Origin of the sequence: Streptomyces sp. NPDC096105, assembly GCF_044763335.1 — a bacterium.
In the GTDB taxonomy this organism is placed as follows: domain Bacteria; phylum Actinomycetota; class Actinomycetes; order Streptomycetales; family Streptomycetaceae; genus Streptomyces.
Window position 1 is genome coordinate 384,865 of the sequence record NZ_JBIWGC010000002.1, and the last position, 194,174, is coordinate 579,038.

A 194,174-nucleotide genomic window follows, 5' to 3' on the forward strand; every position below is an offset into this window, starting at 1 on the left:
GCGACGGGCGGCCGGCGCGGTCTGCGGCTCACGTCCCGCGCGGTCGGACTGCTGCGGGGACGCCGGGCGGGGCCGAGCCGATCGCCGCGCTGATCGCGCACGCCAGGCTGCTGCTCGGGTTCCGGGAGCGCTCCCAGGCGCGGGAGGCGCTGCACGAGGCGGTGGAGCACGCGGAACGCCTCGGCGCGGTGCGGCTGCGCGGCGTGGCGGAGGACCTGCTCCACGAGGGCGGCGCCCGCCGCCCCGGCGCCCCCCGCACGGGCCCGGCCGCCCTGACCGGCAGTGAACGCCGCATCGCCGCCCTCGCGGCCGAGGGCCGCACCAACGCGGAGATCGCGGCCTCCCTCCACCTGGCCCGCCGCACGGTCGAGACCCACCTGACGGCGGCCTACCGCAAACTCGGCATCACCCGCCGCACGGAGCTCCCGTCGGCCCTCCCCCCGCCGTCCCCCTGCGGGCCTCCGGCCCGCGCGGGGTGAGGGGCCGCGCCGCCGCACCGGTTCCGCCCCGGGAGACGCCGAAGGGGCCGCCCCCGGGCGGCCCCTTCACTGCACGGTGCGCGTTACTTCACCGGCTCCGGCTCGGGAGCCGGCTCCGACTCCTCCTCGCCCGCCGGGTCGATCGGGGTCTTGACCGACTCCAGCAGGAGCTGGGCGACGTCGACGACCTGGGTCGACTCCTTCGCCTTGCCGTCGTTCTTCTTGCCGTTGACCGAGTCGGTCAGCATGACGAGGCAGAACGGGCAGGCGGTGGAGATGATGTCCGGGTCGAGGGAGAGGGCCTCGTCGACGCGCTCGTTGTTGATGCGCTTGCCGATCCGCTCCTCCATCCACATCCGGGCGCCGCCGGCGCCGCAGCAGAAGCCGCGCTCCTTGTGGCGGTGCATCTCCTCGTTGCGCAGGCCCGGGACCTTGCCGATGATCTCGCGCGGCGGCGTGTAGATCTTGTTGTGGCGGCCCAGGTAGCACGGGTCGTGGTAGGTGATGAGGCCCTCGACCGGGGTGACCGGGATCAGCTTGCCCTCGTCCACCAGGTGCTGCAGCAGCTGCGTGTGGTGGATGACCTCGTAGTCGCCGCCGAGCTGCGGGTACTCGTTGCCGAGGGTGTTGAGGCAGTGCGGGCAGGTCGCGACGATCTTCTTCGCCGACTTGGGCTTGCGGGACTCCTCGGTCACCTTGCCGTCGTCGTCCGTCTCCTCGCCGAACGCCATGTTCAGCGCCATGACGTTCTCCATGCCGAGCTCCTGGAACAGGGGCTCGTTGCCGAGGCGGCGGGCGGAGTCACCGGTGCACTTCTCGTCGCCGCCCATGATCGCGAACTTCACGCCCGCGATGTGCAGCAGCTCCGCGAAGGCCTTGGTGGTCTTCTTGGCGCGGTCCTCCAGGGCGCCGGCGCAGCCGACCCAGTACAGGTACTCGACCTCGGACAGGTCCTCGATGTCCTTGCCGACGACCGGGACCTCGAAGTCGACCTCCTTGGTCCACTCCAGGCGCTGCTTCTTCGCCAGGCCCCAGGGGTTGCCCTTCTTCTCCAGGTTCTTGAGCATCGTGCCCGCCTCGGACGGGAACGCGGACTCGATCATGACCTGGTAGCGGCGCATGTCGACGATGTGGTCGACGTGCTCGATGTCCACCGGGCACTGCTCGACGCAGGCGCCGCAGGTGGTGCAGGACCACAGCACGTCCGGGTCGATGACGCCGTTCTCCTCGGCGGTGCCGACCAGCGGACGCTCGGCCTCGGCGAGGGCGGCGGCGGGCACGCCGGCCAGCTGCTCCTCGGACGCCTTCTCCTCGCCCTCCATGGTCTTGCCGCCGCCGGCCAGCAGGTACGGCGCCTTGGCGTGGGCGTGGTCGCGCAGCGACATGATCAGCAGCTTCGGGGAGAGCGGCTTGCCGGTGTTCCACGCGGGGCACTGCGACTGGCAGCGGCCGCACTCGGTGCAGGTGGAGAAGTCGAGCAGGCCCTTCCAGGAGAACTGCTCGACCTGGGAGACGCCGAAGACGTCGTCGTCACCGGGGTCGGTGAAGTCGATCGGCTTGCCGCCGGAGGTCATCGGCGGCAGGGCGCCCAGCGCGGTGGAACCGTCGGCCTCGCGCTTGAACCAGATGTTGGGGAAGGCGAGGAAGCGGTGCCAGGCGACACCCATGTTGAGGGTGAGCGAGACGACGATCATCCAGACGAACGACGTCCCGATCTTGATCATGGCGGTCAGGTAGACCAGGTTCTGCAGCGTCTCGACGGACAGGCCGTCGAAGGCGAGGACCAGCGGGTACGAGGCGAAGTACGCGGGCTCGTAGCTGTCGACGTGGTGCAGGGCGCCCTCGAGGCCGCGCAGCACGTAGATGGCGAGGCCGATGGTGAGGATGACGGCCTCGACGAAGTACGCCTGGCCGGACTTGGAGCCGGTGAAGCGGGACTTGCGGCCGGGCCGGGTCGGCAGGCTGAGCAGGCGGATCACGATCAGCACCGCGATGCCCAGGACCGTCATGACACCGATGAACTCGATGTACATCTCGAACGGCAGGAAGCCGCCGATGACCGGCAGCACCCAGTCGGCCTGGAAGAGCTGGCCGAAGGCCTGGGCGAGGGTCGGCGGCAGCGTCAGGAAGCCGACGGCGACGAACCAGTGGGCGATGCCGACGATGCCCCACCGGTTCATGCGGGTGTGGCCGAGGAACTCCCGCACCAGGGTCACACTGCGCTGGTAGGGATTGTCGGTCCGGGCGCCGGCCGGGACCGGCTGGCCCAGCTTGAAGTACCGGACGAACTGGCCGATCGCGCGTGCGAGCAGCGCAACGCCGACCACGGCCAGGACCAGCGACACGATGATCGCGGCGAGTTGCATGGGGGCTCCTCGGGCCTGCGAGGGGTTCAGGGGGTGGAGTGGCTTGTCGGGGGCTTCGCCGGGGTGCGCCGTTCGGCTTCCCCGAGATTACTAAGCGGTAACTTATGCAGTCCGTCTGAGACTACCCCCATCTTCGGCCGCACTGTAGCCGGGCGCGGGGTGATCTGAGTCGCTGAGGGTTGCCTGTGCGGGTGACCTGCGCACTCGCCCCGCACACCCACAAGGGTGCCAGGTGAGGGCCCCGGCGACCGTCCCGGGTGGCGTTCGGGATCCGATCGTGTTATTCACGCTAAATCGGTCGATACGCCCCTAACTTATATCCGTGCTCTCCGGGATCGCCGCCGCCGCCACCGCACTGCTGCTCTCCGCCCTCCTCACCGGGGTGCTGCGGGTCCCCGCGCTGCGCCTCGGGATCGCCGACCGCAGGCGGCGCCGGTCCGTGCCGCTGTCCGGGGGGACGGCCGTCGCCCTGGCCACCGCCCTGGTCGCGACGGCCGCCGACGCCACCGGTCTGGTGCCCCTCGGCGCCGGGGTGGGGCGGATGGTGGCCGCCGCCGGCTGCGTCGCGGCGCTCGGGCTGGCCGCCGACGTCTGGCGGCTGCGCCGGTGGGTCGCGCCGGCCGGTACGGCGGTGGCGGCGGCCTTCGTCGTGCCGTACGGCGAGACCGGGGTGGCGGGCGGGGTGCTGGCCGCCGGGTGGATCGTGGCCGCGACCGTCGCCTTCCGGGGGCTGGACCATGCCGACGGGCTGGCCGGCACGGTCGGCGCGGTGGGCGCGTTCGGGGCCGCCGCGTGCGCCACGGCCGAGCTGATGGACGGGCTGGCCGCGCTGCTGGGCGTGCTGGCCGCCGCGCTCGCCGGTTTCCTGCTGCACAACTGGTTCCCCGCGCAGGCGGGCCTCGGGGCCGGCGGCGCGCTGTTCACCGGTTTCGTGCTGGCGTCGTCGGCGGTGTTCGTCCGGGCCGGGCAGGGGATCGGCGCCGGTGTCGCCGTGGTGTCCGCGCTGACGGCGCTGGCGTGTGCGGACGCCGTCCTGGTGGTACTCGGGCGGCGCCTCGACCGCCGTCCGGTCACGCGCGGGCGGCCGGACCACCTCGGGCACCGGCTGCGGCGGCTGGGCCTCGCGCCCCGCGCGGTGCCGGTGCTGCTGGGCGCCGGGTCCGCGGGGGCGGCGCTGGTCGGGGTGTGCGTGCACACGGGCAGGCTGTCCCCGGGGGCGGTGGGGTGGGTCGCGGCGGCCGCCGCGGTGCTCGTCCTGGTGCTGGTGAGGCGCCCCGTCACCCCCGTTTTCCGTCCGCGTCAACGTGTCGCCAGTGCGTCGTCGCAGGTCAGCGAGCGGTTGCGTGTAAGGAGCGGATAAGAGTTGAGTCTGGCTGACTCAGCTCTGTTGACCCGGCGGCGGACGTCATGCATGCTTGAGTCTGTTCCACTCAAGTCAGCTGGAGGAATCGAAATGGCACGTGCGGTCGGCATCGACCTGGGCACGACTAACTCCGTCGTCAGCGTTCTGGAGGGCGGCGAGCCCACCGTCATCACCAACGCCGAGGGCGCCAGGACCACGCCTTCCGTCGTCGCCTTCGCCAAGAACGGTGAGGTGCTGGTCGGTGAGGTGGCCAAGCGCCAGGCCGTGACCAACGTCGACAGGACCATCCGGTCGGTCAAGCGCCACATGGGCACCGGCTGGAAGATCAACCTGGACGGCAAGGACTTCAACCCGCAGCAGATCAGCGCCTTCGTGCTGCAGAAGCTGAAGCGGGACGCCGAGGCGTACCTGGGCGAGAAGGTGACCGACGCGGTCATCACCGTCCCGGCGTACTTCAACGACGCCGAGCGCCAGGCGACCAAGGAGGCCGGCGAGATCGCCGGTCTGAACGTGCTGCGCATCGTCAACGAGCCGACGGCCGCCGCCCTGGCGTACGGCCTCGACAAGGACGACCAGACCATCCTCGTCTTCGACCTCGGCGGCGGTACCTTCGACGTCTCCCTCCTGGAGATCGGCGACGGTGTCGTCGAGGTGAAGGCCACCAACGGTGACAACAACCTCGGTGGTGACGACTGGGACCAGCGCGTCGTCGACTACCTGGTCAAGCAGTTCCAGGCCGGTCACGGCGTGGACCTGGCCAAGGACAAGATGGCGCTGCAGCGTCTGCGCGAGGCCGCCGAGAAGGCGAAGATCGAGCTGTCCTCGTCCACCGAGACCTCGATCAACCTCCCCTACATCACCGCCTCCGCCGAGGGCCCCCTGCACCTCGACGAGAAGCTGACCCGCGCCCAGTTCCAGCAGCTGACCGCGGACCTGCTCGAGCGCTGCAAGACCCCGTTCAACAACGTCATCAAGGACGCCGGCATCGCCGTCAGCGAGATCGACCACGTCGTCCTGGTCGGCGGTTCGACCCGCATGCCCGCCGTCGCCGAGCTCGTCAAGGAGCTGACCGGCGGCAAGGAGGCCAACAAGGGCGTCAACCCGGACGAGGTCGTCTCCATCGGCGCCGCGCTCCAGGCCGGTGTCCTCAAGGGCGAGGTCAAGGACGTCCTCCTGCTCGACGTCACCCCGCTGTCCCTCGGCATCGAGACCAAGGGCGGCATCATGACCAAGCTGATCGAGCGCAACACCACGATCCCGACCAAGCGCTCGGAGATCTTCACCACGGCCGAGGACAACCAGCCGTCCGTGCAGATCCAGGTCTACCAGGGCGAGCGCGAGATCGCGGCGTACAACAAGAAGCTGGGCATGTTCGAGCTGACCGGTCTGCCGCCGGCGCCGCGCGGCGTCCCGCAGATCGAGGTCTCCTTCGACATCGACGCCAACGGCATCATGCACGTCACGGCGAAGGACCTCGGCACCGGCAAGGAGCAGAAGATGACCGTCACCGGCGGTTCGTCGCTCCCGAAGGACGAGGTCGAGCGGATGCGCCAGGAGGCCGAGAAGTACGCGGAGGAGGACCACGCCCGCCGCGAGGCCGCCGAGACGCGCAACCAGGGCGAGCAGCTCGTCTACCAGACCGAGAAGTTCCTCACGGACAACGCGGACAAGGTGCCCGGCGAGATCAAGACCGAGGTCGAGGCCGCCGTCGCCGAGCTGAAGGAGAAGCTCAAGGGCGAGGACACCGCCGAGATCCGCACGGCCACCGAGAAGGTCGCGGCCGTCTCGCAGAAGCTGGGCCAGGCCATGTACGCCGACGCCCAGGGCGCGCAGGCCGCGGGCGGCGCGTCCGCCGGCGCCGGTGAGGCCAAGGCCGACGACGACGTCGTCGACGCCGAGATCGTCGACGAGGACCGCAAGGACGGTGCGGCGTGACGGAAGAGACCCCGGGCTTCGACGAGCAGCAGCCCGATGTCCCTTCCGGCGCACCGTCCGAGGACGCCGAGCCGCAGGCCGCCGCTCCCGCTGAGGAAGAGGCGGCCCCGGCCGGGGACACGGAGCAGAACGCCGCTCTGGTGGCGCAGCTGGACCAGGCCCGCACCGCGCTGAACGAGCGCACCGCGGACCTCCAGCGCCTCCAGGCCGAGTTCCAGAACTACCGCCGCCGGGTGGAGCGTGACCGGGCAGCGGTCAAGGAGACCGCCGTGGCGAATCTCCTGTCCGAACTGCTCCCGATGCTCGACGACATCGGCCGGGCGCGGGACCACGGCGAGCTGGTCGGTGGCTTCAAGTCGGTCGCCGAGTCGCTGGAGACCACGGTGGCGAAGCTGGGCCTCCAGCAGTTCGGCAAGGAGGGCGAGCCCTTCGACCCGACGATCCACGAGGCCCTGATGCACTCCTACGCGCCGGACGTCACCGAGACGACGTGCGTGGCGATCCTGCAGCCGGGGTACCGCATCGGCGAGCGCACCATCCGCCCCGCGCGGGTGGCCGTCGCCGAGCCGCAGCCCGGCGCGCAGACGGTCAAGCCCGCCGAGGAGAGCGCCGAGGACCGGGCCGACGCGGAGAACAAGGAGAACGGTGGCCCGGAGGAGGGCTGACGTTATAGCTGACGCAGGGAAGGAGGGACGTCGGGGATGAGCACCAAGGACTTCATCGAGAAGGACTATTACAAGGTCCTCGGCGTCCCCAAGGACGCCACCGAGGCCGAGATCAAGAAGGCGTACCGGAAGCTCGCCCGCGAGTACCACCCGGACGCCAACAAGGGGAACGCCAAGGCGGAGGAGCGGTTCAAGGAGATCTCCGAGGCGAACGACGTCCTCGGGGACCCCAAGAAGCGCAAGGAGTACGACGAGGCGCGCGCCCTCTTCGGCAACGGCGGGTTCCGTCCGGGGCCGGGCGCGGGCGGCGGCACCTTCAACTTCGACCTGGGTGACCTCTTCGGAGGTCAGGCCGGCGGCCAGGCGGGCGGCTTCGGCGGCGGCCTCGGTGACGTCTTCGGGGGCCTGTTCAACCGGGGCGGCACGGGGACCTCGCGGACCCAGCCGCGCCGGGGCCAGGACATCGAGTCCGAGGTGACGCTCAGCTTCACCGAGGCGATCGAGGGCGCGACCGTTCCGCTGCGGATGTCGTCGCAGTCGCCCTGCAAGGCCTGTTCGGGCACCGGCGACAAGAACGGCACACCGCGCGTGTGCCCGACCTGCGTCGGCACCGGACAGGTGGCGCGGGGCTCCGGCGGCGGCTTCTCGCTGACCGACCCGTGCCCGGACTGCAAGGGCCGCGGCCTGATCGCGGAGGAGCCCTGCGAGGTCTGCAAGGGCAGCGGCCGGGCCAAGTCCTCGCGGACGATGCAGGTGCGCATCCCCGCGGGGGTCAGCGACGGCCAGCGGATCCGGCTGCGCGGCAAGGGGGCGCCCGGCGAGCGCGGCGGCCCCGCGGGCGACCTGTACGTCGTCGTGCACGTCGGCGCCCACCCGGTGTTCGGCCGCAAGGGCGACAACCTGACGGTCACCGTGCCGGTCACGTATCCCGAGGCGGCCCTCGGCGGTGAGATCCGGGTGCCGACGCTGGGCGGTCCGCCGGTGACGCTGAAGCTGCCTCCGGGCACGCCCAACGGGCGCACCATGCGCGCCCGCGGCAAGGGGGCGGTCCGCAAGGACGGCACCCGCGGTGATCTGCTGATCACCGTCGAGGTGAGTGTTCCCAGGGACCTGTCGGGGAAGGCTCGTGACGCCCTGGAGGCGTATCGCGAGGCAACCGCGGACCAGGATCCGCGGGCGGAGCTGTTCCAGGCCGCGAAGGGAGCTTGATGCGATGGACGGCCGTCGACGCAATCCGTACGAACTGACCCAGGACACCCCGGTCTACGTCATTTCGGTGGCGGCGCAGCTCTCCGGTCTCCACCCGCAGACGCTGCGTCAGTACGACCGGCTGGGGCTTGTGTCGCCGGACCGCACGGCGGGCCGGGGCCGCCGCTACTCGGCCCGTGACATCGAACTGCTCCGTCAGGTGCAGCAGTTGTCGCAGGACGAGGGCATCAACCTGGCCGGAATCAAGCGCATCATCGAACTGGAGAACCAGGTCGCCGCCCTCCAGGCCCGCGTGGCCGAACTGGAGGACGCGCTCGACGGCGCGGCGGCGGCGATGCGTCAGCGTGAGGCCGCCGTGCACGCCTCCTACCGCCGTGACCTGGTGCCTTACCAGGAAGTGCAGCAGACCAGCGCGTTGGTGGTCTGGCGCCCCAAGCGCCAGCAGCAGTCGGACTGACCGCGCGCGGACGCGGAGAGGGGCCCGGGAGTCCATGCGACCCCCAGGCCCCTTCTCTCATGCCTGAGCACACCTGTGGCTATGGTATGCCTGCGTGTCCAGGTGATCCTCGCGGTGTGTCCGCAGGACTTTCACGAGTTCAGCGCGCCGTGTCGTGTCCATCTCGTTAAGTGGTTGCCCCTTGACGCGGATGGGCGCCGAAGCGTTGGCTTTTCAGTCACATGGGCCGCAAAGCTGTGCCCACGTCCAAAACGCACCTGAAGTGAGCCCTCGCATGCGTCGTATCGCCATATCCGTGGCCGCCGTCTCCATGTCCGTCACGCTCGCCGGCTGCGGCCTCGGCGCGGCGAGCAGCAGCGACGACGCGAGCCCCGCCAAGGGGGACGACATCACGGTGGGCCTGCTCCTCCCGGAGAAGGCCAACACGCGGTACGAGCAGTTCGACTACCCCATCTTCAAGAAGAAGGTGGAGTCGCTCACCGACAACAAGGGCAAGGTCGAGTACGCCAACGCCGAGGCGGACGCCGACAAGCAGGCCGGCCAGATGCAGAGCATGATCGACAAGAAGGTCGACGTCATCGTGCTGGACGCGGTGGACTCGCACGCCATCGCGGAGAGCGTCACCAAGGCCAAGGACGCGGGCATCCCGGTCATCGCCTACGACCGGCTCGCCGAGGGCCCGATCGACGCGTACATCTCCTTCGACAACTCGCTGGTCGGCGAGGTGCAGGGGCGCACCCTGCTGGAGGCGCTCGGCGGCGACCTGAGCATCACCGACAAGATCGTGATGATGAACGGCTCGTCCACCGACCCCAACGCCAAGCAGTTCAAGGCGGGCGCGCTGTCCGAGCTCAAGGGCAAGGTCACCATCGCCAAGTCCTTCGACACCAAGGACTGGGACCCCAAGAACGCCGAGAAGAACATGTCCGAGGCGATCAGCGAGATCGGCCTGGAGAACATCGAGGGCATCTACTCCGCCAACGACGGCATGGCGGGCGGCATCGTCAAGGCGCTGCGCGCCGCCGGCGCGACCGAGCTGCCGCCCATCACCGGCCAGGACGCGGAGATCGCCGCGGTGCAGCGGATCGTGGCCGGCGAGCAGTACATGAGCGTGTACAAGTCCTACCCGGAGGAGGCCGAGAGCGCCGCGGAGATGGCCGTGGCGCGGGTCCAGGGCCGGGACATCCAGTTCGACGCGCTCACCCGCGACCGCGTCGACAGCCCCACCCGGCAGGACATCCCGGCGCAGCTGGTGCCGGTGGTCGCGCTGACGAAGGACAACATCCAGGACACCGTGATCGCTGACGGGTTCTACGAGGTGTCGGACATCTGCACCGGGGAGTACAAGGCCGCGTGCGCGGAGATCGGCCTGAAGTAACAGCCGCACGAATCCGGCCACCGGCCGGCCCCCCGGGCCGGCGCGGTGGCCTGTCCCGTGTTGCACAGCAGGTTCCGGCCGCGCATAGTTGCGCTGCGGAAAGACGCTGAACCGGGGGTGGTATGGGCGATGGCCGGGCACACGGGGCGGAGGAGCATCCGCACGGTGCTGACCGACTGTGCGAGGCCGGGGACCGCGTGTACTCCCGGGCCGTACGGCGCGGACGGCTGCCGCGCCGGGAGGCCGAGCGGGTGCCCTGCCTGCTGGAGCTGGCCCTGCTGCACCCCGACCCGGACGACATGGACTGGCTGGTCCCGACCTCCCCGCAGGAGGTCATGACCCGGCTGCTGCGCGGCATGTACGACGAGGTGAGGGCGAGTCAGCGCCGCGTCGGCTCGGCGGTCGCCGCGTTCGAGTGGTACGCCGGTCTCGGCCGCCAGGTGCCGGCCGCGGGGGCGTCGTCCGAGGGCCCGGCGATCCGGGTGCTGGACGGACTGGCCCGGATCCAGGCCGCGATGGACGAGGCGACGCAGGCGTGCACCACCGAGGTGCTCACCGTCCAGCCCGGCGGCATCCGGCGCGAGGCCGAGCTGTCGGAGGGCCTGCACCGGGCGATGGCGCTGCGCGGGCGGGGCGTGCGCATGCGGGACCTGTACACCCATGTCGCCCGCCACGGGCACGGGTTGCTCAGCTACCTGGAGCTGATGGGCGACGCGGTGGAGGCGCGCACGCTGGACGAGGTCATCGAGCGGCTCATCCTCTTCGACCGCACGGTCGCCTTCATCCCCGCCAACACCGAGCGCACGATGGCGCTGGAGCTGCGCCATCCGGCGCTGGTGGAGTACCTGGGCACGGTCTTCGAGCGGCTGTGGCGGCTCGCCATCCCGCTGACCGCCCCGCTCCCGGACACCGGTATCGAGGGCATCTCGCACCGCGAGCAGTCCATCGCCGCCCTGCTCGCGGAGGGTCACCAGGACGCGGTGATCGCGGAGCGCCTCGGCATCAGCGTGCGCACCTGCCGGGCGCACATCGCCCGCCTCTCCGAGACGCTGGGGGCGGCGAGCCGCACGCAGCTGGGCGTGCGGATCGCCCAGGCGGGGCTGGACGGCGCGCGGCCGCCGGTGGTCACCCCTCCCGGCCGAGGATCCCCGACCGTGCGATGAGGTAGCCGAGCTGGGCGCGGCTGCCGCTGCCCAGGGTCGCCGCGAGCTTCGCGATGTGGACGCGCGCGGTCCGGATGTTCATGCCCAGCCGGTCGGCGATGACGGCGTCCGTGTGCCCCTCGACCAGGAGCCGCGCGATGGCCCGCTGCCGGGCGGTGACGCCGCCCAGGGAGGGCGGCTGGACGGTCTGGGGATGCATGGGGGTGGCGAGCCGCCACAGCCGGTCGAACATGCTCACCAGATAGGCGATGACCGCCGGATGCCGGATTTCCAGCGCGATGTCGGAGTGCCCTTCCCCGGCGCCGGGGATGAAGGCCACCGCCTGGTCCACGATGATCATGCGGCCGGTGACCTCGTCCATGGTGCGGGCCTGGGCGTCGCCCCTCAACCGCTCGTACCGGGCGACGACCAGGGGGATGTGCCGCTGCGTGTGCGGATAGATCACGCGGATCCTGCCGCCGCGGTCGAGGAACTGCTGATCGCGGACCATGGCCGCGGCCTGGGCCGTCCTGGCGTACTCGGACGTCTGGTAGCTGTTGGGCGGCTGGATGCAGAGGACTTCCCGCGTGCCTTCCGCCAGGGCCCGCGCGATGGCGCCGTTGATGCGGTCGAGGCCGCTGAGCAGGCAGAGGGTGGGAGCGCTCGCCTCACCGGCCGGCGGGTCGCCGGTGCGCATGAGCGAGTGAAAGGTTTCGGCCAGCCACTCCTCCCGGCGCCGTTCCGCCGCGATGCGCTCCCCGGAGTGGCGCAGCAGCCGCTGCAGGGCGACCGTCGGGGGCAGCGGCTCCAGCCTGCTCAGGTCGTCCGCGGCGGGCCGCAGCAGGCCCAGGTCCACCGCGCACGGAGCCGCCTCGGCCTCGGCCGCGTCCAGCCGGCCCTCGCGCAGGGCCTTCTCGTACAGTCCGGTCCCCGCCGGACACAGGTCGTCCGGTCCGTGCTCCGCGTGCGGCGTGCCGGTCACCGGGGGCTGCCCTCCTGGTCGAGGATCCCGGACTGGGCTATCAGGTAGCCGAGCTGGGCGCGGCTGCCGCTGCCCAGGGTGGCGGCCAGTTTGGCTATGTGGGCCCGGCAGGTGCGGACGTTCATGCCCAGCCGGCGGGCGATCGCCTCGTCCACGTGTCCCTCCACGAGGAGTTTGGCGATGGAGTGCTGGACCTCCGTGAGTCCGTCCGGCGCCGGTTCGTAGGGCGCGCCCGCGTCGAAGGAGACCGCGCGGGTCCACATGAACTCGAAGACCTTGATGAGGTAGCGCACCAGGCCCGGGTGGCGCAGCTCCAGGGCCACCTGCCGGTCCTCGCGGATGGGGATGAAGGCGACGGACTCGTCGCAGATGATCAGCCGCTCCACCAGTTCGTCGATGGTGCGGTACTCCACCTTCGCGGTGTCGAACCGCGCCACGTAGGCGAGCGTCTCGGGGCTGTGCCGGGCGGTGTGCTGGTACAGGGTGCGGATGCGCACCCCCCGCTCGGTCATCTGCTGGTCGCGCTCCAGCGCCTGGGCCAGGGTGTGCTCCAGGCGGCGGCCGCCCGGCTGTACGGCCAGCATCTCGGAGCGGCACTGGGAGGTGGCCAGGTCGAGCGCGGCGTTGATCCGGTCGAAGCCCTCCAGAACGGTCATCGATTCGGTGCTCGTGGTGGCCTGGGCGCTGAGAGTCATGAACGGCTCGAACGCGTCGGCGAGTTCGATCGACATCCGCCGGCGTTCCGTGATCTCCCGTTCCAGGGGGTTGAGCCGCTGGGCGAGAGCCACCGCCGGCGACACCGGCCGCAGCCAGTTCGGGTCGTCCGGATCGGGGTGCAGCAGGGCCAGTTCCATGAGGCAGGGAGCGGGTTCCACGTCCGCGCGCGGGATGCGGCCCGCGCGGAGAGCGTCGCCGTACAACCTGCTCCCGGCCTCGCACAGTTCGGTCACCGCATGGGGATGTGCGTCATTGGTCCGATTCGTAGTCAAATCTCCACCCCCCAGGGTCCTGAACATGCAGGAACATGATGCACCGATTGTGTGGCCATGACGTGCCCGAATGAGCCATCGTCTTACTTGACGGGGGAAGGGTGACTTTCGAGTGAGGACGAAGCCGACTATGCGCAAGAGAACGCTTCGCTCGGTACTTGTCGCCGTCTTCTCCGCCGTCATGGCCTTCGGGGTGCTGAGTGGCCTGGCCGGCGCGGAAGGCGACGTCCGGGCTGACAGCAGTTGGGGAGCGATCGGGACGGGGAAGGCCCTGCCTCCGGACAGCAGCTGGGGTCCCGTGGCTCCCCACGCCACTGACGACAGCAGTTGGGGCTGACAGATGACCACGCCACCCGACGATCGTTCCTTCCGGCGTGAGATGGCGACCGCCTACCGGTCCGGATGGCACTTCATCGACCTGGTCACCGCCATCCCGCACAGCGGTGACTCGCTGATGGTGACCGTCTTCGGTGAGCCCGTGGTCGTCACCCGCGACGAGGACGGGGACGTGCGGGCGTACCGGTGCCTGCGCCGGCCCAGGGGGGCGCCGAAACCCGTCCGGTGTGCCGTCCGGTACGGCATGATCTTCGTGAACCTGGACCAGCGGGACCACCGGCAGGTGGAGTCCGGTTCCCTGGCCCCCCGGACCATCTCGGCCACCCCCCGCAGTGCCTGACGCGATTCCCCCGTCGTAACAGATCGCGCAGGTGCTTCCCCCCGCAGCGGCGTCACCGTGACCTGAACACGGTGACGCCGCTGCAGTTTTCGGGGGACATTTCCGGGTATCGGCCGGATCGGCCGATGGCCGGAAGGCGTCGCTCCCCGGCGCGTGTCACGGCTTTCCTCAGCCTCGCCCCATCGCGCGCGTGAGCGCGATCTCGATGACCACCCGGTCCGGGTTGGGGCCGGGCGTCCGTCCGTAGCGCTCCGCGTACCGCCGCACCGCGTCCTCGACGCGCTCCGGTTCCGTGTGGACCCGCGCCCGCCCCTCCAGCGTCGCCCACCGTCTGCCGTCGACCTGGCAGACCGCGACGGGCGCGCCCTCGTCCCCCGCCGCCCGTACGTGGCGGACCTTCGCGCTGGTCCGGTTGGTGATCACCCGGGCGAGCGACTGCTCCGGGTCGTACGTGACGCCGACGGGTACCAGGTGCGGTGTGCCGTCCGGACGGAGCGTGGTCAGCGTGCAGAGGTGCCGCTCGCGCCAGAAGCTGAGGTACGAAGCGCCCGGATCGCCCGGATCCACCGAATACGTGAGGGTCATGAACCCGGAACTTAGCCCTGGGGCTCTCGCGGACACCACCTTGAGTGGAATAGACTCAAGTTTGTGGACGTTGGCAGAGTCAGTCACGCACACGCCGAGGGCCATCGAAGGGCATCAAGGAGGAGAACGGACACGTGGACGCCGAGCTGACCAACCGGAGCCGGGACGCGCTGGCCGCCGCCGGCAACCGGGCCGTGACCGAGGGGCACCCCGACCTCACCCCCGCGCACCTGCTGCTCGCCCTGCTCGCCGGGCAGGAGAACGAGAACATCACGGACCTGCTCGCCGCGGCCGACGCCGACCAGGCCGCCGTACGCGCCGGGGCCGAGCGCGTCCTCGCCGGGCTGCCGAGCGTCACCGGATCCACCGTGGCGCCGCCCCAGCCCAACCGTGAGCTGCTCGCCGTCGTCGCGGACGCCCAGTCCCGCGCCCGGGACCTCGGCGACGAGTACCTGTCCACCGAGCACCTGCTGATCGGCATCGCCGCGAAGGGCGGGGCCGCCGGGGAGGTACTGTCGCGGCAGGGCGCCACCGCGGACAAGCTGCAGGAGGCCTTCCAGAAGGCGAGGGGAGCGCGCCGGGTGACCACCCCCGACCCGGAGGGCCAGTACAAGGCCCTCGAGAAGTTCGGCACCGACCTGACCGCCGCCGCCCGTGAGGGCAGGCTGGACCCCGTCATCGGACGGGACCAGGAGATCCGGCGGGTGGTGCAGGTGCTGAGCCGCCGTACCAAGAACAACCCCGTGCTGATCGGTGAGCCGGGCGTCGGCAAGACCGCCGTCGTCGAGGGGCTCGCCCAGCGGATCGTCAAGGGCGACGTGCCCGAGTCGCTGAAGAACAAGCGGCTGGTCGCGCTCGACCTGGGCGCCATGGTCGCGGGCGCCAAGTACCGCGGCGAGTTCGAGGAGCGGCTGAAGACCGTCCTCGCCGAGATCAAGGAGTCCGACGGACAGGTCGTCACCTTCATCGACGAGCTGCACACCGTCGTGGGCGCGGGCGCCGGCGGCGACTCCGCCATGGACGCCGGCAACATGCTGAAGCCGATGCTCGCGCGCGGCGAGCTGCGCATGGTCGGCGCCACCACGCTGGACGAGTACCGCGAGCGGATCGAGAAGGACCCGGCGCTGGAGCGGCGCTTCCAGCAGGTGCTGGTCGCCGAGCCGTCCGTCGAGGACTCCATCGCGATCCTGCGCGGACTCAAGGGCCGCTACGAGGCGCACCACAAGGTGCAGATCGCCGACAGCGCCCTGGTCGCCGCCGCCACCCTCTCCGACCGGTACATCACCTCCCGCTTCCTCCCCGACAAGGCCATCGACCTGGTCGACGAGGCCGCCTCCCGGCTGCGCATGGAGATCGACTCCTCGCCCGTCGAGATCGACGAGCTGCAGCGCGCCGTGGACCGGCTGCGGATGGAGGAGCTGGCCATCGGCAAGGAGACCGACGCCGCCTCCCGCGAGCGCCTGGAGAAGCTGCGCCGCGACCTCGCCGACAAGGAGGAGGAGCTGCGCGGCCTCACCGCCCGCTGGGAGAAGGAGAAGCAGTCCCTCAACCGCGTCGGTGAGCTGAAGGAGAAGCTCGACGAGCTGCGCGGCCAGGCCGAACGCGCCCAGCGCGACGGCGACTTCGACACCGCCTCCAAGCTGCTCTACGGCGAGATCCCGGCCGTCGAGCGCGACCTGGAGGCCGCCTCCGAGGCGGAGGAGGAGGTCGCCAGGGACACCATGGTCAAGGAGGAGGTCGGCGCCGACGACATCGCCGACGTCGTCGCCTCCTGGACCGGCATCCCGGCCGGCCGCCTCATGGAGGGCGAGACGCAGAAGCTGCTGCGCATGGAGGACGAGATCGGCAAGCGGCTGATCGGGCAGACCGAGGCCGTGCGCGCCGTCTCCGACGCGGTGCGGCGCTCGCGGGCCGGGGTCTCCGACCCGGACCGGCCCACCGGCTCCTTCCTGTTCCTCGGCCCGACGGGCGTCGGCAAGACCGAACTGGCCAAGGCGCTGGCGGACTTCCTCTTCGACGACGAGCGGGCGATGGTCCGCATCGACATGTCGGAGTACAGCGAGAAGCACTCGGTGGCCCGGCTGGTCGGCGCGCCCCCCGGCTACGTCGGCTACGAGGAGGGCGGCCAGCTCACCGAGGCGGTGCGGCGCCGGCCGTACAGCGTGGTGCTGCTCGACGAGGTGGAGAAGGCCCACCCGGAGGTCTTCGACATCCTGCTCCAGGTGCTCGACGACGGCCGGCTCACCGACGGCCAGGGCCGCACGGTGGACTTCCGCAACACCATCCTGGTGCTGACGTCCAACCTGGGCAGCCAGTACCTGGTCGACCCGCTCAGCAGCGAGGCGGAGAAGCGGGAGCAGGTCCTGGAGGTGGTCCGGGCGTCGTTCAAGCCGGAGTTCCTCAACCGCCTGGACGACCTGGTGGTGTTCTCCGCGCTCACCAGGTCCGAGCTGGAGCGGATCGCCAGGCTCCAGATCGAGGCGCTCGGCCGGCGGCTCGCCGAACGCCGGCTCGCCCTGGACGTCACGCCCGAGGCGCTGGCCTGGCTGGCCGAGGAGGGCCTGGACCCGGCGTACGGCGCGCGGCCGCTGCGCCGCCTGGTGCAGACCGCGATCGGCGACCGGCTCGCCAAGGAGATCCTGTCCGGTGAGATCAAGGACGGCGACACGGTCCGGGTGGACCGCGCCGAGGACGGGCTGACCGTCGGCCCCGCCACGGGCAAGACGCTCTGAGTCACGACGTCACGACGCTCTGGGCGACGCCTCCGTTTTCCGGGTCCGATGTCCCCCGCGGACGTTGGGCCCGGAGCCTTTCCGGGTACCCCGCACCTGACCGGATCGAGTCAGCCCTCGGCTGACAGGCCCGTCGGGGCTTGCCACCCCCCTCCCCGCATGGGGGAGGATGGCGGGATCCGTACGAAGGGAAATACACGGTGACCATCGACCCGTCCTCGATTCCGAATTTCGGGGGCCAGCAGCCCGAGCCGCAGCCCCAAGGACCGGCGGGCCCCGTCGTCCCGGATCAGGACCTCGTGAAGCAGCTCCTCGACCAGATGGAGCTCAAGTACGTCGTCGACGACGAGGGTGACCTCGCGGCGCCGTGGGAGCAGTTCCGCACGTACTTCATGTTCCGCGGCGAGGGCGACCAGCAGATCTTCTCCGTCCGGACGTTCTACGACCGGCCGCACCAGATCGACGAGAAGCCCCAGCTCCTCGAGTCCGTCGACGACTGGAACCGGCGCACGCTGTGGCCCAAGGTGTACACCCACACCCACGACGACGGCACGGTCCGTCTCATCGGTGAGGCGCAGATGCTGATCGGCATGGGCGTCAGCCTGGAGCACTTCGTCTCCTCGACGGTCAGCTGGGTGCGGGCCGCCATCGAGTTCGACAAGTGGCTCGTCGAGCAGCTCGGCCTGGAGCAGGAGATCAACGACGCGGAGAAGCCCGACGACGACGCGTGAGCGCCCTCGGGCGCGAGCGGCGGCACCGGCCAGGTGCACGACCGCAGGGAGCCCAGCCCGGCCCGGAGACCGGCCCGCACGGCCGGCCGCGGGGCCGGGCTCTCTCGTGCCCCTTTCCTCACGCCCCTCTTTCCGCTCCGCCGGGCCCGCCTATTCTTGTGGCCATGACAGCCCAGTCCGCCACCCCGGACCCCACCCCGCGCGACGTCCCCCGGGGCGGTCTCCGCGCCTCCCACGACGACCGGGAGGCGGTGGTGGAGCAGCTGCGCGACGCGGCCGCCGAGGGGCGCATCGACCTCGACGAGCTGGACGAGCGGCTGGAGCGGGCGCTCACGGCGAAGACCTACGCCGAGCTGGACGTGCTCACCGCCGACCTGCCGAAGCCCCCGGCACCCGTCGACCTGCCGCGCCTGGAGATCAAGGGCGGCATCCAGGGAGCGTCCCGCGGCCCCGGACGCTGGGACGTCCCCGCGCACGTGATCGCGCGCGGCGGCCTGGGCGGGGTGAAGCTCGACTTCAGCCGCGCCGAGTGCCGGCACTCCGAGGTCACCGTGGAGGCGTACGGCGAGGCGGCCGGCGTCACGATCGTCCTCCCCGACGGCTGGGCCGCCGACACCGGCGCCCTGGACCCCGGCATCGGCGGCCTGAGGGACACCACCACCCCCGACCGCCTCCCGGGCACCCCCCTGATCCGCCTCACCGGCTCCGGCGGCATGGCGGGCGTGGTCATCCGCCACGCGAACCGCTGGGAGCGGCGGAAACTGGCGAACGACCGGGCACGGGGCTAGCCGCGGCTCGGAGGGCCCCCGATCCTGCGGGCGAGGCGCCCGATCAGCACGGCGTTGACCAGCCCGGCCAGGACCACGCCGGCGGAGAAGACCAGCGTGCCCAGCCAGGGGAGCGAGTGGTACTCGGCGGGTGCCGACACCGCCACGGCGAGGAAGCTGAGCGGTGCCGCCGCGATGATGGGCCAGATGCCCGCGAACCCGGGGTCCGGCGACAGCAGCACGGCGTACAGGAAGGTGCCCAGGGCCACCGCGACCACGGCGACGTAGACCCGCGCGGGCCAGTTGTCGACGGCGGCCGCGAGCAGCGTCCGCCGCGGGCGCGCCGAGGGCGCCCGGTCCGGTCTGCGGGCGAGCGCGCCGAACGCAGCGGCGTTCACCAGCGCGCACAGCAGCAGCCACCCGCCGTGCGGCACGGCCGCCGCCACCTCGGCCGCCCCGTCTCCCGCCGTACCGGCCCCGAAGGGCAGGACCACGGGCAGGAAGGAGAGCGGCGCGGTGAGCAGCGCCGGCGCCATGGCGTACGGGCTGTCCGGGGCGAGGAACAGCACCACGACGCCGAGGGCGACGAGGCCCAGATAGGCGCGGGCGGGCCGGCTGTCCGTGGCGAGTGCGAGGAGCCGCCGCGGACGGAAGCGGGCAGAGGTCGGCATCGAAGGCCCTTCCTGAAACCGGTACGGGTTGGTGATCACCACGGTGACCGGCAGGGCCGTGCCCCGGCATGAGTACCGGTACTCACCGCCGGCGCGACGGCACTCACCCGCACCTCCGGCGCGATGGCGGTCAGGGAGACGTCCAGACCGCCGGTGCGCATGAGGGTGCGCACCGTTCTGATCACGTGCCCGGTGCTATGGGGAGGGTGGTCGTAGCCAAAACGCGAGGTCATGGCGGCCACTGTGCGGAAAGGCGTGAACAGCGCGGGTCGAAGTGTTCACGCTTTTCGGTGAGGGTGTCGTTCCTTGAGGGCGGCGACGGACGCGGTCCGCCGAACCCGGGAGGGGTGGGCACTCATCGCCGGACACATCCGGCACGCGGCGGACGAGGCCGGCCCGCCGCTCCTGCTGTGTCCGCCCGGTGAACCGCAGGAATGCGGACGGTCCGCGCGACCACACGTGCGGGCACGGGGCGGCCCACCTGAAGGCCGTCGCGCATCACCTGAGCGAACAGGACACCCCCGTGCGGAGAGGGGAGCTCACGCGGCCGAACCCCTGTGCCGACCTCGGCCGGCAGAGGCCCGGGGCTGTCTCGTACGGACTGGCTGACTACATGCGGTTGCGCAGGCCGGACAACCTGTCGATCGCTTCGCGCAACCTCTCTGCACGCTTGCAGAAGGCGAAGCGGACGAACGGCGCCCCCATCTCCTGGTGGTCGTAGAAGACGGCCGTGGGGATGGCGACCACGCCCGCGCGTTCCGGGAGGGTGCGGCAGAAGGCGATGCCGTCGGACTCGCCCAGGGGGCGGATGTCGGCGGTGACGAAGTAGGTGCCGGAGGGGCGGTGGACGGCCAGCCCGGCCTCCTCCAGGCCCGCCGCGAGGATGTCGCGCTTGGCGAGCATGTCCGCGCGGAAGCCGGTGAAGTACGACTCGGGCAGCGCGAGCGCCTCCGCGATCGCGTACTGGAACGGGCCGGCGGAGACGTAGGTGAGGTACTGCTTGGCCGAGCGGACCGCCGCGACCAGCTCCGGTGACGCGGTGATCCAGCCGACCTTCCAGCCGGTGAAGGAAAAGGTCTTCCCCGCACTGGAGATGGTGACCGTGCGGTCCCGCATGCCGGGGAAGGTCGCCAGGGGGATGTGCTCGGCGTCGTCGAAGACCAGGTGCTCGTAGACCTCGTCGGTCACGACGAGCAAGTCCCGCTCGACGGCCAGTGCGGCGATCGACGCCAGCTCCTCGCGGGTGAGGACCATGCCGGTCGGGTTGTGCGGGGTGTTGATCAGCAGCAGGCGGGTGCGGTCGGTGACCGCGTCGCGCAGCTCGTCCAGGTCCAGCCGGAAGCGGCCCTCGTCCGGCCGGAGCGTGACCGGGACGCGGGTGCCGCCCGCCATGGCGATGGAGGCGGCGTAGGAGTCGTAGTACGGCTCCAGCGCGATCACCTCGTCGCCGGGCTCCACCAGCGCCAGCAGCGAGGCCGCGATCGCCTCGGTGGCGCCGGCGGTGACCAGCACCTCGGTGTCGGGATCGACGGACAGGCCGTAACGGCGCTGCTGGTGGGCGGCGACCGCGGTGCGCAGCTCGGGGACGCCCGGCCCCGGCGGGTACTGGTTGCCGCGCCCGTCGCGCAGCGCCCGCACGGCGGCCTCCCTGACCTCCTCCGGACCGTCGGTGTCGGGGAACCCCTGTCCCAGGTTGATGGCTCCGGTCCGGAGTGCCAGGGCCGACATCTCGGCGAAGATCGTCGTCCCGAACTCCGCGAGCCGGCGATTGAGCAGAGGGCGCGCACTGGAGGTCATGCCGGCCATCCTCCGCCGGATCGGAGGCGTCCTCAACCCACCCCCGCCGACGCGTCGGCGTGAAACCTCTGGAGTTGCTCAACTCTGCTTTGGCGCGGACCGGGGGAGGGCATCTCCCGGTCACACCGTGAGCCGGGCACCCACGGGGGGATGCTTCGGGGGATCACGGGGGGAACGGAAGGAGGGTGGCGCCATGACTGTCGGCATCATCCTGGTCGTGGGTCTCGTCCTGCTCGTGACGTTCGCCGTGCGGGCGTCCCGGGGCGCCGGAGCGTCCTCGGGCGGCCGGAGCCGTTCCGGAGGTCGCTCCGGCGGCTGGTGGGCAGGCGACAGCGGGGGCGGCGTGAGCTGTGGATCGTCCTCCGGCGGAGGCTCGTCCTGCGGAGGCGGGTCGTCCTGCGGGGGCGGCGGATGCGGCGGTGGAGGCAGCTGACACGGGGCAGCGCGGCTCCACTTCGGGAGAACGCATCCGCGGCAGCGGGGTCCGCACCTGGGGCGGGCCCCGCTGCGGTGCGTCCGGCGGAGGTGCACAGTCCGGTCCCGGCCGGCGTGTTGTGTGCGGTGGTACGCCGTCACCAGAGGCGTACGCCGTAGTGGAACACGTGAGCTGAGGAGCCCCCCAGGGGAGGGAAAGCCCACGAAGTTGGGTAAAAACCCTGTGGTGGCGGCACAGTTCATGATTCCCTATAAATCACCAGCGCAGCCATCGGATCTCCCCGCGGACCCTCTTCCAGCCGGGCGACCGGGCTGACGGGCCGAGTCCCCGGTCCCCGGGGTGCGCGGACCCGTATCTCTCTCCTGTGTGCTTGCGGAGCCGATCCATGCTCACGACCCTGAACACCGCCTATTCGGATACGCGCGCGGCCGATCTCGCCTGGGCTCTGGGCCGCGAGCCGCTGCCGGCGCTGGCCACCCTCGACCTGGAACTCCAGGGAGCCAAGCTCCAGTTGAGGCTGCTCGGCGCCTCCCACCAAGTGCTGCTGGAGGAGGACCGGGGCCGCTGCTCGGAGACGGTGGCGTGCATCCCGGGCAGCAGCACGCCGCTCCCGCTGGGGGTGGCCAAGCGGGTGGACGACTGGGAGTACGAGTTCGCCGCCCGGGTGGAAGTCCTCCCTCCGGGCGCCTTCGCCGGCCGGGCGCAGGAGTTGCTCGCCCTGGTCTCCGACCATCCGCAGGGCCTCGCCGGGGTCTTCCCCGGCAGTCCGCACGCCTTCACGGCGATGCTCGCCCGCTGTCACGAGGGCCAGTTCCACTGGCGCACCTGGCACGCCTACCCGCAGGACGGCCAGCTCGTGACCACCCGTACCCGGGTCGGAGCGCGCGTCGCCGCGCACGCCGGGGCCGTGTGAGCGTGAGCAGACACCACGCGTGTGGGTGACGTTGTGTGACGGGTGCGTGACGTAACGTCCCTGAGGTGATCGATCCGCAGGCCCCCGCTCCGCCCGGCTCCGCGCAGCCCTGGGACGGGCCGGACGGTCCCGTAAGGGCCGGCCCGGACAGCGCGGAGGGCCCGGACGGCGCGGGGAGCGCGGTGCCGTTGCCCGTGCGGCAGGGCACCGGACGGTGGCTGGTCCTCGCCGGGGTGTTCGTCTGCGCCGCGTGCGGACTCGTGTACGAGCTGGAACTGGTCGCGCTCGCCGCGTACCTGATGGGTGACTCGGTCGCCCAGACGTCCGTCGTGCTGTCCGTGATGGTCTTCGCGATGGGCATCGGATCGCTCGCCGCCAAGCGGCTGCGCCGGCACGCGGCGGCCGGGTTCGGCGCGGTCGAGGCGGCGCTCGCCCTGGTCGGCGGGGGCAGCGCGATGGCGCTGTACGCGGTCTTCGCCTGGACCGGCGACTGGGGCGGACTCTGGGCGAGCGGCCCGCGCTGCCTGCTGGTCGCGTTCTCCCTCGCCACCGGGCTGCTCATCGGCGCCGAGGTGCCGCTGCTGATGGAGCTGATCCAGCGGATCCGCCGGCAGGACGCGGGCGGCGCGCTCGCCGACCTGTCCGCCGCGGACTACGTCGGCGCGCTGGTCGGCGGGCTCGCCTTCCCCTTCCTCCTCCTGCCCCTGCTGGGCCAGTTGACGGGCGCGCTCATCACCGGCGCGGTCAACGCGGTCGTCGGCGGCGCGCTGGTCCTCGGGCTGTTCCGGCACGACCTCACCCGGGGCGCCCGCCGCCTGCTGCTCACCGCCAACGTGTGCGTGCTCGCCCTGCTCGCCACGGCGGCCGTCCTCGTCGACGACTTCGAACGGGCCGCCCGGCACGCCCTGTACGGCGCGGACGTACGGGTGGCCGTGCACACGGACGTGCAGGAGGTGCTGCTCACCGGCGGGCGGGACGGCCGCCCGCTGAACCTCTTCCTCGACGGGCGGCTGCGGGTCAGCGGACGGGACGAACTCCGGTACCACGAGGCCCTGGTGCACCCCGCGATGCCCGGACGCCACGCGCGTGTGCTGGTGCTCGGGGGCGGCGACGGGCTCGCCGTCCGCGAGGTGCTGCGCCATCCCCGCGTACGGCGGGTGGACGTCGTCGAGCTCGACGCGGGCGTGGTGCGGCTGGCCCGCCACGACTCCGCGCTGTCCCGGCTCAACGCGCACTCCCTCGACGACCCGCGGGTCCACGTGATCACCGCGGACGCCTTCGACTGGCTGCGGACGGCGCCCACCGCCGCGTACGACGTCGTGGTGTCGGACCTGCCGCACCCCGGGATCACCGCCAGCACCAAGCTGTACGCGCAGGAGTTCTACGGCCTGGTCCGGCGGGCGCTCGCCCCGGGCGGGCGGCTCGTGGTGCACGGCGGGGCGGTCGCGTCCCGGCCGCGTGACTTCTGGACGGTGGACGCGACCCTGCGCGCCGCCGGTCTGCGCACCACCGCCTACCGGGTGCGCGGGCGGCAGGCCGGGTTCGCCGCCGGACCCGACCGGGAGCCCGCGGACACGGCCCGCGCCCACCGCGACTGGGGGTTCGTGCTGGCCGCCGACCGGCACACCCCGCGGCCCCGCCTCGACCCGGCCGGGCCGCGGCCCCGGACGCTCACCGACGCCTCCCTCGCCGCGGACGTCCGAGCGGCGGAACGCACCCGCGTCGCCGGACTCCCGCCGTCCACACTGGTCCACCCCCGGTACAGCGACTGAGGGCCGTACCGCGCACCGCGCCGACGCGCCACGACTTCGCGCGGACGGGGGTGCGGTACGGCGTCCCGTGGGTAGGCTCCGCACTCATGGAGCACGAGGTGTTCGTTCCGGTCGAGGCGCAGCGGCTCAGGGAGGTGCTGGACGACCCCGCGCGGGTCGCCCGGGCGGTGCCCGGGCTCCAGCACGACGCCGGCGCGGAACCCGTCGCCGGGCGGCTGAAGGTACGGATCGGCGGCTCCTCCATCACCTACCGCGGGTCCGTACGGGTGTCCGCGCGGGACGACGGCTCCTACGCCGTCGAGGGCGAGGCGGCCGAGGTCCGGGGGGACGGGACGGTGCGGCTGTCCCTGCGGCTGACGCCCCGCGCCGCGGACGCCGGCACGGCGCTCGTCGTCACGGGGACCGCCACGGCGGACGGCCGCGTCACCGAGCTCCCGCAGGACGCGGTGACCTCGGCGGTCACCCGTCTGCTGCACCGCTTCGCGGAGAACCTGGGCACGGAGGCGGAGGAGGACGCGGAGCCGCCGGCGCCCTTCGCGTCCCCCGAACATCTCGCGGCGGGCGACTTCGAGCCCGGCGCCACCACGGACTTCGAGACCACCCCGGACGCGGAGGACGCTCCCCCGCCGCCGGGACGGGGGAGCGGGGCCGCCCCCGGCGAGGCGGAACCCGCCCCCGCTTCGGACACCGCGTCCGAGCCACCGCCGCGGCGGGACGACGACCCCGCCCCGGAGCCGGAGACCCCGGACGCCGGTCCGACGCCCCTGGACGCGGGACTCCCGGCCGGGACCGGCGGGCGGCCCCTTCCCGGCGACGCGGGTGACGACTCCCTCGCCGAGGCCGCGCACGCGCGGCGGACGATGATCGGCCGCAGCGCGGAGGAGGTCGACCACGCGCCCCCGCGCGGCCGGTACGCCCCGGTCCCCGCGCCTCAGACCGTCACCTCCCCCGCCCCCCTCCGCTGGGCCGCCCCCGCGGCCGCCCTCGCGGTCGCCTCGGCGGTCGTCGCGATCAGAGCACTGCGCCGCCGCCGCTGACACCGCGGAACGGCGGGCTCTCCCGCGCCCGCCGGACGCCCTGCCCGCGGGGAGCTTCCCGCGCTGGAAGCGCAGCCCCCCGTGTCGGAGGCGTCGGCCTCCCCGTCCCGCGTGAGTGATCGTCCCAGTAGGGTCGAGGCGTGAGTGACGAACACATCACGCTGACCGCGGGTGACGCGGAGGTGGACGTGCTGCCGGGGAACGGCGGGCGGGTCGGAGGGCTGCGGATCGGGGGTGTGGAGCTGCTGCGGCAGGGGGAGAGGTACGGCTGCTTCCCGATGGTCCCGTGGTGCGGGCGGCTGCGTGACGGCCGGTTCCGGGACGGCGCCACCGTGCGGCAGATGCCGCTCAACGCGCCCCCGCACGCCATCCACGGCACCGCGCGCGACGCCCCCTGGCGTACCGCCCGCACGAGCACCGACGAGGCCGTGCTGACGTACGACCTGACGGACCCGTGGCCGTACCCGGGGCGGGTCACGCAGCAGGTGGCGCTCACCGAGGGGTCGCTGACGCTGACGATGAGCGTCGAGACGTACGGCTCGTCGTTCCCGGCGCAGATCGGCTGGCACCCGTGGTTCCTGCGCACCCTCGGCGGTGAGGACGTGACGATCGGCTTCGAGCCCGCCTGGCAGGAGGAGCGGGGAGAGGACCACCTGCCGACCGGGCGGCGTACCGACCCGCGGCCCGGCCCGTGGGACGACTGCTTCGGGATGCCCGGCGGCGTGGACGTCACCCTCACCTGGCCGGGGCAGCTCCAGCTGAAGGTGACCAGCCGCGAGGAGTGGGTGGTCGTCTACGACGAGCAGGACGAGGCCGTCTGCGTGGAGCCGCAGACCGGACCGCCGGACGGGCTGAACACCCACCAGCGCCTGGTCACGCCGCTGGAGCCGCTGGAGGCCTCGACGACCTGGACGTGGACCCGCCTTTAAGCTGGCGGCATGACGGACACACGCGGCGCGCTGCTGCAGCAGATCAAGGACAAGGCCGTGGTGCACGGCAAGGTGACCCTCTCCTCGGGCATCGAGGCCGACTACTACGTCGACCTGCGCCGCGTCACCCTCGACGGCGAGGCCGCCCCGCTGGTCGGGCAGGTGCTGCTGGACCTGACCGCGGAGCTGGAGTTCGACGCGGTGGGCGGCCTGACCATGGGCGCCGACCCGGTCGCCGCCGCCATGCTGCACGCCGCCGCCGCGCGCGGCCGGAAGCTGGACGCGTTCGTCGTGCGCAAGGCCGCCAAGGCGCACGGCCTGCAGCGCCGCGTGGAGGGCCCGGACGTCAAGGGCCGCCGGGTGCTGGTCGTGGAGGACACCTCCACCACCGGCGGCTCCCCGCTCACCGCCGTGGAGGCCGTGCGCGAGGCCGGCGCGGAGGTCGTGGCCGTGGCGACCATCGTCGACCGGGCCACCGGAGCCGCCGAGAAGATCCGCGAGGGCGCCGGGGTGCCGTACCTGTTCGCCTACTCCAAGGACGAGCTGGGCCTGGACTGACCGGCCTGACCGGCCCCGCCGACCACAGGGCGGACGGCGGGATGGACGTCCCGGCCGAGTCTGGAAGGATGTGACCGACAATGACGTCGCATCCAAGGTTCCAGGTCAGGGCCGACAGTACGCAGCACCCCACCCCGCACTCTTAAGGAGCGGACAGATGCCCATCGCAACTCCCGAGGTCTACAACGAGATGCTCGACCGGGCGAAGGCAGGCAAGTTCGCCTACCCGGCCATCAACGTCACCTCGTCCCAGACCCTGCACGCGGCTCTGCGCGGCTTCGCCGAGGCGGAGAGCGACGGCATCGTGCAGATCTCCACGGGCGGTGCCGAGTTCCTGGGCGGCCAGCACAACAAGGACATGGTGACCGGCGCCGTCGCCCTCGCCGAGTTCGCGCACATCGTCGCCGAGAAGTACGACGTCAACATCGCCCTGCACACGGACCACTGCCCGAAGGACAAGCTCGACGGCTACGTGCGCCCGCTGCTCGCGGTGTCCGAGGAGCGCGTCAAGGCCGGCCGCAACCCGCTGTTCCAGTCCCACATGTGGGACGGCTCCGCGGAGACCCTGGCCGACAACCTGGCCATCGCGCAGGAGCTGCTGGAGCGCGCCCGCGCCGCCAGGATCGTCCTCGAGGTGGAGATCACCCCGACCGGCGGCGAGGAGGACGGCGTCTCCCACGAGATCAACGACTCCCTCTACACCACGGTCGACGACGCGGTCCGCACGGCCGAGGCGCTGGGCCTGGGCGACAAGGGCCGCTACCTGCTCGCCGCGTCCTTCGGCAACGTGCACGGCGTGTACAAGCCGGGCAACGTCGTCCTCCGCCCCGAGCTGCTGAAGGAGCTCAACGAGGGCGTCGCCGCCAAGTACGGCAAGCCGGCCGGCGCGCAGCCGTTCGACTTCGTGTTCCACGGCGGTTCGGGCTCCACGGAGGAGGAGATCCGCACCGCGCTGGAGAACGGCGTCGTGAAGATGAACATCGACACCGACACCCAGTACGCCTTCACGCGTCCGGTGGTGGACCACGTGTTCCGCAACTACGACGGCGTCCTGAAGGTCGACGGCGAGGTCGGCAACAAGAAGACCTACGACCCGCGCACCTGGGGCAAGCTGGCCGAGGCGTCGATGGCCGCCCGCGTCGTCGAGGCCTGCGGGCACCTGCGCTCGGCGGGCACCCGCATCAAGTGACCCGTCCGCACGCGCGTCGAGCCCGGCACCCGCCCAGGTGCCGGGCTCTTCCGTACGGCCGGCGCCCGATGTACGAGACTGGACCCATGTCCATTCACGAGAACCTCCTCGGGGGCCCGCCCCCGACCCACCTCCCCGACGACCCCGAGCCGCGCGAGCTGCTGGCGTCCGGCGCCACCGCCGCCGAGGTCGCGGGCCGGTACCCCACCTCCTCACTGGCCTGGGCGCGACTGGCCGACGAGGCGTTCGAGCGGGACAGCGTCGTCGAGTCCTACGCGTACGCCCGCACGGGCTACCACCGCGGCCTGGACGCGCTGCGCCGCAACGGCTGGAAGGGCCACGGCCCGGTGCCGTGGGAGCACGAGCCGAACCGCGGTTTCCTGCGCGCCCTGCACGCCCTCGCCCGCGCCGCGCAGGCGATCGGCGAGCAGGAGGAGTACGAGCGCTGCACCCAGTTCCTGAAGGACTCCTCGCCGACGGCGGCCCAGGTCCTGGGCTGAACCGGCCGGGAAACGGAACGTGACCACCGCACGGTCCGCCCGCTCGGCGGGCGGGCCTTGCGGTGGTGGGGGACGATTGCGCAGGATGCACCGTGGGGACCGGGGCCCCCGTGCCGGTAACGGCAGGGGCGGACCGCTACCCGGAGTACACAGCAGGAGACAGCGATGTCCCACGAGGCTCACGAGCCCGAGACCCCGCATCTCGACTTCCAAGGCACGACCCCGTACGAGGACTACGTCAAGGCCGACGTCCTCACCCACCTCCAGCACACCCTCTCGGACGATCCCGGAGAGATGGTCTTCCTGGTGACCACCCAGGTCATGGAGCTGTGGTTCACCGTCATCGTGCACGAGTGGGAGACCGCGGCGCGGGCGCTGCGCCGGGACGACGTGCCGACCGCGCTCGACGCGCTGCGCCGCTCGCGGCGCGAGCTGGAGGCGCTGAACGCCTCCTGGCGGCCGCTGGCCGGGCTCACCCCGGCGCAGTTCAACTCCTACCGCGGCGCCCTCGGCGAGGGCTCCGGCTTCCAGTCGGCGATGTACCGGCGCATGGAGTTCCTGCTCGGCGACAAGTCCGCGTCGATGCTGGTCCCGCACCGGGGCGCGCCGCGGGTGCACGCCGAGCTGGAGAAGGCCCTGCACGAGCCCAGCCTCTACGACGAGGTGCTGCGGTTCCTCGCGCGGCGCGGCCACCCCGTGCCGAAGGAGGTGCTGGAGCGCGACGTGTCGCGCAAGTACGAGCCGTCGCGTGAGGTCGAGGAGATCTGGACGGCCGTCTACGCGGGCGACGAGCGGGACGAGGTGGCGCGGCTCGGCGAGGCGCTGACCGACGTCGCCGAACTGGTGTGGCGCTGGCGCAACGACCACCTGGTCGCCACCCGCCGGGCCATGGGGGCGAAGACCGGGACGGGCGGGTCCGCGGGAGTGGCGTGGCTGGAGAAGAGGGCGCAGAAGAGCGTGTTCCCCGAGCTGTGGACGGCGCGGTCCTATGTCTGAGCTGACCCGGAAGGCGGAGAAGCTGGACGCGGGGGACGAACTCGCCGCCAAGCGCGACGCGTTCGTCCTCGACGGTCCCGGAGACCCCGACGGGGCGGTCTACCTGGACGGCAACTCGCTGGGCGCGCTGCCCGTCGCCGTGCCCGGCCGGGTCGCGGACGTGGTGCGCCGCGAGTGGGGCGAGATGCGCATCCGCTCCTGGACGGAGAGCGGCTGGTGGACGGCGCCGGAGCGGATCGGCGACCGGATCGCCCCGCTGGTCGGCGCGGCGGCCGGGCAGATCGTGGTGGGCGACTCCACCAGCGTCAACGTGTTCAAGGCGCTGGTCGGCGCGGTGCGGCTGGCACGGGAGACGGACCCCGGGCGGGACGAGATCCTGGTCGACGCGACCACGTTCCCCACGGACGGCTACATCGCCGGGTCCGCGGCCCGCATGACCGGCTGCACGCTGCGCCCGGTGGAACCGTCCGGGGCGCCGGACGCGCTCGGCGAGCGCACGGCCGCCGTGTTGCTCAACCACGTGGACTACCGCACCGGACGGCTGCACGACCTGCCGTCGCTCACGGCGGCCGTGCACGCGGCGGGCGCGTACGCCGTCTGGGACCTGTGCCACAGCGCGGGCGCGCTGCCGGTCGGCCTGGACGCGCACGGCGTGGACCTGGCCGTCGGCTGCACCTACAAGTACCTGAACGGCGGCCCCGGTTCGCCCGCGTACCTGTACGTGCGGGCGGACCTCCAGGACCGCTTCGACTCCCCGCTGCCCGGCTGGAACTCGCACGCGGAGCCCTTCGGGATGCGCTCCGCGTACGAGCCGGCGACGGGCGCGGTGCGCGGGCGGGTCGGCACCCCGGACATCCTCTCCATGCTCGCCCTGGAGGCGGCGCTCGAGGTGTGGGACGGGGTGACGGTCGAGGCGGTGCGCGCCAAGTCCCTCGCCCTGACCGACTTCTTCCTGGAGTGCGTCGCGGAGTACGTGCCCGAGGGCCGCGTGGAGTGCCTCACCCCGCTGCCGCACGAGGAGCGGGGCAGCCAGGTGGCCCTGCGCTGCCCGGACGCGGGCGACGTGATGCGGCGGCTGATCGAACGGGGCGTGGTCGGCGACTTCCGCCACCCGGACGTGCTCCGCTTCGGATTCACCCCGCTGTACGTCGGTTTCGCCGACGTGGAGCGGGCCGCGCGGGTGCTCGCCGAGGAACTGCGGTAGACGGCCGGGGCCGGGGCGGCGGCGTCCCGGCCCCGTTCGGGCCGGTCAGGCGGGACCTCCCGGTGAAAGGGGCGCCCGGGGCCCTGGTACCGTCCCGGCCGAACGGCCGTGTGCATGCCCGGTCCGGTCGAACCACGTTGCATCGCTGAGAGGTTGGAGCATGACGGACGACGTCGCAGCCGCCCGGGCCGCCGCCGAGGAGAAGTCGGCCTTCTCCCACCCGCCGGTCGATCCGGACACCACGGTGGCCTACGGCGACGCCCCCGACCAGGTGATCGACTTCTACGCGCCGCGCGGCGGGGACGGCCCCGCGCCGGTGGTCGTCGTGCTGCACGGCGGCGCCTGGCGCGCGCCCTACGACCGGCGTCACGTCAGCCCGTTCGCCGCGTTCCTCGCGGGGCGCGGCTTCGCCGTGGCGAGCGTCGAGTACCGGCGCGGGGCGGCGGACGCGGGCGGCGGCGGCCCGGTGGCCGGGCGGTGGCCCGACACCTTCGACGACGTCGCCGCCGCGCTGGACGCCCTGCCCGCGCTGATACGGCAGCACCTCCCGGCGGGCGACCCGCGCCGGATCGTCCTCACCGGCCACTCCGCCGGCGGCCACCTGGCGCTGTGGGCCGCCGCCCGGCACGTCCTGCCCGCCGGTTCGCCCTGGCGCACCGACGCCCCGGCGCCCCTGCGCGGGGTGGTCGCCCTCGCCCCCCTCGCGGACTTCGAGGTCGCCGACAAGCTCGGCGCGTGCGGTGGCGCGACCCGTGAACTCCTCGGCGGCGACGACCACTTCGCCGAGCGCCGGCCGCACGCCGACCCGGCGCTGCTGCTGCCCACGGGCATCGCCACCACCCTCGTCCAGGGCCGCGCCGACATCGACGTCCCGCACCAGGTCGCCGAGTCGTACGCGGACGCGGCGGCGAAGGCCGGCGAGGTCGTCGGGGTGACCCTGCTGGAGGACGTCGGCCACTTCCCGCTCGTCGACCCGGCGGCGGACGCCTGCGCGGTCGTCGCGGAGGAGATCGCTCAGCTCGCCTGGTGAGCGCCGCGGCCCCGGCTCCCCCTGAAGGGGGCCCGGTCATACCCCTCATACCTGAGAGCCACCCCGCGGAAGAGTCCCCCGGCGGGACGCGGATTACCGGCCACGCTCCGTAACTTCCCTTCCTGGCACGCCCGACGACCGGGCGGACGGGAAAGGGGCGGCGACGATGGAGCAGAACCACGGGCGGGGGACCGCGGACACCGCACCGGACGGGTCGGAGGGCCCGGCACGCCGCCCGGCCGGGCGGCTGCGGCGCGGGACGCTCGCCCTGCTCGTCGCGGCCGCCGTGGCCGTGCCCCTCGCCGGGGCCGCGCGCCCGCAGGCGCCCGCGCCGCCGCCCGCCCAGGTCCCGCCCCCGGCCGTCGCCGGACTCGACGCCACCTACGCCGCCCACCGGGCCAACGCGGCCGAGGCCGCCCGCACGGCCGCCGAGCACGGGTACCGGGACCGCGCCGCCGTCGAACGCGCGCTGGCCGCACGGACGTTGCTGCACTTCGACGGGCGCGGCGCCGGACGGGTCACCGAGGTGCTCGGCGAGCTGGACCACGCCGGCCGGGTCGCCGTCCTCGTCCCCGGGTCCGACACCGGCATCGACACCTACGACCGCTTCCGCGCCACCGCCCTCGCCCTGCACCGGCGACTGACGCGCGAAGCGCCCGCGGGGACGCGCACGGCGGTCGTGGCGTGGCTCGGCTACGAGACGCCCGGCACCTTCAGCCCGTCGGTCGCCACCACCGGCCGCGCGGAGGAGGCGGCGCCCGGACTGCGGGACCTCGTGCGGGACCTGCGGTCCGTCGCCGCGCCCCGCGCCCGCGTCTCCCTGCTGTGCCACTCCTACGGCTCCGTCGTCTGCGCGCGGGCCGCCGCCGGTCTCGACGTCGACGACCTGGTGTTCCTCGGCAGCCCCGGCACCGGCTCCGGCACCGCCGCCGGCCTGCGCACCCGTGCCCGGGTGTGGGCCGCGCGCGGCGCCGACGACTGGGTCGAGCACGTGCCGCACCTCGGCGCCGGCCTGTTCGGCACCACCGTCGGCTTCGGCGCCGACCCCGTGTCCGAGGAGTTCGGCGCCCGCGTCTTCACGGCCGGCGACGGCGGACACGGCGACTACTACGCCCCGGGCTCCCCGTCCCTGGCCAACCTCACCCGGATCGTCCTCGGCGACACGCAGGCGGTGACCTCATGACCCGCCTCACCACCGGGATGCGTACGGCCGCCGCCCGTGTCGACGCGGCCACCCCCGCCCACCGCGACCGTGCCGTGGACGCCCTGCGCGCCTGCGCCGTGCTCGGCGTGGTCCTCGGCCACTGGCTGGTCACCGCGCTGGTCGCGGACGGCCGCACCCTGCGCACCGCGAGTCCGCTGCAGCACATGCCGTGGCTGGCCCCGGTGTCCTGGGCCTTCCAGACCCTCGCCGTGTTCTTCCTGGTCGGCGGGCACGTCGCCACCCGCTCGTACGCGTCCGCGCGAGCGCGCGGGGTGCCGTACCGGCGGTGGCTGCACGCCCGGCTGGCCCGGCTGTTCGGGCCGGTCGCCGCCGTCCTCAGCCTGTGGACGGCGGTCACGCTCGCGCTGCTGGCGTCGGACGCCGAGCACGCGACCGTGCGGACACTGGTGAAGCTCGCCCTGTCCCCGATGTGGTTCCTGCTGGTCTTCGCCGGCCTCACCGCCGCGACCCCGCTGGTCGCCCGCCTCCACCCGCTGTGGCCGCTGGCCGTCGTCCTCCACGTCGACGTGCTCCGTTTCGGCCTCGGCGCACCCGACGGGCTGGGCCGGCTGAACCTCGCCGCGGGCTGGCTGGTGCCGTACGCCCTGGGCGCGGCCTGGACCCGGGGCGAGCTGGCGGGCCGCACCTCCGGGTGGGTGCTGCTGGGCGGCGGCGCGGCGGCGACGGCCGCGCTGGTCGCGTGGGCGGGGTACCCGGCCGCGATGGTCGGGGTGCCGGGCGTCGGGGTGTCCAACCTCGGCCCGCCGACGCTGGCCGCCGTCACCTTCGGTCTCGCCCAGTGCGGACTCGCGCTGCTGCTGCGGGACCGGCTGCGCCGCGCGATGCGCCGGCCGGTCACGTGGGCGGCGGTGGCGCTGGTCAACCTGTCCGTGATGACGGTCTTCCTGTGGCACCAGACCGCCCTGATGGCCACCACCGCCCTCGCCCTCCCGGCCGGTCCGCTGCCCGGACTGCACACGGTCCCCGACGGCCTCGGCTGGGTCGCCGCCCGGTTGCCCTGGCTGGCGGTCTTCGCCCTCGCCCTCGTGGTCTGCGGGGCCGCGTTCCGGACGTGGGAGCGGGGCGGGGGCGGGCGGCGGCGGAAGCGGTCCCGGGTGGTCCGCGCGCACCGGCCGACGACGCAGGACGCACGTCATGTCTAGGCTGAACCGCGTGACGGACAAAGGGGCGGGGCTCGTCCGGCGGTGGCTGGGCGTGCTGCGGGACGACCTGTTGACGGTCCGTGCGGACCCGCTGCCCCCGTCCATGTGGCTGCGCTGGCTACCGCACGGATTCGTGTGCCTGGCCGCGGTCGGCATCTTCCTCGGCGACCTGAACCAGCTCCTGGGAGACGGGAGACTCCCCCAGGGCGGCTCCGTGCTGGTCGCGGCCGGGCAGAGCGGTGCGGCCGTCCTCGCGCTGCGGCGCCCGGTTCCGGCGCTGTGGTGGTCGCTCATCGCCACGCTGGCGGGAGCCGTCCTGCTGCGCCGCATGCTGACGGCCGGCCAGATCGACGGTTTCCCGTGGCCGTGGACCCCCTGGGGGGTCGCGGCCCACCTGCTCGTGCTGCTGCTGCTCTCCCTGCGCGTGCCCACCCGGGTCTCCGTCGGGGCGCTCGCTGTCACGGGACTGCTCACCTACGTGCTCCAGGGCCTCTGGGGGGCGTGGGACCACTCACCCACCGGCCAGACCGCCGTCACCCTGTTCGGCGTCGCCATCGTCCTCGGCACCGCCCTGCGCGGCCGCCGCGAGGCCCGCGTCGAACTGGGGCGGCAGACCACCCTCACCGCCGAGGAACGCGCCCGCCGCACGCTCCTGGAGGAACGCAGCCGGATCGCGAGGGAGTTGCACGACGTGGTGGCCCACCACATGTCGGTGATCTCCATCCAGGCCCAGGTCGCCCCGCACCTGGTCCAGGACCCGCCCGACGAGCTGAAGGAGAACCTCGCCGGCATCCGGCAGAACGCCGTCGAGGCGCTGACCGAGCTGCGCCGTGTCCTGGACGTGCTGCGCTCCGAACACCCCGCCCCCGGCGAGCGCGCGGACGCCCCGCAGCCCACCCTCGGCCGGCTGGCGGCGCTGGTGGAGAACACCCGGGCCGCCGGACTCACGGTGACCACGGAGGTCGCCGGCGAGCGGCGCCCGCTGCCGCCCGGCGTGGAGCTGTCCGCGTACCGGATCGTGCAGGAGGCGCTGAGCAACGTGCTGCGGCACGCGCCCGGCGCCACCGCGCACGTCACCCTCGCCTACGGGCCGCGCGCCCTGCGGGTGGAGGTCGTCAACACCGCGCCGACCCGGGAGCCGCCGCCGTCCGCCGGGGCCGGGCACGGGCTGCTCGGCATGCGGGAACGGGCGGCCATGCTGGGCGGCACCCTCACCGCGGGCCCCTGGTCCGGGCGCGGCTACCGTGTCGAGGCCCGCCTCCCCGTGTCCGCACCGCCCGCGACCGGCCCCCTCCCCCAGGACGGCACCGCATGATCCGCGTACTGATCGCCGACGACCAGCAGATGGTCCGGCAGGGCTTCACCGTGCTGCTGAACACCCAGCCCGACATCGAGGTCGTCGGCCAGGCGGTGAACGGCCTCGACGCGGTCGAGCAGGTCGGCGAACTGGCCCCGGACGTGGTCCTGATGGACATCCGCATGCCCGAACTCGGCGGCATCGAGGCCACCGCCCGCATCACCGCCGCGACCCCGGAGGTGAAGGTGCTGGTGCTGACCACCTTCGACCTGGACGAGTACGTGTACGAGGCGCTGCGCGCGGGCGCCTCCGGCTTCCTGCTCAAGGACGCCTCCGCCGAGCAGCTCGCCGAGGCGGTGCGGGTGGTGGCCGCCGGGGACGCGCTGCTCGCGCCGGGCGTCACCCGCCGGCTGATCGCCGAGTTCTCCCGTCTGGACCCGCGGCCCCGCACGCCCCTGCGCCGGCGGGTGGGCGACCTCACCGAGCGCGAGACGGAGGTGCTGTCGCTGATCGCGCAGGGCCTGTCCAACGCGGAGATCGCCGTGCGGCTGGTGGTGGCCGAGCAGACGGTGAAGACGCACGTCGGCCGGATCCTGGTGAAGCTGGGCCTGCGCGACCGCACCCAGGCGGCGGTGTTCGCGTACGAGTCGGGGCTGGTGCGTCCTTCCGGTTACTGAGCCCGCGCGGATCGTCGGGTGACCCCGCGCGGCCTGCGTAGTACCTGAGAGGGATGCCCCGGAACCCGTCTCGGCGGGGACGACCGGGGTCACCCGGTCGGCCTACCGTGTGAGCGTGACCGAGACGACGCACCAGCAGTCCCCGCGCACCGGGGACGGGGACCGCAGCCCGGAGTACCGGCTGGTCCAGAACTCCCTCAGGGGTCTGCGCCAGGACCTGTTCCACGACCCCTTCGCCTACCGCCCGCTGGGCCCCCGGCCGGCGACCGGCCCGCTCCTGCGCCGGCTGCCCGCGCGGACGCGCTCCGCCGCCGAGCGGCTCCCGCACGCGGTGGTGGGGGCGATCGCGCTGCTCACCCTGCTGATCGGCGCCATCTCGGGCAGCCAGCCCGGCGGAGACGTCAGGGCACTGCTGACCGGTCTGCTGTGCGCGCTCCCCGTGGTCGCCACGCTGACCCGGCCGGTCGGCGCGTTCTGGCTGTCCATCGCCGTGAGCCCGGTGACCGCGCTGCTCAACGGCGGGGGGACCGACTGGCCGTGGATGCCCGGCGCGTTCGTCAGCCACCTCACCGTGCTGGTGGTGGTCGCGCTGCGCACCCGGCCCCGCACCGCCGTCTGGATGTGGGTCGTCACCCTCGTCTACGCCCTGCTCTCGGACGTCTTCATCGGCGGGTCGTACTACTACACCAACGGCGGGCCGATGCTGGTGACGTCGGCGTTCGCCCTGCTCGTGGTCTGCCTCTGGCACGTCCGGCACACCGCCCAGCAGGAGGTGACCGCCCAGCAGACCGTCACCGCGCAGGAGCGGTCCCGGCGCACCCTGCTGGAGGAGCGCACCACCATCGCCCGCGAGCTGCACGACGTGGTGGCCCACCACATGTCGGTGGTCGCCATCCAGGCCGAGGCCGCGCCGTACCGGGTGGAGAACCCGCCGGAGGAACTGGAGCGCGCCTTCGCCACCATCCGGGAGAACGCGGTCGCCGCCCTCACCGAGCTGCGCCGCATCCTCGGCGTGGTCCGCGCCGAGGACTACGAGGTCCCGGACGCCCCGCAGCCCACCCTCGCCGATCTGGACGCCCTGCTGGTCAACGTGCGGGACGCCGGTCTGACCGTGGAGAAGGTGGTGACCGGCGCGGTGCGGGAGCTGCCGCAGGGCGTGGAGCTGTCGGCGTACCGGATCGTGCAGGAGGCGCTGAGCAACAGCCTGCGGCACGCGCCCGGCGCGAGCGCCCGCGTGGAGATCGGGTACGTTCTCGGCGGGCTCGGCGTGCGGGTCGTCAACGGCCCGATGCCCGAGCCGAGCCTGGTGAAGCCCACCCGTCACCCGGCCACCGCCCCTGAGGGAGGGCTTCGCCCGCCCTCTCCGGCCGGAGCCGGTCACGGCATCACCGGCATGCGCGAGCGGGTCGCCATGCTGAACGGCGAGATGACCGCCGGGCCGACCGAGGACGGCGGCTACGAGGTCGCGGTGTTCCTGCCGGTCACCGCGGTGAACGAGGGTGACGCATGACCATTCGCGTGCTGATCGCGGACGACCAGATGATGGTGCGCGAGGGCTTCTCGGTGCTGCTCAACGCGATGCCGGACATCGAGGTCGTCGGCGAGGCCGTCAACGGACGGCAGGCGGTCGAGAAGGTCCGGGAACTGGCCCCGGACGTGGTCCTGATGGACATCCGCATGCCGGAGCTGAACGGCATCGAGGCGACCCGGGAGATCGTCGCCGCGGACGACGCGGCGAAGGTGCTGGTGCTGACCACCTTCGACCTCGACGAGTACGTCTACCAGGCGCTGCGCGCGGGCGCCTCCGGCTTCCTGCTCAAGGACGCCTCCGCCCGCCAGCTCGCCGACGGCGTCCGGGTCGTCGCGGCCGGCGAGGCGCTGCTCGCCCCGTCGGTCACCCGGCGGCTGATCACCGAGTTCTCCAAGCTGTCCGACGTACCGCGGGTGCTGCCGTCCGCGCAGGGGACGTACGGGGACCTCACCGAGCGGGAGACGGAGGTGCTGGTGCTGATCGCGCAGGGCCTGTCGAACGCGGAGATCGCCGGGCGGCTGGTGGTCGCCGAGTCGACGATCAAGACGCACGTGAGCCGCATCCTGGTGAAGCTGGGCCTGCGGGACCGCACCCAGGCGGCGGTGTTCGCGTACGAGGCGCGCCTCGTCACGCCGGGCTGAGCCCGCGCGCCCTAGGGTGAGGCGCATGGAACAGCGCATCACCCTGATCACGCTGGGGGTCACCGACCTCGCCCGCGCCAAGGCCTTCTACGAGGCCCTGGGCTGGCGGGGACAGGAGGTCCAGGACACCGTCTTCTTCCAGGCGGGCGGTCTCGGGGTCGTCCTGTGGGGGCGGGACGAGCTGGCGCGGGACTCCGGTCTCGAACCCGGGGCCCCGGGCGGGTTCGGCGGCATCGTCCTCGCGCACAACGTCCGCTCCGACGCCGAGGTCGACGAACTGCTCGCGACGGTGGAACGGGCCGGCGGGACCGTCACCAAGCCGGCCGTCCTCAACGGCATCGGCTTCTACTCCGGCGCCTTCACCGACCCCGACGGCCACGTCTGGGAGGTCGCCCACAACCCCGGCCTCCCGCTCGCCGAGGACGGCACGGTCACCGTCCCCGACTTCGGCGCCGCCTGACGTACGCCCGGTACCCCTGGTCAGAGGGCGGGGCGGCGGTCTACCGTCCGTCCATGGCAGCCCCTTCCGACCTCGCTTTCGACCCGTGGGACCCCGCGTTCGTCGCCGACCCGTACCCCGCCTACGCCGAACTGCGCGCACAGGGCCGGGCGCGGTACTTCGAGCCGACGGACCAGTGGCTGGTCGCGCATCACGCGGACGTCTCGGCGCTGCTGCGCGACCGGCGCCTGGGACGGACGTACCTGCACCGGTTCAGCCACGAGGAGTTCGGCCGCACGCCCCCGCCGCCGGAGCACGAGCCGTTCCACACGCTCAACGACCACGGCATGCTCGACCTCGAACCGCCGGACCACACCCGCATCCGCCGCCTGGTGTCGAAGGCGTTCACCCCGGGCACGGTCGAGAGGCTGCGGCCGTACGTGCGCCGGCTCGCGGACGACCTGGTGGCGCGGCTCGTCGCGGAGGGCGGCGGCGACCTGCTGCGGGACGTCGCCGAGCCGCTGCCGGTCGCGGTGATCGCGGAGATGCTGGGCATCCCGGAGTCCGACCGCGCGCCGCTGCGGCCCTGGTCGGCGGACATCTGCGGGATGTACGAGCTGAACCCGGGCGAGGAGGCCGCGGCGAAGGCGGTCCGGGCGTCGCTCGAGTTCTCCGACTACCTGCGCGGACTGATCGCCGAACGCCGCGAGAACCCCGGGGACGACCTGATCTCCGGCCTGATCGCCGCCCACGACGAGGACGACCGGCTCACCGAGCAGGAGATGATCTCCACCTGCGTCCTGCTGCTGAACGCGGGCCACGAGGCGACCGTGAACTCCACGGTCAACGGCTGGTGGGCGCTGTTCCGCCACCCCGGCCAGCTCGCCGCCCTGCGCGCCGACCACTCCCTCGTCCCCACCGCCGTCGAGGAGCTGATGCGCTACGACACCCCGCTGCAGCTCTTCGAACGCTGGGTGCTGGACGAGATCGAGATCGACGGCCAGGTGATCCCCCGGGGCGCGGAGATCGCCATGCTGTTCGGCTCCGCCAACCACGACCCGGCGGTCTTCGCCGACCCGTCCCGCCTGGACCTCACCCGTCGCGACAACCCGCACATCTCCTTCAGCGCCGGCATCCACTACTGCATCGGCGCCCCGCTGGCCCGCATCGAACTGGCCGCCTCGATGACGGCCCTCCTGGAACAGGCCCCCGCCCTCCGCCCGGCGGCGGAACCGGTGCGCAGGCCGAACTTCGTGATCCGGGGGCTGGAAGGGCTGGCGGTCGAGGTCTGACCCGGCCGGCCCGCGCCGCGTGCCCCGCCCGGCGGGGCGGGTTCCACCGGACGAGGGCTCTTCGGTACGGCCACCACGGCTACTTCGTGTCCAGGTCCCGCCGCCGGAAGCCCGCCAGGCCCAGCCACACCAGACCGGCGGCGACGAGGGTCAGCAGGAGCAGCGGGGTCAGGTCCAGGTCCGCGGCGGGGAGCCGGGGGACGTGGCCGAACGGGGAGAGGTTCTTCATCCAGTCCGGGAACCGGAGGATCTCGCCGAGGTAACCGACCACGAAGGCGTACACCGGCACGGCCCAGGCCGCCGCACTCGCCCGCGGGAACCAGCCGAAGAGCACCACGGCCACCCCGATCGTGACCCACAGGGCGGGCGCGTACGCGAGGGCCGCCCCCACCAGCTCCGGGAGCAGTCCGCCGTCTCCGGTCGAGGCCGCGCCCGCGACGCCGAAGCCGAGCCCGGCCAGCAGCAGGACGAACGTACCGCCGCCCATGGCCACGGCCAGGTGGCCGCCGGCCCAGCGGGTGCGGGAGAGACCGGTGGCGAGCAGGGGTTCGGCGCGGCCCGCGGTCTCCTCGGAGCGGGGCCGCAGGGCCGCCATGACGACGTACACCGCCGCCACCACCGCGAGGACCACCATGACCATGGAGGCGAAGGACTCGGCGACGCCGGCCCCGCCGATGCGCTCCAGGGCCTCCTGGACCTGGTCGATGTCCTTCAGCATGTCCTCGGCGTCCCCGAGGATCGACCCGTACATCGCGCCCATCAGGAACAGGCCCGCGCCGAAGCCGGCCAGCATGCCGCGGTGCAGCCGCAGGGCGAAGCCGGACGGCGTGGTGAGCGCGGCGGAGGCGGTGGGCGGACCCAGTCTCTCCGGACGCAGGCCCGCGCCCACGTCCCGCCGGGTGGAGAGCACGAAGCCCGTCGCCGCGAGCGCCGCCGCGAGCACCAGGCAGAGCAGGAGCGGCCACCAGCGGTCGTCGACGTACGGGTAGCTGCGCTGCACCCAGCCGATCGGGGACAACCAGGACAGGGCGTCGTTCTCGCCGCTGTCGCCGGCGGCCCGCAGCACGTAGGCGACGCCGACGACCGCGAGCGCCGTGCCGGACGCGCCGCGCGCGTGCGCGGTGATCTGGGCGGTGACCGCGGCGACGGCGGCGAAGACGAGGCCGACGGCGGCGTGGGCGAGGCCGTAGAGCAGCGAGCCCGCCGGGTCGACGCCCTCCAGGCCCAGGCCGGCCAGGCCGAGGGCCAGCAGCAGCGCCAGGGCGAGGTTGGCCAGGACCGCGGCGGACAGGGCCGCGGCGAGGTGGGCGTGGCGGCCCACGACGGCCGAGCGCACCAGTTCGGCGCGGCCCGTCTCTTCCTCGGCGCGGGTGTGCCGGGTGACGATCAGCACGCTCATGAGGCCGACGAGGACGGCCGTGAAGCCGAGCATCTGGTGGCTCAGCATGGAGCCGAAGCCGTAGTCGTCGAGGTAGTGGCGGGGGCCGGACATGGCGAGGCCGGCCGGGCTGTCCATGCTCCGGACGGCGTTCGCCCGCTCCTGCGGGTCGTCGTACAGAGTGCGGAAGCTGTTCGCCGTGGCGAGCGTGCCGAGGGACAGGGCCAGGACCCACACCGGGAGCCGGACCCGGTCCCGGCGCAGGACGAAGCGGATCAGCGTCCGGGTCCCGGCCAGCGCGTTGCCGCCGGTGACCGGGCCGGTGGGGGCCGGAGCCCGCGGGGTGGTGGTCCCGGTGGTCATCGCGGGTTCCCGTCCGCGCTCCGGCCGGCGCCGTGCCCGTTGGCGGCGAGCTCGTCGCCGTAGTGGCGGAGCATCAGTTCCTCCAGGGTCGGCGGGTGGCTGGTCAGGCTGCGGATGCCGAACTCGCTGAGCCTGCGGACGACCCTGTCGAGCTGTCCGCCGTCGACGGCGAAGCGGACCCGGCCGGTGGTCTCGTCGAGGATCCGCAGGTCGTGGACACCGGGCAGCCCGTCCAGGCCGCCGGCGGGCCGCTCGGTCTCCGCCTCGACGGTGGTGCGGGTCAGGTGGCGCAGCTCGCCGAGGGTGCCGGACTGGACGGTGCGCCCCTGCCGGATGATGCTCACCCGGTCGGCGAGCTTCTCCACCTGGGCCAGGATGTGGCTGGAGAGCAGGACGGTCCGGCCGGCGGCCTTGGCCTCGCCGACGACGTCCTGGAAGACGACCTCCATGAGCGGGTCCAGTCCCGAGGTCGGCTCGTCCAGGAGCAGCAGCTCGGCGTCGGAGGCGAGCGCGGCGACGATGGCGACCTTCTGCCGGTTGCCCTTGGAGTAGGCGCGGCCCTTCTTGGTGGGGTCCAGGTCGAAGCGGTCGAGGAGCTCGGCGCGCCGCTGCCGGTCCAGGCCGCCGCGCAGCCGCGCCAGCAGGTCGATGGCCTCGCCGCCGGTGAGGTTCGGCCACAGCTCGACGTCGCCGGGGACGTAGGCGAGGCGGCGGTGGAGCTCCACGGCGTCCGACCAGGGGTCCCGGCCGAGCACCCGGGCGGCGCCGGAGTCGGCGCGCAGCAGGCCGAGCAGGACGCGGAGGGTGGTGGACTTCCCGGCGCCGTTGGGGCCGAGGAAGCCGTGGACCTCGCCGGACTCGACGTCCAGGTCGAGGCCGTCGAGCGCGCGTGTGCGGCCGAACGACTTGTGGAGTCCGGAGACGCTGATGGCTTTGGTCACATTTCAGAACGTACGCTTCTTTCAGAAATTTGTGAAGAGAGAGAAGTCTATGAAGCGGGGGTTAGACTGGTGAACGCTGTCTGAGCAGGGGAGATGATCGGGCGATGGCGGAGCCGGCCGGAACGGACCGGGACCCGGAGGCGGTCTCGCGGTTCGTGGAGCAGTTCGCCGCGCAGCTGGTGGAGGCGGGACTCCCGCGGATGCCCGCCCGCGTCTTCGCGGCCCTGCTCTCCTCCGACACCGGCGTGCTGACCTCCGCCGAGCTGGGGGAGCGGCTGAGGATCTCGCCGGCCGCGGTCTCCGGAGCGGTGCGTTATCTGGCGCAGCAGCACATGGTCTCCCGCGAACGGGAACCGGGCTCGCGCCGGGAGCGGTACCGCGTGCACGGCAACCAGTGGTACGAGGCCCTCGCCAACCGCGAGACCGTCATCCGGCGCTGGGAGGACGGCCTGCGCGAGGGCGTCGCCAGCCTGGGCCCGGCCACCCCGGCGGGCCGCCGGCTGGCGGAGACGCTGGCCTTCTTCGAGTTCGTCGAGAGGGAGGTCGAGGCGATGATGGAGCGCTGGCGGGTCTGCCGGGAGGAGCAGTTCGGACGGGGGTGAGGGGCGGGCGGGAGAGCCCGTCGCACGACCGTGACCGGTCGGCCGCTCCGAGTCGTCGCCGGTCCGTCCCGTCCGCTACCGCGCCGGCAGCACCAGCCCCCACGCCTCCTCCCGCACCACCCACGTCCGGGTCCGCACCGGTCCCGACACCAGCGCGTCCGCCCGGTAGCGGAAGTGGGCGCCCGACACGGTCACCGCGCGTCCCTCGGCCACCAGCGGGGGCGCCTCCGCGTCCACCGAGGCCGGCCGCACCTCGACCCGGGCCGTCCCCAGGGCGCAGGGAACGACCGACACGGTCCGCACCGGCTGGTGCAGGTCGACGAGCGTCTCCCCGTCGACCTCCACCCGCAGCCGCGCGGTTCCCGACTCGGGAGCGGAGACGATCCTGGACGGCCGGGCCGGCACCAGGGTCCGGACGAGGGACTGGCACGTCCGCAGCCAGGGGCGCCCCACCGCGGCCGCCCGCGCCCCGAGCGGCGGGATCCGCAGCGCGCCGAGCACCACGCCGTCGCTGTCGTCGACCAGCAGGTCCATCCGCCGCTCCGCCCCGTCCAGCACGGCCCGCGCCGCGGCCACCGCCCCGGACGGCACGCCCAGCGACCGGGCGAGCGACACGGAGCCGCCGACCGGGACCAGGGACAGGGCGCACCCGGCCAGCTCACGCTGCCGGTGCAGCAGCTCCACCGCGCGGACCAGGGCCCGGTCGTCGCCCACCACCACCGGACGCCGTGAGCCGCGCCGGGCCAGCACCCGGGCGAACTCCTCGGGGCCGTCCGGCAGGCACACCTTCGCCCTCGCCGCACCCGCGCGGAGCACGTCCCGCGCGATCCGGACCGACTCGCCGTCCGCCCGCCGGGCGACCGGATCGATGACCACCAGGAGCTGATCGGACGTCGCGGAAGACGTCCCGGATGTCGCCACCTCGGCCATGCCTCGCTTCCTCGGGTAGCATCTTTGTGCAAGAGCCCCTTTGCGCTATTGCGCCAGGGGCTTCGTCTATTCCGGGGCATCCGGTCCGACGGTTGGCGGCCAACGGTGGTCGCGGTGCACGCGGCGGAGATCCTCCGTGTGCGCCCCTGACCTTGGACATGCCCCGCCCGGAAGGGGTGTACGCGCGTGCCCGCACTTGTGCTGCTCGGTGCTCAGTGGGGTGACGAAGGCAAGGGAAAGGCGACGGACCTGCTCGGTGGTTCCGTCGACTATGTGGTGCGCTACCAGGGCGGCAACAACGCCGGCCACACGGTGGTCGTGGGCGACCAGAAGTACGCCCTGCACCTGCTGCCTTCCGGGATCCTGTCCCCCGGCTGCACGCCGGTCATCGGCAACGGCGTCGTCGTCGACCCGTCGGTCCTGCTCTCCGAGCTGAGCGGTCTGAACGAGCGCGGCGTCGACACGTCCAAGCTCCTGATCAGCGGTAACGCGCACATCATCACGCCGTACAACGTGACGGTGGACAAGGTGACCGAGCGCTTCCTCGGCAAGCGCAAGATCGGGACCACCGGCCGCGGCATCGGCCCGACCTACGCCGACAAGATCAACCGCGTCGGCATCCGGGTGCAGGACCTCTACGACGAGTCGATCCTCACCCAGAAGGTCGAGGCGGCCCTCGACGTCAAGAACCAGGTGCTCACCAAGCTCTACAACCGGCGCGCGATCGCCGTGGAGCAGGTGGTCGAGGAGCTGCTGGGCTACGCGGAGAAGCTGGCGCCGTACGTCGCCGACACCGTGCTGGTGCTGAACGAGGCGCTGGAGCAGGACAAGGTGGTCCTCTTCGAGGGCGGCCAGGGCACCCTGCTCGACATCGACCACGGCACGTACCCCTTCGTCACCTCGTCCAACCCGACCGCGGGCGGCGCCTGCACGGGCGCGGGCGTCGGCCCGACGAAGATCAGCCGGGTCATCGGCATCCTGAAGGCGTACACCACCCGCGTCGGCGCAGGACCGTTCCCGACGGAGCTGTTCGACGAGGACGGCGAGGCGCTGCGCCGCATCGGCGGCGAGCGGGGCGTCACCACCGGCCGTGACCGCCGCTGCGGCTGGTTCGACGCGGTGATCGCCCGCTACGCGACCCGGGTGAACGGCCTGACCGACTTCTTCCTCACCAAGCTCGACGTCCTCACCGGCTGGGAGCAGATCCCGGTCTGCGTGGCGTACGAGATCGACGGCAGGCGCGTCGAGGAGCTGCCGTACTCGCAGACGGACTTCCACCACGCGAAGCCGGTCTACGAGATGCTGCCGGGCTGGAGCGAGGACATCAGCAAGGCGAAGTCCTTCTCCGACCTGCCGAAGAACGCCCAGGCGTACGTGAAGGCACTGGAGGAGATGTCCGGCGCCCCGATCTCCGCGATCGGCGTGGGCCCGGGCCGCGACGAGACGATCCAGATCAACTCGTTCCTCTGAGCCGCCCCGAGGCGCCTTCGAGCCGCCTCCGGGTCCGCTCCGCCGGCCGCCGGTGTCCCCGACGGGGGCGCCGGCGGCCGGCGCGTCCCCGTCCTCAGCTGAAGACGATCATCGAGCCCTGCGCCAGGCTTCGGGTCGCCGCCGCGTGCAGGCCCAGCCACACGTGGCGTTCGCGGGCGAACGGGCTCGGGTCGTAGGGGGCGGGCAGGGCCGGCTCCTCCAGTTCGGTGGGGGCCCGCGGCGGCTCGGGCGCGGCCGGCGGGTTCGCCGGGTCGATGCCGATGGCCGGGGCGACCAGCTCCAGTTCGCGCAGCAGCGCGTGCGAGGAGCCCAAGGGGCCGCCCCCGGCGAGGAGTTCGTCGCTGGACAGCGGGCTCGGGAAGTCGACGGGTACGTACGCGCCCGCGTGGTCGTAGTGCCACACCAGGTGCGACCGCTGGGCCGTCGCCTCGAACATCTCCAGCAACTGCTCGTAGTCGCCGCCCAGTTCGTCGACCGGGGTGACCGGGAGGCCGCACACCTGGAGCAGGTACACGCGCCGCAGGAAGTGCAGGGCGTCGTAGTCGAACCCGGCGACCGGGGCGACGTCGCCGGTCAGTCCCGGCATGTACGGGTACACCGGCACCGGCGGCAGCCCCGCGTCGGCGAGCACCGTGTCGTACTGCGCGAGTTCCTCGGCGAAGGGGTTGTCGGGCGTCTGGCACAACACGTCGACGAGCGGTACCAGCCACAGGTCACAGGCCAAAAGAGGGCTCCTCGCATCGCGGGGTCGTCGGGCGGGACGTCCGGTTCGTGAAGAAGGTTCAGGACGTGGGTCAGGGAAGCGTATCGGCGTCCCGTGCGGGCGGACCCTCCGCTGCGGGCCGTCGTACAGGTCCCTTACCCGTCCCGCCGGACGTCAGGCCCTCGACGAGGGACAGGGAGTACGCGGTGTACCCGTCGAGGATGTCACGCACGGCATCGGTGTCGCCCCGCGTCAGGGCGTCCACCAGCTCGGTGTGCCGTGCCCAGAGCCGGCCCCGCGGATCGGGCAGCCGCCGCAGGTGCTGCACCACGCACACCCACATCTGCACCCGCAGCCGGTGCAGGAAGTCGGTGAGGTACGGGTTGCCGAACGCGGACGCCAGTTCCCGCCAGAACCGCAGGTCGTAGCCGATCAGCACGGTGACCTCACCGGCCAGGGCCGCGCGCCGGGCCTCCTCGCCGCGCCGGCGCACCCCGGCGAGGTGCGCGGCCAGCCGGGGCTCCTCGGGCCGCAGGTGCGGCGGGCCGCCGTGGGTCAGCGCGTGGAACATCCCGTCGGTGACCAGGCGGCGCGCCTCGATCATGCCGCGGAAGTCGTCGGCGGTGTACTCGTGCACCCGGAAGCCCCGGTGCTGGTCGGCGTCGAGCAGGCCCTGCGCCGACAGGTCGACCAGCGCCTCCCGCACCGGCGTCGCCGACACCCCGTACTGCTCGGCGATCTCCTTGACCGTGAACGCCTGCCCCGGCTGGAGCCGCCCGGCCAGCACCTCGTCACGGAGCGCGTCGACGATCTGCTGCCGCAGGGTGCTGCGGGTCACGGCGACGTCGCCGCTGAGGCGGGGCATGGTCGGGGCGTCTCCCTCATCGCGTTCGAGTGGCGTGCTCGCGAGAAATCACGGGCACGCCACCTTACGCGGTGCGGCGAGGGCTTACGCGGTGCGGCGAGAGCGCCGGATGTTCGAACGGGCGCGGGCGGACACCCGCCGCGCGCCCGTCCGGGACCGGTGACGCCGGCCCCGCCCGCCGGTCACCGCACGTGTTCGTCGGCCACCGACAGGGCCGCGTCCAGGGCCGCCAGACCCTCCTTCAGCTCGGCCCGGCCGGTGTTGAGCGGCGGCACCACGTGGGTGCGGTTCATGTTCACGAAGGGCCAGAGGCCGGCCTTCTTCGCGGCGGCGGCGAAGGCGGCCATCGGGGCGTTCGCCTCTCCGGACGCGTTGTACGGCACCAGCGGCTCCCGGGTCTCGCGGTCGCGCACCAGCTCCACCGCCCAGAACATGCCGGTGCCGCGCACCTCGCCCACGCTCGGGTGGCGTTCGGCCAGCTCCCGCAGGCCGGGGCCGACGACGGACGCGCCGAGGGCGGCCGCGTTCTCGACGATGCCCTCCTCCTCCATCACGTTGATCGTCGCGACGGCGGCGGCGCAGGCCAGCGGGTGTCCGGAGTAGGTCAGGCCGCCCGGGTAGGGGCGGGTGGCGAAGGTGGCGGCGATCTCCGCGGAGAGGGCGACACCGCCCAGCGGGACGTAGCCGGAGTTGACGCCCTTGGCGAAGGTCATCAGGTCCGGGACGACGTCGTACAGGTCGGCCGCGAACCACGTGCCGGTCCGGCCGAACCCGGCCATCACCTCGTCCAGCACCATGACGATGCCGTACGTGTCGCACAGTTCGCGGACCCCGGCGAGGTAGCCGGGCGGGGGCGGCATGATGCCGGCGGTGCCCGGGATGGTCTCCAGGACGATCGCGGCGATCGTCGAGGGCCCCTCGAAGGCGATCGTCGTCTCCAGGTGCTCCAGCGCCCGCGCGCACTCCTGCTCCTCGGTCTCGGCGTAGAAGCGCGAGCGGTACAGGAACGGCGCCCAGAAGTGCACGACCCCGGCGGTGGCGCTGTCGGAGGCCCAGCGGCGCGGGTCACCGGTGACGTTCACGGCCTGCTGGGTGCCGCCGTGGTACGAGCGGTAGGCGGAGAGGACCTTGGGGCGGCCGGTGTGCAGCCGGGCCATGCGCAGGGCGTGCTCGACGGCGTCGGCGCCGCCGTTGGTGAAGAAGATCTTGTCCAGGTCGCCCGGGGTGCGCTCGGCGATCAGCCGGGCCGCCTCCGAGCGCGCCTCGACGGCGAACGCGGGCGCGAACGTCGTCATCCGCGCCGCCTGCTCCTGGATCGCGGCGACGACCTTGGGGTGCTGGTAACCGATGTTGGTGTAGACGAGGCCGCTGGTGAAGTCCAGGTAGCGGCGGCCGTCGTAGTCCCAGAAGTACGACCCCTCCGCCCCGGCGACGGCGAGCGGGTCGATGAGCTCCTGCGCGGACCAGGAGTGGAACACATGCGCACGGTCGGCGGCCTTGACGGCCGCCCCGGCCTCGGGGCTGGGCTGAGGGGTCATGCGCCCGAGGGTAGGCGGGGGCGGCGTGGAGCGACATGGGCGGCCTGTCTGCGGTCCAGGACTTTCCGCGACAGGTTGTCGACGAGGGGGCGCGGTGCACCCTTGACACCCTGCTGTCATAGTGACAGCCTACTGTCAAACCTCGGCAGAGGAACCGACCCCCAGGGAGCGGTCATGACCCGCAAGCCCGTGCACCTCGCCCTCTACGACACCTGGGCCGACTGGGAGACCGGTCACGCCACCGCGCACCTCGCCCTCGCGGGCTTCGAAGTCCGCACCGCCACCCGCGGCGGCCGGCCCGTCACCAGCATGGGCGGCCTCCGCGCCCAGCCCGACCTCGCGCTGGAGGACCTGCGCCCCGAGGACAGCGCGCTGCTGATCCTCCCCGGCGCCACCGCCTGGGACGAGGGTGACGGCCTCGCCCCCGCCGCCCGCGCCGCCCGCGCCTTCCTCGACGCCGGCGTGCCGGTCGCCGCGATCTGCGGCGCCACCGCCGGGCTCGCCCGCGAGGGCCTGCTCGACGACCGCGCGCACACCAGCGCCGCCGCCCCCTACCTCGCGGCGACCGGATACGCGGGCGCCGGCCGGTACGTCGACGCCGACGCCGTCACCGACGGCCTCCTCGTCACCGCGGGACCGACCGAACCGGTCGCCTTCGCCCGCGAGATCCTCACGCTGCTCGGCGCCTACGACGACAAGGCGACCGACGCCTGGTACCGGCTGTTCCACGACTCCGACCCGGGCGCCTTCGCGGAGTGGACGGAGGCGGTGAGCCGGTGAGCCGGGACGCACAGGACCTGCTCAGCCGGGGCGCGCTCGGCGCCTTCCGGCTCAACGGCCAGTTCCTCGCGGTCGCCGAGGAACTGGCCCGCCCCGCCGGACTCACCGCCGCCCGGTGGCAGGTGCTGGGCGCGGTGCTCCGCGACCCGCTGCCGGTGTCCGGGATCGCCCGCGCCATGGGCATCACCCGGCAGAGCGTGCAGCGCGTCGCCGACCTGCTGGTGGAGCAGGGCCTCGCCGAGTACCGGCCCAACCCCGCCCACCGGCGGGCCAAACTCCTCGCCCCGACCGGGGCGGGACACGCGGCCGTCCGCCGCATCGGCCCCGGCCACGCGGCCTTCGCCGCCCGGCTCGCCGAGGCGTACCGCGAGGCGCACGGGGAGGAGGGACTCGCCGAGGCGGTGCGGGCGCTGGAACGCCTGTCCACGGTGCTCGACGGCCTGGGCCCGCCTGTTACGGAACCGTAGACGTCGCCCGACTCGCCGGGGACCGACCCGCCACTATCCTCGATCCGTTGCTCACTGCGGGGGGAAGGCGGCGCAGCGATGGACAAGCTCGGGACCGGGGATCCGCAGACCATCGGGGGCTACCGGCTGCTCGCACGGCTGGGCGGCGGCGGCATGGGCCAGGTCTACCTCGCCCGCTCCGACCGCGGACGCACCGTCGCCGTGAAGCTGGTCCGCGAGGAGCTGGCCCGGGAGGAGGAGTTCCGTGCCCGCTTCCGCCAGGAGGTGCGGGCCGCCCGGCAGGTCGGCGGCGACTGGACCGCGCCGGTGCTGGACGCCGACACCGAGGCGGCCGTGCCGTGGGTGGCCACCGGGTACGTCGCCGGGCCGAGCCTCCAGCAGGTGGTGGGCCACGACCACGGGGCGCTGCCCGAGCGGTCGGTGCGCATCCTCGCCGCCGGCCTCGCGCACGCCCTGAAGGACATCCACGCGGCCGGGATCGTCCACCGCGACCTCAAGCCGTCCAACGTGCTCGTCACCATCGACGGGCCGCGCGTCATCGACTTCGGCATCGCCCGGGCGCTGGAGACGGCGACCGACGGCGGGCTCACCCGCACCGGGGCGCTCGTCGGCTCGCCCGGCTTCATGGCGCCCGAGCAGGTGCGCGGCGACCGCATCACGCCCGCCTGCGACGTGTTCTGCCTCGGCTCGGTGCTCGCCTACGCCGCGACCGGCACGCTGCCGTTCGGCACCGCCAACAGCGGGGTGCACGCGCTGATGTTCCGCATCGCGCAGGAGGAGCCCGACCTGACGCAGGTGCCGGAGGGGCTCGCGGACCTGGTGCGGGCGTGCCTGCGCAAGGACCCGGCCGCGCGGCCCACGCTCGACGAGGTGCTGGCCCGGACGGGCGCGGAGGACACCGTCGCCGACGGCCGGTCCCGTGACCCGTGGCTGCCCGGCGCGCTGGTCGCCCAGCTGGGCCGCCACGCGGTCCGGCTCCTCGACGCGGAGGACCCGGAGGCGCCGGGAGCGTCGGGAGGGGGTCCTTCGGGCACCGCTCCCGCACCCCCTGAGCACGCGCGCGCCGCGGACGACGGGGCCGCGCCGTCCCCGGACGCGCCCGCACCGGCCCCGCCGGGGCAGCCCGGGGTGAACCACCTGCCGACGGCCGTGGCCGGCCACGGCGGCGACCCCGCCCCGCCGCCCGGACCGGCGCCGGGCGGCGCGTACGGCGGGGGCGCCTACGGTCACCCCCAGCAGCACCCGCAGCCGCCCGCGTACGGCCACCCGTACGGCGGCCAGGGCGCGGGCGGCACCCCTCCGTACGGGCCGCCGCCCTTCCCGGGACCGCCGCAGCCGTACGGGCCGCCGCACGAGCCGCGTCGCGACAACCGCTCCACCGCGCTGCTCGTGGTGATCGCGCTGGTCGTGGCGCTCGCCGCGGGCGGCACCGTGTACGCGCTGATGAGCGGCGCGGGAAGCGACGACCGCGCGGGCGACGGTCCGTCGACGCCCGCCGCGCCGAGCAGCGCGCCGCAGAACACCGGTGACCCGGCCACCGCGGACGACGCGCCCGCGACGGAGGCGGACACGCGCTCGCCGAGCGCCGGCACGTCCGCGGACGGGACGGTCCCCCCGGAGTTCCTGGGCCGTTGGTCCTCCGGCATCGACAACGACAGCGGCTCGCACAGCCGTCGCCTCACCGTGCAGCAGGGCGAGGTCGGCGACACCGTGATGTCCCTGGTGGCCGACGGGCCCACCGGCGACGGCACCTACCACTGCGTCTTCGAGGCGCGCCTCACCGGCACCTCCGACGGCCGGCTGCAGATCGGCCCGTCCACCGTCACCGTCGGCGAACCGCGCGGCGCCTGCACACCCGGTTCCGCCAGCGAGATCAGCCTGCTCCCCGACGGCTCCCTGCGCCGCGTCAGCGACGGCACCGGGGAGGAGCTGACGTACACGCGGGACTGAACGGCCGGTCTGCCCCGCCTCTCCCGGAGGGGGCGGGCGAGGGTCACGCCCGGAGCGCGGGGCGCACGAGGTGACGGGAGACGTGTGGTCCGGGTGGCCCGGGAGGTCGCACGCGCTGTGCACAGCGTGAGGACAGACGCGGGTGCGCGCCGTGCACGGCAGTGAGCGCGGGGTGGTGGTGTGCGCCGCGCGCGGCGGTGGGGTCGGGTGGGCTGTGTGCGCCGTGCACGGCGTGAGGACAGACGCGGGTGCGCGCCGTGCACGGCGTGAGGACAGACGCGGGTGCGCGCCGTGCACGGCGGTGAGCGCGGGGTGGTGGTGTGCGCCGCGCGCGGCGGTGGGGCCGGATGGGCTGTGCGCGCCACGCACGGCGTGAGAGTCGGCGCGCGCGTACGCCGCGCGCCCCGGTGAGGGCGGGGCGCGCTCGGTGCACCGTCGGTCGGGGAAGGCCGGGCCCCGGGTCGCCACCGCCCCGGCGGAGAACCTCAGCGCGTCTCCGGCGGCCGCTGCCGGGGCATGTTCGGCCGGGCCCCGTTCGGCGGGGCCGGGAAACGGCCGGGCGGGAGGGCGGCCTCCGGGCGGCCCGCACCGCCCAGCGCCGTCCGCACCCCCAGCGGAGCGCCCCCGCCGCGGAACTCCATCATCCAGTCCGCCGTCTCCACCCGGACCAGCTCCGTCACGTCCTCCGTGAAGCGCCGCAGCACCGTCAGGCACCGCTCCGCCGCCTCACCGGCCGTGCCCTCGGCCGGCCCCAGCACCTCGCGCACGCACTCCGACGCCCAGTCGAACTGGAACGCCTGCAGCCGCCGGTGCACCGCCTGCGCCGTCGCCACGTCCCGCATCCAGCCGGACGTCATCCCGAAGAACCGGTCGCCCGCCACGCACGCCACGGCGAGCAGCAGCGCGAGGTACCCCCAGGGCGTGACGCCGTCCGCCGCCCCGGTCAGATCGAGCAGCGGCAGCGCGGCCCCGGTCAGCGCGCCCAGCGCCGTGCCGGTCCGCAGCGCCCACGCGCAGCGCCGTTTCCACATCCGGTCCTCGAGGTACCACGCGGCGGTGTCCAGCGCCCCGCGCTCCACCCACCGGTACAGCTCGTCCAGCCGCGCGGCCGGTTCGCCCCAGTCCCCGAGCGGGAACGCCCGCCCGGCGGGGCCGCCCGGCCGCAGCCCCGCCGCGCCTTCGCCCCGCCCGTCGTGAGGCCGACCTTCGGGCTGCATCTCCGGCTGACCCACCCGGTATCTCCCCTCCTGAACCGACCTGACCGGCTCCGCGCGCACACACCGTGCGCAGCCGGCCGGTCACGCGTGGTGCTCGCGCGCCGGGCCCTTCCTACCGCCCAACGGGTGGGCGCGTCGGAGGTTCGCGCGCTTTTACGCCCATTAGGGGGCCGTGATCAGGTATAGGGCCCCGGAGGGGACTCACCCGAAAGAGTGCCGGGGCGACGGCTGCCTCGAGCACGTAGGCTCGTGCCGAGCGGTGCGACCGTCGCACCGGACCGACGTACCGACCTCTAGGAGCCGAATCGTGATCCCCGGTGGTGGCCAGCCCAACATGCAGCAGCTGCTCCAGCAGGCCCAGAAAATGCAGCAGGACCTGGCCAAGGCCCAGGAGGAACTGGCGCGCACGGAGGTCGAGGGCCAGGCGGGCGGCGGTCTGGTGAAGGCCACCGTCACCGGCTCCGGCGAACTGCGGGCGCTGAAGATCGACCCGAAGGCGGTGGACCCGGAGGACACCGAGACCCTCGCGGACCTGGTCGTCGCGGCGGTCCAGGCGGCGAACGAGAACGCGCAGGCGCTCCAGCAGCAGAAGCTCGGCCCGCTGGCCCAGGGCCTCGGCGGGGGCGGCATCCCCGGCCTGCCCTTCTGAGCGAGGCCGCCGGCCCGGGTCTTTGGGGCCCCGGGCCTCCCGGAGCGCGGGGCTTCTAAGCGGGGCCGCGGGCCTCTACCGTACGTAGTGAAGGAACACCAGGAAGGACGGCAGTCCGTTGTACGAAGGCGTGGTCCAGGACCTCATCGACGAGCTGGGGCGGCTGCCCGGCGTCGGTCCCAAGAGCGCGCAGCGGATCGCCTTCCACATCCTGCAGGCGGAACCGACGGACGTACGGCGTCTGGCGCAGGCGCTGATGGAGGTCAAGGCGAAGGTCCGCTTCTGCGCGGTCTGCGGGAACGTGGCGCAGGAGGAGCGGTGCGGCATCTGCCGCGACAGCAGGCGCGACCCCGCGGTCATCTGCGTCGTGGAGGAGCCGAAGGACGTCGTCGCGATCGAGCGCACGCGTGAGTTCCGCGGCCGCTACCACGTGCTGGGCGGCGCGATCAGCCCGATCGACGGGGTGGGCCCCGACGACCTGCGCATACGGGAACTCCTGGCCCGGCTGGCGGACGGCACGGTCACCGAGCTGATCCTCGCCACGGACCCCAATCTCGAAGGCGAGGCCACAGCCACGTACCTCGCCCGCATGATCAAGCCCATGGGCCTGAGGGTCACCCGCCTGGCCAGCGGCCTCCCGGTGGGCGGTGACCTGGAATACGCGGACGAGGTCACGCTCGGCCGCGCCTTCGAGGGGAGACGACTCCTAGATGTCTGACGCCACGCTGCACGCGACCGACCAGAACCCGGACGACTTCGCGGTCCAGATCGCCGATCAGATCGAGAGCTTCCTGGTCGCCGTCACGGAGGTCGCGAAGGGCGACGAGCCGGACTCGGCGGTGCCCTTCCTCCTCCTGGAGGTCTCCCAGCTGCTCCTCGCGGGCGGCCGTCTGGGCGCCCACGAGGACATCGTCCCCGAGGAGCGCTACGAGCCGGACATGGGCCCCGAGCCGGACGTGGACGAGCTGCGCGAGAACCTGGCGCGGCTGCTCGACCCGATCGACGTCTACTCCGAGGTCTTCGACCCGTACGAGCCGCGCAAGGCCCCGGTGCCGGCGCGCATCTCCGACGACCTCACCGACGTCATCACGGACCTGCGCCACGGCATGGCCCACTACAAGGCGGGCCGCACGTCGGAGGCGCTGTGGTGGTGGCAGTTCTCCTACTTCTCCAACTGGGGCTCCACGGCGTCGGCGACCCTGCGCGCCCTGCAGTCGGTCGTCGCCCACGTCCGCCTGAACCAGCCCCTGGCCGAACTCGACGGCCTGGACACCGACCAGGGCCTGCGCGACGAGACCCTCGAGGCCGAGGCCGGCAAGGTCATGGCCGAGGAGATCGCCACCCCGCTGGGCATGCGCCCGGTCACGTGATGGGAAAAGCGTGAGCGAAGAGCAGGCGACCGTCCATCGGACGCTCGGACGAGCGCTCAGCGGACGGAATCAGCCGGTGTGTTCACGCTTCGCGGGGAGTGTGTGCCCGCCGGTGTCCGCCGCGTGAGCGACAGCGTGTGCGTGGGCGACGCGGGCAGGGACTCCGGCGTCCCGCGAGCGGACCGCGCGTACGGCGGCCGAAACCCACGTGGGGGGACACCGCCGCCTGCGTGAGGTCCGCGCCGTCCGGGAGGGCCGCACACCCGGCCCCTCGGAGATCTCGCCGACCGAAAAGGACCGCCTCCCGTGTGACGCGGGGCACTTTTCCGAGTGGTGGGCGCCGGTCTGGGCAGGAGCCCCCCGCGAGCGTCCGAAGTCTCACCATGCGATATCTCGAGGGGCGGATTTTCGGACGCCGATAGACTGAGCCGACCGCAGCGGACACACATGTGTGCGGACTGTGGACAACGACGGACTGAGCGAGGAGCGCACGTGGGCCTTGTCGTGCAGAAGTACGGAGGCTCCTCCGTAGCCGATGCCGAAGGCATCAAGCGCGTCGCCAAGCGGATCGTGGAAGCCAAGAAGAACGGCCACCAGGTGGTCGCCGTGGTTTCCGCGATGGGCGACACGACGGACGAGCTGATCGATCTCGCCGAGCAGGTTTCCCCGATCCCTGCCGGCCGCGAGCTCGACATGCTGCTGACCGCCGGAGAGCGGATCTCCATGGCCCTGCTGGCCATGGCGATCAAGAACCTGGGCCACAACGCCCAGAGCTTCACCGGCAGCCAGGCAGGTGTCATCACCGACTCGGTCCACAACAAAGCCCGCATCATCGATGTCACGCCGGGCCGCATCCAGGCCTCGGTGGACGAGGGCAACATCGCCATCGTCGCCGGGTTCCAGGGCGTCAGCCAGGACACCAAGGACATCACCACGCTCGGCCGCGGCGGCTCCGACACCACCGCCGTCGCCCTCGCCGCGGCGCTCGACGCCGAGGTGTGCGAGATCTACACGGACGTCGACGGTGTGTTCACCGCCGACCCGCGCGTGGTGACGAAGGCCAGGAAGATCGACTGGATCTCGTTCGAGGACATGCTCGAACTGGCCGCCTCCGGTTCCAAGGTGCTGCTCCACCGCTGTGTGGAGTACGCCCGCCGGTACAACATCCCGATCCACGTCCGTTCGTCCTTCAGCGGACTGCAGGGCACGTGGGTCAGCAGCGAGCCGATCGAGCAAGGGGACAAGCAGGTGGAGCAGGCTCTCATCTCCGGTGTCGCACACGACACCTCCGAGGCCAAGGTCACGGTCGTCGGCGTGCCCGACAAGCCCGGCGAGGCCGCGTCGATCTTCCGCACCATCGCGGACGCCGAGATCAACATCGACATGGTCGTGCAGAACGTGTCCGCCGCGTCCACCGGCCTGACGGACATCTCCTTCACCCTGCCGAAGTCCGAGGGCCGCAAGGCCATCGACGCCCTGGAGAAGAACAAGGGCGCCATCGGCTTCGACTCCCTGCGCTACGACGACCAGATCGGCAAGATCTCCCTGGTCGGCGCGGGCATGAAGACCAACCCCGGTGTCACCGCCGACTTCTTCACCGCGCTCAGCGACGCCGGCGTGAACATCGAGCTGATCTCGACCTCCGAGATCCGTATCTCGGTCGTCACCCGCAAGGACGACGTGCCGGAGGCCGTGCGCGCCGTGCACACCGCCTTCGGTCTCGACTCCGACAGCGACGAGGCCGTGGTCTACGGAGGCACCGGCCGCTGATGACCGGGACCGCAGGACCCGGGCGTTCCGGGCGGCCGACGCTCGCGGTCGTGGGAGCGACCGGGGCCGTCGGCACGGTCATGCTCCAGATCCTGTCCCAGCGCGCGGACATCTGGGGCGAGATCAGGCTCATCGCCTCCCCGCGCTCAGCCGGCCGCAAGCTGGCCGTGCGCGGGGAGGAGGTCGAGGTGATGGCGCTCACCGAGGAGGCCTTCGACGGGGTCGACGTCGCCATGTTCGACGTGCCCGACGAGGTCGCCGCCGTGTGGGCGCCCGTCGCCGCCGCGCGCGGCGCGGTCGTCGTCGACAACTCCGGCGCCTTCCGCATGGACCCGGACGTGCCGCTGGTCGTCCCCGAGGTCAATCCGCACGCGGTACGCAGCCGCCCGCGCGGCATCGTCGCCAACCCGAACTGCACCACCCTGTCGATGATCGTCGCGCTCGGCGCGCTGCACGCCGAGTTCGGCCTGCGCGAGCTGGTCGTCTCGTCGTACCAGGCGGTCAGCGGCGCCGGCCAGGCCGGCGTGCGGACGCTGCGCGAGCAACTGTCCCTGGTGGCCGGTACCGACCTGGGCACCAGCCCGGGCGACGTACGGCGGGCCGTGGGGGACAACACCGGGCCGTTCCCGGAGCCGGTCGCGCTGAACGTCGTGCCGTGGGCCGGTTCGCTGCGCGAGGACGGCTGGTCGTCCGAGGAGATGAAGGTGCGGGACGAGTCCCGCAAGATCCTCGGCCTGCCCGCCCTCCCGGTCGCGGTCACCTGCGTGCGCGTCCCCGTGGTCACCGTGCACTCCCTCACCGTGCACGCCCGTTTCGAGAACGAGGTCACCGTCGGCAAGGCGCGCGAGATCCTCGCCACCGCCCCCGGCGTGGTCCTCTTCGACAACCCGGCCGCGGGCGAGTTCCCCACCCCCGCCGACGTCGTCGGCACCGATCCGACCTGGGTCGGGCGGGTGCGCCGGGCCCTGGACGACCCCACGGCGCTGGAGCTGTTCGTGTGCGGGGACAACCTGCGCAAGGGCGCCGCGCTCAACACCGCGCAGATCGCCGAGCTGATAGCCGCGGAGCACAAGGCCGCCTGACGCACGGCCGCCTGACGTACGGCCGCCTGGCGCACGGCCGCCTGGCGCACGGCCGCCCGGTGCACAGCGGCCGGCCGTGCGGTAAAAGGTCTGGATCACAGAGGTTTCATTTGTAGGATCTGTGAGGAACCTGGGGGGCGGGCTTCTCGGCTCGCACCACTTGAACATGCAACTTCCTGGGCCGAGGATTGCGGACGAGGATTCACCTCCCCGCCAGCCGCAACCGAGCGGAGGGCGGGGAGCGTCTTTGCGTTCACCCTTGTCCGGGGTGTGGGGACGCTGCTTCCCAGGCGTGGGGACGTCTGGAGCCGGGCGTGGGGACGTCCGTTCATATGAAACACAGGGGAAGAGCGGGACGCATGAGGGCATTCGATGTGCTGCCGGTGGTGCTGCCTGACACGGGTGGGCGGTGGACGGCACCGGTCGGCGCAGACGTGACGCCCGGCACGTACAACCCTCACGAGGGGAAGCGCGTCCAACTGGCGTGGCTGAGGTACTCGACTTCACAGCGCCCCGCGGCACGACCTTGCGGCCGCCCCGCGGCACGCTCCGGCCCCGCGTGGCCGGCGCGTCCGGTGGCATGCCGGTGATCGCGCCCATGCCCGCAGCGCGCCCCGCCCGCATTCCCGGTCAGCGCGACGGCGCCGACGAGACGGTGGCGGTCGGCACCACGGTCGACCACCTCACCGAGACCTACCGCGCGCACTACCGCTCGCTGCTGGGACTCGCGGCCCTGCTCCTCGACGACACGGCCTCCTGCGAGGACGTCGTCCAGGAGGCGTTCATCCGCGTCCACTCCGCCCGCAAACGGGTCCGGGACCCGGAGAAGACCCTGGCCTATCTGCGCCAGACGGTCGTCAACCTGTCCCGTTCCGCGCTGCGCCGCCGCATCCTCGGCCTCAAGCTGCTGTCCAAGCCCATGCCCGACATGGCGAGCGCGGAGGAGGGCGCGTACGACCAGCTCGAACGCGACTCCCTCATCAAGGCGATGAAGGGTCTGCAGCGCCGCCAGCGCGAGGTGCTGGTGCTGCGCTACTTCGCCGACATGACGGAGGCTCAGGTCGCCGAGACCCTCGGCATATCGCTCGGCTCGGTCAAGGCGTACGGCTCACGCGGCATCGCCGCGCTGCGGCTGGCCATGGGAGCGTCGGCATGAGCGACGGCCAGGACATGAGGGACCCGCGCCCCGAGGACCGCGAGCCGGAGGGCTCGCGGAGCTCCTCCGGCTCCACGGATGCCGCGGCGGGCCAGGAGTCCGCGGACGGCCGCGCCTCCGGCGCCGGGGAGGACTCCGGCGACGGCGGGCACGAGGACGACCGGCGACCGCCCGGGTCCGGACGGGCCTTGCGCGCGGTGAGGGACGACGACTCGGGCTCCGGTACGGACGACTCCCGTGCGGACGGGGGGGACTCCGCACCGGGACCGGAGGACTCGGACCGCCCGGAGTCCGTACGCGGCCCGAGTCGCGGGGGCGTGCCCGACGAGGACGGGATCGCGCGGCTGCGCGCGCTCGTGACACCGCACGGACAGGACCCGACACACACGCACGCTGGGAACGGAACTGTGAACGACGGCCGGGACGAACAGAGCCCCGGAGGGCTCGACTCGGACGAGCTGCACCTGCGAACCCTGTTGCATCAGGCCGTCCAGGACGTGGAGCCGAGCGACGGCACCCTGGACTACCTGCGCCGGGCCGTCCCCGCCCGCCGCGCGCGCAAACGCCAGGCCCTCGTCGGCGCGGCGGCCGCCGCGCTCCTCCTCGGCACCGCCGTGCCCGCGCTGGTCCACGTCTCCGCCACCTCCGGCTCCGACGCCAACCCGTCCGCCGTCGGACACGCCTCGCAGGCCCAGGGCGGCACCGGCCAGGGCAAGGACCCCGGCAACGGCGAGAGCACCGCCGGCGGCTCCTCCGACGAGGTCGGCGACGACGAGAAGGGCGCCACGAAGGAGGGGGACGAGGCCGGCGCGAGCACCGGTACGAGCACGGGCGCGTCCGAGGGCGCCGGTCCCTCGGCCGGCACCACGGCGGACGCCCCTGCCTGCACCGCCGCCCAGCTCGGTCCCGCGACCGCGACCAGCGCCGCACCCGACTCGGCGGGCGCCGTCTACGGCTCCTTCCGCGTCACCAACGTCTCCGGCGCGAGCTGCGTCGTCGAGGGCGCGGGCACCGTGAGCGCGACCCCGCAGGGCGCGGCCGACGCGGCGAAGATCGGGACGGCGCGGCATGTCGCGGGAGACGCGGCGGCCGCCCTGCCGGACCCGTCGCTGGAGGCGGCGACCGCGGTCCTCGAGCCGGGCGCCTCGTACGAGGTGCGGTTCGCCTGGGTGCCCTCGGAGACCTGTCCGGTCCCCGGCGACACCGCGGGCGGCGGCTCCGGCGGCCCCTCGGCGGACCCCACGCCCTCCGGCGAGCCGACGAACCCGGACGGCGCGTCCGCGGGCGCGGGCACCGGGACGGCCACGACGACGCAGCTGCTGCGGCAGGACGGCGGGACCGAGGGCAGTGTGGCGGTGACCTACACGGCGGCCACGGGCTCCGGCTCGGCCACCACGACGGTGGCCAACGCCTGCGCCGGGACGGTCTACTGGACGGGGCTGCTCACACCGGTCGCCTGACGCGGGGCGCCGTCACCGTCGCCGTCGCCCTCGGGCGTCCCGCCCTGCGGCTTCCCGCCCTCGTCCGCCGTCCCCATGTCCGTGACCGTGTCCGTGTCCGGCCCCAGGCCCAGCTCGGCGTCGCGGGCGAGCTCCACCTCACGGCGCAGCAGGCGGAACCACATGAAGATCACGAAGCCGACGAAGGCGAACCACTCGGCGGTGTAGCCGAGGTTCTGGAACGCCTTCAGGTCCAGGCCGGTGCCGCCGGGCGCGGACGCCGGCACCGCACGCATGCCCGAGTCCCCGCTGTTCAGCGTGACCCAGGCGTCGTACACGTCGTACGGCACGAGGTTGACCAGGGAGGCCGCGCTGATCGCGGCGGTCTGGCCCTCCGGCAGGCCGCTGCGGGCGCTGACGCCGTTGCTGCCCGGGGTCTCGGACGCCTGGAGCGCGCCGGTGACGGTGACCTCGCCGGCGGGCGGCGCGGGAGCCTTCGCCGGGTCGGGCGCGCCGGGCAGCCAGCCGCGTACGACGGGCAGCGCGCGGCCGGTGTCGGTGCGCAGCAGGGTCAGGACGTAGTAGCCGTCCTTGTCGTCCAGCGTGCGGTCGGGGACGAGGAGCTGGGTGTCGTACCGGCCGGTCGCGGTGGCCTGCTTGCCGGACGTGGCCTTGGTCACCGGCAGCAGGTCGTCCAGCGGCCGGGCCTCCTCCTTCTTGGCCTCGGCGACCTGCGCCTCGGCCTCGCGGTGGTTGTCCACCCGGTCCTCGAACCGGCCCAGCTGCCAGGACCCCATGAACACGCAGAAGGGGATCGAGAGCAGCAGGAAGACGTTGATCGCCCACCAGCGGGGGGTCAGCAGAAACCGGTACACGCCCTCAACGGTACGGGTCCGCGGACGGTCCCCCTGCCGCGGGGTCGCCTGCGCCGCGGGCCCCGGCGGCCTCTCGTGGGCGCCGGGCGACGGGGCGGCGCTGACTCGGGTCAGCACATCGGGTGAGAGGTCCGGTGGACGTTCCGGGGGAAGTTGTCCACAGGCTGGGGACCTCGGACGCGCGAGGCCGTCCGGACGGGCAGTATGGGGTCATGACTGAGAGCAACGGGTCCGACGTGCCGGACCGGGCGGACCACCAGACCGAGCGAGTGCCGCAGACCGGGGAGATGCCGGACTGGGAGAAGCGCTTCCGCGCACCCCGGGTGTCCCTTCCCGACTGGGCGGAGGACGCCCCCGACCGTTCCCTGTTCGTGTCGAACGCGACGGGGACGTACGAGCTGTACGCCTGGGACCGGGCGACCGGTGAACAGCGCCAGGTGACGAACCGGTCGAACGGCACGACGGACGGCGTGCTCTCGCCGGACGGCGAGTGGATCTGGTGGTTCGACGACAAGGACGGCGACGAGTTCGGCGTCTGGCGCCGGCAGCGGTTCTCCGGCGGCGAGGACGAGCTGGCGGCCCCGGGACTGGATCCCTCGTACCCGGCGGGCCTGGCGCTGGGCCGCGACGGCCGCACGGCGGTCGTCGGCCGCTCCACCGACGAGGACGGTACGACGATCCACCTGGTGCGCACGGGGGAGGCGCCGGTGGAGCTGTACCGGCACCGCGAGTCGGCGGGCGTCGGCGACCTCTCCTACGACGGTTCGCTGATCGCGGTCGAGCACACGGAGCACGGGGACGCGATGCACTCCGCGCTGCGCGTGATGCGCCCCGACGGCACGACGGTCGCCGAGCTGGACGACACCCGCGGCGGCACCGAGGAACTGGGCCTGGAGGTGCTGGGCTTCGCACCCGTGGCGGGCGACACCCGGCTGCTCATCGGCCACCAGCGGCGCGGACGCTGGGAGCCCCTGGTGTGGGACGTGGCGACGGGCGAGGAGACGGACCTGGAGCTGGACCTGCCCGGCGACGTCAGCGCCGAGTGGTACCCGGACGGCACGGCCCTGCTCATCGCGCACGGCTTCGAGGCCCGCGGCGAGCTGTTCCGCTACGACCTCGCCGGGCGCCGGCTGGAGAGGATCCCCACGCCGCGCGGCGCGGTCTCCGGCGCGACGGCCCGTCCCGACGGCAGCGTGGAGTACCTGTGGTCGTCGGCGGCCCAGCCGCCCGCGGTCCGCTCCACCTCGGGCGGTGTGGTCCTGGACCCGCCCGGCATGAAGTCGCCCGGGTCGGTGCCGGTGGAGGACGTGTGGGTGGAGGGCCCGGGCGGCCGCATCCACGCGCTCGTCCAGAAGCCGGCCGGCGCGACCGGCCCGCTGCCGACCGTCTTCGACATCCACGGCGGCCCGACCTGGCACGACAGCGACTCCTTCGCGGCGGGCCCGGCGGCCTGGGTCGACCACGGTTACGCGGTGGTACGTGTCAACTACCGCGGCTCCACCGGATACGGCCGCGCCTGGACGGACGCCCTGAAGCACCGGGTGGGCCTGATCGAGCTGGAGGACATCGCGGCGGTCCGCGAGTGGGCCGTCTCCTCCGGTCTCGCGGACCCCGAGCGGCTGATCCTCACCGGCGGCTCCTGGGGCGGCTACCTGACGCTGCTGGGCCTCGGCACGCAGCCGGACGCGTGGGCGCTGGGCATCGCGGCGGTCCCGGTCGCCGACTACGTCACGGCGTACCACGACGAGATGGAAGCGCTGAAGGCGATGGACCGCACGCTGCTGGGCGGCACGCCCGAGGAGGTCCCCGAGCGCTTCGAGGCGTCGTCCCCGATCACCTACGTCGACCAGGTCAAGGCCCCGGTCTACATCTCGGCGGGGGTGAACGACCCGCGCTGCCCGATCCAGCAGATCGAGAACTACGTCAAGCGCCTGGAGTCCCGCAACGCGGTCCACGAGGTCTACCGCTACGACGCGGGTCACGGCTCCCTGGTGGTCGACGAACGCATCAAGCAGATCCGCCTGGAGCTGGACTTCGCGGCCCGGCACCTGCCGTAACGACGGCGCGCCTCCCGCGCGCCGGGGGAATCCCGGCACCCCTCGGCGCGCGGCGGCCCCGCGCCCGTGTTTCCGGCTTCGTGTCCGCCGGGGCGGCTTCTGCTCACCCTCGGCACGGGGCGGCCCCGCGCCGTGACGGCATCCCGTGCCGTGACGGAACTCCGTGCCGGGACTACCGCGTGCTCCGCGTCCGCCGGCCCAGCAGCTCCGCCAACCCCCGGCGGGTCGCCGCCAGGACCACGCGGTCGCCCGCGCGCAGGACGTAGGTGTCCGGCAGGTCCCACACCAGGCCGGAGCCCGCTGCCCCGTCACCCGCGCCGCCGCCCCGGGCCGCCGTGTCCAGCGCCAGGACGCGCCAGGCGCCCGGCCGGAACACCTCCGCGACCGTGCGTCCCTCCAGCTGCGGATGCCCGTTGACGACGACCGCCGCGAACAGCAGCACCCGCCGCTCCACGGGGATCGCGCCCAGGATCTGCCGCCCCATCATCGCCCCGGCGAAGGCGGGCGCGGCCAGGTGGGACACCGACCGGCTCCGGGTCACCGCGGCCGGGTGCGCGGTGCGCAGCGTCCGGTACACGGCCTTGGCGAAGTCGTCGTCGTACAGCCGCAGCACCGCCCGCAGGTCGGGGCGCACCGAGCGGGCGTAGAGCACGGATTCCAGGTTGGTGGTGTCGACGCTGGTCAGGGCGAGCAGCGCGTCCGCGCGGTGGATCTTCGCCGATTCCAGGACGCCCTCCTGCGTGACGTCCCCGACCACGACCGGTACCCGTAACCTCCGGGCGACGGCCATGCCCCGCGCCTCCGGGTCGGCCTCGACGCACACCACGGGGATGTGCAGTTCGCGCAGCCGGGTCAGCACCCGGGTGCCGATCTTGCCGAGCCCGAGCAGCACCACGTGCCCGCTCAGTCCGCGCGGCGGCTTCCGCAGCGCGGACGCCGTGCGGAAGGTGCCCAGCGCCTCCAGCACCGCGGCCAGCAGCACCGGCAGCAGCAGCAATCCGACCAGGCCGGAAAGCAGTTGGAGCACTTGTTGCCCGAGCGGCGCGTCGAGCGCGGGCTCGTTGATGGCGAACAGGTCCAGCAGCGTGACGTAGACGGCGTGCAGCGGGTGGTCGTCGGTGATCAGGATCAGCGCCACCGCGAGTCCGACCACCGCGGCCACCAGCCCGGCCAGTGACCACCGCAGCCGCGCCGAGAACAGCGAGGCGAACGGCATCGCCCCGGCCCGCCGGGCCGGCAGCGAGGGGCCGGAGTGCGACACCTGCTCCAGCACCACCGTGCCGCGCCCGGTCGCCGCCGCCACCGCCTCGGCGTCGGGGAGCAGTTGAGGCCCCCGGTCGCCGCTGTCCTCGGATCCCTCGTTGCCCGCCGGGTCGTTGCTGGTCGCGGACAGCAGCGCCAGCGTGCACAGTCCCGGGTCGGCCACCTCGCCGGGCCGTGGCGGGCGGCGCTCCACCGCCCGCAGCAGCAACCCCTCCGCGTCGACGACCTTGCTGGTGCCGACCAGCGCGGTGGCGACCAGCGCGGGCGCGGTGGTGTCGGCGTCGGACAGCACGGTGGTCGAGATGTCGGCGCCGTGGCCCCCGTACCCCCCGTCCCCGTGCCCTCCGCGACCCACGGCCGTGCCGCCCGCCAGCTCGGCGGCCTGGTCGAGGAGTTCCTCGATGTGCTGGCCGAGGCGCCGGTTGTAGAGCCGCAGGACCAGACGCAGCCGGGGGTTGAGCCGGCGGGCGGTCAGCGCGGCGCGGATGTTGGTCTCGTCGTCGTCGTACACGAGGGCCAGCGCGGCGGCCCGGTCCACGCCCGCGTCGGCGAGCACGGCCTCGGTGGGTTCGGCGGCCTCCATCACCCGTTCGTCCGGGACCAGGGTGTCGTCGGAGCTTCCGGTGCCCCGGTTGACGGCGGTCACCACCCGGCCGAACAGCGCCGCGGAGGCGGCCCGGGCCCGCCCGGCCATCGGCTGGGACGGGGTGCGTCCGGACGGGGGCACCACGAGAACCACCTGTTCCCGGTACACGGTGCGCAGTTCGGCGGTGAGCCGGTGCGCCAGACCGTCGTCGCCGCACACCACCATGTGGGCGATCGGATCGCTGGGCGGGACGGGGTTCGGAAGGAGGCTCACCACAGGGCAGAAGACTGCCCGATCACGGCGCTCGGTTCCAGGGAGCGGCGGGACGGGACGGCCCGTCGTACGGTCATGGCCAGCCGGCAGTGACGAAGGGGGACGAGGTCACCGGCGCCCTTGCCCCACCCGTACGCCGCACCGCCGCGACGAGGCGCTGGGTCACCGGCGGAACACGGTGCGCGCCAGGCGTTTTACACGCCTCGCACATGTACGCGACGTACACGACATTTGTCGTACGGTAAACTTTACCTCGCCTTGGCGCTCCGTCGAGCTGCCGAACGCTCGGTCCGCGAGAGGCGGACCCGGATGCGAGGGGGGACGTGACATGAACCGACGTGCTGTACGCCGTGACACGAACCGGCCCGTGCGCATCGACATCACCCCCCGCGACAGCGTTCCCGAACCCGGCGGCGCCGTCTCCGGCGCCTGACCTGCCCGGCCGCCGCCCCTCCGGCAAGGGCGCGGCAGCCCGCCCGCACGCCACCGCCCGCCCGATCCGGGCCTCCCCGGCGTCGCACCGCAGACGGACCAGGACACCCGCCGTCTCCCTCACCGCACCCCGCCTCACCGCACCCCGCCTCACCGCGCCCCGCGGCTCCCGTGCGTGACCCGGCGCCCCGCCGTCCGCCCGCACGCCACGCCCGCCCCTTTCTGGCACTGACGCCGCCGTCACCGACCCGGAGGACCGACGCCCGTGCACAACACCGCCACCATGCTCATCGAACTGGGCGCCATCATCCTCGCCCTGGGTCTGCTGGGCCGCCTCGCCGGACGGGTGGGCTTCTCGCCCATCCCGCTCTACCTGCTGGCCGGCCTCGCCTTCGGCCACGGCGGCATCCTGCCGCTGCGGGCCAGCGAGGAGTTCACCGCCGTCGGCGCCGAGATCGGCGTCATCCTGCTGCTGCTCATGCTGGGACTGGAGTACAGCGCGTCCGAGCTGGTCACCAACCTCAAGACGCAGTACCCGTCCGGGGCGGTGGACTTCGTCCTCAACGCGGTGCCGGGCGCCGTGGCGGCGCTGATCCTGGGCTGGGGCCCGGTCGCGGCCGTCGCGCTGGCCGGTGTCACCTGGATCTCCTCCTCGGGCGTGATCGCGAAGGTGCTCGGCGACCTGCGCCGGCTCGGCAACCGCGAGACACCGGTGGTGCTCGGAGTCCTGGTGATCGAGGACCTGGCGATGGCGGTCTACCTGCCGATCCTCACCGCGGTGCTGGCGGGCGCCGGCCTGGCGGGCGGTTCGGTCACCCTGCTGATCTCCCTCGGCACCGTCGGCGCCGTGCTCTACGTGGCGCTGCGCCACGGACGCCTGATCAGCCGCGCGGTGTCCTCGGACAACGCGGAGATGCTGCTGCTGGTCGTGCTGGGCCTGACGCTCCTGGTCGCGGGAGTGGCGCAGGAACTGCAGGTGTCGGCGGCCGTCGGCGCGTTCCTCGTGGGCATCGCCCTGTCCGGTGAGGTCGCCGAGGGAGCGAGCAACCTGCTCACCCCGCTGCGGGACCTGTTCGCCGCCGTCTTCTTCGTCTTCTTCGGCCTGTCCACCGACCCGGCCGACATCCCGCCGGTCCTGGTCCCGGCGCTGCTCCTGGCGATCGTCACCACCCTGACGAAGGTCGCGACGGGCTGGTACGCGGCCCGGCGCGCGGGCATCAAGGGCGCGGGGCGCTGGCGTGCGGGCGGCACGCTGGTGGCGCGCGGCGAGTTCTCCATCGTCATCGCGGGCCTCGCGGTCGGCGTGGAGCCCCGCATCGGCCCGCTGGCCACGGCGTACGTCCTGATCCTGGTCGTCCTCGGCCCGCTCACCGCCCGCTGGACCGAACCGCTGGCCCGCAAGGTCATGGGCCGCCCGGGGACACCGCTGGAGACGGAGCGGACGGCGCCGGAGCCGGAGCCGGAGCCGGAGCCGGCGAAGGTGTGAGGACTCGGGCCGGAGCGTGGGGCATGAAGGTGTGAGGACTCGGGCCGGAGCGCGGGGTACAGGGGTCGGGCCGGACCGTGGGCGGGGCACAGGACGTGGGCCGGCGCGTGGGTCGCCCCCGGTACCGGGAGGCGCCCCCCGGTCCCGGAGGCTCGGGCGGCCACGAAGGCCCGACGTCCCCGAAGGCCGTGGCCGATCACTCCCGCCCGAGGATCCCGGCGGCGACGCCGACACCCTCACGCGTGCCGATCACGATGAGGGTGTCGCCGCCGGCCAGCCGGAAGTCGGGGCCGGGGGAGGGGATCGCCTCGGCGCGGCGCAGCACGGCGACGACGGACACACCGGTCCCCGTGCGCATCCGGGTGTCGCCGAGCACCCGCCCGTTCCAGTACGAGGTGGACGACAGCTCGATCCGCTCGGCGACCAGCCCCAGCTCGGCCGTCGCCAGCAGGTTCGGGCTGTGGTGCGAGGGGAGCAGCGCGTCGACGACGGCCGCGGCCTCCTCGGCGTTCAGTCTCAGGCACACCGCGGTGTCGTCCGGGTCGTCCCTGCGGTAGACGTTCAGCGTCCGGGCGCCGTCCAGATGGGCGATCACCGACAACCGCCGCCGCTCCCGCGTGACGAGGTCGTACCGCACACCGATGCCCGGCAGCGGAGTGTGCCCCATGCGCCCAGCGCCGCCCATGACCGTCCCCCTCCACCGTCCCAGTCGTCCTACGGGCCATGACCGACGGCACCCTACGTCACACGGGAACGGGGGTGCATCCGGGCCGGGCGCCGGGGGACGCGATGCCGCCCCCGCGGTGCCTCAGCCGATGCGGAGCGGGTCCGCCACCGGGAACAGGTGTGACGGGGACGGGAACCCGGTTCCGGCCAGAATCGTTCTCCGTCCGCACGTCTAATGAGGGAGCGACACCTTGTCCGCCAGATCGACGGACCCGTCGGGGCACAGTCCCCGGCCATTCCGCCCGGGGTTTCCTGAGCACGGCACGAGGCGGGGCGGGGCGAGGTGAGCGCCGTGGAAGCCTGGCTGGGGCTGCTGGCCGTGTTCGTCCTGACGGCAGGGACGGGCTATTTCGTCGCCCAGGAGTTCGCCTACGTCTCGGCCGACCGGCTGGCTCTCGCCCGTGAGGCCGAGGAGGGGGACAAGAAGGCCGCCCGGGCGCTGAAGGTGCTGGAGCGGCTGTCGTTCATGCTCTCGGGCGCCCAGCTCGGCATCACGGTGACCGGTCTGGTCGTCGGCTTCATCGCCGAGCCGTCCGTCTCCGCGCTGCTGCGGCCCGTACTGTCCGGCATCGGCGTCCAGGGCGCCGCCGTCACCGGGATCTCCGTCGTCCTCGCCTTCGTGCTGGCCACGGTCGTGCAGATGGTGCTGGGCGAGCTGGCCCCGAAGAACCTCGCCATCGCCGTCCCGGAAAGGCTGGCCAAGGGCCTGGCCGGCTCCACTCTCGGCTACCTCAAGGTGGTCGGTCCGGTGATCCGGATCTTCGACGGGGCGGCCAACAGACTGCTGCGCGCCGTGGGCATCGAACCGGTCGAAGAACTCCACCATGGCGCCACCCTCGAGGAACTCGGCCACCTGATCGGCGAGTCCCACGAACAGGGCGAGCTGCCGCGCGGAACGGCCGAGCTGCTCGACCACGCCCTGGAGTTCTCCGAGCGGACGCTGCGCGAGGTGATGGTGCCGCGGGCCGACGCGGTCTTCGTCCGCAAGGACGCCACGGCCGCCGAGGCCGTCACCCTCATCGCCCGGCACGGGCACTCCAACTACCCGGTGCTCGGCGACCACCCGGACGACGTCGCGGGCGTCCTGGGCGTACGGGACCTGATGGGACTGGCGCCGGAGAGGGCCGCTGCCACCATGGCCGGGGCGGCGGCCCGGCGCCCGCTGCTGCTGCCCGACACCCTGCCGCTGCCGGACGCCGTGGAGCGGATGCGCGTCCAGGACGACGAGTTCGCCGTCGTCCTGGACGAGCACGGAGGCGTGGCCGGCGTCGTCACCTACGAGGACATCGCCGAGGAACTCGTGGGCGACATCGCGGACGAGACGGACAAGGTCACCGAAGTGGCGGTCGCGGACGGCGACGGCTGGCTGGTGGACGCCGGACGACGCCTGGACGAGGTGGCCGAGGCGACCGGCATCCAACTGCCCGAGGAGGACGACTACGAAACCGTGGCCGGGCTCATCGTCGACCGGCTCGGCCGCTTCCCGGCGATCGGGGACCGGCTCACGGTGGCGCTGCCGGCGGGCGGCGACGTCCGGATCGACGTACGCACCCTGGACCGGCACGTGCCCGAACGCATCAGGATCGAACGGCTGGCCGAGAAGGCGGAGGAGCAGGCATGAGTTTCCCGATGGCGCTCTTCGTCACCGCCCTGCTGCTCATCGGCAGCGGCTTCTTCGTCGCGGCCGAGTTCGCGCTCGTCGCCGCCAAGCGGCACCGCATGGAGAAGGCCGTGGCCGACGGGCGACGCGGCGCCAAGGCGGCCCTGGCCGGCATGCGGGAACTGTCGCTGATGCTGGCCGGCGCCCAGCTCGGCATCACCGTGTGCACGCTCGGCCTGGGCTCCGTGTCCAAGCCCGCCATCTCCCACGAGCTGGACCCGCTGCTGGTCAAGCTGGGCCTGCCCACCGCGCTCAGCTACGGCGTGGCCTTCGCCGTCGCGATGATCGTCGTGGTGTTCCTGCACATGGTCCTCGGCGAGATGGCGCCCAAGTCCTGGGCCATCGCCCACCCCGAGCGCTCCGCGATGCTGCTGTCCCCGCCCTTCCGCGCCGTCGCGACCGCCGTACGCCCGCTGATCTGGGTCCTCAACAAGGTCAGCAACACACTGGTCCGCCTCTGCCGGGTCACGCCACGCGACGAACTGGCCTCCGTCCACAACCGGGAACAGCTCACCCACCTGATCGAGGAGTCCGAACGGCTGGGCCTGATCAGCGAAACGGACTCCGACCTGCTGACCCGGTCACTGACCGAGCCCGAGACACCCGTGCGTGACCTGACGGTCCCGGCCGCCGACATCGTGGCGGTCGCCCCCGATGCCGAGGCGGAGCAGATCCTCGGCCTGGCCACCGCCCACGACCGCACCCGCATGCTCGTCCGTCACGGGGACGCCGTCCTCGGCTCGGTGCACGCCCGCGACGTCCTCGTGGCGCGGGCACACGGGCGGACGGCCGACGCCCGCACGCTGGCACGCCCCGTACCCGAACTGGCGGAGGACGCCACGGTCGCCGAGGCGATCGAGGTCCTGCGCCGACGCCGGGCGTCACTCGCCGTGGTCCGCGACGCCACGGGCCGTCTCACCGGCATCGTGACCCTGGACGACCTGCTGGCCCGCTACCTGCAACCGAAGGCCGCGTAGAGCACCCGTCCTGGCCGGGCGCCCCGATTCCCCGGGGCGCTCGGCCCGCCCCCTCCGGAGCGTGCGGTTCCCGAGGCGGGCGCGCTCACGCCGCGGGCGATCGAGCAAGGGGCCGAACAGGTGGAGCAGGCTCTCATCCCCTCCGCACCAGGGCCCAGGCCCGGTCCGGCCGGCCGTGCGCGACCGGCCCCTTGGACAACTCCCGCTCGAGCACGGCGAACAGCTCATCGCTGAACAGCGCAGTGACGCCGACGCCCGTCGAGGTCAGGACCAAGGCTGTGACGAGTGGCTGCTGTTGCTCTCCGCCGCCCGTTCCGAGTTCGAGATGTTCACCGCGGTCCGCCCGGTCGCACCCGTGCCGACCAGTCGGGGGCAAGCCGGGTAGGAAGACAAGCATTTAAAGGCACGCACACGAAAACAGGTGAGGCACCTAGGAACGTTCCTAGGTGCCTCACCTGGTGTTGCGGCTGTCGGGGTGGCGGGATTTGAACCCACGACCTCTTCGTCCCGAACGAAGCGCGCTGCCAAGCTGCGCCACACCCCGGTGTCGCTGCTGTCGCGGCGACGACGTTTACTTTAGCCCACTGGTGGCTAGAGACGAAATCTGGTTCTCGGGCGAGTGTGGTCCAGGGCCACCAGCAGGACCGCCACGGCGTAGATCGCGAGTCCCACGAGGAGCGCGTTGGCGAGCACGCTCTTGTAGCCGTGCCGCGCGACGTCGAGGAACGGGTACAGGTAGCGGGCGGGGGAGCCGGGGAACAGCTCGCCCCGGGCCAGGGTGAAGGCCAGGTACGCCAGGGGGTACAGCAGCCACGTCGGGGCCTGGCGGAGGTGCATGCGGGCCGGTGGCGTCAGGACCAGCCAGTCCAGCAGCGCGGCGACCGGCAGCACCGTGTGCAGCAGGTGGCCGGCGGCCGGCTCGAGCCACGGCGCGCCCCCGCTCGCCCCGCCCGTCATGGAGAAGGCCGGCGAGGCGTCCGTCAGGGCGATGTGGTGGACCAGGGCCGCGATCAGCACGTACAGGAGCGTCGCTCCGGTGACGGCGCCCGGCAGGGGATGGCGGGCGGTCCACGCGCGGCGGGCCGAGGCGAACGTCACCAGGGCCAGCAGCGCCGTGCTCTGGATCACGAAGTAGCTCAGTACCCGGGTGGGGCTGCCGAGGAGGACCTCGATCAGCACGGCCGCCGTCGCCAGCAGCGCCAGGACCAGCCGGTACACCGCGGTCAGCGGGCGGCGCACCGGCGGTACGACGGCTCGGGCCGGGACGACGGAGGGGAACAGCTGCGGAGCCGTCCGCGGGAGGGCGGGCAGGTCCGGGATGTCCCTGGGTATCGGGGCGGTCATGCCCCCAGCGTGGGACGGGGGCCGGGCCGCGGCGATGTGGCGTGGGCCGGTCGGGTTACCCGCCCGGAGGGGACGGGCTTCCCGCCGGCCCGGCGCCTCAGCGGCCGACCAGCGTCAGCAGCGTCGCCTCCGGCGGGCACGCGAAGCGCACCGGCGTGTAGCGGCTCGTGCCGCAGCCCGCCGAGACGTGCAGGTACGACGTCCGGCCCTCCGCCGTGTGCGTGGACAGGCCCTTCACGCGGTCCGTGTCCAGGTCGCAGTTGGTGACCAGGGCGCCGTAGAACGGGATGCACAGCTGCCCGCCGTGCGTGTGGCCGGCGAGGATCAACGGGTAGCCGTCGGCCGCGAAGGAGTCCAGCACGCGCAGGTACGGCGCGTGCACGACGCCCATCGAGAAGTCCGCCCCGGCCGACGGGCCGCCCGTCACCTCCGCGTACCGGTCCCGCTTGATGTGCGGGTCGTCCAGTCCCGTCAGCTCGATCGACGTGCCCTCGATCTTCAGGGTGCCCCGCGTGTTGGTCAGGTTGAGCCAGCCCGCCGAGTCGAAGCCGTCCCGCAGGTCCTCCCACGGGTTGTGGACGGCGTCGACGACCGGCGGGTTGCCGTTCAGGCCGTGACGGCCCTGCACCTTCTCGACCAGGTAGCGGGCGGGGTTGCGCAGCCGGGGACCGTAGTAGTCGTTGGAGCCGAAGACGTAGGCGCCCGGGAACTCCATCAGGGGGCCGAGCGCGTCCAGGACCTCGGGGACGCCCTCGGGGTCGGACAGGTTGTCGCCCGTGTTGATCACGAAGTCGGGGCGCAGTCCGGCCAGGGAGCGCAGCCAGCGCTGCTTCTTGCGCTGGCCGCCGACCATGTGGATGTCGGACACCTGCAGCACGCGCAGGGGGCGCATCCCGGAGGGGAGGACGGGGACGGTCACCCGTCGGAGGCGGAAGGAGCGGGCTTCGAAGCCCGCGGCGTACAGCAGTCCGGCGGTGCCGACCGCCGTGATTCCCAGGGGGATTCGGTATCGCGCGCGCATGCGCCCATCGTGTCAGACCCTGACGGTCCCTCCGTACGGCCCTCAGGGGCACCACGGCCCTCAGGGGGCATCAGGGCCCTCAGGGATCACCACGGCCCTCAGGGGGCATCACGGCCCTCAGGGTCACCACGGCCTTAGGGGGCGGGTCGCCCGCGGCCCCCGCAAATCGGCAGGCGCCGCCGCCTCCGCACCTGCGACAATCAAGTCATGACCACGCTCAAGTCGAAGCTGCAGGATGACCTCAACGCCGCGATCAAGGAGCGCGACGAGCTCCGCTCCTCGACGCTCCGGCTGACGCTCGCCGCGATCACCAAGGAGGAGGTCGCGGGCAAGGAGAAGCGCGAGCTCTCCGACGACGAGGTGCAGAAGGTGATCGCCCGCGAGGCGAAGAAGCGCCGTGAGGCGGCCGAGGCCTTCGCGCAGGGCGGCCGCGCCGAGCAGGCCGAGCGGGAGAAGGCGGAGGGCGAGGTGCTCGCCGGCTACCTGCCCAAGCAGCTGTCCGACGACGAGCTGAACGCGATCGTCGCCCAGGCCGTGGAGGAGGCCCGCGCCGCCGGCGCCGAGGGGCCGAAGGCCATGGGCGCCGTCATGAAGATCGTGAACCCGAAGGTGGCCGGGCAGGCGGAGGGCGGCCGGGTGGCCGCCGCCGTGAAGAAGCTGCTGGCGGGCTGAGCCGGGCGGTACGGCCACAACGGCGGGCGGTCCCCTCCCCACCCGGGGAGGGGACCGCCCGCCGTTTCTCCTGGTGCTCCGTCGTCAGCCGTTATCCGCGACCGCCCGGGCCGTCGCCCCGGCCCTGGAGGAAGCCCTCGGGGATGCTGAAGCCCGGGTCGGGCTCACCCCCGCCGTTGCCGTTGCCGTTGCCTCCGTTGATCAGGCCGCCGATGAAGCCGTCGTCGCCGTCGCCGTTGCCGCCGTCGCCGTTGCCGCCGTCGCCGTCGCTGCCGCCCCGGTCCTCGGGCTTCTCGTGGTCCGGGATGTGCACCGGGCTGAACTGCGGGGCGTCCTTGCCCTCCAGCGCGCCGGTCATCGCGTCGCGCCAGATGGGGCCCGGGACGGCGCCGCCGAAGACCAGCGAGTGGTACCGGCCGCCGATGGTGATGTCCCGCATCTCCACCTCCTGGCTGGCGCTGCCCACCCACACGGCGCCCGACATGTTCGGCGTGTAGCCGACGAACCAGGCGTTGATGCGCTCGTCCGTCGTACCCGTCTTGCCGGCGTTGTCGCGGCCGTCGCCGAGGCCGGCCTGCTGACCGGTACCGGAGTCGACCACGCCCTTGAGGAGCTCGTTCACCGTGTCCGCGGTCTTCTCGCTCATCGCGCGCGAGCACGTGGACTTCGGGACCGGCAGGGACTTCGACCGGTCACCCGTCTTCTGGGTGATCGACTCGATGGCGACCGGCGTGCAGTACATGCCCCGGGAGGCGAAGGCCGCGTAGGCGCTCGCCATGGTGAGGGGCGAGAGGCCGGTGGAGCCGAGGGTCATGGAGGACGGCACCTCGGGGATCTTGTCCCCGTTGCCCTGGACCAGGCCGAGCTTGTCGGTCATGGTCACCACCGGGCACATCCCGATGTCCTCGATCATCTGCACGAAGTAGGTGTTGACCGACTTGGCCATCGCCTCCCTCAGCGCGTACGGACCGACCTCGGACTCGTTCTCGTTCTCCAGTTTGTAGTTGCCGTCGTTCACCCACGGCTTCTCGCAACCGCGCACGGTGTCCGGGTACGGCATCTCGTACGGGGAGGAGTACACCTGCGTCGGCGGCCGGCCCTCCTCCAGGGCGGCGGCGGCCACGAACGGCTTGAACGTCGAACCGGTCGGGAAGCCGAAGTTGGAGCCGCCCCACGCCGAGTCCACGGAGAAGTTGATCTCCGTCTCGTCCTTGCCGTAGCCGTACGGCTTCGACTGGCCCATCGCGACGATCTTGCCGGTGCCCGGCTCCACCAGCGTGGACGCGGCGGCGACCTTGTCCGACTGGTAGACGTGGTTCTTGAGGGCCTGCTGCACCGACTCCTGCGCCTGCGGGTCCAGCGTCGTGCGGATGGTCAGGCCGCCCTGGTTCCAGATCTTCGCCCGCTCCTCGCGGGTCTTGCCGAAGACCGGGTCGTTGAGGAAGACCTTCTCCACGTACTTGCAGAAGAAGCCCGCGCCCTTGGACGCGGTGATGCAGCCGTTCTTCGGCTTGCTGACCTTGAGGCCCAGCGGGGAACGCGCCGCCTCGGCGGCCTCCTCGGGGGAGATGTCGCCGACCTCGGCCATCCGCTGGAGGACGACGTTGCGCCGCTTCTTGGCCTCCGCCTCGTCGTTGACCGGGTCGTAGCGGCTCGGTGACTGGACGAGGCCGGCGAGGAGCGCGGCCTCCTGGAGATTGAGGTCCTTGGCCGGCTTGGAGAAGTAGCGCCGGGACGCGGCCTCGACGCCGTAGGCCTGCTGGCCGAAGAACGTGATGTTCAGGTAGTTCTCGAGGATCTTCTTCTTGCCCAGCTCCTCCTCGACCTGGATCGCGTACTTCAGCTCCGCGATCTTGCGGCCGATGGTCTGCTGGGTGGCCTGCGCGACCTTCGTCGGGTCGTCGCCCGCCTCCTCGACGAAGACGTTCTTCACGTACTGCTGGGTGAGCGTCGAGGCGCCCTCGGAGACCTCACCGCTGCGGGCGTTCTTGTTGAGCGCGCGCAGCACGCCCTTCAGGTCGATCGCCCCGTGCTGGTAGAAGCGCGAGTCCTCGATGGCGACGATCGCCTTCTGCATGTACGGGGAGATGTCCTTGAGGTCGACCACCGTGCGGTCGCGCGAGTAGACGGTGGCGATCAGATCGCCGTCGGCGTCGAGGATGGTGGTGCGCTGGCTCAGAGGCGGCGTCTTCAGGTTGGCCGGGAGCTCGTCGAAGCTCTCCACCGATCCTTTGGCCGCGAGGCCCAGCGCGCCCACGGCGGGCAGCGCGATGCCGGCCATGACGGCCCCCGCGAGGACACTGACACCGAGGAACTGGGCGGCCTGCTGCGTGGGAGACAGACCACCGCCCGAGCGCTTCTTTGGCATGGGAGCAGCCTACGTTCTCATTCGCCGGACAAGCGTATATGCCTTGGCCTAAGCTGCACCCAACTGTCACAGCAGTGCGGCCACGTATCAATACGTCCGGTGACTCCGAATCGTTCCGGATCTTCTCGACTTTCTTCGTACGAGTTCGGTCGAGGAGTGTGGAGGCCGTGTCCGGATCGCCTCGTGTGTCACGCGGTGCCCGTTGTGGCGCAACGGAACTGACCCGCAACGCCCCATGTGTCGCGCATGTCGCCCCCTCACTCCCCCGGGTGATCTGCCGTTTACCCATAGTCCGTTCGGACCATTCAAGATTGGGCCCGCTGGGGGTGTTGCGCTGTGCCCACCTTCCGTAACGTCCTCAACTGGCGGCGGTGAATATGCCGCTGCCGCCGTGGGGGAGCCTCGATTCGGGAGAGGACGGCGCCGGTATGGGCTGGGTTACCGACTGGAGTGCGCAGGCTGCCTGCCGCACTACCGATCCGGATGAACTGTTCGTTCAAGGAGCAGCGCAGAACAGGGCCAAGGCGGTGTGCACCGGCTGCCCGGTGCGTACGGAGTGCCTGGCCGACGCGCTGGACAACCGCGTCGAGTTCGGCGTGTGGGGAGGCATGACGGAGCGTGAGCGCCGCGCACTGCTGCGCCGGCGGCCGACCGTGACCTCCTGGCGCCGGCTGCTGGAGACGGCGCGGTCGGAGTACGAGCGCGGCACGGGCGTCGTGCCGCTCAGCGACGACCAGGTCTACGAGGACTACGCCGCGGTGAGCTGAGAGCTCTCGGTGAGGGCTCTCAGGGGGTCCTCGGCGTGCCCGGCCACGTGACCGGGCGACGCGGCCCACCGGGACGGTGGGCGGGGCCCGCGGAGGGCTCACCGTGCCTGACGGTCTGGGAGTTCACCGACGCGGGCCCGCGAAGTTCTGAAGCGGGTCCCGGGGTGGTTCCGGGAGGTCCCGGGATGGTTCCGGGGCGCCTTGTGGTGCGCTGAGCGCGACACCGTGCGCCGGAGTGCGCGCGTGCGCGGTGCGGTATGGGTGCCTGCGGCTGCACGCGGATCTGAGCTGTGCCGACGGGCGTACGCGGGCCTGCTGGCGCCTCGATCGCGGGTAGGCCGACCAGGCGGCGCACAGCACAGGGCGCCGGCAAGGAGGGGATGCCCGTCAGGGCGTGTCCGACAGCTCCGTCCGCCCCGCGGCCAGCCGCTCGCCGATGTCCCGCAGGCCCGCGAGGTCGTGGACGTCGCCGGGCAGTGCGGCCACCTCGGCCACCGCCACCTCGGGATGGAGCGCCGTGAAACGGTCACGCGTCCGCCGCTCGCGCGAGAGCAGGCGCATCCGCTCCGCGTGCAGCCTCAGCAGACCGGCCGTGAGACGGTCGACGGAGCGCTCGGCGTCCGCGTCGCCGGCCGTGTCGCCCTCCGCGTCCGCCGTGGTGGGGTCGTCGTCGGGAGCCGCGCCGGTGACGTCCTCGGTGGCGGGGGAGCCTCCGTCGGTGACGTTACGCGCGGGTGATTCTGAACTGCCGTACGTGTCGGGAGAGTTACGAAGTCCAGCTTTCCCGTCCCGCTGATCCACAATGCGGGACTCCTCAAGATTTTCCGCGGCGGCCAGCGCCCGCTCTGCCGACAGCCGGCCGGCCCCGCTGCCGTGCACCCGGTTCAGCACCAGACCGGCCAGCGGCATGTCCTCCGCGGCCAGCCGCTCCACGAAGTACGCGGCCTCCCGCAGCGCGTCCCGCTCCGGGGCGGCGACCACGAGGAACGCCGTCCCCGGCGCCTGGAGCAGCTTGTACGTGGCGTCCGCGCGCGTACGGAACCCGCCGAACATGGAGTCCATCGCCGCCACGAACGTCTGCACGTCCCGCAGCAGCTGACCGCCGAGCACCTTGCCGAGCACGCCGGTCATCATCGACATCCCGACGTTCAGGAACTTCATCCCCGCACGGCCGCCCACCTTCGCCGGGGCCAGCAGCACCCGGATCAGCTTGCCGTCGAGGAAGGAGCCGAGCCGCTTGGGCGCGTCCAGGAAGTCCAGCGCGGACCGCGACGGCGGGGTGTCGACCACGATCAGGTCCCACTCGTCCCGCGACCGCAGCTGCCCCAGCTTCTCCATCGCCATGTACTCCTGCGTGCCGGCGAAGCCCGCGGAGAGCGACTGGTAGAAGGGGTTGCCCAGGATCGCGGCGGCCCGCTCGGGGTCCGCGTGCGCCTCGACGATCTCGTCGAAGGTGCGCTTCATGTCGAGCATCATCGCGTGCAGTTCACCGCCCGCGGAGTCGTCGATGCCCTTGACCCGGCGGGGGGTGTTGTCGAGGGAGTCGATGCCCATGGACTGGGCGAGACGGCGTGCCGGGTCGATGGTGAGGACCACCACCTTGCGGCCCCGCTCGGCCGCCCGCAGCCCCAGCGCCGCGGCCGTGGTCGTCTTGCCGACGCCGCCCGAGCCGCAGCACACCACGATCCGGGTGTCCGGGTTCTCGATCAACGGGTCGACCGCGAGCGCGCGGGCGGGCGAGAGGTGCTCACGGCCCGGGTCGTGGTCCTGCGCCGGTTCCGGACGACGGCTCATGACATCCCCTGCTTCCGGTGCTTCCGACTCGTGACGGGGCCGATGCGGCGGTGACGGTGGTGGGGGCCGCCGGGCACGTGCTTCCGGCGAGGCGTCCGGCCGGTCATGACACGCCCTGTCCGCGCAGCTTCCGCGCCAGCGCGTACAGCCCGGCCAGGTCCATGCCCTCGGCGAGCAGCGGGAGTTCGTGCAGCGGCACGCCCAGCCCCGCCAGCACGGCGCGCTGCTCGGTCTCCAGCGCGTACCGCTCGGCGTACTCCTCCGCCTGCGTGAGCAGCGGCTCCACCAGCCGCTCCGCGTGCCCGCCGCGCCGCGCGCCGCCGAGCCCGGCGGAGGACAGCGACCGCGCGACGGCGGAACGGGGCACGCTCCCGACGAGGTCCAGATCGGCGGCGTCCAGCACCTGGGGCCGCACCATGTTCACGATGACCCGCCCCACCGGCAGTCGGGCCGCGCGCAGCTCCGCGATGCCGTCCGCGGTCTCCTGGACCGGCATCTCCTCCAGCAGCGTGACCAGGTGCACGGCCGTCTCCGGCGACTTCAGCACCCGCATGACGGCCTGCGCCTGATTGTGTATCGGGCCGATCTTGGCGAGCCCGGCCACCTCGTCGTTGACGTTGAGGAAGCGGGTGATGCGGCCGGTCGGCGGGGCGTCCATCACGACGTAGTCGTAGACGAACCGGCCGCCGCGGTCCTTGCGCCGCACCGCCTCGCACGCCTTGCCGGTGAGCAGCACGTCCCGGACGCCGGGGGCGATGGTGGTGGCGAAGTCGATCGCTCCGAGCTTGCGCAGGGCCCGCCCGGCGCCGCCGAGCTTGTAGAACATCTGGAGGTAGTCCAGAAGGGCCAGTTCGGCGTCGATGGCGAGGGCGTACACCTCCCCGCCCCCGGGAGCGACGGCGATCTTCCGCTCCTCGTACGGCAACGCCTGCGTCTCGAAGAGCTGCGCGATGCCCTGCCGGCCCTCGACCTCGACGAGAAGCGTCCGCTTCCCCTCCTCGGCCAGGGCCAGCGCCAGAGCGGCGGCCACCGTGGTCTTGCCGGTTCCGCCCTTGCCACTCACGACCTGGAGCCTGCTCACGCCTTCGAGCCTAAATGCTCACCGCGCGTGGCGGCGGCTCCGGGTGGTGTTCAGGCCTCGTGTGCCCTCCCGCTCCCGGCCCCGGCGGGCACGACGGCGACGCGGGCGGCGGACGGGACAGCGGTTAGAGTCGGCCGCATGACGAAGTGGGAATACGCGACTGTGCCGCTGCTGGTCCACGCGACGAAGCAGATTCTGGACACCTGGGGCGAGGACGGCTGGGAGCTCGTCCAGGTCGTGCCCGGGCCGAACAACCCCGAGCAGCTGGTGGCCTACCTGAAGCGCGAGAAGCAGGCATGAGCGGCGCCGTCGAGTCCCGGCTGGCCGAGCTGGGCCTGAGCCTGCCCGAGGTCGTCCCGCCGCTCGCCTCCTACCAGCCGGCGGTCGTCTCCGGCCGGTACGTGTTCACCTCCGGCCAGCTGCCGATGGTGGACGGCAAGCTGCCGGTGACCGGCAAGGTCGGCGCGGAGGTCACCCCCGAGGAGGCCAAGGACCTGGCCCGCACCTGCGCCCTGAACGCGCTCGCCGCGGTCAAGTCCGTCGCCGGCGACCTGGACCGCGTCGCGCGCGTCGTGAAGGTCGTCGGCTTCGTCGCCTCCGCCGCGGACTTCACCGGCCAGCCCGCCGTCGTCAACGGCGCCAGCGAACTCCTCGGCGAGGTCCTCGGCGACAAGGGCGTGCACGCCCGCAGCGCGGTCGGCGTCGCGGTGCTGCCGCTGGACGCCCCGGTCGAGGTCGAGATGCAGGTGGAGCTCACGGAGGCGTAACCCTCCGGGCGACCGCCCTCTGATGCCCCCCGGGGACCGCCCCCGCCGATCCCGTACGCCGCCCCGGCCGGGCCCCGCGCCCGCCGGGGCGACGCGCGTCCGGCCACCGACTGGGGGCGGTGGTGCCGGCCCGGCCGCTGACGACGGCCCTGGCCGCGGCGACTGCGACCACTGCGGCCGCTGCGGACCGTGGGCGACGGCACGGGCGGCCCGTGCCACCGGGCCGGCGGTCGCCCGGGCCGCCCGCACGTCCGTCCGCCGCCCGCTGCTCCGAACCGGTGACCGCGGTCCCCCGGCCCGTGCCGCCGTGTCGCCGTCCCGGTCGCCCCGAGGGGGCACTCGAACATCCGGGCGTCACGGGATAGCCTCCGGCCATGGCGAATGCGCAGGCTGGCGGGCAGTGGTACCCGCCGGAGTGGCCCGAGCGGATCAGAGCGCTGGCGAACGGTGACCTCACACCCGTCACGCCCAAGCGCGCGGCCACCGTCATGCTCCTCAAGGACACCGGCCGCGGACCCGCCGTGCACATGCTGCGCCGCCGTACGTCCATGGCGTTCGCGGGCGGCGCGTACGCCTACCCCGGCGGCGGCGTCGACCCGCGCGACGACGACCGGCACGTCCGCTGGGCCGGACCCTCGCTGGACTGGTGGGCCGACCGGCTCGGCGTGGACCGCGCGGGCGCCCAGGCGATCGTCTGCGCGGCCGTGCGGGAGACCTACGAGGAGGCCGGCGTGCTGCTGGCCGGATCCGCCCCGGACTCCGTGGTCGGCGACACCACCGGCGCGGACTGGGAGGCGGACCGCGCCGCCCTCGTCGCACGCGAGCTGTCCTTCGCGGAGTTCCTCGACCGGCGCGGCCTGGTGCTGCGCTCCGACCTGCTGGGCGCGTGGACGCGCTGGATCACCCCCGAGTTCGAGCCGCGCCGCTACGACACGTGGTTCTTCGTCGCCGCCCTCCCCGAGGGCCAGCGCACCCGCAACGCCTCCACGGAGGCCGACCGCACGGTGTGGATCACCCCGCGCGAGGCGGCCGGCGCATACGACCGGGGCGACCTGCTGATGATGCCCCCGACCATCGCGACCCTGCGCCAGCTCACCGCGTACGGCACGGCAGCGGAGGCGCTCGACACGGCTCCCGCGCGGGACCTCACGCCGGTGCTGGCCTCCGCGCGCCTGGTGGACGGCGAGATCGTCCTCTCCTGGCCCGGGCACGACGAGTTCACCCAGCACATCCCGACCGGGGGAGCACCCGCATGACGGACGCCCACGCACTTCCCGGCCAGCCGCGCGGCGGGGCCCTCTCCGGTCCCGCGACCGCGCGGGCCGTCAACGTGCTGGCGCCGAACCCCTCGGCGATGACCCTGGACGGCACGAACACCTGGATCCTGTCCGAGCCGGACTCCGGCCTCGCCGTCGTCGTCGACCCGGGACCGCTGGACGACGGGCACCTGCGGCACGTCATCGGCACCGCCGAGCAGGCCGGCAAGCGGGTCGCCCTCACCCTGCTGACGCACGGTCATCCCGACCACGCCGAGGGCGCCGCCCGGTTCGCCGAGCTGACCGGCACCAAGGTGCGCGCCCTGGACCCGGCGCTGCGGCTCGGCGACGAGGGGCTGGCCGCGGGGGACGTCGTCACCGTCGGCGGCCTGGAGCTGCGGGTCGTACCGGCCCCCGGCCACACCTCGGACTCCCTGTGCTTCCACCTGCCGGCGGACCGGGCGGTCCTCACCGGCGACACCGTGCTGGGACGCGGCACGACCGTCGTGGCCCACCCCGACGGCCGCCTCGGCGACTACCTGGACACCCTGCGCCGGCTCAGGTCCCTCACCGTCGACGACGGCGTGCACACGGTTCTGCCGGGACACGGGCCGGTGCTGGAGGACGCCCAGGGCGCCGTCGAGTACTACCTCGCGCACCGCGCCCACCGGCTCGCCCAGGTGGAGACGGCCGTCGAGGACGGCCACCGCACCCCGGCCGAGGTCGTCGCCCGCGTCTACGCCGACGTCGACCGCTCCCTGTGGCCGGCCGCGGAGCTGTCGGTGCGGGCGCAGCTGGAGTATCTGGAGGAGCACGGGATCCTCTGACGCACCCGCGCCCCCGCGGCCGGGGCCGTGGGGGCGCGAAGGGAGCCGGGGACGAAGCGTCAGCGGGAACGCTTGGCGAGGCGTTCCACGTCGAGCAGGATCACCGCGCGGGCCTCCAGGCGCAGCCAGCCGCGCTGGGCGAAGTCCGCCAGGGCCTTGTTGACCGTCTCGCGGGACGCGCCGACCAGCTGGGCCAGCTCCTCCTGCGTGAGGTCGTGCACCACGTGGATGCCCTCCTCCGACTGCACGCCGAAGCGGCGGGAGAGGTCCAGCAGGGCGCGCGCGACACGGCCGGGGACGTCGGAGAAGACCAGGTCGGACATGGCGTCGTTGGTCTTGCGCAGACGGCGGGCGACCGCGCGCAGCAGCGCCGTGGCCACCTCGGGGCGGGCGCTCAGCCAGGGCGTCAGGTCGCCGTGACCCAGGCCCAGCAGCTTCACCTCGGTGAGCGCCGTGGCGGTCGCGGTGCGCGGACCCGGGTCGAAGAGGGACAGCTCACCGATCAGCTCGCCCGGGCCGACCACGGCGAGCATGTTCTCGCGGCCGTCGGGGGAGGTGCGGTGCAGCTTCACCTTGCCCTCGGTGACCACGTACAGGCGGTCGCCCGGGTCGCCCTCGTGGAACAGTGAGTCACCCCTCGCCAGGGTCACCTCACTCATGGAGGCGCGAAGCTCCGCGGCCTGCTCGTCGTCGAGCGCCGCGAAAAGCGGGTTCCGCCGCAGAACGTCGTCCACGAGTTCTCTCCTCTTCGACCTGCTCAGGGGATCTTGATTCCCCCGCGTGTCAGTGGACCGTGGTTCCCATTTTGCCGGGCGGTCCAAACAGTGTGATCTGTCACAAGGATGCCGCACGGGGCGGCCGGGGTATGCGGCAGGGGTCCAATTGGACGCCGGTCCTCGGGGCCCGGGGCGGATGTCCGTGCCGGGCCGTAGGCTGGCCGGGTGTCCAAATCGCCGGTGAGAGCACAGGCCGAGGGGGCTGCGCGGGTGAGTGCAGATCGCGATTCCGCTGTGGGCGAACAAGGCTCCGATGGCGGTAGGGAAACGGCGGAAGCCGTGAGGAAGACCGCCGCCCGGAAGCCCGCGTCCGCGAAGAAACCCGCGTCGGCCGTGAAGAGGGCGAGCGCCACGAAGAAGCCCGCGTCGGCTTCCAGGAGGGCGACCGCCTCCGTAGCGGCCGCCCCGGCGAAGACGGTGGCCGCGCACCCGCGCGGCGAGTCCCGTACCGCGCTGGTGCGGCGGGCCCGCCGGATCAACCGCGAGCTCGCCGAGGTGTACCCGTACGCCCACCCCGAGCTGGACTTCGAGAACCCCTTCCAGCTCGTCGTCGCCACCGTGCTGTCGGCCCAGACCACCGACCTGCGCGTCAACCAGACGACCCCCGCGCTGTTCGCGAAGTACCCCGCCCCCGAGGACCTGGCCGCCGCCGACCCGGAGGAGGTGGAGGAGATCCTCCGCCCCACCGGCTTCTTCCGCGCCAAGACCAGGTCGGTCATCGGGCTGTCCAAGGCGCTGGTGGAGGAGTTCGGCGGGGAGGTGCCGGGCCGGCTGGAGGACCTGGTCAAGCTGCCCGGCGTGGGCCGCAAGACCGCGTTCGTCGTGCTCGGCAACGCCTTCGGCCGCCCGGGGATCACCGTCGACACCCACTTCCAGCGACTGGTGCGCCGCTGGCGCTGGACCGAGCAGACCGACCCCGACAAGATCGAGGCGGAGGTCGGCGCGCTGTTCCCCAAGAGCGACTGGACCGACCTGTCCCACCACGTCATCTGGCACGGCCGCCGCATCTGCCACGCCCGCAAGCCCGCCTGCGGCGCCTGCCCGATCGCCCCGCTCTGCCCGGCCTACGGCGAGGGCGAGACGGACCCGGACAAGGCGAAGAAGCTGCTGAAGTACGAGAAGGCCGGTCAGCCGGGCCAGCGTCTGAGGCCCCCGCAGGCGTATCTGGACGCGGGCGGCAGGGCGGCCCCGCCGCTGGGGGCCGGATGAGGGCAGGCCGGGCGCCCCGGTTCTCCGCGGAACGATCTCGGGACCACCGCGCGTTGGACCTGTGCGACGGGGCCGGACGACGGGGGTGGGCATGACGCGTACGAGCGGGACGCAGGGGGGTCCGGTGACCCTCAGCAGGGACGGACTGCCCCCGTGGCTGGACCCGGTGGTCCACGTCGTCGAGACGGTCGCGCCCCGGCAGCTCAGCCGCTTCCTGCCGCCCGGGGACGGCTCGGGACGGCAGTCCGCCGTGCTCGTCCTCTTCGGCGAGGGCGAGCGCGGCCCCGAGCTGCTGCTCATGGAGCGGGCCAGTTCGCTGCGCTCGCACGCCGGGCAGCCGTCCTTCCCCGGCGGCGCGCTCGACCCGGAGGACGGCGACCCGCACGGCGACGGCCCGTTGCGGGCGGCGCTGCGCGAGGCGGAGGAGGAGACCGGGCTCGATCCGTCCGGTGTGCAGCTCTTCGGCGTGCTGCCGAAGCTCTACATCCCCGTCAGCGGCTTCGTCGTCACGCCCGTGCTCGGCTGGTGGCGCGAGCCCAGCCCGGTCGGCGTCGTCGATCCGAACGAGACGGCGCGGGTGTTCACCACGCCCGTGGCCGATCTCACCCACCCGGACAACCGTGCGACCGCGATCCATCCCAGCGGCTTCCACGGCCCCGCGTTCCTGGTCGAATCGGCCCTCGTGTGGGGGTTCACCGCAGGGGTCATCGACCGGCTGCTGCACTTCGCGGGCTGGGAGCGCCCCTGGGATCGGGACAAGCGGGTCCCGCTGGACTGGAGGGCGTGACAGGGTGGGCGCCGTGCTGCGTAGGACGAGGCGAGGCTTGAATCGGTGAACGTGCTGGACATCGTGCTGCTGGTGGCCGCCGTGTGGTTCGCCGTGGTCGGCTACCGCCAGGGCTTCGTCGTCGGCGTCCTGTCGGTGATCGGATTCCTCGGGGGCGGTCTGATCGCCGTCTACGTGCTGCCCGTCATCTGGGACGCGCTCACGGACGGCTCCGAGGTGAGCACCACCGCCGCCGTCGTGGCGGTCGTGGTCGTCATAGTCTGCGCCTCCGTCGGCCAGGCCCTCACCACGCACCTCGGCAACAAGCTGCGCCGCCACATCACCTGGTCCCCGGCCCGGGCGCTGGACGCCACCGGCGGGGCCCTCGTCAACGTGGTCGCGATGCTCCTGGTCGCCTGGCTGATCGGATCCGCCCTCGCCGGGACGACCCTGCCGACGCTCGGCAAGGAGGTGCGTGGCTCCAAGGTGCTGCTCGGCGTCTCCCGGGCGCTGCCGGACCAGGCCGACATCTGGTTCGCCGACTTCTCCTCCGTCCTCGCGCAGAACGGCTTCCCGCAGGTTTTCAGCCCGTTCGCCAACGAGCCCATCACCGACGTGCGGCCGCCGGACCCGGCGCTGGCGGGCAGCCCCGTCGCCGTCCGCGCGCAGCGCTCCATCGTCAAGGTGACGGGCACCGCGACGAGCTGCGGCAAGGTTCTGGAGGGCACCGGCTTCGTCTTCGACGACCGGCGCATCATGACCAACGCCCATGTGGTGGGCGGTGTCGACGAGCCGGTCGTGCAGATAGGCGGCGAGGGCAGGAAGTACGACGCCACGGTCGTCCTCTACGACTGGAAGCGCGACATCGCCGTCCTCGACGTGCCCGATCTGGACGCGCCCGCGCTGCGGTTCGCCACCGAGGACGCGAGCAGCGGGGACAGCGCCATCGTCGCCGGCTTCCCGGAGAACGGCGCGTACGACGTCCGCGCGGCGCGGCTGCGGGGGCGCATCACGGCCAACGGCCCCGACATCTACCACCGCGGAACGGTCCGCCGTGATGTGTACTCCCTGTTCGCGACGGTCCGTCAGGGCAACTCCGGCGGCCCGCTCCTCACCCCCGAGGGCGAGGTCTACGGCGTCATCTTCGCGAAGTCGCTGGACGACGCCGAGACGGGATACGCGCTGACCGTGGACGAGATCCGCGAGGACATCGCCCAGGGCCGTACCGCCGCCCAGGAGGTGGACAGCGACAAGTGCGCGCTCTGAGCGGGAACCGGGGAGGCGGCTGCCGGGACGTCAGGAACGGCCGGGAGAGCCGTCAGCCGCGCGGGTGACGGAGCCGGACGGAGACCCAGCGCGCACGACGGCGGAGAATGCGCGGGATGCCGACCCTGAGATCCGTAGCTGCCATCTGTGGTGCACCGCCTCGCTGGTGGGAGCCCACACCGCTCGCCGAGCGGCGATTGCGGCTTGCGTCACTGTAGTCGTGCGTCCAGCCCATACCCGGACGTGTGCCCCCGCCCCAAGGTCGATAACCACCTGAGGGGCCGCCAATTGGCCTATGCGCCAGGCAAGTGGCGTTCGTAGGACAAGCGTTCAGCCGCCGTGGGTGTGAGCGGTACGGAACGCATCCGTCCGGTCACCGGTCCGGCTCGGGATCCTTCAGCCAGTTGACCAGCTCGGCCGAGAAGGTCACCGGGTCCTCCTCGTGCGGGAAGTGCCCCAAGCCGTCGAACAGCCGCCAGCGGTACGGCGCTTCGACGTACTGCCCCGAGCCCGCGGCGCTGCGGGTGCGCACCACCGGGTCCAGCGAGCCGTGCAGATGCAGCGTCGGCACCTGCACCGGGCGCTTCATCCTGCGGTTGAACTGGATGCCGTCCGGGCGGGCCAGCGACCGCACCATCCACCGGTACGGCTCGATCGAGCAGTGCGCCGTGGACGGGATGCACATGGCCCGCCGGTAGATCTCCAGAGCCGTGTCGTCGGGCGGCTGCGGCCCGGACCACTCCTCGATGAGCCGGGCCACCAGCGCCCCGTCGTCCGCGGTGAGCTGCCGTTCCGGGATCCAGGGCCGCTGGAACCCCCAGATGTGCGACTGGGCGGCCGTCTGCCGGGCGTCGGCGAGCATCGAGGAGCGCCAGCGCCGCGGGTGGGGCATCGAGGACACCACGAGCCGCCGTACGAGCTTGGGGCGCATCGCCGCGGCCGTCCAGGCCAGGTAGCCGCCCAGGTCGTGGCCGACCAGAGCGGCGTCCGGCTCGCCCAGGGAGCGGATGACGCCGGTGACGTCCAGCGCGAGGTTGGCCGGGTCGTAGCCGCGCGGGGTGCGGTCGCTGCCGCCGACGCCCCGCAGGTCCATGGCGACGGCCCGGAACCCGGCGCCGGCGAGCGCCGTCAGCTGGTGCCGCCAGGTCCACCAGAACTGCGGGAAGCCGTGCAGCAGCAGTACCAGCGGGCCGTCGCCCAGTTCCGCGATGTGGAAGCGGGCGCCGTTGGCGGCGACGTCCCGGTGGACGAGTCCGGGGGCGTCCGGGAGGTCCAGGCGTACGACCGAGGCTGGTTGCGCCGAAGGGGTGGCGGGGTCCGTCATGAGGACGAGCGTGCCACAGCCTCGATGGCCTCGGGGCCGCGGTTCTCGGGAAGGGCGGGACGTGGATGCGGCTTGGCCTTCTGCAGGACGCCGGCCGTTTCCTTCATCGAGGCGGCGACCTTCTGCGGGCCGCGTCCCTTCTTGGCCTTCTTGGCGAAGGTGACGCCGATCAGCGCGAGGACGCCGGCGACGAGGCAGTTGGCCGCGAAGGACAGCAGGAAGCACCAGCCGAGGTTCCAGCCGCTCCAGGCGTGGATGCCGTACGCGAGGGCGAAGTTCAGCATCGGCAGGGAGAACAGGAGCAGCACGCCCGCCGCCATGAACGCGCCGCCGCTGGTCGCGCCCCGCTTCACGTCCTGCCGGAGCTGCGCCTTCGCCAGCGCGATCTCGTCGTGCACCAGCGCCGACATCTCCGCCGTCGCCGTGGCGAACAGCTGGCCGATGCTGCGTTCGGCGCCGACCGGGCTGCCGTCGGGTGCGCTCATCGCGGTCTCCCTCTTCTCCGTACGCCTCGCGTACGTCCGTCGTGCCTGCGCGGGACGGCCCTGACTTTTGTACCGTCCCGTCAGATCATGCCGGACCGTCGTGCGGATCGCCTGCCCCGTCCGGCACTTGCGCAAGCGCGTCACGTTCGGCGGCCTTCTCCCGGGCGAGCTGCCGGTGCCTGACGGCCTTCTCCTCGAGGATGCGGGCCATGCGCAGGTGGTACTCCGGGTCGTCCTGCTCGTAGACGTCGGGCACGCCGTCGAGGTCCTCGTCCCGCTCCTCCTCGTCGGCCAGCTTGCGGTACTTGGCGTTCCGCATCTTCAGCAGGACGGTCGCCAGGGCGGTGGCGATCAGCGAACCGGCGAGGACGGCGGCCTTCACGCTGTCCGTCATCGTCGCGTCGCCCTCGAAGGCCAGCTCCCCGATGAGCAGCGACACCGTGAAGCCGATGCCGGCGAGCGCCGCCACCGCGAGCACGTCGGCCCAGGCCAGGTCGTCACTGAGCGAGGCACGCGTGAAACGGGACGTCAGCCAGGTGCCGCCGAAGATGCCGAGCGTCTTGCCGACGACCAGACCGAGGACGACGCCGAGCGTCTCGGGCTGCGTGAACACCTTCGCGAGCGCGTCGCCGGAGACCGTGACACCCGCGCTGAACAGGGCGAACAGCGGGACCGCGAGCCCCGCCGACAGCGGCCGGACGCGGTGCTCGATGTGCTCGCCGGGGGAGTGCTCCTCGCCCTCCTCGCGGTGGCAGCGCAGCATCAGGCCCATCGCGACGCCGGCGATGGTGGCGTGGACGCCGCTGTTGTACATCAGCCCCCAGATCGCCACGGCCAGTGGCACGTACAGGTACCAGCCGCGCACCCGCTTGCGCAGCAGCAGCCAGAAGAGCAGCAGGCCCGCGGCGGCGCCGCCGAGCGCCGCGAAGTTCAGCTGGTCGGTGAAGAAGAGCGCGATGATCATGATCGCGAACAGGTCGTCGACGACCGCGAGGGTGAGGAGGAAGGCGCGCAGCGCGCTGGGCAGCGAGGTGCCGATGACGGCGAGCACGGCCAGCGCGAACGCGATGTCGGTGGCGGTGGGCACGGCCCAGCCGTCGAGGGAGCCGCCGCCCAGAACGCTGGTGAACGTATAGACCAGCGCGGGCACGATCATGCCGCACAGGGCGGCGACGACGGGGAGCGCGGCGGCCTTGGGGTCGCGCAGGTCACCGGCGACCAGTTCCCGCTTGAGCTCGATGCCGGCGACGAAGAAGAAGATGGCGAGCAGGCCGTCGGCGGCCCAGTGCGCCACGGACAGGTTCAGCCCGAGCGCCTCGGGGCCGAAGTGCCAGTGGCTGACGCTCTCGTAGCTGTCCTGCAGCGCGGGTATGTTCGCCCACACCAGCGCGGCGACGGCGGCGAGCAGCAGCAGGATGCCGCCCACGGTCTCGGTGCGGAGGGCCTCCGCGACGAAGTTCCGTTCGGGCAGCGAGAGACGGCCGAAGGCCTTGCGGGGGGTGGGGGTGGGGGCGCTCACAGCGTGTTCCTCCGGTCGGTGGGCAGCACGAATCGCGTGCCGACCAGACTTCCCGGCGCTCCATGAGACAGCGTGTTGTGCTCTTGAGCCTAGCCAACGCGTGCGTGAGCCGCACCAGCGGCATCGAGAAGCCGGGCGCGGGGTCGCCACCGGGGCTCTGAGGGTGAAGCAGGCGGGGGAAAGCGCGCTGACCTGCGGCAATGGTGCCGGGCGGGGTGCCGCCGCCCGTCCGCGGCCAGGCGGTGCGGAGGGGTGTGACGTGGCTCGCCTCACAGTGCGGGGCCGAGGCCTGAGGGCGAGACGCACGGCCGACGTGCCCTCAGTCCTTCCCCGAGGCCGGGGCCCTCTTCCTCGCCTCGATCTCTTCCAGGGTGGTCACGCGCAGGCGCCGCCGTCCGCGGGCGGCGCGTCCCTGCCCGGCCCCGGCCGGGGCGGTGGCCGTCCGCCCGGTCGTCGTCCCCTCCGCGGCCGGCCGGGGAGCGGCGGGCTTCCCGACGCCGCCGAGCAGCATCTCCAGAGGGCGGGCGCAGACGGCGCACAGGTCTGTCTTGAGGGTCCTGCCGTCGGCCGACGCGATCGTGTAGGTGGCGGCAGGTGTCCGCCGGTCCACGTCACACGCGATGACCTGCATCTTCATACCTGCCCCTGCCCGTGATGACCGACCTCAGGTTACCGGTGTGAGGATCCGGTGAGCGTGCGGGATACCGTGACCCGAGTCGTTGCGGGGCGGGGAAGGGCCGTGCGACGGAAGCAGGAGGGGCCGTGCCGAAGCGCAAGATCGTGGATGAGGGCGAGGTCGTCCGCTGGTTCGAGGAGGGGTGGACCTACCAGCAGATGATCGACGAGTACCGGAGGAAGTACGGGATCGAGACCGTCTCTTCCATGTGGGGGAACTTCCGGTACCGCAAGGGCCTGAGCAGGCGTATCGCCCGGGACGACGACCTGATCCCCTGGGCTGTGAAACCCGAGCACCGGCATCAGTACCCGCTGGCGATGCTGCGGGTGGAGGGCCGGCGCCGTGCGGGCATGGACCTGGACGGGAACGCGGCCAGACGACTGGAGTCCTGGACACGAACGCTGGCGGAGGAGAACGCCGTCGTCCACTACGACCCCGACACGGAGGAAGGTTTCTTCTACGTGCCTCGTGAGCCCCAGGACGACGACCTGATCCGTCGGCCCCGGCGCAAGACGACCCTGCGCCGCAACGCTGACGAGCGCCGGGACACGTAAGGGGCGGGCGGGGACGCACGCTGCCTCGAGCGGGGGACACGAGCCGCCTCGAGCAGGGACACGCGTCGTGGAGCGCGGGGAGCGGGCCGGGCCGCGTGCACAGGGTGGCCGGGCGCGACGGCCACCCGGCCGGCATGGCGGTGCGGACCGATGCCGGGGCATGGCGGTGCGGACCGATGCCGGGGCATGGCGGTGCGGACCGGCGACGGGCGGGGTGTCGGACGGTGTCCCCGTAGGTGAGGGTCGCGGGCGACCCGGGGGCGGGGACACCGCCGTCGACACACCCGCCCGTGGCAGGCCTGCCGTTCTAGTCCTCGCTCGGCGCGGCCGGCAGCTTCGCCTGGATGAGGTCCATGACCGTGGAGTCCGTCAGCGTGGTGACGTCCCCGAGCTGGCGGTTCTCCGCGACGTCCCGCAGCAGGCGGCGCATGATCTTGCCGGAGCGGGTCTTCGGCAGCTCGGCCACCGGCAGGATCCGCTTCGGCTTGGCGATCGGGCCGAGCGTGGCGCCCACGTGGTTGCGCAGCTCGCCGACGAGGTCCTCGCTCTCCGCCGCCGTGCCGCGCAGGATCACGAAGGCGACGATCGCCTGGCCGGTCGTCTCGTCGGTCGCGCCCACGACGGCCGCCTCGGCGACCGCCGGGTGGGAGACCAGCGCGGACTCGACCTCCGTGGTGGAGATGTTGTGGCCGGACACCAGCATCACGTCGTCCACCCGGCCGAGCAGCCAGATGTCGCCGTCGTCGTCCTTCTTCGCGCCGTCACCGGCGAAGTACTTGCCCTCGAAGCGCGACCAGTAGGTGTCGAGGAACCGCTGGTCGTCGCCCCAGATGGTGCGCAGCATCGACGGCCACGGCTCGGTCAGCACCAGGTAGCCGCCCCCGCCGTTGGCCACCTCGTTCGCCTCGTCGTCCACGACCGTGGCGGAGATGCCCGGCAGCGGGGTCTGGGCGGAGCCCGGCTTGGCGGAGGTCACGCCCGGCAGCGGGGAGATCATGATGCCGCCGGTCTCGGTCTGCCACCAGGTGTCGACGACCGGGGTGCGGTCCGCGCCGATGTTCTTGCGGTACCAGATCCACGCCTCGGGGTTGATCGGCTCGCCGACGGAGCCGAGCACCCGCAGCGACGACAGGTCGAACTTCGCGGGGATGTCGTCGCCCCACTTCATGAACGTCCGGATCGCGGTGGGCGCCGTGTAGAGGATCGTCACGCCGTACTTCTGCACGATCTCCCAGAAGCGGCCCTGGTGGGGCGTGTCCGGCGTGCCCTCGTACATGACCTGGGTGGCGCCGTTGGCGAGCGGCCCGTAGACGATGTACGAGTGCCCGGTGACCCAGCCGACGTCGGCCGTGCACCAGTAGACGTCGGTCTCCGGCTTGAGGTCGAACACCGCCCAGTGCGTGTACGCGATCTGGGTCAGGTAGCCGCCGGAGGTGTGCAGGATGCCCTTCGGCTTACCCGTGGTGCCCGAGGTGTAGAGGATGAACAGTGGGTGCTCGGCCCCGAACGCCTCCGGGGTGTGCTCCGTGCTCTGCCGGTCGACCACGTCGTGCCACCACACGTCGCGGCCCTCGGTCCAGGCGACGTCCTGGCCGGTGCGGCGGACGACGAGGACGTGCTCGACGCTCTCCACCCGGCTGACGGCCTCGTCCACGGCCGGCTTCAGGGCGGACGGCTTGCCGCGCCGGTAGCCGCCGTCGGCCGTGATGACGACCCGCGCGTCGGCGTCCTGGATGCGGGTGGCGAGCGCGTCCGCCGAGAAGCCGCCGAAGACCACGGAGTGCGCGGCGCCGATGCGGGCGCAGGCCAGCATCGCGACGGCGGTCTCCGGGATCATCGGCATGTAGACGGCGACCCGGTCGCCCTTGCGGACCCCGAGCTCCAGAAGGGCGTTGGCGGCCTTGGACACCTCGTCCTTGAGCTGGGCGTAGGTGAGGGTGCGGCTGTCGCCCGGCTCGCCCTCGAAGTGGATCGCGACCCGGTCCCCGTGCCCGGCCTCCACGTGCCGGTCGACGCAGTTGTAGGCGACGTTGAGCTCGCCGTCCTGGAACCACTTGGCGAACGGCGGGTTCGACCAGTCGAGCGTCTCGGTGGGCTCCTTGGCCCAGGTCAGCCGACGGGCCTGCTCGGCCCAGAAGCCGAGCCTGTCAGCCTTGGCCTGTTCATACGCCTCCGCGGTGACGTTGGCGTTCGCGGCCAGGTCGGCGGGGGGCGCGAAACGTCGCTCCTCCTTCAGAAGGTTGGCCAGGCTTTCATTGCTCACGGCATCTGCCTTTCCCAGGGTGTCCGTTGTGTCCCAAGCCACAGCTCATCAGACCTGGGGGCACGCTGACAAGGGTCGACGGGAAAATGGTTTAGACCTATTGTGGTCGTGTCGCGCCGGAGCCCGACACTCCTTCCCACGGGGCGGGGGGCGTCCCGGTTCAAGAGGTGTAACGCCTCTCACACGCGAGCGCGCCTCACACCGCCAGGTCCACCTCGCGTACCCGGTCGAAGACCCTTTCCCCCTCCTGTTCGGTGAGCAGATACGCCTGGGCCTCACCCACGTGGAAGTACAGCCCGTGCAGTTCGAGGGCCCCTTCCTTCAGGGCGCGGGCGACCGATTCATGGGCGCGCAGATGCTCCAGCTGCTGGACCACGTTGGTCAGGCAGAGCTGCTCGATGTCGTCGGCGGGGGCCCGCCCGGCCAGGCGGGGCGCGGGCGTGCCGGTGTCGTGCAGCCGCTCCAGGCTCGGCCCGCCGTGCCGCAGCCAGCGTCCGAGCGGCGTGGCGGCCGGTGAGGCGGGGCGGGAGCCGAGCAGGGCCTGCATGGCGCCGCATCCGGAGTGGCCGCACACCGTGATCGACCGCACCGCCAGTACGTCGACGGCGTACTCGATGGCGGCGGCCACCGAGTCGTCGCCGCTCTCCGCGCCGGGCGGCGGCACGAGATTGCCGACGTTGCGCACCACGAAGAGGTCGCCGGGGCCGCTGGAGGTGATCATCGAGGTGACCACACGGGAGTCCGCGCAGGTCAGGAACAGCTGCGAGGGCCGCTGCCCTTCTCGCGCCAGCCGGGCCAGCTCGTCGCGCACCAGGGGCGCCGTTCTGCGCTGGAACGTGCTCAGCCCGCGGACGAGTTGACGGCTGCCCGGGGTGCGCCTGCGGGGCGGGGCGCCGGGACCGGCGGGCTGCTGTGCTGCGCCGCTCACGGCCGTCGCGTCCGGCTCGGCTTCGGGGCCGGGCGCGGGCCGGTCGCACTGGTGGTTGCGCCAGGCCGTCCAGGGGCGGCAACGGCAGTCGCCGGCGGCCCCGGAGGACTCCGCGCCGGATGCCGGCCCGGGGGCGAGGGACCCGGGCTCGGCGATCCGGACCCCGGCGCGCCGGCCCGTGATCTCCACGGTGCCGCCCCGCGCGGTGTGCGTGCTCTGCCAGTCCTGCAGCGCCTCGTACGCCGCGTGGTCCATGAAGGAGCCGTCCAACGTCACCACCGCGTCGGCGCCTTGGGGTACCAGATGCAGCGCCCGGCTCAGCCTGGGCACCGCGAGGAACGTCAGCTGTCCGCGCACATGGACGTGATGGACGCCGCTGTCCTCCGTGTGGGCGATCCGGGTGCGGGTGAGCCGGTGCAGGGCCACGCCGACGGCCACGGCGATGCCGAGCGCCACGCCCTCCAGCACGCCGAAGGAGATGACGCCGAGAGCGGTGACGACGTAGACCAGGACCTCGCGGTGGCGGGTCACCGTGCGGATGTGGTGCAGGGACACCATCCGGATGCCGACGGCCATGACCAGGGTGGCGAGCGAGGCGAGCGGGATCAGCTCCAGCAGCGGGACCAGGAGCAGTGCGGCCGCCACCACCAGGACGCCGTGGATCATCGTGGAGTTCCGGCTGACGGCGCCCGCGTGGACGTTCGCCGTGCTGCGGACGGCGACCCCGGCCACCGGCAGGCCGCCGAGGGAGCCGGAGACGATGTTGGCCGTGCCCTGCCCGAGCAGCTCCCGGTCCAGGTCGGAGCGGATGACGGTCCGCGCGCCGGGGCGGGCGGACGCCAGCTTGTCCACGGCCACCGCGCCGAGCAGCGACTGCACGCTGCACACCAGCGTCGTGGTCAGCACGGCCGCGACGAGGCCGAGCACGGGGCCTTCGGGCAGCCCGGCCAGGGCGTGACTGCGCCAGGAGGGCAGGTCCACCACGGGCAGCGCCAGTCCGGCCGCCGCGGCGACCGCGGTGGTGCCGGCGACGGCGACGAGGGCGGTCGGCACCCGCCGCAGCAGGCGTCCGGCGCGGCCGGGCAGCCGGGGCCAGAGGACCAGGGCGGCCAGGGTCAGCACGCTCACGGTGAGGGCGGCGGGGTCGAGACGCGCCAACTGGGCGGGCAGGGCGCGGAGGTTGTCGGGCACGGAGCTCTGCGGCTCGCCCCCGAGGACGATGTGCACCTGGGCGACGGCGATGGTGACGCCGATCCCGGCGAGCATGCCGTGCACGATCGCGGGACTCACGGCGAGGGCGCCGCGCGCCACGCGCAGACAGCCGAGCCCGAGCTGGGCGAGACCGGCGAGGACGGTGATGGCGCAGGTGGTGCGCCATCCGTACTGGTGGATGAGGTCGGCGGTGACGACCGTGAGTCCCGCCGCCGGGCCGCTCACCTGAAGTGGGGAGCCGCCGAGCCGTCCGGCGACGATCCCGCCCACGGCCGCGGCGACGAGGCCGGCCTGGAGGGGCGCGCCGGTGGCGAGGGCGATGCCGAGCGACAGGGGGAGGGCGATGAGGAAGACCGCGACGGCGGCCGAGAGGTCGGCGCCCGCGACGCGGAAGCGCCGGCGGCGGCCGGGCGGCGGGCTGTGCGGTGGATGGGCTTGCTCGGTGTGCGCCGAGTCGGTGGTGCCGGCGGGAACGCAGGCTGACATGGATTCCCGTCTCCTTCGGGTCTGCGCGGTCGCGTGACAGTGGGGCCCGCTCGGGCGAAACGGTCGCGGCCGTGGGACACGGCCCCAGAACGGCGGGATGAAGCAACTCTCGGTAAACGGATCGTAATTGCGAGTAAAGGGTCGGCATAGACTTTCCGGGCAAATGGCGGCAGGTATCACCCCGAGGGGTGAAGTGGCCATTTCATCGGCTTGTCGTATTAATCCACTTCTTCTTTCCGTGCGACGTTGACGGCGCGGTCGGCATGGACCGGCGCAGCACCACACAACGCCTCATCGAGCTCTGCCCGAGAGAAGGAAGAAGGTGGGCGAATGGCCGCCACCCACAGGATCGCCACCGGCACCGTGATCACCGCGGTCTGCCTCGCCGCGCTCGCCGGCTGCGGGACCGGCGCCGAGGGCGGCGGCGGGCAGGACGGGCCGGAACAGGAGAAGGCGCAGCCGGCCCCCGCGCCGAAGAACGTCGTCCGGCTGATCGGCGACGGCTCCACCGCGTACACCGGCGCCCAGCCGCACCTGCCGAAGCCCGAACGGCTGAAGCCCGGCGAGAAGCCGCCGCAGTTCGTGGTGTTCTCCTGGGACGGCGCGGGCGAGGACAGCCAGAAGCTGTTCTCCCACTTCCGCAAGGTCGCCAGGGAGAACGACGCGACCATGACGTACTTCCTGAGCGGTGTGTACCTCCTTCCGGAGGAGAAGCGCGACCTGTACCACCCGCCGCAGCACTCGCCCGGCCGCTCCGACATCGGCTTCAACGACCAGCAGGGCATCGCCGACACCGTGAAGCAGCTGCGGCTGGCCTGGCTCGAGGGCAACGAGATCGGCACCCACTTCAACGGCCACTTCTGCGGCAGCGGCGGCGGGGTCGGGGAATGGTCGGTGCAGGAGTGGAAGGAGGAGATCGCCCAGGCCAAGCAGTTCGTGAAGACCTGGAAGACCAACACCGGCATGAAGAACGAGGCCCCGCTGCCCTTCGACTACGACAAGGAGCTCATCGGGGCCCGCACACCCTGCCTGGAAGGGCAGAAGAACTTCATGAAGGCCGCCCGGGACCTGGGTTTCCGCTACGACACCAGCGGCGTCAACAACCAGGTCTGGCCCCAGGAGAAGGACGGGCTGTGGGACCTGTCGATGCAGCTCGTGCCCTTCCCCGGCCACTCCTTCGAGCAGCTCACCATGGACTACAACTTCATGGTCAACCAGTCCGGCACCACCACCCAGGGCGACCCCGCCAAGCACGAGATGTGGGGCGACCAGATGCGGGACGGCCTGCTCCAGGGCTTCGAGCGCGCCTACAACGGCAACAGGGCGCCCCTGATCATCGGCAACCACTTCGAGTCCTGGAACGGCGGCACCTACATGCGCGCCGTCGAGGAGGTCATCGAAGCGGTGTGCACCAAGTCCCAGGTGCGGTGCGTCTCCTTCCGGCAGCTGGCGGACTGGCTGGACGCGCAGGACCCGGCGGTCCTGGAGAAGCTGCGCTCGCTGGGCGTCGGCGAGGCCCCGAAGGAGGGTTGGAAGACCTTCCTGGCCTCCGGCCCCGCCCCGGCCCCCAAGGGCGCACCGGGTTCCTCCGCGCCGAAGGGGTGAGGCTCAGGCGCCGGCGGTGACGCTCTCGCCGAGCACGAAGCCGGGGTCGACCTGCGCCGCCAGGTCGGCCCCGGTGCGCTCGTTCCCCCACGACTGGGCGTTCTTGAGGTGGAAGTGCACCATCTGGCGCGTGTACCGCTCCCAGTCCCGCTGTTCGTACGTCGCGTCGGCGGCGGCGCGCAGCGCGCGCAGGGCGAGCCGGTTGGACTCCTCCAGGCTGTCGAAGCGGGGCGGACGGCCCTTCTCCATGGCCCGGACCCAGTCCGAGTGGCCCACGGTCACCAGCAGGTCGTCCCCGGCCTCCGCGCGGAGGAAGTCGACGTCGTCCGGACCCTGCACCTTGTTGCCGACGACCTTGAGCGCCACGCCGAAGTCGCGGGCGTACTCCTTGTACTGGCGGTAGACGGAGACGCCCTTCCGGGTCGGTTCGGCGACGAGGAACGTCATGTCGAAGCGGGTGAACATGCCGGAGGCGAAGGAGTCCGATCCGGCCGTCATGTCGACCACGACGTACTCGTCGGGGCCGTCCACCAGGTGGTTCAGACAGAGCTCCACGGCTCCCGTCTTGGAGTGGTAGCAGGCCACTCCCAGGTCGGCGTCGGTGAAGGGACCGGTGACCATCAGGCGGACGGCTCCGCCCTCCAGGTCCACCGGGCGGGCGCACGCGTCGTAGAGCGGGTTGTCCTCCTGCACCCGCAGCAGCCGGGAGCCCTCGCCGGGCGGGGTCGTCTTGATCATCGTGTCGGCGGACGCGATGCGCGGGTTGCTGCCGCGCAGGTAGTCCTTGATCAGGCGGAGGTGCTCGCCCATCGCGGGGAGGGCGGCGGCCTCGGTCTCGTCCAGGCCCAGCGCGGCTCCGAGGTGCTGGTTGATGTCGGCGTCGACGGCGACGACCGGGGCGCCCACGGCCGCGAGATGGCGGATGAACAGGGAGGACAGGGTCGTCTTTCCGCTCCCGCCCTTCCCAACGAAAGCAATTTTCATGTTCACGAAGGGTAGTGGATTCATGGCTGTGCGTCACGGGAGGGCGTGAAGAAGACCACTCCATCGTGGGGCGGGCGTCCGGGGTGCGTAGGGTCGTACTCATGAGTACGACGGGCGCGACCGCCGATCCCCTCGCGGCACTGGGCAACCTGCCCGGTGTGGCCGACTCCGTGGAGTCCGTGCGCAAGGCCGTGGACCGGGTCTACGGGCACCGGGTCATGCGGCGGCGCAGCAACGAGATCACTTCCGAGGCGGCCCTGCGCGGCGCCCGGGGTTCGGCGGCGCTGTCCGGCGCGGACTGGGCGCTGGAGGAGGTGCGGCGGCGCAGCGACTTCAGCGGCGACGACGGGGCGCGCACCGTGGGCGCGGCGCTGCGGCTGACCGCCGAGGCGGGCCAGTTGCTGTCGATCTGGCGGCAGTCGCCGCTGCGGGTACTGGCGCGGCTGCACCTGGTCGCCGCGGCCGACAAGGCCGAGCGGGTGGGCCGGCCCCGGCAGGCGGGCGAACCGGTCGACGAGCCCCTGATCGACCTGCCCCTGCCGGGTGCCGGGGAGATGCACGGCCGCCTGGAGGGGCTGGCCGGGGTCGTCATCGCGGGCGGTTCGGCGCCGGCGCTGGTCACGGCCGCCGTGGTGCACGGCGAGCTGCTGGCGCTGCGTCCCTTCACGTCCCACAACGGCCTGGTCGCGCGTACGGCCGAGCGGATCGTCCTGGTCGGCAGCGGACTCGACCCGAAGTCGGTGTGCCCCGCCGAGGTCGGACACGCCGAGCTGGGGCAGGACGCCTATCTGAAGGCGCTGGAGGGCTACATGTCCGGCACGCCCGAAGGCATGGCCGCCTGGATCGCCCACTGCGGGCGCGCGGTCGAACTGGGCGCGCGCGAGTCGACGGCGGTGTGCGAGGCGCTCCAGCGCGGAGCCGCCTGACCGGCGGGAAGGGCGGCGCGGGCCGGACGGAGTGCGGGCCTTGCGCGGAGATGCGGCGGTACGAGTACTCGTACCGCCGCTGGCATGTCCACCGCGTTACCAAGCGTCCTCGATATGTGCCCATCAGGTCGGGTTCTTTGCCCGTCACCTGGTGCGGCTGGCCCGTAATCGACGGGTCGACGTCGCGTGGGTGCGCGGTTTTCATGCTCGGTCCGTGGGGCCTAAAGCGTTCTGAGGCTCGCCCTCTCGGACGTCCTTGGTCTCGCGGGCCGTCAACTCCTTTGTACTCCGGCTTCCCGGAGAGGGGAAGTCCTGGCCGCGTTCCTTTACTTTTTGGTTCAAACAAGCAGTAAACGGACGCAGAAATGGCGAACGCGTCCCGGGACGGGACGCGCGGCGACAAAAAGTACGTTCAGGCAACCGTCGCGCGGCGCCTGCCCGCGTACCAGACAAGACCCGCGGTGGCCGCCGCCGCACCTATCGCGGCCGCCGCGACAAGGGCGGGACGCGGCGGAACGGAGAACGCCGGGAACCGCTGCTTCAGCCGCACCGGACGGTGGAAATCGAGGATCGGCCACTCACGTGCCAGCGCCTCCCGGCGCAGCGCGCGGTCCGGGTTCACGGCATGCGGATGGCCGACTGCCTCCAGCATCGGGATGTCGGTCACCGAGTCGCTGTAGGCGTAGCAGCGGGCCAGGTCGTAACCCTCGGACGCGGCCAGCTCCCGGACCGCCTCCGCCTTGGTCGGACCGTAGGCGTAGTACTCCACCTCGCCGGTGAAGCAGCCGTCGTCGCCCACCACCATGCGGGTGGCCACGACCCGGTCGGCGCCCAGCAGTTCGCCGATCGGCTCGACCACCTCGGCGCCCGAGGTCGACACGATCACGACGTCCCGGCCCGCGGTGTGGTGCTGCTCGATGAGCGTGGCGGCCTCGTCGTAGATGATCGGGTCGATCAGGTCGTGCAGGGTCTCGGCGACGATCTCCTTGACCTGCTGGACGTTCCAGCCGCGGCACAGTGCGGACAGGTACTTCCGCATGCGCTCCATCTGGTCGTGATCCGCGCCGCCGGCGAGGAACACGAACTGGGAGTACGCGGTCCGCAGGACGGCCCTGCGGTTGATCAGTCCGCCTTGGTAGAAGGACTTGCTGAAGGTGAGTGTGCTCGACTTCGCAATGACCGTCTTGTCCAGGTCGAAGAAGGCGGCCGTGCGAGGCAACAAGTGGTTTTCCACGTCCTTGAGCATAGGCGCAGCCCATTCGGCGTAAGGTGTGGCGCGTGGGTTTGCCTGAGGGGGCCCTCGGGTACACCATGGAAGTCACGGATCGTTCGCGACCGTGCTAACCCGGTCCGACTCCTCCCCCCCCGAGTCGGCCGTGGGGACGACCCCCGCTCTCCCCCCCGGCGGGGGTCGTCGCATGTCCGGACGCATTTTCGCCTCTTCTCCACCCTCTCGCTCTCGCGTGTGCTCGCGTGAGCCGCGTGATTGTCATGCACGCGACTAATAGCGGAGGGTAGTGGTCGGACTGCTCTGCGGTCATCGCACAGAAGCCAGGACGGTTTCACCGGTATGGGTGGCCGCGATATCCACAGTCATCGCCCCGTCCACAGTTTTCCACCAAGATCCCCACGATTTCCGGGACCGCTGCACTGTCATTCCCACGCGACCCGCATCGCCGCGAGTTCACACCCGCTTCCGTTGTGCCGGGACGCGTACGGCCGGTTTTCGCCGGCCGGTCCGCGGGAGGCCGCAGCGCGGTCTGCCCACACCTGGAATCGGCGGGGCCCGAGGGCCGCGCGAGGTAGGGAGCACTGGGGACGACATGACCGGAACCGTCACACACGACCCGCCGCCCGGAGGGAACCGGCCGGGCGCACCGCTGATCGTCACCGAGGACACCGGCCTCCTCGACGACCTGCTGCGGCTGTGCGCGGCCGCCGGCGCCACACCGGAGGTCCACCACGGGCTGCCCGGGCCGCGCGGCAGCTGGGAGGCCGCGCCCCTGGTCCTGGTCGGCGACGACGCCGCCCGGCGGGCCCGCGGCGCACCCCGCAGACCGGGCGTGGTGCTGGTCGGCCGTGACCAGGACGACCCCGGCGTCTGGCGGCGGGCCGTCGAGATCGGCGCCGACCACGTGCTGATGCTGCCCGACGGGGAGCAGTGGCTCGTCGACCGCATCGCCGACGTGGCCGAGGGCGTCGGACGGCCCGCCCTGACCGTCGGCGTCATCGGCGGCCGGGGCGGAGCGGGAGCGTCCACCCTGGCGTGCGCGCTCGCCGTCACCTCCGCCCGCGAGGGGCTGCGCACGCTGCTGGTGGACGCCGACCCGCTGGGCGGCGGACTGGACGTGGCGCTCGGCGGTGAGACGGCCAAAGGGCTGCGCTGGCCCGCCTTCGCCTCGTCGCACGGCCGGGTCGGCGGCGGGGCGCTGGAGGAGTCGCTCCCGGAGCTGCACGCGCTGCGGGTGCTGAGCTGGGACCGCGGCGACTGCCTCTCGGTGCCGCCCCGAGCCGTGCGCGCGGTGCTCGCCGCCGCCCGGCGCGGCGGCGGAACCGTCGTGGTCGACCTGCCCAGACGTGTCGACGAAGGTGTCGCCGAAGTCCTCGCCCAGCTCGACCTCGGACTCCTCGTGGTCCCCGCGGAGCTGCGGGCCGTCGCGGCGGCCGGCCGCGTCGCCTCCGCCGTGGGCATGGTCCTGCGCGACCTGCGCGTCGCCGTCCGCGGACCGTACGCACCCGGCCTGGACGACCGAGAGGTGGCCCGGCTGCTCGGTCTGCCCCTCGTCGGGGACGTGCCCGTCGAGGCCGCCCTCCAGCACCCGTACGACACGGGCCGGCCGCCGGGGGCGTCGGGCCGGGGACCGCTGGCCCGCTTCTGCAAGGAGTTCTGGGAGCGCGCGCTGGGGGAGGCGAGGACGGCATGAGCGGCGCTGAGGTGACCGGGGCGGGGACGCCGCCCGGTCTGCTCGACGGGGTGCGGCGATGGCTGGCCGAGAGCGGCGCCGAACCGACGCCGGCCCGGGTGGCGCAGGCGCTGCGCGAACAGGGCCGGGTGCTCGGTGACGCGGAAGTGCTGGGCGCGGCCGAGCGGTTGCGGTCCGAGCTGGTCGGCAGCGGACCGCTGGAACGGCTGCTGTCCGACCCGACCGTGACCGACGTACTGGTGTCGGCGCCGGACCGGGTCTGGGTGGACCGCGGCGGAGGCCTGACGCTCACCTCGGTCTCGTTCCCGGACGAGCCGTCCGTCCGGCGCCTGGCGCAGCGGCTCGCCGCGGTGGCCGGCCGGCGCCTGGACGACGCGCGGCCCTGGGCCGACGCCCGGCTCCCCGACGGGACCCGGCTGCACGCGGTCCTGCCCCCGGTCGCGGTGGGCGGCACCTGCCTGTCCCTGCGGGTGGTACGGCCGCGCGCCTTCACCCTCGACGAACTGGTGGCGGCCGGGACGGTGCCGCCGGGCGGCGACCGGGTGCTGCGGGCCCTGATGGAGGCGCGGCTGTCCTTCCTGGTCAGCGGCGGTACGGGCACGGGGAAGACGACCCTGCTCAGCGCCCTGCTGGGACTGGTCCGGCCGGACGAGCGGATCGTGCTGGCGGAGGACTCGGCCGAGTTGCGGCCCGACCATCCCCACGTCGTGCGGCTGGAGACCCGGCCCGCCAACCAGGAGGGCGCGGGACTGGTGACCCTGGAGGACCTGGTGCGCCAGGCCCTGCGGATGAGACCGGACCGACTGGTCGTGGGCGAGGTGCGCGGCCCCGAGGTGGTGCATCTGCTCGCCGCCCTCAACACGGGTCATGAAGGCGGGTGCCTGCCCTAAGACTACACGCGTCTAGCACACAGCGGAGGCACGCGCGCAGCCGCTCAACTACCCAGCTCAGAGCCCTAGTTGACGTCCGGCGGCAGCGGGTCAGAGACGAACCAACCGCGCTGAGGGACGGTGAACAACCAACCTTCGTCGGCAAGGAGAGTGAGCCCCCGGCGCACGGTCGTGCGGGCAATGCCGTAGGTCTGCACTAGCCGATTCTCGGAGTCGATAGCGCGCCCAGGTGCCCAGTCACCCCGCCGGATACGAGCCTTCAGAATCTCCGCAAGTTGCTTGTACGGGGTCAGCGGAGCCCCGTGATCAATCTCGGCGTCAGCGTCCATAGAAACAGCGTGCGCATCGCTATCCGTCTCAGCACTTCGAGCTACGTACAGACACGTAGCGATACAAGGCGATACATTTGCTGTGCCAGAGACGAAAAAGCGCCCCAGGGTGACCGGGCAAGGGTCAACACCTGGGGCTAAGACACGAACGGAGCGTGTCCTATGCGTGAGCCTAGGCGACTGGGGTACGACGCTGTAACCGGCAAGACGGCATACGGGATCACGGAGCCGGGCGGCTTTCTTGACGCCATGGCAGACGTGACAGCGTTGGAAACTGCCGCCGTGTGGCATGCGCTCGCCAGCGCCATGACCGACGGACCGCAACTCAGTGCCGACGAAGCGAACTTCGTGTTGGGGCGCGTGGTTGAAGCGTTGGGCGAAGTGCTGCCGATCGCCGTGCGCGCTGTGGAAGCTGACGGGACAGTCGCGCGCTACGTGGCAGCCGGGCGTGAAATCGGCGCAGCGGTTCGAGACATGAAGCCGTAGGCGCGGCTCAGCGAAGACAACAGAAGCCCCCAGCCGCTCATCACAAGCACGCTGGGGGCTTCCTTGCGCTCGCCCGCCAGCGCACACGGTGAGTATCCGGAAACCGCTGCCGTCAGGCAGTCCTTCACGGCATCATCACAGCATGATTGCAAGCCTCATCCCTGGTATGCGTCACTTCCGGACCCCATTCGCTGTAGGGGTGCTTATTGCTTTGCAGGTGTGGGCACTCGCCGGGGATAGGGTTCCGCGACCAAGCGAAGCTAGTGGCTTCATAGCGCGATTCTATGAGCTATGCGAGTTCATAGGGAGGCCAGTACTGCTGCCCGTGGCGGGGTTCGTGCTGTACTTGATAGGCGACGTCGCAACGGCGTCGGTTGAGACGATCAATAAGCTCTACCAGTATTTTGCCAAAGGGCGATACTGCCTGACCCCTGAAGGGCAAGGGCAGATACTCGCTTACGCCTCTACGGCTCAGCAGGTAGAGCATGTGGGTCAGATCGACATACCCCAGGCGAGGCGGACGGCAACGCTCATCGTTCATGAGTTCCCAGACATTCGAATGCGACTGACTGCGAACAACATCGACGTTTACCTAGAGCATGACCGGTTGGAATCTGAAGCTGAGTTCCGAGTGAATGTCGCTTGGAGTGCGGCGGTACTGTGGTGCGTTCTCGCTGTGGTCTGGTCTCCTTGGATGCTTCTCCTGATTCCCCCAACATTCGAACTCGGGAGAAATGGGGTCATGGCGTTGAGGAAAGCGAACGGTCTGCTAGTTCAGTCGCTTTCTGCCGGAATTGTCGAATCTAACAGATTCAAGGAGCAAGAGCGGCTTATCAATGGCGGCGGGACGACTACAGTTTAGATGCAGCATGGGCACACTGCCGATGAGTACAAAACAGCGACCGTCGGTATGTGCCCGTTCTCGCGCTCCCATAGCGCAAAATAGGCGGGCCACCAATCGGCAGCGGGTAGGGGGCTTTCGTCATGCGGCCATTGCCAGGTATCGACGGCCGGTCCGTTCGGACACTCCGAAATGGTCAGCCATCATGCGACCGGTCACGGGACGGCCATGCCGGGACTCAAGCACGGACACGGCAGCGCGTATGTCCTCAGCGGAAGGCGGAGTTACCGGGGGTGTATCCGTACTGTCCGGCGCGCTGTCCGCAAAGTCTTGCCACAGGTCATCAGGCGGCCAACTGTCAGCGCTCTCAGGGCCATTCTGAGCGTCTGCCGTCCGGTCCTTGGAATCCGTGTCCGGGGCAGTGTCCGGCGAAGCCTCAGACAGCCTCTCAGTGCTTATCTCGCGGTGCATCCGCCAAATGGTCATCGGGAACACAGCGTGCAGGCCAGCGGACACCCAGGTATCAACGGCCTTGAGGCTGTCCGTTGTAAGCACACCGGCCACGTTCGCGGACACAGCCACGGCCACGGCCAGCGCAATATCCCGCTGTGACCGAACGGCCCACACCATGAATAGATCAATGGCCAGAGGCACGGCGGGGGCAACGGACTCAGGCACACCATGCGCCAGCGCCAAATCCCGCTGAGTCGCATAGCTGATCACCATGGCCGCAGCAAGAGCCGCATACCGAACTAGGTCAGTAAAAGACAGCCGCTTAGTCATTCAGTCTCAGCCCAATCGGTCACGCGCTGGTGCGCCTCTGGCATCTGATATTCGTCGTCAAGGGAACGGCCGCTGAACTGTCGCCGGGTGCGGGCAGCCAGGAAAGCCTTACGGTCAGCCGGGGGAATCTCCCATAGCGGGCGCGATAGATCTTCGTCAGGCAGCACCAAAAAGGTAGCTAGCTTCGCCTGGTAATCGGGCATGAGTGACACTTCCAATAGGCATGACAAAGGCCCTGGCCGGAATGACCAGGGCCGAACGTTGAATTAGGTGGCCAAATGCGTCCCACAGAAACGCTCCATTTAGCCATGTGAGTTATCTCCCTCCCTGCCGCGCCGCTTTTTAGGGGGGAGGGGGGTACCCCCCAGGGTCAGTAGGGAGGAACGTCAGACTCCGCTTCGTGCTTTGCTATCCAGCGCTGCCACTCAGCATGAGTACTCGACTGAGCCTTACTCACATTCTCTGCATGGAACCCACCAGGCTCACGCTTAGGGCGCTCACGCGCATCACATGCCATGCACAGTGGTCGCAAGTATTGGAAGGCATCAGGATTCGCAACGCCTTCCTTGATGAGGACAGTGCGCGACTTCGGGTAATGGTCAGCGACTCGCGCTTCACGTCCACAGAGCGCGCACCACGGATTGTGATACAGGAACTTCGGCCGAATGCTTGAGCGCCACTGCCGTCCGTACGAACTACCACCACGGTTCTCACGCTGGCTTGCGCGCTGTCTCGTGTGGGCTTCGCAGGTTCCTTGCTTACCGCGTACGGATTCAGGGCACCCCGGTTGACTACAGGGGCGGGCAGGTAGATAGGGCATGGGGGCACCTACGGATTTCCGGGGGTGGTCAGCGCATCGAATAGCACGGCATCAGGCAAACCCTGTATGGCTTTCGCTGTGTCAATGAACGTGCGCACGTCGTCTAGTTCGTCTAGCTCATCTTCGGCAGCGCACAGCATGTTTCGAATTGCCTGCACTAGTCGGTGAGCCTTCTCAGGGTCCGGCTGGCCAGCCTCAAGCATTGCGGTCAGGTCTTCGCCATAAGCGCGGGCATAGCTCAGTGCTTCAGCCAGCGAAGCCGCGTGCGAGGGTGCAGAGTCATCAGCGAGCAACGGTCATCCTTCCCGCCAGCGAAGCCGCCAGCGAAGTTGCGCAGGGTCATAAGCCCAGGTCAGAAAATGGGTCGAGAACCGCCGGCGGTGGGTGCCTGGTGGCGACAGCGAAGGGGCCGTGCCCCTGGTCAGGGTGGGAACCAGGAACACGGCCCATGGCCTACTACTCGGCAGGCGGGATGGTGACCGGAGGGGCGATCATGGAAACACCGCTATCAAGCGGATAAGCCTTGTTGCCGTCGATCCGGTAAAGCTCACCATTGATCGCACGTGCATAGCGAGCGGAAGGCGTCAGCGGCTCACCAGTCTCAGCGTCACGCGGCCAGTTCGGGTAATCCCACTTAGGCCCCGGCTGCAACAGCGCGTCATCAATGGGATGGGTACTGTCCCAGTTCATTTTTCGTCCCTACTGCGATCGTGGATTGATGGGGTTTCCGTCAGCGTCGCGCGGGGTCACGTCAATGATCACACCACACTGCCGCTGAATTCCTCGTGGCATTCGCGTGCCCTGGTAGTCCGGGGGACAAATGTCGGACCAGGCAGGGCGACCATCAGGGAGCCTGGGGAAGTACGGGTAATCGCCATTCGGTCCCGGCTCAAGTGCATCGTGTGCCATGGCTACTCCTCCCCATACGAGGCCAGCGCGTCATTCACATAGCCGTCCATCTTCTGACGCTTGAGGTGGTGCACAGCATCTTCTGTCCAGCGCCTCAGTTCTTCGGACGGGTCCACATACCGCAGCTCTGGAATGGTCCCCAAAATGTCGGTACGCCCAAGCCGCGAAGCACAGGTGTATGCACGGCTTCGGATGCGGTCAATAGCTTCCCGACGGGCCAGATAGTCAGTGAGCAGCGCATGCAGCGTGCCAGCCTCAAAGGCCGCCGCCTTCTGCTCAACGGTGATTACCGGCCCGCGCACCTTGGTCTCAAGGTCCTTGTATTCCCGCAGGAACTTTTCGTCTAGCTCACGCTGGCGCTCAGCGCGCTGTTCAGCAATCTCAGCCTGTCGGGCAGCCTCCTCAGCCTCAGCCTCAGCGAGCTTCGCAGCAGCCGCCTCAGCCGCCTTACGAGCCTTCTCAATGTCAATCATGCTTCGCATCCCTTCGGGAGTCAGTTGGCGGAGCCATAGCCGTAAGCCATGCGCTGTTCCGGGGTCAGGTTCGCGTTACCGGCGCTCGCGCCCTGCTGAGGAATCTCACCTAGCTGACTCGCAGCGAGCCGGGCCGTCTGTGCATAACCCATGGCGAGCCGCTGAGACGGGTTGATGGCAACTCCCTGAGCCTCAGCCGCCTTTAGGTGCGCAACCTCAGCATCAGCCTCAGCGCTGGCCTGCGCAGCAATGGACTCAAGATGCTTGCGCTTCCGCTCAGGATCGCTGGTTTCAATCGCACCAGGGTCGGCCGGGCGCATGTACCAGGGGGTGTCAGTCATTTGATGTTCCTTTCGATGGGCACCTACGGATTTCCGGAGGTGGTTAGTTCCAGTACCAGACGCGATGGTGGTAAGCGGGATTCTTCGGACGTAGGTCTTTGAAACGTTTCCCGTAGCGCCGGTCAACGCGCTTATAACCCGTGGCTTTCAACAGCCTTTCAAACGTGCCCAGCGGGATGAACGGACGCCCAGAATGCTCAGCACAAGCATCGAAAAGATCCCTGGCGCTAGTCTCAGCACCAGGGCATTCCTCAAGGGCTTCGCCAACGACAGCGACGAACCGGGCTACATGCTGCCGGTCACGCTCACTCAGATGCGGCATGGTCACCGCCTAGGGCCATGATGTGGAGCACGGCCAGAGCCGCGAACAGTTCCATCCGCTGTCGCTCATCCTTAGGCACCGTGGTGTGATTTTCGAGCACGGCGATTGCACGTACTAGGTCCATTTGAATTACTCCGAATTTCTCGGCAGAGGGGGTCAGCCGGCCTGGTTATGGCGAGGTTTTGAAAGGGTGGGGGGCCGAATGCCTCTAGACAGCCCCCCACCCTGGTTCTCAGATGACGCCTAGCGCCTGATAGATGAGGCCAACCAGATAGGCCATAACGGTGATCTCAGCGAAGCACTCAGCGCGGGTCATCAGCGCTCCAATGCGTTGATTCGGTAGCCACGGCTCATGAGCATCAGCGCCGATTGGGCAGCCGCAGACTCAGCCTTCCTGCGCCGGGGCTTCCTGGTGGACTCACGGGCGTCTGCATGGCGCTCAGCGGCCTTCCGGCTGGCTTCCCTGGCCCTAGCCTCAGCCGCCCGGCGTTCGTCGCTCACAGCGCCATATGCGGCTTCCTTGAGCCGTGCCACCTCGTACGGGAATCGCTCAGGCCCATAAGTCCGGTGGGCACCATCTAGCGCGTTGTGGCAGCGACGGCACATGGCCGCGTAGCTAGTGGTGTTCAGGCTGTAGGGGCCACGCTCGTTGTCCAGCGCCTCAGGGTCATTCCACTGGTAAGCCCAATCGGATGCGGTAAGCCCGCACCAGTCACAGGCTGAATACTTCGCGGGCAGCCGTAGGTCATCGAGCAGCCGGTGTACGGCAACGTAAGTGGTCAAGGTGTGATGCCTTCTAGTGGAAACAGAAAACGGCCCCAGGTTCGGGACTCCTTAGCGGGGCATCACTACCGCTTTGGAATCGACCAGACCTAGGGCCGTTGGAATTTGAGCGCATTACGCGCGAGTGCGAACCAGGGTGATGCCGTTCGCGGTAAGCGGCTTATCGCCCCCTACACCTATTAACTAGGGAGTGGAGTGCCCGCAGAACATGCCGAAAGGGGCATTAGCCCCGCGGTTGTTATTTACCCGTTACACTCAAAGGGAATTGTCGAAATTCTCAGCGTCCCCCATCACAACCGTCTGATCAGCGCCAGTGCCCACCACTTGGAAACCAGCGGCTTTTAGCTGAGGCAGCATGGCTGAAGGGGTCAGCGGCTCAATCCCGTAAGCGCCAGCCCACACCACATACGCGCTGTAGAAAGCCTCAGCGTTCGCATGGATGCCGGGGCGAGGGTGCGCGTACCGAAGGAACTGAGACACAGCACCAGGGGCCACACTGGACAGCTCGCGCTTCCGACGCTGGCGGCAGGCTTCCCGGCAGTACTTCGAAATGCGGCCGTTCTTCGAACGCTCAACCTGAGTACCGCAGACCACACAGGGAAGCGACCGGCGCGTTTCCTGGTCTGCCCGCTGGCGAGTGACAGCCGCCTTCCTGGTACGCGCCTTCTTCTCACGTTCCTGCCGGGCGGCTAGTTCGTCTTCGGACAGCGCAGCGAATCGGCGGGCATTCACATAACAGCGCTGAGAGCAGTAGTCAGAACGGCGGCGGGCAGGACTGGTGCACGCGGACCATGCGCATTCACGGCCAAACATCTTCGGTCAACCTCCCAGGGAGTCAGCGGGGCAAGGTGCCCTCAGACATGTACTAGGGAGTCGAATGACCGGAAGCTGTCGCCACTGTATGAGCAGTGCAGAAACTACACACCGACAAAGGGCCTCTGACCTGGGGTTTTGCTGGGCGCGACCGGAAAGTCTCACCTGAGGCTTAGAAGCGCCGTTTCGGCTATAGAACTCTTAGAAGGTTGAGCGCTTCTAATACTTAGTAGATATAAAGCGGTCGTAGGGAGGTAAAAGCGCAGGTCAGAGGGGGTTTAGGGGGTGTGTAGTTTTGTTGACCACCCGCGCTGTTCCTACACTCCGCCAGTCGGAAGCCCCCTGAGCGCCCCTGGTCGGCTCTCTGGTGTCTGGCCCCACCGGCAACCTGAAAGTCGCTCAGACGGCTTCTCAGGGCTTCCCAGGGGTGCCCCAGGGAACACGAAAGCCCCCGTCCCGGCACGCTGCCAGAACGGGGGCTCAGAAGGGTTGGCGGCTTACGCTGCCGAAGGGAAGACGCTTGCGCCACCAGCGACGCCACGCCAGATTTCCCGTGACGCTTCGTTCATGTCGTCGGTCATCTCAAAGGGGCTCACCCCAGTGATGCCCAATTCCTCGCGGATACGCAGAACGATTTCACGGATAGTTTCCGCACTCACGGCATCTCTCCTTATGCCTGGTGGTCCGTACAGGACATGACTAGTGAGCCGAATGCTTGACCTGACTACCCGTCAGAAAGGGGGATCGCCGGCCTCGAATCCGGGTGATTTTCGAAGGGGCGTCCTCAGGCGAAGAAGAATGAGCCTGACCACTGGTCCCGAAGCCGTTTGAGTGCCTTACTGCGAGCAGCGGCAACATGACCCTTCGGCATGCCCAGGGACGCGCCAATCTCGGCATCGCTCATCCGGCCGTGACTGCCAATGCCGTACGTCATCTCAATCACTGCCCGCTGCTTCGCTCCCAGGGCAGACAGCATGACCCCCACCAGGCCCCTAGACGGCCCTGTAACGGCCTCTGAGGGGGCAGGGGCTCCCAGGTCTTCCGGCAGGGTGTCTACGGGGCTCACAGCGGCTCTGACGGCTTTCGCTGTCGCGGGACGCATGCGCCATGCCAACTCTCCCGAGCACATGAGCCGTTCGGCTTCCTCAGGGTCACCCTGGGCACGCTTGCAGGCGGAGCGCCAGAGCTTGACCTCATCCACGCTGACGCCCGGATATCGCATGGCGCAGTAGGCATCCATCATTGCCCCGGTAACGGTGCGCTCAGCGAACACGACGAACTGACCGGCCGTGCCTCCTGTAAAGCGGCTCAGGCCACGCCACAGGGCTTCGCGGCCCTCTTGTGCTAGGTCTTCGACGTACCAAGGATCAATGCGCCGGGCGCGTGCCCTGATGAGTCGGTCAAGGCTTCGCAGCAATTGCGATGTGGCTTCCTGGTCCCCTGTCAGCGCTGCCGATATCTGAGCTTCCACGCTGCCCCCTTCCGCTGAGACGAGAATAAGGGGCGATTTTCAATATGTCCATTTTCCGTAGGTGGTTGGCATTTTCCGTAGGTGGGTTATTTACGATTTCCCATAGGTGGCACCTACGGACTTCCGGGGGTGGTCAGCGCGCGGCCCCAGGTGGCTGCCTGGCGGCCTCAGCGAAGCCCAGGGCAACCAGGGGTCAGCGAAGCTCTCAGTGGCTCTCAGAGCGGCCCTCAGTTCATCCGGACACAGCAAAGCGCCCCCAGCATCCCGTCAGGGACACCAGGGGCGCTCTGGTCATTCAGAGATCAGCGCTGCCTGTTCGTCGCGTCCATATGGTCGGCTAGTTCCTCTTCTCGTGCGATGTTCACCAGCGTCTCTTGGGCAGGGTCCAACTCGCGTCGCCATGCCGGACCCGCGAAAGTGGCTGTGACTCGCTGGGGGTCGAATCGCTTAGGTGCACCGGGCGTTGCCGGACGGACGATTACCCGTGCCCCCAGGTCCGCCAGCAGTTTCCGCCGCCCCTCTTCGTTGCGCCGTTCCCATTCATCCTCGATGGTCCCGCCAGTGGAAACCCAACGGCCCTCGGCGTGTGCGGCTTCCGCCTGTAGTTCGTCCTGCCGCTTTTCCAGTGCCGTCAGTTGCCCGATGACTACCCGTGCCGCAGAGCCGCTGGGGTCGAGTTGTGCAAGGTTTCCGGCAAGTCGCTCGATTTGCTGTGTCACTTCGGACAGTTGAAGAACTGCGCTGCCGTCAGGCTCAGCCCAGCGCATGAGGGCGAATCCGCCGAAGCGCTTCAAGTAGTCAGCGGTGACCAGTTCTTCAAGGTTCCGGGCAATGATGACGTTGGGCTTGTGGATACCTTGCTTGCCCACACCCTTGCGGCAAACGTAGGTGCTGTAATCCTTCCCGTTCACGGTGCGGCGCTGGCGGTACATGGGACCGTTGCATTCTGAGCAGAGCGCCACGTGCAGGAGTAGCGCCTTGCCGGTTCGGTCAGTGCCGCGACCCTTGGCCTTGCCGTCGAGAATCGCTCGCACTGCCGCCCAGGTGTCAGCGCTGAATATCTCCGGCCCTGCCGATACAGGCTTCCCCTCTGCATTCAGCACCGGTTGATTGTGGATGGCTCCCCGCTTTTGCCCCGGTACCGCCTGCACAAGCCATCCGCGTACGGCAGGGGTGTAAAGCACATCGCGCAGAGTGGTGGTATGCCACTTCCCGCCCCGCAGCTTCCGGCCGTCACGCTCCCTGGCATGCTCTGCCGGGGGCAAAACTCCGCGTTCGTTTAGTTCCCGAGTAAGCCCACTCAGCGAAGCACCGTGGTTGATGAGCTTGTCAGCGCACTCGCGCAGGATGCTTGCCGCTGATTCATCGATGACCCAGCGCTTGTTGTTGACCGGGCCGCTTACTGTATAGCCGTAAGGTGCCAGCCCGCCCAGGTGGTTCCCGCGTGCGCGAAAGTGCTTTTTACTGTCAGTGATACGCGCCTTAATCATGTCCCGTTCGTACTCAGCGAATGCCGCGAGTACGTTGATGATGATGGACGCATTTTCCGGACTGACCACCCCGTCAGCGGTGATGATGGTTGTGCTGGTGGACTTCGCGGCGTCTAGAAGTCGCTGAAATTCCAGAACGCTTCGGGCGTACCGGTCGAGTTTGGCGGACAGTACGAAGTCAGTGCGCGGAAGCCAGGAAAGAACCTCACGCATTCCGGGGCGGTCTTCCAGTCGGCTGGCTCCGCTGACGTTGGTGTCGGTGGCAATGTGCACCACCTTCCATCCCCGCTGAGCGGCGTAAGCCTTGCAAGCGGCAATGCGGTGGTCCGGGGCTTCCTCTGCGAAGAGGCGCGACAGTCGGTCATAGATCACGCAGGTTGGCTGGCTCACGGAGTGTCCCTAGTGAGTCGGACGCCTATGCACTGTTAGGCGAGACACCCGGGCGGCTCGGGCACGGTCCACGCCAACGCGGCGAGTGACGTCCCCGCCCGGCTGGAGGCGCTCGGCACGGCGGCGGGGCTGGACCGGTTCGCCCTGCACAGCCAGCTCGCGGCGGCCTTGTCGGTGGTGGTGCACCTGGTGCGGGACCGGAGCGGCAGGCGCCGGATCGCCGAGGTGCACGTGCTGGAGCGGGACGCCTCGGGGCTGGTGCGGACGGCGCCGGCGCTGCGCTGGGGACCGGAGACCTTCGTCGCCCAGCCGGGCTGGCCGCGCCTGCGGCACCTGCTGCGTACCGCGCACGACGGCGAGGTCCGGGCCGGGCGAGAGGCGGTCGGGGCATGAGCGGGGCGACCGGGACGTCGATGGGCGCGGCGGCGTGTCTGGGGGCCGCGGCCTGGCTGCTGGGCGGCGGCGGGCACGCGGAGGCCAGGCGGGTGCGGGCGCTCACCGGGGACGGCAGCGGAGCGTCGGGGTGGCCAGGGGCCGTGCTGCGGGCCGGGGACCGGCTTCGGCGGCGGCTCCGTGCCGAGTGGGCGTCGTTGGCCGTCGGAGTCGTGCTGGCGGTGCTCGGGGCGTCGGTGCTGCCGGCCGTCGCGGGGGCGGCCGGTGTGCCCGCGCTGCGGAGGGTGCGGCGGGCCGCCGCCGCACGCAAGGAGCGGGACGGTCGCGCGGACGCGGTGATCGCGTTGTGCGGGGCGCTCGCCGGGGAGCTGCGGGCAGGGAGGCAGCCGGGAGAGGCGTTGCTGCCGGCCGCCCGGGACTCCGGAGGGCTCGGTGACATGCAGGCGGCCGTGCTGGCGGCGGCGCGGTTCGGCGGGGACGTGCCGGACGCGCTCGCGGCGGCCGCCCGGCAGCCCGGCGCCGAAGGACTGCGCGGTCTCGCCGCGTGCTGGCGCGTGGCGGTGGACCAGGGCGCGGGCCTCGCGGACGGTCTCGACCGGCTGGAAGCGGCACTGCGCGCCGAGCGGGACCAGCGGGCCGACCTGCGCGCGCAGTTGTCCGGCGCCCGTACCACGGCGGTGATGCTCGCGGGGCTCCCCGTGGTGGGGCTGGCCCTGGGCGCGGCCCTGGGCGCCGATCCGCTGCACGTCCTGCTGCACACGTCGTCGGGATCGGTCTGTCTGGCGGCCGGCGGGGTGCTGGAGGGGCTGGGCCTGTGGTGGGCGCTGAGGATCATGCGCGGCGCCCAGGAGGCGGCGGCGTGAACGGTGACGTCGTCCACAGGCTGGGGACGGTCGCGTGGATCGCGGTCGTGCTCGTCGGGGCGTGGGCGTGGTGGCACCGCATCCGGTGCGAGCGGCGGACACGGCGGCGGCTCGACGCGCTCTCGGCCCGGCAGCGGAGGAGAACCGGCGCGCACCTCCCGCTGCTCCGGGCCGCGCGCGGTCGGCTGCCCTACGTGGCGGTCGCGGGCGCCGGGTGGGTGACGGTGGGCGGACTCGGCGGCGTGGGGCTGGGGCTGCTCCTGGCGGCCGGACTGTGGCGCTGGCACCGGCGGCGGACACGGGCGGCCGCTCAGGCGAAGGGGCCCGACACCGCACAGGCGGCGCGTCGACTCCCGCTCGCCGCCGACCTGCTGTCCGCCTGCATCGCGGCCGGCGCCGGCCCGGTACCGGCGGCACAGGCTGTCGGGGAGACCCTGGGCGGCCCGGTCGGGGACGCCTTGGCGCGGGGCGCCGCGGAGGTACGGCTCGGCGGTGAGCCGGGCGAGGCCTGGCGCCGGCTGGCCGCCCTGCCCGGCGCGGTCCCGCTGGCCCGGCTGCTGGAGCGGGCCGATGTGTCCGGACTCCCGCTGGCCGCACCGGTGGGCCGGCTCGCCGCCGAGGCGCGGGCCGAGTGGACCCGCGCGGCGACGGCACGGGCCCGGCGGGCGGCGGTCCTGATCAGCGCGCCGGTGGGGCTGTGCTTCCTGCCCGCCTTCATCGCCGTCGGCGTCCTGCCCGTGGTGATCGGGCTCGCGGGCGGGGTGCTGGGAGGAGGTGGCTGAGAGGGCGACGGGACACCGGCGGGACCGGCGCGGGTGACGGATGACCGAGCCGGACGACGAAGACGGATCACGGAGACGGAGGACGGCAAGGACATGGCACGTATGGAGGTTCGGATGTATCGGGTGGTACGGGCGCGGCTGCGTGCCCTGACGGCGAGGGTGCGCGGGACGGGGAGGGACGCCGGGATGGTGACCTCGGAGTACGCGATGGGCATCGTGGCGGCGGTGGCGTTCGCCGTGGTGCTCTACCGGGTGGTCAACAGCGCCCCGGTCAGCACGGCCCTGCGGAACGTCGTGCAGCAGGCCCTCGATGGCCGGATGTGACAGGTGGCGCGACCGTGGGTTCGTGACGGCGGAGTCGGCCCTGGTGCTGCCCGTGCTGGTGCTGTTCGTGACGGCGCTGGTCTGGGCGCTGATGGTGGTGGCCGCACAGATCCAGTGCGTGGACGCGGCACGGGCGGGCGCCCGGGCGGCGGCCCGCCAGGATCCCCCGGACGCGGTGGTCGAGGTGGCCCGGGAGGCCGCGCCGGCCGGTGCGCGGGTCACGGTCGGCCGGGACGCCGAGCAGGTCCGGGTGACCGTCGTGGCGAGGGCGCCGATGCTGCGAGGGCTGCCCTTCGAGCTGCGGGAGGAGGCCGTCGCGGCGGTGGAGGGGACGGTGGCGGCCGCGGGCGTGGGGAGGGGGACGTGAAGGACGCCCCCGCATGCCCGGACCGGGGGTCCGCGTCCGTCTGGAGCGTCGGTGCGGTCGCCGTGCTGTGCGTGGTGTTCGGGGTCGTGCTGGCTCTCGGGCACGCCGTGGTGGTCCGGCACCGGGCGGCGGGAGGCGCGGACCTGGCGGCGCTCGCCGCCGCGGACCACTGGACGCGGGGCGCGGCGCAGGCGTGCGCGCGGGCGGACCGGGTGGCCCGGGCCCAGGGCGCGCGGCTGGTGCGGTGCGTGATGACCGGCGAGGTGTCGGACGTGTCGGTGGCGTCCGGCACGGGGCCGTTCACCGCGGAGGTCAGGGCGCGGGCGGGGCCTGCGCATCCGGTGCGGCCTCCGCCGGTTCCCCGCTCGTCCCGGTGACCTTGAGGGCGTCCCCCGCGTCCTCCCGGTCGCAGGCTCCCTCGGAGGTCTCCGCTTCCTCCGCCCCCTCCGCCTTCTCCATGGGCGCCCCCTCCAGCAGCACGTCCAGGAGTCGCACGGCGCCCCGCTTGTGCAAGGGGTCGTTGCCGTTGCCGCACTTGGGGGACTGGATGCAGGAGGGGCAGCCGGCCTCGCACTCGCAGGAGGCGATGGCCTGGCGGGTGGCCGTGAGCCAGGAGCGGGCGGTGCGGAAGGCGCGTTCGGCGAAGCCCGCGCCGCCCGGGTGGCCGTCGTAGACGAAGACCGTGGGCAGCAGGGTGTCGGGGTGCAGCGGGATCGAGACGCCGCCGATGTCCCAGCGGTCGCAGGTCGCGAACAGCGGCAGCATGCCGATCGACGCGTGCTCGGCGGCGTGCAGGGCGCCGCCGAGGATCTCCGGGTCGATCCGGGCCCGGTCCAGCTGGTCCTCGGTGACCGTCCACCACACGGCACGGGTGCGCAGCGTACGAGGAGGGAGGTCGAGTTTTGTCTCGCCGAGCACTTCGCCGGTGATGACCCGCCGCCGCAGGAAGGAGACCACCTGGTTGGTGACCTCGACGGAGCCGAAGCACAGGCGTCCGTCACCCCAGGGGATCTCGGTGTCCGTCTCCAGCACGGAGATGGACGTCGTGTCCCGGGCCACGGTCGTGTAGGAGGGGTTCGCCCGCTCGACCAGGGCGACGGAGTCCTCCAGGTCCAGGGAGCGGACGACGTAGGTGCGGCCCTGGTGCAGGTAGACCGCGCCCTCGTGGACGCTGGTGTGCGCCGCGCCCGCGTCGACCGTGCCCAGCAGCCGGCCCGTCCCCGCCTCGACGACCTGGACCGGGCGGCCGCCCTCCCCGCGGATGTCGGTGAGGTCGGCGGCCCGTTCGCGGCGGGTCCAGTGCCAGGCCCGGGTCCGGCGGCGCAGCAGCTTCGCGGCCTCCAGCTGCGGCAGCAGCTCCTCGGCGGCGGGGCCGAAGAGGGCGAGGTCGTCCTCCGTGAGGGGCAGTTCCTCGGCCGCCGCGCACAGGTGCGGGGCGAGGACGTAAGGGTTGTCGGGGTCGAGGACGGTCGACTCGACGGGCCGGTCGAAGAGTGCCTCGGGGTGGTGGACGAGGAAGGTGTCCAGCGGGTCGTCGCGGGCCACCAGCACGGCGAGCGCGCCCTGCCCGGAGCGTCCCGCGCGGCCTGCCTGCTGCCACAGGGAGGCGCGGGTGCCCGGGTAGCCGGCGATGACGACGGCGTCCAGGCCGGAGACGTCCATGCCGAGTTCCAGGGCGTTGGTGGCGGCGAGGCCCAGGAGTTCGCCGGAGTGCAGGGCGCGTTCGAGGGCGCGGCGCTCCTCGGGGAGGTAGCCGCCCCGGTAGGCGGCGACCCGCCGGACCAGGGAGCGGTCGACCTCGGAGAGACGCTCCTGGGCGATCACGGAGATCAGTTCGGCGCCGCGCCGGGAGCGGACGAAGGCGACCGAGCGGACGCCCTGCACGGTGAGGTCGGTCAGCAGGTCGGCGGCCTCGGCGGTGGCGGTGCGGCGGACGGGGGCGCCCTTCTCGCCGTGCAGCTCGGTCAGCGGCGGCTCCCACAGGGCGAACACCAGTTCACCGCGGGGCGAGGCGTCGTCCGCCACCTCGACGACCGGCAGGCCGGTGAGGCGGCGTGCCGCGACAGCCGGCTCGGCCGCGGTCGCCGAGGCCAGCAGGAACACCGGCGACGCGCCGTAGCGGGCGCACAGCCGCCGCAGCCGGCGCACCACCTGGGCGACGTGCGAGCCGAACACGCCCCGGTAGGTGTGGCACTCGTCGATCACGACGTACTTGAGCGCCTTGAGGAAGGAGGACCAGCGGGGATGGGACGGCAGGATGCCGCGGTGCAGCATGTCGGGGTTGGTCAGCACGTAGTTGGCGTACTGGCGGATCCATTCGCGTTCTTCGAACGGAGTGTCGCCGTCGTGGACCGCCGCGCGCACCGAATGGCCCAGTGACTGTGAAAGTTCCTTCACAGACCGGCACTGGTCCGCGGCGAGGGCCTTCGTGGGGGCGAGGTAGAGGGCGGTGGCGCCCCTGCCGTTCGGGGCCTCGGCGCCGTCCAGCAGGGTGGACAGCACGGGCACGAGGTAGGACAGGGACTTGCCGGAGGCCGTGCCGGTGGCGACCACCACGGACTCGCCGTCCAGGGCGTGCTCGGCGGCCCGTGCCTGGTGGGCCCAGGGGTGTTCGATTCCCGCGGCCTGCACGGCGGCGATCACCTCCGCGCGGATCCGGTCCGGCCAGACGGCATGGCGGCCCGCACGCGGGGGCAAGTGCTCCGTATGAGTAATGCGCGAAGCCCGGCTCGGTCCGGACGCGAGCCGGTCCAGGACGTCGCCCGGCGCGGCGGTCCCGGATCGCGTGTCCGTCGAGGGTCGATCGGATCGGTGATTCTTGGCCATCGGCACCGAGTGTGTCACTGGCGTGACGGACAATGGGGCCAAGGCGTCGTGCACGCCTGCCGGTAAGTGATTGAATGCCATGGCGGCTGGCGAACCGTCCCGGGGGCTGAGCCGAGATGTCCCAAGGGCGACCGCTCGATAGCTAGGTGCTGGAGGATCCGTGGACCTGTCCCTGTCGACCGAGACCGTGGGCGATCGCACGATCGTCAGGGTCGGTGGCGAAATCGACGTATATACCGCGCCCAAGCTGCGCGAGCAGCTGGTCGAGCTGGTGAACGACGGCAGTTTCCACCTTGTCGTCGACATGGAAGGCGTGGACTTCCTCGACTCCACCGGTCTCGGCGTGCTGGTCGGCGGCCTGAAGCGGGTACGAGCCCACGAGGGCTCGCTGCGCCTGGTCTGCAACCAGGAGCGCATTCTGAAGATCTTCCGCATCACCGGCCTCACCAAGGTGTTCCCGATCCACACCTCGGTCGAGGAAGCGGTGGCGGCGACCGACTGACCGCCCGCTCCCGGGCTCTCGCGCCCGGGCAGCACGAGAGACACCGAAGGGGGCCGGGCGTTCGGCGGCCCGGCCTCTTCACCGCACGTCCGTAGTCGCGAGGGGGATGCATGGCCACCGTCGAACTCCGCTTCAGCGCGCTGCCCGAGCACGTCCGGACCGCCCGGCTCGTGGCGGCGGCGGTGGCGCGCAGGGCCGGAGTGGACGAGGCCGTCCTCGACGAGGTCAGGCTCGCCGTCGGCGAGGCCTGCACCCGGGCCGTCGGGCTGCACCAGCACGTCGGCATCTCGGCGCCGGTGAAGGTGCTGCTGATCGAGGAGGAGAAGCAGTTCTCCATCGAGGTCGGCGACGAGGCCCCGCACGCTCCCGTCAGCGCCCGCGCGGCCGGGGACGTGCTCGGCGACGCGGAGCTGGAGACCGAGGAGGACGAGATGGGCCTCGCGGTCATCAGCGGCCTCGTCGACGACGTCGAGGTCAGTGCCGGGGAGAGCGGCGGATCAATCCGCATGAGGTGGCCCACCACGCCGCCGGCCGCGCAGTTCACCTGACCGGTTCACCCGTACGCCGACCGTTTTCCGAAGGGCCCCCTGCATGGGGGCCCTTCGGCGTGTGCGGGTTCCGGAGAGCGCGCTTACAGTGGTTCCCAGCGGTTGATCGCGTGAATTCGTTCACGATCCCCCGTGTCCAGAAAAATGCGATCACGAGAATGCCTCAAAGGCATTACCGATGTCCGGCCGACCGGTCACCGGAGATCAATGGTGAAGAGGGCGTGCGCGCCATTTACATTTCTCGCGGTCTGTTTTGATCAGGTTCCGGTACCTACAATCCCGTCCACATCTTGAGCTCAGCCCAAGCGTCAAGGAGGACGAATGGCGGGGCTTTCCATCTCATACGAGTCGGGCCAACCCACATCCCTCGCAGCCGCCGTGCTGACCGACGAGAACCGCGTGCTCGTGGTGACCATCGGCATCGTGGCCCTGGCGGCGCTGGCAGTCGCGGCGGTCCTGGTGCGCCAGGTACTCGCGGCCGGCGAGGGCACCGACAGCATGAAGAAGATCGCGGCCGCGGTCCAGGAGGGCGCCAACGCCTATCTGGCCCGCCAGCTGCGCACGCTCGGTGTATTCGCCGTCGTGGTGTTCTTCCTGCTCATGCTGCTGCCCGCGGACGACTGGAATCAGCGTGCCGGTAGGTCGGTGTTCTTCTTGATCGGAGCGGCGTTCTCGGCGGCCACCGGATATATCGGCATGTGGCTCGCCGTGCGCAGCAATGTCCGGGTCGCAGCCGCGGCCCGGGAAGCCACTCCGGCCGAGGGCGAGCCGGAAAAGGATCTCACCGCCGTTTCACACAAGGCGATGAAGATCGCTTTCCGTACGGGCGGTGTGGTCGGCATGTTCACGGTGGGGCTGGGCCTGCTCGGCGCCGCCTGTGTCGTGCTGGTGTACGCGGCCGACGCGCCGAAGGTGCTCGAGGGCTTCGGTCTCGGGGCCGCGCTGATCGCGATGTTCATGCGGGTCGGCGGTGGCATCTTCACCAAGGCCGCCGACGTCGGCGCCGACCTGGTCGGCAAGGTCGAGCAGGGCATTCCGGAGGACGATCCGCGCAATGCCGCGACCATCGCCGACAACGTGGGCGACAACGTCGGCGACTGCGCGGGCATGGCGGCCGACCTCTTCGAGTCGTACGCGGTGACGCTGGTGGCCGCGCTGATCCTCGGGTCGGCGGCCTTCGGCGACGCGGGGCTGGCGCTTCCGCTGCTGGTCCCCGCGATCGGTGTGATCACCGCGATGATCGGCATCTTCGCGGTGGCGCCGAGGCGCGCCGACCGCAGCGGCATGAGCGCGATCAACCGCGGGTTCTTCATCTCCGCGGTGATCTCGCTCGTCCTGGTCGCGATCGCGGTGTTCGTCTACCTGCCGTCGTCGTACGCCGGCCTCGACGGGGTGACCGACGAGGCGATCCTGGGGAAGGGCGGCGACCCGCGGGTCCTCGCGCTGGTCGCGGTGGCCATCGGCATCGTGCTCGCCGCGCTGATCCAGCAGCTCACCGGCTACTTCACCGAGACCACCCGGCGCCCCGTGCGGGACATCGGGAAGACCTCGCTGACCGGCCCGGCCACCGTGGTCCTCGCCGGTATCTCCGTGGGGCTCGAGTCGGCCGTCTACACCGCCCTGCTGATCGGCCTCGGCGTGTACGGGGCGTTCCTGCTCGGCGGCACGTCGATCATGCTGGCGCTGTTCGCGGTGGCCCTGGCCGGCACCGGTCTGCTCACCACGGTCGGTGTGATCGTCGCGATGGACACCTTCGGCCCGGTCTCCGACAACGCGCAGGGCATCGCCGAGATGTCCGGTGACGTCGAGGGCGCGGGCGCGCAGGTGCTCACCGACCTGGACGCGGTCGGCAACACCACCAAGGCCATCACCAAGGGCATCGCCATCGCCACGGCCGTGCTCGCGGCGGCGGCGCTGTTCGGCTCGTACCGGGACGCCATCACCACCGGCGCGCGGGACGTGGGCGAACGGCTCAGCGGCGAGGGCGCGCCCCTGACCCTGCTGATGGACATCTCGCAGCCCAACAACCTCGTCGGCCTGATCGCCGGCGCGGCGGTCGTCTTCCTCTTCTCGGGGCTGGCGATCAACGCCGTGTCGCGGTCGGCGGGCTCGGTGGTCTACGAGGTGCGGCGGCAGTTCCGCGAGAAGCCCGGGATCATGGACTACAGCGAGAAGCCCGAGTACGGCAAGGTCGTCGACATCTGCACCAGGGACGCCCTGCGGGAGCTCGCCACACCCGGACTGCTCGCCGTGATGGCGCCCATCTTCATCGGGTTCACGCTCGGTGTGGGCGCGCTGGGCGCCTTCCTCGCCGGCGCGATCGGCGCGGGCACGCTGATGGCGGTGTTCCTCGCCAACTCCGGCGGCGCGTGGGACAACGCGAAGAAGCTCGTCGAGGACGGCAACCACGGCGGCAAGGGCAGCGAGGCCCACGCGGCCACCGTCATCGGCGACACGGTCGGCGACCCCTTCAAGGACACCGCGGGACCCGCGATCAACCCCCTGCTGAAGGTGATGAACCTGGTGGCGCTGCTCATCGCGCCCGCGGTCATCGAGTTCTCCTACGGCGCGGACAGGAGCGTGGGGATGAGGGTGCTGATCGCGGCCGTCTCGGCGCTGGTCATCGTCGCCGCGGTGTACGTGTCCAAGCGGCGCGGGATCGCCGTGGACGACGAGGGCGACGCGGAGCCGAGGCCCAACTCGCCGGACCCGGCGGTGGTTTCCCGGTAACGCACGCCGGACACCGGGTCAAGGTGCGAGCGGGCGGCGCGGATTGACGCGCCGCCCGCCCGCGCGGTTTCCGGCCCGTGACCCTTGTCTCGTCTGGTGCAAATGGCTGCAAAAAGTCTCTTACCGGACGTTCGGCCCGTGGGTGTAGGCCATCCGGCGTGTATGTTCCGGGGCCGAAGGCCATGGAAGGGACCAATCCGGTGAACAAGAAGCTCGCGGCCGCGCTGTCCGGCGGTGCGGTACTGGTACTGGCGCTGACGGGATGCGGCGGCGACGACAGCGACGAGAAGCTGGACGCCTGGGCGAAGGAGGTCTGCGACGCGGTGCAGCCGCAGGCCGCCAAGATCAAGGCGGCCAACACCGCCATCCAGAAGGAGACCTCGGACAACAGCACGCCCGAGGCCGTCCAGCGGGCCGACTCGAAGGCCTTCCAGGACATGTCCGACGCCTACAAGGCCATCGGCGCGGCGGTGAACAAGGCCGGCGCGCCCGACGTCGAGAACGGCGAGCAGAAGCAGCAGGACGCCGTGAAGGAGCTCAACAGCATCTCCGCGTCCTACGCCTCCCTGAGGAAGCAGGTCGACGGCCTCAACACCAAGGACCAGGCGGACTTCGCCGACGGTCTGAAGGACATCGCGGCCGAGCTGGACAAGCTGAGCAAGAGCGGCAGCGACGCCCTCAGCACGCTGGAGGAGGGCAAGGTCGGCGAGGCCATGTCCCGGCAGGCCAGCTGCCAGACCACCACCGCGTCGGCCGGGGCGACCAAGAGCTGACGCCGGGTCGCGGCGCGCGGGCAGCCGAGCTGACGGCGGTTCGTGACGTGCCGGGCAGCCGGCAGCCGGGCGGCTGGTGGCTCGCGGCAGGCCGGGCAGCCGGGCGGACGGCGGCTCCCGGCGCGCCGGTCACCGGGCTGACGTCGGCTCAGCGGCCGCGGATGCGCGCCGGGTGGGGGCGGCGGCCACAATGGGGGGCGTGAGTGACGCCAGCCTGCCGCCCCTGCCCTCGTCCGACCGCACCGACGCCGCCGCCCGGCTGCGGGAGGCGCTGCTCGGCGCCTCCTTCACCGCCGACGGCCTGCTCGACCTGCTCGGCGCCCCCGCCTACGCGGCGCTGGCCCGCAGCGAGACCGTGCCCGCGCTCCGCGCCACCCGCGGGAACACCCCGCTGGAACTGCTCGTCCGGCTGTTCCTGCTCCAGCAGCCCGTGCCCCGCGCGGGCCTGGAGGGCGTCCTGCCCGTCGACGTGTGCCTGGAGAGCGGGTGGCTCCGGAGCGCCGGCGGCGACACGCTCGCGGCGACCGTGGACGTCCGGCCGTACGGCGGGGCCGACGGCGAGGACTGGTTCGTCGTGTCGGACCTCGGGTGCGCGGTCGGCGGCGCCGGGGGCATCGGCAGCCGGGGCGCGGGGGTGGTGCTCGGGGTCGGCGGCGCGTCCACGACACTGGCCGGCATCACCGTCCGTACGCCCGTGGGATCGGCGCTCGACGTGGGCACGGGGTCCGGCATCCAGGCGCTGCACGCCGCCCGGCACGCCACGCGCGTGACGGCCACCGACGTGAACCCGCGCGCCCTGCACATCACCGCGCTCACCCTGGCGCTCTCCGGGGCCCCGGCCGCCGATCTGCGCGAGGGGTCGCTGTTCACCCCGCTGCGGGACGACGAGACGTACGACCTGATCGTGTCCAACCCGCCGTTCGTGATCTCGCCCGGGGCGCGGCTCACCTACCGCGACGGCGGGATGGGCGGGGACGACCTGTGCCGCACGCTCGTCCAGCGGGCGGGGGAGCGGCTGAACGAGGGCGGGTTCGCGCAGTTCCTCGCCAACTGGCAGCACGTGGAGGGCGAGGACTGGCAGGACCGGCTCCGTTCCTGGGTGCCGCGCGGCTGCGACGCGTGGATCGTGCAGCGCGAGGTGCAGGACGTGACGCAGTACGCCGAGCTGTGGCTGCGGGACGCGGGCGACCACCGCGGGGACGAGGCGGAGTACCGGGCGCGCTACGACGCGTGGCTGGACGAGTTCGAGGCGCGCAAGGTGAGGGCGGTCGGCTTCGGGTGGATCACCCTGCGCCGGTCGGACGCCGCCGTGCCGTCGGTCACGGTGGAGGAGTGGCCGCACCCGGTGGAGCAGCCGCTCGGCGACACGGTCCGGGCGTACTTCGAACGGCTGGACCACCTGCGGACGCACGACGACGCGGCGCTGCTGGAGGCGCGGTTCGAGCTGGCGCCCGAGGTGGTGCAGGAGCAGGTCGGGCTGCCCGGCGCCGAGGACCCGGAACACGTCGTGCTGCGGCAGAACCGGGGGATGCGCCGGGCGACCAGGGTGGACACGATCGGCGCCGGGTTCGCCGGGGTCTGCGACGGCACGATGACCGCGGGCCGGATCCTGGACGCCATCGCCCAGCTCCTGGGCGAGGATCCCGTCCTGCTGCGCGACCGCACGCCGGCCCAGATCCGGCTGCTGGTGGAGCAGGGCTTCCTGAACCCGGTGGACTGAGCGGCCCGCGCGGGGCCGAGGACCCCGCGCGCCCCTCCCGTCACACGGGGCACGGTGACCGCTCAGACTTTCCGGTCACACGAGCATGGGTGACCACTCAGGCTTTCCGGTCACACGGGGCACGGTGACCGCCCAGCCTCTCCCGTCACACGGCGCACGGTGACCGCTCAGACTTTCCGGTCACACGAGCATGGGTGACCACTCAGGCTTTCCGGTCACACGGGCATGGTGACCGCCCAGGCTTTCCGGTCACACGGGGCACGGTGACCGCCCAGCCCCTCCGGTCACACGGGGCACGGTGACCGCGCACGTGCGCCCCTGTGTCTTCCGTCGCATCTTTCACGCCCGTGTCGGGCCCGGCTCCGGGCCGTCCCCCTCGACCGGAAATTTCCGGCGGTGGACCGCGCGGGCCCGCTTCCGGCCTCTTCGCCGGCCTTCCGAGCCCCGTCGTTCACTTCCGGTTCGCCGGTGCGCCGCACGGGCGTGGCAACGTCCTCCGAGGTCGGCGTACGGACGGACGAGAGGGGGCGCGGGCGACGATGGAAAGCGGGCCGGCGATCTTCGCGGGGACGGTGTTCTGCCTGTTCGGTGCCGGTTTGCTGGTCTGGACCGTGACCCGCGCGCGGCAGCGCCGGCCGGTCGCCCTCGGTGTGAACCGCGTCGCGTCCACGACGGTCGCCGGGACCGTCGCGACGGTCTCCCTGGCCCTGGGCGCCTGGTGCTTCACCCGCCTCTGAGCCGCCTCGCGATCCGGACACCCCCGGCGACCGAAGGGTCGCGCTCCGCATGAGTACGGGCCGAGTCTGGACACTCCGGGCAGCAGGAACGGCGGTAGTCGGGTTACCGTTCGAGTGGCCGTTGCGGGCTTTTCCCGTTTGACACGGGGGCGGGATGTACCGTCACACTCCGCAGCGTCACCATGACCCGACCCCGGGGAGAAGCGCCTGGGGAGGCCCGAGCGTCGACGGAGAGAAGAGCGAAGTTGTCCCCGACCAGCGAGACCGCGAACGGCGGCCGCCGACTCGTCATCGTCGAGTCGCCTGCCAAGGCGAAGACGATCAAGGGCTATCTCGGCCCCGGTTACATCGTCGAGGCGAGCGTCGGGCACATTCGCGACCTTCCCAACGGCGCTGCCGAGGTACCGGAGAAGTACACCGGCGAGGTGCGCCGTCTCGGTGTGGACGTCGACCATGACTTCCAGCCGATCTATGTGGTCAACGCGGACAAGAAGGCGCAGGTCAAGAAGCTCAAGGACCTGCTGAAGGAGTCCGACGAGCTCTTCCTCGCCACCGATGAGGACCGCGAGGGCGAGGCCATCGCGTGGCACCTCCAGGAAGTGCTCAAGCCGAAGATCCCGGTCAAGCGCATGGTGTTCCACGAGATCACCAAGGACGCGATCCGGGAGGCCGTGGCCAACCCGCGCGAGCTCAACCAGAAGCTGGTCGACGCCCAGGAGACCCGCCGCATCCTCGACCGCCTCTACGGCTACGAGGTCTCGCCGGTCCTGTGGAAGAAGGTCATGCCGCGTCTGTCGGCGGGCCGCGTGCAGTCCGTCGCCACCCGGCTCGTGGTGGAGCGGGAACGGGAGCGCATGGCGTTCCGCACCGCCGAGTACTGGGACCTCACCGGCACCTTCTCCCCCGCCTCCGGCTTCGCTCCGGCGGGGGGACCCCCATCCGGCCGCGCCGGTGACCCGAGCGACCCGTCGACGCTGGTCGCGCGGCTGCAGACGGTCGACGGACGCCGGGTCGCGCAGGGCCGCGACTTCGACTCGCTGGGACAGCTGAAGAGCGCGAACACCCTCCACCTCGACGAGGCGGCCGCCCGCGCGCTCGCCGCCGCCCTGGAGGACACGCGGTTCGCGGTCCGCTCGGTCGAGTCCAAGCCGTACCGCCGCTCGCCGTACGCGCCGTTCCGTACGACGACGCTGCAGCAGGAGGCGAGCCGCAAGCTCGGCTTCGGCGCGAAGGCCACGATGCAGGTCGCGCAGAAGCTGTACGAGAACGGCTACATCACGTACATGCGTACGGACTCGACGACCCTGAGCGAGACGGCGGTCGCCGCCGCCCGCGCCCAGGTCACGCAGCTGTACGGAGCCGACTACCTGCCGCCGCAGCCGCGCACCTACGCGGGCAAGGTGAAGAACGCGCAGGAGGCGCACGAGGCGATCCGTCCCTCGGGGGACCGTTTCCGCACGCCCGCCGAGACCGGGCTGTCCGGCGACCAGTTCAGGCTGTACGAGCTGATCTGGAAGCGGACCGTCGCTTCGCAGATGAAGGACGCGACCGGCAACTCCGTCACCGTGAAGATCGGCGGCACGGCCGCCGACGGCCGGGACGTCGAGTTCAGCGCGTCCGGCAAGACCATCACCTTCCACGGCTTCCTCAAGGCCTACGTCGAGGGCGCCGACGACCCGAACGCCGAGCTGGACGACCGCGAGCGCCGGCTGCCGCAGGTCGCCGAGGGCGACGCGCTGAGCGCCGAGGAGATCTCGGTCGACGGGCACGCCACCAAGCCCCCGGCCCGCTACACCGAGGCGTCGCTGGTCAAGGAGCTGGAGGAGCGGGAGATCGGCCGCCCGTCGACGTACGCGTCGATCATCGGCACGATCCTCGACCGCGGCTACGTGTTCAAGAAGGGCACGGCCCTGGTGCCGTCGTTCCTCTCCTTCGCCGTGGTCAACCTGCTGGAGAAGCACTTCGGCCGGCTGGTCGACTACGACTTCACCGCGAAGATGGAGGACGACCTCGACCGCATCGCGCGCGGCGAGGCCCGTGCCGTGCCGTGGCTGAAGCGGTTCTACTTCGGCGAGGGCGCGGGCAACGGCGGCGCGGCCGACGCGGGCAACGGCGACGGGGACCACCTCGGCGGCCTCAAGGAGCTGGTGACCGACCTGGGCGCCATCGACGCGCGCGAGGTGTCGTCGTTCCCGGTGGGCAACGGCATCGTGCTGCGGGTGGGGCGCTACGGCCCGTACATCGAGCGCGGCGAGAAGGACACCGAGCAGCACCAGCGCGCCGACATCCCGGCCGACCTGGCGCCCGACGAGCTGACCGTCGAGCTGGCCGAGGAGCTGCTCGCCAGGCCGAGCGGCGACTTCGAGCTGGGCACCGACCCGGCGACCGGGCACACGATCGTCGCCAAGGACGGCCGCTACGGCCCCTACGTCACGGAGATCCTGCCCGAGGGCACCCCGAAGACCGGCAAGAACGCGGTCAAGCCGCGCACCGCCTCGCTCTTCAAGTCGATGTCCCTGGACACGGTGACGCTCGAGGACGCGCTGAGGCTGATGTCGCTGCCGCGTGTGGTCGGGGTGGACACCGACGGTCAGGAGATCACCGCGCAGAACGGCCGCTACGGTCCGTACCTGAAGAAGGGCACGGACTCGCGGTCGCTGCAGTCGGAGGGCCAGCTCTTCACCATCACGCTGGAGGAGGCGCAGGCGATCTACGCCCAGCCCAAGCAGCGTGGCCGGGCCGCGGCCAAGCCGCCGCTGAAGGAGCTGGGCACCGACCCGGTCAGCGAGAAGCCGGTCGTGGTGAAGGACGGCCGCTTCGGCCCGTACGTCACCGACGGCGAGACCAACGCGACGCTGCGCTCGGGCGACAGCGTGGAGACGATCACGCCGGAGCGCGGGTTCGAGCTGCTGGCCGAGAAGCGCGCCAAGGGTCCCGCCAAGAAGACGGCGAAGAAGACCGCCAAGAAGACGGCGGCCAAGAAGGCCCCGGCGAAGAAGACGGCGGCGAAGAAGACGACCGCGGCGAAGAAGACCACGGCCGCCAAGAAGACGACGGCGAAGAAGACCGCCGCCGGGAAGACGGCCGCGGCGAACGGCCCGGAGGACTGATCACCGTCCGGTGACGCCGGGCTTCCCCGCCCGGCGTTCGGAATGCGAACGCCCCGGTACGGTTCCGTGCCGGGGCGTGTGCATGCCAGGCGCGTCGGCCCCGGGGCGCCGCCGCGGGCCGATAGGCTGAACGCATGACGCGAGCCGAGCAGCCCACGGCCCCTCAACCGGCCCCCGACGACGCCCTTGTCGCGGACTCCCGCGAGCGTGCCGTCCGCGCCCTGCTGCGCCGACCGCAGGTGAAACGGCTGTGGAGCGCACAGCTGGTGGGCGGGGTCGGTGACGTCCTCGCCCTCCTCGTGCTGGTGCTCCTCGTCCTCCAGGCGTCGGTCGCCGAACAGGTGTTCGGCGGCGGGTACCGCGGAGCGGCGTTCGCAGTGGCGACCGTTCTCGGCGTGCGCATCCTGGCGACACTGCTGTTCGGCGCCGTGCTCCTCGGTCCGCTCACGTCGCTCACCTCGCAGGACGGGCCGCTGGACCGCCGCTGGACCATGGTCGGCGCGGACGGACTGCGCGCCGCGCTGCTGATCGTCGCGCCGCTGTGGATCGACTGGACACCCGAGAACGCCCTGGCGATCCTCCTCGTGACCGCGTTCGTGGCGGGAGTCGCCGAGCGTTTCTGGACAGTGTCCCGTGAAGGCGCCGCGCCCGCCCTGCTGCCCGGGCCGCCGCCCGAGGGGGCCAGCATCCGGCCGCTGCCCGACCACCTCGACGCCCTGCGCCTCCTGTCGCTGCGCACCGGCTTCGTGGCGATACCGCTCGCCGCCCTCACGCTCGTCGTCGCCGCCCTGTGCAACAACCTGCTGGGCACGGGCATCGAGTGGTTCGCGGAGCACCAGGCGGCCCTCGCCTCGTACGTCGCGGCCGGACTGTTCGCCGCGTCGCTGTCCGTCGTCGCCTTCCTCGAGCTGCCCGGCACCCGCACGCCCCGCCCGCGCTCGCCGCTGGAGGGCCTGCGCCCCCCGCGGGGCGCCGCCGGACCCGACAAGGGCCGTACGGGCGCGCTGCCGCTGCTGGTGATCTCCGGCGCGTCCGTGGCCGGCGCGGTGGCGGCCGCCGTCGCCGTGTCGGTGCTGCACGCCAAGGACCTGGGCGGCGGACCCGTGCTGTTCGGCCTGATGGCGGGCGCGCTCACCGGCGGCGTGATCGTCGGCATCCGCACGGCGCCCGCCCTGCTGCCGTCGCTGTCCCGGCGCCGGATGCTCGCCCTCGCCCTCGCCTTCACGGGTGCCGCGCTGCTCGCCGCGGGACTCGTCCCGGACGTCACCAGCGTGCTGCTGATCCTGGCGCTGGCCGGCGCCGGCGCGGGCACGGCCGCCAACATCGCCCACACCCTGCTCGACCAGGAGACCGAGGAGCAGCGCCGGGCCCGGACCACCGAGCACCTGCACGCGGTCGTCCGGGTGTACGTGGGGCTCGGCGCGGTCGTCGCCCCCGTGCTGGCGTCGGCGATCGGCCCGCACCGCCTGGAGAACGGCAGGTTCGTCTTCGCGCACGGCGGCGCCGCCTACACGCTCATGCTCGTCGGCGCCCTGCTGCTGCCGGTCGCCGCGCTGGTGCTGGCCAAGGCCGACGACCGCTCCGGGGTGCCGCTGCGGCAGGACCTGCGGGACGCCCTCCTCGGCGGCGACGACCCCGGCCCCGCGCCCGCGGGCTCCGGCTTCTTCATCGCCCTGGAGGGCGGCGACGGCGCCGGGAAGTCCACCCAGGCCGAGGCCCTCGCCGACTGGATCCGCTCCAAGGGCCACGAGGTCGTCCTCACCCGCGAGCCCGGGGCGACCCCGGTCGGCAAGCGGCTGCGCTCGATCCTGCTGGACGTCTCCAGCGCCGGCCTCTCGCACCGCGCCGAGGCCCTGCTGTACGCGGCGGACCGCGCGGAGCACGTGGACACCGTGGTGCGCCCGGCGCTGGAACGCGGCGCGGTGGTCATCAGCGACCGCTACATCGACTCCTCCGTCGCCTACCAGGGCGCCGGGCGGGACCTGTCGCCGACCGAGATCGCCCGCATCAACCGCTGGGCCACCGCCGGACTCGTACCGAACCTGACGGTGCTGCTCGACGTGGAGCCCGAGACCGCGCGGGAACGGTTCACCGAGGCGCCGGACCGGCTGGAGTCGGAGCCCGCGGAGTTCCACGCGCGCGTGCGCTCCGGTTTCCTCACCCTGGCCGCCGCCGACCCCGGCCGCTACCTGGTGGTCGACGCCGGCCAGGAGCCGGAGGCCGTCACCACGGTCATCCGGCACCGGCTCGACCGCGTCCTGCCGCTGTCCGAGGCCGAGATCGCCGCGCGCGAGGAGGCGCGCCGCAAGGCCGAGGAGGAGGCCCGCCGCAAGGCGGAGGAGGAGGCGGCCCGCAAGGCCGAGGAGGAGCGCCTGGAGCGGGAGCGCCAGGAACTGCTCGCCCGGCTGCGCGCCGAGGAGGAGGAGCGCAAGCGGCGCGAGCTGGAGGAGGCGCAGCGGCGCGAGGCCGAGCGGCAGGCGGAGGAGGCCCGGCAGAGGGCCGAGGAAGCGCGCCGCCGCGCCGAGGAGGAGCGTCAGCGGCTGCTCGCCGAGGAGAAGGCGCGCGCCGAGGAGGAGGCGCGCCGCCGTGCCGAGGAGGAGCGCCGCCGCAAGCAGGCGGAGGAGGAGGCGCGGCTGCGTGCCGAGGCCGAGGCGCAGCGCCTGGAGAAGCAGCGCAAGGCCGAGGAGGCCCTGCTGCGCGCGGAGCAGGCCCGTCAGCTCGCCGAGCGCGCGGCGGCCGCGGCGGAGGCGGGACCGCGGAACACGGTGACGCCGTCCGACGCCCCGGCCCGGCCCGCCGCGGTCCGGGACGCCGACGAGGCGCTGACCGTGCCGACGCCGGTGGTGACGCCGACGAACGCGACGGGCGGACCGGTGGACGAGACGGCCGTCCTGCCACGGGTGCGGGACGAGGACGGCGCACGCGACGCGGACCGCCCGGCCCCGGCCGACGCCGAGGTGACGACCGAGCTGCCCAGGCCGCAGGCGCCCGGCGCGGCGGACGAGACGGCGGTCCTGCCCCGGGTCACGCTGGGCGCCGCCGACGAGACGGCGGTGCTGCCCCCGGTGCGCGCGGGGGAGCCCGGTCCCGCGGGCGGCGCGGAGGGCCCTGAGGACCGTACGCGTGAGCTGCCGCAGGTCGACGCCGGGAGCGCCCCGCGCCGCCGGGAGCGTCCCGACTGGGCGGAGGAGACCCCGCTGGACGACCTGCCGTCGCTGGCCGACGAACTGCTCGGCCCGCACGAGGACGACCACGGCGGCGACGAGGGCCGCGGCGACGGCGGGCGGCGGCGTCGGCGCTGAGGGGCCGGTGCCGCGTGCCGGGCGGGCTTCGGGCGCACCCGGCACGGCTCGCGCCGGACGGCCGGGACCGGGGTGTCGGTGCGGACCCGCACAATGGATCCGGCAAGGCACGACGGTGACGGAAGGGCGGGCTGACCCATGACCGTGTGGGACGACCTCGTCGGGCAGGAGCGGGTGAGCGAACAGCTCGCCGCCGCCGCCCGGGACGCCGACGCGTCCGTCACCGCCGCGGCGAGCGACGCGCCCCCGCCCGAGGCGTCCCGCATGACGCACGCGTGGCTGTTCACGGGCCCGCCCGGCGCGGGCCGCAACCAGGCGGCGCGCGCCTTCGCCGCCGCGCTCCAGTGCGTCAGCCCCGACCGGGCCCTCGGCGGCGCCCCCGGCTGCGGCTTCTGCGACGGCTGCCACACCGCGCTCGTCGGCACCCACGCCGATGTCTCGACGGTGGCCGCCGTCGGCGCGGAGATCCTGGTCAAGGACATGCGCGACACCGTCCGCAAGTCGTTCACCGCCCCGGCGAACGGCCGCTGGCAGGTGATCCTCGTCGAGGACGCCGAGCGGCTCAACGAGAAGTCCGCCAACGCCGTCCTCAAGGCCGTCGAGGAGCCGGCGCCCCGCACGGTCTGGCTGCTGTGCGCCCCCTCCATCGAGGACGTCCTGCCGACGATCCGCTCCCGCTGCCGCCACCTCAACCTCAGCACGCCGTCGGTGGACGCCGTCGCCGACATGCTGATCCGGCGCGAGGGCATCGAACCGGACGTCGCCGCCGCCGTCGCCCGCGCCACCCAGGGCCACGTCGACCGGGCACGCCGCCTGGCCACCGACCCGGCCGCCCGCGCCCGCCGCGCCGCCGTGCTGAAGCTGCCGTTGCGCGTCGAGGAGGTCGGCGGCGCGCTGAGGGCCGCTCAGGAGCTCGTCGACGCGGCCGCCGAGGACGCCAAGCAGCTCGCCGAGGAGCGGGACGGCAAGGAGACCGAGGACCTGAAGGCGGCGCTCGGCGCGGTCCAGGGCGGCCGCCTCCCGCGCGGCACGGCGGGCGCGGTCAAGGACCTGGAGGACATGCAGAAGCGGCGCAGGACCCGCACCCAGCGCGACAGCCTCGACGTCGCCCTGGCCGACCTCACCAGCTTCTACCGCGACGTCCTCGCCCTGCAGCTGGGCTCCCGCATCGCCCTCGCCAACACGGACGCCGAGGACGCGCTGGAGCGCCTGGCCCGCGGCAGCACCCCCGAGTCCACGCTGCGCCGGATCGAGGCGATCGCGGCCTGCGGCGAGGCCCTGGACCGCAACGTGGCGCCCCTGCTGGCGGTGGAGGCGATGACGATGGCGCTCAGGGCGGGCTGAGCGGGGCGCGCCGACGGGGCGGCCGTCACTCGTCCGGGGCACGGCGTGCGCGCAGAGCGTTCATCCGGTCGCTCACCGTTACGCTCGCAGCATGCACACAAGGCGCACCCCACGCAGGACCCGTACCGCAGCCGCCCTGTTCACGGCGGCCGCGCTGTCGCTGGCGGGCTGTTCCTCCGGGAGCTCGACGAGCAGGGCCACCTCGCCGGTGGCGGGAGCGGCCGCCGCCCTCGCCCCGCTGCCCGGCTCGACGCCCGCGGCCCTCGCTCCGTACTACGAACAGGAACCGGCGTGGCGCGACTGCGGCGTCCCCGAGTTCCAGTGCGCCACGGTCAGGGCGCCGCTCGACTACGCCGAACCGTCCGCGGGGGACGTCCGCCTCGCCGTCGCCCGCAAGAAGGCCACCGGCCCCGGCGAGCGGCTGGGCTCCCTGCTGGTCAACCCCGGCGGGCCGGGCGGTTCGGCGGTCGGCTACCTCCAGATGTACGCGGGCATCGGCTACCCGGCCGAGGTGCGCGCCCGCTACGACATGGTGGCCGTCGACCCGCGCGGCGTGGCCCGCAGCGAGCCCGTCGAGTGCCTGGACGGGCGCGAGATGGACGCGTACACCCGCACGGACACCACGCCGGACGACGAGAAGGAGACCGAGGCGCTGGTCGCGGCGTACCGGACGTTCGCCGAGGGCTGCGGGGCGGACGCGCCGGAGCTGCTGCGCCATGTGTCGACCGTCGAGGCGGCCCGGGACATGGACATCGTGCGCGCGGTGCTGGGCGACGAGAAGCTGACGTACGTGGGCGCCTCGTACGGCACCCTGCTGGGCGCGACGTACGCGGGGCTGTTCCCGGAGCGGGCCGGGCGGCTGGTGCTGGACGGCGCGATGGACCCGTCGCTGAGCGCGCGCCGGCTCAACCTGGAGCAGACGGAGGGCTTCGCCACGGCGTTCACGGCGTTCGCGAAGGACTGCGTGCGGCGGAGCGACTGCCCGCTGGGCGGGAAGGGCACGTCGCCGGAGCAGGTCGGCGACAACCTGAAGGCGTTCTTCGACGGGCTCGACGCCCGCCCGCTGCCCGCCGGCGACGCCGACGGCCGCGAACTGACCGAGTCGCTGGCGACGATGGGCGTGATCGCCGCGATGTACGACGAGGCGGCCTGGCAGCGGCTGCGCGAGGCGCTGACGGCGGCGATGGAGGAGAAGGACGGAGCGGGGCTGCTCGTCCTGTCCGACAGCTACTACGAGCGGGACGCGGGCGGCGCGTACAGCAACCTGATGTCCGCCAACGCGGCCGTGAACTGCCTCGACCTGCCGCCCGCCTTCGAGAGCCCGGAGCAGGTCCGCAAGGCGCTCCCCGACTTCGAGAAGGCGTCCCCGGTCTTCGGCGAGGGCCTCGCCTGGGCCGCGCTGAACTGCGCCTACTGGCCGGTGCGGGCCACGGGTGAGGCGCAGCGCATCGAGGCGAAGGGCGCGGCGCCGATCGTGGTCGTCGGCACGACCCGGGACCCGGCGACCCCGTACCGCTGGGCGCAGGCCCTGGCCGGCCAGCTCTCCTCGGCCCGCCTCCTCACCTACGACGGCGACGGCCACACCGCGTACGGCCGCGGCAGTTCCTGCATCGACTCCGCGATCAACGCGTACCTGATCGACGGCACCCCTCCGGCGGACGGAAAGCGCTGCTCGTAGGCGGTACGGCCACCCCCGGAGGCGACGGTCCCGCCCCGCCTCCGGGGGCGGTACGGAGCACCCTCGGAAACTGTGTAGACTTACCGACGTCGCTGATCGCACCATGGTGCGCAGGGCACGCCGCCTTAGCTCAGATGGCCAGAGCAACGCACTCGTAATGCGTAGGTCTCGGGTTCGAATCCCGAAGGCGGCTCTTTCCAGGACCAGGTCAGAATCGTCTGACCTGGTCCTTTTCGTGGTACGGGGAAGTGGCTGCGGTCCGGCCCCTGTAGCCTGCTGGGTGCCCGGTGCCGTGTCCCGCCCGGACGGCTGGGAGCGCGACGATCATCTTCGGCTTGGAGGACGGGTGGCAGTGCAGCGGATCACGACCCGCAACGCCCGTTTCCAGCAGCTGCGGACGCTGCTCGACAACCGCACCAAACGAGGGCGTGCGAAGGAGTTCCTCGTTCAGGGCGTACGGCCGATCACGATGGCCGTGGAGCACGGCTGGACCGTTCGGTCCCTGCTCCACGACGCCGGCCGTCCGCTCTCCCGGTGGGCCGAGGACCTCCTGCGCGGTGTCGGCGCCGAGCGCGTCGCGATGGCGCCGGAACTGCTCGCCGAGCTGAGCGAGAAGGCCGACGGGACCGCGGAGGTCCTGGCCGTGGTCGCGATGGCGCCGGACAGCCTGTCCCGGATCGAGGTGCGCGACGACTTCCTCGGTCTGGTCTTCGACCGGCCGACGCAGCCCGGCAACATCGGCAGCATCGTGCGATCGGCGGACGCCTTCGGCGCGCACGGACTCGTCGTGACGGGACACGCGGCGGACCCGTACGACCCCAAGTCGGTGCGCGCCTCCACGGGTTCCCTCTTCTCCCTGCCCGTGGTGCGGAGCCGGTCGCACCACGAGGTCATGGAGTGGCTGGAGAAGGAGCGCGCCCAGGGGCGGCCGGTCGTCGTCGTGGGCACGGACGAGGACGGTGACGCCGATGTCTCGGAGTTCGATCTGACCCAGCCGGTCCTGCTGCTCATCGGTAACGAGACCGCGGGCCTCAGCGCGGCCTGGCGAGAGCTCTGCGACCAGGTGATCAGCATTCCGATGACGGGTTCGGCCAGCTCCCTGAACGCGTCGAACGCGGCCTCCGTCGTTCTCTACGAGGCCCGCCGCCAGCGTCTGGCGAAGCAGCGCACAGCGTGACCTGCCGAGGTCACGTCCGGGCCTCGCCGCTGACTGCTCCCTCGCGGGCCGCCAGGCACGGGCGGGTGACGGCGTGTCCCGGTGACCGGGTGCGTGGACCGAAAAGACCGAGGCCCCGGTCGTTCACCTCTGGCGACCGGGGGTCCTCGTGGGGCGGATCGGGCACGGCGGCGACACTCCCCCGAGTTGCGCGACGCGCGCGCACCCCCTGGCCGGATCCGATGTAGTGATCACATCAAACCTTGCCAACGGATGGCTAACATAAGGCCAATGGAATCCCGTTCGGTCACCCGGAAGGCAGGGGTGCGGCGTGACACGGCGCGGGCTGCGCTTCGGACTGCTGGGGCCGCCGGTCCTCTACGGCGGCCGGCCGGACGGCGGTGAGCCGGGCCCCGGTGAGCCGTCCGGCCGGCCGGGCGACGCCCCCGTGCGCACGGTGACCAGCCCCAAGCTGCGCACTCTCCTCGCCGTGCTGCTGCTCGACGCCGGGCGGGTCGTCTCCGTCGAGGCGTTGAAGGAGGCCCTGTGGGGCGGTGCCCCGCCCGTCTCCGCCCTGCCCTCGCTGCACAACCACGTCGCCCGTCTGCGCCGCCTCCTCGACGACCCCGGCCGGCTCCTCACCGTGCCCACGGGGTACGTCCTCCGCGTCGACGAGGGTGAACTGGACGTCCAGGTCTTCGACAGCCAGGTCGCCGCCGCCCGTGCCGCCCGCGCCGAGGGCGACTGGGAGCGGGTGCGCCGGGCGTGCGGGGCCGCGCTCGGGCTGTGGCGGGGGAGTCCGCTGGGCGGGCCGGCCCCCGAGGTGGGCGGGTACGCCCTCGTCCGCCGGCTCGAAGAGGCGCGGCTGCTCCTCCTGGAGTGGCGGTACGACGCCGAACTCGCGCTGGGCGGCGACCGCCTCGACGATCTCGTGCCCGAGCTCGCCGCCCTGGCCGCCGAGCACCCGCTGCGTGAGGTCTACCACCGCCAGCTCATGCTCGCCCTGCACCGCACCGGCCGCCAGGCGGAGGCCCTCGTCGTCCACCGCGACCTGCGGGCCCGGCTCGCCGACGAACTCGGCGTCGAGCCGGGGCAGTCCGTGCGCGAGGCCCATGTGGAGGTGCTGCGCGGGAGCGGGGTGCGGACGGGCGGGGGGCCGGGGGACGCCTCCGGGCGGGTGCGGCCCGCTCAGCTTCCGCCCGCGCCCGCCCCTTTCGTGGGGAGGGACCGCGTGCGGGAGGACGTCGCCCGGGTGGTCTCCGGTGCGGGCGTGCCCGGCGCCGTCGTCATCAGCGGGACCGCCGGCGTCGGCAAGAGCGCCCTCGCGCTGCACGTCGCGCACGGTCTGGCGGAACGTTTCAGCGGGGGGCAGCTGTACCTCGGTCTGCGCGGCACGGGAGCCGGTTCGGTCCCCCTCACCGCCGGGCAGGCCCTCACCGCGCTCCTCCGCGACCTCGGCGTCCCCTCCCGCGACATCCCCGAACACCCCGACGCCGCCTCCGCGTTGCTGCGGTCCCTGCTCGCGCCCACCCGCACCCTCCTCGTGCTGGACGACGCCGCGAGCGCCGCGCAGGTACGGCCGTTGCTGCCCGCCGGTCCCGGGTGCGCCGTGATCGTCACCAGCCGGTCGCCCCTCACCGCCCTCGACGGCGCCGCACGCGTCCCGCTCGGGCCGTTGGGCGACGAGGAGAGCGCCGCGCTGCTGCGGGCCGCGTCCGGGCGGGACGGGATCTCCGCCCGGCATCCGCTGGTCGCGCTCAGCGGGCGGCTCCCGCTGGCGCTGCGGGTGGTCGCGGCCCGGCTCGCCGCCCGCCGCGCCCTCACCCCCGACGCGCTCGCCGCCCGGCTCGCCGCCGCGGACAGCAGGCTGGACCTCCTCGACTACGACGACCTCAGCGTCCGCCGCTCACTGGGCGCCGCCTTCGACGCGCTCACCGCCTCCGGGCGCCGGGCCGACCAGGACGCCGCGCTCGCCCTGCGGCACATCGGCGCCCTCGACCTGCCCTCCTGCGACGCCCCGTCGCTGGCCCGGCTCACCGGTGTCGGCGAGGCGCGGGCCGAGGCGGCGCTGGAGCGGCTGGCCGACGCGGCCCTGCTGGAGGAGACCGCGTACGGGCGCTTCGAGCCGTACGACCTGGTCCGGGATCTCGCCCGGGAGCGGGCGGCGGAGCCCCGCGCGCTCCCGCCGCCGGGGTGTCACTTCGCGTCGGCGTAGCACTCCACCACCGCCGTGGTGAACGGGAACCGCACCGGCGTCTCCCCGAACGCGATCCGCCCCGCCCGCTCGGCGGCCCGCCGGACCGCCGCCGTCACCGCCTCCGCCTCCTCCTCGGGGCAGTGCACGATCACCTCGTCGTGCTGGAAGAAGACCAGCTCCGCCGCCATGCCGGCCAGGGCCTGGCGCAGTCCGGCGAGCAGCAGCAGCGCCCAGTCGGCCGCGCTGCCCTGCACCACGAAGTTGCGGGCGAAGCGGCCGCGGGCGCGGGCGTCGGCCGAGGCGTGGCCGGGGACCCACGGGCGGGTCTCGGGGTCCGGCTCGTCCTGGGCGACCGGGATGCCCGCCTCCTCGGCCGCCTCGTCCGCCGGACGGACGGCCGGCGGGCAGGTGCGGCCCAGCCAGGTGCGGACCAGCCGGCCCTCCTCGCCCGCGCGGGCCGCCTCGTCGACGTACGCCACGGCCCTGGGGAAGCGGCGGCGCAGCGCGGCGAGGTTCCTCAGGCCGTCCCCGGAGGTCTGCCCGTACACCGCGCCGAGGACGGCGATCTTGGCGCGGTCGCGGTCGCCGGAGAAGGCGCGCTCGGACACCGCCTGGTAGAGGTCGCTCTCCCGGCCGGCCACCTCCATCAGTCCGGGGTCGCGGGAGATCGCCGCCAGGACGCGCGGTTCCATCTGGTCGGCGTCGGCGACGACGAGCCGCCAGCCGGGGTCGGCGACCGCCGCGCGGCGGATCACCTTGGGGATCTGCAGCGCGCCCCCGCCGTGGGTGACCCAGCGGCCGGTCACCGTGCCGCCCGCGAGGAACTCCGGCCGGAAGCGGCCGTCGCGCACCCAGTCCTGCAGCCAGGACCAGCCGTGGGCCACCCAGATCCGGTACAGCTTCTTGTACTCCAGGAGCGGCTTCACCGCCGGGTGGTCGACCGACCGCAGCTCCCAGCGGCGGGTCGAGGTCACCTTGACGCCCGCCTGCGCGAACGCCTTGATCACGTCGGCCGGCAGGTCGGGCCGCACCCGGCGGCCGAGGGCGGCGGACACCTCCTCCGCCAGTTCGGCCAGCCGGCGCGGCTCGCCGCCGCCCGCGTAGCGCTCGCCGAGCAGGTCGTGCAGCACCGCGCGGTGCACGTCCGCCCGCCAGGGCAGCCCCGTGCGGTTCATCTCGGCGGCGATCAGCATGCCCGCCGACTCGGCGGCGGTCAGCAGCCGCATCCGGTCGGGGTGCGCGGTGGCGTCGGTGCGCCGCTGCTGCCCGGCGTAGACCGCGAGCAGGTCGGCCAGCGGCAGCGGCGCCGCCTGCGGGTCGAACAGCGAGGACTGCGCGCCCGGTTGCGCGTGCCGCTGCGGCGGGTCGGGCGGCACGGGACCGCCGCGCAGCCGGGCCAGCGCGGCCGCGGCCGAACGCGGCTCCCCGTACCGCCCTTCGTGGCCGAGGAGCAGGGTCTCGGCGGCCTCGACGTCGTACGCACGCTCCACCCGCACCCCCGTGGCGAGCAGACGCGGGTAGACCTCGGCGGTGGACCGCCACACCCACCGGGTGACGCCCGGACGGCTCCGTACGGCCTCGGCGAGGTCCGCCTCGCGCCGCACCGGGCCGGAGGGCAGCCCGTCCGGGCCGAGGGGGGCGACGTCCACGCCACCGTCCTCGGCCGGAGCGAGCGCCCACCGGCCGGTCATGCACGCGAGTGTCCCAGGGGGGTCCGACAACGGCCTGGCGAGAGGGGCCGGGCCGGGGTTGCGGATCAGCCCTCTCGCGGTCCCTCCTGCGCCGGCTCGTCCTCCGTGTTCGTCTCGACGTACCGCGCGAGCATGTCGGTCACGTACCGCTCGGTGGCGGCCTTGGTGACGCCGAGGCCGCTGAGCACGCCCGTGCCGTTCTCGTGCTCGAGGAGGGCGAGCAGGATGTGCTCGGTGCCGATGTAGTTGTGGCCGAGACGCAGCGCCTCGCGGAAGGTCAGTTCCAGGACCTTCTTGGCCGCCGAGCCGTACGGCACCATCTCCGGGGCGTCCTCGGCGGCGGGCGGGAGCGCCGCGCGCGCGGCCTCGCGGACCGCGTCCACGGTGACGCCCTGCTCGGTGACCGCCATGACGGCCAGGCCCTGCGGTTCGGCCAGCAGGCCGAGGACCAGGTGCTCGGGAACGCCCTCGGCGCTGCGGGCGGCCTGCGCCTCGTTGTGCGCGGCCATGACCGTGTTGCGGGCACGGGGCGTGAAGCGGTTGAAGCCCTGGTTCGGGTCGAGGTCGTTGCCCCCCTGGGGGACGAAGCGCTTCTGGGCGGCCTGCCGGGTGACGCCCATGCTCTTGCCGATGTCCGTCCAGGAGGCGCCGGAGCGCCGGGCCTGGTCGACGAAGTGGCCGATCAGGTGGTCGGCGACATCGCCGAGGTGCTCGCCGGCGAGCACCGCGTCCTGGAGCTGTTCGAGCGGTTCGTCGTGGACCTTCTTGATGGCCGCGATGAGGTCGTCGAGACGGACGGATGACTTGATGGCGGGGTTCGTCGTCATGTGTCAACCGTAAGTTGACGGCGTGGGGGTGTCAACCCGTGGTTGACACTTGTGGGTGACGGGCCGCGGCGTGGCACGATCGGCCCTGTGAGTACGTCCGGCACCATCGACCGCGCCTTCCGCGCCGCCCTCTACGACACGGGTGACGACACCCTCGACACGGGCGCCTCCCTGCTCGCCGCCGACCCGACGGCGGACGCCGAACTCGCCCGGCGCGGCGAGGACTTCGTGGCGGCCGCCTGGCAGCGCGGCTGGCAGCCCGCCGACGTCGTACGGGTGGTGCGCCGGGAACTGGACGAGGCGCACGTACGCCTGGCCGCCTCGCTGATCCGTGCCCAGGCGGAGCGCGACGGCCGGCCGCGGGGGCCGCGCTGGAGGGCGCAGCTCGACGAGTTGCCGACGTCCGGTCCCGCCCCGCGCGGCGAGCGGTTCTCGCAGGCCACCGTCACGTTGGAGCTGTACCGGCTGCTGCTGCGGCTGCCCGCGCTGGAACCCCTCGACGAGGTGACGGCGCCCGTCGCCGGACGGGAGCGGCGGCCGGAGTCGCGCCTGCTCGGCCGCATCCGGGCGCTGCTGGCGAAGGCGGAGGCGACGGGGTTCCCGGAGGAGGCGGAGGCGCTGAGCGCCAAGGCGCAGGAGCTGATGGCGCGGCACAGCGTCGACGAGGCGCTGCTCGCCGCGCGGGCGCCCGACGCGGAGGGGCCCGACGCCTGCCGGATCGGCGTCGACCCGCCGTACGAGCAGGCCAAGGCGGTGCTGCTGGACGCGGTCGCCTCGGCGAACCACTGCCGGGCGGTGTGGAACGAGCCGTTCGGGTTCTCCACGGTGGTCGGTTTCGCGCCCGACCTGGAGGCGGTCGAGCTGCTCCACACCTCGCTGCTGGTGCAGGCGACCACCGCCATGACCAAGGCGGAGGCCGCGCAGCGGGCGGGTGGGCGCAAGCGCACCAAGACCTTCCGGCAGTCCTTCCTCGCCGCCTACGCGCACCGCGTCGGGGCGCGGCTCGCGGCCGCCGCCGAAGCGCCGGTGAGCGACGACCTGCTCCCGGTCCTCGCCTCCCGGGAGGTCGCGGTCACCGAACGGACGGACCGGCTGTTCCCGGACACGGCCACCACGCGCCTGCGCGGGGTGAGCGACGCGGCCGGCTGGGAGGAGGGCGCCCGCGCGGCCGACGAGGCGCAGGTGCGGGGGCGGACGCGGCTGCCCTGACGCGCCGCGCCCGGTGAACGCCGCTGCCCGGCCGGCGTCGCCCGCGCCCACCCGTGCCGCCCTGCGGCACGGGTGCCCGCGGGCGGCGCGTGTGCCGGGGTGACCGCCGGGGACGGCGTGCGTCCCGGGGTGTGACTGCCCGCGGGGGGCGCGTGTCCCGAGGGGACTGCCCGCGGGCGGCGTCAGGCCGCACCCGCCCCGGGCCAGGGGCGACGCCCCCTACGGCTCCACCCCCTCCGTGGGCAGCCCCGGCGGCAGTGAGCCGCCCTCCGCCTTCGTGTAGGTCTCCGTGCCGGCCGGGCCCTCCCACGCGACCGTGAGGGACGTCGCGCCGACCGACTCGACCGTGCCCTTCGTGCGGTCCCCGTTGCCCGCCGGGCACGTGAGGCTGATCGTTCCGCCGTCGTCGTCCTCCGCCGTGCCGCTGCACATGGTGCCGCCGGTGGCGAACAGGGCCGCCTCCCCGCCGTTGACCATCAGCACCACGGCCTTGCCGTCCGCGGTGGTGAGCCAGCTGCCCTGGAGATCGCCGGCCGGTGCGCCGGTCGCGCCGGAGCCGCCCGTGCCGCCGCCGGAGTCCGCCGTCCGTGTGGCGGACGGTGTGGGCGTGGTCGCGGAGTCGTCCGAGCCCCCGTCGCCGTCGCCGCACGCCGTCAGCGTGAGCGCACCGGCCAGACCGGCCGCCGCTGCCGCCCGGCGAACCCGCCGGGAACGCCCTCCCCGTGCCGCCGGACCGACCCGGCCCGCCGAAGCCTCCGAAGCCACTGCTGGCCCCCTCCCTGTTGCCGGCCCGGACGGCCGGACGACCGCTGCCAGCTAACAGGAACCGCACCGCGCCCGGCCAGGTCGCGTGACCGACCTCGCACATGGCCGCCGGCTCGCCCGGAAGGCGTCACCGCCCGCCCGCCGGAAGGACGCGTGAGGGAACACACACGCCCGCGCGTGCGTCTCCAAGGAAACAGGGTGCGGTGAAGCGCCCGCCGGGCGGGGACCGTACGGCCGGTGGCTGTAATCACCTCGCCACCTGGCGTGCACGTGCATCCGCTCATGCATATGCACGTGAACAAAGCTATGATCCGGGTCAGTTGACCACAGCATCAATGGCCAGACCAGCCAGTGCACCAGCGGGGAGCGACCTGTGGACCACGACGTGTACGACGGTGACGGGCACGACGGTGCCGGCGCGTCCGGCGTGTACAACGGCATGGCGGCCACCCGGCTGGACGGTGTGGCCTGGCAGAAGAGCAGGCACAGCAACTCGCAGGGTTCCTGCGTGGAATTCGCCCGGCTGCCGGGCGGGGAGGTCGCGGTGCGCAACTCCCGCTTCCCCGACGGCCCCGCGCTCGTCTACACCCGCGCGGAGATCGAGGCCATGCTGCTGGGCGTGAAGGACGGCGAGTTCGATCACCTGGTCGCGAGCTGACGGCACGCGCCCCGGACCCGCGGTCCTCCCTTTCCGGGAGCCGAGGACACGGGTCCGTCCGGCGCAACGCGCGTAGAACTCGTGCGCGCGCGTGCGCCGCGTCACGATCAGGGCTGCGGCAGCCGGAACAGCGCCCACACCACCTTGCCGCCGAGCGCGCCCGCCAGCGGGTGCCAGCCCCAGCCGTCGCTGAACGAGTCGACCAGGAACAGCCCGCGGCCGGACTCGGCGGAGCAGTCGTCGGACAGGTCCTTCGGGCACCGGGTGACCGGGCCGTCGTCGCTGGGGTCGCGCACCGCGCACACCAGTCGGTCGGTCCACCGCATCAGGTGCAGCCGCACCGGGGGTTCCTGGGCGGCCGGCCGCGGGGCGTTCGCCGGCAGCGCGTGGCGCAGGGCGTTGGTGACGAGTTCGGAGACCACCAGGCAGACGTCCTCGAACCGGTCGCCCAGGTGCCACTGGTCGAGGGTGCCGCGGGTGAACCGCCGTGCCTCGCGCACCGCTTCGTGGCGGGCGTGCAGGGCGCAGGAGGCGGCGTCGGAGGCGGCCGTGAGGTTCAGCGGCGGAAGGCCCTGCCGTAACGGCTCGAGCATGGTCGATCCATTCGTCCCCATGCGAGGCACTCCCGGGAATTCGCGGTCGTAGCGAGGCGGCGGTGGTGCGGGGCCCATGGTTTCGGATGCGCACAGCAGATGCAAGGGCAGATGCACGTGCAGCTGACCGAAATCAGACCCACCGTACTGGTTTGTTGGCCAATTTTTCCGTCATCCGCGTGTCTTCCCCTGGCTGTTCTCTTGCCCTGGTCGCACCGCGGTGCCCGTTCCGTGCGGCTTCCTGACCGGATCGAGCGGTCGAATCCCGTTTGCGTAACCGGGCGAGTACTGCTCGGAGTGTTTTAGTGGCAGACTGCGGGCCCTGAACACGTTGGGGAGGCTGGCGAACGTGAGCGCGGGAGAGCCGGGATCGGTGGTGCGGCGCATGCTGCTCGGATCACAACTCAGGCGACTGCGTGAGGCGCGGGGGATCACGCGCGAGGCCGCGGGGTACTCGATCCGCGCCTCCGAGTCGAAGATCAGCCGGATGGAACTGGGCCGGGTGAGCTTCAAGACCAGGGACGTGGAAGACCTGCTGACGCTGTACGGCATCACGGACGAGCAGGAGCGGGCCTCGCTGGTCTCCCTCGCCAAGGAGGCCAACGTGGCGGGCTGGTGGCACAGTTACTCGGACGTCCTGCCCAGCTGGTTCCCCACCTACGTGGGCCTGGAGGGCGCGGCCTCGCTGCTGCGCGCCTACGAGGTGCAGTTCGTGCACGGCCTGCTGCAGACCGAGGAGTACGCCCGCGCGGTGGTGCGGCGCGGCATGAGGAGCGCGAGCGACGCCGACGTGGAGCGCCGGGTGGCGCTGCGCCTGGAGCGGCAGAAGTACCTGGTGTCGGAGAACGCCCCCGAGTTCCACGTGGTGCTCGACGAGGCGGCGCTGCGCCGGCCCTACGGCGACCGCGCGGTGATGCGCGGCCAGCTCCAGCACCTGATCGAGATCTCCGAGCGGCCCAACATCCGGCTCCAGGTGGTGCCGTTCAGCATGGGCGGCCACTCCGGGGAGTCCGGCGCGTTCACCATCCTCAGCTTCCCCGAGTCCGACCTCTCGGACGTGGTGTACCTGGAGCAGCTCACCAGCGCGCTCTACCTGGACAAGCCCGAGGACGTGGCCCAGTACGAGAAGGCGCTCAAGGAGCTGCAGCACGACAGCCCGGGTCCCGCGGAGAGCCGCGACCTCCTGCGGGGGCTGCTGCAACTGTCCTGAGGGCATCCGCGGCCTGTCCCAGGAGTCTCTTCAACTCCCTTGAAACACAAGTACGATGACGTTCGGTCACACCACGGTGCTGATCAGTTTCTGCTGACGCAGCAAGGGATCGAGGGATCACATGTCGTCGTACTTCACCGACCTGGCTCAGCAGTACATCGACGGTGAGTGGCGTCCGGGCACCGGTTCCTGGGACATCATCGACTTCAACCCGTACGACGACGAGAAGCTCGCGTCGATCACCATCGCCACGGTCGACGAGGTCGACCAGGCGTACCGGGCGGCCGCCCGCGCGCAGACGGAATGGGCGGCCACCAACCCGTACGCCCGCCGCACGGTGTTCGAGAAGGCGCTGAGGCTGGTCGAGGAGCGCGAGGAGGAGATCGCCGAGGCGATCGTCGCCGAGCTGGGCGGCACCCGCCTGAAGGCGGCCTTCGAACTGCACCTCGCCAAGGAGTTCCTGCGCGAGTCGGTGCACCTGGCGCTGGCCCCCGAGGGGCGGATCATCCCCTCGCCGGCGGACGGCAAGGAGAACCGGGTCTACCGCGTGCCGGTCGGCGTGGTCGGTGTGATCAGCCCGTTCAACTTCCCCTTCCTGCTCTCGCTGAAGTCCGTCGCGCCCGCGCTCGCGCTGGGCAACGGCGTGGTGCTCAAGCCGCACCAGAACACGCCGGTCGTCGGCGGCTCCCTGATCGGGAGGATCTTCGAGGACGCGGGTCTGCCCGCCGGCCTGCTCAACGTCGTGATCACCGACATCGCGGAGATAGGCGACGCCTTCCTGGAGCACCCGATACCGAAGGTCATCTCCTTCACCGGCTCCGACCAGGTCGGCCGGCACGTGGCGACCGTCTGCGCCTCCCACTTCAAGCGCGCGGTGCTGGAACTGGGCGGCAACAGCGCGCTGGTGGTCCTGGACGACGCCGACGTCGACTACGCCGTGGACGCGGCCGTGTTCAGCCGGTACGTCCACCAGGGCCAGGTCTGCATGGCCGCCAACCGCGTCCTGGTCGACCGCGCGGTGGCCGACGAGTTCACCGAGAAGTTCGTCGCCAAGGTGCGCTCGCTCAAGGCCGGCGACCCGCGCGACCCGGAGACCGTCATCGGCCCGGTGATCAACTCCCGGCAGGCGGACGTCCTCACGGCTGTCGTCGACCAGGCCCTCGCCGAGGGCGCCACCGCCCTGGTGCGGGGCGCGCGCACCAACAACCTGGTCGAGCCCTCCGTCGTCACCGGGCTGCCCGCAGACTCCGCCCTGCTGCGGCAGGAGGTCTTCGGCCCCGTCGCCTTCCTCGTGCCGTTCGACGGCGAGGAGGAGGCGGTGCGCCTGGTGAACGACACCCCCTACGGGCTCAGCGGCGCCGTGCACACCGGGGACGTGGAGCGCGGTGTGCGCTTCGCCAAGCGGATCGACACCGGGATGTTCCACGTGAACGACGGCACCGTGCACGACGAGCCGATCGTCCCGTTCGGCGGCGAGAAGCACTCGGGCGTGGGCCGGCTCAACGGCGACACCATGCTGGACGCCTTCACCACCACCAAGTGGATCTCGGTGCAGCACGGCCGCAGCGGCTTCCCGTTCTGAGCCGTCCGGTCCGTCCCCGCAGGCCGCTCCCGGCGCCGGCCGGGCGCGGCCTACGCTGGACCGCATGTCAGTGATCCGTCTCCTCGTGCTCGGCGCGGTGCGTCAGCACGGGCGGGCCCACGGCTACCAGGTGCGCAACGACCTGGAGTACTGGGGCGCGCACGAGTGGTCCAACGCCAAGCCCGGCTCGATCTATCACGCGCTGAAGCAGATGGCCAAGCAGGGACTGCTGCGCGCGCACGAGACCGCCCCCTCCACGGCCGGCGGCCCGCCGCGCACCGAGTACGAGGTCACCGAGCAGGGCGCCGAGGAGTACTTCCGGCTGCTGCGCGAGGCGCTGACCTCCTACGACCAGAAGCCGGACGTGCTCTCGGCCGGGCTCGGCCTGATGGTCGACCTGGAGCGTGAGGAGGCGCTGGCCCTGCTGGAGCGGCGGCTGGCGTCGATCGAGGAGTGGCGCAAGGCGGTCACGGAGTACTACCTCCCCGAGGAGGGGCCCGGCCGGCTCGGGCACATCGGCGAGATCATGGACTTCTGGGTCCACTCGGCGGACACCGGCGCCGCGTGGACGCGCGGCCTCATCGCACGCGTCCGGGGCGGCGCCTACACCTTCGCCGGCGAGGGAGAGCCGTTCGTCGGCGTGCTCGCCGAGGGCGAGGAGAACCCCTACGGGACGGGACGGCGGCATCCGGGAGACGCCGAGTAGTCAAGTTTGACGAATGGCGGGAGCGGGCATTACGGTGCGGGACGCTAGTCAAGTTTGACTAATAAGGGGGCTTCAGTGTCCGACGCGGCGATCACCGTGGAGGAAGCACGCAAGACGTACCGGGGAGCCAAGGGCGCGGGCACGGCCGCACTGGACGGACTCGACCTCACGGTCGCCCGCGGCACGGTCCACGCGGTGCTCGGGCCGAACGGCGCGGGCAAGACCACCCTCGTCCGGGTCCTGTCCACCCTCCTCCGCCCCGACTCCGGCCGGGTCGTGGTGGCGGGACACGACGTGGTGCGCGAGGCGTACCAGGTGCGCCTGCGGATCGGCCTGCTCGGCCAGCACGCGGCGCTCGACGAGGAACTCGGCGGCCGGCAGAACCTGGAACTGTTCGGCCGCCTCCACCACCTGGGCGCGCGACGCGCACGCGAGCGGGCCGGTGAACTCCTGGAGCGCTTCGGGCTCTCCGGCACCGGCCACAAGGCGGTCGGGCAGTACAGCGGCGGCATGCGGCGCCGCCTCGACCTCGCCGCCTCCCTGATCACCGAACCGGAGGTGCTCTTCCTGGACGAACCGACCACCGGACTCGACCCGCGCGGGCGCGCGGAGGTGTGGGAGTCGGTCCGCTCCCTGGTCGGCGGCGGCACGACGGTCCTGCTCACCACCCAGTACCTGGAGGAGGCCGACCAGCTCGCCGACCGGGTGTCGATGGTCGACTCCGGCCGGGTCGTCGCGGACGGCACGGTGGACGAGCTCAAGACGGCCACCGGCGGCGACCGCATCGACGTGGTGCTGCGCGACGCCGGTGAGCTGGAGACGGCCGCCGCCCTGCTGCCCGTACCGCGGGACACGGTCACCGTGGACGCCGACCGGCGGCTGCTGAGCGCCCCGGTCACCGACCGCATGGCGGTCCTCACCGGCGTGGTCCGCGCCCTGGAGGAGGCCGGCGTCGAGGCGGAGGACGTCGCCCTGCGCAGGCCCACGCTCGACGAGGTGTTCCTGCAGCTGACCGGGCGCGACGAGCGAGTGAAGGAGGCGGCATGACCAGCACGGCGCACGCACTGACCGACTCCTGGACCATGACCCGCAGGGAGCTGGCCCGCTGGGGACGGCAGCCGGTCGCGGTGGCGGTGAACCTGGTCTTCCCGGTGATGCTGCTGCTGATGTTCGGCTATCTGGTCGGCGGCGGCCGGGGCGTGAGGGGCGACTACCTCGACTTCCTGGTGCCCGGCATGCTCGCCCTCACCATGGCCTTCGGCCTGGAGGGCACCATGATCGCCGTCACCCAGGACCTGAACAAGGGGGTCGTCGACCGCTTCCGCTCCCTGCCGATGGCCGACGGCGCGGTGCTGGTGGGCCGCTCCGCCGCCGACATGCTCCAGTCGGCGCTCGGCCTCGCGGTGCTGCTCGGCGTGGCCGCCGCGCTCGGCTGGCGCACGAACGCCGGCCCGGCCGCGTTCCTGGGCGCGGTGGGACTGCTCCTGCTGTTCCGGTTCGCGATGCTGTGGATCGGCATCCACCTGGCGCTGGTGGCGGGCAAGCCGGAGATGGTGCAGGCCGTGCAGATCCTGGTCTGGCCGGTCGGCTTCCTGTCCAACGCCTTCGCCGCCCCCGAGTCCATGCCCGGCTGGCTGGGCACGGTCGTCCGGTGGAACCCGATGTCCCACACCGCCACGGCCGTACGCGACCTCTTCGGCGGCCCCGGCGGCGAACCGGGGCACGTGTGGGCCGCCGTCGTATGGCCGCTCGCGCTCCTCGCGGTGTTCCTCCCGCTGGCGGTGCGCCGGTTCGCGCGGCTCAGTCGGTGAGGGCGGGGGCGTCCGCCCGCAGGCGGGCGCCCCGGCTCTCCGCGATGCGGCACACGTCGGTCAGCGCCTCGCCCGTGCGGGCGAGCAGGTAGCGGAGCTGGGCGGCGGTCACGGGCGTGTCGTCATCGAGCAGGTCGGCGAGGTGGGCGAGCAGATCGGCGGCCATGTCGAGCTGGACAGCCTCGGCGATGTCGGCGGCCCGGGAGAGGCGCCCGGTGCCGTCGGTCAGGAGGTAGCAGGGCTTGCCTTCGGGGCTCGTCCAGGGCAGGAGCCGGGCGGGGGTGAGGGGGTGGTGTGTCATGCGGTCAGTCCCAGGGTGTGCGGAGGGATGAGGTGCAGGTGCACGCCGCGCGGGGCGATCAGCAGGGAGCGGCGCCGGGCCTGTCGGCGCCGCTCCCGTTCGCGGAGTTCGTGCGCGACGACGTAGGGGCGTACGAGGGCGTGGTCCTCACCGCGCAGGGGGCGTGCGCCGAACTGGCGTGGGGCGGGCCCCTCGACGGGCGGGGGCGAGAGGACGCGTTCGTTCCGTGGGTCGAGCCGGCGTCGTCCGGTGCCGGGGGCGACGAGGTCGAGCAGCGGTGCGAGGAGACGGGCGACGAGGCCGGGCATGGGTGACTCCGTGGTCGATGTCGCGGACTGTGGCGATCCGACTACAGAGTGAGGGGGCCGGCGTTAGGCTCGCCAGGGGGTTCGGGGTGACAGAGCATGTGTCACGGAGGAGTTGATCTCGTGGGCACCACCTACGGCGACTGGCTCAAGGAGCAGCGCGAGGCGGCCGGGCTGACGCAACAGCAGCTGGCCGAGGCGGCGGTCATGACGCGCACGCACATCGCGCACATCGAGGCGGGGCGCCGGGTGCCGTCACGGGAGGACGCGCGGCGGCTGGACAGCGCGCTGGGCACGGGGAATGTGCTGAGCCGCTTCCTGCCGCAGGAGGACGCGGCGGTCGCCGACTACTTCGAGGCGGCCCGGCTGCTCGAACAACAGGCGGTGATGATCCGGGAGTTCGCCCTGTCGTTCGTCCCGGGCATCCTCCAGACGGAAAGGTACGCGCGTGCGGTGCTGAGCACGTCGTTCCCTCCGGTGGGTGAAGAGGAACGTGACAGGCTCGTTGTCACACGCCTTGAACGGGCGAAGATCCTGGACGATCCGGTGACGCCCGTGGTGTGGGCGCTGTTGGACGAGGCCGTGCTGCGGCGGGTCGTAGGTGGCCGGAAGGTCATGGCGGAGCAGATCATGCACATGGTCCGGCTGGCGGAGACCGGCCGGGTGCGCGTCCATGTGATGCCGTTCGATGTCGGCTTCCATCCGTTGATGGAGAGCATGCTCACGCTGATGGACTTCGAGGATCAGCCACCAGTGGCGTACGGCGAGGGCTCGCACATGGGCAAGCTTCACGACTCCCCGTCCGTGGTTCGGACGCTGGAGGGGCGTTACGCTCTGGCGCTGGGCGACGCACTGCCGCTCAAGGAGTCCCTGGCCCTGCTCAGAGCTACAGCGAAGGACTATGAACACCATGACTGATCGCGTCATGCCCGATGCGGCGATAGCAGCAGGCTGGAGAAAGTCCTCCTACAGCAACAGCGAGGGCGGCAGCTGCCTCGAAGTCCTCGACGGCCACCGCCACGGTGTTCCCGTCCGCGACTCGAAGAACCCCCACGGACCCGTCGTGGTCGTTCCGGGGGCCGCATGGTCGGTGTTCGTCGCGGCGGTCAGGAGGGGCGACCTCCCCTCCTGACCGTGGGCGTCGGTGAGGGAAACAGGTCGCCGCGTTCCGGCCCTCCGTGAGGAATGCGGCTGTCGGCGCAGGTCCGGCGCTGCTGAAGGCACTGGCGAAGGAGCAGGGACAGCATGGCTGATCAGGTCATACCGAAGGCTGCGACGTACACGGGGTGGCGCAAGTCCTCCTACAGCAACGACCAGGGCGGCAGCTGCCTCGAAGTCCTCGACGGCCACCGCCACGGCGTTCCCGTCCGCGACTCGAAGGACCCCCACGGCCCGGCAGTGATCGTTCCCGCCTCCGCATGGTCGGTGTTCGTCGCGGCGGTCAGGAGGGGCGACCTCCCCTCCTGACCGTGGGCGTCAGTGGTGGAACCCGGTCGCCGCGTCCCGGTCCCGGGTGAGCGGGTGCGACTGGTCGCGCAGCTCCGGCAGCAGCCGGGTCAGGTCCTCCGCGAACAGGTCGGCCAGGTCCTCGGAGAAGCCGTTGCGGCACACCACCCGCAGCACCGCTAGGTCCTGACGGTTCGCCGGGAAGGTGTACGCGGGCACCAGCCAGCCGGTCTCCCGCAGCCGCCGCGCCACGTCGAACACGTCGAACGCCGTCACCTCCGGGGCGGTGGTGACGGCGAACACCGGCAGCTCGTCGCCCCGCGTGAGCAGCCGGAAGTCACCGAGCGCCTCGATCCGCGCGGACAGTCCCGTGGCCACGTCCCGCGCGGCCTGCTGCACCGCGCGGTAGCCCTCCCGGCCCAGCCGCAGGAAGGAGTAGTACTGCGTCGCCACCTGGGCGCCCGGCCGGGAGAAGTTCAGCGCGAAGGTGGGCATCTCGCCGCCCAGGTAGTTCACCCGGAACACCAGCTCCTCGGGCAGCGCCGCCGCGTCCCGCCACAGCACCCAGCCCACCCCCGGGTACACCAGCCCGTACTTGTGCCCGGAGGTGTTGACCGACGCCACCCGCGGCAGCCGGAAGTCCCACACCAGGTCCTCGTCGAGGAACGGCGCGACCATCGCCCCCGACGCCCCGTCGACGTGCACGGGGACGTCCAGGCCGGTGCGTTCCTGGAGGTCGTCCAGGGCGGCGCACAGCTCGGCGACCGGCTCGTAGGACCCGTCGAAGGTGGAGCCGAGGATGCCGACGACCCCGATGGTGTTCTCGTCGCACAGCTCGGCCGCGGCCGCCGGGTCGAGGTGGAACCGGTCGCCCTCCATGGGCACCTGGCGGGGCTCCACCTCCCAGTAGGCGCAGAACTTCTCCCAGCAGACCTGCACGTTGACGCCCATCACCAGGTTGGGGCGGGCCTCCCGCGAGGGGTGGCGGGCGGCGTTGCGCAGCGCCCAGCGCCGCTTCAGCGCCAGGCCGGCCAGCATGCACGCCTCGCTGGACCCGGTGGTGGAACACCCCACGGCGCGTGCCGGGTCGGGCGCGTGCCACAGGTCGGCGAGCATCGCCACGCAGCGGCGCTCCAGCTCGGCGGTGCGCGGGTACTCGTCCTTGTCGATCATGTTCTTGTCGCGGCACTCCGCCATCAGCAGCCCGGCCTCGGGCTCCATCCAGGTGGTGACGAAGGTGGCCAGGTTCAGCCGCGCGTTGCCGTCCAGCATCAGCTCGTCGTGCACCAGCCGGTACGCCGTCGACGGGGCCATGGGGCCGTCCGGCAGCCGGTGCTTCGGGGGCGCCTCGGTCATCCCCCCGACCGGGTTCGCGGGACCCAGGACGGGGTTGACGGACATCGGGCGCTCGCCGGCCGGCCGGCCAGGGTGCAGGGGCATGGGTCCTCCGTGCGGGATCGGACGGCCCGGGGCGGGGCCGTCGGGGGAGCGGGGTCGCCTGGCGGCCGTCCCGTCCGCCCGCAACCGCATGTGCGGGCGTCCGGTGACGGGCGGCCGGGCGGGGAGGGCGGCGGCGCGGGCGTGAGGGCCGGCGGAAGGGTGCGGGCCGGGGCCGCCGGGGCGGCGCCGGGCGCCGGCTGCGTGCTGTCCTGGGCCACGCGCACACGATAAAGGGGCGAAACGGATAAACCGGGAACCTGCTTGCACCTCACGTGGCGTGAGGTCACAGGCTGGAGCGCGGAAGGGAAAGGAGCGGAAGTGAGCTACTCCGTGGGACAGGTGGCCGGTTTCGCCGGGGTCACGGTGCGCACCCTGCACCACTACGACGCCATCGGCCTGCTCGTGCCGAGCGAACGCAGTCACGCGGGGCACCGGCGGTACAGCGACGCCGACCTCGACCGGCTGCAGCAGATCCTGTTCTACCGCGAGCTCGGCTTCCCCCTCGAGGAGGTCGCCGCCCTGCTCGACGACCCGGACGCGGACCCGCGCGCGCACCTGCGCCGCCAGCACGAACTGCTGACCGCCCGGATCGAGAGGCTGCAGAAGATGGCGGAGGCCGTGGAACAGGCCATGGAGGCACGCACGATGGGGATCAACCTGACGCCCGAGGAGAAGTTCGAGGTCTTCGGGGACTTCGACCCCGACGAGCACCAGGAGGAGGTCCAGGAGCGCTGGGGGAACACCGAGGCCTACCGTCAGTCGCAGCAGAAGGCGGCCTCCTACACCAAGGAGGACTGGCAGCGGATCCAGCGCGAGGCCGACGAGCTCACCCGGCGGTTCGTCGCCCTGATGGAGGCGGGCGAACCGGCGGACTCCGAGGCGGCGATGGACGTCGCCGAGGACCACCGCCGGGGCATCTCGCGCCACCACTACGACTGCGGATACGAGATGCACACCTGCCTGGGGGCGATGTACGTCGACGACGAGCGGTTCACCCGCAACATCGACCAGGCGAAGCCCGGTCTGGCCGTGTACATGCGGGACGCGATCCTCGCCAACGCCGCACGGCACACCGCCTGAGGCGGTCGTGGCCCGGCCGCCGCGTCGGCCGGTCCGGGCCACGACCGGCGGTGATCCCCCGCACGGCGCCGGCTCGCGGCTTCCTCCGGGACGGGGCACAGTGCATCCTGGGTACCCCCGCGGAACCTGGGCTTCGACGGCTGCGTTCATAATTTGGGCAGCCAGCCCCGCCCTTGACCCCCAGCTGCAGGAGCCACATCCCCGTGACCACGCTTGCGCTCGGCCCCGAGTGGCTGAGCCCGGACTACCTCATCGAGACCTTCAGTCTCCCCGGCATCCTGCTGATCGTCTTCGCGGAATCCGGACTCTTCGCGTTCCTGCCCGGTGACTCCCTGCTGTTCACGGCGGGACTCTTCGTGGCCGAGGGCACCTACATCACCCAGCCGCTGTGGCTGGTCTGCACGCTGATCGTGCTCGCCGCCGTGATCGGCGACCAGGTCGGCTACACGATCGGCAAGTTCTTCGGGCCCCGGCTGTTCAACCGGCCCAACTCCAAGCTCTTCAAGCAGGAGAACCTGGAGAAGGCCCACGAATTCATGGAGAAGTACGGGCCCAAGGCGATCGTCCTGGCCCGCTTCGTCCCCATCGTGCGGACCTTCGCGCCCATCGTGGCCGGCGCCGGCCGGATGAAGTACCGCACGTTCCTCACGTACAACGTCATCGGCGGCATCGTCTGGGGCACGGGCGTCACCGTCGCCGGCTACTGGCTCGGCCAGATCCCGTTCATCAAGAACAACGTCGAGACGATCCTCATCCTGATCGTCTTCCTCTCCGTGGTGCCGATCATCGTCGAGTACCTGCGCGAGCGCGGCAAGAAGAAGCGCGCCGCCGCCGAGGTCCCGGCCGCCGCGCCGTACCCGCAGCCGCCGGTCATGGACGACGCCACCACCCAGCTGCGCCGCATCACCCCGGCCGCCGCCCCCCAGCAGCCCGCTCCGCAGCACTACGGCAACCAGGGCGGCTACCCGCAGCAGCAGCCGTACGGCGGCGGCGCGAACGGCTACCAGCAGCAGCCGAACCGGCAGCCGTACGGCAACGACCAGCGCTACGACCAGCAGCAGCCGTACAACGGCGGCTACTGAGCCCCCGCCGGGCGGCGGGCGCGGCCGGGCTAGAAGCCTCGCGTCCGCTTCGCCGCCCGGCGCTTCTCCGCGGAGCCGATCCGCAGGAACAGCCGGGAGATCTCCGAACCGAGGTTCACCCCGATCGCGATGGCCATCGCCAGCGCCACGGCCTTGGTGAGCGACGTCAGACCCCGGTTCACCTCGTTCTGCGCGATGCCCAGCAGACCGAAGTACGTGGCGGAACCGGGCAGCAGCGGCCCGATCGCGGCCGTGGTGTACGGCAGCGCGGACGCGAACCGGTAGCGGGCCAGCAGCTGCCCGAACAGGCCGACCACACCGGCCGCCACCGCCGTGGCCGCCACCGGCGAGATGCCGCCCGTGTAGTGCATGGCCCCGAACACCACCCAGGCGACCCCGCCGTTCAGCGTCACGGTCAGCACCGTGGACCGCTCCTGCTGGAGCAGCACCGCGAAGGCGAACGACAGCCCGAGCGCCGCCGCGATCTGCAGCACCGGCTGCGGGTCCGCGACGAGCGCCGCGTCCGGGACCAGCTTGGCGCCGAGCTGCACGCCGAAGTACAGCACCGTCAGCACGCCGATGACGATGCCGACGAAGAAGTACAGCACCTCCAGCAGACGCGCGGACGCCGTGATGTAGAAGCCGGTCAGACCGTCCTGCACGCCCGCCACCAGCGCCCGTCCGGGCAGCAGCGCGAAGAGTCCACCGGTGATCACCGCGGACGCCTTCACGTCCGCGTGCGCCAGGGTCAGCGCCACCCCGATCGCGGCCGGCGGCATGGCCGCCACCGTGAACTGGTAGAACTCCGGCAGTCCGCGCCCGGCGCACAGCCAGGCCAGCCGGTCGCCGAGCATGGCGCCGACGGCCGCCGCGACGAACACCAGCAGCTGACCGCCGACCAGCACCGACGCGGAGCCGGCGAGCAGCCCGCTGGCGGCCGTCAGGGCCCAGCCCGGGTAGGGGTGCCGGTTGCGGCGGATCTCCGCCAGCCGCCGGTACGCCTCCTCCAGGGACACGTGGGTCTCGTCGTCGCTGAGGTCGTCCACGAGCTGGTAGACGGCCGCCAGCCGGGTGTAGTCGGGGCTGCGGCGGCGCACCGTGCGGGAGGCGGTCACCGGGTCGTCGACCAGGGACGGCTGGTAGGAGACCGCCAGCAGCGTGAAGGTGACGTTGGGCTCGCAGCGGTCCAGGCCGTAGGAGCGGCACACGGCGAACATCGCCGCCTCCACGTCCTCGGCGCCCTCACCGCCGGCCAGCAGCAGCTCCCCGATCCGCAGGCTCAGGTCCAGCACGCGCGGCACGGCCGGGCCGGACTCGTCGTGCCGGTGCACCGGCTCCGGGGCGGGCCGCTCGGTCACCGGCATGCGCAGCATCGTGCGCATCCGGTCCTGCCAGGGCACGTCCTTGGTCAGCCGGATCAGCGGGACGCCGGCCGGCGGGGTGAAGGAGGCGGCCTGCCGGGCGCTGTACGTCCTCGGCGTGCTGAACGCCGAACCCTCCGGCTCGGCCGGCGGGGGCGGGGCGACGTCCAGACCGTCCGGAACAGCGAATTCCGAGGTGGTCTCGGGCTCCGGTCCGGGCTTCGGCACGGCGAGCCCGTCGGGGAGGGCGAACTCGGACGTCGTCGACGACTCGCTGTCGGCCTGCGCCACCGCACCGGAAGGGGGTGCGAAGGCGTTCCTCGCCTCGTCCGACTGCGGCTTGCGGTCCTCCGCGTCCCTCACGTGCCTTTCTCTCCCTGCTGACGACACCGTCCCTCAGTCTTCCCCCTGCCACGTCAGTATGCGCACGCAGAGCGACGACGGGCCGCACGCCTGCGCGTGCGGCCCGTCGTCGCGTCTCGCGGTGAGAGGGCTCAGTGGCCGCCCTGCTCCTTGAAGCGCTTGTAGGACCGCTCGATCTCGGCCTCGGCGTCGACCCGGCCGACCCAGTTGGCGCCCTCGACCGACTTGCCCGGCTCCAGGTCCTTGTAGACCTCGAAAAAGTGCTGGATCTCCAGGCGGTCGAACTCCGACACGTGGTGGATGTCGCGCAGGTGCTCCACGCGCGGGTCCGTCGACGGGACGCACAGCAGCTTGTCGTCGCCGCCGGCCTCGTCGGTCATGCGGAACATGCCGATGGCGCGGCAGCGGATGAGGCAGCCCGGGAACGTCGGCTCGTCCAGGATGACCAGCGCGTCCAGCGGGTCGCCGTCCTCGCCGAGGGTGTTCTCGACGAAGCCGTAGTCGGTCGGGTAGGCGGTCGAGGTGAAGAGCCGACGGTCCAGCCGGATCCGACCCGTCTCGTGGTCCACCTCGTACTTGTTCCGCGAACCCTTCGGGATCTCGATCGTGACGTCGAACTCCACCGGACGCTCCTCCATGATCAGCACATAGTTCTGGTGGTTAAGTGTCCCTCACGCAGATGTGTGATCGCGAAAGGGGCTGGTGGTCGTGCCGGAGCTGAGGCCTTGGCGGGCCGCGGGACCGCACGTCGTGCGGATCGCGGCCGCCGTCCGACCGCGTCTGGCACGGGTCGCCGCGGCCACCGGGCCGTGGCTCACCCGGTGGCGCCGGCCGGGATCACCGCAGGCCCCACGGGTCGCACGGCCCGGAACCGGGTGGTACACCGCGACCGCCGCCACCGCCGGTCTGGCGCTGGCCGCGGGAGTGGCGACCGCCGCCGGCCCCTGGGACTCCTCGGGTCAGCGTACGGCCGAGCGGGACCGGGCCGTGGCCGTGGAAGCCGCGCGTGGCACAGATCACGACGGCGCCCGGGCGCACGCCGGCACCCCGCCGCGCGGACCGCAGGCCGCCCCGCCCGCCCCGTCCGTGCTCACCGGCCTCGGCGGCACCGCCACCGCCGTGCGGTCCGCGCCCACCCGCAAGGCGCTCGCCGCCGTCCTCGACCCGCTGCTGAAGGACCCGGCGCTGGGCCGCCGCTCCGTCGCCGTGGCCGACGCCGCCACCGGCCGCCGCCTCTACGGCGCGGACCCCGGGGACGCGCTCACCCCCGCCTCCACCACGAAGATCGCCACCGCGGTCGCCGCGCTGTCCGCCCTGGGCCCCGACCACCGCCTCACCACCCGCACCGTCTACGAACCCGACACGAAGGAGGTCGTCCTGGTCGGCGGCGGCGACCCCACGCTCACCGCCCGCGAGAACGCCAAGGGGTCCGCGAGCCTGCGCGACCTGGCCGCGCGCACCGCGGCGGCCCTCGGCAAGCGGGGCGTGCGCAAGGTGACGCTGTCGTACGACACGACCCTCTACAAGGGCGGCACGGCCCACCCGATCGGGGTCAACCCCAACCTCGCCGCCGTCACCCCGCTGATGGCCGACGAGGGCCGCGCCGACGACTCCACCAGCGGGCCCGCCCCGCGCGTCGCCGACCCCGCGGCCGACGCCGCCCGCCGGTTCGGCGACCTGCTGAAGGAGCACGGGATCACGGCCACGCCGCCCGGCCCGTCGAAGTCCACCACGCGCGCCGCCACCCTCGGGGTGGTCTCCTCGCCGCCGCTCGCCTCGCTCGTCGAGCGCATGCTGACCCACAGCGACAACGACCTCGCCGAGGCGCTCGCCCGGCACACCGCCCTGGCCACCGGCAGGCCGGCCGACTTCGCCGGCGCGGGGGCGGCGGTCACCGCCCGCCTCAAGCAGCTGAGGCTCCCGGTGAAGGGCGTCCGGATCAAGGACGGCAGCGGCCTCGACCGCGACGGCCGGCTCACCGCCGACCTGCTCACCGCCCTCCTCGTCAAGGCCGGCGACCCCGCCCACCCGGAGCTCCGCCCCGCCCTCACCGGCCTGCCCGTCGCCGGCTTCACCGGCACCCTCTCCGGCCGCTACGCCGAGGGGGCGTCCGGCGTCGTCCGCGCCAAGACCGGCACCCTCACCGGTGTCAACACCCTGGCCGGCACGGTCGTCGACCGCGACGGCCGCCTCCTGGCCTTCGCCTTCCTCGCCAACGGCACGACGGGCCCGGACGCGGCCCAGACGGCCTTGGACAAGGCCGCGTCGGCTTTGGCGACGTGCGGCTGCCGCACTCCCTAGGGCACGTGCGGAGGCCGCGCTTCCCGGGGACGCGGGACGACGACGCCCCTGTCCGCGCGGTTCCCCGCACCCCCGGAGGGGCGTCGCACAGCCGCGGGCTGTGAGGATCTGCCCGTTTCCCCACCCCTCACGTACCGTTGACACATGACGAGCATCGGTGGCGCCGCCTCATCCGGCATGGTCGACTGGAACCTCGCGGTCGCGACCGCGACCAGGCTCATGCGGCCGGGCCCAGACGTGAGCCGGGACGAGGCCCGCGCCGTCGTCGCGGAGCTCCGCCGCCACGCGCGGTCCGCGGAGGAACACGTCCGCGGTTTCACCGGTCTCGGCACGCCCGAGACCCATGACACGCCCCTCCTCGTGGTGGACCGCCCCGGCTGGGTGAGGGCCAACGTCGCCGGCTTCCGCGAACTGCTCAAACCCCTGCTCGACAAGATGCAGGAACGGCGCGGCACGAGCCCCGGCACCCTGGTCATGGGCGCGGTCGGCGGCAAGGTCACCGGCGTGGAACTGGGCGTGCTGCTGTCCTTCCTCGCCTCCCGCGTCCTCGGCCAGTACGAGACCTTCGCCCCCGCGACCCGGGACCTCCCGGCCGGCGCGGGCGGCGGCGGACGGCTGCTCCTCGTCGCCCCCAACATCGTCCACGTCGAGCGCGAACTCGACGTGGAGCCGCACGACTTCCGCCTGTGGGTGACGCTCCACGAGGAGACCCACCGCACCCAGTTCACCGCCGTGCCCTGGCTGCGGGACCACCTGGAGGGCGAGATCCAGGCGTTCCTGAGCGAGACCGACGTCGACCCCATGACCGTGCTGGAGCGGGTGCGCGAGGCCGCGCAGTCGCTGGTCGGCGGGCGTCCCGAGGGCGAGGAGGGCGACGACGGGCGCTCCCTCGTGGAGATCGTGCAGACCCCCGCCCAGCGCGAGATCCTCGGCCGGCTCACCGCCGTGATGTCGCTGCTGGAGGGCCACGCCGACTACGTCATGGACGGCGTGGGGCCCGAGGTCGTGCCGAGCGTCGCCGAGATCCGCGAGAAGTTCCAGCAGCGCCGCGCCCAGGGCGCCTCCCGGCTGGACATGGCGCTGCGCAAGCTGCTCGGCCTGGACGCCAAGCTCCGCCAGTACCGCGACGGCGAGCGCTTCGTCCGCGCGGTCGTGGACGAGGTCGGCATGGAGGGCTTCAACCGGGTGTGGACCTCGCCCAACACGCTCCCCACCAAGGCGGAGATCGGCAAACCGGCGGACTGGATCACCCGGGTGCACCGCAAACCGGAGGCGTGACCACCGCGCCCCCGTCGCACAGGACGTCCGGCGACGGCAGACGGACGCCCCGCCAATCACCCGTCCGAGGGACCGTGAGTCTCCGGCAGGCGTGCGATGCTCGGGGAACGGCCCGGTTCTGTCACCATCTACACACTCTGCGTGACCGTCCCTCGGGCTCAACCCCCCCGGAACATCATCGAAGGGAACCGGACATGGGTCCCCATCCTGCGGTCGCGGCGATACGCCTGGCGGTCCGCCGCGTCCTGAACGACATCCTCGCCGAACACGGCCGGACGCCCGGCCGCCTCACGCCCGACGAGCGGTCCTCCTCCCCGCTCGTGCTCGTGGCCTGCTCCGGCGGCGCCGACTCCATGGCGCTCGCCTCCGCCCTCGCCTTCGAAGCCCCCCGCGCCGGCCTGCGCGCCGGCGGCGTCACCGTCGACCACGGCCTCCAGGCGGGCTCCGACCTGCGCGCCGCCGAGGTCGCCGCCCGGCTGCGCGACCTCGGTCTGGACCCCGTCGAGTCGGTCGCCGTCACCGTCGGCCGCGAGACGCGGGTGGCGCACAGCGCCTCCTACCGGGGTGGCGGGGGAGGAGGGACGGGCGGCCCCGAGGCCGCCGCCCGGGACGCCCGCTACGCCGCTCTCGACGCCGCCGCCGAGCGCCATCGCGCCGCCGCCGTCCTGCTCGGCCACACCCGTGACGACCAGGCCGAGACCGTGCTGCTGGGCCTCGCCCGCGGCTCCGGCATCCGCTCCCTGTCCGGCATGGCCGCGGTCTCGGGGGCCGACGGCCGTTACCGGCGCCCCTTCCTCCAGCTCGACCGGCAGACCGCCCGCACGGCCTGCATGGTCCAGTCCCTGCCCGTCTGGGACGACCCGCACAACGCCGACCCCGCCTACACCCGCTCCCGGCTGCGCCACGAGGGCCTGCCCGCCCTGGAGAAGGCCCTCGGCAAGGGCGTCGTCGAGGCCCTCGCCCGTACGGCCCAGCTCTCCCGTGACGACGCCGACGCCCTCGACGCCTGGGCCGGGAAGGCCGCGGCCGGCGTCCGCGACGCCGACGGCCGCCTGGAGTGCGCCGCCCTGCACGACCTGCCGCCCGCCGTGCGCCGCCGGGTGCTGCGCCGGGCCGCCATCGAGGCCGGCGCCCCGGCCGGGTCGCTGTTCGCCCGCCACATCGAGGAGGTCGACCGGCTGATCACCGGCTGGCGCGGCCAGGGGGCCATCAATCTCCCCGGCCGGGTCGTCGCCCGCCGGCAGGGTGGCAGACTGGTGATTCGGCAGGGCTGATTCCGGACCCCACCGACCCGTACGAGTCGCGGGGCGGACCGGACCGGCCGGTGGGACGACCGAAAGTGATGCGGGTGGACGCGAAAGACATGGGTGCCGACCTCGAGAAGGTGCTCATCACCAAGGAAGAGATCGACGCCAAGCTGGTGGAGCTCGCGGCGAAGATCGACGCGGAGTACGCGGGCAAGGATCTCCTGATCGTCGGCGTGCTGAAGGGCGCGGTGATGGTGATGGCCGACCTCGCCCGGGCGCTGTCCACCCCCGTCACGATGGACTGGATGGCCGTGTCCTCGTACGGGGCGGGCACGCAGTCCTCCGGCGTGGTGCGGATCCTCAAGGACCTCGACACCGACATCAAGGGCCGGCACGTCCTGATCGTCGAGGACATCATCGACTCCGGACTGACCCTGTCCTGGCTGATCTCCAACCTCGGCTCGCGCGAGCCCGCCTCCCTCAAGGTGTGCACGCTGCTGCGCAAGCCCGAGGCCGCCAAGGTCGCCATCGACGTCGAATGGGTCGGTTTCGACATCCCCAACGAGTTCGTCGTCGGCTACGGCCTGGACTACGCGGAGAAGTACCGCAACCTGCCGTTCGTCGGGACGCTCGCGCCCCACGTCTACGGCGGGTGAACGTACGGCGGCCCGGCCGCCGTACATGATCGGGAACCCCGGCGGGCTCCGTGGCGTTGGAGCATGCGTGGACGCCATTGCCGGCCGTCCCTCGCAGCGTCGGGGGCCGATGCTGGGGTACCGTCCGAAGAACAGCCTTTATCAAACTCACTATGGCAGGAGGGACGGGGCGGCACCGCTCCGTATGGATGGACGTGAAGCGATACTTCCGTGGGCCGGTCATGTGGATCGTGCTGGCCGTCCTTGCCGTGGTCGTGTTGATGCAGGTCGTCGGCTCGTCCGGCGGCTACAAGACGGTGGACACGGGCCAGGTCGTCCAGGCGATCAATGAGAACAAGGTCGAGTCGGCCAAGCTGACCACCGGCGACGAGCAGACCATCAAGGTCCAGCTCAAGGACGGCCAGGAGGTCGAGGGCAGCTCGAAGATCCAGGCGAGCTACATCGGCGACCAGGGCGTCACCATCGCCAGCACGCTGCAGGACAAATTCCAGAACGAGCAGATCCCTGACGGCTACACGGTCTCGCCGTCGAAGCAGAACCCCTTCGTGAGCATTCTGCTGTCCCTGCTCCCCTTCGTCCTCATCGTGGTCGTCTTCCTGTTCCTGATGAACCAGATGCAGGGCGGCGGCTCCCGCGTCATGAATTTCGGGAAGTCCAAGGCGAAGCTCATCACCAAGGACACCCCGAAGACGACGTTCGCCGACGTCGCGGGCTCCGAGGAGGCCGTCGAGGAGCTCCACGAGATCAAGGAGTTCCTGCAGGAGCCGGCGAAGTTCCAGGCCGTGGGCGCCAAGATCCCCAAGGGCGTGCTGCTCTACGGCCCGCCCGGCACCGGCAAGACCCTGCTCGCGCGCGCCGTCGCGGGCGAGGCGGGCGTCCCGTTCTACTCGATCTCCGGCTCCGACTTCGTCGAGATGTTCGTCGGTGTCGGCGCCTCCCGTGTCCGTGACCTGTTCGAGCAGGCCAAGGCGAACGCCCCGGCGATCGTCTTCGTCGACGAGATCGACGCGGTCGGCCGCCACCGCGGCGCCGGCCTCGGCGGTGGTCACGACGAGCGCGAGCAGACGCTGAACCAGCTGCTCGTCGAGATGGACGGGTTCGACGTCAAGGGCGGCGTGATCCTCATCGCCGCCACCAACCGCCCGGACATCCTCGACCCGGCGCTGCTGCGTCCCGGCCGCTTCGACCGCCAGATCGCGGTGGACCGCCCGGACATGCAGGGCCGCCTCGAGATCCTCAAGGTGCACCAGAAGGGCAAGCCGGTCGCCCCGGACGTCGACCTCGGCGCCGTCGCCCGGCGCACCCCCGGCATGACCGGTGCGGACCTGGCCAACGTGCTGAACGAGGCCGCGCTGCTCACCGCGCGCAGCGACCAGAAGCTGATCGACAACAAGATGCTCGACGAGGCGATCGACCGCGTCGTCGCGGGCCCGCAGAAGCGGACCCGGATCATGTCCGACAAGGAGAAGAAGATCACCGCGTACCACGAGGGCGGACACGCCCTGGTCGCGGCGGCCTCACCGAACTCCGACCCGGTCCACAAGATCACCATCCTGTCGAGGGGCCGCGCCCTCGGCTACACCATGGTCCTGCCGGACGAGGACAAGTACTCCACCACGCGCAACGAGATGCTGGACCAGCTGGCGTACATGCTGGGCGGCCGCGCGGCGGAGGAGCTGGTCTTCCACGACCCGACCACCGGCGCCGCCAACGACATCGAGAAGGCCACCGGCCTGGCCCGCGCGATGGTCACGCAGTACGGCATGACCGAGCGGCTCGGCGCCATCAAGTTCGGCGGCGACAACTCGGAGCCGTTCCTCGGCCGTGAGATGGCTCACCAGCGCGACTACTCGGAAGAGGTCGCCGCGCTGGTCGACGAAGAGGTCAAGAAGCTCATCGAGACCGCGCACAACGAGGCGTGGGAGATCCTCGTCGAGAACCGCGACGTCCTCGACAACCTGGTCCTGGCCCTCCTGGAGAAGGAGACGCTGGGCAAGGAGGAGATCGCCGAGATCTTCGCGCCGATCGTGAAGCGCCCGCCCAGGCCCGCCTGGACCGGTTCCTCGCGCCGTACGCCGTCCACCCGCCCGCCGGTCCTCTCCCCCAAGGAGCTGGCCCTGACGAACGGGGCGAACGGCGCCACGCCGGCCATCTCCACCGCGAAGACCGCCACGACGGACTCCGCTCCGCAGCCGGAGCGGACCCCGGAGGAGCGCCCCGAGAGCTGATCCGAGGCTCCCGGAGCCCCTGCGGGCCCGGAATGGATGCCGCGTCCCCCTGGTTCTAGCCTGGGGGCGCGGCATTTTGCGTAACCCGCGGTTCGAGACGCGTGCCCGTCACGCGTGCAGGCACAGGAACGAGGCATCCATGACCGACCCCGTGACGCTGGACGGCATAGCCCCCATCGGTGAGTTCGACGAGGAGCGGGCGCGGAACGCCGTGCGCGAGCTGCTGATCGCGGTGGGCGAGGACCCGGACCGTGAGGGCCTGCAGGAGACGCCGGCGCGCGTGGCGAGGGCGTACCGGGAGATCTTCGCGGGGCTGTGGCAGAAGCCCGAGGACGTGCTGACGACGACCTTCGACCTCGGCCACGACGAGATGGTGCTGGTCAAGGACATCGAGGTGTACTCGACCTGTGAGCACCACCTGGTGCCGTTCCGGGGCGTGGCGCACGTCGGGTACATCCCGTCGACCAGCGGGAAGATCACCGGCCTCTCCAAGCTGGCCCGGCTCGTGGACGTCTACGCCCGGCGCCCGCAGGTGCAGGAACGACTCACCACGCAGATCGCGGACTCCCTGATGGAGATCCTGGAGCCGCGCGGCGTCATCGCGGTCGTGGAGTGCGAGCACATGTGCATGTCGATGCGGGGCATCCGCAAGCCCGGCGCCAAGACGATCACCTCGGCGGTGCGGGGCCAGCTGCGGGACGCGGCGACCCGTAACGAGGCGATGAGCCTGATCATGGCGCGCTGAGCCCGCGGACGGCGCAAGGGGGCACGGTCCGCCCGGACCGTGCCCCCTTGCGCGTGCGGCGCTTCAGCTCGCCGGGGCCGTGCCCGGGGTGTCGTCGTCCTCGTCGTCCGGGAGCCTGCAGACGCGCTCCAGGAAGATGGCCGCCGCTATGACGGCGATGCCGGCCACCACGGAGAACCCGGCGTAGATGGCCTGGTCGCGGCGGGCGGGGACGTCCAGGGACCCCAGCAGCACGACGAACGTGCCGCCGTAGAGGCCGGCGACGAGGGACGCCACCAGCGCGCTGGACTGTCCGAAGACCACCGCACGCGCCGCCATCAGCGGGTCGACGCCCTTGGCGTCGGGCCGGCGCTCGCGCTGGGCCTTGAGCCGGGCGCGCAGGGAGAGCGCGGTGGCCGCCAGGACCACGGCGATCAGGGCGAGGACGACGGGCGCGGCCACGGGCACGCTCGGGAGGGTCCCCACCGCGTTCCACAGGCGGGCCCCGGCCCAGGACAGGACGCCGGCGACGACGAAGACGCCGGCCAGCACCCTGATGCGCAGCTCTTTCACGGTGTCCCTTCGCGTTCCCCGGGCCGGTGGCCCTGGCCGTCCTCGACCTTAACGGCTACTCGGGCAGCCGGAGTTCCAGGTCGGCGCGCGGCGTGACGCCTTCCCGGGTGACCGCGTCCAGCAGGCCGGCCACCGGGCCGTGTCCCGGGAGCTCCGCGGCGGGCTCGATGTCGAGCCAGGGGGCGAGTACGAAGGCGCGCTCGTGGGCGCGCGGGTGCGGGAGGGTGAGCCGCGGGTCGTCGGAGTGGAGGCCGGCGTAGGAGACGATGTCGACGTCCAGGGTGCGCGGGCCCCAGCGCTCGTCCCGGACGCGGTGGAAGGCCTCCTCGACCGCCTGGGCGCGCTCCAGCAGGGAGGACGGCGGCAGGGTGGTCCTCAGCACGGCGACCGCGTTGAAGTAGGACGGCTGGCTGCCGGGCTCGACGCCCCACGGCTCCGTCTCGTACACGGGGGAGACCGCCTTGACCCGGATGCCCGGGGTGTCCTCCAGGGCGTCCACGGCCCCCTGGAGGGTCTCCAGGCGGTTGCCCAGGTTGGCGCCGAGGGAGACCACGGCCTGTCGGGGGTTCTGCAGCGTGGCGTCGGCGGCGTCCACCTGCTCGACCACGGAGGCGGGGACGGGCTGGACGGTCGGGTCGGTGTGGCCCGTGGTGGACGGCCTGGTCATACGCGGCTCCGGGTGATGGTGACGGTCACGTCGTCGAAGGGCACGGTGATCGGCGCGTCCGGCTTGTGGACGCAGACCTCGACCTCCCGTACGACGTCGTGCTTCAGGCAGACCTGGGCGATGCGCTCGGCGAGGGTCTCGACGAGGTTGACGGGCTCGCCCTCGACGACGGCCACCACCTCCTCCGCCACGATGCCGTAGTGCACGGTCTTCGTCAGGTCGTCGTCGGCGGCGGCCGGGCGGGTGTCCAGGCCGAGGACGAGGTCCACGAGGAAGGTCTGGCCCTCCTCGCGCTCCTTCGGGAACACACCGTGGTACCCGCGGGCCCTCAGGCCGCGCAGCGCGACACGATCCACACGAATCACTCCTGCTGTCGTCGGTCCGGCCGGTCGGTGCCCTTGCGGACGGCACACCGGCCCGGCCTCGAATCTACCCGCGGCGGGCGCCGGCCCCGGCGGTCCGGGGCGGCGACCGCCGGACGGGGTCACCGTCCTCCCTGTACGTCTGCCCAGCGGGGGCGGGGCGCTCACGGGCCGGTGGGGCGGCCGTGGCGGGCGGGGTGGGTTCCGCGCCACGTCCCGGGGGCCGCCGGGTCCGTGCGTACGGGTCACGGCGGCGTCTCGTCGTCCTCGGCGTCGTCCTCCTCGGCGAGGACGGGGGAGGCGTGGTGGGACCAGAGCTTCCAGCCGGACGGGGTGCGCCGGTACACGTTGGTGGCGACGACGAGCTGCCCGACCAGCGGTCCCAGCTCCTCCCCGTCCTCGGGGGCGGGACCGCCGCTGAGGATGTTCTCCGTGCAGGTCACCACGGCGGTGTCACCGGTGACGGAGACGTGCACGTCGGTGAGGAAGAACTGGATGTAGTCGGTGTTCGCCATGATCAGCGCGTACGACCGGAGCACCTCGCCGCGTCCGGTGAGCACCGGCCAGCCGGGGTGGACGCAGGAGACCACGCCGGTGTCGGCCGGGTCGTGGTACGACTCGTCGACGCCGAGGTCGGCGGGGGTGAGCCAGGCCGACGCGACCTCTTCGAAGTCGCCCCTCTCCAGTGCCTCGTAGAAGGCGGTGTTGGCGGCCTCGACCTGCTCGACGTCGGTGTGGGGTGCGGTCACCGGGCTCCTTCCGCACCGTGCTCGGGGGACGGGGACGCGTCGTCGGGGCACGCCGCGGCTATCGCGCGGACGACCCGTACGGCGTCGGCGCTGGCCCGGACGTCGTGCACGCGCACCGCCCAGGCGCCCGCCCGGGCCGCCAGGGCGGAGACGGCCGCGGTGGCCGCGTCGCGTTCGCGGGCGGGCGGGGGCGGGGCGCCGGGGCCCGCCAGCACCCGGCCGAGGAACCGCTTGCGGGACGCGGCGACCAGGAGGGGGCGGCCGAGGCCCAGGAGGCGGTCGAGGCGGGCGAGCAGCGCGAGGTCGTGCTCGGCGTCCTTGGAGAAGCCGAGGCCGGGGTCGACGATCACGCGGTCGGGGGCGATGCCGCCCTCCAGGACGGCCTCCACGCGCGCGTGGAGCTCGTCGGCGACCTCGGTGACCACGTCGTGGTACACGCCCCGGACGGTGTCGCCCTCCAGGAAGCCGCGCCAGTGCATGACGACGAACGGGGCTTCGGCGGCGGCGACGACGCCGATCATGGCGGGATCGGCGAGGCCGCCGCTGACGTCGTTGACCAGGGCGGCGCCGGCCGCGAGCGACTGCTCGGCGACGGAGGCGCGCATAGTGTCGACGGAGACGGTGACGCCCTCCGCGGCGAGGCCCCGGACCACCGGGATGACGCGCCTGAGCTCCTCGGCCTCGTCGACGCGGGTGGCGCCGGGGCGGGTGGACTCGCCGCCGACGTCCACCAGGTCGGCGCCCTGCGCGACCAGGTCGAGGCCGTGCTTGACGGCCGTCGTGGTGTCGAACCAGCGGCCGCCGTCGGAGAAGGAGTCGGGGGTGACGTTCACGACTCCCATGACCGCGCACCGGTCCCAGTGGGGGAGGCCCGCGACCTGGCGGCGTCCGCTGTGATTGCTCATACGTTCAGCGTAGGCCCCGGGAGGGCGCGCGGTGCCGCGCGGGCCCGGCGCGCGGGAAACGCGGCGGCGGGGATTGGCGGAGCCTTTCGGGCCGCATTGCCGTGAGGGGGCGCGCGGAGGACCGGGGAGAGCGGGAAAGGGCCGGAAACGGGGTTCCCGGCGGGAGGGGGACAAGCGGATCTCCGGCGGAAGGCGGGCGCACGGGGGAGTGGTCCCGGGAGGGGCGCCGAAACGGATCGGAGGGGCGGGACGGAAGGGCGCCGGCGGGCGGAATCGGAGAGCGGTGCGCGCGGGGGACGCCCCCGTGGGCAAGGGCGGCCGGGGCGGGAGGTCCGGCGGCAGCGGGGGCGGGACAAGGCGAATGCGCGGAGGGCGAGTTGCGTGCCGCACGGGCCCATAAATGATCTTGACGGAAATTCGGTGTCCGCCTATTCACGCGCCGCCCGCATCGCTGACGGGCTGTGAAACATCGCGTGTAGGTTTCTTTTTGCGGGGCGGGGCGCCATCATTTGCCTACGCGCGGTAAGTTTCTGGCCATGCCACGTGGACGTCACCGTCATTCCCCGCCTCTGCACAGGATGCTGCCCCCGTCGGCGATCGCAGGCGTCTCCGTCGTCTGCGCCCTGGCGCCTTGGGTGTTCACGCAGCCGGTGGTGCTCCGTCTCGTGGCCGCGGCCGCCGCGGCCACGGCGATCGCGGGCGCCGTCGTGATGCGCCACTGGGACACCCAGGCGGGCAAACGCGTCGCCGATCTCACGCGCGCGCGGGCGAGCGACGAGTGGCGTTTCGAGGAACGGGTCGCCGAACTCGAGTCCGACCTCGAGGAGTCGCGCGAGCTGCGCACGAAGCTGGAGCAGCGGCTGCGCGCCAAGCGCGCGGAACTGGCGGGCCTGCGCAACGAACACGCCGCGCTGCTGCGCCGGTACGCGGCGGCCGAGGCGGACCGGGCGAACGTGCTCGAGGAGCGCCGGGTGCTGGAGATCGAGACGGCCGTCCCGGCACGCGCCCTGCCCGCGGGCGCGCCCGCGACGCCCGGCGCGGAGCCCGTGACCGCCGAGGCGCCGGAGCCCACCGCTGCCGAGCCGGTGGCGGGGACGACGGCGGACGCGGAGCGGACGGAGGGCGCCGGGCGGGAGGCGAGGACCCCCGGTGTCTTCTCCCCGGAGGGCTCGACGCTGTACCTGCGGGCCGGCGCGGCGCTGGCGCGGTTCGCCGGGCGGCGCGAGGCGAAGGCCGGGGAGACGGACTCCGGCGCGGCGGAGGGGACGGACGCGGAGGCCTCCGTCCCGGCCGCGCGCGAGGAGAGCGCCCCCGGGGCCGGGAAGGCCGGGGACGCCCCGAGGAGCACCGCCCCCCAGGGCGGCGGCACCCCCGAGGACGACGGGCCGGAGCCGACGAAGCGGCCCAGGCCCGATCCGGCGCGGGAGGGCGGGGCCGGCGGGCAGACCCGGGCGGCCGGCGCCCATGAGCGCGCGGCCGCCCCCACCGCGCCGGCCGCTTCCGCCGGCCCGGCCGTGCGGCAGCCCTCCGGGCACTTCACCGTGCCGACCGCGGTGGCGGTCGTCCCGCCGACGCAGCCCGTGCGCCAGCCGGTGTCGGAGGGCGGGTTCGACTTCTTCGGCACCAAGAAGGACGCTCAGCGCTCCGCCCTGGACGCCGTGCAGAACGAGGACCTCGCCGACGTCGTCGGCCAGGAGGCGCTCGCGCTGCACAAGGCGGAGGCCGAGGCGCGGTACAAGCCGGCCGACGAGGAGACGCGCGGCGCCGGTCAGGTCATCGACCTGACGGCCCACGACGAGACCGAGCACATCGACGTCCAGGGGCTGCGCAGCGCGGCTTCCTGAACCGGCCGGAACGCCGCCCGGACCGGCGAAGGGGCCCCGCCCGGACGCGGGGGCCCCTTCGCCGTGCGCGGCACGCCTGTCAGGCCATCCAGCGGTCCGGCAGGGCGTCCCTGCGCCCGGTGCGGGACCGTTCCGCCTGGGCGTGCAGCAGGGCGGCGGCCTCGTCGGCGGGGCGCAGCCGGGCCGTCACGGTGCCGTTGGCGCCGGTGTCCACGTGGACGTCGGCGACCCCGCGCGCCCGCTGCCACGGTCCCTGGGCGAGCCGGACGCTCTGCACCTTCGCGTGCGGGACCAGCGACAGGCTGCGCCGCAGCAGACCGCGCCGGGCGGCGAACACCGCGTCCGTGACGGCGAGTCCGTAGCCCCGCCACCACACCGGCACGCACCACCGCGCGCGTCGGGGCGGGCGGGAGAGCGCCTCGGGCGGGGGCACGGTCACCCCGGGCAGGACGCGCGCGACGACCGACTCGGCCATCGCGCGCGGGGCCACCGGCAGCAGCAGCGAGTTGGACGAACCCGCCACGTCCAGCTCGACCCGCACCCAGCCCCGCCTCCGCCACAGCAGCGGCTCGATCAGCCGCACGGTCTGCACCCGGCCCGGCGGCACCGTCTCGTGCGCCCGGTCCAGCAGCCCGTGGTCGATCCGGAGCCCGTCGGGCGACTCGCCCAGCGTCCAGTCGTACTCGGCGACGAAGCGGCCCACGCTGCTCGCGCCCGCCGCGCCGAGCATCGGCACGCCCGCCGCGAGCACCGTCCACAGGCTGTGGGTGGCCGTCCACAACAGGGGCAGCGCGACGGCGGCGACCACCAGCCAGCCCCAGGTCGCGCCGGTCAGCAGCAGCGAGACGGCGAGCACGCCCGGCGGCACCCGCAGCATCTGCTGGGAGGGCGCCTCGCCCACCTCGTGCGCGGTCTCCGGGGCGAACCCGGCCGCCCGCGCCAGCAGCTCCGCGCGCAGCGCCCGCGCCTCGCCGGCCCCGAGGAAGGCGAGCTCGTCCTTCTTGTCGGCGCCCACGACGTCGAGTTTCAGCTTCGCCACGCCCGCGACCCGCGCGAGCAGGGGCTGGGTGACGTCGATGGCCTGGATGCGCTCCAGCCGGATGTGCGCGGTGCGCCGGAACAGCAGCCCGGTGCGCACCCGCAGTTCGGTGTCGGTCACCGCGAAGTGGGTGAACCACCAGCTCAGGAAGCCGTAGAGGGCGGCGGCCGGGATGAGCACGCCGAGGCCGATCAGCAGCGTGGTCGTGGTCAGCCGGGTGAGCTGGCGCTGCGCCCCGTCGGGGTCGTGCACCGCCCACCCCATCAGGACGGCCACCGGCGCCCACGCCCGCCTCAGCGGCGTGACGGGGTGCAGTCGCCGCTCGGTCACCGGCGGCCGGTCGCGTACGTCCTCCTGGACGCCGGGCGCGGTCACAGCCCCGCCGATCGGGCCTCGCCCAGCTCGGTGAGCCGGTCGCGCAGCCGCTCCGCCTCGGCCGGGTCGAGGCCGGGGATGGTCGCGTCGGTGGCCGCGGCGGCCGTGTGCAGCTGCACGCTGGCCAGCCCGAAGTGCCGCTCGACGGGCCCGGAGGTGACCTCCACGAGCTGCATCCGTCCGTACGGCACGACCGTCTCCTCGTGCCAGAGGACGCCGCGGCTGATCAGCAGATCGTCGGAGCGTTCGGCGTACCGCCAGGAGCGCCAGTTGCGCTCCAGCATCACCCAGCCCCACAGCAGCAGGGCCAGCGGCAGCACCGCGAAGGCGCCCCAGCCGGGCCCCGCCAGCAGGCCCGGCACCAGCGCGGCGGCCAGGGTCAGCAGCCCCAGCCACACCACCAGCAGCAGCCGCCGCATCTTCAGCAGTCCGGGCGGCAGCGCCCGCCACTCCGGCTCCGCCGTGCCGTCGTCCGCCGCCGGCACGTCCGCCGTCCCGGGCGTCTTCGGCGCGTCCGCTGTTCCCGTGTCGTGCGGGCTCCCCGTCTCCATGGGGCCAGCGTACGTAGGACAGACTGTGTCCATGACTCCTACGACGGAGACCATGGTCGGAATCGGCGGCGCGGCGGAGAGCACCGACATGGTGCTCAACATCGGCCCGCAGCATCCCTCCACGCACGGCGTGCTGCGGCTGAAGCTCGTGCTGGACGGTGAGCGGATCGTCCGCGCGGAGCCGGTGATCGGCTACATGCACCGGGGCGCGGAGAAGCTGTTCGAGGCCCGCGACTACCGGCAGATCATCATGCTGGCCAACCGGCACGACTGGCTGTCGGCGTTCTCCAACGAGCTGGGCGTGGTGCTCGCCGTGGAGCGGATGCTCGGCATGGAGGTCCCCGAGCGCGCGGTGTGGCTGCGCACGCTGCTCGCGGAGCTGAACCGGGTGCTCAACCACCTGATGTTCCTCGGCTCCTATCCGCTGGAGCTCGGCGGCATCACCCCGATCTTCTACGCCTTCACCGAGCGCGAGAAGCTCCAGCACGTCATGGAGGAGGCCTCCGGCGGGCGCATCCACTACATGTTCAACCGCGTCGGCGGCCTCAAGGAGGAGCTCCCGGCGGGCTGGACGGGACGCGCGCGTGCCGCGGTCGCCGACGTGCGCGCGTGCATGGACCGCTTCGACGACCTGGTGCTCGGCAACGAGATCTTCCGGGGCCGCACCCGCGGCGTCGGCGTGCTGTCCCCGGAGGCGGTGCACGCGTACGGGGTGAGCGGACCGATCGGGCGCGCCTCGGGCGTCGACTTCGACCTGCGCCGCGACGAGCCGTACCTGGCCTACGGCGAGCTGGGCGGCGTCCTGAAGGTGGTCACCCGCGAGGAGGGCGACTGCCTCGCCCGCTTCGAGTGCCTGCTGGAGCAGACGCACAACGCCCTGGACCTCGCCGACGCCTGCCTCGACCGGCTGGCGGAGCTGCCGCCGGGCCCGGTCAACCAGCGGCTGCCGAAGGTCCTCAAGGCGCCCGAGGGCCACACGTACGCGTGGACCGAGAACCCGCTCGGCATCAACGGCTACTACCTGGTCAGCAGGGGCGAGAAGACGCCGTACCGGCTGAAGCTGCGCTCGGCGTCGTACAACAACATCCAGGCGCTCACCGAGCTGCTGCCGGGCACGCTGGTCGCGGACATGGTGGCGATCCTGGGGTCGTTGTTCTTCGTCGTCGGCGACATCGACAAGTAGCCGCCGCGGCGGCCGTCAGCCGGCGAGGACGTCCTCGGCCCCCACCGGCTGCACCAGCCAGCCGAAGTCGCCGAGGCCGCCCGGCGCGGTCAGCTCGGCGGCCTCCCCCGCGGCGGCGAGGGCGCGGACGTAGCCGGCCGGGTCGCTGCCCGCCAGGGCCAGCGGGGGACGCCCGCCGGTGACGCCCAGGGAGCGCAGGGCGTCCCGCTGCGTCAGCAGGCGCGCGCCCGGCAGGGCGGGGGCGGCGGCGCACGCGTCCAGCGCGACGTGCGCCGTGAGGTCGCGGGAGCCGTCCGGCACCGGCGCCGTCTCCCGCCCCTCACGGAACGCGGTCAGCGTCCCGAACGGCGGGCGCGCGCCGGCCGTGTGCGCGTAGTCCACGGCGACGGCGACACCGCGCTCCAGCGCGCCGACGGCCGCCGCCCAGGCGCGGTCCCGGGGGAGTCCGATCTCCGCGCGCAGGCCCTCCTCGGGCGGCAGCGGCCACCACCGGTCCAGCCACCCGGCGTCCGCCCCGGCGACCGGCTCCCCGAGCCGCTCGGCCCCGTCCGCCCGCACCAGCACGTACCGCGGGGTGCCGGACGCGTCCGTCTCGGCGACGTCCACCGGCACGTTGTCCAGCCACTCGTTGGCGAACAGCAGCCCCGTGATCCCCTCCGGCGGCGCGTCCCGCCACACGATCCGCCCGTCCAGCCCGTCGGGCCGCGCGGCCAGCTCGACCGCGCAGGGGCGCACACGGTCCGCCACGTCCGCGGGGAGCGCGCCGAGCACCCCGGTGACCAGTTCGCCCCGTCCGGCGGCCAGGTCCACGAAGTCCAGCGCCGCCGGCCGGCCCAGCGCCTCGTCGACCCGGCACAGCAGCCGCGCCACGGCGTCCGCGTACAGCGGCGAGGCGTGCACGGAGGTCCGGAAGTGCCCGGCCGGGCCCGTGCCGGGGCGGCGGTAGAAGCCGTCCGGGCCGTACAGGGCCTCCTGAGCCGCCTCCCGCCACCCGCGGAAACCGTCCTCCGCCGTCCCGGCCGTCCCCGCCGTCACCGCTTCCCCGCGTCCGCCGTCGCCGTCGTCACCGGCCCAGGCTACGTGCGCGCACCGGCCCGGCCTCCACCTTGGGGAGTACACGCGCGGGCGGGGATCGGCCCTTCGGTTGACCCCTGCACGCATTTCGCTTCCCTACGCTGGGTTACGTGCAGCGCCTCTATGACTTCCTCCGCAGACACCCGACGTGGGTCGACGGCTTCTGGGCCGTGATCCTGTTCGGGCTCACGGCGGTCAGCGGAGCGGCCGTGGAGGAGTCCCGGGGCACCGAGAGCCCGGCCCTCATCGTCCCGGTCATGCTTCTGCTGTCCCTGGTGGTGGCACTGCGCCGCCGGATGCCGGAGCGGATGCTGGTCCTCGCCCTGGTGGTGGGCCTCGGGCAACTGATCCTCGACGTGCCCGTGCTGCCCGCCGACTTCGCCCTGCTGGTGATCGCCTACACGGTCGCGGCGACCGGCGCCCGCTGGGCGTCCCGCCTCGCGCTGACCGCGGGCCTGTGCGCGGCCCCGCTCGCGCAGATGCGCTGGCCCAGTCCGTACGCGAGCACGGCCGAGAACGTCGTCCTGTCGGTCATCCTCGCCGTGCCCTTCGCCCTCGCATGGGTGCTCGGCGACTCCGTACGCACCCGCCGCGCCTACTTCGCGCAGCTGGAGGAGCGGGCCGCCCGGCTGGAGAAGGAGCGCGAGGCGCAGGCCAAGGTCGCGGTCGCCGCCGAGCGCGCCCGGATAGCCCGCGAGCTGCACGACGTGGTCGCCCACAACGTGTCCGTGATGGTGGTGCAGGCCGACGGCGCCGCCTACGTCCTCGACGCGGCGCCCGACCAGGCCAGGAAGGCCCTGGAGACCATCTCCACCACCGGCCGCCAGGCCCTCGCCGAGATGCGCCGCCTGCTGGGCGTGCTGCGCACCGGCGAGCACCAGGAGGCGGGGGAGTACGTGCCCCAGCCGGGGCTGCAGCAGATCGAGGACCTCGTCGAGCAGTGCCGGGAGTCCGGGCTGCCCGTGGACTTCAAGGTCGAGGGCACCTCGCGCGAACTGCCCCGCGGGGTCGAGCTGACCGCCTACCGGATCGTGCAGGAGGCGCTGACCAACACCCGCAAGCACGGCGGTCCCGACGCGGGCGCCAGCGTGCGGCTGGTGTACTTCGACGACGGGCTGGGCCTGCTCGTGGAGGACGACGGCAAGGGCGCCCCGCACGAGCTGTACGAGGAGGGCGGGTTCGACGGCCAGGGCCACGGCCTGATCGGCATGCGGGAACGGGTCGGCATGGTGGGCGGAACGCTGGACGCGGGACCGCGGCCGGGCGGAGGATTCCGCATCAGTGCGCTGCTGCCGCTCAAACCAGCGCACTGACACATACGCACGCCCCCTGTTGACACCTGTCACGCCCCCCTTCGACGCCCCGACGCCCCGACGCCCGAACGACTGAACGGAAGAGGCCACGATGACGATCCGCGTGATGCTCGTCGACGACCAGGCGCTGCTGCGCACCGGTTTCCGGATGGTGCTCGCCGCCCAGCCGGACATGGAGGTCGTCGCGGAGGCGGGCAACGGCGTGGAGGCCCTGGAGGTGCTGCGGGCCACCGCCGTCGACGTGGTGCTGATGGACGTCCGCATGCCGAAGCTCGACGGTGTGGAGACCACCCGCAGGATCCGCGCGGACACCGACCCGCCGAAGGTGCTCATCCTCACCACCTTCGACCTCGACGAGTACGCCTTCTCCGGGCTGAAGGCGGGCGCGTCCGGCTTCATGCTCAAGGATGTGCCGCCCGGCGAACTGCTCAGCGCGATCCGCGCCGTGCACAGCGGCGACGCCGTGGTGGCCCCCTCCACCACCCGCCGGCTCCTGGACCGGTTCGCGCCGATGCTGCCCAGCAGCGGCAAGCAGCCCGAGCACAAGGAGCTGGAGCGGCTCACCGAACGCGAGCGCGAGGTCATGGTGCTGGTCGCGCAGGGCCTGTCGAACGGGGAGATCGCGTCCCGCCTGGTGCTCTCCGAGGCGACCGTGAAGACGCACGTGGGCCGCATCCTCACCAAGCTGGGGCTGCGGGACCGGGTGCAGGTGGTCGTCCTCGCCTACGAAACGGGTCTGGTGCGGGCCGGCGGACACGGCTGAGCGGCGCCCCCGGCCGCCGGTAGGGTGCGCGCATGCTCCTGTGGATCAACGGCCCTTTCGGGGGCGGCAAGACACAGACCGCACACGAGATACGGCGCCGCCTGGCGGGCAGCGTCGTCTGCGACCCCGAGCAGCCCGGCTTCGGCCTCCACCGCATGCTGCCGCGTGAACTGCGCGGCGACTTCCAGGACTTGAAGGCCTGGCGGCAGGGCGTCGTGGAGGTCCTCGACCTCACCCTCACCCGGCGCGAGGGCGTGGTGATCGCGCCGATGACCGTCACCGACCCCGGCCACTTCGCCGAGACCGTGGGCCGGCTGCGCGAACTGGGTCACGACGTACGGCACTTCACGCTGCTCGCCGAGCGGGAGACGGTGCTGCGGCGGCTGCGGGAACGCGGCCTGGGGCAGCTGCGGCGGGAGAGCTGGGCGGTCGAGCGGCTCGACCACTGCCTGGAGCGGCTCGCCGGGCCGGAGTTCGCCGAGCACCTGTGGACCGACCACAGCACCGTGCCGAAGACGGCCGACCGCATCGCCGTCCTGGCCGGCCTCGGTCTGCGCCCGAACCACGAGGGCCGCCTGCGCACCCGGCTCCGCCAGGCGGGCGTGGGACTGCGCCACATCCGTCTCGGCTGAACGGCGGGGCTGCCGCGGGCTCAGCGGAGGATGCCCTCCAGGAAGTCGCTGCCGAGGCGGGCCACCACCGTCACGTCGAGCTGGTGCAGGACGTAGCGGCCACGGCGGTGGGTGGTGATCAGACCCGCCTTCTTCAGCACGCCCAGGTGCCGGGATATCTCCGGCGCGGTCATGCCGTGCACCTGCGCCAGCTCGCCGGTGGTGTACGCGCTGCGGGCCAGATGGCGGCACATGCGCATCCGCACCGGGTGGGACAGCGCGGTCATCCGGAGGGCGAGCTGCTCGACCGTCGGAGGGGCGGCCCACGCAGGGGAGCCGACCGGATAGTGCAGCACGGGCTGCCAGCCGTGCCGGTGCAGCACCATCAGGTGCGGCCGGCCGAGGCTGGTGGGGATCAGCAGCAGCCCTCCGTCACCGGTGGTGGTGCGGCCGTCGCCCAGCTTGTCGACGCTGATCCGGCCCGCCGCCTCGTCCAGCGTCACGGCGGAGGACACCGACGTCAGCGCCTCGCCCAGGCCCTTGTGGCGCAGCAGGTCCGTCTTGAGGCGGGCGTCCGCGGCGAGCTGGTGCCGCAGCCGGGACCACGCCTCGGCGAAGAATGCCTCGTCGCAGTCCTGGAGGAACTGCCGCAGCCACGCCCTGGTGAGCGGCGGATCGGTCAGCAACCGCTCGGTGAACAGCATCTGCCGCGGTCCCCGCGCGGCGGCCAGCTCGAGTGAGCGGCGGCGCAGCCCCTCGTCGGTGAGCGGTCCGCGTCCCGGCACGTCGTAGGGGAGCGCGCAGGTGAACTCCAGGGCGGCGGCCACGAACTGCTCGTCCGACAGCTTGTCCAGCAGGTCCAGCTCCTCGGCGAGCGTGCCGCCGGGCAGCGCCGTGCGGCCCGGCACCCCCGCGCAGGCCAGGAACAGGTCGGAGAACGTCGTGCGCCACAGGAAGTCCGCCTCGCACATGCGGTCCGCGAGATGCGGGTCCAGCCGCGCGGTCACCCCCGTGACCCACGCCTGGAGACCGGGGTGGTGGGCCGGCTCGGACAGCGCGTGCAGCGCCATGCCCAGCTCGGCCAGCGGGGAGATCACGACGGCGATCCGCTCCGGCCGCAGCCCGGTGATGTCGATGTGCACGCCCATGCCCACATGGTGCACCCGGCCACCGACACCCGGTCCCCGACGGACGGCCCTCGTCGATCGGGCCGCCCGGCGGGGCGGGCCGCCCGGCGGGGCGGGCCGCCCGGCGGGGCGGGCCGCCGGGCGGTGAGGGCTACGCGCCGTCGGTCAGGCGGCGGGCGAAGTCGGCCGCCGCCGTGCGGACGTCGCCCGCCGTCCACTCCAGGGCCGCGGCGCGCACGTAGACCTCGGTGGCGGTCAGGCCGGGCCCCTTCGGGCCCCAGTGGTTCGCGAACAGCATGGCGCCGGTCTCCTCACCGGCCCGGATCGCCGTCTCCGCCGCGAACTCCGCCTCGTACGGCAGCCAGACCTGGAAGTCGTGGGTGTGCGGCACCTCGGGGTGCACGCGGAACCAGGGCAGCCCCCCCGCCTCCAGTCCCTCGCGCAGGGCGGCGGCCACCACGCGCGCGTGGCGGACGTACTCCGGCAGCCGGGGCAGCTCACGGTCCAGGCCGATCAGCGCGGACAGCGCGGTGGGGAACTGCTGGAACACCGCGCCCCCGTACCGGTGCCGCCAGGTCCTGGCCTCCTCGATCAGGGAGGCGGGCCCGGCGAGGGCCGCGCCGCCGAAGGCGTCGAGGGACTTGTAGAAGGACACGTAGACGCTGTCGGCGAGGCCCGCGATCTCCTCCAGCGGCCTGCCGAAGTGCTCCGTGCACTCCCACAGCCGGGCCCCGTCGAAGTGCACGACCGCGTCGCGTTCCCGTGCGGCGTCCACCACCTCGGTCAGCTCGTCCCACGTGGGCAGCACGAACCCGGCGTCCCGGAGCGGCAGCTCGAGCATCAGCGCGCCGAAGGGCTCCTCGAAGGCGCGGACCTCCTCCGCGGTGGGCAGTCGCGGCTCGTCCGCGAACCGCACCGGACGCAACCCGCTGACCTGGCTGAACGCGTTCCGTTCGTGCACCTCCGGGTGGCTCAGCGGATGCAGCGCGACCGCCGGGTCGCCGGTGCGGCCGGCCCAGCAGCGCAGGGCCACCTGCTGCGCCATCGTGCCGGTCGGGAAGAAGGCGGCGGCCTCCGTGCCGAGCAGCCCGGCCACGCGCCGCTCCAGGGCCTCCACGACGCCGTTGCCGTAGACGTCCGCGGTCTCGTCGAGGTCGTGGACGTCGCCCGCGGCCTCCAGCAGTGCCAGGCGCTCCCGCAGCGGGGCGAGGAAGCCGAGGCGCGCCAGCACGCGCGGGGCGTTCCGCCAGGCCGCGATGCGCCGTTCACGCGGTGTGGGCGCGGCGGTCCCCTCCGTCTCGGGTTCCGTGCCGTCGTGGTCCGTCGTGGTGCCGCTCGTGCCGCCCGCCGTGTCCGTCATGCCCGCGATCATCCCGCACCGCCTCCGCGCGGTCACCCCGGTTTCGCGAGCGTGCCGGGGCGGGCGCGTCCGCGGGGACCCACGGCCTGTGGACGACCGGTGGCCGCCGGAACCGATCGCGTTAACATGACGAGAAATCGTCCGGTACCCCGAGCGGACTGGAACGGGAAGGCCGCCGTCGCGTGAACACAACCCCACAGCCCGATCCCCGGGACCGCCCCGCGCGGCTCACCGTCGGCGTCGTAGGCGCCGGACGCGTGGGCCCCGCCCTGGCCGCGTCCCTCCAGCTGGCCGGGCACCGCCCGGTGGCCGTCTCCGCCGTCTCCGACGCGTCCCGGAGGCGGGCCGGGCAGATGCTGCCGGACGTGCCGGTGGTGCCGCCCGCCGAGGTGCTCCAGCGGTCCGAGCTGGTGCTGCTGACCGTCCCCGACGACGCCCTGCCCGAGCTGGTCGCGGGACTCGCCGACACCGGCGCCGTGCGCCCCGGGCAGCTCCTCGTGCACACCTCCGGCCGCTACGGCGCGCAGGTCCTCGACCCCGCCCTGCGCGCGGGCGCGCTGCCGCTGGCCCTGCACCCGGCGATGACGTTCACCGGCACCCCCGTGGACGTGCAGCGGCTCGCCGGCTGTTCCTTCGGCGTCACCGCGCCCGAGGAGCTGCGGCTGGCCGCCGAAGCCCTGGTCATCGAGATGGGCGGCGAGCCCGAGTGGATTGCCGAGGAGAAGCGCCCGCTCTACCACGCCGCCCTCGCCCTGGGCGCCAACCACCTGGTCACCCTGGTCGCCCAGTCCCTGGAACTGCTGCGCACCGCGGGCGTCGGCGCCCCCGACCGGATGCTCGGCCCGCTGCTCGGCGCCGCCCTGGACAACGCCCTGCGCTCCGGCGACGCCGCCCTCACCGGACCGGTCGCCCGCGGCGACGCCGGCACGGTCGCCGCGCACGTCGCCGAGCTGCGCGAGCACGCCCCCGGGACCGTCGCCGGGTACCTGGCCATGGCCCGCGCCACCGCCGACCGCGCCCTCGCCCACGGACTGCTGAAGCCGGAGCTCGCCGAACCCCTCCTCGGGGTGCTCGCCGACCCGGGCGACGGGACCGGCGGCACCGGAAGCGCCCCGGGTGACACCCCATGAGCGGCACCGTCCCCGCCCCCCACGCCCACCCCACCCGTACGCCCACGCGCGCGTCCCGGAACGGAGCCGCCCGATGACCGCCACCCTGCTGCGCACCGCCGCCGACCTGCACGACCGCGCGCGTACCGGCCGCCGTGCCGTGGTGATGACCATGGGCGCGCTGCACGAGGGCCACGCCACGCTGATCCGCACCGCCCGGACGATCGCCGGGCCCGAGGGCGAGGTCGTCGTCACCGTTTTCGTCAACCCGCTGCAGTTCGGCGCGGGCGAGGACCTGGACCGCTACCCGCGCACCCTGGACGCCGACGTCGAGCTGGCCGGACGGTCCGGCGCGGACGCCGTGTTCGCCCCGTCCGTGGACGAGGTCTACCCGGGCGGCGAACCCCAGGTCCGGATCAGCGCCGGGCCCATGGGCGAGCGGCTGGAGGGCGCCGCCCGCCCCGGGCACTTCGACGGCATGCTCACCGTCGTGGCGAAGCTGCTGCACCTCACCCGGCCCGACGTCGCCCTCTACGGGCAGAAGGACGCCCAGCAGCTCGCCCTGATCCGGCGCATGGTGCGCGACCTGAACTTCGGGGTGGAGATCGTCGGCGTGCCCACCGTCCGCGAGGAGGACGGGCTCGCCCTGTCCAGCCGCAACCGCTACCTGTCGCCCGCCGAGCGGCGCACCGCGCTCGCCCTGTCGCAGGCCCTGTTCGCGGGCCGCGACCGGCACGCCGCGCAGGAGGCACTGCGCGCCCGCGCCCGCGAGGTGCCCGCCTCCCGCGCGCGTGCCGAGGCGCTCAGCGCGATCGGCGAGTCCCGCGCCGCGGCCGACGCGCACGCCGTCGCCACGACCGCCGGCGGTCCCGCCGCGGTCCGCGCCGCCGCCCGCCTGGTGCTGGACGAGGCCGCCCGCCTCGACCCGCCGCTCCAGCTCGGCTACCTGGCCCTGGTGGACCCGGCGGACTTCACCGAGATCGGCGACGACTTCACCGGCGAGGCCGTCCTCGCGGTCGCCGCGCGCGTGGGCGCCACCCGGCTGATCGACAACATCCCCCTGACGTTCGGAACGTTCGGAGACGCCTCGTGACCAGCACAGGCATAAGACTGCACGCGCCCGCCCCCGGCTGGTCCATCGACGCGGACGTGGTGGTCGTCGGCTCCGGCGTCGCCGGTCTCACCGCCGCCCTCCGGTGCGAGGCCGCCGGTCTGACGACCGTGGTCGTCACCAAGGCGCGCCTCGACGACGGCTCGACCCGCTGGGCGCAGGGCGGCATCGCCGCGGCCCTCGGCGAGGGCGACACCCCCGAGCAGCACCTGGACGACACCCTGGTCGCCGGCGCCGGACTGTGCGACGAGGAGGCGGTGCGCATCCTGGTCACCGAGGGCCCCGACGCCGTACGGCGGCTCATCGCGACCGGCGCGCAGTTCGACGAGTCCAGCGACGGGGGCCTGGAACTCACCCGCGAGGGCGGTCACCACCGCCGCCGCATCGCCCACGCGGGCGGCGACGCCACCGGCGCGGAGATCTCCCGCGCCCTGGTCGAGGCGGTCCGCGCGAGCGGGAGGGGCGAGCGCGAAGCGCTTCCGGCCGAGGGTGGTGGCGGGCGACGGGCGAGCGGGAGGGGCGAGCGCGAAGCGCTCTCGGCCGAGGGTGGTGGCGGGCGACGGGCGAGCGGGAGGGGCGAGCGCGAAGCGCTCTCGGCCGAGGGTGGTGGCGGGCGACGGGCGGGCACGCGCATCATCGAGAACGCGCTCGTGCTGGACCTGCTCACCGACGCCGAGGGCCGCACCGCCGGCGTCACCCTGCACGTCATGGGGGAGGGCCAGCACGACGGCGTCGGCGCGGTGCACGCGCCCGCCGTGGTGCTCGCCACCGGCGGCATGGGCCAGGTGTTCTCCGCGACCACCAATCCGGCCGTCTCCACCGGTGACGGGGTCGCCCTCGCGCTGCGCGCGGGCGCCGAGGTGAGCGACCTGGAGTTCGTCCAGTTCCACCCCACGGTGCTGTTCCTCGGCCCGGACGCGGAGGGCCAGCAGCCGCTGGTCTCCGAGGCGGTGCGCGGCGAGGGCGCCCACCTGGTGGACGGCGACGGCGTGCGCTTCATGCTCGGGCAGCACGAACTGGCCGAGCTGGCGCCCCGGGACATCGTCGCCAAGGGCATCATGCGCCGCATGCGGGAGCAGGACGCCGAGCACATGTACCTCGACGCCCGCCACTTCGGCGCCGAGATGTGGGAGCGCCGCTTCCCGACCATCCTGGCCGCCTGCCGCGCCCACGGCATCGACCCGGTCACCGGGCTCGTGCCCGTCGCCCCGGCCGCCCACTACGCCTCCGGCGGCGTCCGCACCGACTCCCACGGCCGCACCACCGTGCCCGGCCTGTACGCGTGCGGTGAGGTCGCCTGCACCGGCGTGCACGGCGCCAACCGGCTCGCGTCCAACTCGCTCCTCGAAGGCCTCGTCTACGCCGAGCGCATCGCCGCCGACATCGCCCGCACCGGCCTCCGCGCGCGCGTGCCGCAGCCGCTGCCCACGGCGGAGCGCCCCGCCCACCCGCTGCTCCCGCCGGAGGCCCGCCTCGCCGTCCAGCGGATCATGACCCGCGGCGCGGGCGTCCTGCGCTCCGAGGCGTCCCTGGCCGAGGCCGCCGACCGTCTGCACCGGCTGCACGCCGACGCGCGCGACGCCCTCGACGAGAACGGCAAGACCGCCGAGCCGGGCGTCGACACCTGGGAGGCCACCAACCTGCTGTGCGTCGCCCGCGTCCTGGTGGCCGCCGCCCGGCGGCGCGAGGAGACCCGCGGCTGCCACTGGCGCGAGGACCGTCCCGAGCGCGACGACACGGCGTGGCGCCGCCACATCGTCGTACGGCTGAATCCCGACCGATCGCTGGCGGTGCGCACCACCGACACCACAGACTTCCCCCCGACCCTCACCCAGGCCCAGGAGCAGTGACAGCAGTGACCACCCCCGACCTTCCCCTCGTCTCCTCCGACGGCTGCGGCGACGGCTGCGCCTGCGGCGCCGGCGAGGAGGACGCCTACCTGGAGTGCGGGCTCGACCCCGCGCTCGCCCAGCTCCTGGCCGACGCGGGGCTCGACCCCGTCGAGGTCGAGGACATCGCCAACGTCGCCCTCCAGGAGGACCTGGCGCACGGCGTGGACGTGACCACGGTCGCGACCATCCCGGAGGACGCCGTCGCCACCGCCGACTTCACCGCGCGGGAGGCGGGCACGGTGGCCGGCCTCCGGGTCGCCGAGGCGGTCATGTCGATCGTCTGCACCGAGGAGTTCGAGGTCGAGCGGCACGTGGAGGACGGCGACCGCGTGGCGGCCGGACAGGTGCTCCTGTCGGTCACCACCCGCACCCGCGACATCCTCACCGCCGAGCGCAGCGCCCTCAACCTGCTGTGCCGCCTGTCCGGCATCGCGACGGCCACGCGCGCGTGGGCGGACGCGCTGGAGGGCACCAAGGCGAAGGTGCGCGACACCCGCAAGACCACGCCGGGGCTGCGCAGTCTGGAGAAGTTCGCCGTGCGCTGCGGCGGCGGCGTCAACCACCGCATGTCCCTGTCGGACGCGGCGCTGGTCAAGGACAACCACGTGGTGGCCGCCGGCGGTGTCGCGCAGGCGTTCCAGGCCGTCCGCGAGCAGTTCCCCGACGTCCCGATCGAGGTCGAGGTCGACACCCTGCACCAGCTCCGCGAGGTCCTGGACGCGGGCGCCGACCTCATCCTGCTGGACAACTTCACCCCCGGCGAGTGCCAGGAGGCCGTGGCCCTCGTCGCCGGCCGCGCGGCGCTGGAGGCCTCCGGCCGCCTCACCCTCGCCCATGCCAAGGCGTACGCCGACACGGGCGTCGACTACCTCGCCGTGGGCGCCCTCACCCACTCCTCGCCGATTCTCGACATCGGCCTCGACCTGCGCGCTGCGGAGTAGGACCGGCCATGCTGCTGACCATCGACGTGGGCAACACGCACACCGTTCTCGGCCTGTTCGACGGCGACGAGATCGTCGAGCACTGGCGCATCTCCACGGACGCGCGCCGCACTGCGGACGAGCTGGCGGTGCTCCTGCAGGGCCTGATGGGCATGCACCCCCTGCTCGGCGACGAACTGGGCGACGGCGTCGACGGCATCGCCATCTGCGCGACCGTCCCGTCCGTGCTGCACGAACTGCGCGAGGTCACCCGCCGCTACTACGGCGACGTGCCCGCGGTGCTGGTGGAGCCGGGCGTGAAGACGGGCGTGCCGATCCAGTTCGACAACCCCAAGGAGGTCGGCGCCGACCGCATCATCAACGCGGTCGCCGCCAACGAGCTGTACGGCGGCCCGGCGATCGTCGTCGACTTCGGCACGGCGACGACCTTCGACGCGGTCTCCGCGCGCGGGGAGTACGTCGGCGGGGTCATCGCGCCCGGCATCGAGATCTCGGTGGAGGCGCTCGGCGTCAAGGCGGCCCAGCTCCGCAAGATCGAGGTGGCCCGGCCCCGCACGGTCATCGGCAAGAACACGGTCGCGGCGATGCAGTCGGGCATCGTCTACGGCTTCGCCGGCCAGGTGGACGGAGTCGTCCACCGCATGGCGCGGGAGCTGTCGGACGACCCGGACGACGTCACCGTCATCGCCACGGGCGGACTCGCGCCGATGGTGCTGGGGGAGGCCACGGTGATCGACGAACACGAGCCGTGGCTGACCCTGATCGGCCTCCGCCTGGTCTACGAACGGAACGTCTCCCGCATGTAGCGCACGCCGTTCGCGGCACGTGCCCCGGCTCGACCGCCTGGGCGCGCTCCGCGAAGTCCCGCCCGGCCGCCCCGCCCGTGCCCCGGCCGGCCGCCCCGCCCGTGCCCCGGCCGGGCGGGCCACCCGGGTGGTGGCCGCGCCACACATGCGATCTTCAGGCGGATTTGTCTGATTAGCGCGTATCGTCGCACCATGCCCACGCCCTACGGATCCCGCGGCGGCCTGGCGTTCGGTGCGGAGGAGCTGCGTGTGCTCCGCCGTGCCCTCGCCCTCGCCCTGCACCCCAGCCCGGCCACGGCCGACGACGTCCAGGACTGTCTGCGCCTCGCCGCGTCCCTCGACGAGGTGACGCGCGAGAGTGCCCGGCTGCGCGCCTTCCTCGTGGCCGACCTCGGCCGTTACCGCGCCGCCCTCCCCGGCGCCGCCGCCGGCTACCTCGCGCTCCTGGAGGAGGCGCTGGGCGCCGGATACCGGCCCCAGCTCGACGATCTGGCCGCCCTGCGCGCCCTGCGCGGCAACCCCGCCGCGGCCGCCCTGCTGCGGCACTGCGCGCGTGTCCGCCTGACCGCCCTGCCCGGGGGGCTGGCCTCCGTGGGGCAGGGGAAGAAGCCGGAGGAGCGGCCCTCGACGCCCCACCCGGCGCCGAACCCGGGCCCCACGCCCGCCCCGGGCACGCCCCGCCCGACCCGGCGGCCCGTGCCCACGCCCGGCGAGGTCTTCCCCCGGCGCAAACCCGCCACACCGCCGCCGGGCCGGCACCTGGCCGCCGGCTGACCCGTCCCGCTGGCTACTCTGGACGCATGGACTACGTCTCCGCGCTCCTGCCCCCGGCCGTCATGGCCGTCTTCTTCGTCGGAGTGATCCGCGTCATCGTGAAGACGCAGGGCGGCGCCAACAAGAACAAGGAGGACGCCGCCGTCGACGCGGCCCTCGCCCGGGCGGACGGCCAGGCCGGCAAGACCGACGCCTGACCGTCGCCCGGCACGCGCCACAGGGGCGTACGACAGGCCGTCGTACGCCCTTTTTGTCATGGTTCGCTGGTGATCGCGCACGTCCGGCACGCCATCGCCGGGTTCTCCCACTATTGTTCTGAGGTGTGCCTCGCCCCTTGGGAGAACTCGAAGACGCGGTCATGACGCGGGTCTGGAAGTGGAACCGCCCGGTGACCGTTCGGGAAGTCCTGGAAGATCTCCAGAAGGAGCGGTCCATCGCGTACACCACGGTGATGACCGTTTTGGACAATCTCCATCAGAAGGGCTGGGTGCGACGGGAGTCCGAGGGCCGCGCCTATCGATATGAGGCCGTCTCCACTCGCGCCGCCTACGCCGCCGCCCTCATGAACGAGGCGTGGTCGCAGAGCGACAACGCCGCCGCGGCTCTCGTCGCGTTCTTCGGCATGATGAGCGAGGAACAGCAGCGGGCTCTCCGGGACGCCATGCGGATCGTCCAGCTCCCGCAAACCCCCGACGACATCGCCGGCTCTCCCGACGAGAACCCCGCCTCTCGTGACGAGCCCGGCGGGCGATAGCGTCCGTCCATGTCAGCAGACAGCCCCGAAGTCACCGCAAATGCCCTCACCGTGCGGCGGGCCCGCACCGGCGATGTGCCGGCCGTACGCCGCCTCCTCGACGTCTACGTCCGCGAGGGCATCCTGCTCGACAAAGCCATGGTGACGCTTTACGAGGACATCCAGGAGTTCTGGGTGGCGGAACGGGACGACAACGCGGAGGTCGTCGGCTGTGGCGCCCTGCACGTGATGTGGGAAGACCTCGCGGAAGTCCGCACTCTCGCCGTCAAGCCGGGCCTGAAGGGCGCCGGCGTGGGACACCGCCTGCTGGAGAAGTTGCTGCGCACGGCCCGCTGGCTCGGTGTTCGACGCGTTTTCTGTCTGACCTTCGAAGTGGACTTCTTCGCCAAGCACGGCTTCGTGGAGATCGGTGAGACGCCCGTCGACCGCGATGTGTACGCGGAGTTGCTGCGCTCCTATGACGAGGGTGTCGCGGAGTTCCTCGGCCTCGAACGCGTGAAACCGAACACCTTGGGCAACAGCCGGATGCTTCTGCATCTGTGATCTGTGGTCCGCCATCTGTGTCAGGCCCCCTATGCGGGTGCCCTATGTCCGAAACGCGCACGTTTCCGGGGTGTGCGCGGGCCCCTGCCCTCTGCCGGGGGTTTGTGTTTTTACGGCAAAAGCGGTTTGCTTTCCGAGGTACTGCAGTACTGCATATAACAAGGGGCGGCGATACGGCGGACGCCGGCTCACCCCGGCCCTCAAGTTATCGATGAAAGGAAATCCGGTGGCACAGAAGGTTCAGGTCCTTCTTGTCGACGACCTCGACGGCGTCGAGGCGGACGAGACCGTGACGTTCGCGTTGGACGGCAAGACCTACGAGATCGATCTCACCACCGCCAACGCGGAGAAGCTCCGCGGCCTTCTCGAGCCTTACGTGAAGGGCGGCCGCCGTACCGGGGGCCGTGCTTCGGGCGGGCGCGGGAAGACGCGTCCCTCCTCCGGCGGCAGCCAGGACACCGCGGCCATCCGCGCCTGGGCGAAGGAGAACGGTTACGAGGTCAACGACCGCGGCCGCGTCCCCGCGTCCATCCGCGAGGCCTACGAGAAGGCCAACGGCTGACCCGTGCCCCGCGCGGCGGCGCCCGCACCGGCGCGCCGCAGGCGTACGCGGAGGATCTGCGTCGCCACGGTGTTCACCAGCCGCACGAGGTCCGGGGGGCCGTCACCGACCCCTCGCGAGCCCCTCGTGCCCATCGCCGACAGCGCCGGCAGCGAGCTCTCTGCCTCGCGACCCGGCTCGGGGGGCCGCAGCCACACGGCGGCCCCCCGCGAAATGCCCGGGCCCTCGTCGCCGGGGCGCCCGGCGGCCGGGAGCCCGCACGGCGCGTCCGGCCCGGCCCCGGCGGCCCACGGGGCGGGGGCGGCGGGGGCGTCCATGAGGCTCCCCTCGCCGAGCGCGCGCAGGCCGAGACCCAGCCCGCCCCACTCCAGCCACTCCAGCAGCCCCGGCAGCTCGTCCGCGCCGCCCGCGGCCACCAGGAGCCGCATCCGGCCCTCCTGGAGGGCGACCGGGAAGCCCCTCGCGGCCCCGCCCAGCCGCTCCAGCGCCGCACGGCCCGCCTCCGCGGGCACGTCCAGGACGTCGAAGCGCACGCCCACCACCAGCCGCGGCGGGACGCCGGGCACCGTGGGCCATCCCAGTACGTTCTCGTACCAGAGCCGCGTCCGGTCGCCGTGACGGCCCTCACTCTCCCCGCGGGCGGGCACGGCCGGCCGGCGGGGCGCCGGGAGGGCGGCGGAACGGAGACCGGCCATGACCGGGGCAACGGACGACGGCCCGTGTGGTTACGCTGGGTGCGCGAACGCGTGCGTACGGTGGTGATCAGGGGGGCGTGCGGGGGTGCAGGAGAGCGCAAGGTTGTTCGCCCGTAGCGGAGGGAACCCGTGCACTCGGCATGGACGGTCCGTAGCAGCGGGTAAGACATCCCTAGTGGGAGGGGGCGACACGCAGGGCGGGACGGCTCCCGTTCGCCACGGGCGTACTGGCGAAGGGGGTAACTGCCTGGCCTGCGGGAACATCGTCTCGCACCATCGGGTTGGAGCAGATGTCGGCGTGAGCGGGGTCAGGAGGCCATCGACGGTGTCGGCAGTTGGAATGAGCGGTCCCCGCTCGCGGGACTAAGCTGCGGAAGGACAGGGAGGGGAAGTTCCCCCCACTGCCTGACCGCTCTGAGGAGCGATTAACGATGTTCGAGAGGTTCACCGACCGCGCGCGGCGGGTTGTCGTCCTGGCTCAGGAAGAAGCCCGGATGCTCAACCACAACTACATCGGCACCGAGCACATCCTCCTGGGCCTGATCCACGAGGGTGAGGGTGTCGCCGCCAAGGCCCTTGAGAGCCTCGGGATTTCGCTCGAGGCGGTCCGCCAGCAGGTGGAGGAGATCATCGGGCAGGGCCAGCAGGCCCCGTCGGGTCACATCCCCTTCACCCCCCGTGCCAAGAAGGTCCTGGAGCTGTCGCTCCGCGAGGCCCTTCAACTGGGCCACAACTACATCGGCACGGAGCACATCCTGCTCGGCCTGATCCGTGAGGGCGAGGGCGTCGCCGCCCAGGTCCTGGTCAAGCTGGGCGCTGATCTGAACCGCGTGCGGCAGCAGGTGATCCAGCTGCTCTCCGGTTACCAGGGCAAGGAGACCGCCACCGCCGGCGGTCCTGCGGAGGGCACGCCTTCCACGTCCCTGGTCCTCGACCAGTTCGGCCGGAACCTCACCCAGGCCGCCCGCGAGTCCAAGCTCGACCCGGTCATCGGGCGCGAGAAGGAGATCGAGCGGGTCATGCAGGTGCTGTCCCGCCGTACCAAGAACAACCCGGTGCTGATCGGTGAGCCCGGCGTCGGCAAGACCGCCGTCGTCGAGGGCCTCGCCCAGGCCATCGTCAAGGGCGAGGTGCCCGAGACCCTCAAGGACAAGCACCTCTACACCCTGGACCTCGGTGCCCTGGTGGCCGGCTCCCGCTACCGCGGTGACTTCGAGGAGCGCCTGAAGAAGGTGCTCAAGGAGATCCGCACCCGCGGCGACATCATCCTGTTCATCGACGAGCTGCACACGCTGGTCGGCGCGGGCGCCGCCGAGGGCGCGATCGACGCGGCGAGCATCCTCAAGCCGATGCTGGCCCGCGGCGAGCTCCAGACCATCGGTGCGACCACGCTGGACGAGTACCGCAAGCACCTGGAGAAGGACGCGGCCCTCGAGCGCCGCTTCCAGCCCATCCAGGTCGCCGAGCCGTCCCTGCCGCACACGATCGAGATCCTCAAGGGCCTGCGCGACCGCTACGAGGCGCACCACCGCGTCTCCATCACGGACGAGGCGCTGGTCCAGGCCGCCACCCTGGCCGACCGGTACATCTCGGACCGCTTCCTGCCGGACAAGGCGATCGACCTGATCGACGAGGCCGGCTCCCGGATGCGCATCCGCCGGATGACCGCGCCGCCGGACCTGCGCGAGTTCGACGAGAAGATCGCCGGCGTCCGCCGCGACAAGGAGTCCGCGATCGACTCGCAGGACTTCGAGAAGGCCGCCTCGCTGCGCGACAAGGAGAAGCAGCTCCTGGCCGCCAAGGCGAAGCGGGAGAAGGAGTGGAAGGCCGGCGACATGGACGTCGTCGCCGAGGTCGACGGCGAGCTGATCGCCGAGGTCCTCGCGACCGCCACCGGCATCCCGGTCTTCAAGCTGACCGAGGAGGAGTCCAGCCGCCTGCTCCGCATGGAGGAGGAGCTGCACAAGCGGGTCATCGGCCAGGACGACGCCGTCAAGGCGCTGTCCAAGGCGATCCGCCGTACCCGCGCCGGTCTGAAGGACCCGAAGCGTCCGGGTGGCTCGTTCATCTTCGCCGGTCCGTCCGGTGTCGGTAAGACGGAGCTGTCCAAGGCGCTCGCGGAGTTCCTCTTCGGCGACGAGGACGCGCTGATCTCCCTCGACATGTCGGAGTTCAGCGAGAAGCACACGGTCTCGCGTCTCTTCGGTTCGCCCCCCGGTTACGTGGGCTACGAGGAGGGCGGCCAGCTGACGGAGAAGGTGCGCCGCAAGCCGTTCTCGGTCGTCCTCTTCGACGAGGTCGAGAAGGCCCACCCGGACATCTTCAACTCGCTGCTGCAGATCCTGGAGGACGGTCGCCTGACCGACTCCCAGGGCCGGGTCGTGGACTTCAAGAACACGGTCATCATCATGACGACCAACCTCGGCACCCGGGACATCTCCAAGGGCTTCAACCTGGGCTTCGCCGCCGCGGGTGACACGAAGACCAACTACGAGCGCATGAAGAACAAGGTCTCGGACGAGCTCAAGCAGCACTTCCGGCCCGAGTTCCTCAACCGCGTCGACGACGTGGTGGTCTTCCCGCAGCTGACCCAGGGCGACATCCTGCGGATCGTCGACCTGATGATCGACAAGGTGGACGAGCGCCTGAAGGACCGGGACATGGGCATCGAGCTCTCCCAGTCCGCCAAGGAGCTGCTGTCCAAGAGGGGCTACGACCCCGTGCTGGGCGCCCGGCCGCTGCGCCGGACCATCCAGCGGGAGATCGAGGACTCGCTGTCGGAGAAGATCCTCTTCGGCGAGCTGCGTCCCGGTCACATCGTGGTCGTGGACACCGAGGGCGAGGGCGAGTCCCAGACCTTCACCTTCCGCGGTGAGGAGAAGTCGGCGCTGCCCGACGTCCCGCCGATCGAGCAGGCGGCCGGTGGCGCCGGCCCGAACCTGAGCAAGGACGCGTGAGCGCCCTGCCTCACGGCCTGTGAGAGGGGCCGGCACCCGCGAGGGTGCCGGCCCCTCATCTGTGCCCGGGGCCGGTCAGGACAGCTGACCGTCGTAGTCCGGGAGCTTGAAGGTGCGCTCGGCGTGGCCGCCCGAGAGGTCGGTGGGGTTGTTGCCGATGTTGGCGATGATCGTGTAGCCCTTGCGCTCGATGGCGGCGCGCTGGGCCGTCTTGTACTCGGCGACGTTCCTGAAGAGGTCCAGGAAGCCGCGGACGTACAGGCCGGAGGACTCGTAGCCGGCGTGGTCGAGGTTCCACTCGGTGGGCGCGTGGATGATGCCGGGGCGGGCGGTGACGAAGAACAGGTCGACGCCGCGCTCCTCGGCGTAGCGGGCGACCTCCAGGACCGGCTTGTTGGCGGGCTGCGGGAAGCTGAAGCCGAAGTCGGTCTCCAGGGCGGTGTTGTCGACGTCGAGGACGATCGCCTGCTTCTCGCCGGGCCGGGCGTCGGCGATGCGCTGCTTCACGTAGGGCAGGGCCTGGTCCATGACCGCCTGGCAGTCGCGCTGCCAGGTGTCGTAGTCGACGTCCGCCGCGAGGGCGGTCGGAGCGGTGGCCGGGGCGGTGGCGGGGAGGGCGGCGGTGGCCGTCGTGGGCGGCGCGGCGGCGGGTTCGGCCTCGGCCGGTGCGGCGAGGGCCACCAGTGCGGTCGCGGAGACGGCGGTCACCGATACGCGGCGCAGCCAGGGGCGTCGGCTTCTCATGTCGTGGGGGTCCTCTCACGTCCGTGACGCTGCCAACATGTCGTGTGCATGCTCGTGTGCGAGGGTGACGCGAGGTGAACCGTAGGGTTACCGGACGGTAGGCGACCAGAGGCCTGCGCCACATTTCTGCGGCCGCGTTTTCACTCCGCCGGTGACATGGTGCACAGAGGTGGTGTCCGGTACGGCCCGGAATAGTAGAGGACGACCGAAACTACATCGGACATTCCGGCCGAAAGTGAGAGTGAACGGCTTGAAATGGGGCCTCCGCCCCGTGCGAGCCCTCTGTCAAGAGACGCGCATCTCAGTAGGAATCTACGAGTTTCGGTCGTAGATCACACCTTTGCGGCTTTTCGGGCGGAAGGGTTACCACTGAGGAGCCACCGCGCCGCGGACCCCGCGAGCCGGTGGTTCTCCTCTGTCCCCTCCCCCATGAGGTTTCGATGTTCGAGCGCGTCACGTCCCGTCTCCCCCGTACGTCCGCCACCCGTACCCGCGCGGCCGTCCTGGCCGCCGGCCTGGGCACCTCGGTCGTCCTGGGAGCCGGGGTCGCGGCCGCCGTCGACACCACGGCCGCCTCCGGCGCGGCCGGCGCCGTGCAGGCGCAGGCGGCGGCCCAGTCCAAGGCCGCGGAGGCCCAGGCGAAGGCCGTTCAGGCGCAGGCCGCCAAGGCCCAGAAGGCCGCCGAGGCGAAGAAGGCGGCCGCCGCCAAGGCCGCCCAGGCGAAGAAGGCCGCCCAGGCCGCGGCCGAGAAGAAGGCCGCCTCCTGGATCGACCCGGTCGAGAACTACAAGCTGTCCGCGAGCTTCGCGCAGAACGGCGGCATGTGGGCCTCCAAGCACTCCGGCCAGGACTACGCCGTCCCGACCGGCACCCCG

Annotated in this window: 175 protein-coding genes, 2 tRNA genes and 3 pseudogenes (1 of these 180 running past the window's edge); 117 read left to right on the plus strand and 63 right to left on the minus strand. The window is 72.4% G+C overall.

From position 1 onward, the window contains the following. Together ACIQ8B_RS04590 and ACIQ8B_RS04595 are read left to right on the plus strand one after the other, a co-directional pair. Positions 1-93, plus strand: the 3' portion of a protein-coding gene (locus ACIQ8B_RS04590) for a hypothetical protein (protein WP_403545218.1). Its footprint begins 1,395 nt before the window's first position; 93 of the gene's 1,488 nt are visible here — the last part of the coding sequence; the start codon falls outside the window, past its left edge; its stop codon occupies positions 91-93. Between the two features lie 68 nt (positions 94-161). Further along, the gene (locus tag ACIQ8B_RS04595; RefSeq protein ID WP_403545220.1) at positions 162-479 is read left to right on the plus strand and encodes a helix-turn-helix transcriptional regulator; all 318 of its coding nucleotides are present in this window, start codon (positions 162-164) and stop codon (positions 477-479) included. Between the two features lie 83 nt (positions 480-562). Here the strand turns inward: ACIQ8B_RS04595 and ACIQ8B_RS04600 are convergent, their stop codons facing one another. After that, positions 563-2,845 (minus strand): heterodisulfide reductase-related iron-sulfur binding cluster, encoded by a 2,283-nt coding sequence (locus ACIQ8B_RS04600; protein ID WP_290005217.1) that lies wholly within the window; start codon positions 2,843-2,845, stop codon positions 563-565. A 322-nt stretch (positions 2,846-3,167) separates the two neighbouring features. On the opposite strand from ACIQ8B_RS04600, the gene ACIQ8B_RS04605 reads away from it, so the two are divergent. The 7 genes from ACIQ8B_RS04605 to ACIQ8B_RS04635 all read left to right on the plus strand — a co-directional run bounded on the left by ACIQ8B_RS04605 (position 3,168) and on the right by ACIQ8B_RS04635 (position 11,015). Beyond that, on the plus strand, positions 3,168-4,205 hold the full coding sequence (locus tag ACIQ8B_RS04605) for an undecaprenyl/decaprenyl-phosphate alpha-N-acetylglucosaminyl 1-phosphate transferase (RefSeq protein ID WP_403545222.1): 1,038 nt from the start codon (positions 3,168-3,170) through the stop codon (positions 4,203-4,205). 93 nt (positions 4,206-4,298) lie between these two features. After that, positions 4,299-6,143, plus strand: coding sequence for a molecular chaperone DnaK (dnaK, locus tag ACIQ8B_RS04610; RefSeq protein ID WP_106413259.1), 1,845 nt, complete (start codon positions 4,299-4,301; stop codon positions 6,141-6,143). Continuing rightward, complete coding sequence (gene grpE, locus ACIQ8B_RS04615; protein WP_290005221.1) at positions 6,140-6,808, plus strand: nucleotide exchange factor GrpE; 669 nt, start codon at positions 6,140-6,142, stop codon at positions 6,806-6,808. Before dnaK ends, grpE begins: the two co-directional genes overlap by 4 nt. A gap of 36 nt (positions 6,809-6,844) precedes the next feature. Beyond that, positions 6,845-8,017, plus strand: coding sequence for a molecular chaperone DnaJ (gene dnaJ / locus ACIQ8B_RS04620; protein WP_290005222.1), 1,173 nt, complete (start codon positions 6,845-6,847; stop codon positions 8,015-8,017). 4 nt (positions 8,018-8,021) lie between these two features. Beyond that, positions 8,022-8,474: a heat shock protein transcriptional repressor HspR gene (locus ACIQ8B_RS04625; RefSeq protein ID WP_006134641.1), complete on the plus strand. Its 453-nt coding sequence runs from the start codon at positions 8,022-8,024 to the stop codon at positions 8,472-8,474. A gap of 274 nt (positions 8,475-8,748) precedes the next feature. Then, a complete protein-coding gene (locus ACIQ8B_RS04630; RefSeq protein WP_403545226.1) occupies positions 8,749-9,852 on the plus strand; it encodes a sugar ABC transporter substrate-binding protein in 1,104 nt (367 codons plus the stop codon). Positions 9,853-9,974: 122 nt separating this feature from the next. Next, entirely contained in the window at positions 9,975-11,015 is a 1,041-nt protein-coding gene (locus ACIQ8B_RS04635) for a helix-turn-helix transcriptional regulator (protein ID WP_290005225.1), read from the plus strand. Here ACIQ8B_RS04635 and ACIQ8B_RS04640 read toward each other — a convergent pair. Beyond that, positions 10,978-11,976, minus strand: a complete 999-nt coding sequence (locus ACIQ8B_RS04640) for a LuxR C-terminal-related transcriptional regulator (RefSeq protein ID WP_403545229.1) — start codon at positions 11,974-11,976, stop codon at positions 10,978-10,980. The genes ACIQ8B_RS04635 and ACIQ8B_RS04640 overlap by 38 nt on opposite strands. Next, positions 11,973-12,992 (minus strand): helix-turn-helix transcriptional regulator, encoded by a 1,020-nt coding sequence (locus ACIQ8B_RS04645; protein ID WP_403545231.1) that lies wholly within the window; start codon positions 12,990-12,992, stop codon positions 11,973-11,975. Before ACIQ8B_RS04645 ends, ACIQ8B_RS04640 begins: the two co-directional genes overlap by 4 nt. 313 nt (positions 12,993-13,305) lie before the next feature. Between ACIQ8B_RS04645 and ACIQ8B_RS04650 the strand changes: the two genes are divergently transcribed. Then, the gene (locus tag ACIQ8B_RS04650; protein ID WP_106413251.1) at positions 13,306-13,641 is read left to right on the plus strand and encodes a hypothetical protein; all 336 of its coding nucleotides are present in this window, start codon (positions 13,306-13,308) and stop codon (positions 13,639-13,641) included. Between the two features lie 168 nt (positions 13,642-13,809). Here the strand turns inward: ACIQ8B_RS04650 and ACIQ8B_RS04655 are convergent, their stop codons facing one another. Further along, complete coding sequence (locus tag ACIQ8B_RS04655; RefSeq protein ID WP_403545233.1) at positions 13,810-14,226, minus strand: pyridoxamine 5'-phosphate oxidase family protein; 417 nt, start codon at positions 14,224-14,226, stop codon at positions 13,810-13,812. A gap of 134 nt (positions 14,227-14,360) precedes the next feature. Here ACIQ8B_RS04655 and clpB point away from each other — a divergent pair, with 134 nt between their 5' ends. From clpB to ACIQ8B_RS04670, 3 genes are all read left to right on the plus strand, one after another. Next, entirely contained in the window at positions 14,361-16,958 is a 2,598-nt protein-coding gene (clpB, locus tag ACIQ8B_RS04660; protein WP_106413249.1) for an ATP-dependent chaperone ClpB, read from the plus strand. Between the two features lie 200 nt (positions 16,959-17,158). After that, positions 17,159-17,689 (plus strand): YbjN domain-containing protein, encoded by a 531-nt coding sequence (locus ACIQ8B_RS04665; protein ID WP_106413248.1) that lies wholly within the window; start codon positions 17,159-17,161, stop codon positions 17,687-17,689. Between the two features lie 164 nt (positions 17,690-17,853). Further along, positions 17,854-18,477, plus strand: coding sequence for a DUF1707 domain-containing protein (locus ACIQ8B_RS04670; protein WP_290005231.1), 624 nt, complete (start codon positions 17,854-17,856; stop codon positions 18,475-18,477). On the opposite strand, the gene ACIQ8B_RS04675 is transcribed toward ACIQ8B_RS04670, so the two are convergent. Together ACIQ8B_RS04675 and ACIQ8B_RS04680 are read right to left on the minus strand one after the other, a co-directional pair. Next, positions 18,474-19,127, minus strand: a complete 654-nt coding sequence (locus ACIQ8B_RS04675; protein ID WP_403545236.1) for an SCO4225 family membrane protein — start codon at positions 19,125-19,127, stop codon at positions 18,474-18,476. The genes ACIQ8B_RS04670 and ACIQ8B_RS04675 overlap by 4 nt on opposite strands. 609 nt (positions 19,128-19,736) lie before the next feature. Continuing rightward, entirely contained in the window at positions 19,737-20,933 is a 1,197-nt protein-coding gene (locus ACIQ8B_RS04680; RefSeq protein WP_403545238.1) for a pyridoxal phosphate-dependent aminotransferase, read from the minus strand. Positions 20,934-21,745: 812 nt separating this feature from the next. On the opposite strand from ACIQ8B_RS04680, the gene ACIQ8B_RS04685 reads away from it, so the two are divergent. The 18 genes from ACIQ8B_RS04685 to ACIQ8B_RS04770 all read left to right on the plus strand — a co-directional run bounded on the left by ACIQ8B_RS04685 (position 21,746) and on the right by ACIQ8B_RS04770 (position 39,732). Then, positions 21,746-22,273, plus strand: coding sequence for a DUF2617 family protein (locus ACIQ8B_RS04685; RefSeq protein ID WP_403545240.1), 528 nt, complete (start codon positions 21,746-21,748; stop codon positions 22,271-22,273). Positions 22,274-22,338: 65 nt separating this feature from the next. Continuing rightward, positions 22,339-24,045 carry a polyamine aminopropyltransferase gene (locus tag ACIQ8B_RS04690; protein WP_403545242.1) on the plus strand — a complete coding sequence of 569 codons (1,707 nt, stop codon included), beginning with the start codon at positions 22,339-22,341 and terminating at the stop codon, positions 24,043-24,045. 86 nt (positions 24,046-24,131) lie between these two features. Beyond that, on the plus strand, positions 24,132-25,082 hold the full coding sequence (locus tag ACIQ8B_RS04695; RefSeq protein WP_403545244.1) for an SRPBCC domain-containing protein: 951 nt from the start codon (positions 24,132-24,134) through the stop codon (positions 25,080-25,082). 140 nt (positions 25,083-25,222) lie between these two features. Then, on the plus strand, positions 25,223-26,011 hold the full coding sequence (locus ACIQ8B_RS04700) for an aldose 1-epimerase (protein WP_403545246.1): 789 nt from the start codon (positions 25,223-25,225) through the stop codon (positions 26,009-26,011). Between the two features lie 9 nt (positions 26,012-26,020). Continuing rightward, positions 26,021-26,569, plus strand: a complete 549-nt coding sequence (pyrE, locus tag ACIQ8B_RS04705) for an orotate phosphoribosyltransferase (protein ID WP_290005244.1) — start codon at positions 26,021-26,023, stop codon at positions 26,567-26,569. 157 nt (positions 26,570-26,726) lie between these two features. Continuing rightward, the gene (gene fbaA, locus ACIQ8B_RS04710) at positions 26,727-27,758 is read left to right on the plus strand and encodes a class II fructose-bisphosphate aldolase (protein WP_403545248.1); all 1,032 of its coding nucleotides are present in this window, start codon (positions 26,727-26,729) and stop codon (positions 27,756-27,758) included. A gap of 86 nt (positions 27,759-27,844) precedes the next feature. Beyond that, the gene (locus tag ACIQ8B_RS04715; protein ID WP_106413236.1) at positions 27,845-28,258 is read left to right on the plus strand and encodes a DUF3151 domain-containing protein; all 414 of its coding nucleotides are present in this window, start codon (positions 27,845-27,847) and stop codon (positions 28,256-28,258) included. A 165-nt stretch (positions 28,259-28,423) separates the two neighbouring features. Beyond that, the gene (locus ACIQ8B_RS04720) at positions 28,424-29,254 is read left to right on the plus strand and encodes a tryptophan 2,3-dioxygenase family protein (protein WP_365416838.1); all 831 of its coding nucleotides are present in this window, start codon (positions 28,424-28,426) and stop codon (positions 29,252-29,254) included. After that, positions 29,247-30,458: a kynureninase gene (gene kynU, locus ACIQ8B_RS04725; RefSeq protein ID WP_403545251.1), complete on the plus strand. Its 1,212-nt coding sequence runs from the start codon at positions 29,247-29,249 to the stop codon at positions 30,456-30,458. Before ACIQ8B_RS04720 ends, kynU begins: the two co-directional genes overlap by 8 nt. A 160-nt stretch (positions 30,459-30,618) precedes the next feature. Then, positions 30,619-31,488, plus strand: coding sequence for an alpha/beta hydrolase (locus tag ACIQ8B_RS04730; protein ID WP_403545253.1), 870 nt, complete (start codon positions 30,619-30,621; stop codon positions 31,486-31,488). A 166-nt stretch (positions 31,489-31,654) separates the two neighbouring features. Further along, positions 31,655-32,671, plus strand: coding sequence for an alpha/beta hydrolase (locus tag ACIQ8B_RS04735; protein WP_403545255.1), 1,017 nt, complete (start codon positions 31,655-31,657; stop codon positions 32,669-32,671). Further along, positions 32,668-33,855, plus strand: coding sequence for an acyltransferase (locus ACIQ8B_RS04740; RefSeq protein WP_403545257.1), 1,188 nt, complete (start codon positions 32,668-32,670; stop codon positions 33,853-33,855). Before ACIQ8B_RS04735 ends, ACIQ8B_RS04740 begins: the two co-directional genes overlap by 4 nt. Next, complete coding sequence (locus tag ACIQ8B_RS04745) at positions 33,848-35,170, plus strand: sensor histidine kinase (protein ID WP_403545259.1); 1,323 nt, start codon at positions 33,848-33,850, stop codon at positions 35,168-35,170. The genes ACIQ8B_RS04740 and ACIQ8B_RS04745 overlap by 8 nt, the downstream gene beginning before the upstream one ends. Beyond that, positions 35,167-35,829 carry a response regulator transcription factor gene (locus ACIQ8B_RS04750; RefSeq protein WP_290005259.1) on the plus strand — a complete coding sequence of 221 codons (663 nt, stop codon included), beginning with the start codon at positions 35,167-35,169 and terminating at the stop codon, positions 35,827-35,829. Before ACIQ8B_RS04745 ends, ACIQ8B_RS04750 begins: the two co-directional genes overlap by 4 nt. Positions 35,830-35,944: 115 nt before the next feature. After that, on the plus strand, positions 35,945-37,339 hold the full coding sequence (locus tag ACIQ8B_RS04755) for a histidine kinase (protein WP_403545262.1): 1,395 nt from the start codon (positions 35,945-35,947) through the stop codon (positions 37,337-37,339). Next, positions 37,336-38,001 carry a response regulator gene (locus ACIQ8B_RS04760; protein WP_403545264.1) on the plus strand — a complete coding sequence of 222 codons (666 nt, stop codon included), beginning with the start codon at positions 37,336-37,338 and terminating at the stop codon, positions 37,999-38,001. Before ACIQ8B_RS04755 ends, ACIQ8B_RS04760 begins: the two co-directional genes overlap by 4 nt. 25 nt (positions 38,002-38,026) lie before the next feature. Beyond that, positions 38,027-38,461, plus strand: coding sequence for a VOC family protein (locus ACIQ8B_RS04765; RefSeq protein WP_403545266.1), 435 nt, complete (start codon positions 38,027-38,029; stop codon positions 38,459-38,461). Positions 38,462-38,514: 53 nt separating this feature from the next. After that, the gene (locus ACIQ8B_RS04770) at positions 38,515-39,732 is read left to right on the plus strand and encodes a cytochrome P450 (RefSeq protein ID WP_403545268.1); all 1,218 of its coding nucleotides are present in this window, start codon (positions 38,515-38,517) and stop codon (positions 39,730-39,732) included. 79 nt (positions 39,733-39,811) lie between these two features. Here the strand turns inward: ACIQ8B_RS04770 and ACIQ8B_RS04775 are convergent, their stop codons facing one another. Further along, a complete protein-coding gene (locus ACIQ8B_RS04775) occupies positions 39,812-41,473 on the minus strand; it encodes an ABC transporter permease (RefSeq protein ID WP_403545270.1) in 1,662 nt (553 codons plus the stop codon). Continuing rightward, entirely contained in the window at positions 41,470-42,414 is a 945-nt protein-coding gene (locus ACIQ8B_RS04780) for an ATP-binding cassette domain-containing protein (protein ID WP_403545272.1), read from the minus strand. Before ACIQ8B_RS04780 ends, ACIQ8B_RS04775 begins: the two co-directional genes overlap by 4 nt. Positions 42,415-42,518: 104 nt before the next feature. Between ACIQ8B_RS04780 and ACIQ8B_RS04785 the strand changes: the two genes are divergently transcribed. Continuing rightward, positions 42,519-43,016, plus strand: a complete 498-nt coding sequence (locus tag ACIQ8B_RS04785) for a GbsR/MarR family transcriptional regulator (RefSeq protein WP_106413223.1) — start codon at positions 42,519-42,521, stop codon at positions 43,014-43,016. Between the two features lie 75 nt (positions 43,017-43,091). On the opposite strand, the gene ACIQ8B_RS04790 is transcribed toward ACIQ8B_RS04785, so the two are convergent. Beyond that, positions 43,092-43,946 carry a diacylglycerol kinase gene (locus tag ACIQ8B_RS04790; RefSeq protein ID WP_403545274.1) on the minus strand — a complete coding sequence of 285 codons (855 nt, stop codon included), beginning with the start codon at positions 43,944-43,946 and terminating at the stop codon, positions 43,092-43,094. Positions 43,947-44,132: 186 nt separating this feature from the next. Here ACIQ8B_RS04790 and ACIQ8B_RS04795 point away from each other — a divergent pair, with 186 nt between their 5' ends. Further along, complete coding sequence (locus ACIQ8B_RS04795) at positions 44,133-45,416, plus strand: adenylosuccinate synthase (RefSeq protein ID WP_290005273.1); 1,284 nt, start codon at positions 44,133-44,135, stop codon at positions 45,414-45,416. A 94-nt stretch (positions 45,417-45,510) separates the two neighbouring features. On the opposite strand, the gene ACIQ8B_RS04800 is transcribed toward ACIQ8B_RS04795, so the two are convergent. The 3 genes from ACIQ8B_RS04800 to ACIQ8B_RS04810 all read right to left on the minus strand — a co-directional run bounded on the left by ACIQ8B_RS04800 (position 45,511) and on the right by ACIQ8B_RS04810 (position 48,543). Then, complete coding sequence (locus tag ACIQ8B_RS04800; RefSeq protein WP_290005274.1) at positions 45,511-46,161, minus strand: hypothetical protein; 651 nt, start codon at positions 46,159-46,161, stop codon at positions 45,511-45,513. A 70-nt stretch (positions 46,162-46,231) separates the two neighbouring features. After that, positions 46,232-47,005 carry a GntR family transcriptional regulator gene (locus ACIQ8B_RS04805; protein ID WP_365416877.1) on the minus strand — a complete coding sequence of 258 codons (774 nt, stop codon included), beginning with the start codon at positions 47,003-47,005 and terminating at the stop codon, positions 46,232-46,234. A 182-nt stretch (positions 47,006-47,187) separates the two neighbouring features. Then, entirely contained in the window at positions 47,188-48,543 is a 1,356-nt protein-coding gene (locus tag ACIQ8B_RS04810) for an aspartate aminotransferase family protein (RefSeq protein ID WP_403545277.1), read from the minus strand. A 174-nt stretch (positions 48,544-48,717) separates the two neighbouring features. Here ACIQ8B_RS04810 and ACIQ8B_RS04815 point away from each other — a divergent pair, with 174 nt between their 5' ends. The 3 genes from ACIQ8B_RS04815 (at position 48,718) to ACIQ8B_RS04825 (ending at position 51,740) form a co-directional block, all read left to right on the plus strand. Next, entirely contained in the window at positions 48,718-49,323 is a 606-nt protein-coding gene (locus ACIQ8B_RS04815) for a DJ-1/PfpI family protein (protein WP_290005278.1), read from the plus strand. Continuing rightward, positions 49,320-49,790, plus strand: a complete 471-nt coding sequence (locus ACIQ8B_RS04820; RefSeq protein WP_403545280.1) for a MarR family winged helix-turn-helix transcriptional regulator — start codon at positions 49,320-49,322, stop codon at positions 49,788-49,790. The genes ACIQ8B_RS04815 and ACIQ8B_RS04820 overlap by 4 nt, the downstream gene beginning before the upstream one ends. A gap of 78 nt (positions 49,791-49,868) precedes the next feature. After that, on the plus strand, positions 49,869-51,740 hold the full coding sequence (locus ACIQ8B_RS04825) for a serine/threonine-protein kinase (RefSeq protein WP_403545282.1): 1,872 nt from the start codon (positions 49,869-49,871) through the stop codon (positions 51,738-51,740). A gap of 485 nt (positions 51,741-52,225) precedes the next feature. Here ACIQ8B_RS04825 and ACIQ8B_RS04830 read toward each other — a convergent pair whose 3' ends face one another. Continuing rightward, entirely contained in the window at positions 52,226-52,972 is a 747-nt protein-coding gene (locus ACIQ8B_RS04830; protein ID WP_403545284.1) for an SLATT domain-containing protein, read from the minus strand. Positions 52,973-53,264: 292 nt separating this feature from the next. Between ACIQ8B_RS04830 and ACIQ8B_RS04835 the strand changes: the two genes are divergently transcribed. The 7 genes from ACIQ8B_RS04835 (at position 53,265) to ACIQ8B_RS04865 (ending at position 60,444) form a co-directional block, all read left to right on the plus strand. Beyond that, the gene (locus tag ACIQ8B_RS04835) at positions 53,265-53,606 is read left to right on the plus strand and encodes a YbaB/EbfC family nucleoid-associated protein (RefSeq protein WP_290005284.1); all 342 of its coding nucleotides are present in this window, start codon (positions 53,265-53,267) and stop codon (positions 53,604-53,606) included. A gap of 118 nt (positions 53,607-53,724) precedes the next feature. Further along, on the plus strand, positions 53,725-54,324 hold the full coding sequence (gene recR, locus ACIQ8B_RS04840) for a recombination mediator RecR (protein WP_106413213.1): 600 nt from the start codon (positions 53,725-53,727) through the stop codon (positions 54,322-54,324). Next, the gene (locus ACIQ8B_RS04845) at positions 54,317-54,976 is read left to right on the plus strand and encodes a DUF5063 domain-containing protein (RefSeq protein WP_290005288.1); all 660 of its coding nucleotides are present in this window, start codon (positions 54,317-54,319) and stop codon (positions 54,974-54,976) included. The genes recR and ACIQ8B_RS04845 overlap by 8 nt, the downstream gene beginning before the upstream one ends. A 492-nt stretch (positions 54,977-55,468) precedes the next feature. Further along, positions 55,469-56,746: an aspartate kinase gene (locus tag ACIQ8B_RS04850; RefSeq protein WP_106413211.1), complete on the plus strand. Its 1,278-nt coding sequence runs from the start codon at positions 55,469-55,471 to the stop codon at positions 56,744-56,746. Next, entirely contained in the window at positions 56,746-57,828 is a 1,083-nt protein-coding gene (locus ACIQ8B_RS04855) for an aspartate-semialdehyde dehydrogenase (RefSeq protein WP_403545288.1), read from the plus strand. The genes ACIQ8B_RS04850 and ACIQ8B_RS04855 overlap by 1 nt, the downstream gene beginning before the upstream one ends. Before the next feature lie 484 nt (positions 57,829-58,312). After that, on the plus strand, positions 58,313-58,984 hold the full coding sequence (locus ACIQ8B_RS04860) for a SigE family RNA polymerase sigma factor (RefSeq protein ID WP_403545290.1): 672 nt from the start codon (positions 58,313-58,315) through the stop codon (positions 58,982-58,984). Then, entirely contained in the window at positions 58,981-60,444 is a 1,464-nt protein-coding gene (locus ACIQ8B_RS04865; RefSeq protein ID WP_403545292.1) for a hypothetical protein, read from the plus strand. The genes ACIQ8B_RS04860 and ACIQ8B_RS04865 overlap by 4 nt, the downstream gene beginning before the upstream one ends. On the opposite strand, the gene ACIQ8B_RS04870 is transcribed toward ACIQ8B_RS04865, so the two are convergent. After that, positions 60,411-61,298 (minus strand): SURF1 family protein, encoded by an 888-nt coding sequence (locus ACIQ8B_RS04870; RefSeq protein ID WP_403545294.1) that lies wholly within the window; start codon positions 61,296-61,298, stop codon positions 60,411-60,413. The two genes, ACIQ8B_RS04865 and ACIQ8B_RS04870, sit on opposite strands and share 34 nt — an antisense overlap. A 212-nt stretch (positions 61,299-61,510) precedes the next feature. Here ACIQ8B_RS04870 and ACIQ8B_RS04875 point away from each other — a divergent pair, with 212 nt between their 5' ends. Continuing rightward, complete coding sequence (locus tag ACIQ8B_RS04875) at positions 61,511-63,355, plus strand: prolyl oligopeptidase family serine peptidase (protein WP_403545296.1); 1,845 nt, start codon at positions 61,511-61,513, stop codon at positions 63,353-63,355. Positions 63,356-63,527: 172 nt separating this feature from the next. Here ACIQ8B_RS04875 and ACIQ8B_RS04880 read toward each other — a convergent pair whose 3' ends face one another. After that, positions 63,528-65,429 (minus strand): NAD-binding protein, encoded by a 1,902-nt coding sequence (locus tag ACIQ8B_RS04880; protein ID WP_403545468.1) that lies wholly within the window; start codon positions 65,427-65,429, stop codon positions 63,528-63,530. A gap of 745 nt (positions 65,430-66,174) precedes the next feature. On the opposite strand from ACIQ8B_RS04880, the gene ACIQ8B_RS04885 reads away from it, so the two are divergent. Beyond that, a complete protein-coding gene (locus ACIQ8B_RS04885; protein WP_403545299.1) occupies positions 66,175-67,395 on the plus strand; it encodes a cation:proton antiporter in 1,221 nt (406 codons plus the stop codon). A gap of 196 nt (positions 67,396-67,591) precedes the next feature. On the opposite strand, the gene ACIQ8B_RS04890 is transcribed toward ACIQ8B_RS04885, so the two are convergent. After that, positions 67,592-68,062 carry a cation:proton antiporter regulatory subunit gene (locus ACIQ8B_RS04890; protein WP_403545301.1) on the minus strand — a complete coding sequence of 157 codons (471 nt, stop codon included), beginning with the start codon at positions 68,060-68,062 and terminating at the stop codon, positions 67,592-67,594. Positions 68,063-68,404: 342 nt separating this feature from the next. Between ACIQ8B_RS04890 and ACIQ8B_RS04895 the strand changes: the two genes are divergently transcribed. Together ACIQ8B_RS04895 and ACIQ8B_RS04900 are read left to right on the plus strand one after the other, a co-directional pair. Beyond that, a complete protein-coding gene (locus tag ACIQ8B_RS04895) occupies positions 68,405-69,742 on the plus strand; it encodes a hemolysin family protein (protein ID WP_403545303.1) in 1,338 nt (445 codons plus the stop codon). Next, positions 69,739-70,758, plus strand: a complete 1,020-nt coding sequence (locus tag ACIQ8B_RS04900; protein WP_403545305.1) for a hemolysin family protein — start codon at positions 69,739-69,741, stop codon at positions 70,756-70,758. Before ACIQ8B_RS04895 ends, ACIQ8B_RS04900 begins: the two co-directional genes overlap by 4 nt. Before the next feature lie 133 nt (positions 70,759-70,891). Here the strand turns inward: ACIQ8B_RS04900 and ACIQ8B_RS04905 are convergent, their stop codons facing one another. From ACIQ8B_RS04905 to ACIQ8B_RS04920, 4 genes are all read right to left on the minus strand, one after another. Beyond that, positions 70,892-71,032, minus strand: coding sequence for a hypothetical protein (locus tag ACIQ8B_RS04905; protein WP_403545307.1), 141 nt, complete (start codon positions 71,030-71,032; stop codon positions 70,892-70,894). Positions 71,033-71,228: 196 nt separating this feature from the next. Further along, positions 71,229-71,302 (minus strand) — tRNA-Pro (locus ACIQ8B_RS04910). Between the two features lie 47 nt (positions 71,303-71,349). After that, on the minus strand, positions 71,350-72,102 hold the full coding sequence (locus ACIQ8B_RS04915) for a Pr6Pr family membrane protein (protein WP_403545309.1): 753 nt from the start codon (positions 72,100-72,102) through the stop codon (positions 71,350-71,352). A gap of 97 nt (positions 72,103-72,199) precedes the next feature. After that, positions 72,200-73,123: a metallophosphoesterase gene (locus ACIQ8B_RS04920; RefSeq protein ID WP_290005305.1), complete on the minus strand. Its 924-nt coding sequence runs from the start codon at positions 73,121-73,123 to the stop codon at positions 72,200-72,202. A 207-nt stretch (positions 73,124-73,330) separates the two neighbouring features. On the opposite strand from ACIQ8B_RS04920, the gene ACIQ8B_RS04925 reads away from it, so the two are divergent. Continuing rightward, positions 73,331-73,795 (plus strand): GatB/YqeY domain-containing protein, encoded by a 465-nt coding sequence (locus tag ACIQ8B_RS04925; RefSeq protein WP_106413190.1) that lies wholly within the window; start codon positions 73,331-73,333, stop codon positions 73,793-73,795. Positions 73,796-73,886: 91 nt separating this feature from the next. On the opposite strand, the gene ACIQ8B_RS04930 is transcribed toward ACIQ8B_RS04925, so the two are convergent. Continuing rightward, positions 73,887-76,163, minus strand: coding sequence for a transglycosylase domain-containing protein (locus tag ACIQ8B_RS04930; RefSeq protein WP_403545311.1), 2,277 nt, complete (start codon positions 76,161-76,163; stop codon positions 73,887-73,889). Positions 76,164-76,591: 428 nt separating this feature from the next. On the opposite strand from ACIQ8B_RS04930, the gene wblA reads away from it, so the two are divergent. Next, positions 76,592-76,930, plus strand: a complete 339-nt coding sequence (gene wblA, locus ACIQ8B_RS04935; protein WP_198602505.1) for a transcriptional regulator WblA — start codon at positions 76,592-76,594, stop codon at positions 76,928-76,930. Positions 76,931-77,317: 387 nt separating this feature from the next. Here wblA and ACIQ8B_RS04940 read toward each other — a convergent pair whose 3' ends face one another. Both ACIQ8B_RS04940 and ACIQ8B_RS04945 read right to left on the minus strand, forming a co-directional pair. Then, on the minus strand, positions 77,318-78,724 hold the full coding sequence (locus ACIQ8B_RS04940; RefSeq protein ID WP_403545314.1) for an ArsA family ATPase: 1,407 nt from the start codon (positions 78,722-78,724) through the stop codon (positions 77,318-77,320). Positions 78,725-78,827: 103 nt separating this feature from the next. After that, a complete protein-coding gene (locus tag ACIQ8B_RS04945; RefSeq protein ID WP_290005312.1) occupies positions 78,828-79,805 on the minus strand; it encodes an ArsA-related P-loop ATPase in 978 nt (325 codons plus the stop codon). 138 nt (positions 79,806-79,943) lie between these two features. Between ACIQ8B_RS04945 and ACIQ8B_RS04950 the strand changes: the two genes are divergently transcribed. From ACIQ8B_RS04950 to ACIQ8B_RS04965, 4 genes are all read left to right on the plus strand, one after another. Beyond that, the gene (locus ACIQ8B_RS04950) at positions 79,944-80,105 is read left to right on the plus strand and encodes a DUF4177 domain-containing protein (RefSeq protein WP_003975360.1); all 162 of its coding nucleotides are present in this window, start codon (positions 79,944-79,946) and stop codon (positions 80,103-80,105) included. Beyond that, positions 80,102-80,572: a RidA family protein gene (locus ACIQ8B_RS04955; protein WP_106413184.1), complete on the plus strand. Its 471-nt coding sequence runs from the start codon at positions 80,102-80,104 to the stop codon at positions 80,570-80,572. The genes ACIQ8B_RS04950 and ACIQ8B_RS04955 overlap by 4 nt, the downstream gene beginning before the upstream one ends. Before the next feature lie 374 nt (positions 80,573-80,946). Then, on the plus strand, positions 80,947-81,828 hold the full coding sequence (locus ACIQ8B_RS04960) for an NUDIX hydrolase (RefSeq protein WP_403545317.1): 882 nt from the start codon (positions 80,947-80,949) through the stop codon (positions 81,826-81,828). After that, entirely contained in the window at positions 81,825-82,655 is an 831-nt protein-coding gene (locus tag ACIQ8B_RS04965) for an MBL fold metallo-hydrolase (RefSeq protein ID WP_106413182.1), read from the plus strand. Before ACIQ8B_RS04960 ends, ACIQ8B_RS04965 begins: the two co-directional genes overlap by 4 nt. 59 nt (positions 82,656-82,714) lie before the next feature. Here the strand turns inward: ACIQ8B_RS04965 and ACIQ8B_RS04970 are convergent, their stop codons facing one another. Then, a complete protein-coding gene (locus ACIQ8B_RS04970) occupies positions 82,715-83,389 on the minus strand; it encodes a Crp/Fnr family transcriptional regulator (protein ID WP_006132548.1) in 675 nt (224 codons plus the stop codon). A gap of 321 nt (positions 83,390-83,710) precedes the next feature. Here ACIQ8B_RS04970 and nth point away from each other — a divergent pair, with 321 nt between their 5' ends. The 3 genes from nth (at position 83,711) to ACIQ8B_RS04985 (ending at position 86,672) form a co-directional block, all read left to right on the plus strand. Then, positions 83,711-84,640: an endonuclease III gene (nth, locus tag ACIQ8B_RS04975; protein ID WP_403545320.1), complete on the plus strand. Its 930-nt coding sequence runs from the start codon at positions 83,711-83,713 to the stop codon at positions 84,638-84,640. A gap of 91 nt (positions 84,641-84,731) precedes the next feature. Beyond that, positions 84,732-85,427: a CoA pyrophosphatase gene (locus ACIQ8B_RS04980; RefSeq protein ID WP_290005321.1), complete on the plus strand. Its 696-nt coding sequence runs from the start codon at positions 84,732-84,734 to the stop codon at positions 85,425-85,427. 45 nt (positions 85,428-85,472) lie between these two features. Next, complete coding sequence (locus ACIQ8B_RS04985; protein ID WP_290005322.1) at positions 85,473-86,672, plus strand: MarP family serine protease; 1,200 nt, start codon at positions 85,473-85,475, stop codon at positions 86,670-86,672. Positions 86,673-86,724: 52 nt separating this feature from the next. Here ACIQ8B_RS04985 and ACIQ8B_RS04990 read toward each other — a convergent pair whose 3' ends face one another. From ACIQ8B_RS04990 to ACIQ8B_RS05010, 5 genes are all read right to left on the minus strand, one after another. Beyond that, on the minus strand, positions 86,725-86,907 hold the full coding sequence (locus tag ACIQ8B_RS04990; RefSeq protein WP_078492825.1) for a hypothetical protein: 183 nt from the start codon (positions 86,905-86,907) through the stop codon (positions 86,725-86,727). Between the two features lie 138 nt (positions 86,908-87,045). Continuing rightward, positions 87,046-87,996 (minus strand): alpha/beta fold hydrolase, encoded by a 951-nt coding sequence (locus tag ACIQ8B_RS04995; RefSeq protein ID WP_290005328.1) that lies wholly within the window; start codon positions 87,994-87,996, stop codon positions 87,046-87,048. Further along, entirely contained in the window at positions 87,993-88,481 is a 489-nt protein-coding gene (locus ACIQ8B_RS05000; protein WP_106413179.1) for a phage holin family protein, read from the minus strand. Before ACIQ8B_RS05000 ends, ACIQ8B_RS04995 begins: the two co-directional genes overlap by 4 nt. An 85-nt stretch (positions 88,482-88,566) precedes the next feature. Continuing rightward, positions 88,567-90,000: a Na+/H+ antiporter NhaA gene (nhaA, locus tag ACIQ8B_RS05005; protein WP_403545324.1), complete on the minus strand. Its 1,434-nt coding sequence runs from the start codon at positions 89,998-90,000 to the stop codon at positions 88,567-88,569. Positions 90,001-90,319: 319 nt separating this feature from the next. After that, on the minus strand, positions 90,320-90,637 hold the full coding sequence (locus ACIQ8B_RS05010) for a hypothetical protein (protein WP_290005330.1): 318 nt from the start codon (positions 90,635-90,637) through the stop codon (positions 90,320-90,322). Positions 90,638-90,762: 125 nt separating this feature from the next. Between ACIQ8B_RS05010 and ACIQ8B_RS05015 the strand changes: the two genes are divergently transcribed. After that, positions 90,763-91,230 carry a hypothetical protein gene (locus ACIQ8B_RS05015; RefSeq protein ID WP_290005332.1) on the plus strand — a complete coding sequence of 156 codons (468 nt, stop codon included), beginning with the start codon at positions 90,763-90,765 and terminating at the stop codon, positions 91,228-91,230. A 307-nt stretch (positions 91,231-91,537) separates the two neighbouring features. Here the strand turns inward: ACIQ8B_RS05015 and acs are convergent, their stop codons facing one another. Together acs and ACIQ8B_RS05025 are read right to left on the minus strand one after the other, a co-directional pair. After that, positions 91,538-93,493, minus strand: a complete 1,956-nt coding sequence (gene acs / locus ACIQ8B_RS05020; protein ID WP_403545327.1) for an acetate--CoA ligase — start codon at positions 93,491-93,493, stop codon at positions 91,538-91,540. Between the two features lie 196 nt (positions 93,494-93,689). Further along, positions 93,690-96,119, minus strand: a complete 2,430-nt coding sequence (locus tag ACIQ8B_RS05025; protein ID WP_403545329.1) for a SulP family inorganic anion transporter — start codon at positions 96,117-96,119, stop codon at positions 93,690-93,692. Between the two features lie 330 nt (positions 96,120-96,449). On the opposite strand from ACIQ8B_RS05025, the gene ACIQ8B_RS05030 reads away from it, so the two are divergent. Beyond that, a complete protein-coding gene (locus tag ACIQ8B_RS05030) occupies positions 96,450-97,724 on the plus strand; it encodes a hypothetical protein (RefSeq protein ID WP_403545331.1) in 1,275 nt (424 codons plus the stop codon). Between the two features lie 3 nt (positions 97,725-97,727). Here the strand turns inward: ACIQ8B_RS05030 and ACIQ8B_RS05035 are convergent, their stop codons facing one another. Further along, complete coding sequence (locus ACIQ8B_RS05035) at positions 97,728-98,708, minus strand: ATP-binding protein (RefSeq protein WP_290005340.1); 981 nt, start codon at positions 98,706-98,708, stop codon at positions 97,728-97,730. Positions 98,709-98,809: 101 nt separating this feature from the next. Between ACIQ8B_RS05035 and ACIQ8B_RS05040 the strand changes: the two genes are divergently transcribed. Further along, on the plus strand, positions 98,810-99,634 hold the full coding sequence (locus tag ACIQ8B_RS05040) for an oxidoreductase (RefSeq protein WP_403545333.1): 825 nt from the start codon (positions 98,810-98,812) through the stop codon (positions 99,632-99,634). A gap of 412 nt (positions 99,635-100,046) precedes the next feature. On the opposite strand, the gene ACIQ8B_RS05045 is transcribed toward ACIQ8B_RS05040, so the two are convergent. Then, positions 100,047-100,880: an HAD family phosphatase gene (locus tag ACIQ8B_RS05045; RefSeq protein WP_106413170.1), complete on the minus strand. Its 834-nt coding sequence runs from the start codon at positions 100,878-100,880 to the stop codon at positions 100,047-100,049. Between the two features lie 577 nt (positions 100,881-101,457). Here ACIQ8B_RS05045 and ssd point away from each other — a divergent pair. Next, the gene (gene ssd, locus ACIQ8B_RS05050) at positions 101,458-102,558 is read left to right on the plus strand and encodes a septum site-determining protein Ssd (RefSeq protein WP_403545336.1); all 1,101 of its coding nucleotides are present in this window, start codon (positions 101,458-101,460) and stop codon (positions 102,556-102,558) included. Continuing rightward, positions 102,555-103,439, plus strand: a pseudogene (locus tag ACIQ8B_RS05055) (TadA family conjugal transfer-associated ATPase); the annotation flags it as partial. The gene ssd and the pseudogene ACIQ8B_RS05055, both read left to right, overlap by 4 nt. A 74-nt stretch (positions 103,440-103,513) precedes the next feature. Here the strand turns inward: ACIQ8B_RS05055 and ACIQ8B_RS05060 are convergent. Then, positions 103,514-103,777 carry a GntR family transcriptional regulator gene (locus tag ACIQ8B_RS05060; RefSeq protein ID WP_403545338.1) on the minus strand — a complete coding sequence of 88 codons (264 nt, stop codon included), beginning with the start codon at positions 103,775-103,777 and terminating at the stop codon, positions 103,514-103,516. A 249-nt stretch (positions 103,778-104,026) separates the two neighbouring features. Here ACIQ8B_RS05060 and ACIQ8B_RS05065 point away from each other — a divergent pair, with 249 nt between their 5' ends. Together ACIQ8B_RS05065 and ACIQ8B_RS05070 are read left to right on the plus strand one after the other, a co-directional pair. Next, positions 104,027-104,263: a hypothetical protein gene (locus ACIQ8B_RS05065; RefSeq protein WP_403545340.1), complete on the plus strand. Its 237-nt coding sequence runs from the start codon at positions 104,027-104,029 to the stop codon at positions 104,261-104,263. Between the two features lie 142 nt (positions 104,264-104,405). Next, positions 104,406-105,125, plus strand: a complete 720-nt coding sequence (locus tag ACIQ8B_RS05070) for a hypothetical protein (protein ID WP_403545342.1) — start codon at positions 104,406-104,408, stop codon at positions 105,123-105,125. 1,590 nt (positions 105,126-106,715) lie between these two features. Here the strand turns inward: ACIQ8B_RS05070 and ACIQ8B_RS05075 are convergent. From ACIQ8B_RS05075 to ACIQ8B_RS05105, 7 genes are all read right to left on the minus strand, one after another. Then, the gene (locus tag ACIQ8B_RS05075) at positions 106,716-107,000 is read right to left on the minus strand and encodes a hypothetical protein (RefSeq protein WP_403545344.1); all 285 of its coding nucleotides are present in this window, start codon (positions 106,998-107,000) and stop codon (positions 106,716-106,718) included. Positions 107,001-107,163: 163 nt separating this feature from the next. Next, complete coding sequence (locus ACIQ8B_RS05080) at positions 107,164-107,397, minus strand: hypothetical protein (protein WP_403545346.1); 234 nt, start codon at positions 107,395-107,397, stop codon at positions 107,164-107,166. Between the two features lie 221 nt (positions 107,398-107,618). Beyond that, the gene (locus tag ACIQ8B_RS05085) at positions 107,619-108,089 is read right to left on the minus strand and encodes a hypothetical protein (RefSeq protein ID WP_403545348.1); all 471 of its coding nucleotides are present in this window, start codon (positions 108,087-108,089) and stop codon (positions 107,619-107,621) included. 20 nt (positions 108,090-108,109) lie between these two features. Further along, positions 108,110-108,430 carry a hypothetical protein gene (locus tag ACIQ8B_RS05090; RefSeq protein WP_403545350.1) on the minus strand — a complete coding sequence of 107 codons (321 nt, stop codon included), beginning with the start codon at positions 108,428-108,430 and terminating at the stop codon, positions 108,110-108,112. A 2,415-nt stretch (positions 108,431-110,845) separates the two neighbouring features. Further along, positions 110,846-111,007: a hypothetical protein gene (locus ACIQ8B_RS05095; RefSeq protein ID WP_403545352.1), complete on the minus strand. Its 162-nt coding sequence runs from the start codon at positions 111,005-111,007 to the stop codon at positions 110,846-110,848. Between the two features lie 125 nt (positions 111,008-111,132). Then, a complete protein-coding gene (locus ACIQ8B_RS05100) occupies positions 111,133-111,819 on the minus strand; it encodes a sigma-70 family RNA polymerase sigma factor (RefSeq protein WP_403545354.1) in 687 nt (228 codons plus the stop codon). Positions 111,820-112,121: 302 nt separating this feature from the next. Next, positions 112,122-113,699, minus strand: coding sequence for a recombinase family protein (locus ACIQ8B_RS05105; protein WP_403545356.1), 1,578 nt, complete (start codon positions 113,697-113,699; stop codon positions 112,122-112,124). 45 nt (positions 113,700-113,744) lie between these two features. Here ACIQ8B_RS05105 and ACIQ8B_RS05110 point away from each other — a divergent pair. The 6 genes and pseudogenes from ACIQ8B_RS05110 to ACIQ8B_RS05135 form a co-directional block, all read left to right on the plus strand. Beyond that, positions 113,745-114,092: pseudogene (locus ACIQ8B_RS05110) on the plus strand (ATPase, T2SS/T4P/T4SS family); the annotation flags it as partial. Further along, positions 114,089-114,955 carry a type II secretion system F family protein gene (locus tag ACIQ8B_RS05115; protein ID WP_403545358.1) on the plus strand — a complete coding sequence of 289 codons (867 nt, stop codon included), beginning with the start codon at positions 114,089-114,091 and terminating at the stop codon, positions 114,953-114,955. The pseudogene ACIQ8B_RS05110 and the gene ACIQ8B_RS05115, both read left to right, overlap by 4 nt. Next, positions 114,952-115,737, plus strand: a complete 786-nt coding sequence (locus tag ACIQ8B_RS05120; RefSeq protein WP_403545360.1) for a type II secretion system F family protein — start codon at positions 114,952-114,954, stop codon at positions 115,735-115,737. Before ACIQ8B_RS05115 ends, ACIQ8B_RS05120 begins: the two co-directional genes overlap by 4 nt. A gap of 114 nt (positions 115,738-115,851) precedes the next feature. Further along, positions 115,852-116,061, plus strand: coding sequence for a DUF4244 domain-containing protein (locus ACIQ8B_RS05125; protein ID WP_290005347.1), 210 nt, complete (start codon positions 115,852-115,854; stop codon positions 116,059-116,061). Then, the gene (locus ACIQ8B_RS05130) at positions 116,048-116,428 is read left to right on the plus strand and encodes a TadE family type IV pilus minor pilin (protein WP_290005348.1); all 381 of its coding nucleotides are present in this window, start codon (positions 116,048-116,050) and stop codon (positions 116,426-116,428) included. The genes ACIQ8B_RS05125 and ACIQ8B_RS05130 overlap by 14 nt, the downstream gene beginning before the upstream one ends. Continuing rightward, on the plus strand, positions 116,425-116,805 hold the full coding sequence (locus tag ACIQ8B_RS05135) for an Rv3654c family TadE-like protein (protein WP_403545363.1): 381 nt from the start codon (positions 116,425-116,427) through the stop codon (positions 116,803-116,805). Before ACIQ8B_RS05130 ends, ACIQ8B_RS05135 begins: the two co-directional genes overlap by 4 nt. Here the strand turns inward: ACIQ8B_RS05135 and ACIQ8B_RS05140 are convergent. Next, entirely contained in the window at positions 116,741-119,335 is a 2,595-nt protein-coding gene (locus ACIQ8B_RS05140) for a DEAD/DEAH box helicase (protein WP_403545365.1), read from the minus strand. The two genes, ACIQ8B_RS05135 and ACIQ8B_RS05140, sit on opposite strands and share 65 nt — an antisense overlap. A gap of 79 nt (positions 119,336-119,414) precedes the next feature. On the opposite strand from ACIQ8B_RS05140, the gene bldG reads away from it, so the two are divergent. The 13 genes from bldG (at position 119,415) to ACIQ8B_RS05205 (ending at position 139,069) form a co-directional block, all read left to right on the plus strand. Then, positions 119,415-119,756, plus strand: coding sequence for an anti-sigma factor antagonist BldG (bldG, locus tag ACIQ8B_RS05145; RefSeq protein ID WP_006132569.1), 342 nt, complete (start codon positions 119,415-119,417; stop codon positions 119,754-119,756). Between the two features lie 110 nt (positions 119,757-119,866). Continuing rightward, positions 119,867-120,304 (plus strand): ATP-binding protein, encoded by a 438-nt coding sequence (locus ACIQ8B_RS05150; RefSeq protein WP_290005359.1) that lies wholly within the window; start codon positions 119,867-119,869, stop codon positions 120,302-120,304. 321 nt (positions 120,305-120,625) lie between these two features. Then, positions 120,626-123,034 (plus strand): sodium-translocating pyrophosphatase, encoded by a 2,409-nt coding sequence (locus ACIQ8B_RS05155; RefSeq protein WP_403545368.1) that lies wholly within the window; start codon positions 120,626-120,628, stop codon positions 123,032-123,034. Positions 123,035-123,216: 182 nt separating this feature from the next. After that, a complete protein-coding gene (locus tag ACIQ8B_RS05160; protein WP_365419114.1) occupies positions 123,217-123,807 on the plus strand; it encodes a small secreted protein in 591 nt (196 codons plus the stop codon). A gap of 190 nt (positions 123,808-123,997) precedes the next feature. Next, positions 123,998-125,527, plus strand: coding sequence for a methyltransferase (locus ACIQ8B_RS05165; RefSeq protein WP_403545370.1), 1,530 nt, complete (start codon positions 123,998-124,000; stop codon positions 125,525-125,527). Between the two features lie 539 nt (positions 125,528-126,066). Further along, positions 126,067-126,264, plus strand: coding sequence for a hypothetical protein (locus ACIQ8B_RS05170; RefSeq protein ID WP_290005365.1), 198 nt, complete (start codon positions 126,067-126,069; stop codon positions 126,262-126,264). Between the two features lie 245 nt (positions 126,265-126,509). Next, positions 126,510-129,374 carry a type I DNA topoisomerase gene (gene topA / locus ACIQ8B_RS05175; protein ID WP_403545373.1) on the plus strand — a complete coding sequence of 955 codons (2,865 nt, stop codon included), beginning with the start codon at positions 126,510-126,512 and terminating at the stop codon, positions 129,372-129,374. 134 nt (positions 129,375-129,508) lie between these two features. Then, complete coding sequence (gene tmk / locus ACIQ8B_RS05180) at positions 129,509-132,676, plus strand: dTMP kinase (RefSeq protein WP_403545375.1); 3,168 nt, start codon at positions 129,509-129,511, stop codon at positions 132,674-132,676. Between the two features lie 138 nt (positions 132,677-132,814). Beyond that, positions 132,815-134,020 (plus strand): DNA polymerase III subunit delta', encoded by a 1,206-nt coding sequence (locus tag ACIQ8B_RS05185; RefSeq protein WP_290005371.1) that lies wholly within the window; start codon positions 132,815-132,817, stop codon positions 134,018-134,020. Between the two features lie 91 nt (positions 134,021-134,111). Next, the gene (locus tag ACIQ8B_RS05190) at positions 134,112-135,698 is read left to right on the plus strand and encodes an alpha/beta hydrolase (protein ID WP_403545378.1); all 1,587 of its coding nucleotides are present in this window, start codon (positions 134,112-134,114) and stop codon (positions 135,696-135,698) included. 119 nt (positions 135,699-135,817) lie between these two features. Then, positions 135,818-135,891: transfer RNA gene (locus tag ACIQ8B_RS05195), tRNA-Thr, on the plus strand. Positions 135,892-136,044: 153 nt separating this feature from the next. After that, positions 136,045-136,875, plus strand: a complete 831-nt coding sequence (locus tag ACIQ8B_RS05200) for an RNA methyltransferase (protein WP_403545380.1) — start codon at positions 136,045-136,047, stop codon at positions 136,873-136,875. Between the two features lie 310 nt (positions 136,876-137,185). After that, a complete protein-coding gene (locus ACIQ8B_RS05205; protein WP_403545382.1) occupies positions 137,186-139,069 on the plus strand; it encodes a BTAD domain-containing putative transcriptional regulator in 1,884 nt (627 codons plus the stop codon). Here the strand turns inward: ACIQ8B_RS05205 and ACIQ8B_RS05210 are convergent. After that, positions 139,051-140,742 carry a bifunctional 3'-5' exonuclease/DNA polymerase gene (locus tag ACIQ8B_RS05210; protein WP_403545384.1) on the minus strand — a complete coding sequence of 564 codons (1,692 nt, stop codon included), beginning with the start codon at positions 140,740-140,742 and terminating at the stop codon, positions 139,051-139,053. The two genes, ACIQ8B_RS05205 and ACIQ8B_RS05210, sit on opposite strands and share 19 nt — an antisense overlap. Before the next feature lie 65 nt (positions 140,743-140,807). Further along, the gene (locus ACIQ8B_RS05215) at positions 140,808-141,569 is read right to left on the minus strand and encodes a Clp protease N-terminal domain-containing protein (protein ID WP_403545386.1); all 762 of its coding nucleotides are present in this window, start codon (positions 141,567-141,569) and stop codon (positions 140,808-140,810) included. 87 nt (positions 141,570-141,656) lie between these two features. Between ACIQ8B_RS05215 and ACIQ8B_RS05220 the strand changes: the two genes are divergently transcribed. After that, positions 141,657-142,778 carry a DUF2786 domain-containing protein gene (locus tag ACIQ8B_RS05220; RefSeq protein ID WP_403545388.1) on the plus strand — a complete coding sequence of 374 codons (1,122 nt, stop codon included), beginning with the start codon at positions 141,657-141,659 and terminating at the stop codon, positions 142,776-142,778. A gap of 219 nt (positions 142,779-142,997) precedes the next feature. Here the strand turns inward: ACIQ8B_RS05220 and ACIQ8B_RS05225 are convergent, their stop codons facing one another. Further along, a complete protein-coding gene (locus ACIQ8B_RS05225; protein ID WP_403545390.1) occupies positions 142,998-143,543 on the minus strand; it encodes a hypothetical protein in 546 nt (181 codons plus the stop codon). Positions 143,544-143,916: 373 nt separating this feature from the next. Here ACIQ8B_RS05225 and ACIQ8B_RS05230 point away from each other — a divergent pair, with 373 nt between their 5' ends. Next, positions 143,917-144,201, plus strand: coding sequence for a DUF397 domain-containing protein (locus ACIQ8B_RS05230; RefSeq protein ID WP_033274906.1), 285 nt, complete (start codon positions 143,917-143,919; stop codon positions 144,199-144,201). 107 nt (positions 144,202-144,308) lie between these two features. Here ACIQ8B_RS05230 and ACIQ8B_RS05235 read toward each other — a convergent pair whose 3' ends face one another. Next, a complete protein-coding gene (locus ACIQ8B_RS05235; RefSeq protein WP_403545392.1) occupies positions 144,309-144,794 on the minus strand; it encodes an ATP-binding protein in 486 nt (161 codons plus the stop codon). Positions 144,795-145,179: 385 nt separating this feature from the next. Between ACIQ8B_RS05235 and ACIQ8B_RS05240 the strand changes: the two genes are divergently transcribed. The 5 genes from ACIQ8B_RS05240 to ACIQ8B_RS05260 all read left to right on the plus strand — a co-directional run bounded on the left by ACIQ8B_RS05240 (position 145,180) and on the right by ACIQ8B_RS05260 (position 150,103). Further along, a complete protein-coding gene (locus ACIQ8B_RS05240) occupies positions 145,180-146,004 on the plus strand; it encodes a helix-turn-helix transcriptional regulator (protein WP_106416310.1) in 825 nt (274 codons plus the stop codon). A 121-nt stretch (positions 146,005-146,125) separates the two neighbouring features. Beyond that, positions 146,126-147,586, plus strand: coding sequence for an aldehyde dehydrogenase family protein (locus ACIQ8B_RS05245; protein WP_290005387.1), 1,461 nt, complete (start codon positions 146,126-146,128; stop codon positions 147,584-147,586). Positions 147,587-147,650: 64 nt separating this feature from the next. Then, positions 147,651-148,292, plus strand: coding sequence for a PadR family transcriptional regulator (locus ACIQ8B_RS05250; RefSeq protein ID WP_403545395.1), 642 nt, complete (start codon positions 147,651-147,653; stop codon positions 148,290-148,292). A gap of 75 nt (positions 148,293-148,367) precedes the next feature. Next, on the plus strand, positions 148,368-149,339 hold the full coding sequence (locus ACIQ8B_RS05255) for an ATP-binding cassette domain-containing protein (protein WP_403545397.1): 972 nt from the start codon (positions 148,368-148,370) through the stop codon (positions 149,337-149,339). Then, entirely contained in the window at positions 149,336-150,103 is a 768-nt protein-coding gene (locus ACIQ8B_RS05260) for an ABC transporter permease (protein WP_403545399.1), read from the plus strand. The genes ACIQ8B_RS05255 and ACIQ8B_RS05260 overlap by 4 nt, the downstream gene beginning before the upstream one ends. Here ACIQ8B_RS05260 and ACIQ8B_RS05265 read toward each other — a convergent pair. Beyond that, positions 150,093-150,404 carry a hypothetical protein gene (locus tag ACIQ8B_RS05265; RefSeq protein ID WP_106413143.1) on the minus strand — a complete coding sequence of 104 codons (312 nt, stop codon included), beginning with the start codon at positions 150,402-150,404 and terminating at the stop codon, positions 150,093-150,095. The genes ACIQ8B_RS05260 and ACIQ8B_RS05265 overlap by 11 nt on opposite strands. Further along, positions 150,401-150,712 (minus strand): hypothetical protein, encoded by a 312-nt coding sequence (locus ACIQ8B_RS05270; protein ID WP_403545401.1) that lies wholly within the window; start codon positions 150,710-150,712, stop codon positions 150,401-150,403. The genes ACIQ8B_RS05265 and ACIQ8B_RS05270 overlap by 4 nt, the downstream gene beginning before the upstream one ends. 120 nt (positions 150,713-150,832) lie before the next feature. On the opposite strand from ACIQ8B_RS05270, the gene ACIQ8B_RS05275 reads away from it, so the two are divergent. The 3 genes from ACIQ8B_RS05275 to ACIQ8B_RS05285 all read left to right on the plus strand — a co-directional run bounded on the left by ACIQ8B_RS05275 (position 150,833) and on the right by ACIQ8B_RS05285 (position 152,176). Continuing rightward, positions 150,833-151,627, plus strand: a complete 795-nt coding sequence (locus tag ACIQ8B_RS05275) for a Scr1 family TA system antitoxin-like transcriptional regulator (protein WP_403545403.1) — start codon at positions 150,833-150,835, stop codon at positions 151,625-151,627. Continuing rightward, the gene (locus ACIQ8B_RS05280; protein ID WP_403545405.1) at positions 151,620-151,841 is read left to right on the plus strand and encodes a DUF397 domain-containing protein; all 222 of its coding nucleotides are present in this window, start codon (positions 151,620-151,622) and stop codon (positions 151,839-151,841) included. The genes ACIQ8B_RS05275 and ACIQ8B_RS05280 overlap by 8 nt, the downstream gene beginning before the upstream one ends. Before the next feature lie 113 nt (positions 151,842-151,954). Then, positions 151,955-152,176, plus strand: coding sequence for a DUF397 domain-containing protein (locus ACIQ8B_RS05285; RefSeq protein WP_403545407.1), 222 nt, complete (start codon positions 151,955-151,957; stop codon positions 152,174-152,176). Positions 152,177-152,185: 9 nt separating this feature from the next. Here the strand turns inward: ACIQ8B_RS05285 and ACIQ8B_RS05290 are convergent, their stop codons facing one another. Beyond that, positions 152,186-153,595 carry a glutamate decarboxylase gene (locus ACIQ8B_RS05290; RefSeq protein ID WP_403545409.1) on the minus strand — a complete coding sequence of 470 codons (1,410 nt, stop codon included), beginning with the start codon at positions 153,593-153,595 and terminating at the stop codon, positions 152,186-152,188. A 318-nt stretch (positions 153,596-153,913) separates the two neighbouring features. Between ACIQ8B_RS05290 and ACIQ8B_RS05295 the strand changes: the two genes are divergently transcribed. Continuing rightward, on the plus strand, positions 153,914-154,675 hold the full coding sequence (locus ACIQ8B_RS05295; RefSeq protein ID WP_106413138.1) for a MerR family transcriptional regulator: 762 nt from the start codon (positions 153,914-153,916) through the stop codon (positions 154,673-154,675). A gap of 203 nt (positions 154,676-154,878) precedes the next feature. Beyond that, complete coding sequence (locus ACIQ8B_RS05300) at positions 154,879-155,757, plus strand: DedA family protein (protein WP_403545412.1); 879 nt, start codon at positions 154,879-154,881, stop codon at positions 155,755-155,757. A 29-nt stretch (positions 155,758-155,786) separates the two neighbouring features. Here the strand turns inward: ACIQ8B_RS05300 and ACIQ8B_RS05305 are convergent, their stop codons facing one another. Together ACIQ8B_RS05305 and ACIQ8B_RS05310 are read right to left on the minus strand one after the other, a co-directional pair. Next, positions 155,787-157,481, minus strand: coding sequence for a threonine/serine exporter ThrE family protein (locus tag ACIQ8B_RS05305; protein ID WP_290005398.1), 1,695 nt, complete (start codon positions 157,479-157,481; stop codon positions 155,787-155,789). A 131-nt stretch (positions 157,482-157,612) separates the two neighbouring features. Next, positions 157,613-158,104, minus strand: coding sequence for an inorganic diphosphatase (locus tag ACIQ8B_RS05310; protein ID WP_006132604.1), 492 nt, complete (start codon positions 158,102-158,104; stop codon positions 157,613-157,615). 79 nt (positions 158,105-158,183) lie between these two features. On the opposite strand from ACIQ8B_RS05310, the gene dacB reads away from it, so the two are divergent. The 6 genes from dacB to folE all read left to right on the plus strand — a co-directional run bounded on the left by dacB (position 158,184) and on the right by folE (position 165,936). Beyond that, on the plus strand, positions 158,184-159,782 hold the full coding sequence (dacB, locus tag ACIQ8B_RS05315; RefSeq protein WP_403545414.1) for a D-alanyl-D-alanine carboxypeptidase/D-alanyl-D-alanine-endopeptidase: 1,599 nt from the start codon (positions 158,184-158,186) through the stop codon (positions 159,780-159,782). 177 nt (positions 159,783-159,959) lie between these two features. Continuing rightward, entirely contained in the window at positions 159,960-161,060 is a 1,101-nt protein-coding gene (locus ACIQ8B_RS05320) for a zinc-dependent metalloprotease (protein ID WP_198602720.1), read from the plus strand. A gap of 194 nt (positions 161,061-161,254) precedes the next feature. Beyond that, entirely contained in the window at positions 161,255-162,334 is a 1,080-nt protein-coding gene (tilS, locus tag ACIQ8B_RS05325) for a tRNA lysidine(34) synthetase TilS (protein ID WP_106413133.1), read from the plus strand. A gap of 68 nt (positions 162,335-162,402) precedes the next feature. Continuing rightward, entirely contained in the window at positions 162,403-162,963 is a 561-nt protein-coding gene (gene hpt / locus ACIQ8B_RS05330; RefSeq protein ID WP_037933814.1) for a hypoxanthine phosphoribosyltransferase, read from the plus strand. A 188-nt stretch (positions 162,964-163,151) separates the two neighbouring features. Next, the gene (gene ftsH, locus ACIQ8B_RS05335; RefSeq protein ID WP_403545417.1) at positions 163,152-165,191 is read left to right on the plus strand and encodes an ATP-dependent zinc metalloprotease FtsH; all 2,040 of its coding nucleotides are present in this window, start codon (positions 163,152-163,154) and stop codon (positions 165,189-165,191) included. Positions 165,192-165,330: 139 nt separating this feature from the next. Beyond that, positions 165,331-165,936 carry a GTP cyclohydrolase I FolE gene (folE, locus tag ACIQ8B_RS05340; RefSeq protein ID WP_290005403.1) on the plus strand — a complete coding sequence of 202 codons (606 nt, stop codon included), beginning with the start codon at positions 165,331-165,333 and terminating at the stop codon, positions 165,934-165,936. A gap of 63 nt (positions 165,937-165,999) precedes the next feature. Here the strand turns inward: folE and ACIQ8B_RS05345 are convergent, their stop codons facing one another. The 5 genes from ACIQ8B_RS05345 to folP form a co-directional block, all read right to left on the minus strand. Continuing rightward, positions 166,000-166,488 (minus strand): DUF3180 domain-containing protein, encoded by a 489-nt coding sequence (locus tag ACIQ8B_RS05345; protein ID WP_106413130.1) that lies wholly within the window; start codon positions 166,486-166,488, stop codon positions 166,000-166,002. A gap of 55 nt (positions 166,489-166,543) precedes the next feature. Continuing rightward, on the minus strand, positions 166,544-167,155 hold the full coding sequence (gene folK, locus ACIQ8B_RS05350; protein WP_403545420.1) for a 2-amino-4-hydroxy-6-hydroxymethyldihydropteridine diphosphokinase: 612 nt from the start codon (positions 167,153-167,155) through the stop codon (positions 166,544-166,546). Further along, a complete protein-coding gene (gene folB, locus ACIQ8B_RS05355) occupies positions 167,152-167,511 on the minus strand; it encodes a dihydroneopterin aldolase (protein WP_106413128.1) in 360 nt (119 codons plus the stop codon). The genes folK and folB overlap by 4 nt, the downstream gene beginning before the upstream one ends. Before the next feature lie 251 nt (positions 167,512-167,762). Continuing rightward, on the minus strand, positions 167,763-168,266 hold the full coding sequence (locus tag ACIQ8B_RS05360; protein ID WP_106413127.1) for a nuclear transport factor 2 family protein: 504 nt from the start codon (positions 168,264-168,266) through the stop codon (positions 167,763-167,765). Then, on the minus strand, positions 168,263-169,171 hold the full coding sequence (gene folP, locus ACIQ8B_RS05365) for a dihydropteroate synthase (RefSeq protein WP_106413126.1): 909 nt from the start codon (positions 169,169-169,171) through the stop codon (positions 168,263-168,265). Before folP ends, ACIQ8B_RS05360 begins: the two co-directional genes overlap by 4 nt. 578 nt (positions 169,172-169,749) lie before the next feature. On the opposite strand from folP, the gene ACIQ8B_RS05370 reads away from it, so the two are divergent. Continuing rightward, positions 169,750-171,015 (plus strand): hypothetical protein, encoded by a 1,266-nt coding sequence (locus tag ACIQ8B_RS05370; protein ID WP_403545423.1) that lies wholly within the window; start codon positions 169,750-169,752, stop codon positions 171,013-171,015. Positions 171,016-171,094: 79 nt separating this feature from the next. On the opposite strand, the gene ACIQ8B_RS05375 is transcribed toward ACIQ8B_RS05370, so the two are convergent. Continuing rightward, positions 171,095-172,429, minus strand: coding sequence for a PH domain-containing protein (locus tag ACIQ8B_RS05375; RefSeq protein ID WP_290005413.1), 1,335 nt, complete (start codon positions 172,427-172,429; stop codon positions 171,095-171,097). Next, positions 172,426-172,980 (minus strand): PH domain-containing protein, encoded by a 555-nt coding sequence (locus ACIQ8B_RS05380; protein ID WP_290005414.1) that lies wholly within the window; start codon positions 172,978-172,980, stop codon positions 172,426-172,428. Before ACIQ8B_RS05380 ends, ACIQ8B_RS05375 begins: the two co-directional genes overlap by 4 nt. A 31-nt stretch (positions 172,981-173,011) precedes the next feature. Here ACIQ8B_RS05380 and ACIQ8B_RS05385 point away from each other — a divergent pair, with 31 nt between their 5' ends. Further along, positions 173,012-174,163 (plus strand): NADH-quinone oxidoreductase subunit D, encoded by a 1,152-nt coding sequence (locus ACIQ8B_RS05385; RefSeq protein WP_290005415.1) that lies wholly within the window; start codon positions 173,012-173,014, stop codon positions 174,161-174,163. Positions 174,164-174,178: 15 nt separating this feature from the next. Here the strand turns inward: ACIQ8B_RS05385 and ACIQ8B_RS05390 are convergent, their stop codons facing one another. Next, positions 174,179-175,198: an SAM-dependent methyltransferase gene (locus ACIQ8B_RS05390; protein WP_403545426.1), complete on the minus strand. Its 1,020-nt coding sequence runs from the start codon at positions 175,196-175,198 to the stop codon at positions 174,179-174,181. A gap of 149 nt (positions 175,199-175,347) precedes the next feature. On the opposite strand from ACIQ8B_RS05390, the gene ACIQ8B_RS05395 reads away from it, so the two are divergent. From ACIQ8B_RS05395 to ACIQ8B_RS05405, 3 genes are all read left to right on the plus strand, one after another. Then, positions 175,348-176,550: a sensor histidine kinase gene (locus ACIQ8B_RS05395; RefSeq protein WP_290005417.1), complete on the plus strand. Its 1,203-nt coding sequence runs from the start codon at positions 175,348-175,350 to the stop codon at positions 176,548-176,550. Positions 176,551-176,641: 91 nt separating this feature from the next. Then, positions 176,642-177,313, plus strand: coding sequence for a response regulator transcription factor (locus ACIQ8B_RS05400; RefSeq protein WP_290005419.1), 672 nt, complete (start codon positions 176,642-176,644; stop codon positions 177,311-177,313). Between the two features lie 32 nt (positions 177,314-177,345). Further along, positions 177,346-177,945 carry an AAA family ATPase gene (locus ACIQ8B_RS05405; RefSeq protein ID WP_403545428.1) on the plus strand — a complete coding sequence of 200 codons (600 nt, stop codon included), beginning with the start codon at positions 177,346-177,348 and terminating at the stop codon, positions 177,943-177,945. Positions 177,946-177,965: 20 nt separating this feature from the next. Here the strand turns inward: ACIQ8B_RS05405 and ACIQ8B_RS05410 are convergent, their stop codons facing one another. Beyond that, positions 177,966-179,072 carry a DUF5937 family protein gene (locus ACIQ8B_RS05410; RefSeq protein WP_403545430.1) on the minus strand — a complete coding sequence of 369 codons (1,107 nt, stop codon included), beginning with the start codon at positions 179,070-179,072 and terminating at the stop codon, positions 177,966-177,968. Between the two features lie 130 nt (positions 179,073-179,202). Continuing rightward, the gene (locus ACIQ8B_RS05415) at positions 179,203-180,423 is read right to left on the minus strand and encodes a threonine aldolase family protein (protein WP_403545432.1); all 1,221 of its coding nucleotides are present in this window, start codon (positions 180,421-180,423) and stop codon (positions 179,203-179,205) included. A 170-nt stretch (positions 180,424-180,593) separates the two neighbouring features. Here ACIQ8B_RS05415 and ACIQ8B_RS05420 point away from each other — a divergent pair, with 170 nt between their 5' ends. The 10 genes from ACIQ8B_RS05420 (at position 180,594) to ACIQ8B_RS05465 (ending at position 188,903) form a co-directional block, all read left to right on the plus strand. After that, entirely contained in the window at positions 180,594-181,541 is a 948-nt protein-coding gene (locus tag ACIQ8B_RS05420) for a Rossmann-like and DUF2520 domain-containing protein (protein WP_403545434.1), read from the plus strand. A 73-nt stretch (positions 181,542-181,614) separates the two neighbouring features. Continuing rightward, complete coding sequence (panC, locus tag ACIQ8B_RS05425) at positions 181,615-182,613, plus strand: pantoate--beta-alanine ligase (RefSeq protein ID WP_290005429.1); 999 nt, start codon at positions 181,615-181,617, stop codon at positions 182,611-182,613. Then, positions 182,610-184,481 (plus strand): L-aspartate oxidase, encoded by a 1,872-nt coding sequence (locus ACIQ8B_RS05430; protein WP_403545436.1) that lies wholly within the window; start codon positions 182,610-182,612, stop codon positions 184,479-184,481. The genes panC and ACIQ8B_RS05430 overlap by 4 nt, the downstream gene beginning before the upstream one ends. 5 nt (positions 184,482-184,486) lie before the next feature. After that, on the plus strand, positions 184,487-185,464 hold the full coding sequence (gene nadC, locus ACIQ8B_RS05435; RefSeq protein ID WP_290005432.1) for a carboxylating nicotinate-nucleotide diphosphorylase: 978 nt from the start codon (positions 184,487-184,489) through the stop codon (positions 185,462-185,464). A gap of 8 nt (positions 185,465-185,472) precedes the next feature. Beyond that, a complete protein-coding gene (locus tag ACIQ8B_RS05440; RefSeq protein ID WP_106413113.1) occupies positions 185,473-186,270 on the plus strand; it encodes a type III pantothenate kinase in 798 nt (265 codons plus the stop codon). A gap of 192 nt (positions 186,271-186,462) precedes the next feature. Continuing rightward, positions 186,463-187,044 (plus strand): hypothetical protein, encoded by a 582-nt coding sequence (locus ACIQ8B_RS05445; protein WP_403545438.1) that lies wholly within the window; start codon positions 186,463-186,465, stop codon positions 187,042-187,044. Between the two features lie 26 nt (positions 187,045-187,070). Beyond that, the gene (locus ACIQ8B_RS05450) at positions 187,071-187,241 is read left to right on the plus strand and encodes a hypothetical protein (protein ID WP_106413111.1); all 171 of its coding nucleotides are present in this window, start codon (positions 187,071-187,073) and stop codon (positions 187,239-187,241) included. A gap of 125 nt (positions 187,242-187,366) precedes the next feature. Continuing rightward, positions 187,367-187,798, plus strand: a complete 432-nt coding sequence (locus ACIQ8B_RS05455) for a BlaI/MecI/CopY family transcriptional regulator (protein ID WP_106413110.1) — start codon at positions 187,367-187,369, stop codon at positions 187,796-187,798. A gap of 9 nt (positions 187,799-187,807) precedes the next feature. Beyond that, on the plus strand, positions 187,808-188,341 hold the full coding sequence (locus ACIQ8B_RS05460) for an amino-acid N-acetyltransferase (protein WP_106413109.1): 534 nt from the start codon (positions 187,808-187,810) through the stop codon (positions 188,339-188,341). Between the two features lie 226 nt (positions 188,342-188,567). Further along, positions 188,568-188,903, plus strand: coding sequence for an Lsr2 family protein (locus ACIQ8B_RS05465; protein ID WP_403545441.1), 336 nt, complete (start codon positions 188,568-188,570; stop codon positions 188,901-188,903). Here ACIQ8B_RS05465 and ACIQ8B_RS05470 read toward each other — a convergent pair. Continuing rightward, positions 188,882-189,598 (minus strand): SCO3374 family protein, encoded by a 717-nt coding sequence (locus tag ACIQ8B_RS05470; RefSeq protein ID WP_403545443.1) that lies wholly within the window; start codon positions 189,596-189,598, stop codon positions 188,882-188,884. The genes ACIQ8B_RS05465 and ACIQ8B_RS05470 overlap by 22 nt on opposite strands. 431 nt (positions 189,599-190,029) lie before the next feature. Between ACIQ8B_RS05470 and ACIQ8B_RS05475 the strand changes: the two genes are divergently transcribed. After that, positions 190,030-192,555, plus strand: a complete 2,526-nt coding sequence (locus ACIQ8B_RS05475; protein WP_106413106.1) for an ATP-dependent Clp protease ATP-binding subunit — start codon at positions 190,030-190,032, stop codon at positions 192,553-192,555. A gap of 75 nt (positions 192,556-192,630) precedes the next feature. Here the strand turns inward: ACIQ8B_RS05475 and ACIQ8B_RS05480 are convergent, their stop codons facing one another. Continuing rightward, positions 192,631-193,299, minus strand: a complete 669-nt coding sequence (locus tag ACIQ8B_RS05480) for an HAD family acid phosphatase (protein ID WP_290005445.1) — start codon at positions 193,297-193,299, stop codon at positions 192,631-192,633. Between the two features lie 440 nt (positions 193,300-193,739). On the opposite strand from ACIQ8B_RS05480, the pseudogene ACIQ8B_RS05485 reads away from it, so the two are divergent. After that, positions 193,740-194,174: pseudogene (locus ACIQ8B_RS05485) on the plus strand (M23 family peptidase); the annotation flags it as partial.

Bases quoted from the DNA above. Each gene is read 5' to 3' on its own strand.
- ACIQ8B_RS04600 (WP_290005217.1), bottom strand. From the start codon at position 2,845: ATGCAACTCGCCGCGATCATCGTGTCGCTGGTCCTGGCCGTGGTCGGC.
- dnaK (WP_106413259.1), top strand. From the start codon at position 4,299: ATGGCACGTGCGGTCGGCATCGACCTGGGCACGACTAACTCCGTCGTC.
- dnaJ (WP_290005222.1), top strand. From the start codon at position 6,845: ATGAGCACCAAGGACTTCATCGAGAAGGACTATTACAAGGTCCTCGGC.
- ACIQ8B_RS04625 (WP_006134641.1), top strand. From the start codon at position 8,022: ATGGACGGCCGTCGACGCAATCCGTACGAACTGACCCAGGACACCCCG.
- ACIQ8B_RS04630 (WP_403545226.1), top strand. From the start codon at position 8,749: ATGCGTCGTATCGCCATATCCGTGGCCGCCGTCTCCATGTCCGTCACG.
- ACIQ8B_RS04635 (WP_290005225.1), top strand. From the start codon at position 9,975: ATGGGCGATGGCCGGGCACACGGGGCGGAGGAGCATCCGCACGGTGCT.
- ACIQ8B_RS04645 (WP_403545231.1), bottom strand. From the start codon at position 12,992: ATGTTCAGGACCCTGGGGGGTGGAGATTTGACTACGAATCGGACCAAT.
- ACIQ8B_RS04650 (WP_106413251.1), top strand. From the start codon at position 13,306: ATGACCACGCCACCCGACGATCGTTCCTTCCGGCGTGAGATGGCGACC.
- ACIQ8B_RS04655 (WP_403545233.1), bottom strand. From the start codon at position 14,226: ATGACCCTCACGTATTCGGTGGATCCGGGCGATCCGGGCGCTTCGTAC.
- ACIQ8B_RS04670 (WP_290005231.1), top strand. From the start codon at position 17,854: ATGACAGCCCAGTCCGCCACCCCGGACCCCACCCCGCGCGACGTCCCC.
- ACIQ8B_RS04675 (WP_403545236.1), bottom strand. From the start codon at position 19,127: ATGCCGACCTCTGCCCGCTTCCGTCCGCGGCGGCTCCTCGCACTCGCC.
- ACIQ8B_RS04680 (WP_403545238.1), bottom strand. From the start codon at position 20,933: ATGGCCGGCATGACCTCCAGTGCGCGCCCTCTGCTCAATCGCCGGCTC.
- ACIQ8B_RS04685 (WP_403545240.1), top strand. From the start codon at position 21,746: ATGCTCACGACCCTGAACACCGCCTATTCGGATACGCGCGCGGCCGAT.
- ACIQ8B_RS04695 (WP_403545244.1), top strand. From the start codon at position 24,132: ATGGAGCACGAGGTGTTCGTTCCGGTCGAGGCGCAGCGGCTCAGGGAG.
- pyrE (WP_290005244.1), top strand. From the start codon at position 26,021: ATGACGGACACACGCGGCGCGCTGCTGCAGCAGATCAAGGACAAGGCC.
- fbaA (WP_403545248.1), top strand. From the start codon at position 26,727: ATGCCCATCGCAACTCCCGAGGTCTACAACGAGATGCTCGACCGGGCG.
- ACIQ8B_RS04715 (WP_106413236.1), top strand. From the start codon at position 27,845: ATGTCCATTCACGAGAACCTCCTCGGGGGCCCGCCCCCGACCCACCTC.
- ACIQ8B_RS04720 (WP_365416838.1), top strand. From the start codon at position 28,424: ATGTCCCACGAGGCTCACGAGCCCGAGACCCCGCATCTCGACTTCCAA.
- kynU (WP_403545251.1), top strand. From the start codon at position 29,247: ATGTCTGAGCTGACCCGGAAGGCGGAGAAGCTGGACGCGGGGGACGAA.
- ACIQ8B_RS04730 (WP_403545253.1), top strand. From the start codon at position 30,619: ATGACGGACGACGTCGCAGCCGCCCGGGCCGCCGCCGAGGAGAAGTCG.
- ACIQ8B_RS04735 (WP_403545255.1), top strand. From the start codon at position 31,655: ATGGAGCAGAACCACGGGCGGGGGACCGCGGACACCGCACCGGACGGG.
- ACIQ8B_RS04740 (WP_403545257.1), top strand. From the start codon at position 32,668: ATGACCCGCCTCACCACCGGGATGCGTACGGCCGCCGCCCGTGTCGAC.
- ACIQ8B_RS04745 (WP_403545259.1), top strand. From the start codon at position 33,848: ATGTCTAGGCTGAACCGCGTGACGGACAAAGGGGCGGGGCTCGTCCGG.
- ACIQ8B_RS04750 (WP_290005259.1), top strand. From the start codon at position 35,167: ATGATCCGCGTACTGATCGCCGACGACCAGCAGATGGTCCGGCAGGGC.
- ACIQ8B_RS04760 (WP_403545264.1), top strand. From the start codon at position 37,336: ATGACCATTCGCGTGCTGATCGCGGACGACCAGATGATGGTGCGCGAG.
- ACIQ8B_RS04765 (WP_403545266.1), top strand. From the start codon at position 38,027: ATGGAACAGCGCATCACCCTGATCACGCTGGGGGTCACCGACCTCGCC.
- ACIQ8B_RS04770 (WP_403545268.1), top strand. From the start codon at position 38,515: ATGGCAGCCCCTTCCGACCTCGCTTTCGACCCGTGGGACCCCGCGTTC.
- ACIQ8B_RS04775 (WP_403545270.1), bottom strand. From the start codon at position 41,473: ATGACCACCGGGACCACCACCCCGCGGGCTCCGGCCCCCACCGGCCCG.
- ACIQ8B_RS04785 (WP_106413223.1), top strand. From the start codon at position 42,519: ATGGCGGAGCCGGCCGGAACGGACCGGGACCCGGAGGCGGTCTCGCGG.
- ACIQ8B_RS04790 (WP_403545274.1), bottom strand. From the start codon at position 43,946: ATGGCCGAGGTGGCGACATCCGGGACGTCTTCCGCGACGTCCGATCAG.
- ACIQ8B_RS04805 (WP_365416877.1), bottom strand. From the start codon at position 47,005: ATGCCCCGCCTCAGCGGCGACGTCGCCGTGACCCGCAGCACCCTGCGG.
- ACIQ8B_RS04810 (WP_403545277.1), bottom strand. From the start codon at position 48,543: ATGACCCCTCAGCCCAGCCCCGAGGCCGGGGCGGCCGTCAAGGCCGCC.
- ACIQ8B_RS04815 (WP_290005278.1), top strand. From the start codon at position 48,718: ATGACCCGCAAGCCCGTGCACCTCGCCCTCTACGACACCTGGGCCGAC.
- ACIQ8B_RS04825 (WP_403545282.1), top strand. From the start codon at position 49,869: ATGGACAAGCTCGGGACCGGGGATCCGCAGACCATCGGGGGCTACCGG.
- ACIQ8B_RS04845 (WP_290005288.1), top strand. From the start codon at position 54,317: ATGTCTGACGCCACGCTGCACGCGACCGACCAGAACCCGGACGACTTC.
- ACIQ8B_RS04855 (WP_403545288.1), top strand. From the start codon at position 56,746: ATGACCGGGACCGCAGGACCCGGGCGTTCCGGGCGGCCGACGCTCGCG.
- ACIQ8B_RS04865 (WP_403545292.1), top strand. From the start codon at position 58,981: ATGAGCGACGGCCAGGACATGAGGGACCCGCGCCCCGAGGACCGCGAG.
- ACIQ8B_RS04875 (WP_403545296.1), top strand. From the start codon at position 61,511: ATGACTGAGAGCAACGGGTCCGACGTGCCGGACCGGGCGGACCACCAG.
- ACIQ8B_RS04880 (WP_403545468.1), bottom strand. From the start codon at position 65,429: ATGGTGGTGTGCGGCGACGACGGTCTGGCGCACCGGCTCACCGCCGAA.
- ACIQ8B_RS04890 (WP_403545301.1), bottom strand. From the start codon at position 68,062: ATGGGGCACACTCCGCTGCCGGGCATCGGTGTGCGGTACGACCTCGTC.
- ACIQ8B_RS04900 (WP_403545305.1), top strand. From the start codon at position 69,739: ATGAGTTTCCCGATGGCGCTCTTCGTCACCGCCCTGCTGCTCATCGGC.
- ACIQ8B_RS04915 (WP_403545309.1), bottom strand. From the start codon at position 72,102: ATGACCGCCCCGATACCCAGGGACATCCCGGACCTGCCCGCCCTCCCG.
- ACIQ8B_RS04920 (WP_290005305.1), bottom strand. From the start codon at position 73,123: ATGCGCGCGCGATACCGAATCCCCCTGGGAATCACGGCGGTCGGCACC.
- ACIQ8B_RS04925 (WP_106413190.1), top strand. From the start codon at position 73,331: ATGACCACGCTCAAGTCGAAGCTGCAGGATGACCTCAACGCCGCGATC.
- ACIQ8B_RS04930 (WP_403545311.1), bottom strand. From the start codon at position 76,163: ATGCCAAAGAAGCGCTCGGGCGGTGGTCTGTCTCCCACGCAGCAGGCC.
- wblA (WP_198602505.1), top strand. From the start codon at position 76,592: ATGGGCTGGGTTACCGACTGGAGTGCGCAGGCTGCCTGCCGCACTACC.
- ACIQ8B_RS04940 (WP_403545314.1), bottom strand. From the start codon at position 78,724: ATGAGCCGTCGTCCGGAACCGGCGCAGGACCACGACCCGGGCCGTGAG.
- ACIQ8B_RS04950 (WP_003975360.1), top strand. From the start codon at position 79,944: ATGACGAAGTGGGAATACGCGACTGTGCCGCTGCTGGTCCACGCGACG.
- ACIQ8B_RS04955 (WP_106413184.1), top strand. From the start codon at position 80,102: ATGAGCGGCGCCGTCGAGTCCCGGCTGGCCGAGCTGGGCCTGAGCCTG.
- ACIQ8B_RS04960 (WP_403545317.1), top strand. From the start codon at position 80,947: ATGGCGAATGCGCAGGCTGGCGGGCAGTGGTACCCGCCGGAGTGGCCC.
- ACIQ8B_RS04965 (WP_106413182.1), top strand. From the start codon at position 81,825: ATGACGGACGCCCACGCACTTCCCGGCCAGCCGCGCGGCGGGGCCCTC.
- ACIQ8B_RS04980 (WP_290005321.1), top strand. From the start codon at position 84,732: ATGACGCGTACGAGCGGGACGCAGGGGGGTCCGGTGACCCTCAGCAGG.
- ACIQ8B_RS04990 (WP_078492825.1), bottom strand. From the start codon at position 86,907: ATGGGCTGGACGCACGACTACAGTGACGCAAGCCGCAATCGCCGCTCG.
- ACIQ8B_RS04995 (WP_290005328.1), bottom strand. From the start codon at position 87,996: ATGACGGACCCCGCCACCCCTTCGGCGCAACCAGCCTCGGTCGTACGC.
- ACIQ8B_RS05000 (WP_106413179.1), bottom strand. From the start codon at position 88,481: ATGAGCGCACCCGACGGCAGCCCGGTCGGCGCCGAACGCAGCATCGGC.
- ACIQ8B_RS05010 (WP_290005330.1), bottom strand. From the start codon at position 90,637: ATGAAGATGCAGGTCATCGCGTGTGACGTGGACCGGCGGACACCTGCC.
- ACIQ8B_RS05025 (WP_403545329.1), bottom strand. From the start codon at position 96,119: ATGTCAGCCTGCGTTCCCGCCGGCACCACCGACTCGGCGCACACCGAG.
- ACIQ8B_RS05030 (WP_403545331.1), top strand. From the start codon at position 96,450: ATGGCCGCCACCCACAGGATCGCCACCGGCACCGTGATCACCGCGGTC.
- ACIQ8B_RS05035 (WP_290005340.1), bottom strand. From the start codon at position 98,708: ATGAAAATTGCTTTCGTTGGGAAGGGCGGGAGCGGAAAGACGACCCTG.
- ACIQ8B_RS05040 (WP_403545333.1), top strand. From the start codon at position 98,810: ATGAGTACGACGGGCGCGACCGCCGATCCCCTCGCGGCACTGGGCAAC.
- ACIQ8B_RS05045 (WP_106413170.1), bottom strand. From the start codon at position 100,880: ATGCTCAAGGACGTGGAAAACCACTTGTTGCCTCGCACGGCCGCCTTC.
- ssd (WP_403545336.1), top strand. From the start codon at position 101,458: ATGACCGGAACCGTCACACACGACCCGCCGCCCGGAGGGAACCGGCCG.
- ACIQ8B_RS05060 (WP_403545338.1), bottom strand. From the start codon at position 103,777: ATGGACGCTGACGCCGAGATTGATCACGGGGCTCCGCTGACCCCGTAC.
- ACIQ8B_RS05065 (WP_403545340.1), top strand. From the start codon at position 104,027: ATGGCAGACGTGACAGCGTTGGAAACTGCCGCCGTGTGGCATGCGCTC.
- ACIQ8B_RS05070 (WP_403545342.1), top strand. From the start codon at position 104,406: ATGATTGCAAGCCTCATCCCTGGTATGCGTCACTTCCGGACCCCATTC.
- ACIQ8B_RS05080 (WP_403545346.1), bottom strand. From the start codon at position 107,397: ATGAACTGGGACAGTACCCATCCCATTGATGACGCGCTGTTGCAGCCG.
- ACIQ8B_RS05085 (WP_403545348.1), bottom strand. From the start codon at position 108,089: ATGATTGACATTGAGAAGGCTCGTAAGGCGGCTGAGGCGGCTGCTGCG.
- ACIQ8B_RS05090 (WP_403545350.1), bottom strand. From the start codon at position 108,430: ATGACTGACACCCCCTGGTACATGCGCCCGGCCGACCCTGGTGCGATT.
- ACIQ8B_RS05115 (WP_403545358.1), top strand. From the start codon at position 114,089: ATGAGCGGGGCGACCGGGACGTCGATGGGCGCGGCGGCGTGTCTGGGG.
- ACIQ8B_RS05125 (WP_290005347.1), top strand. From the start codon at position 115,852: ATGTATCGGGTGGTACGGGCGCGGCTGCGTGCCCTGACGGCGAGGGTG.
- ACIQ8B_RS05130 (WP_290005348.1), top strand. From the start codon at position 116,048: ATGGCCGGATGTGACAGGTGGCGCGACCGTGGGTTCGTGACGGCGGAG.
- ACIQ8B_RS05140 (WP_403545365.1), bottom strand. From the start codon at position 119,335: ATGGCATTCAATCACTTACCGGCAGGCGTGCACGACGCCTTGGCCCCA.
- ACIQ8B_RS05150 (WP_290005359.1), top strand. From the start codon at position 119,867: ATGGCCACCGTCGAACTCCGCTTCAGCGCGCTGCCCGAGCACGTCCGG.
- ACIQ8B_RS05155 (WP_403545368.1), top strand. From the start codon at position 120,626: ATGGCGGGGCTTTCCATCTCATACGAGTCGGGCCAACCCACATCCCTC.
- ACIQ8B_RS05160 (WP_365419114.1), top strand. From the start codon at position 123,217: ATGGAAGGGACCAATCCGGTGAACAAGAAGCTCGCGGCCGCGCTGTCC.
- ACIQ8B_RS05165 (WP_403545370.1), top strand. From the start codon at position 123,998: ATGGGGGGCGTGAGTGACGCCAGCCTGCCGCCCCTGCCCTCGTCCGAC.
- ACIQ8B_RS05170 (WP_290005365.1), top strand. From the start codon at position 126,067: ATGGAAAGCGGGCCGGCGATCTTCGCGGGGACGGTGTTCTGCCTGTTC.
- tmk (WP_403545375.1), top strand. From the start codon at position 129,509: ATGACGCGAGCCGAGCAGCCCACGGCCCCTCAACCGGCCCCCGACGAC.
- ACIQ8B_RS05185 (WP_290005371.1), top strand. From the start codon at position 132,815: ATGACCGTGTGGGACGACCTCGTCGGGCAGGAGCGGGTGAGCGAACAG.
- ACIQ8B_RS05190 (WP_403545378.1), top strand. From the start codon at position 134,112: ATGCACACAAGGCGCACCCCACGCAGGACCCGTACCGCAGCCGCCCTG.
- ACIQ8B_RS05210 (WP_403545384.1), bottom strand. From the start codon at position 140,742: ATGACCGGCCGGTGGGCGCTCGCTCCGGCCGAGGACGGTGGCGTGGAC.
- ACIQ8B_RS05215 (WP_403545386.1), bottom strand. From the start codon at position 141,569: ATGACGACGAACCCCGCCATCAAGTCATCCGTCCGTCTCGACGACCTC.
- ACIQ8B_RS05235 (WP_403545392.1), bottom strand. From the start codon at position 144,794: ATGCTCGAGCCGTTACGGCAGGGCCTTCCGCCGCTGAACCTCACGGCC.
- ACIQ8B_RS05240 (WP_106416310.1), top strand. From the start codon at position 145,180: ATGCTGCTCGGATCACAACTCAGGCGACTGCGTGAGGCGCGGGGGATC.
- ACIQ8B_RS05245 (WP_290005387.1), top strand. From the start codon at position 146,126: ATGTCGTCGTACTTCACCGACCTGGCTCAGCAGTACATCGACGGTGAG.
- ACIQ8B_RS05250 (WP_403545395.1), top strand. From the start codon at position 147,651: ATGTCAGTGATCCGTCTCCTCGTGCTCGGCGCGGTGCGTCAGCACGGG.
- ACIQ8B_RS05260 (WP_403545399.1), top strand. From the start codon at position 149,336: ATGACCAGCACGGCGCACGCACTGACCGACTCCTGGACCATGACCCGC.
- ACIQ8B_RS05265 (WP_106413143.1), bottom strand. From the start codon at position 150,404: ATGACACACCACCCCCTCACCCCCGCCCGGCTCCTGCCCTGGACGAGC.
- ACIQ8B_RS05270 (WP_403545401.1), bottom strand. From the start codon at position 150,712: ATGCCCGGCCTCGTCGCCCGTCTCCTCGCACCGCTGCTCGACCTCGTC.
- ACIQ8B_RS05280 (WP_403545405.1), top strand. From the start codon at position 151,620: ATGACTGATCGCGTCATGCCCGATGCGGCGATAGCAGCAGGCTGGAGA.
- ACIQ8B_RS05285 (WP_403545407.1), top strand. From the start codon at position 151,955: ATGGCTGATCAGGTCATACCGAAGGCTGCGACGTACACGGGGTGGCGC.
- ACIQ8B_RS05290 (WP_403545409.1), bottom strand. From the start codon at position 153,595: ATGCCCCTGCACCCTGGCCGGCCGGCCGGCGAGCGCCCGATGTCCGTC.
- ACIQ8B_RS05320 (WP_198602720.1), top strand. From the start codon at position 159,960: ATGGTCGACTGGAACCTCGCGGTCGCGACCGCGACCAGGCTCATGCGG.
- tilS (WP_106413133.1), top strand. From the start codon at position 161,255: ATGGGTCCCCATCCTGCGGTCGCGGCGATACGCCTGGCGGTCCGCCGC.
- hpt (WP_037933814.1), top strand. From the start codon at position 162,403: ATGCGGGTGGACGCGAAAGACATGGGTGCCGACCTCGAGAAGGTGCTC.
- ftsH (WP_403545417.1), top strand. From the start codon at position 163,152: ATGGACGTGAAGCGATACTTCCGTGGGCCGGTCATGTGGATCGTGCTG.
- folE (WP_290005403.1), top strand. From the start codon at position 165,331: ATGACCGACCCCGTGACGCTGGACGGCATAGCCCCCATCGGTGAGTTC.
- folK (WP_403545420.1), bottom strand. From the start codon at position 167,155: ATGACCAGGCCGTCCACCACGGGCCACACCGACCCGACCGTCCAGCCC.
- folP (WP_106413126.1), bottom strand. From the start codon at position 169,171: ATGAGCAATCACAGCGGACGCCGCCAGGTCGCGGGCCTCCCCCACTGG.
- ACIQ8B_RS05370 (WP_403545423.1), top strand. From the start codon at position 169,750: ATGCTGCCCCCGTCGGCGATCGCAGGCGTCTCCGTCGTCTGCGCCCTG.
- ACIQ8B_RS05380 (WP_290005414.1), bottom strand. From the start codon at position 172,980: ATGGAGACGGGGAGCCCGCACGACACGGGAACAGCGGACGCGCCGAAG.
- ACIQ8B_RS05385 (WP_290005415.1), top strand. From the start codon at position 173,012: ATGACTCCTACGACGGAGACCATGGTCGGAATCGGCGGCGCGGCGGAG.
- ACIQ8B_RS05400 (WP_290005419.1), top strand. From the start codon at position 176,642: ATGACGATCCGCGTGATGCTCGTCGACGACCAGGCGCTGCTGCGCACC.
- ACIQ8B_RS05405 (WP_403545428.1), top strand. From the start codon at position 177,346: ATGCTCCTGTGGATCAACGGCCCTTTCGGGGGCGGCAAGACACAGACC.
- ACIQ8B_RS05410 (WP_403545430.1), bottom strand. From the start codon at position 179,072: ATGGGCGTGCACATCGACATCACCGGGCTGCGGCCGGAGCGGATCGCC.
- ACIQ8B_RS05415 (WP_403545432.1), bottom strand. From the start codon at position 180,423: ATGATCGCGGGCATGACGGACACGGCGGGCGGCACGAGCGGCACCACG.
- panC (WP_290005429.1), top strand. From the start codon at position 181,615: ATGACCGCCACCCTGCTGCGCACCGCCGCCGACCTGCACGACCGCGCG.
- ACIQ8B_RS05440 (WP_106413113.1), top strand. From the start codon at position 185,473: ATGCTGCTGACCATCGACGTGGGCAACACGCACACCGTTCTCGGCCTG.
- ACIQ8B_RS05445 (WP_403545438.1), top strand. From the start codon at position 186,463: ATGCCCACGCCCTACGGATCCCGCGGCGGCCTGGCGTTCGGTGCGGAG.
- ACIQ8B_RS05450 (WP_106413111.1), top strand. From the start codon at position 187,071: ATGGACTACGTCTCCGCGCTCCTGCCCCCGGCCGTCATGGCCGTCTTC.
- ACIQ8B_RS05460 (WP_106413109.1), top strand. From the start codon at position 187,808: ATGTCAGCAGACAGCCCCGAAGTCACCGCAAATGCCCTCACCGTGCGG.
- ACIQ8B_RS05470 (WP_403545443.1), bottom strand. From the start codon at position 189,598: ATGGCCGGTCTCCGTTCCGCCGCCCTCCCGGCGCCCCGCCGGCCGGCC.
- ACIQ8B_RS05475 (WP_106413106.1), top strand. From the start codon at position 190,030: ATGTTCGAGAGGTTCACCGACCGCGCGCGGCGGGTTGTCGTCCTGGCT.
- ACIQ8B_RS05480 (WP_290005445.1), bottom strand. From the start codon at position 193,299: ATGAGAAGCCGACGCCCCTGGCTGCGCCGCGTATCGGTGACCGCCGTC.